The sequence below is a fragment of the Vogesella sp. AC12 genome (assembly GCF_024437575.1).
GTDB classification, from domain to species: domain Bacteria; phylum Pseudomonadota; class Gammaproteobacteria; order Burkholderiales; family Chromobacteriaceae; genus Vogesella; species Vogesella indigofera.
Genome location: NZ_JANFNU010000002.1, coordinates 85,066 through 308,876 on the forward strand (window position 1 = coordinate 85,066; position 223,811 = coordinate 308,876).

General features: G+C 63.6%; 208 protein-coding genes, 8 tRNA genes and 2 pseudogenes (1 of these 218 running past the window's edge). 118 read left to right on the top strand and 100 right to left on the bottom strand.

The genetic code is table 11. The annotated features are described in order from the left end of the window. From NOM55_RS04220 to NOM55_RS04265, 10 genes are all read left to right on the top strand, one after another. Positions 1-77: transfer RNA gene (locus NOM55_RS04220), tRNA-Gln, on the top strand. Between the two features lie 25 nt (positions 78-102). After that, positions 103-179 (top strand) — tRNA-Gln (locus tag NOM55_RS04225). An 85-nt stretch (positions 180-264) separates the two neighbouring features. Next, the gene (locus NOM55_RS04230) at positions 265-1,248 is read left to right on the top strand and encodes a ribose-phosphate pyrophosphokinase (RefSeq protein ID WP_120809408.1); all 984 of its coding nucleotides are present in this window, start codon (positions 265-267) and stop codon (positions 1,246-1,248) included. Positions 1,249-1,318: 70 nt separating this feature from the next. Next, on the top strand, positions 1,319-1,606 hold the full coding sequence (rplY, locus tag NOM55_RS04235) for a 50S ribosomal protein L25 (RefSeq protein WP_047967957.1): 288 nt from the start codon (positions 1,319-1,321) through the stop codon (positions 1,604-1,606). An 89-nt stretch (positions 1,607-1,695) separates the two neighbouring features. Further along, positions 1,696-2,277 carry an aminoacyl-tRNA hydrolase gene (pth, locus tag NOM55_RS04240; RefSeq protein WP_255907641.1) on the top strand — a complete coding sequence of 194 codons (582 nt, stop codon included), beginning with the start codon at positions 1,696-1,698 and terminating at the stop codon, positions 2,275-2,277. A 121-nt stretch (positions 2,278-2,398) separates the two neighbouring features. Continuing rightward, positions 2,399-3,490 carry a redox-regulated ATPase YchF gene (gene ychF / locus NOM55_RS04245; protein WP_255907642.1) on the top strand — a complete coding sequence of 364 codons (1,092 nt, stop codon included), beginning with the start codon at positions 2,399-2,401 and terminating at the stop codon, positions 3,488-3,490. 14 nt (positions 3,491-3,504) lie between these two features. After that, positions 3,505-3,795 (top strand): hypothetical protein, encoded by a 291-nt coding sequence (locus NOM55_RS04250; RefSeq protein WP_255907643.1) that lies wholly within the window; start codon positions 3,505-3,507, stop codon positions 3,793-3,795. Between the two features lie 3 nt (positions 3,796-3,798). Beyond that, the gene (locus tag NOM55_RS04255; RefSeq protein ID WP_047967960.1) at positions 3,799-4,578 is read left to right on the top strand and encodes a transporter substrate-binding domain-containing protein; all 780 of its coding nucleotides are present in this window, start codon (positions 3,799-3,801) and stop codon (positions 4,576-4,578) included. Between the two features lie 84 nt (positions 4,579-4,662). After that, positions 4,663-5,301 (top strand): amino acid ABC transporter permease, encoded by a 639-nt coding sequence (locus NOM55_RS04260; RefSeq protein WP_255907644.1) that lies wholly within the window; start codon positions 4,663-4,665, stop codon positions 5,299-5,301. Between the two features lie 16 nt (positions 5,302-5,317). Beyond that, on the top strand, positions 5,318-6,484 hold the full coding sequence (locus tag NOM55_RS04265; RefSeq protein ID WP_255907645.1) for a cystathionine gamma-synthase: 1,167 nt from the start codon (positions 5,318-5,320) through the stop codon (positions 6,482-6,484). Between the two features lie 217 nt (positions 6,485-6,701). Here the strand turns inward: NOM55_RS04265 and NOM55_RS04270 are convergent, their stop codons facing one another. From NOM55_RS04270 to NOM55_RS04280, 3 genes are all read right to left on the bottom strand, one after another. After that, a complete protein-coding gene (locus tag NOM55_RS04270; RefSeq protein WP_047967962.1) occupies positions 6,702-7,181 on the bottom strand; it encodes a heme-binding protein in 480 nt (159 codons plus the stop codon). Between the two features lie 197 nt (positions 7,182-7,378). Continuing rightward, positions 7,379-7,996 carry a response regulator transcription factor gene (locus NOM55_RS04275; RefSeq protein WP_120809402.1) on the bottom strand — a complete coding sequence of 206 codons (618 nt, stop codon included), beginning with the start codon at positions 7,994-7,996 and terminating at the stop codon, positions 7,379-7,381. Then, positions 7,993-9,423 carry a sensor histidine kinase gene (locus NOM55_RS04280; protein ID WP_255907646.1) on the bottom strand — a complete coding sequence of 477 codons (1,431 nt, stop codon included), beginning with the start codon at positions 9,421-9,423 and terminating at the stop codon, positions 7,993-7,995. Before NOM55_RS04280 ends, NOM55_RS04275 begins: the two co-directional genes overlap by 4 nt. A gap of 149 nt (positions 9,424-9,572) precedes the next feature. Here NOM55_RS04280 and NOM55_RS04285 point away from each other — a divergent pair, with 149 nt between their 5' ends. Further along, positions 9,573-10,328 (top strand): ABC transporter substrate-binding protein, encoded by a 756-nt coding sequence (locus NOM55_RS04285; protein ID WP_255907647.1) that lies wholly within the window; start codon positions 9,573-9,575, stop codon positions 10,326-10,328. A gap of 73 nt (positions 10,329-10,401) precedes the next feature. Here NOM55_RS04285 and NOM55_RS04290 read toward each other — a convergent pair whose 3' ends face one another. Both NOM55_RS04290 and NOM55_RS04295 read right to left on the bottom strand, forming a co-directional pair. Next, on the bottom strand, positions 10,402-12,660 hold the full coding sequence (locus tag NOM55_RS04290; protein ID WP_120809399.1) for an arginine/lysine/ornithine decarboxylase: 2,259 nt from the start codon (positions 12,658-12,660) through the stop codon (positions 10,402-10,404). A gap of 537 nt (positions 12,661-13,197) precedes the next feature. Next, positions 13,198-14,679: a phosphatidylserine/phosphatidylglycerophosphate/cardiolipin synthase family protein gene (locus tag NOM55_RS04295; RefSeq protein WP_255907648.1), complete on the bottom strand. Its 1,482-nt coding sequence runs from the start codon at positions 14,677-14,679 to the stop codon at positions 13,198-13,200. A 254-nt stretch (positions 14,680-14,933) separates the two neighbouring features. Between NOM55_RS04295 and gltB the strand changes: the two genes are divergently transcribed. The 20 genes from gltB (at position 14,934) to NOM55_RS04400 (ending at position 41,451) form a co-directional block, all read left to right on the top strand. Further along, the gene (gene gltB, locus NOM55_RS04300; protein WP_255907649.1) at positions 14,934-19,379 is read left to right on the top strand and encodes a glutamate synthase large subunit; all 4,446 of its coding nucleotides are present in this window, start codon (positions 14,934-14,936) and stop codon (positions 19,377-19,379) included. 80 nt (positions 19,380-19,459) lie between these two features. Continuing rightward, positions 19,460-20,875, top strand: coding sequence for an FAD-dependent oxidoreductase (locus NOM55_RS04305; protein ID WP_305118844.1), 1,416 nt, complete (start codon positions 19,460-19,462; stop codon positions 20,873-20,875). A 266-nt stretch (positions 20,876-21,141) separates the two neighbouring features. Beyond that, positions 21,142-21,411: a hypothetical protein gene (locus tag NOM55_RS04310; protein WP_255907650.1), complete on the top strand. Its 270-nt coding sequence runs from the start codon at positions 21,142-21,144 to the stop codon at positions 21,409-21,411. Between the two features lie 83 nt (positions 21,412-21,494). Beyond that, complete coding sequence (locus tag NOM55_RS04315; RefSeq protein ID WP_255907651.1) at positions 21,495-24,323, top strand: YjbH domain-containing protein; 2,829 nt, start codon at positions 21,495-21,497, stop codon at positions 24,321-24,323. A 42-nt stretch (positions 24,324-24,365) separates the two neighbouring features. Then, the gene (locus NOM55_RS04320; protein WP_255907652.1) at positions 24,366-26,243 is read left to right on the top strand and encodes an SLBB domain-containing protein; all 1,878 of its coding nucleotides are present in this window, start codon (positions 24,366-24,368) and stop codon (positions 26,241-26,243) included. 52 nt (positions 26,244-26,295) lie between these two features. Beyond that, positions 26,296-27,429 (top strand): Wzz/FepE/Etk N-terminal domain-containing protein, encoded by a 1,134-nt coding sequence (locus NOM55_RS04325; protein WP_255907653.1) that lies wholly within the window; start codon positions 26,296-26,298, stop codon positions 27,427-27,429. 76 nt (positions 27,430-27,505) lie between these two features. Further along, entirely contained in the window at positions 27,506-28,504 is a 999-nt protein-coding gene (gene pseB / locus NOM55_RS04330; protein ID WP_255907654.1) for a UDP-N-acetylglucosamine 4,6-dehydratase (inverting), read from the top strand. After that, positions 28,504-29,652, top strand: coding sequence for a UDP-4-amino-4,6-dideoxy-N-acetyl-beta-L-altrosamine transaminase (gene pseC, locus NOM55_RS04335; RefSeq protein WP_255907655.1), 1,149 nt, complete (start codon positions 28,504-28,506; stop codon positions 29,650-29,652). Before pseB ends, pseC begins: the two co-directional genes overlap by 1 nt. Beyond that, positions 29,649-30,341 (top strand): pseudaminic acid cytidylyltransferase, encoded by a 693-nt coding sequence (gene pseF, locus NOM55_RS04340; protein WP_255907656.1) that lies wholly within the window; start codon positions 29,649-29,651, stop codon positions 30,339-30,341. The genes pseC and pseF overlap by 4 nt, the downstream gene beginning before the upstream one ends. Next, on the top strand, positions 30,341-31,309 hold the full coding sequence (locus tag NOM55_RS04345) for a hypothetical protein (protein WP_255907657.1): 969 nt from the start codon (positions 30,341-30,343) through the stop codon (positions 31,307-31,309). The genes pseF and NOM55_RS04345 overlap by 1 nt, the downstream gene beginning before the upstream one ends. Beyond that, positions 31,287-31,838 carry a UDP-4-amino-4,6-dideoxy-N-acetyl-beta-L-altrosamine N-acetyltransferase gene (pseH, locus tag NOM55_RS04350; protein ID WP_255907658.1) on the top strand — a complete coding sequence of 184 codons (552 nt, stop codon included), beginning with the start codon at positions 31,287-31,289 and terminating at the stop codon, positions 31,836-31,838. The genes NOM55_RS04345 and pseH overlap by 23 nt, the downstream gene beginning before the upstream one ends. Next, positions 31,825-32,859, top strand: a complete 1,035-nt coding sequence (gene pseI / locus NOM55_RS04355) for a pseudaminic acid synthase (RefSeq protein ID WP_255907659.1) — start codon at positions 31,825-31,827, stop codon at positions 32,857-32,859. The genes pseH and pseI overlap by 14 nt, the downstream gene beginning before the upstream one ends. Before the next feature lie 2 nt (positions 32,860-32,861). Further along, entirely contained in the window at positions 32,862-33,758 is an 897-nt protein-coding gene (locus tag NOM55_RS04360) for a phytanoyl-CoA dioxygenase family protein (RefSeq protein WP_255907660.1), read from the top strand. After that, positions 33,730-34,947 (top strand): hypothetical protein, encoded by a 1,218-nt coding sequence (locus NOM55_RS04365; protein WP_255907661.1) that lies wholly within the window; start codon positions 33,730-33,732, stop codon positions 34,945-34,947. Before NOM55_RS04360 ends, NOM55_RS04365 begins: the two co-directional genes overlap by 29 nt. Before the next feature lie 5 nt (positions 34,948-34,952). Continuing rightward, on the top strand, positions 34,953-35,573 hold the full coding sequence (locus NOM55_RS17340) for a DapH/DapD/GlmU-related protein (RefSeq protein WP_305118845.1): 621 nt from the start codon (positions 34,953-34,955) through the stop codon (positions 35,571-35,573). Further along, complete coding sequence (locus NOM55_RS04380) at positions 35,570-37,132, top strand: hypothetical protein (RefSeq protein ID WP_255907662.1); 1,563 nt, start codon at positions 35,570-35,572, stop codon at positions 37,130-37,132. The genes NOM55_RS17340 and NOM55_RS04380 overlap by 4 nt, the downstream gene beginning before the upstream one ends. A gap of 17 nt (positions 37,133-37,149) precedes the next feature. Next, positions 37,150-37,935, top strand: a complete 786-nt coding sequence (locus NOM55_RS04385; protein WP_255907663.1) for a glycosyltransferase — start codon at positions 37,150-37,152, stop codon at positions 37,933-37,935. Continuing rightward, complete coding sequence (locus NOM55_RS04390) at positions 37,935-38,873, top strand: UDP-glucuronic acid decarboxylase family protein (RefSeq protein ID WP_255907664.1); 939 nt, start codon at positions 37,935-37,937, stop codon at positions 38,871-38,873. The genes NOM55_RS04385 and NOM55_RS04390 overlap by 1 nt, the downstream gene beginning before the upstream one ends. 12 nt (positions 38,874-38,885) lie before the next feature. Continuing rightward, positions 38,886-40,112: a hypothetical protein gene (locus tag NOM55_RS04395; RefSeq protein ID WP_255907665.1), complete on the top strand. Its 1,227-nt coding sequence runs from the start codon at positions 38,886-38,888 to the stop codon at positions 40,110-40,112. A gap of 19 nt (positions 40,113-40,131) precedes the next feature. After that, positions 40,132-41,451 carry a UDP-glucose/GDP-mannose dehydrogenase family protein gene (locus NOM55_RS04400; protein ID WP_255907666.1) on the top strand — a complete coding sequence of 440 codons (1,320 nt, stop codon included), beginning with the start codon at positions 40,132-40,134 and terminating at the stop codon, positions 41,449-41,451. 25 nt (positions 41,452-41,476) lie between these two features. Here NOM55_RS04400 and galE read toward each other — a convergent pair whose 3' ends face one another. Beyond that, positions 41,477-42,538, bottom strand: a complete 1,062-nt coding sequence (gene galE / locus NOM55_RS04405; RefSeq protein WP_255907667.1) for a UDP-glucose 4-epimerase GalE — start codon at positions 42,536-42,538, stop codon at positions 41,477-41,479. 296 nt (positions 42,539-42,834) lie between these two features. Here galE and NOM55_RS04410 point away from each other — a divergent pair, with 296 nt between their 5' ends. Further along, complete coding sequence (locus NOM55_RS04410) at positions 42,835-43,971, top strand: glycosyltransferase (RefSeq protein WP_255907668.1); 1,137 nt, start codon at positions 42,835-42,837, stop codon at positions 43,969-43,971. A 103-nt stretch (positions 43,972-44,074) separates the two neighbouring features. On the opposite strand, the gene NOM55_RS17420 is transcribed toward NOM55_RS04410, so the two are convergent. Together NOM55_RS17420 and NOM55_RS04415 are read right to left on the bottom strand one after the other, a co-directional pair. Continuing rightward, the gene (locus NOM55_RS17420) at positions 44,075-44,461 is read right to left on the bottom strand and encodes a hypothetical protein (protein ID WP_370687863.1); all 387 of its coding nucleotides are present in this window, start codon (positions 44,459-44,461) and stop codon (positions 44,075-44,077) included. Between the two features lie 49 nt (positions 44,462-44,510). Next, complete coding sequence (locus tag NOM55_RS04415; RefSeq protein WP_255907669.1) at positions 44,511-44,984, bottom strand: hypothetical protein; 474 nt, start codon at positions 44,982-44,984, stop codon at positions 44,511-44,513. 520 nt (positions 44,985-45,504) lie between these two features. On the opposite strand from NOM55_RS04415, the gene groES reads away from it, so the two are divergent. From groES to NOM55_RS04455, 8 genes are all read left to right on the top strand, one after another. Next, a complete protein-coding gene (gene groES / locus NOM55_RS04420; RefSeq protein WP_047966754.1) occupies positions 45,505-45,792 on the top strand; it encodes a co-chaperone GroES in 288 nt (95 codons plus the stop codon). Positions 45,793-45,840: 48 nt separating this feature from the next. Beyond that, a complete protein-coding gene (gene groL, locus NOM55_RS04425; protein WP_255907670.1) occupies positions 45,841-47,484 on the top strand; it encodes a chaperonin GroEL in 1,644 nt (547 codons plus the stop codon). 130 nt (positions 47,485-47,614) lie between these two features. Next, complete coding sequence (locus NOM55_RS04430) at positions 47,615-48,364, top strand: Nif3-like dinuclear metal center hexameric protein (protein ID WP_370687859.1); 750 nt, start codon at positions 47,615-47,617, stop codon at positions 48,362-48,364. Positions 48,365-48,488: 124 nt separating this feature from the next. Continuing rightward, positions 48,489-49,073 carry a ubiquinol-cytochrome c reductase iron-sulfur subunit gene (gene petA / locus NOM55_RS04435; protein ID WP_047966752.1) on the top strand — a complete coding sequence of 195 codons (585 nt, stop codon included), beginning with the start codon at positions 48,489-48,491 and terminating at the stop codon, positions 49,071-49,073. Between the two features lie 15 nt (positions 49,074-49,088). Continuing rightward, the gene (locus tag NOM55_RS04440; RefSeq protein WP_047966751.1) at positions 49,089-50,426 is read left to right on the top strand and encodes a cytochrome bc complex cytochrome b subunit; all 1,338 of its coding nucleotides are present in this window, start codon (positions 49,089-49,091) and stop codon (positions 50,424-50,426) included. 13 nt (positions 50,427-50,439) lie between these two features. Further along, the gene (locus NOM55_RS04445; RefSeq protein WP_047966750.1) at positions 50,440-51,201 is read left to right on the top strand and encodes a cytochrome c1; all 762 of its coding nucleotides are present in this window, start codon (positions 50,440-50,442) and stop codon (positions 51,199-51,201) included. 153 nt (positions 51,202-51,354) lie between these two features. Next, positions 51,355-51,957 carry a glutathione S-transferase N-terminal domain-containing protein gene (locus NOM55_RS04450; RefSeq protein WP_047966749.1) on the top strand — a complete coding sequence of 201 codons (603 nt, stop codon included), beginning with the start codon at positions 51,355-51,357 and terminating at the stop codon, positions 51,955-51,957. 9 nt (positions 51,958-51,966) lie between these two features. Next, entirely contained in the window at positions 51,967-52,386 is a 420-nt protein-coding gene (locus NOM55_RS04455; RefSeq protein ID WP_255907673.1) for a ClpXP protease specificity-enhancing factor, read from the top strand. Between the two features lie 250 nt (positions 52,387-52,636). Here NOM55_RS04455 and NOM55_RS04460 read toward each other — a convergent pair whose 3' ends face one another. Beyond that, positions 52,637-53,941: an ammonium transporter gene (locus tag NOM55_RS04460; RefSeq protein ID WP_120810423.1), complete on the bottom strand. Its 1,305-nt coding sequence runs from the start codon at positions 53,939-53,941 to the stop codon at positions 52,637-52,639. A gap of 22 nt (positions 53,942-53,963) precedes the next feature. Beyond that, positions 53,964-54,302: a P-II family nitrogen regulator gene (gene glnK / locus NOM55_RS04465; protein ID WP_047966746.1), complete on the bottom strand. Its 339-nt coding sequence runs from the start codon at positions 54,300-54,302 to the stop codon at positions 53,964-53,966. A gap of 250 nt (positions 54,303-54,552) precedes the next feature. On the opposite strand from glnK, the gene NOM55_RS04470 reads away from it, so the two are divergent. The 6 genes from NOM55_RS04470 to NOM55_RS04495 all read left to right on the top strand — a co-directional run bounded on the left by NOM55_RS04470 (position 54,553) and on the right by NOM55_RS04495 (position 58,713). Next, positions 54,553-54,843 (top strand): accessory factor UbiK family protein, encoded by a 291-nt coding sequence (locus tag NOM55_RS04470; protein ID WP_255907675.1) that lies wholly within the window; start codon positions 54,553-54,555, stop codon positions 54,841-54,843. A gap of 4 nt (positions 54,844-54,847) precedes the next feature. After that, entirely contained in the window at positions 54,848-56,359 is a 1,512-nt protein-coding gene (locus tag NOM55_RS04475) for a YifB family Mg chelatase-like AAA ATPase (RefSeq protein WP_120810425.1), read from the top strand. A gap of 41 nt (positions 56,360-56,400) precedes the next feature. After that, entirely contained in the window at positions 56,401-57,078 is a 678-nt protein-coding gene (locus tag NOM55_RS04480; protein WP_255907676.1) for an SPOR domain-containing protein, read from the top strand. Between the two features lie 13 nt (positions 57,079-57,091). Further along, positions 57,092-57,700 carry a thiol:disulfide interchange protein DsbA/DsbL gene (locus NOM55_RS04485; protein ID WP_245961106.1) on the top strand — a complete coding sequence of 203 codons (609 nt, stop codon included), beginning with the start codon at positions 57,092-57,094 and terminating at the stop codon, positions 57,698-57,700. Between the two features lie 73 nt (positions 57,701-57,773). Next, positions 57,774-58,592: an undecaprenyl-diphosphate phosphatase gene (locus NOM55_RS04490; RefSeq protein ID WP_255907677.1), complete on the top strand. Its 819-nt coding sequence runs from the start codon at positions 57,774-57,776 to the stop codon at positions 58,590-58,592. Between the two features lie 44 nt (positions 58,593-58,636). Then, positions 58,637-58,713, top strand: a tRNA-Met gene (locus tag NOM55_RS04495). A gap of 141 nt (positions 58,714-58,854) precedes the next feature. On the opposite strand, the gene purB is transcribed toward NOM55_RS04495, so the two are convergent. The 3 genes from purB to ffh form a co-directional block, all read right to left on the bottom strand. After that, positions 58,855-60,225, bottom strand: a complete 1,371-nt coding sequence (gene purB, locus NOM55_RS04500; protein ID WP_047966743.1) for an adenylosuccinate lyase — start codon at positions 60,223-60,225, stop codon at positions 58,855-58,857. Positions 60,226-60,304: 79 nt separating this feature from the next. Continuing rightward, positions 60,305-61,204: a RimK family alpha-L-glutamate ligase gene (locus tag NOM55_RS04505; protein ID WP_255907678.1), complete on the bottom strand. Its 900-nt coding sequence runs from the start codon at positions 61,202-61,204 to the stop codon at positions 60,305-60,307. A gap of 63 nt (positions 61,205-61,267) precedes the next feature. Beyond that, positions 61,268-62,623 carry a signal recognition particle protein gene (ffh, locus tag NOM55_RS04510; protein WP_255907679.1) on the bottom strand — a complete coding sequence of 452 codons (1,356 nt, stop codon included), beginning with the start codon at positions 62,621-62,623 and terminating at the stop codon, positions 61,268-61,270. Positions 62,624-62,816: 193 nt separating this feature from the next. Here ffh and NOM55_RS04515 point away from each other — a divergent pair, with 193 nt between their 5' ends. Continuing rightward, positions 62,817-63,542 (top strand): inner membrane protein YpjD, encoded by a 726-nt coding sequence (locus tag NOM55_RS04515; protein ID WP_255907680.1) that lies wholly within the window; start codon positions 62,817-62,819, stop codon positions 63,540-63,542. Positions 63,543-63,596: 54 nt separating this feature from the next. After that, positions 63,597-63,947: a ComEA family DNA-binding protein gene (locus NOM55_RS04520; RefSeq protein ID WP_120810428.1), complete on the top strand. Its 351-nt coding sequence runs from the start codon at positions 63,597-63,599 to the stop codon at positions 63,945-63,947. A 71-nt stretch (positions 63,948-64,018) separates the two neighbouring features. On the opposite strand, the gene NOM55_RS04525 is transcribed toward NOM55_RS04520, so the two are convergent. Continuing rightward, positions 64,019-64,978, bottom strand: a complete 960-nt coding sequence (locus tag NOM55_RS04525; RefSeq protein ID WP_255907681.1) for a histone deacetylase family protein — start codon at positions 64,976-64,978, stop codon at positions 64,019-64,021. Positions 64,979-65,055: 77 nt separating this feature from the next. On the opposite strand from NOM55_RS04525, the gene NOM55_RS04530 reads away from it, so the two are divergent. The 3 genes from NOM55_RS04530 to NOM55_RS04540 are packed head-to-tail and all read left to right on the top strand — an operon-like array spanning position 65,056 to position 68,855. Beyond that, positions 65,056-65,964 carry a MoxR family ATPase gene (locus NOM55_RS04530; protein ID WP_255907682.1) on the top strand — a complete coding sequence of 303 codons (909 nt, stop codon included), beginning with the start codon at positions 65,056-65,058 and terminating at the stop codon, positions 65,962-65,964. Beyond that, positions 65,948-66,895 carry a DUF58 domain-containing protein gene (locus NOM55_RS04535; protein ID WP_255907683.1) on the top strand — a complete coding sequence of 316 codons (948 nt, stop codon included), beginning with the start codon at positions 65,948-65,950 and terminating at the stop codon, positions 66,893-66,895. Before NOM55_RS04530 ends, NOM55_RS04535 begins: the two co-directional genes overlap by 17 nt. Further along, complete coding sequence (locus NOM55_RS04540) at positions 66,885-68,855, top strand: DUF3488 and transglutaminase-like domain-containing protein (protein ID WP_255907684.1); 1,971 nt, start codon at positions 66,885-66,887, stop codon at positions 68,853-68,855. The genes NOM55_RS04535 and NOM55_RS04540 overlap by 11 nt, the downstream gene beginning before the upstream one ends. A 31-nt stretch (positions 68,856-68,886) precedes the next feature. Here NOM55_RS04540 and rpoS read toward each other — a convergent pair whose 3' ends face one another. The 5 genes from rpoS to nadA all read right to left on the bottom strand — a co-directional run bounded on the left by rpoS (position 68,887) and on the right by nadA (position 73,480). Continuing rightward, positions 68,887-69,831: an RNA polymerase sigma factor RpoS gene (rpoS, locus tag NOM55_RS04545; protein ID WP_047966738.1), complete on the bottom strand. Its 945-nt coding sequence runs from the start codon at positions 69,829-69,831 to the stop codon at positions 68,887-68,889. Positions 69,832-69,877: 46 nt separating this feature from the next. Beyond that, positions 69,878-71,026, bottom strand: coding sequence for a peptidoglycan DD-metalloendopeptidase family protein (locus NOM55_RS04550; RefSeq protein WP_255907685.1), 1,149 nt, complete (start codon positions 71,024-71,026; stop codon positions 69,878-69,880). Continuing rightward, positions 71,023-71,694: a protein-L-isoaspartate(D-aspartate) O-methyltransferase gene (locus tag NOM55_RS04555; protein ID WP_255907686.1), complete on the bottom strand. Its 672-nt coding sequence runs from the start codon at positions 71,692-71,694 to the stop codon at positions 71,023-71,025. The genes NOM55_RS04550 and NOM55_RS04555 overlap by 4 nt, the downstream gene beginning before the upstream one ends. Then, entirely contained in the window at positions 71,679-72,419 is a 741-nt protein-coding gene (gene surE, locus NOM55_RS04560; protein ID WP_255907687.1) for a 5'/3'-nucleotidase SurE, read from the bottom strand. Before surE ends, NOM55_RS04555 begins: the two co-directional genes overlap by 16 nt. A 143-nt stretch (positions 72,420-72,562) precedes the next feature. Then, on the bottom strand, positions 72,563-73,480 hold the full coding sequence (nadA, locus tag NOM55_RS04565; RefSeq protein WP_255907688.1) for a quinolinate synthase NadA: 918 nt from the start codon (positions 73,478-73,480) through the stop codon (positions 72,563-72,565). Positions 73,481-73,720: 240 nt separating this feature from the next. Between nadA and NOM55_RS04570 the strand changes: the two genes are divergently transcribed. The 6 genes from NOM55_RS04570 to xerD all read left to right on the top strand — a co-directional run bounded on the left by NOM55_RS04570 (position 73,721) and on the right by xerD (position 79,411). Continuing rightward, complete coding sequence (locus tag NOM55_RS04570; protein ID WP_255907689.1) at positions 73,721-76,423, top strand: bifunctional acetate--CoA ligase family protein/GNAT family N-acetyltransferase; 2,703 nt, start codon at positions 73,721-73,723, stop codon at positions 76,421-76,423. 77 nt (positions 76,424-76,500) lie between these two features. Continuing rightward, a complete protein-coding gene (rpsP, locus tag NOM55_RS04575) occupies positions 76,501-76,749 on the top strand; it encodes a 30S ribosomal protein S16 (RefSeq protein ID WP_047966732.1) in 249 nt (82 codons plus the stop codon). Positions 76,750-76,784: 35 nt separating this feature from the next. Further along, positions 76,785-77,291, top strand: a complete 507-nt coding sequence (rimM, locus tag NOM55_RS04580) for a ribosome maturation factor RimM (RefSeq protein WP_370687860.1) — start codon at positions 76,785-76,787, stop codon at positions 77,289-77,291. Further along, positions 77,291-78,058: a tRNA (guanosine(37)-N1)-methyltransferase TrmD gene (trmD, locus tag NOM55_RS04585; protein WP_255907690.1), complete on the top strand. Its 768-nt coding sequence runs from the start codon at positions 77,291-77,293 to the stop codon at positions 78,056-78,058. Before rimM ends, trmD begins: the two co-directional genes overlap by 1 nt. A 4-nt stretch (positions 78,059-78,062) precedes the next feature. Beyond that, positions 78,063-78,425, top strand: coding sequence for a 50S ribosomal protein L19 (rplS, locus tag NOM55_RS04590; protein ID WP_047966729.1), 363 nt, complete (start codon positions 78,063-78,065; stop codon positions 78,423-78,425). An 80-nt stretch (positions 78,426-78,505) separates the two neighbouring features. Further along, positions 78,506-79,411, top strand: coding sequence for a site-specific tyrosine recombinase XerD (gene xerD, locus NOM55_RS04595; protein WP_255907691.1), 906 nt, complete (start codon positions 78,506-78,508; stop codon positions 79,409-79,411). A gap of 63 nt (positions 79,412-79,474) precedes the next feature. Here xerD and clpA read toward each other — a convergent pair whose 3' ends face one another. After that, positions 79,475-81,751 (bottom strand): ATP-dependent Clp protease ATP-binding subunit ClpA, encoded by a 2,277-nt coding sequence (gene clpA, locus NOM55_RS04600; protein ID WP_255907692.1) that lies wholly within the window; start codon positions 81,749-81,751, stop codon positions 79,475-79,477. Next, positions 81,751-82,059, bottom strand: coding sequence for an ATP-dependent Clp protease adapter ClpS (gene clpS / locus NOM55_RS04605; RefSeq protein WP_047966726.1), 309 nt, complete (start codon positions 82,057-82,059; stop codon positions 81,751-81,753). The genes clpA and clpS overlap by 1 nt, the downstream gene beginning before the upstream one ends. Positions 82,060-82,288: 229 nt before the next feature. Here clpS and NOM55_RS04610 point away from each other — a divergent pair, with 229 nt between their 5' ends. Next, positions 82,289-82,492, top strand: a complete 204-nt coding sequence (locus NOM55_RS04610; protein ID WP_047966725.1) for a cold-shock protein — start codon at positions 82,289-82,291, stop codon at positions 82,490-82,492. 65 nt (positions 82,493-82,557) lie between these two features. Here the strand turns inward: NOM55_RS04610 and mdtH are convergent, their stop codons facing one another. Beyond that, positions 82,558-83,784 (bottom strand): multidrug efflux MFS transporter MdtH, encoded by a 1,227-nt coding sequence (gene mdtH / locus NOM55_RS04615; RefSeq protein ID WP_255907693.1) that lies wholly within the window; start codon positions 83,782-83,784, stop codon positions 82,558-82,560. A gap of 94 nt (positions 83,785-83,878) precedes the next feature. Between mdtH and NOM55_RS04620 the strand changes: the two genes are divergently transcribed. Continuing rightward, a complete protein-coding gene (locus NOM55_RS04620; protein WP_255907694.1) occupies positions 83,879-84,769 on the top strand; it encodes a LysR family transcriptional regulator in 891 nt (296 codons plus the stop codon). A 223-nt stretch (positions 84,770-84,992) separates the two neighbouring features. On the opposite strand, the gene icd is transcribed toward NOM55_RS04620, so the two are convergent. Beyond that, a complete protein-coding gene (gene icd / locus NOM55_RS04625) occupies positions 84,993-86,237 on the bottom strand; it encodes an NADP-dependent isocitrate dehydrogenase (RefSeq protein ID WP_255907695.1) in 1,245 nt (414 codons plus the stop codon). 304 nt (positions 86,238-86,541) lie between these two features. Further along, on the bottom strand, positions 86,542-88,779 hold the full coding sequence (locus tag NOM55_RS04630) for an NADP-dependent isocitrate dehydrogenase (RefSeq protein ID WP_255907696.1): 2,238 nt from the start codon (positions 88,777-88,779) through the stop codon (positions 86,542-86,544). 479 nt (positions 88,780-89,258) lie between these two features. Between NOM55_RS04630 and NOM55_RS04635 the strand changes: the two are divergent. Beyond that, positions 89,259-89,777: pseudogene (locus NOM55_RS04635) on the top strand (pseudouridine synthase); the annotation flags it as partial. Positions 89,778-90,051: 274 nt separating this feature from the next. After that, complete coding sequence (gene aceK, locus NOM55_RS04640; RefSeq protein ID WP_255907698.1) at positions 90,052-91,833, top strand: bifunctional isocitrate dehydrogenase kinase/phosphatase; 1,782 nt, start codon at positions 90,052-90,054, stop codon at positions 91,831-91,833. Positions 91,834-91,897: 64 nt separating this feature from the next. On the opposite strand, the gene NOM55_RS04645 is transcribed toward aceK, so the two are convergent. From NOM55_RS04645 to NOM55_RS04655, 3 genes are all read right to left on the bottom strand, one after another. Further along, complete coding sequence (locus tag NOM55_RS04645; RefSeq protein ID WP_120810443.1) at positions 91,898-92,329, bottom strand: hypothetical protein; 432 nt, start codon at positions 92,327-92,329, stop codon at positions 91,898-91,900. Positions 92,330-92,441: 112 nt separating this feature from the next. After that, positions 92,442-94,985 carry a DNA mismatch repair protein MutS gene (gene mutS, locus NOM55_RS04650; RefSeq protein ID WP_255907699.1) on the bottom strand — a complete coding sequence of 848 codons (2,544 nt, stop codon included), beginning with the start codon at positions 94,983-94,985 and terminating at the stop codon, positions 92,442-92,444. Positions 94,986-95,080: 95 nt separating this feature from the next. Beyond that, on the bottom strand, positions 95,081-96,937 hold the full coding sequence (locus NOM55_RS04655) for a diguanylate cyclase (RefSeq protein ID WP_255907700.1): 1,857 nt from the start codon (positions 96,935-96,937) through the stop codon (positions 95,081-95,083). Positions 96,938-97,109: 172 nt separating this feature from the next. Here NOM55_RS04655 and NOM55_RS04660 point away from each other — a divergent pair, with 172 nt between their 5' ends. From NOM55_RS04660 to NOM55_RS04675, 4 genes are all read left to right on the top strand, one after another. Beyond that, positions 97,110-97,691 carry a GbsR/MarR family transcriptional regulator gene (locus NOM55_RS04660; protein ID WP_047966785.1) on the top strand — a complete coding sequence of 194 codons (582 nt, stop codon included), beginning with the start codon at positions 97,110-97,112 and terminating at the stop codon, positions 97,689-97,691. A 2-nt stretch (positions 97,692-97,693) separates the two neighbouring features. Next, positions 97,694-99,031 (top strand): cytochrome ubiquinol oxidase subunit I, encoded by a 1,338-nt coding sequence (locus NOM55_RS04665; RefSeq protein WP_255907701.1) that lies wholly within the window; start codon positions 97,694-97,696, stop codon positions 99,029-99,031. Continuing rightward, positions 99,028-100,038: a cytochrome d ubiquinol oxidase subunit II gene (locus NOM55_RS04670; RefSeq protein ID WP_255907702.1), complete on the top strand. Its 1,011-nt coding sequence runs from the start codon at positions 99,028-99,030 to the stop codon at positions 100,036-100,038. The genes NOM55_RS04665 and NOM55_RS04670 overlap by 4 nt, the downstream gene beginning before the upstream one ends. A 138-nt stretch (positions 100,039-100,176) precedes the next feature. Next, a complete protein-coding gene (locus tag NOM55_RS04675) occupies positions 100,177-100,311 on the top strand; it encodes a DUF3149 domain-containing protein (RefSeq protein ID WP_082133684.1) in 135 nt (44 codons plus the stop codon). Positions 100,312-100,461: 150 nt separating this feature from the next. Here the strand turns inward: NOM55_RS04675 and arsA are convergent, their stop codons facing one another. The 5 genes from arsA to NOM55_RS04700 form a co-directional block, all read right to left on the bottom strand. Beyond that, complete coding sequence (gene arsA, locus NOM55_RS04680; RefSeq protein ID WP_255907704.1) at positions 100,462-102,219, bottom strand: arsenical pump-driving ATPase; 1,758 nt, start codon at positions 102,217-102,219, stop codon at positions 100,462-100,464. 171 nt (positions 102,220-102,390) lie between these two features. After that, a tRNA-Pro gene (locus NOM55_RS04685) sits at positions 102,391-102,467 on the bottom strand. A 142-nt stretch (positions 102,468-102,609) separates the two neighbouring features. Continuing rightward, entirely contained in the window at positions 102,610-103,323 is a 714-nt protein-coding gene (locus tag NOM55_RS04690; RefSeq protein WP_255907705.1) for a GntR family transcriptional regulator, read from the bottom strand. 136 nt (positions 103,324-103,459) lie between these two features. Beyond that, positions 103,460-104,887: an aldehyde dehydrogenase family protein gene (locus NOM55_RS04695; protein ID WP_255907706.1), complete on the bottom strand. Its 1,428-nt coding sequence runs from the start codon at positions 104,885-104,887 to the stop codon at positions 103,460-103,462. Positions 104,888-105,013: 126 nt separating this feature from the next. Continuing rightward, positions 105,014-105,916 (bottom strand): dihydrodipicolinate synthase family protein, encoded by a 903-nt coding sequence (locus NOM55_RS04700; protein ID WP_255907707.1) that lies wholly within the window; start codon positions 105,914-105,916, stop codon positions 105,014-105,016. A gap of 311 nt (positions 105,917-106,227) precedes the next feature. On the opposite strand from NOM55_RS04700, the gene NOM55_RS04705 reads away from it, so the two are divergent. From NOM55_RS04705 to NOM55_RS04725, 5 genes are all read left to right on the top strand, one after another. Then, positions 106,228-107,229 (top strand): 4-hydroxyproline epimerase, encoded by a 1,002-nt coding sequence (locus tag NOM55_RS04705; protein ID WP_255907708.1) that lies wholly within the window; start codon positions 106,228-106,230, stop codon positions 107,227-107,229. Next, the gene (locus NOM55_RS04710; RefSeq protein WP_255907709.1) at positions 107,229-108,524 is read left to right on the top strand and encodes an FAD-binding oxidoreductase; all 1,296 of its coding nucleotides are present in this window, start codon (positions 107,229-107,231) and stop codon (positions 108,522-108,524) included. Before NOM55_RS04705 ends, NOM55_RS04710 begins: the two co-directional genes overlap by 1 nt. A gap of 134 nt (positions 108,525-108,658) precedes the next feature. Continuing rightward, positions 108,659-109,807: a branched-chain amino acid ABC transporter substrate-binding protein gene (locus tag NOM55_RS04715; RefSeq protein WP_255907710.1), complete on the top strand. Its 1,149-nt coding sequence runs from the start codon at positions 108,659-108,661 to the stop codon at positions 109,805-109,807. Positions 109,808-109,963: 156 nt separating this feature from the next. Beyond that, a complete protein-coding gene (gene lhpI, locus NOM55_RS04720) occupies positions 109,964-110,896 on the top strand; it encodes a bifunctional Delta(1)-pyrroline-2-carboxylate/Delta(1)-piperideine-2-carboxylate reductase (RefSeq protein WP_255907711.1) in 933 nt (310 codons plus the stop codon). Further along, positions 110,893-111,891, top strand: a complete 999-nt coding sequence (locus NOM55_RS04725; protein ID WP_255907712.1) for a proline racemase family protein — start codon at positions 110,893-110,895, stop codon at positions 111,889-111,891. The genes lhpI and NOM55_RS04725 overlap by 4 nt, the downstream gene beginning before the upstream one ends. On the opposite strand, the gene NOM55_RS04730 is transcribed toward NOM55_RS04725, so the two are convergent. Together NOM55_RS04730 and NOM55_RS04735 are read right to left on the bottom strand one after the other, a co-directional pair. Continuing rightward, positions 111,888-112,109, bottom strand: coding sequence for a TIGR02450 family Trp-rich protein (locus NOM55_RS04730; RefSeq protein ID WP_255907713.1), 222 nt, complete (start codon positions 112,107-112,109; stop codon positions 111,888-111,890). The genes NOM55_RS04725 and NOM55_RS04730 overlap by 4 nt on opposite strands. A gap of 140 nt (positions 112,110-112,249) precedes the next feature. Then, complete coding sequence (locus NOM55_RS04735) at positions 112,250-113,038, bottom strand: inositol monophosphatase family protein (protein WP_047966707.1); 789 nt, start codon at positions 113,036-113,038, stop codon at positions 112,250-112,252. A 149-nt stretch (positions 113,039-113,187) separates the two neighbouring features. Here NOM55_RS04735 and NOM55_RS04740 point away from each other — a divergent pair, with 149 nt between their 5' ends. From NOM55_RS04740 to NOM55_RS04750, 3 genes are read left to right on the top strand one after another with little or no spacing between them, the layout of a single operon-like run. Continuing rightward, on the top strand, positions 113,188-113,961 hold the full coding sequence (locus NOM55_RS04740; protein WP_255907714.1) for an RNA methyltransferase: 774 nt from the start codon (positions 113,188-113,190) through the stop codon (positions 113,959-113,961). Between the two features lies 1 nt (position 113,962). After that, positions 113,963-114,862, top strand: a complete 900-nt coding sequence (locus NOM55_RS04745) for a DUF1853 family protein (protein WP_255907715.1) — start codon at positions 113,963-113,965, stop codon at positions 114,860-114,862. Next, positions 114,859-115,317, top strand: a complete 459-nt coding sequence (locus tag NOM55_RS04750; RefSeq protein WP_255907716.1) for a flavodoxin family protein — start codon at positions 114,859-114,861, stop codon at positions 115,315-115,317. The genes NOM55_RS04745 and NOM55_RS04750 overlap by 4 nt, the downstream gene beginning before the upstream one ends. A gap of 104 nt (positions 115,318-115,421) precedes the next feature. On the opposite strand, the gene NOM55_RS04755 is transcribed toward NOM55_RS04750, so the two are convergent. The 8 genes from NOM55_RS04755 to dapC form a co-directional block, all read right to left on the bottom strand. Then, positions 115,422-116,219: a VacJ family lipoprotein gene (locus NOM55_RS04755; protein ID WP_047966703.1), complete on the bottom strand. Its 798-nt coding sequence runs from the start codon at positions 116,217-116,219 to the stop codon at positions 115,422-115,424. A 2-nt stretch (positions 116,220-116,221) separates the two neighbouring features. After that, a complete protein-coding gene (locus NOM55_RS04760) occupies positions 116,222-116,512 on the bottom strand; it encodes a lipid asymmetry maintenance protein MlaB (RefSeq protein ID WP_120810459.1) in 291 nt (96 codons plus the stop codon). Continuing rightward, the gene (locus tag NOM55_RS04765; RefSeq protein ID WP_047966701.1) at positions 116,509-117,117 is read right to left on the bottom strand and encodes a phospholipid-binding protein MlaC; all 609 of its coding nucleotides are present in this window, start codon (positions 117,115-117,117) and stop codon (positions 116,509-116,511) included. Before NOM55_RS04765 ends, NOM55_RS04760 begins: the two co-directional genes overlap by 4 nt. 44 nt (positions 117,118-117,161) lie before the next feature. Continuing rightward, complete coding sequence (mlaD, locus tag NOM55_RS04770) at positions 117,162-117,665, bottom strand: outer membrane lipid asymmetry maintenance protein MlaD (protein WP_255907717.1); 504 nt, start codon at positions 117,663-117,665, stop codon at positions 117,162-117,164. A 12-nt stretch (positions 117,666-117,677) separates the two neighbouring features. Then, positions 117,678-118,463, bottom strand: coding sequence for a lipid asymmetry maintenance ABC transporter permease subunit MlaE (gene mlaE, locus NOM55_RS04775; protein WP_255907914.1), 786 nt, complete (start codon positions 118,461-118,463; stop codon positions 117,678-117,680). Beyond that, positions 118,463-119,275, bottom strand: a complete 813-nt coding sequence (locus tag NOM55_RS04780) for an ABC transporter ATP-binding protein (protein ID WP_047966699.1) — start codon at positions 119,273-119,275, stop codon at positions 118,463-118,465. Before NOM55_RS04780 ends, mlaE begins: the two co-directional genes overlap by 1 nt. A 162-nt stretch (positions 119,276-119,437) precedes the next feature. Next, entirely contained in the window at positions 119,438-120,259 is an 822-nt protein-coding gene (dapD, locus tag NOM55_RS04785; RefSeq protein WP_255907915.1) for a 2,3,4,5-tetrahydropyridine-2,6-dicarboxylate N-succinyltransferase, read from the bottom strand. An 83-nt stretch (positions 120,260-120,342) separates the two neighbouring features. Next, entirely contained in the window at positions 120,343-121,533 is a 1,191-nt protein-coding gene (dapC, locus tag NOM55_RS04790; protein ID WP_255907718.1) for a succinyldiaminopimelate transaminase, read from the bottom strand. A gap of 47 nt (positions 121,534-121,580) precedes the next feature. On the opposite strand from dapC, the gene NOM55_RS04795 reads away from it, so the two are divergent. From NOM55_RS04795 to NOM55_RS04815, 5 genes and pseudogenes are all read left to right on the top strand, one after another. After that, the gene (locus NOM55_RS04795; protein ID WP_255907719.1) at positions 121,581-122,498 is read left to right on the top strand and encodes a DMT family transporter; all 918 of its coding nucleotides are present in this window, start codon (positions 121,581-121,583) and stop codon (positions 122,496-122,498) included. 183 nt (positions 122,499-122,681) lie between these two features. Continuing rightward, on the top strand, positions 122,682-122,990 hold the full coding sequence (locus NOM55_RS04800) for a helix-turn-helix transcriptional regulator (protein WP_047966695.1): 309 nt from the start codon (positions 122,682-122,684) through the stop codon (positions 122,988-122,990). A gap of 14 nt (positions 122,991-123,004) precedes the next feature. After that, positions 123,005-123,460 (top strand): annotated as a pseudogene (locus tag NOM55_RS04805) (ArsI/CadI family heavy metal resistance metalloenzyme); the annotation flags it as partial. A 115-nt stretch (positions 123,461-123,575) separates the two neighbouring features. Next, positions 123,576-124,070 (top strand): arsenate reductase ArsC, encoded by a 495-nt coding sequence (locus tag NOM55_RS04810; protein ID WP_255907721.1) that lies wholly within the window; start codon positions 123,576-123,578, stop codon positions 124,068-124,070. Between the two features lie 3 nt (positions 124,071-124,073). Continuing rightward, a complete protein-coding gene (locus tag NOM55_RS04815; RefSeq protein WP_305118848.1) occupies positions 124,074-124,739 on the top strand; it encodes an MIP/aquaporin family protein in 666 nt (221 codons plus the stop codon). Positions 124,740-124,845: 106 nt separating this feature from the next. Here NOM55_RS04815 and NOM55_RS04820 read toward each other — a convergent pair whose 3' ends face one another. Genes NOM55_RS04820 through NOM55_RS04835 form a run of 4 tightly spaced genes read right to left on the bottom strand, consistent with a single transcriptional unit; the run spans position 124,846 to position 127,980 of the window. Further along, positions 124,846-125,412: an LUD domain-containing protein gene (locus NOM55_RS04820; RefSeq protein ID WP_255907722.1), complete on the bottom strand. Its 567-nt coding sequence runs from the start codon at positions 125,410-125,412 to the stop codon at positions 124,846-124,848. Beyond that, the gene (locus NOM55_RS04825; protein WP_255907723.1) at positions 125,409-125,849 is read right to left on the bottom strand and encodes a GNAT family N-acetyltransferase; all 441 of its coding nucleotides are present in this window, start codon (positions 125,847-125,849) and stop codon (positions 125,409-125,411) included. The genes NOM55_RS04820 and NOM55_RS04825 overlap by 4 nt, the downstream gene beginning before the upstream one ends. Further along, positions 125,846-127,228 carry a lactate utilization protein B gene (locus tag NOM55_RS04830; protein WP_255907724.1) on the bottom strand — a complete coding sequence of 461 codons (1,383 nt, stop codon included), beginning with the start codon at positions 127,226-127,228 and terminating at the stop codon, positions 125,846-125,848. Before NOM55_RS04830 ends, NOM55_RS04825 begins: the two co-directional genes overlap by 4 nt. Further along, positions 127,225-127,980 carry a (Fe-S)-binding protein gene (locus NOM55_RS04835; protein ID WP_255907725.1) on the bottom strand — a complete coding sequence of 252 codons (756 nt, stop codon included), beginning with the start codon at positions 127,978-127,980 and terminating at the stop codon, positions 127,225-127,227. The genes NOM55_RS04830 and NOM55_RS04835 overlap by 4 nt, the downstream gene beginning before the upstream one ends. 180 nt (positions 127,981-128,160) lie before the next feature. Here NOM55_RS04835 and NOM55_RS04840 point away from each other — a divergent pair, with 180 nt between their 5' ends. Genes NOM55_RS04840 through NOM55_RS04850 form a run of 3 tightly spaced genes read left to right on the top strand, consistent with a single transcriptional unit; the run spans position 128,161 to position 132,672 of the window. Further along, positions 128,161-129,342 (top strand): efflux RND transporter periplasmic adaptor subunit, encoded by a 1,182-nt coding sequence (locus tag NOM55_RS04840; protein WP_255907726.1) that lies wholly within the window; start codon positions 128,161-128,163, stop codon positions 129,340-129,342. A gap of 1 nt (position 129,343) precedes the next feature. Then, on the top strand, positions 129,344-131,281 hold the full coding sequence (locus tag NOM55_RS04845) for a MacB family efflux pump subunit (protein ID WP_255907727.1): 1,938 nt from the start codon (positions 129,344-129,346) through the stop codon (positions 131,279-131,281). 14 nt (positions 131,282-131,295) lie between these two features. Then, the gene (locus NOM55_RS04850; protein WP_255907728.1) at positions 131,296-132,672 is read left to right on the top strand and encodes an efflux transporter outer membrane subunit; all 1,377 of its coding nucleotides are present in this window, start codon (positions 131,296-131,298) and stop codon (positions 132,670-132,672) included. Between the two features lie 156 nt (positions 132,673-132,828). Here NOM55_RS04850 and NOM55_RS04855 read toward each other — a convergent pair whose 3' ends face one another. Continuing rightward, positions 132,829-133,707 carry a cation diffusion facilitator family transporter gene (locus NOM55_RS04855; protein ID WP_255907729.1) on the bottom strand — a complete coding sequence of 293 codons (879 nt, stop codon included), beginning with the start codon at positions 133,705-133,707 and terminating at the stop codon, positions 132,829-132,831. 70 nt (positions 133,708-133,777) lie between these two features. Further along, positions 133,778-134,335 carry a hypothetical protein gene (locus NOM55_RS04860; RefSeq protein WP_255907730.1) on the bottom strand — a complete coding sequence of 186 codons (558 nt, stop codon included), beginning with the start codon at positions 134,333-134,335 and terminating at the stop codon, positions 133,778-133,780. A 66-nt stretch (positions 134,336-134,401) separates the two neighbouring features. Between NOM55_RS04860 and NOM55_RS04865 the strand changes: the two genes are divergently transcribed. From NOM55_RS04865 to NOM55_RS04885, 5 genes are all read left to right on the top strand, one after another. Continuing rightward, entirely contained in the window at positions 134,402-135,388 is a 987-nt protein-coding gene (locus NOM55_RS04865) for a serine/threonine protein kinase (protein ID WP_255907731.1), read from the top strand. Between the two features lie 325 nt (positions 135,389-135,713). Beyond that, positions 135,714-136,946, top strand: a complete 1,233-nt coding sequence (locus tag NOM55_RS04870) for an aspartate kinase (protein ID WP_255907732.1) — start codon at positions 135,714-135,716, stop codon at positions 136,944-136,946. Positions 136,947-137,003: 57 nt separating this feature from the next. Then, positions 137,004-137,097, top strand: a tRNA-Ser gene (locus tag NOM55_RS04875). A gap of 5 nt (positions 137,098-137,102) precedes the next feature. Continuing rightward, positions 137,103-137,179 (top strand) — tRNA-Arg (locus NOM55_RS04880). A gap of 2 nt (positions 137,180-137,181) precedes the next feature. Further along, positions 137,182-137,256, top strand: a tRNA-Glu gene (locus tag NOM55_RS04885). A 105-nt stretch (positions 137,257-137,361) separates the two neighbouring features. Here the strand turns inward: NOM55_RS04885 and NOM55_RS04890 are convergent. Continuing rightward, the gene (locus NOM55_RS04890; protein ID WP_255907733.1) at positions 137,362-138,579 is read right to left on the bottom strand and encodes a DUF1615 domain-containing protein; all 1,218 of its coding nucleotides are present in this window, start codon (positions 138,577-138,579) and stop codon (positions 137,362-137,364) included. 55 nt (positions 138,580-138,634) lie between these two features. Next, entirely contained in the window at positions 138,635-139,384 is a 750-nt protein-coding gene (locus NOM55_RS04895) for an ABC transporter substrate-binding protein (protein ID WP_170152129.1), read from the bottom strand. Positions 139,385-139,662: 278 nt separating this feature from the next. Between NOM55_RS04895 and NOM55_RS04900 the strand changes: the two genes are divergently transcribed. Continuing rightward, the gene (locus NOM55_RS04900; RefSeq protein ID WP_255907734.1) at positions 139,663-141,960 is read left to right on the top strand and encodes a YgiQ family radical SAM protein; all 2,298 of its coding nucleotides are present in this window, start codon (positions 139,663-139,665) and stop codon (positions 141,958-141,960) included. Positions 141,961-142,084: 124 nt separating this feature from the next. Here NOM55_RS04900 and NOM55_RS04905 read toward each other — a convergent pair whose 3' ends face one another. Then, complete coding sequence (locus NOM55_RS04905) at positions 142,085-142,228, bottom strand: hypothetical protein (RefSeq protein ID WP_255907735.1); 144 nt, start codon at positions 142,226-142,228, stop codon at positions 142,085-142,087. On the opposite strand from NOM55_RS04905, the gene NOM55_RS04910 reads away from it, so the two are divergent. After that, positions 142,227-143,702 carry a YdiU family protein gene (locus NOM55_RS04910; RefSeq protein WP_255907736.1) on the top strand — a complete coding sequence of 492 codons (1,476 nt, stop codon included), beginning with the start codon at positions 142,227-142,229 and terminating at the stop codon, positions 143,700-143,702. The genes NOM55_RS04905 and NOM55_RS04910 overlap by 2 nt on opposite strands. Before the next feature lie 202 nt (positions 143,703-143,904). Here the strand turns inward: NOM55_RS04910 and NOM55_RS04915 are convergent, their stop codons facing one another. Both NOM55_RS04915 and NOM55_RS04920 read right to left on the bottom strand, forming a co-directional pair. Continuing rightward, positions 143,905-145,782, bottom strand: coding sequence for a tetratricopeptide repeat protein (locus tag NOM55_RS04915; protein WP_255907737.1), 1,878 nt, complete (start codon positions 145,780-145,782; stop codon positions 143,905-143,907). A gap of 38 nt (positions 145,783-145,820) precedes the next feature. Next, positions 145,821-145,949: a hypothetical protein gene (locus tag NOM55_RS04920; RefSeq protein ID WP_255348027.1), complete on the bottom strand. Its 129-nt coding sequence runs from the start codon at positions 145,947-145,949 to the stop codon at positions 145,821-145,823. 174 nt (positions 145,950-146,123) lie between these two features. Between NOM55_RS04920 and NOM55_RS04925 the strand changes: the two genes are divergently transcribed. The 3 genes from NOM55_RS04925 (at position 146,124) to NOM55_RS04935 (ending at position 148,040) form a co-directional block, all read left to right on the top strand. Then, positions 146,124-146,552 (top strand): GNAT family N-acetyltransferase, encoded by a 429-nt coding sequence (locus tag NOM55_RS04925; protein ID WP_255907738.1) that lies wholly within the window; start codon positions 146,124-146,126, stop codon positions 146,550-146,552. A 507-nt stretch (positions 146,553-147,059) separates the two neighbouring features. Beyond that, entirely contained in the window at positions 147,060-147,647 is a 588-nt protein-coding gene (locus NOM55_RS04930) for a phage tail protein (RefSeq protein WP_255907739.1), read from the top strand. Positions 147,648-147,713: 66 nt separating this feature from the next. Further along, the gene (locus NOM55_RS04935; RefSeq protein ID WP_255907740.1) at positions 147,714-148,040 is read left to right on the top strand and encodes a hypothetical protein; all 327 of its coding nucleotides are present in this window, start codon (positions 147,714-147,716) and stop codon (positions 148,038-148,040) included. Here NOM55_RS04935 and NOM55_RS04940 read toward each other — a convergent pair. Next, entirely contained in the window at positions 148,033-148,566 is a 534-nt protein-coding gene (locus tag NOM55_RS04940) for a GNAT family N-acetyltransferase (protein ID WP_255907741.1), read from the bottom strand. The two genes, NOM55_RS04935 and NOM55_RS04940, sit on opposite strands and share 8 nt — an antisense overlap. 202 nt (positions 148,567-148,768) lie before the next feature. On the opposite strand from NOM55_RS04940, the gene NOM55_RS04945 reads away from it, so the two are divergent. Next, entirely contained in the window at positions 148,769-149,698 is a 930-nt protein-coding gene (locus tag NOM55_RS04945) for a glyoxylate/hydroxypyruvate reductase A (protein ID WP_255907742.1), read from the top strand. Next, complete coding sequence (locus NOM55_RS04950) at positions 149,698-149,982, top strand: YkgJ family cysteine cluster protein (RefSeq protein WP_255907743.1); 285 nt, start codon at positions 149,698-149,700, stop codon at positions 149,980-149,982. Before NOM55_RS04945 ends, NOM55_RS04950 begins: the two co-directional genes overlap by 1 nt. A 91-nt stretch (positions 149,983-150,073) precedes the next feature. Here the strand turns inward: NOM55_RS04950 and NOM55_RS04955 are convergent, their stop codons facing one another. Then, on the bottom strand, positions 150,074-150,532 hold the full coding sequence (locus tag NOM55_RS04955; RefSeq protein WP_255907744.1) for a hypothetical protein: 459 nt from the start codon (positions 150,530-150,532) through the stop codon (positions 150,074-150,076). 157 nt (positions 150,533-150,689) lie between these two features. Between NOM55_RS04955 and NOM55_RS04960 the strand changes: the two genes are divergently transcribed. Beyond that, positions 150,690-151,211 (top strand): hypothetical protein, encoded by a 522-nt coding sequence (locus NOM55_RS04960; protein ID WP_255907745.1) that lies wholly within the window; start codon positions 150,690-150,692, stop codon positions 151,209-151,211. A 102-nt stretch (positions 151,212-151,313) separates the two neighbouring features. Further along, positions 151,314-151,610, top strand: a complete 297-nt coding sequence (locus tag NOM55_RS04965) for a hypothetical protein (RefSeq protein WP_156167992.1) — start codon at positions 151,314-151,316, stop codon at positions 151,608-151,610. 119 nt (positions 151,611-151,729) lie between these two features. Here NOM55_RS04965 and NOM55_RS04970 read toward each other — a convergent pair whose 3' ends face one another. Continuing rightward, positions 151,730-152,173: a multidrug/biocide efflux PACE transporter gene (locus tag NOM55_RS04970; RefSeq protein WP_047966675.1), complete on the bottom strand. Its 444-nt coding sequence runs from the start codon at positions 152,171-152,173 to the stop codon at positions 151,730-151,732. 91 nt (positions 152,174-152,264) lie between these two features. On the opposite strand from NOM55_RS04970, the gene NOM55_RS04975 reads away from it, so the two are divergent. Further along, on the top strand, positions 152,265-153,131 hold the full coding sequence (locus tag NOM55_RS04975; RefSeq protein WP_255907746.1) for a LysR family transcriptional regulator: 867 nt from the start codon (positions 152,265-152,267) through the stop codon (positions 153,129-153,131). Here the strand turns inward: NOM55_RS04975 and NOM55_RS04980 are convergent. The 5 genes from NOM55_RS04980 to NOM55_RS05000 form a co-directional block, all read right to left on the bottom strand. Next, a complete protein-coding gene (locus tag NOM55_RS04980) occupies positions 153,112-154,824 on the bottom strand; it encodes a dipeptide ABC transporter ATP-binding protein (RefSeq protein ID WP_255907747.1) in 1,713 nt (570 codons plus the stop codon). The genes NOM55_RS04975 and NOM55_RS04980 overlap by 20 nt on opposite strands. Before the next feature lie 70 nt (positions 154,825-154,894). Beyond that, positions 154,895-155,980 (bottom strand): ABC transporter permease, encoded by a 1,086-nt coding sequence (locus NOM55_RS04985; protein WP_255907748.1) that lies wholly within the window; start codon positions 155,978-155,980, stop codon positions 154,895-154,897. 4 nt (positions 155,981-155,984) lie between these two features. Further along, positions 155,985-156,923 carry an ABC transporter permease gene (locus NOM55_RS04990; protein ID WP_255907749.1) on the bottom strand — a complete coding sequence of 313 codons (939 nt, stop codon included), beginning with the start codon at positions 156,921-156,923 and terminating at the stop codon, positions 155,985-155,987. A 26-nt stretch (positions 156,924-156,949) separates the two neighbouring features. Further along, complete coding sequence (locus NOM55_RS04995; RefSeq protein ID WP_255907750.1) at positions 156,950-158,722, bottom strand: ABC transporter substrate-binding protein; 1,773 nt, start codon at positions 158,720-158,722, stop codon at positions 156,950-156,952. 118 nt (positions 158,723-158,840) lie between these two features. Further along, complete coding sequence (locus NOM55_RS05000; RefSeq protein WP_255907751.1) at positions 158,841-159,746, bottom strand: LysR family transcriptional regulator; 906 nt, start codon at positions 159,744-159,746, stop codon at positions 158,841-158,843. Positions 159,747-159,867: 121 nt separating this feature from the next. Here NOM55_RS05000 and NOM55_RS05005 point away from each other — a divergent pair, with 121 nt between their 5' ends. Beyond that, the gene (locus NOM55_RS05005; protein ID WP_047967809.1) at positions 159,868-160,278 is read left to right on the top strand and encodes a DoxX family protein; all 411 of its coding nucleotides are present in this window, start codon (positions 159,868-159,870) and stop codon (positions 160,276-160,278) included. Positions 160,279-160,346: 68 nt separating this feature from the next. Further along, positions 160,347-161,129, top strand: a complete 783-nt coding sequence (locus tag NOM55_RS05010) for a class III extradiol ring-cleavage dioxygenase (RefSeq protein ID WP_255907752.1) — start codon at positions 160,347-160,349, stop codon at positions 161,127-161,129. A gap of 142 nt (positions 161,130-161,271) precedes the next feature. On the opposite strand, the gene NOM55_RS05015 is transcribed toward NOM55_RS05010, so the two are convergent. The 6 genes from NOM55_RS05015 to NOM55_RS05040 form a co-directional block, all read right to left on the bottom strand. After that, positions 161,272-162,135: a LysR substrate-binding domain-containing protein gene (locus tag NOM55_RS05015; protein WP_255907753.1), complete on the bottom strand. Its 864-nt coding sequence runs from the start codon at positions 162,133-162,135 to the stop codon at positions 161,272-161,274. Further along, complete coding sequence (alr, locus tag NOM55_RS05020) at positions 162,095-163,234, bottom strand: alanine racemase (protein ID WP_255907754.1); 1,140 nt, start codon at positions 163,232-163,234, stop codon at positions 162,095-162,097. The genes NOM55_RS05015 and alr overlap by 41 nt, the downstream gene beginning before the upstream one ends. Before the next feature lie 190 nt (positions 163,235-163,424). Then, positions 163,425-164,189: a transporter substrate-binding domain-containing protein gene (locus NOM55_RS05025; RefSeq protein WP_047967794.1), complete on the bottom strand. Its 765-nt coding sequence runs from the start codon at positions 164,187-164,189 to the stop codon at positions 163,425-163,427. Positions 164,190-164,419: 230 nt separating this feature from the next. Further along, positions 164,420-165,181, bottom strand: a complete 762-nt coding sequence (locus NOM55_RS05030) for a transporter substrate-binding domain-containing protein (RefSeq protein ID WP_047967793.1) — start codon at positions 165,179-165,181, stop codon at positions 164,420-164,422. Between the two features lie 29 nt (positions 165,182-165,210). After that, the gene (locus NOM55_RS05035) at positions 165,211-166,020 is read right to left on the bottom strand and encodes a carbon-nitrogen hydrolase family protein (RefSeq protein ID WP_255907916.1); all 810 of its coding nucleotides are present in this window, start codon (positions 166,018-166,020) and stop codon (positions 165,211-165,213) included. An 8-nt stretch (positions 166,021-166,028) separates the two neighbouring features. Next, on the bottom strand, positions 166,029-167,189 hold the full coding sequence (locus tag NOM55_RS05040; RefSeq protein ID WP_255907756.1) for a methionine aminotransferase: 1,161 nt from the start codon (positions 167,187-167,189) through the stop codon (positions 166,029-166,031). Between the two features lie 114 nt (positions 167,190-167,303). Between NOM55_RS05040 and NOM55_RS05045 the strand changes: the two genes are divergently transcribed. After that, positions 167,304-168,191 carry a LysR substrate-binding domain-containing protein gene (locus NOM55_RS05045; RefSeq protein ID WP_255907757.1) on the top strand — a complete coding sequence of 296 codons (888 nt, stop codon included), beginning with the start codon at positions 167,304-167,306 and terminating at the stop codon, positions 168,189-168,191. A 58-nt stretch (positions 168,192-168,249) separates the two neighbouring features. Here NOM55_RS05045 and NOM55_RS05050 read toward each other — a convergent pair whose 3' ends face one another. From NOM55_RS05050 to gmk, 11 genes are all read right to left on the bottom strand, one after another. Then, positions 168,250-168,966, bottom strand: coding sequence for an alpha/beta hydrolase (locus NOM55_RS05050; protein ID WP_255907759.1), 717 nt, complete (start codon positions 168,964-168,966; stop codon positions 168,250-168,252). A 266-nt stretch (positions 168,967-169,232) separates the two neighbouring features. Then, positions 169,233-169,309 (bottom strand) — tRNA-Ile (locus NOM55_RS05055). Positions 169,310-169,339: 30 nt separating this feature from the next. Then, positions 169,340-171,268, bottom strand: coding sequence for an RNA polymerase sigma factor RpoD (gene rpoD / locus NOM55_RS05060; protein WP_047967789.1), 1,929 nt, complete (start codon positions 171,266-171,268; stop codon positions 169,340-169,342). Between the two features lie 57 nt (positions 171,269-171,325). Then, a complete protein-coding gene (dnaG, locus tag NOM55_RS05065) occupies positions 171,326-173,131 on the bottom strand; it encodes a DNA primase (RefSeq protein ID WP_255907760.1) in 1,806 nt (601 codons plus the stop codon). Between the two features lie 10 nt (positions 173,132-173,141). After that, positions 173,142-173,588, bottom strand: a complete 447-nt coding sequence (locus tag NOM55_RS05070; protein ID WP_047967787.1) for a GatB/YqeY domain-containing protein — start codon at positions 173,586-173,588, stop codon at positions 173,142-173,144. Between the two features lie 105 nt (positions 173,589-173,693). Then, the gene (gene rpsU, locus NOM55_RS05075; RefSeq protein ID WP_047967786.1) at positions 173,694-173,906 is read right to left on the bottom strand and encodes a 30S ribosomal protein S21; all 213 of its coding nucleotides are present in this window, start codon (positions 173,904-173,906) and stop codon (positions 173,694-173,696) included. Positions 173,907-174,035: 129 nt separating this feature from the next. Continuing rightward, positions 174,036-174,830 (bottom strand): thiazole synthase, encoded by a 795-nt coding sequence (locus tag NOM55_RS05080; protein ID WP_047967785.1) that lies wholly within the window; start codon positions 174,828-174,830, stop codon positions 174,036-174,038. Between the two features lie 23 nt (positions 174,831-174,853). Beyond that, positions 174,854-175,057, bottom strand: coding sequence for a sulfur carrier protein ThiS (gene thiS / locus NOM55_RS05085; RefSeq protein WP_047967784.1), 204 nt, complete (start codon positions 175,055-175,057; stop codon positions 174,854-174,856). A 2-nt stretch (positions 175,058-175,059) separates the two neighbouring features. Next, on the bottom strand, positions 175,060-177,222 hold the full coding sequence (locus tag NOM55_RS05090; RefSeq protein WP_255907761.1) for a bifunctional (p)ppGpp synthetase/guanosine-3',5'-bis(diphosphate) 3'-pyrophosphohydrolase: 2,163 nt from the start codon (positions 177,220-177,222) through the stop codon (positions 175,060-175,062). Positions 177,223-177,230: 8 nt separating this feature from the next. Beyond that, positions 177,231-177,437, bottom strand: coding sequence for a DNA-directed RNA polymerase subunit omega (rpoZ, locus tag NOM55_RS05095; RefSeq protein WP_047967782.1), 207 nt, complete (start codon positions 177,435-177,437; stop codon positions 177,231-177,233). Positions 177,438-177,503: 66 nt separating this feature from the next. Next, positions 177,504-178,130 carry a guanylate kinase gene (gene gmk / locus NOM55_RS05100; RefSeq protein ID WP_255907762.1) on the bottom strand — a complete coding sequence of 209 codons (627 nt, stop codon included), beginning with the start codon at positions 178,128-178,130 and terminating at the stop codon, positions 177,504-177,506. Positions 178,131-178,294: 164 nt separating this feature from the next. On the opposite strand from gmk, the gene NOM55_RS05105 reads away from it, so the two are divergent. Both NOM55_RS05105 and NOM55_RS05110 read left to right on the top strand, forming a co-directional pair. After that, a complete protein-coding gene (locus tag NOM55_RS05105; RefSeq protein ID WP_047967780.1) occupies positions 178,295-179,590 on the top strand; it encodes an NCS2 family permease in 1,296 nt (431 codons plus the stop codon). A 12-nt stretch (positions 179,591-179,602) separates the two neighbouring features. Then, on the top strand, positions 179,603-180,160 hold the full coding sequence (locus NOM55_RS05110; RefSeq protein WP_047967779.1) for an adenine phosphoribosyltransferase: 558 nt from the start codon (positions 179,603-179,605) through the stop codon (positions 180,158-180,160). A 107-nt stretch (positions 180,161-180,267) separates the two neighbouring features. Here the strand turns inward: NOM55_RS05110 and NOM55_RS05115 are convergent, their stop codons facing one another. The 6 genes from NOM55_RS05115 to NOM55_RS05140 all read right to left on the bottom strand — a co-directional run bounded on the left by NOM55_RS05115 (position 180,268) and on the right by NOM55_RS05140 (position 186,374). Further along, positions 180,268-182,250, bottom strand: a complete 1,983-nt coding sequence (locus tag NOM55_RS05115) for a methyl-accepting chemotaxis protein (protein ID WP_255907763.1) — start codon at positions 182,248-182,250, stop codon at positions 180,268-180,270. A 211-nt stretch (positions 182,251-182,461) separates the two neighbouring features. Then, the gene (gene murA / locus NOM55_RS05120; protein WP_047967777.1) at positions 182,462-183,721 is read right to left on the bottom strand and encodes a UDP-N-acetylglucosamine 1-carboxyvinyltransferase; all 1,260 of its coding nucleotides are present in this window, start codon (positions 183,719-183,721) and stop codon (positions 182,462-182,464) included. Between the two features lie 9 nt (positions 183,722-183,730). Next, the gene (locus tag NOM55_RS05125; RefSeq protein WP_245961109.1) at positions 183,731-183,979 is read right to left on the bottom strand and encodes a BolA family protein; all 249 of its coding nucleotides are present in this window, start codon (positions 183,977-183,979) and stop codon (positions 183,731-183,733) included. Between the two features lie 47 nt (positions 183,980-184,026). Then, positions 184,027-184,782: an ABC transporter permease gene (locus NOM55_RS05130; protein ID WP_120810500.1), complete on the bottom strand. Its 756-nt coding sequence runs from the start codon at positions 184,780-184,782 to the stop codon at positions 184,027-184,029. Beyond that, positions 184,782-185,684: an ABC transporter ATP-binding protein gene (locus tag NOM55_RS05135; RefSeq protein ID WP_047967775.1), complete on the bottom strand. Its 903-nt coding sequence runs from the start codon at positions 185,682-185,684 to the stop codon at positions 184,782-184,784. Before NOM55_RS05135 ends, NOM55_RS05130 begins: the two co-directional genes overlap by 1 nt. 39 nt (positions 185,685-185,723) lie before the next feature. Continuing rightward, a complete protein-coding gene (locus tag NOM55_RS05140) occupies positions 185,724-186,374 on the bottom strand; it encodes a TetR family transcriptional regulator (RefSeq protein WP_047967774.1) in 651 nt (216 codons plus the stop codon). Positions 186,375-186,637: 263 nt separating this feature from the next. Here NOM55_RS05140 and NOM55_RS05145 point away from each other — a divergent pair, with 263 nt between their 5' ends. Genes NOM55_RS05145 through NOM55_RS05155 form a run of 3 tightly spaced genes read left to right on the top strand, consistent with a single transcriptional unit; the run spans position 186,638 to position 192,329 of the window. Then, positions 186,638-187,813, top strand: a complete 1,176-nt coding sequence (locus tag NOM55_RS05145) for an efflux RND transporter periplasmic adaptor subunit (protein ID WP_245961110.1) — start codon at positions 186,638-186,640, stop codon at positions 187,811-187,813. A 15-nt stretch (positions 187,814-187,828) separates the two neighbouring features. After that, positions 187,829-190,957 (top strand): efflux RND transporter permease subunit, encoded by a 3,129-nt coding sequence (locus NOM55_RS05150; protein ID WP_047967773.1) that lies wholly within the window; start codon positions 187,829-187,831, stop codon positions 190,955-190,957. Continuing rightward, positions 190,947-192,329, top strand: a complete 1,383-nt coding sequence (locus tag NOM55_RS05155; protein ID WP_255907764.1) for an efflux transporter outer membrane subunit — start codon at positions 190,947-190,949, stop codon at positions 192,327-192,329. The genes NOM55_RS05150 and NOM55_RS05155 overlap by 11 nt, the downstream gene beginning before the upstream one ends. Before the next feature lie 107 nt (positions 192,330-192,436). Here NOM55_RS05155 and NOM55_RS05160 read toward each other — a convergent pair whose 3' ends face one another. Then, positions 192,437-194,614 carry a TonB-dependent siderophore receptor gene (locus NOM55_RS05160; protein ID WP_255907765.1) on the bottom strand — a complete coding sequence of 726 codons (2,178 nt, stop codon included), beginning with the start codon at positions 194,612-194,614 and terminating at the stop codon, positions 192,437-192,439. Positions 194,615-194,996: 382 nt separating this feature from the next. Here NOM55_RS05160 and NOM55_RS05165 point away from each other — a divergent pair, with 382 nt between their 5' ends. The 9 genes from NOM55_RS05165 to NOM55_RS05205 are packed head-to-tail and all read left to right on the top strand — an operon-like array spanning position 194,997 to position 205,993. Continuing rightward, positions 194,997-196,544, top strand: a complete 1,548-nt coding sequence (locus tag NOM55_RS05165) for an aspartate aminotransferase family protein (protein ID WP_305118849.1) — start codon at positions 194,997-194,999, stop codon at positions 196,542-196,544. A 10-nt stretch (positions 196,545-196,554) separates the two neighbouring features. Then, a complete protein-coding gene (locus NOM55_RS05170) occupies positions 196,555-197,874 on the top strand; it encodes a lysine N(6)-hydroxylase/L-ornithine N(5)-oxygenase family protein (protein WP_255907766.1) in 1,320 nt (439 codons plus the stop codon). After that, positions 197,871-199,058, top strand: coding sequence for an MFS transporter (locus NOM55_RS05175; RefSeq protein WP_255907767.1), 1,188 nt, complete (start codon positions 197,871-197,873; stop codon positions 199,056-199,058). Before NOM55_RS05170 ends, NOM55_RS05175 begins: the two co-directional genes overlap by 4 nt. 10 nt (positions 199,059-199,068) lie before the next feature. Further along, on the top strand, positions 199,069-199,671 hold the full coding sequence (locus NOM55_RS05180; RefSeq protein ID WP_255907768.1) for a GNAT family N-acetyltransferase: 603 nt from the start codon (positions 199,069-199,071) through the stop codon (positions 199,669-199,671). Between the two features lie 15 nt (positions 199,672-199,686). Continuing rightward, a complete protein-coding gene (locus NOM55_RS05185) occupies positions 199,687-201,498 on the top strand; it encodes an IucA/IucC family siderophore biosynthesis protein (RefSeq protein WP_255907769.1) in 1,812 nt (603 codons plus the stop codon). A 45-nt stretch (positions 201,499-201,543) separates the two neighbouring features. After that, positions 201,544-202,317 carry a siderophore ferric iron reductase gene (locus tag NOM55_RS05190; RefSeq protein WP_255907770.1) on the top strand — a complete coding sequence of 258 codons (774 nt, stop codon included), beginning with the start codon at positions 201,544-201,546 and terminating at the stop codon, positions 202,315-202,317. Beyond that, complete coding sequence (locus NOM55_RS05195) at positions 202,301-203,065, top strand: ABC transporter ATP-binding protein (RefSeq protein ID WP_255907771.1); 765 nt, start codon at positions 202,301-202,303, stop codon at positions 203,063-203,065. The genes NOM55_RS05190 and NOM55_RS05195 overlap by 17 nt, the downstream gene beginning before the upstream one ends. A 1-nt stretch (position 203,066) precedes the next feature. Further along, the gene (gene fhuB / locus NOM55_RS05200) at positions 203,067-205,076 is read left to right on the top strand and encodes a Fe(3+)-hydroxamate ABC transporter permease FhuB (protein WP_255907772.1); all 2,010 of its coding nucleotides are present in this window, start codon (positions 203,067-203,069) and stop codon (positions 205,074-205,076) included. After that, on the top strand, positions 205,076-205,993 hold the full coding sequence (locus NOM55_RS05205; RefSeq protein WP_255907773.1) for an iron-siderophore ABC transporter substrate-binding protein: 918 nt from the start codon (positions 205,076-205,078) through the stop codon (positions 205,991-205,993). The genes fhuB and NOM55_RS05205 overlap by 1 nt, the downstream gene beginning before the upstream one ends. A 64-nt stretch (positions 205,994-206,057) precedes the next feature. On the opposite strand, the gene fnr is transcribed toward NOM55_RS05205, so the two are convergent. Next, positions 206,058-206,804, bottom strand: a complete 747-nt coding sequence (gene fnr, locus NOM55_RS05210) for a fumarate/nitrate reduction transcriptional regulator Fnr (RefSeq protein WP_047967772.1) — start codon at positions 206,802-206,804, stop codon at positions 206,058-206,060. Between the two features lie 111 nt (positions 206,805-206,915). Here fnr and hemN point away from each other — a divergent pair, with 111 nt between their 5' ends. Continuing rightward, positions 206,916-208,325 carry an oxygen-independent coproporphyrinogen III oxidase gene (hemN, locus tag NOM55_RS05215; RefSeq protein WP_047967771.1) on the top strand — a complete coding sequence of 470 codons (1,410 nt, stop codon included), beginning with the start codon at positions 206,916-206,918 and terminating at the stop codon, positions 208,323-208,325. Between the two features lie 150 nt (positions 208,326-208,475). Here the strand turns inward: hemN and NOM55_RS05220 are convergent, their stop codons facing one another. From NOM55_RS05220 to hmpA, 7 genes are all read right to left on the bottom strand, one after another. Next, complete coding sequence (locus NOM55_RS05220) at positions 208,476-209,168, bottom strand: hypothetical protein (protein WP_255907774.1); 693 nt, start codon at positions 209,166-209,168, stop codon at positions 208,476-208,478. A gap of 78 nt (positions 209,169-209,246) precedes the next feature. Beyond that, a complete protein-coding gene (locus tag NOM55_RS05225; protein WP_211329208.1) occupies positions 209,247-210,326 on the bottom strand; it encodes a hypothetical protein in 1,080 nt (359 codons plus the stop codon). A 181-nt stretch (positions 210,327-210,507) separates the two neighbouring features. Next, the gene (locus NOM55_RS05230) at positions 210,508-210,714 is read right to left on the bottom strand and encodes a helix-turn-helix domain-containing protein (RefSeq protein ID WP_156168041.1); all 207 of its coding nucleotides are present in this window, start codon (positions 210,712-210,714) and stop codon (positions 210,508-210,510) included. Between the two features lie 313 nt (positions 210,715-211,027). Next, positions 211,028-212,449 carry a sodium:alanine symporter family protein gene (locus NOM55_RS05235; protein WP_047967770.1) on the bottom strand — a complete coding sequence of 474 codons (1,422 nt, stop codon included), beginning with the start codon at positions 212,447-212,449 and terminating at the stop codon, positions 211,028-211,030. Positions 212,450-212,760: 311 nt separating this feature from the next. Next, the gene (locus NOM55_RS05240) at positions 212,761-212,988 is read right to left on the bottom strand and encodes a DUF2798 domain-containing protein (RefSeq protein WP_255907775.1); all 228 of its coding nucleotides are present in this window, start codon (positions 212,986-212,988) and stop codon (positions 212,761-212,763) included. A gap of 233 nt (positions 212,989-213,221) precedes the next feature. Continuing rightward, positions 213,222-213,671, bottom strand: coding sequence for an Rrf2 family transcriptional regulator (locus tag NOM55_RS05245; RefSeq protein ID WP_255907776.1), 450 nt, complete (start codon positions 213,669-213,671; stop codon positions 213,222-213,224). A 52-nt stretch (positions 213,672-213,723) separates the two neighbouring features. Beyond that, positions 213,724-215,064: an NO-inducible flavohemoprotein gene (hmpA, locus tag NOM55_RS05250; RefSeq protein ID WP_370687864.1), complete on the bottom strand. Its 1,341-nt coding sequence runs from the start codon at positions 215,062-215,064 to the stop codon at positions 213,724-213,726. A gap of 38 nt (positions 215,065-215,102) precedes the next feature. Between hmpA and NOM55_RS05255 the strand changes: the two genes are divergently transcribed. The 3 genes from NOM55_RS05255 (at position 215,103) to NOM55_RS05265 (ending at position 217,309) form a co-directional block, all read left to right on the top strand. Then, positions 215,103-215,318, top strand: a complete 216-nt coding sequence (locus NOM55_RS05255) for a hypothetical protein (protein ID WP_255907777.1) — start codon at positions 215,103-215,105, stop codon at positions 215,316-215,318. 107 nt (positions 215,319-215,425) lie between these two features. Further along, positions 215,426-216,256, top strand: a complete 831-nt coding sequence (locus NOM55_RS05260) for a flagellin (protein WP_047967765.1) — start codon at positions 215,426-215,428, stop codon at positions 216,254-216,256. Between the two features lie 90 nt (positions 216,257-216,346). Further along, positions 216,347-217,309: a hypothetical protein gene (locus tag NOM55_RS05265; RefSeq protein ID WP_255907778.1), complete on the top strand. Its 963-nt coding sequence runs from the start codon at positions 216,347-216,349 to the stop codon at positions 217,307-217,309. Here NOM55_RS05265 and NOM55_RS05270 read toward each other — a convergent pair. Genes NOM55_RS05270 through NOM55_RS05300 form a run of 7 tightly spaced genes read right to left on the bottom strand, consistent with a single transcriptional unit; the run spans position 217,284 to position 223,529 of the window. Continuing rightward, positions 217,284-219,374, bottom strand: a complete 2,091-nt coding sequence (locus tag NOM55_RS05270) for a flagellar biosynthesis protein FlhA (protein ID WP_255907779.1) — start codon at positions 219,372-219,374, stop codon at positions 217,284-217,286. The genes NOM55_RS05265 and NOM55_RS05270 overlap by 26 nt on opposite strands. After that, positions 219,371-220,513 carry a flagellar type III secretion system protein FlhB gene (flhB, locus tag NOM55_RS05275; RefSeq protein ID WP_255907780.1) on the bottom strand — a complete coding sequence of 381 codons (1,143 nt, stop codon included), beginning with the start codon at positions 220,511-220,513 and terminating at the stop codon, positions 219,371-219,373. Before flhB ends, NOM55_RS05270 begins: the two co-directional genes overlap by 4 nt. Continuing rightward, positions 220,506-221,285 carry a flagellar biosynthetic protein FliR gene (gene fliR / locus NOM55_RS05280; protein WP_255907781.1) on the bottom strand — a complete coding sequence of 260 codons (780 nt, stop codon included), beginning with the start codon at positions 221,283-221,285 and terminating at the stop codon, positions 220,506-220,508. The genes flhB and fliR overlap by 8 nt, the downstream gene beginning before the upstream one ends. A gap of 5 nt (positions 221,286-221,290) precedes the next feature. Further along, entirely contained in the window at positions 221,291-221,563 is a 273-nt protein-coding gene (gene fliQ / locus NOM55_RS05285) for a flagellar biosynthesis protein FliQ (RefSeq protein ID WP_047968382.1), read from the bottom strand. Continuing rightward, positions 221,563-222,321: a flagellar type III secretion system pore protein FliP gene (gene fliP, locus NOM55_RS05290; RefSeq protein WP_255907782.1), complete on the bottom strand. Its 759-nt coding sequence runs from the start codon at positions 222,319-222,321 to the stop codon at positions 221,563-221,565. The genes fliQ and fliP overlap by 1 nt, the downstream gene beginning before the upstream one ends. Continuing rightward, complete coding sequence (gene fliN / locus NOM55_RS05295; RefSeq protein ID WP_047968384.1) at positions 222,318-222,671, bottom strand: flagellar motor switch protein FliN; 354 nt, start codon at positions 222,669-222,671, stop codon at positions 222,318-222,320. The genes fliP and fliN overlap by 4 nt, the downstream gene beginning before the upstream one ends. Before the next feature lie 3 nt (positions 222,672-222,674). Next, on the bottom strand, positions 222,675-223,529 hold the full coding sequence (locus NOM55_RS05300) for a FliM/FliN family flagellar motor switch protein (protein WP_255907783.1): 855 nt from the start codon (positions 223,527-223,529) through the stop codon (positions 222,675-222,677). Positions 223,530-223,791: 262 nt separating this feature from the next. Between NOM55_RS05300 and NOM55_RS05305 the strand changes: the two genes are divergently transcribed. Then, positions 223,792-223,811: the 5' end (the start) of a flagellar hook-basal body complex protein FliE gene (locus tag NOM55_RS05305; RefSeq protein ID WP_047968386.1), read on the top strand. The gene runs 319 nt beyond the window's last position; only the first 20 of its 339 coding nucleotides appear in the window; its start codon is at positions 223,792-223,794; the stop codon falls past the right edge of the window.

A 223,811-nucleotide genomic window follows, 5' to 3' on the forward strand; every position in this document is an offset into this window, starting at 1 on the left:
TGGGGAGTCGCCAAGTTGGTTAAGGCACCGGATTTTGATTCCGGCATGCGAAGGTTCGAATCCTTCCTCCTCAGCCAATACCCTGCACAATTTAAAGAATACTGGGGAGTCGCCAAGTTGGTTAAGGCACCGGATTTTGATTCCGGCATGCGAAGGTTCGAATCCTTCCTCCTCAGCCAGGCTTACGAGAGTAAACTAAGAAAAAAAGCGTGTAAGGCTCCTTACACGCTTTTTCTTTATCTACCGATTTAAGGCAATTCTTTTATGGCTGCATACGATAGTTTGATGGTCTTCACCGGGACGGCAAATCCGGAACTGGCGCAAAACGTGGTCAAGCACCTCGACATTTCGCTGGGACGTGCCGATGTCGGCAAATTCAGCGATGGCGAAGTCGCCGTTGAGCTGCTGGAGAACGTGCGCGGTCGCGACGTGTTCATCCTGCAGTCGACCTGTGCGCCGACCAACGACAACCTGATGGAGATCCTGACCATGGCCGACGCGCTGAAACGCGCCTCCGCCGGTCGTATCACCGCCGCGATTCCGTACTTCGGTTACGCCCGCCAGGATCGTCGTCCGCGCTCTGCCCGGGTGCCGATTACCGCCAAACTGGTGGCCAACATGCTGACCAGCGCCGGTATCGACCGCGTGCTGACCGTTGACCTGCACGCCGACCAGATCCAGGGCTTCTTCGACATGCCGGTGGATAACGTGTATGCCACCCCGGTGCTGCTGAAAGACATCCGCTCGCAGCGCATCGAAGACCTGATCGTGGTCAGCCCGGACGTCGGTGGCGTGGTCCGTGCCCGTGCCGTGGCCAAGGCGCTGAATACCGATCTGGCCATCATCGACAAGCGTCGTCCGAAAGCCAACGTGGCCGAAGTGATGAACATCATCGGTGATGTGCAGGGTCGTACCTGCCTGATCATCGACGACATGATCGACACTGCCAATACGCTGTGCAAGGCCGCTTCCGCGCTGAAAGAGCGTGGTGCCGAGCGCGTACTGGCTTACGCAACCCACGCCATCTTCTCCGGACAGGCCGTGGATCGCATCAACAATTCGGACATCGACCAGGTCGTGATTACCGATACCATTCCGCTGTCGGCGCAAGCCAAGCAGAGCACCCGCATCCGCGTGGTATCGATTGGTGGCCTGATCGCAGAAACCCTGCGTCGCATCAACAACGAAGAATCGGTGTCCTACCTCTTCAATGAGGATCTGGTTTCGTCGGGCGCCTGCCTGCCGTAAACGTTCAGCCCACTGGTCGCGGTGGGCTGGAGATTTAAATCAAGCTGCAAAGCTAACTGGAGTTATTCAAATGGCAATCGAAGTTATCGCTACCAAGCGCGTTCTGGAAGGTACTGGTGCGAGCCGCCGCCTGCGTCGCGCTGGTCAAACCCCTGCTGTTGTTTACGGCGCAGGTAAAGAAGCCGTGTCCATCACCCTGGACCACAACACCATGTACTACGCGCTGAAAACCGAAGCCTTCCACAACGAAGTGCTGGAACTGGTGATCGACGGTCAGAAAGAGCAAGTTAAAGTTGCTGCTTTCCAGAACCACCCGTTCAAGCAACTGGTGCTGCACATCGACTTCGCTCGCGTGTAATGCTTAAGCGCCTCACCGTTTGACGGTGCGGTACGAGGCCCGCTGCTGATACTCTCTGCAGCGGGTTTTTCATTGTTGGGGTCAAGAGAATGTCGGCAATCCGTCTGGTGGTGGGACTGGGAAATCCCGGGCCGGAATACGAAAGAACGCGCCATAACGCAGGCTTCTGGCTGGTGGACGAACTGGCCTGGCAGCACAAGACGCCGCTGCGTGGCGAGGGCAAGTATTTCGGCGAGGTATCGCGCGCCACGTTGGCCACAGGCGATCTGTGGCTGCTAAAACCGATGACCTACATGAACCTGTCCGGCCAGGCGGTGGGCGCGCTGGCGCGTTTCTACAAGATCGCGCCGGAAGAAATCCTGGTGGTGCACGACGAGCTGGACCTGCCGCCGGGCGCGGCGCGGCTGAAGCAGGGCGGTGGCCACGGCGGCCACAACGGGCTGAAGGACATCATCGCCAAGCTCGGTTCGCCCAACTTCTGGCGCCTGCGCCTGGGCATCGGCCATCCCGGCGACCGTAACGAGGTCGCCAACTTCGTGCTGAAAAAGGCGCGCGCCGAAGAGCAGCAGGCGATCGACGACGCCATCGCCAAGGCGCTGCAGGTGATGCCGGACGTGCTGGCCGGCAACAGCGCGGCGGCGATGAAAACGCTGCACACCGCCGCCAAGTAAACGTTGGCCGCAGCCTGCGGCCAAGCCAGAGTGCACAAAAAATGATCGGCCAGGTGGTACAATGCCACCGGTCAATGCCTGCGGCGCCAAGCGCGCAGGCCGGAAAATTCGAGGAATTCCCATGAGTCTGAAATGCGGTATTGTCGGTCTGCCCAACGTCGGCAAGTCCACCCTGTTCAATGCACTGACCAAGGCCGGTATCGAAGCGGCCAACTATCCGTTCTGCACCATCGAGCCGAACGTCGGCATCGTGGAAGTACCGGATCCGCGTCTGGACGAGCTGTGCAAGATCGTCAACCCGCAGAAGACCCAGCCGGCCATTGTCGAATTCGTCGACATCGCCGGTCTGGTGGCTGGCGCCTCCAAGGGCGAGGGCCTCGGCAACAAGTTCCTGGCCAACATCCGTGAGACCGACGCCATCGTCAACGTGGTGCGCTGCTTCGACGACGACAACGTGGTGCACGTTGCCGGTCGTGTCGATCCGATCGCCGACCTGGAAACCATCGGCACCGAACTGGCGCTGGCCGACATGTCGGCGGTGGAAAAGGCGATCATCCGCGACGGCAAGAAGGCCCGCGCCGGCGACAAGGACGCGCAGAAGCTGGTGGCGCTGCTGGAAAAACTGATGCCGCACCTGAACGAAGGCAAGCCGGTACGCAGCATGAAGCTGGACGCGGACGAGATCGCGCTGCTCAAGCCGCTGTGCCTGCTGACCATCAAGCCGGCGATGTATGTCGCCAACGTGGCGGAAGACGGTTTTGACAACAACCCGCACCTGGACAAGCTGAAGGCGCTGGCCGAGGCGGAAGGCGCGCCGGTGGTGGCGCTGTGTGCCGCCATCGAGAGCGAAATCGCTGATCTGGACGATGCCGACAAGGTGGAATTCCTCGCCGACATGGGCCTGGAAGAGCCGGGCCTCAACCGCCTGATCCGTACCGGCTACAAGCTCTTGGGCCTGCAGACCTACTTCACCGCCGGGGTGAAGGAAGTGCGCGCCTGGACCATCCACGTCGGCGATACCGCGCCGCAGGCGGCCGGCGTGATCCACACCGACTTCGAACGCGGCTTCATCCGCGCTCAGACCATCTCCTACGCTGATTTCGTCGCCTACGGCGGCGAAGCCAAGGCCAAGGAAGCCGGCAAGATGCGCGCCGAAGGCAAGGACTACGTGGTACAGGACGGTGACGTGCTGAACTTCCTGTTCAACGTCTAAGCCCGTTCCCGGCCGTGCTGGCCGCGACGGCATCAGCAAGCCCGGCGCCGCCGGGCTTTTTCTTTGCCGGCGGGCTATGGCGCGGCGGGGCCGCCTTGCCGGCGACTGGCAATACTTCCGCGCCAGCGCGCGGGATATTGCGTACAATCGCGCTCTGGATTGCCGCTGACCCGGCACCGCTGTTATCCGCTTTTGGTGATTTCCTTATGCGTTTTCATTCGCTGCCAAGGCTGGAGCAAAGCGGTCGGCTTTGTTATAGTTCTTTCTGTTTTATTGATTTTGAAATCAATATCAAAAAGGAATAAAAAATGAAAAAAGTTCTGCTTACCCTGACGCTGCTGGGCGTTGCGGCCAACGTTTACGCTGCCGACCTGCTGGACACCGTGCAGCAGCGTGGCACGCTGAAGATCGCGCTGGAAGGCACCTATCCGCCGTTCAACTTCAAGGACAAGGACCAGAAGCTGACCGGTTTTGAAGTGGAGCTGGGCGCGGCACTGGCACAGAAGCTGAAGCTGAAGCCGGAGTTCATCACCGGCGAGTGGAGCGGCCTCTTGGCCGGTCTGCAGGGCGGCAAGTTCGACGTGGTGCTGAACCAGGTGTCGATCACCGACAAGCGCAAGGAAGTGTTCGACTTCTCGCAGCCGTACACCATCTCCAGCGCGCAGCTGATCGTGCGCAAGAACGAGAAGCGCAGCTTCAAGAGCCTGGCTGACCTCGCCGGCAAGAAGATGGGCGTGACCCAGGGCAGCAACTACGCCGAGATGGTGAAGGCGCAGGGCGGCATCGAGTCCAAGTTCTACCCGTCGGCACCGGAAATCTTCCAGGATCTGGCCACCGGCCGCATCGACGCCGGCATCAACGACAGCCTGCTGATCCCGTTCGCGATCAAGGAAGCCAAGCTGCCGCTGAAGGCAGGCGCCGCGGTGGGCAGCGCGACGCAGATGGGCATCCCGTTCGCCAAGGGCAATCCGAAGTTCAAGGTGGCGCTGGACGGCGCGCTGAATGCCTTGCACAAGGACGGCAGCTTCAAGAAAATCTCGGTGAAGTGGTTCGGCATCGACGTATCGAAGGCTCCGGGCGCACGCTGAGCGCTGCGGCCAACCTTGACGCCTCCGCCAGTCGCGGAGGCGTTTGTATTTGAAGGATGAATGATGGAATGGCTTGAGTTGGCAATGACCGCCGTCCCGGTGCTGATGACCGGGGTCGGCTATACCTTGCTGTTCGCGGTATCGGCGATGGTGCTGGGCCTGACGCTGGGCTTCGCCGTCGCGCTGGTACGCATCGCGCAGGTGCCGCTGCTGTCGCAGCTGGCGGCGCTGTATGTCAGCCTGATGCGCGGCACGCCGCTGCTGGTGCAGATTTTTGTCATCTACTACGGCCTGCCCAGCGTCGGCATCGAGTTCGAGCCGGTCACCGCCGGCATTCTGGCGCTGACGCTGAACGTGGCCGCCTACCTGTCGGAGAGCCTGCGCGGCGCGATGGCCGGCGTCGAGCGCGGGCAGTGGGACGCGGCGCTGTCGCTGGGACTGGGTTGGTGGCCGGCGGTGCGTTTCGTCATCGCGCCACAGGCGGTGCGGCTGGCGGTGCCCAGCCTCGCCAATAGCCTGATCTCGCTGATCAAGGACACCTCGCTGGTGTCGGTGATCACGGTCTCCGAGCTGATGATGGTGACCAAGGACCTGATCGCGCAGACTTTCCAGCCGCTGCCGCTGTACCTGATGGCGGCGGCGATCTACTGGGTGTTGAGCGCGCTGTTCGAACAGGTGCAGCAACGGGTGGAGCGCCACTTCGGCCGCGCCCACGCCCGCTGACGCGCCCCATGCGGCCATGAGCGAAACGAGGGATACCATGAAATTTGCCACCAAGGCGATCCACGCCGGTTTTGACTACCACCAGCACAACCGCGCGGTGATGCCACCGATCTACCAGACCTCCGCCTTTGCCCACGACGCGGTGGGCGAGTCGCTGGAATTCGCCTATGCCCGCACCGGCACCCCGACACGGGCGGCGCTGGAGGCCAACTTCGCGGCGCTGGAAGACGCGGCGCACGGCCTCGCCTTCGCCAGCGGCATGGCGGCGATCGACGCGGTGCTGCGCGCCACACTCAAGCCCGGCGACGAGGTGATCGCGGTGGCCGACCTGTACGGCGGCGCCTACCGCATCCTCGACAAGGTGCTGGCGGCGCAGGGCATCAAGGTGACCTTTGCCGACCTGTCCGATGCGGCCAACCTTGAGGCCGTCATCAGCAGCAACACCAGGCTGCTGTGGCTGGAGACGCCGACCAACCCGCTGCTGGGCATGGTCGACATCGCCGCGCTGGCGGCGATCGCGCACCGCCACGGAGCGGTGGTGGCGGTGGATAACACCTTCGCCACGCCCTACCTGCAGAACCCGCTGAACCAGGGTGCCGACATCGTGGTGCACTCTGCCACCAAATACCTCGGCGGCCATTCCGACGTGCTGCTGGGGCTGGTGGCGGTCAACGACGCGGCGCTGTTCAAGGCGATCAAGTTCATCCAGAACGCCGCCGGCGCGGTACCGGGGCCGCAGGACTGTTTCCTGACCCTGCGCGGCATCAAGACGCTGGCGCTGCGCATGGAGCGCCACTGCGACAACGCCGAGAAGGTGGCGGCCTTCCTGCAAAACCATCCGGCGATCGACAAGGTGTTCTTCCCCGGCCTGCCCGAACACCCGGGCCACGAGCTGGCCCGCCGCCAGATGCGCCGCTTCGGCGGCATCGTCACCGTCTACCTGAAGGAAGACAGCCGCGCCGCCGCCAGCCGCGTCGCCAGCCGGCTGCAGCTGTTCCTGCTGGCGGAGTCGCTGGGCGGGGTGGAATCGCTGGTCAACCACAGCTACACCATGTCGCACGGCGGCATGCCGCCGGAGCAGAAGGCGGCGCTGGGCATCCGCGAGGGCCAGCTGCGCTTGTCGATTGGTATCGAGGACATCGACGACATCCTCGCCGACCTGGCGCAGGCGCTGGCGGAGTAAGCGTTGCGGCCAACGTTGGCCGCAACGCAGTTGCTGACAAGCCACGCTCCCGGGCGTGGCTTTTTCATGGCCGGCTGGCCGCTGCCTGGCGCTTAGCCGGGCTATGTTTTTGGTGCGGGTATGCCCTGCGGCCAACCCTGGCCGCAACTCAACCTCGGAAAACAAAAGCCACGCTCTTGGGCGTGGCTTTTTTCATGCTGCGAAACGCGGGCTGGGCTTACTTGAACAGCGCGGCGTTGGCGTCGATGGCGGCCAGTGCGCACTGCTCGTCGAGGTGGCCGCCGGGGGCGCCGCCGATGCCGATGGCGCCGATCACCTCGTTACCGGCCTTCAGCGGCACACCGCCGCCCAGCAGCAGGAAGCCGGGGATGTCGGTGAGGTTGGCCGCACCGGGATTCTTCTGCGCGTTTTCCATCATCGCCTGGGTCGGCGCCTTGGCGGAGGCGGAGGTGAACGCCTTGGCACGGCTGGCCTCGATGGTGTGCGGGCCGGCATTGTCGGCGCGGGCGAAGGCTTTCAGGTTGCCGGCGCGGTCGACCACGCTGACGCCGACGTTCCAGCCCTTGGCCTGGCACTGCGCCACCGCGTCGCTGGCCAGCTTCTGCGCATCGGCCAGCGCGATATTGCGTTCGGTTACCGGGGCGGCATGGGCGGCGCTGGCGGCGAGCAGGGTAACGGCGATGAGGGTACGGATCATGATCAAGCTCCTGTGCGGAATGAGTGGGGACGACAGGATCAGCTTAGCTGCTGCGCCGCCGGCGCGATATTCGGTCGATTACGCGGCGGCCTCCGTAGCAGTACGGAGCCGGAGGCTGGCCGCGGCACGAGCGGCGGCGAGCTCAGGGCCGCCCGGCGCGCTTGACGCCGGGGTGCCGCGCATTGCCGGCGCGGTGCTCAGCGCTGCGGCAGCAGCAGCAGGTAGTGGCGGATCAGCTGCGCCAGGGTGTCGACCTCCAGCTTGGCGAACACGTTGGCGCGGTAGGTTTCCACCGTGCGCGGCGACAGCGCCAGCTCGCGTGCGATCTCCTTGTTGGTCATGCCGTCGGCGATGCGCTGCAGCACGTCCAGTTCGCGTCCGGACAGCCGTTGCAGCCGCTGCTGCGCGGCGAGGCTGGCGGCCTGCTTGTCGCGGCGGGCGATGTGCTGGCGCACCGCTTTTTGCACGCTGTCGAGGAACACGTCGTCGTCGACCGGTTTCTGCAGGAATTCCTCGGCGCCGTTCTTGAACGCGCGGCGGCAGAGGTCGACGTTGCCGTGGCCGGTGAGCATGATCACCGGCAGGTCGCTGCCGGCGGCGAGGGTGTCGAGCACGTCCAGCCCGCTGATGCCGGGCATGCGGATGTCGAGCACCACGCAGCCGATGCTGTGGCGGTCGTGCTGCGCGAGGAACTGCTGCGGGCTGGCAAAGCCCTCGGCGCGCAGGCCGACGCTTTTCAGCAGCAGTGCCAGTGCCTCGCGCACCGCGTCGTCGTCGTCGACCAGGTAGATCAGTGGAGAGTGCTGCTGGTTCATGCGTTGTCCTCGTCGGCCAGCGGCAGGCGCAGCGTGAAGCAGGCGCCGCCGGCGGGCAGGTTGGCCGCAGTGAGCTGGCCGTGCAGGCTGTGCGCCAGTGTCTCGCACAGGCTCAGTCCCAGCCCCATGCCGCCGGCTTTGGTGCTGAAAAACGGCTGGAACAGCTGCGGCAGGTCGGCGGCGGCGATGCCGGGGCCGCTGTCGCTGACTTGCAGTCGGTAGCGGCCGGCGTCGCTGTCGGCGCGGATCTCGATGCTGCCGGGCTGGCCGGCCAGCGCGTCGACCGCGTTCTGCAGCAGGTTGTGCACGATCTGCTCCAGCGCCACGCTGTCGGCCAGCGGCCGCCGCCCGCCGCTGGCATCGAGGCAGTGCAGGCGGATGCCCAGCGCCGCCAGCTCGGCCTGGCGCAGGTCCTGCACCGAGGCCAGCAGTGCGGCACTGTCGACGGCGGCCAGTGGCCGCGGCGCCTGCTGCGTCACCAGCGCGCGCAGGCGGGCGATGATGTCGCCGGCGCGCTTGGCCTGCGCCGCGCTGCTGGCCAGCGCCTGGCGCACCGTGTCGCGCTCGTCGTCGTCGTCCAGCAGCCGCTGGCAGGCGCGCAGGTTGGCGAGGATGGCGGTCAGCGGCTGGTTCAGCTCGTGCGCCATGCCGGCGGCCATCTCGCCGAGGGTGCTGAGGCGGCTGACCGCGGCCAACCTTGCCTGTTCCCGCTCGCGCTGCGCCTGTTGCCGCGCCTGGCGGCGGCTGTGCTGCCACGCCAGCAGCAGCGCCAGTGCCGCGCTCGTGGCCAACCAGCTCAGCCACGGCCACTGCGCGATGCCGTAGCGCTGCTGGCTGTGAAAGGTGAACGGCTGCGCGCTGGTCGGCAGCGGCTTGTAGAGCGCCATCGGCCAGCCCCAGTCCGGCATCGGCTGGCTCAGCAGCACGCTGTTGCCGCCGGGCAGTTGCAGCTGCACCCGCTGCAGCGTGGCCGGCCATTCGCTGGCCGCCAGCAGGCGGCGGCTGTCGAGCAGCAGGCTCCAGCCGGACGGTGCCACCAGCCAGTATTGCGCGACCCCGGCGGCCTGGGTCTGGATGCGGCGCTGTTGCCGCGCCCGTGCCAGCGTGGCGGCCAGTGGCGGCGGTGTGCTGCCGCTGCCCAGCCAGCGGCCGTCCTGCCGCAGGCCCAGCGCCAGCAGCTGCGGCATCGCCGGGCGCAGGCCGGCCAGCAGTTCCGCCGCTGGCGGCGGCCGTTGCTGCAGCGCGAGGGTGGCCAGCACCGCCTCGTGCTGCACCATCTTCTGGCTGAGCAGGCGGTGGGCGATGCTGCTGTTCTGCTGGAACAGGCTGCGTTGCTGGCTGAAGCCGGCCAGCAGCAGCACGCCGCCCGCCAGCAGGCTCAGCAGCAGCCAGCTGGCGGGCAGCAGGTAGGGGCGCAGGGGTGTCATGCTGCCATTATGGCATTGCCGCCGGCGGCCGGCGTTCCGTAGCGCTACGGAGCCGGGGCCGGCGCGCGCTGTTGGCGGCCGGCTTGTGCCGCGTGCCGCGGTGGGCTACAACGCAGCAAGAGGCTCCCTTGTCCCGTCGCGGAGGGCTTATGCGGCTTGCGAATGCTCTGTTGCTGGCCTGTTGCTGCCTGCAGCCGCTGCTGGCGGGGGCACATGCCATGCTCAAGGTGGTGACCGAAGACGCGCCGCCGTTCAATTTCATCGTCGGCCAGCGCCTGCAGGGGCCGGCGCCGCGCTTTGTCGAGCAGTTGCTGCGTCATGCCGGGCTGCCGTTCCAGCATCATGTCTATCCGTGGGCGCGCAGCATGGCGCTGGCCAGCCACCAGCCCAACGTGCTGATCTATTCGCTGGCGCGCACCCCGGCGCGCGAGGCGCAGTTCCACTGGCTGGGGCGGCTGGGCTCGGAGCGGGTGGCGCTGTATGCGCTGGTCAGCCGTCGCGACCTGCGTGCCAGCACGCTGGCGGAGGCGGGTCGCCTGCGCATCGGCATCAGCAACCAGGATGTGCGCGGCCAGTGGCTGCGTGAGCAGGGTTTTGCCGAGGCCAGCGCCAACCGTCACGCCGGGCTGGATGTCGCCGACAATATGGAAACCAATCTGCGCCGGCTGCAGCTGGGCTGGATCGATGCGGTGCCGATTTCCGCGGACAGCTTGCAGGCGTATTGCCGCCGCGAGCTGCTGGATTGCCGCCAGTTCCGCCAGCTGCTGCCCTTGCCGCTGACTATGGAGCTGTACCTGGCCGCCAGCCTCGGCACGCCACCGGCGACGCTGGCACGGCTGCGCCACAGCTACCAGGCGCTGCTGCGCGACGGCAGCTTCGCGCGCACCTTTCGCGGCTACCAGTAAGCCCTCTGCGCGGCCATGAAAAATGCGGCCAACCTTGTACAAGGTTGGCCGCATCGTTTGCCAGCGCTCGGGATCAGGCCTTGACGCAATCCACGAAGTAGGTCTTCTTGCCGTCACGGACTTCGGCGATCAGGCCGTGCACGTCGGTCTCGAAGCCGGGGAAGCCGCGGTTGAACTGCTCGGTGAAGCGCAGGTAATCGACGATGGTCTTGTTGAACACTTCGCCCGGGATCAGCAGCGGGATGCCCGGCGGGTACGGGGTCAGCAGTACCGCGGTGATGCGGCCTTCCAGCTGGTCGACCGGCACGCGCTCCACTTCGCGGTGCGCCATCTTGGCAAACGCGTCCGACGGCTTCATGCCCGGCACCATTTCCGACAGGTAGATCTCGGTGGTCAGCCGCGCCACGTTGTGCTCGTGGTAGGCGCGGTGGATCTTCAGGCACAGGTCCTTGAGGCCGACGCGCTCGTACTCCGGATGCTTGGCGATGAAGTCCGGCATGCAGCGCCACAGTGGCTGGTTCTTGTCGAAGTCGTCCTTGAACTGTTGCAGCGCCGCCAGCAGCGTGTTCCAGCGGCCCTTGGTGATGCCGATGGTGAACATGATGAAGAAGCTGTACAGGCCGGTCTTTTCCACCACCACGCCGTGTTCGGCCAGGTACTTGGTCACCATCGACGCCGGGATGCCCAGCTCTTCGAAGCTGCCGTCCACGTTCAGGCCCGGGGTCAGGATGGTGGCCTTGATCGGGTCCAGCAGGTTGAAACCGTCCTCGATGCCGGCAAAGCCGTGCCAGGTTTCGCCGGTTTTCAGCTCCCAGTCCTGCGGGTCGCAGATGCCGTCTTCCGACAGCTTTTCCGGGCCCCACACGCGGAACCACCAGTCCTCGCCGTACTCCTCGTCCACCTTGCGCATCGAGCGGCGGAATTCCAGTGCCTCGGCCAGCGATTCTTCCACCAGCGCCTGGCCGCCCGGCTGTTCCATCATCGCCGCCGCCACGTCGCAGCTGGCGATGATCGCGTACTGCGGGCTGGTGGAGGTGTGCATCAGGTAGGCTTCGTTGAAGCTGTGGGTGTCCAGCTGGCGGTTCTGCGGGTCCTGCACCAGGATCTGCGACGCCTGCGAGATGCCGGCCAGCAGCTTGTGCGTGGATTGCGTCGAGAAGATCATCGACTCCTTGCAGCGCGGACGGCCTTCGCCGATGGCGTGGAAGTCACCGTAGAAGTCGTGGAAGCTGGCGTGCGGCAGCCACGCTTCGTCAAAGTGCAGGGTGTCGACCTCACCGTCCAGAATGCCCTTGATTTCCTCGACGTTGTACATGATGCCGTCGTAGGTGGACTGGGTGATGGTCAGGATGCGCGGCTTGGCGTTCGGGTTCTTGGCCAGTGCCTCGCGGGCGAACGGGTTGGCCGCGATCTTGGCGCGGATCGCGTCCAGCGAGAATTCCGCCTTCGGGATCGGGCCGATGATGCCGTAGTGGTTGCGCGTCGGCATCAGGAATACCGGAATGGCGCCGGTCATCATGATCGCGTGCAGGTTGGACTTGTGGCAGTTGCGGTCGACCAGCACGATGTCGCCGGCGGCGACGGTGCTGTGCCACACGATCTTGTTCGAGGTCGAGGTGCCGTTGGTGACGAAGAAGCAGTGGTCGGAGCTGAAAATGCGCGCCGCATTGCGTTCCGACGCCGCCACCGGGCCGGTGTGGTCCAGCAGCTGGCCGAGTTCTTCCACCGCGTTGCACACGTCGGCGCGCAGCATGTTCTCGCCGAAGAACTGGTGGAACATCTGGCCGACCGGCGATTTCAGGAAGGCCACGCCGCCGGAGTGGCCGGGGCAGTGCCAGGAGTAGGAGCCATCCTGCGCGTAGTTGACCAGCGCGCGGAAGAATGGCGGCGCCAGGGTGTCGAGGTAGCTCTTGGCCTCACGGATGATGTGGCGCGCCACGAATTCCGGGGTGTCCTCGTGCATGTGGATGAAACCATGCAGCTCGCGCAGGATGTCGTTGGGGATGTGGCGCGCGGTGCGCGTCTCGCCGTACAGGTACACCGGGATGTCCGGGTTGCGGCGGCGGATTTCGGCGACAAAACCGTACAGGCCGCCCAGTGCCGAGGTGGCATCTTCGTCGGTCTGGAATTCCTCGTCGTCGATCGACAGGATGAAGCCGGCGGCGCGGCTTTGCTGCTGCGCGAACGAAGTCAGGTCGCCGTAGCTGGTGTAGCCGATCACGTCCATGCCTTCGGCCTGGATGGCGTTGGCCAGCTCGCGGATGCCGGAGCCGCTGGTGTTCTCGCTACGGAAATCTTCGTCGATGATGACGATCGGGAAGTGAAAACGCATACCTGAGTCCTTGTTGCGGTTAACTCGGACACTGCCGTGATGCGCAAGGCGGCTGCAGACGAAGGCTTGGGTCCCCTGCTGCGGGCAGGGGGAATCCCGGGCACCTGTAACGCCTGTTACGGCCTTCGCGGCATGGCCGGAAGTGTCACTCGGTGCGCGTTGGGGCACAGTTCTGTACGTACGACGTGATGCCGCCGCCCTGGATGGCTGGCCTTGAGGCGCGTGGTTTTTCCGTCTTGCCCTCCCGATGGAAATCGGGCGCAAGGCCGGAGCAAAGGGGCGCTTTGCACCGCGGTCCGCACTGGGCAAAGCCTTGCTTTGCCTTCACGTCTGCCGGCTTAGGGTGTTGTCGTCCGGGTGGCCCTGCAAGGTTGGCCGCAACGGAAAACACCTTCGAATAACCCAAGAAAGCGCGCATTGTAGCGGCAATGGCGGCACAGATGTTGCACAGCAGTATCGTGCGCCCGCCGTTGCTGTCATTTCGCGGTAATACTGCTCCGGGCAAGGCTGGCCGGGGCGCGGCGGATGGTCGCAAAATCAAGGCTTAACATCATCGTCCGGCGGCGGCTTGTCCGGCCTGGCGGGCGCGGCGGGGTGTTGTTTTTTTTGCCAGCGCCGGCGGTACAGCGTGGCGGCGCGCAGCAGCACCGAGATGCCGGCAAAACCGAGCAGCAGCGCCAGCGGCAGCGCCGCCAGCCACGGAAACAGCAGCACCAGCAGGGTCAGGCCAAGCAGGGTCAGCGCGATGCTGAGGAAGGAGGCGGCCTCGCTCTGCTCCACGTTGCGGGTGCCGCGCACCGCGGCGCCGACGGCATCGCCGATGCGCAGCGCCTGGCGCGCGGCGGCGGCGGCACCGACCACCGCCTGCTGTCGCACCGGCAGCCGGCGGCGCTCGCCGCGCGCGTGTTTCAGCGCCGGGCGCAGGTGCTGACCGCTGAGCACGATCTCAGTGGCGTTGTCCAGGTCGTGCAGGAAGCGGGTTTCCATCTGCCGCGCCAGCGCCTCGTCCTCGATCGCCAGGTCCAGCTCGCGGTTGGCCAGCCAGCTGGAGACATTGAGATTGGTGGAGCCGATGCGCGCCCAGCGGCTGTCGGCGACTGCGGTCTTGGCGTGGATCATGGTGCCGTCCCACTCGAACACCCGCACCCCGGCGCTGAGCAGCGGCCGGTACAGCGTGCGCGACACGGTGGCGATCCAGCCGATGTCACTGGAGCGCGGCACCAGCAGCCGCACGTCGACACCGTCGCGCGCCGCCTGCTGCAAGGCGGTGAGATAGGTGCTGGTGCCCATGAAGTAGGCATCGGTCAGCCACAGCCGCCGCCGCGCAAAGCCGGCGATCAGCAGATCCAGCCGCATCAGGTTGGCGGTGGCCGGGGTGGTGGCGATCAGGCGCGCGGCGACCTCGCCGTGGCTGCTGCGGTCGGTGGCGACAGGCGGCAGCGCGCCGTCGCCGGCGTGCAGCCAGCTGTCGGCAAAGGCGGTGACGGCATCGTCCAGCAGCGGCCCCCGCAGCCGCAGCCCGGTATCGCGCCAGTCGTTCCAGCGCGAGCTGGCGCACAGCCCGCCGATGAAGGCGGTGTGGCCGTCGACCACGATCAGCTTGCGGTGGTCGCGGCCCAGCAGGCGGAAGCCCTTGCCGAACGATGGCGGCTGCCACACCCGCACCTCGGCGCCTGCCTGCAGCAGCGGCCTGAAAAAGCCGCGGTAGTGTTCGCGCCAGCTGCCCAGCCAGTCGTAGAGCAGGTACACCCTGACGCCTTGCCGTGCCTTGTCCTGCAGCGCGCTGCGCAGCTGGCGGCCGAAATCGTCGTCGGCGAACAGGTACATTTCGACCAGGATGCAGTGTTCGGCGCGAGCGATGGCGTCCAGCCAGGCGGCAAAGTTGGCCGCGGCGTCGAACAGCAGCTCGACACGGTTGCCGGCCACCAGCGGGGCACCGGCCGAGCGTGCCAGCGCCTGCTCCGCCAGCTGGCGGAACAGGCTGGGTGTCGGGGCGGGACGGCCGTCGCGCATGCTCATCGCTTATCCTGTTTTGTATACATTACACAGTAGTTTGTAGGGTGTCAGACGCGGCTTTGTCTGGTCGTGTTTTTGAATGTTGATGTCTCTTAAACATAAACTTTTGTGGTGTTTGCGTTGTATTTTTTTTGCATAAAAACAACTTAAATCATTGATTTTATGTCGATAATGCGTCGCACAAAAAGCGGTTGCAGGTCAGCTATCTTGACCTTAGAATCAATCCATTCGCTACACATTATAATCAGGGACCTAGAATGGACAGACAGCGTTGGTTGGAGGGCACCTTATACAGCCCCGACTTCGAACAAGACAGCTGTGGTTTCGGCTTGATCGCGCAACTGGACGACAAGCCGTCACACTGGCTGGTGAACACCGCCATTTCCTCGCTGGCCAAGCTGACGCACCGCGGTGCCGTCGCCGCCGACGGCAAATCCGGTGACGGTTGTGGCCTGCTGTTTCGCAAGCCGGACGGCTTCCTGCGCGAAGTGGCCGCCGAAGCCGGCATCACCCTCAAGGCAGTGTACGCCGCCGGCCTGGTGTTTGCGCACCCGCAAGAGGGCGAGCGCAGCCGCAACCGGCTGAAGGAGTATCTGGAGCAGCAGGGGCTGGAAGTGGCGGGCTTCCGCGTGGTGCCGATCGATCTGGCTGCCTGTGGTGAGCAGGCGCTGGCGTCGCTGCCGAGCTTCTACCAGGTATTCGTCAACTGTCCGTTCGGCATGGACGAGCTGTCGTTCCAGCGCCGCCTGTACATGGGCCGCCGCCAGGCGGAAAAGGCCAACAAGGCCGACGACCCGTACTTCTACCTGCCGACGCTGTCGCCGCACACGCTGTCGTACAAGGGGCTGGTGACGCCGGACAACCTGCACAAGTTCTACCTCGACCTGTCCGATCCGCGTTTCGAGTCCAGCCTGGCGGTATTCCACCAGCGCTTCTCCACCAACACCTGGCCGCAGTGGAAGCTGGCGCAGCCGTTCCGCTTCCTCGCCCACAACGGCGAGATCAACACCGTGCAGGGCAACCGCCACTGGGCGCGCGCGCGTGAGCGCATCATGTCCTCGCCGCACATCGACATGGACGCCATCCGCCCGATCGTGCAGACCGACGGCTCGGACTCGATGTCGCTGGACAACATGTTGGAAGGCCTGCTGATGGGCGGCATTCCGCTGTTCCGCGCGCTGCGCCTCTTGGTGCCGCCGGCATGGCAGAACGTCGATTCCACCGACAAGGACCTGCGCGCGTTCTACGAATTCAACTCCATGCACATGGAGCCGTGGGACGGCCCGGCCGGTATCGTGCTGACCGACGGCCGCTACGCCGGTTGCATGCTGGACCGTAACGGCCTGCGCCCGGCGCGCTGGGTGCTGACCAAGGACAATATCCTCACCATCGCCTCCGAAGTCGGCGTCTGGGACTACAAGCCGGAAGACGTGGTGAAGAAGGGCCGCGTGAAGCCGGGGCAGTTGTTCGCCGCCGACCTGCAGACCGGCGAGATCCTGTATCCGGAAGACATCGATGCGCAGCTGAAATCCGCCAAGCCGTACCGGCAGTGGATCAAGGACGCCGGCTCGCGTCTGGAACTGTCGATCGAGGACGACGCCGGCCTGGAAGCGTGGCCGAAAGAGCAGCTGCTGACCTACCAGAAGCTGTTCAACATCAGTTTTGAAGAGCGCGACCAGATCCTGCGCGTGCTGGCCGAGGAAGGCCAGGAGGCAGTCGGTTCGATGGGTGACGACACCCCGATGGCGGTGCTGAGCCAGAAGGTACGCTCGCCGTTCGACTACCTGCGCCAGCAGTTCGCGCAGGTGACCAACCCGCCGATCGACCCGATCCGCGAAGCGATCGTGATGTCGCTGAACACCGTGTTCGGCCCCGAGCGCAATATGTTCGAGGAAACCGCCGAGCACGCCAAGCGGCTGGAAGTGCGCAGCCCGGTGCTGTCGCGCGAGAAATTCCTGCGCATCACCACCCGTCCGGAAGCCTACCTGAAGGCCACCACCTTCGACCTGTGCTACGACCCGGCCGAAGGCAATCTGGAGCAGGCGATCCGCAAGCTGTGCGCCCACGTGGTGGAGGCGGTACAGGAAGGCACCGTGATCGTGGTGCTGTCCGATCGCACCATTGCGGCCAACCGTCTGCCTATCCATGCGCTGTTCGCCACCGGTGCCGTGCACCACGCGCTGATCGATGCCGGCCTGCGTTGCAAGTCCAACATCCTGCTGGAAACCGGTACCGTGCGCGACCCGCACCAGATGGCCGCGCTGATCGGCTACGGCGCCACCGCGGTGTACCCGTACCTCGCGTACCAGAGTATTGTCGATCTGGTCGCCACCGGTGACGTCAACCTGCGCATCAACGAAGCACTGCAGCACTACCGCAAGGGCATCAACAAGGGCCTGATGAAGGTGCTGTCCAAGATGGGCATCTCCACCATCGCCAGCTACCGCGGCGCGCAGCTGTTCGAAGGCATCGGCCTGCACGAAGACGTGGTGGCGCTGTGCCTGAAGGGCACCGTGTCGCGCATCTCCGGCGCCAACTTCGACGACTTCGAGGACGACCAGCAGAAGCTGTCCAAGCTGGCCTTCAACCCGATGCGGGCGGTGACGCAGGGCGGCCTGCTCAAGTACGTGCACGGCGAGGAGTACCACGCCTACAACCCGGACGTGGTGATGACGCTGCAAAAGGCGGTGCAGAACACCGACTACGACGCCTACAAGCAGTACGCCGAGCTGGTCAACAACCGTCCGGTGGCGATGTTCCGCGACCTGATGACGCTGAACCTCGACGGCATCACCCCGATTTCCATCGACGAGGTGGAACCGGTGGAAAGCATTCTCAAGCGTTTCGACTCCGCCGGTATGTCGCTGGGCGCGCTGTCGCCGGAAGCGCACGAGGCGATGGCCACCGCGATGAACCGCCTCGGCGGCCGTTCCAACTCCGGTGAGGGCGGCGAAGACCCGTCGCGTTACGGCACCGAGAAGATGTCCAAGATCAAGCAGGTGGCGTCCGGCCGTTTCGGTGTCACCCCGCACTACCTGGTCAACGCCGAAGTGCTGCAGATCAAGGTGGCACAGGGTGCCAAGCCGGGCGAGGGTGGCCAGCTGCCGGGCGACAAGGTATCGCCGCTGATCGCCAAGCTGCGTTGCTCCAAGCCGGGCATCTCGCTGATCTCGCCGCCGCCGCACCACGACATCTACTCGATCGAAGACCTGGCGCAGCTGATTTTCGACCTGAAGCAGGTCAACCCAACCGCGCTGGTGTCGGTGAAGCTGGTGGCCGAGCCGGGTGTCGGCACCATCGCCGCCGGCGTGGCCAAGGCCTACGCCGACCTGATCACCATTTCCGGTTACGACGGTGGTACCGGTGCCAGCCCGCTGGCGTCGGTGAAGTACGCCGGCAGCCCGTGGGAGCTGGGCCTGACCGAGGCGCAGCAGGTGCTGCGCGCCAACGGCCTGCGTGGCCGGGTGCGGGTGCAGACCGACGGCGGCCTGAAGACTGGCCTCGACGTGATCAAGGCCGCGATCATGGGCGCCGAGAGCTTCGGCTTCGGTACCGGCCCGATGGTGGCGCTGGGCTGCAAGTTCCTGCGCATCTGCCACCTGAACAACTGCGCCACCGGCGTGGCGACGCAGGAAGTGAAGCTGCGCTCGAAGTACTTCATCGGCCTGCCGGAAATGGTGATGAACTACTTCCTGTTCATCGCCCAGGAAACCCGCGAGTGGATGGCCAAGCTCGGCGCCCGCAACATGGAAGAGCTGATCGGCCGCATGGAGCTGCTCAACCTGGAGGCCGGCGTCACCGACAAGCAGCACAAGCTGAACCTGGCACCGCTGCTGTCGCAGGGCACGGTGCCGGATGACGTGCCGCGCTTCTGCGTCACCGACTCCAACCCGTCGTTCGACAAGGGCGAGCTGGCGGAGCAGATCCTGAAGGATGCGCTGCCGGCGATCCACAACAAGCAGATGCTGGAACTGCGTTACGACATCGAGAACATCCACCGCTCCATCGGCGCGCGCCTGTCCGGCGAGATCGCCCGTGTGCACGGTGCCGCCGGCCTGCCGTTCGGCTGCCTGAAGGTGAAGTTCAGCGGTTCCGCCGGCCAGAGCTTCGGCGTGTGGAACGCGTCGGGCCTGCACCTGGAGCTGGAAGGCGATGCCAACGACTATGTCGGCAAGGGCATGGCCGGTGGCCGGGTGGTGATCTACCCGCCGAAGGACGCCGCCTACAAGCCGGACGAGTCCATCATCATCGGTAACACCTGCCTGTACGGCGCCACCGGTGGCCAGCTGTTCGCGGCCGGCGTCGCCGGCGAGCGCTTCGGGGTGCGCAACTCCGGCGCGCTGGCGGTGATCGAGGGGGCCGGTGACCACTGCTGCGAGTACATGACCGGCGGCAGCGTCATCGTGCTGGGCGAGACCGGCTACAACTTTGGTGCCGGCATGACCGGTGGCTTCGCCTTCGTGTTCGACCGTGCCGAGAAGTTTGCCTACCGCTACAACAACGAGCTGGTGGACATCAACCTGATCAACGGCGAGGCGATGGGCATGTACCGCGCCTACCTGCTAGAGAAGATCGCCAAGCACGTCGAGCTGACCGGTTCCGAAACCGGGCGCGCGATGCTGGAGAACTTCGACGACTACGTCGACTACTTCTGGCTGGTGAAACCGAAGGCGGCCAAGCTCGACAGCCTGCTGAAAGACTAAGCGACGGGCGGCCTGTCCGCCCCTGGACAAGAAAGAAACGCCTTGCGGCCAACGTTGGCCGCAAGGACGGAGGAATGATCATGGGTGACGTTTTCCAGTTCATGAAGCTCTCGCGCAACCCCGGCGACAAAGTCGAAGCCGCGGTGCGCAAGATCGAATTCAAAGAGATTTACACCCCGCTGCACAGCGTGGATGCCGGTGACCAGGCCGGGCGTTGCCTGTCCTGTGGCAACCCGTACTGCGAATGGGAATGCCCGGTGCACAACTACATCCCCAACTGGCTGAAGCTGGTGAAGGAGGGCAAGCTGTTCGAGGCGGCCGAGATGTCGCACAAGACCAACAGCCTGCCGGAAATCTGCGGTCGCGTTTGCCCGCAGGACCGGCTGTGCGAAGGCGCCTGCACCCTGGAGCAGGGCGGCTTCGGCGCTGTCACCATCGGCAGCGTGGAGAAGTACATCACCGACGAGGCGTTCAAGGCCGGCTGGCGTCCGGACATGTCCAAGGTGATCTGGACCGACAAGAAGGTGGCCATCATCGGCGCCGGCCCGGCCGGCCTCGCCTGCGCCGACGTGCTGGTGCGCAACGGCGTCAAGCCGGTGGTGTTCGACCGCTACGAGGAAATCGGCGGCCTGATCACCTTCGGCATCCCCGAGTTCAAGCTGGAAAAGAGCGTGATCAAGACTCGCCGCCTGATCATGGAAGAGATGGGCGTCACCTTCCGTCTCAACACCGAGATCGGCGTGCAGGTCACCATCGACGAGCTGCTGGAAGAGTATGACGCGGTGTTCATGGGCATGGGCGCCTACAAGTTCATGAAGGGCGGCTTCGATGGTGAATACCTGCCCGGCGTGCTGGAAGCGCTGCCGTTCCTGATCAACAACGTGCGCCACAGCATGGGCACCCTGCCGGAAGGCGAGGCGCACCTGTCGATGCAGGGCAAGCGCGTGGTGGTACTGGGTGGCGGCGACACCGCGATGGACTGCAACCGCACCGCCATCCGCCAGGGCGCCAAGAGCGTGATCTGCGCCTACCGCCGTGACGAGGCCAACATGCCGGGTTCCAAGCGCGAAGTCGGCAACGCCAAGGAAGAGGGCGTCGAGTTCCTGTGGAACCGCCAGCCGCTGGGTATCGGCGAAGGCGCCGACGGCACCCTGCGCCTGCATCTGGCAGAAACCCGGCTGGGCGCGCCGGATGAGAAAGGCCGTCGTGCCGCCGAGGTGGTCGAGGGCTCGGAACAGGTCATCGACTGCGATCACGTCGTGATCGCGTTCGGTTTCCAGACCGAGGCGGCAGACTGGTTCGGCCACACCGGCATCAAGACCGACAAGCGCGGCCGCACCGTGGCACCGGAGCAGCAAGCCTTCAAACACCAGACCAGCAACCCGAAAATCTTCGCCGGCGGCGACCAAGTGCGCGGTGCGGATCTGGTGGTTCGGGCAGTGTTCGAGGGGCGGCAGGCGGCGGAGGGGATGCTGAGCTATTTGCAGGTGTGGTAAGCCAAAAAGTTATTCTATCTTGTTGAAGACCCGTCGTTAGACGGGTTTTTAGCTGAATTATTAGGCGGCTGGGGCCGGAGGAAAAAATTGGTATTTCTCAATGTATCCTGCAAGGCCATTAAAGAGTAGTATTTAATTTGCCTATAATTTTCGTGTAATATGACGCTGGCTATACTATAACCCCATGATTTTGCTTAAAAGGGGCTGTTAGTCTGGTCTTGGCCATGTCTAGTATTCAGTGTCTGCAAGAAACGGAGCTTTTTAAGATGAAAAAATCCCTGATGTTGGTCCTCATTTCTGGTCTGCTCGCAGGCCAATCTTTTGCGGCTGAACCAGCCGCGGCGACCTCTGCGGCTGGTTCCTCTGCTGCGGGCACCACTTCTGCCGCTGCTGCTGGTGCGGCTGGTACTACTGCTGGCATTGCTGGGCTGTCGGTAGGTACGATCGCTGCTATTGGTGCTGCTGTGGCCGCTGCTGTGGCGGTATCGTCGAGTTCCGATTCGTCGACGTCCCACTCGGCGACCTCGCACAACTAAGCAGTTTCACTCTTGTAAGAAGAGCCAGATGCTGTTTGACTTGGCATCTGGCTTTTATTGTCTATGTATCATAAAAGCCCACTGTGTCAAAATTTCTTGTCCTGTTCCGTCGTTGTTCCCCGCTTCTGGTCTGCAGCCTTGCGTTTGGTGCTCCCAGCCTTTCAGGTCAAGAGGGCTATATTGGCATGCCTAACGCATATGTTGGTGCGGACGGGACATGGAGTATTGGTTATAGTTTCGACAAGCCCTATAGCTCACTATGGACGTCTGCAACGTTGCTGCCAGCCTTGCAGGGGACGGCGCGCTATGTAGGGGTAGCGGGGATCAGCGGTTTTGATAGCTCGCAGTACGGTGGCGATTATGGTCGCTACAAAGACAAGGTATTTGACGTCAAGCTCCAGTTGTTGCCCGAGAGCGACTATTTCCCTGCTATTGCTGCAGGCCGTACCGATTTATTTGGTACTGGCCTGTTTCGTGGAGAGTACCTCGCTGCCAGTAAACAGCTGGGGGATGTGGAAGCCACGGTGGGCTATGGCAAAAATCGTATAGACGGTCTCTTCGCCGGAGCTCGCTGGACACCTTCCCAGCATCCCAACTGGTCGCTGCTGGCAGAGTACGATGCCAACAATTACCAAGAAGATTTCCGTGCCAGCGAGACCTTCGCCCGCAGGCGCAAGGCAGGACTCAATACGGGGGTGGAATACCGTTGGGGCTGGCTATCCATGCAGGCTGCGTACCAACAAGGCCATAGCAGCCTCAATGCCATGCTGAACATTCCACTCAATGAGCGCGAGTTTGTTCCCAAGATATATGAGCCGGGCTATTACGCACCCACAGAGCTTCCGGTTCGCCCCACTGGTGAGGAGTGGCGTTCGAATCCAGAGCACGCAAAAGCATTGCAACGTGCTTTGCAAAAACAGAACTACACCTTGGTTAGTATGGCGTATCGTCGTGGCACACTCATATTGAATCTGGGTAATAGCCGTATTTCCGAGGTTGGACGTGCGGTTGGACGTGCGGTACGCACCGCGCTCTACTTTGCGCCGCTAGAAACGCGCACCATCAAGGTGACCTATACCGAGCTTGATCTACCTGTGGCCACCTACGAGTTCTTCGATATGGCTACCTTGCGTGACTACCTGGCTGGCAAGATCCACCGTGAACGGTTCAACGAATTCGTCCTTGTCCGATCCGGAGGGCCTCAGGATCGAATTGAATACGGTCACGACAATGTCTCCCTGGCTACAGGACTGTCCGAGGAGGCGAATCTCTCCGTCTTGCTATCGGAAGATGGGGACATCGTGCAATTACGGAAACAGGATTCGCTGCTTAATCGGTTCAAGATTGCTCCAAAACTAGGTTTCTACTTTAACGATCCTAGCGGAGCCCTGCATTACGACCTCAGCGTGGCCAGTAATATCGACCGGCGGTTGGGCGAGGGGCTGTACCTGAATACCAGCGTGGGCGCAACGGTGCTGGAAGATGTCAGCGATGTAAAACAATCCTCCAACAGCTTGTTGCCGCATGTCCGCTCAGACGTCGCGGAATACAAACGTGGCGGCAAGGTCAAGCTGTTCAAGACTGTGCTCAATCAGTACTACAAGCCAGCCACCGATTGGTATGCCCGTGCCTCGGCCGGCCTCTATGAAGAAATGTTTGCAGGGGTGGGCGGGCAGGTTTTGTTTGCCCCGTCTGGTTTGCGCTGGGCGGCAGACATCAGCATGGATGCGGTTCAGCAACGGGATTTCAAGGGATGGTTTGGTATGAGGGATTACCAAACTATCACTTCCCTAGCCTCGCTGCACTACCGTCTGCCATATGGTGTAACCGCCACGGCTCGTGCAGGGCGCTTTTTGGCCAAGGATAACGGGATTCGTCTGGAGTTCAAGCGCCGCTTTCGCTCCAATGTGGAAATCGGGACCTGGTATACCCGTACGAATGGTAACGATATTACTAATCCGGGATCACCTTCTTCTCCATATAATGACAAAGGTATTTTTATTTCGATTCCTCTCGATTCGATGCTGACTGTCGATTCGCGTTCGAAAGGCCGTTTTTCGATCTCGCCGTGGACTCGTGACGTAGGGCAAATGGTGGCCAGTCCGGGAGATTTGTACGGTTTGATCGAGGATGATCGAGAGCAAGTCCAGGCATTCGATGGCCTTGGTAACTTTGCCGAACATTCCTCTGAGAGCGGACGGCCGGAAGTGGACCTACCCATCGAGCGCTTTACGCCGTGGCCCAATATCAAGTTGCGCTTGGAAGATTCTGCTCGCGTCTTTCCCGAGCTGACACCCCTGGCCAAAGGCGGGTTGTTGGCTGGCGGAGCGATTGCCTTGGCTTCACTAAGTGACAAGAAATGGGATCACCTGACTAGCCACCATCAGGACAACCGTGGACTCAAAGCGTGGAACCGCTTTGGCAAAGCGGCCCCATGGCTTGCCGTAGGTGGTGCCGGCTTGGCTTTGGCCTTTGGGGATGAACGGCTGCAAAATACCAGCTTCATCAGTCTGCAATCGGCTTTGGCAGCTGGTGCGGGTAGCATGCTGTTGAAACAGGCCGTCGGACGTAGCCGGCCAGAAGGCGATAATGACCACTGGGACCGTATCTCCGGTAGTAAATCTCGTCAGGACAGCTCCTTCCCTTCCAATCATGCGGCCATCACTTTTGCGGCACTGACGCCGTTTGCCAGCGAATACGATGCTCCATGGCTGTATGGGGTGGCAACCGCCGCCACCTTGGGGCGTACAGCAGCTAGGAAGCACTGGTTCTCTGACGCAGTGGCCGGTGGTTTGCTAGGCCATGCAGTGGGCCAATGGTTGTGGACGGCACAGCGCCAGAACAATCGTTACCAGGCCGTATTTGATTTTGGTCGGAATAAGGCTGGTGTGACCATCAATGCCCATTATTAATCGGTAATTATTTGTTTATTTTATTTTCAACAAGGTTTGCAAATGCACCAACAACGGTTTGCCAGAAAGTGGCTGATTGCAGGTTCCGCCGGACTGTTACTGGTACAGCCGGTGGTAGCGGCTCAACAGGCCGTAACAACTCCTCAGGTGGTGGCAGCGGTAGGTGGGGAGCAAGGCTTACCCGTTTTGTCTACTCCAGAGATCCAGGTAAACAAGCAACAACCCCAAAAAACACCTCAATTGAGCCCGGTGGAGATTATTGCTCGCCAGAAGAGCTCGTTTGCCGATTTTGCCAAACGGGTCTCCGGAGTGGAGCTACCGGTATTTGGCCAGGAGTTGTTTCAGAGTGCCTTGTCGACCTTTGCCCCGCTGGATGCCATCCAGGTTAATGGCGATTATCTGATCGGTCCTGGTGATGAGATTCAGCTCAGAGGTTGGGGGATGGTGGATATCGATATCTCCAGCTCGGTCGACCGTAATGGCAGCGTTTACCTGCCTAGTGTGGGTTCGATCAAGGTAGCGGGTGTCAAATATCGCGACTTGCAGGGCTATCTCAAAAAAGCTATCAGCCGGGTGTTTACCAATTTCGATTTGACCGTCAGCGTGGTGCAAACCCGTTCGGTACAAATTTACGTCGTTGGCCATGCGGTGCGTCCAGGCACCTACACGCTCAGTTCAATGAGCACGCTGCTCAATGCGCTCTTTAGCTCGGGTGGCCCTTCCGGCTCAGGTTCGATGCGTGCCATCCAGGTCAAGCGGGGAGGAGAGGTCATCACCATGTTTGACCTTTATGAGATGCTGGCCCGAGGCGACAAGAGCAAGGACATTGCGCTGCAAGATGGCGACGTGATTTACATCCCACCGGTAGGTCCGCAAGTGGCCATGGTGGGGGATGTGAAGCGTCCCGCCGTTTTCGAACTGAAAGACAAGACCTCGTTGGCTGATGCCGTAGAATGGGCGGGAGGCTTTTTGTCTTCAGCGCCTCAACGGGAAGTCATTGTTGAGAAAAGCGTCGATAACCGTTACCAGACGGTGGCTGAAATCAGCGGGGCAGTTGGTGACATCCGCGGCAAGCTCGCGACTTTGCCGCTGGTATCAGCGGATGTAGTCCGTATCGTGGCTCCGGGCTCTGTTGCGGTAGAGGCCCAGAAGCAGCGTGAATTCGTCAAAGTCTCTGGCGAGGTGCGCAACACGGGCGTGTTCCAGATTCAAAAAGGGGAAACCCTGCGCGAACTGATGGCTCGCCTGGGGGGGGGCACAGATAATGGCTACCTGTTTGCCATGAGCATCAGCCGTGAAACCGTTCGACTCCAGCAGCAAGCCAAGCTGGACGAAATCGCAGATCGGTTTGAAAAAGAGATCCAGACTGCAGCCACGCAAAAACTGTCAGGGACGACGGACAAGGACTTGGCCGCCACGACCAAGGCAGAACTGGAACGTCAGCAACACCTGGCAGACAAGATGCGCTCGGTAAAAGCCAGCGGCCGTATCGTCCTTGAACTGGATGATGCCAACGCCGGTATCAAGAACCTGCCGGATTTGCCGCTGCAGGATGGTGACAGTATCAATGTGCCAAGGATGCCGGGGACGGTTGACGTATTAGGATCGGTGTACCAGCAAAACACCTTTATCTACAAACCGGGCCGGAATGCCAATGATTATCTGGCTTTGGCGGGTGGAGTCACTCCAGGAGGCGATAAGTCTGAAATGTATGTCATCCGTGCCGATGGCACGGTTCATAGCGTGAACAACGCCGGATGGTTGTCACGGCTGGGGGGGCAACAAATCAATCCAGGAGATACCATTGTACTGCCAGAGAAAGTCGAGCGCAGCAGCTGGACACAGTCCTTTAAAGAATGGACCACTATTCTGTACCAGTTTGGCCTGGGCGCTGCTGGCCTCAAGGTATTGAAAAACTGATAATACGGCAGGTGGCTGAGGATACGGCCTCCATGAGCATGGATACGCAAATATGTCTGAACATTACATCCCAAATGCAAAACGGCAGGAAGAGGAAATTGATTTAAGAGACATAGCCGCAACCCTGATGAGGCAGAAAAGCTGGATCATTGGTTGTACTGCTGGGGCAGGAGCTATTGCTTTAATTGCTAGTTTGTTGATGACTCCTATTTATACTGCCACCACCACCATTCTTCCGCCGCAGCAGCAATCTAACAGTATCGCTGCTGCGCTTGGCTCGCTGGGTGCGCTTGCCGGTGCGGGTGGTATGGCTGCCCTCAAGAATCCCAATGATTTGTACGTGGGGATGCTCGAAAGCCAGACTGTGGCCGATAGGCTGATTGAGCAATTTGCTCTGCGACAGCGCTATCAGCAGGAAACCTTGGTTGGGACCAGAAAAGCATTGGTTAATGCGAGCAATATCAATGCAGGTAAGGATGGTCTGATCAGTGTCAGTGTCGATGACGCAGACCCGGCATTCGCAGCCAAACTTGCCAATGCCTACATCGACGAACTTAAAAAGCTGAGCCAGAACCTCGCGGTAACCGATGGGGCACAGCGCCGACTGTTCTTTGAAAAACAACTGGAGAAAGTGAAGCAGGATCTGTCTAGAGCTGACGTCAGCCTCAAGCAAAGGCAGGAGAAAACAGGCCTTTTGCAGCCGGAGGGACAGATCAAGGCAATTATTGATAATGTTGCTACGTTCAAAGCACAGATTGCCACTAAAGAGGTGCAATTGTCTGCAATGCGCAGTTTTGCTACCGAGCAGAATCCGGATTATCTTCGCACCCAGCAAGAGATCACCGCAATGCAGAAGCAACTAGCACAACTGGAGCGGGGACAGCTTTCTGCAGGCGATATCGTTGTGCCTACCGGTAAGCTGCCGGAAAGCGGGCTCGCCTATATCCGGGCATTGCGCGAGGTAAAATATCAGGAAACGTTATTTGAATTGATGTCGAAGCAATTTGAAATGGCTAAACTGGATGAGGCCAGAGATAGCGCATTAATTCAGGTTCTGGATGTCGCAACGACGCCTGACTACAGAAGCAAACCGAAAAGGATGTTGATCGTTCTGGCCGGTACTGCTCTAGGAGCTGTTGCTGGGGTGGTGCTTGCACTCCTGTGTGGACGGCGTTTGCAAAAATAGTGTGATTTAGATCTTGACCAATGGGTCTGCGGAGTCTATTTCGATTAAGATTTGATATTTATGGAAATTAAAAGCGATGCTTAATGATTCTACCATTCTGATTACCGGTGGCACAGGCTCCTTTGGCAATACCTTCGTTCCAATGACGTTGGCTAAATACAATCCGAAAAAGATAATAATTTTTTCTCGGGATGAAATGAAGCAATGGGAGATGGCGAAGAAATTTCAGGGTGATTCGCGTGTTCGCTTCTTTATTGGTGATGTCCGGGATAAGGACAGGTTGTATAGAGCGCTCGATGGCGTTGATTATGTGGTCCACGCAGCGGCAACCAAAATTGTGCCTACTGCAGAGTATAATCCGTTCGAATGCATCAAGACCAATATCAATGGGGCAATGAATCTGATCGATGCCTGCATCGACAAGGGCGTCAAGCGTGTGGTGGCCTTGTCGACAGACAAGGCCAGTAGCCCCGCAAACCTTTACGGAGCGACCAAACTTGCTTCCGACAAACTGTTCGTTGCAGGTAACTCCTACTCGGGTGCGCATGACACCCGCTTTGCCGTTGTGCGTTACGGTAACGTCATGGGTTCGCGTGGTTCGGTAATCCCTTTCTTCCTGTCGATTCGCGACGGCGGCGAGCTGCCCATCACCGATGCCCGCATGACCCGCTTCATGATTACCTTGGAACAAGGGGTAGAGCTGGTCTGGCACGCATTCGACGACATGGTCGGCGGCGAAATCTATGTCAAGAAAATCCCGTCCATGAACATCTGCGATATTGCAAAAGCCGTTGCTCCAGATGCTTTCCATAAAATTATCGGTATCCGCCCTGGGGAGAAGTTGCATGAGCAGATGATTGGGGTAGAGGATGCCTATTACACATACGAATACCCGGAACATTTCAAGATTCTGCCCAATATCAATGGCTGGGATACCTGCGAACAGCGCATCAAGGATGGCAGGAAAGTTCCTGAGGGCTTCATCTATGCCAGCGACAATAACCACGAGTGGATGTCGGTTGAGCAACTAAGAAGCTGGATCGAGGTTAATAAAGCCAAGGTGGGGAATATCTGATGGATTTCATTCCCTACGGCCGGCAATGGATTGACGAAGACGACGAGAAGGCCGTACTGCAAACTCTGCGTTCAAGTTACCTTACCCAAGGGCCGGCAGTAGCCGTATTTGAACAAGCGCTGTGTGACTATACCGGCGCCAAATACTGTGTCGCGGTTGCAAGTGGAACCGCCGCGCTGCATCTTGCCGTAGCGTCGCTGGAACTACCGGAAGGCTGCGAGGGCATTACGACGCCCAATACCTTTACGGCCACAGCCAATAGCATGGCTTACTGCGGGCTCAAGCCAGTGTTTGCCGATATCGACCCGGTTAGCTACAACCTCTCTCCCGACGCCCTGGCAGCAAAAGTCAACTCGTTAACCCGTCTTGTGATTCCTGTGCATTTTGCCGGGCAGGCTGCCGAAATGGAGCGGATTGCGAGCATCGCGCAGAGGAACGGATTGAAGGTCATCGAGGATGCCGCGCATGCGATCGGCTCCTGCTATCGCGATGGCAGCAAGGTAGGGAACTGCCGTTATTCCGATGCGACGATTTTCTCCTTCCACCCGGTGAAAACACTCACCACCGGCGAGGGCGGGGCTATTATGACCAATGACGAGTCCCTGTACCGCAGGATGCTGCTACTGCGTACTCACGGTATTACCAAGGATGCGGGCCAGATGAGCCAGAACCCCGGCCCTTGGTATTACGAAATGCATGCGCTTGGCTGGCACTACCGAATTACCGACATGCAGGCCTCGCTTGGTGTGAGTCAGTTGCGTAAGCTGGAGCAGTTCAAGCACCGGCGGCGTGAGATTGTGGCACGCTACAACGACAGCTTCGACGGATTGCCGTGGCTTGTCACCCCGCACGAAGCAGAGGGGCTCGAATCCTGCTTCCACCTTTACGTGGTGAATATTGACTTTGCTGCAATCGGCAAAACTCGCGCAGCAGTCATGCAACAGTTGCACGAGGCCGGAATCGGCACGCAGGTGCACTACATCCCTGTGCATACACAGCCTTGGTATCAGCAGCACTATGGCTATCGTCAGGGCGATTACCCTGCGACCGAGGCCTACTACCAGAACTGCTTGTCGCTGCCGCTGTTTGCTGCGATGACCGAGGCGGAACAGAAGCGAGTGATAAACGCCGTGCGGGAATTGGCATGAAGCTGGCGCTTATTCCTGCACGTGGCGGTAGCAAGCGGATTCCGGGCAAGAATATCCGACCGTTTTGCGGTCAGCCTATTCTTGCGTACTCAATAGTGGCCGTTCGCGAGAGCGGCCTGTTCGACCGTGTGATCGTTTCCACCGATTCGCCACAGATTGCCGACGTGGCGCGCCAGTACGGGGCGGAAGTGCCCTTCCTGCGGAGCGAGCAGGCCTCGGACGATCACGCGTCACTGCTGGATGTCATGCGGGAAGTCGTGGCGCAATTGGCCGCCGGTGGCGAAGTGTACGACCAGCTCTGTTGCGTACTACCGACCGCGCCACTCGTTACTGCTCGGCGTTTGCAGCAAGCCTATGAACTCTTTGTGCAGAATAGGCTGGATGCGGCGTTTCCGATAGTTCGCTTTGGCTACCCGATCCAGAGGGCCATGACAATGTCGCAGAATGGGTTGGTCTCCATGCTGCAACCAGAGCTGTACCTTACCCGTTCGCAGGATCTTGCCCCGACGTTTCACGATGCCGGCCAGTTCTACTGGCTGCGAACCGTTCCATGCTTTGCTGCGGGTCGTGTGTTTAGCGACAACTGTGGCGGTATCGAGATCTCGGAGTTGGAAGCGCAGGACATCGACAACGAAACCGACTGGCAGCTGTGCGAACTTAAGTACCAGTTATTGCGGAAACAGTTGTAATGCTGTTGCGCATCTATACGGAAGGCGACTTGCAGCGTGGGCTGGGGCATCTCACCCGGTGTTCGGCATACGCTGCCGCGTGGCGGCAGCGGGAGGGGGGCGTTTGTTGGGTGGTGGATGGTGACGAAGCGGCACGTAACGCCCTGCTGGGCGAAAGTGTCGACTGGAGGAAAGCTTGGCAGGAAGAGATTGTCATGCAGCGGCACGATGCGGTTGCAATCGTTGACAGCTATACAGCGACGCTGTCTGTGCTACAAAGTATCTCGGACAATCACCGACAGGTGGTGTATCTGGATGATACCTTCCGTTTGTCCTATCCGGCAGGACTGGTCGTTCACTCCGCGCCCGGGAAGGCAAGACAAGTCAATGATGGCGCCCAATGGTTGTGGGGTCCTGCTTGGCAGCCGCTACGTCCGGCCTTCTGGAATATCCCTTTAAGAAAGGATTTTGCTCCGGAAATAAGCCGGGTGCTCATCCTGATGGGGGGGACTGATGTGCGGAATCTGATCCCTGCAATGGTTTTTGCGGTACGCAGTGTTTATCCGGTGAGTGAGATTAATGTTGTAGTTGCCCGCAAGGATTACAACCCCGTAGCCGGTGAATATGTGCACTATGAATTGTCAGCAGAGCAGATGGCAAAGCTGATGTTACAAAGTGACATAGCGATTAGCGCGGCAGGGCAGACAACCTATGAACTTGCTGCATGCGGTTTGCCTGCGGTGCTGGTTCTGGTGGCCGATAACCAGCGCACACAACTGGATGGCTGGCAAGAAACAGGGACATTCAAATATGCCGGCGAATGGAATGATGTTCGGCTAATGGAAAAGGTAATGTGCTGCGTGCGGGAGTTGAGAACCGTAGAATCACGCATGCAATTAAGTATGGTAATGCAGCAGCAGGTGGATGGTGGTGGAGCCGTGCTGCTGATGGAATATTTGGCGAATAATGGCGATGCATGGCATATATAATTATCAAGACTTGACCCTAAAATCTTTTTCGGTTTTGAATGAAATAGAGTCAAATTTTGTTCTGGAAATGCGCAATCATCCAGAGGTCGCTTCATGGATGGTTGGCAATATTAAGATTGATCGTCAATCTCATAAGCAATTCATGGCGAATCAATCGTCGGAAACCCGAAATTTTAATTATCTTGCCTATGACGCAGATGGTGTGGCTGGAGTGGTCTCCCTGCATAGAGTAGATCGGTATAATGAGATTGCATGGCTTGGAATCTATAAAAACCCATTCAGGAGTGAGAAGGGGCTTGGTCGGAAGATTTTAAAGGCAATCTGCCATTTTGCATTTGAGGTGGCAAAGCTGCATACATTCAAGATCGAAGTAGTCAGTAATAATGCTGCAGCTATTCGAGCGTACTCTGCCATAGGTTTCAAAAATGAGGGGGTTTGGCGTGAGGCGGTGAAGCGTGATAGCGACTATTTAGACCTAGTATTGATGGGTATGACTTTTTCAGAATGGGTGGGTCATGAAAAAAAGTGAGAAGGTGTTCATTATCGCAGAGTTGTCGGCGAATCATGGGCACAATATAGAGAATGCCCTGGCAACTGTCCGTTCAGCCAAGCAGGCGGGTGCCGATGCCATCAAGATCCAAACGTATACTGCAGATACCATCACGCTTGATTGCAATAATGAATGTTTCCAGATCAAGCAGGGCACAATCTGGGACGGCATGACATTGCATAAGCTGTATCAAGAGGCCTATACGCCGTGGGAGTGGCATGCCGCGATCCAGCAGGAAGCAGAAAAGCAAGGACTGGTATTCTTCTCTACGCCTTTCGATTTTTCGGCTGTGGATTTCTTGGAAGAACTAAACGTTCCTCTGTACAAGATTGCCTCCTTTGAAATTACCGATATCCCGTTGATCGAATACACGGCTAGCAAGGGCAAGCCGATGATCATGTCCACCGGCATCGCCAGCCTCGCGGATATCGAGGCGGCGGTCAATGCATGCTGCCGTGCCGGTAACCACGACATTACACTGTTGAAATGCACTTCGTCGTACCCTGCCCCTGTGGAAGAGGCCAACCTGCTGACAATGCCGAACATGGCGCAAACGTTTGGGGTCAAGGTCGGCTTGTCTGACCACACCATGGGACATGCTGTGCCGATTGCCGCCGTGGCGCTTGGAGCTCGGGTGATCGAAAAGCACTTCATCTTAGACCGGGCAATTGGAGGTCCGGATGCCTCATTCTCCATGACACCTGATGAATTCAAACTTATGGTCGAAGGGGTTCGCCAAGCTGAAGCGGCGCTGGGCCACGTCAGCTATGAGTTGACGGATAAAGTCCTAAATAGCCGTAAGTTTTCCCGTTCTCTGTTCATTGCACAGGATGTTAGAAAAGGTGAGGTGTTTACCGCCACGAATGTCCGTTCCGTACGTCCTGGCGATGGCCTGCCTCCCAAACATATTCGTGAGATCCTTGGGGCGAAGAGCCGCGGTGACTTTAAAGCAGGGACCCCACTTTCTTGGGACAAAATCGAGCTGAACGAAAAGGTGTAAAGATGATTAGCCGTTACAGACTGATGCGTGGTGTCCTGAAAAGAAAATTCGCCCGTGAATTTTGCTGGAGGCTGACGGCGCTCTGCCTTCATTCGGAAAAAAAGAAATTCATAGCTAGAACCCAGGCTACTATCAAGAACAGCATCTTTGGCCTCGATCAGGCTCGGGTGGGGACGGATGTCGATTTGTTGTCCCACAACGGCGCCACGCCCGGCTTGCCACTGCCGGAGCCCATGGTAAAAGAAGTGCTTGCCTATGCTACGCAGAGCCCGGTTTATGCGGACCGGGACAAAAAGCGTGGGTTTTATCTGAGCGATCTAAAAAGAGTCGAGCAGAAACTGGGAAAGGAAGTGTTGTTGGCCCAGTATTTCAATATTTTGAACAATGAACATATCCGGAAAATTGCCTACGATCCCTATCTGTTGCTGGTCGCTGCCAGCTATCTGCAGGCACCGCCCAAGCTGATGGGGGCAAACCTGTGGTGGACTTTTCCGTCCAATCCCAGCGCGGAAGATAAATCCAAGCACGCCCATGTCTTCCATTACGATCTAGATGACGTGAAGTTTGTCAAATTCTTCTTCTATATCACTGATGTAGACGAAGATTGTGGGCCACACGTCTACGTGGAGGGCTCGAACCGTGTTATCAAATACAAGAATAGCTGGTTGCGCTCCCTCCGCTTTACCGATGCTGAGATTGAGGAGGCTTACGGCCGGGACAAGGTCAAATACGTGATGGGGCCGGCAGGTTCGACTTTGATCGAAGATACTATCACTATTCATAAAGGAACCACCCCAACGAAGCAGCCTAGGTTGCTGCTGCAGTTTGAGTTCTCGATCAATACTTATCCGGAAATGAGCTGCGAGTGTGATGAGAGCGAACTTGCCTTTGCTGTTTAAGAAGGTGTTGGGAAACTACTTTTTTGCTCTGGCAATATCCGCTGCATTCTCAGCTTCAAAGGCATACTTTATCTCCAAGGCAGTGGGAGCCTCCGCTTTTGCCGAATATAGCTACTTTGCCCTTGCGGTCGGCTTTGGCAGCATATTCGCTGGTGCTGGTGTGGTCTTGCGCTGCCATACAGAATTGCCTGCAATCCTGCAAAAAAAACAGGAGGGACGCCTGTTTCTGAGTCAAGGGCGGGGCTGGGTATTGGTGGCAAGTCTGGCATATGGGGTTTTCCTGAGCATTCTGGGGGGTATCCAGAGATGGTCTGCTGAACTGATCCTGCTGTCAGGACTGCAAGCGACGTTATATCTGATTTTTACGTTCGACTTGATAGTTCTGAAAAGTCGTGGGCAGTTTTCGGTTTATGCCAACCTTCTCATGCGCCGCAATCTGATATTGTTTCTTGGGGCAATTACGAGTGCATTTCTGACCGGGCATACCTTGTATGTAATGTTGGTGGAAACATTGCTAAACCTAGTGCTTGGTTTTCATCGGCTATGTCGGTGGAAAAAAAGCTTTTCTGTTCCAAGCAAGGCATACTTACAAAAAACCATGCTATTTGTTCCGGTGGCGATGATTGGTGCGTTTTCACAGTTTTCTGACAAAATCGTTCTTTCTCAGATTTTTTCTAAGGCAGACTTTGCTGTTTATTCGTACTTTTCGCTGGTGGTGGTGGTTGGGACGACTTTGCAACAATTCCTGAATACGCGAGCCATCGTGGTATTTTCCCGAAAGGGTGAGGAATTGCCCGCATTATGGAGGGACTACCGGCAGGTGGTTCTACGGGCAGGGCAGTTTGGCTTGGCTGCACTGCCTGCGGCGGGGATATTTCTGACGCTTGACATGGTAAAGCCGAAATGGTTGATGGTGGACCTGGAATATATGGCCTGTATTGTTGCCATTGCCTTTTTCCGGTTGATCGACTTTTCACAGTCAGCCTTGGTGTGCATGCATAGGAAGAAAAGTGCCTTGTCTTTGCAGGTGATGTTTGTGCTGTTGCTTGTTGGTGGTGCATTGCTGTTGTCATCCAGTGCTGTTGTGATATCAGCGCATGGTCTGATCCTGGTGGCCGCACTTGCAGTATGGAGTGCATTGAGTTGCCTGGCAGGCAGTTCTGCTGTCTATTTTTATTGTAATAAGTAAATTGTATGCAGCTGATTAAGCGATTTGCCCAGCTCCTTATCGGGCCATTTTATATTGCTCAACACTTTTTGCGTAAGAGCTATATCCATCCAGGTGCCTCGATTGGCCAGTGGAGTAGGCTGAATATTGGCCGAGGTGTGCGGCTTAAGAAGGCTGTGCTTGATCTGAATAGTGGCGAGGTGACTCTGGGCAATGGCGTATGGGTCAATACGGGAGTCAGCATGCAGCCGCTGGTCGAGATCAATATCGGGCAGGGAACAACCATTCAGCGCGACACCATCATCAATGGCGACGTCTCGATTGGTGAAGATGTGCTGATCGGGCCACGAGTATTCATTTCATCCGGTAGCCATGTGTATAACCTGCTACCAGGCAAGAGAATCCGCGAACAGGAGGCCCATGCCAGCCAGCATGGGCTGATGGGGGACTACTCACGGAAAATCGAAATCGGGGATGATGTATGGATTGGTGTTAATGCAGTTATAATGCCAGGTGTGAAAATAGCCAGCCACAGCATCATTGGGGCAAACTCTGTGGTGACTAAAGATGTGGGCCGTGGCGAGATTGTGGCAGGTGTGCCGGCAAAGATGATCGCGGTTCGTCACGGTTTTGAGAGACAAGAATGAATATCGGATTTGTCAACATTTATGCTTTCCGTCCGCATGTCGAACATTTGTTCTACCTGTCGTTGCTGGCCAAGGAGGCCGGGCATGGCACTTTTGCGCTTTCCTGTCCCGGCAGTTCATCCCTTTGTTATCCAAAGGCACTGAAGCACAGCCCGAGTCTGAAGGAGTGTGCCAAATGTCTGGTTGGTGGTGTTCTGTCATATCCTTTTGATCATGTCGATTTTATCGGCAGCAAGGAATCGTCCCGCCGCATTTCCGACACAGAAATAGACCGGTTGCTGGTTTCCAGCTCGGCAACGCTCAACCGGGTGGAAAGCCAGCAGGAGTGGCATACGCCTGAGCTGCGTGCAGCTAGGCAGGCATTGTCCGCCAACTTCCGGAATACCTTCCATTCCGCAGTGCGTTGGATCGAGAAAAACAAGCTGTCCTTTGTGGTGTGTTTCAATGGCCGAATGGACATGACCCGTGCCATCACCTACGCATGCGAGACAATGGGCATCCCCTACCTTACCCATGAGCGCACGTGGTTTGGTGATGGCATCCAGCTCGTTCCCAATGCAAATTGTCTCTCCATTGGCGCGCTGCACCGGATGAACACCGAATATGAAGACAAACTGCTGACCAGCGAGCAGGCGCAGTTGGCCGCACGCTTCATTGCCAGCCGGTTTACCAAGCAGAACAACCTGGAATGGCGTCTGTATAACAAGGATGCAACCAAGGCCAGTTGGCCCACGCAAACCAGCAAAGCCAGAATCCTGGTTCTGCCTAGCAGCAAGAATGAATTCGCCGGGCACGAAGAATGGGTTACTGAGTGGGATTCGAATACGGAAGCCCTGGATGCCCTGTTCGAGAGAAATAATATTTCTGCGGACCAGGTCGTGTTGCGCTGCCACCCAAACTGGTCTGAAACGATTGGCAAGGTAGCCGGTACTCGTTCTGAATCTCTTTATACTGATTGGGCAAAGCGCAAAAAAATTTATTGTATTAAATCGGCAGAAAAGGCAGATACTTATGATCTGATTCAAGAAGCCGATATTGTCATCATGAACGGCGGCAGCTCATCCATTGAAGCTGCAGCTTGCGGTAAGAAGGTCATCTGCCTTGGACCATCCACTTATCAGATGGCCAGGTTTTGTGATTCTCTCTTAAGTTATGCTGATATAAATTCCTACGGTGACTTGTTAGATTCGGTCGATCAGGATCGGATCTTGAGAAGTAATCTACGCTATATTTATCTGCGTGCGGCAAGATTTCCTCAATACGTGCCCTACGTAAAAGCAATTGCGACAACGTCATATAAATACTTTGGCGGTGCCGATCCTATGCGCCTCATCAATGCAGCGATGAGTGGGGAGTTGGTTGCTGATGATACTGATTTTGCTGACAGCAGCGAATATGAAGACAAGGCTGTAGAGCAGATAAAGTTTAGAGACTGGGCAGGTATAATGAATAGTACTGATGAAAAGAAAAAGCCATTGCCCGAGCTTCATATCGAACGTCGCTTTGGCCTGCAGTGGGTAGATGGCTTGCGCAACAAAATGCCGAGGGGGGACCGTTGATTATGGAAAACCCAACCGTGTCCATCATTGTTCCGGCTTTCAATGCTGCAGCTTATATCCATGAAACGATTGACTCGGTGTTGAGTCAGAGTTTTGCTAATTGGGAAATGATCATTGTCGATGATCATTCCTCCGATGATACATGGCGGGTGCTGAGTGACTATGCGGCTGCTGATTGCAGAGTAAGAATTTATAGATTCGAGAAAAATTTCGGGCGCCCGGCTGGGCCTCGAAATTTTGGTGTACAGCATTGTACCTCGGAGTGGGTCGCATTTCTGGATGCGGATGATATTTGGCACTCCGACAAACTAAGACTGCAGTTGGAGGCTGCGGGAAAAACATCAGCGGACATTGTCTGCAGTACAATGGAAGATTTTAAAGGAAGCCATACCGGGTTCAATGAGGAGCCTGCTAACAATGGCCTGCAGGTGTTGAGTGCCTTTTCCCTGTTCTCCAAGAACCGGGTGCCTACGTCTACTGTTCTGATGCGTAGGTCAGCTTTCCTTCAGTTGGCCGGATTTGACGAAGCCCCAGAATACAAAGCCGTTGAAGACTATGATCTTTGGTTGAGAGCGGCTTGCCGCGGCATGAAAATCGTCAAGCTGAAAGATGTTTTGTTGAAGTACAGGGTTTTGCCGAATTCTATATCTCGCGCCAAGTTTAAACAGATGAAACGAGTCTTTTGCGTTGTTTTTCAGAATCTGAAAGCGCAAAGGCGTGAGTGGCTATTGTTTTATCCATTCTTTGTTTCTAGTTATATGTTTCAATCCGCTTATAGTCGTTTGATCAAGGGTACTTTGTAATGTCAAAACGCATTCTTGTTACCGGTGGTGCCGGTTTTCTTGGCTCACATTTGTGTGATCGTTTGATTGAAGATGGCCATGATGTTTTATGTGTCGATAACTTCTTCACTGGCTCGAAAGACAATATCCGTCATCTATTGGGTAATCCCCGTTTCGAGCTGATGCGTCATGATGTCACTTTCCCGTTGTACGTGGAAGTCGACGAGATTTTTAACTTGGCATGTCCGGCATCCCCGATCCATTACCAGCATGATCCGGTCCAGACCACGAAAACCAGTGTCCATGGTGCCATCAACATGTTGGGCCTGGCCAAGCGTCTGAATGCCAAGATTTTCCAGGCCTCCACCAGTGAAGTGTATGGGGACCCGGAAGTGCATCCGCAGCCGGAAGAGTATTGGGGCAGGGTAAATCCCATCGGTATCCGCTCCTGCTATGACGAAGGCAAGCGTTGTGCGGAAACGCTGTTCTTCGACTATCACCGCCAGCATGGTTTGAAAATCAAGGTTGCCCGTATTTTCAACACATATGGACCGCGCATGCACCCCAACGATGGGCGGGTGGTGAGCAACTTCATCGTGCAGGCGCTTCGCGGCCAGGACATCACCATTTATGGGGATGGTAGCCAGACCCGCAGCTTCTGCTACGTTGACGACCTGATCCGCGGTTTCCTAGCACTGATGAATACCGATGCTAGCGTGACGGGTCCGATCAATCTTGGCAATCCTAATGAGTTTACCATTCGCCAGCTTGCCGAAATGGTCATTGAACTGATCGGTAGTAAGTCGAAGGTTATTTATATGCCACTTCCTGGAGATGATCCTAAGCAACGTCAGCCCAATATTGAGAAGGCACGCACAGTGCTGGATTGGGTGCCATCGATTCAGCTTGAGCAAGGTTTAATTAAAACAATTGAATATTTCCAGAAGATTGTTAAATAAATAGTTGATTTCATGAGAAGACTCTTCGTTGTCCCTCTTTCCTTTCTTTCTGTTTTTTTTGTTGTAGAGGCTTCTGGCTTTCTTGCTGGATTTTCCTATGAAGGGTCTTCTTGCGATTATTATCTGGCCTTTTTTTTGATGTTTTTTGCGTTGGCTCTGGGTGGGTGTTTTTCTGCTCTTGCTTTTCCTTGTTTTTATGGTAATGGTTTTCTGTCATTTTATGAGCCTCCAGTTGAGAAATTTCTACATCTTGCATTTTTTGGGTTGATATTTATTTTTATTGATAGGGTTTATTTTCAAGGTATTGATTATTCTGCTGGATTGGCTTCGGCTAGAACGTTGTGGCAAGAGTCTTCTTCTGATCGTGGCGGTGTATCTAGCCCTTTTTCGGTTGTGGGAAATATATTAATAAACTGTCATTATTTGGCGGAGATTCTTGTGTTGTTTTATTGGGAGGCTATTCGTCGCCCTCTTGTGAGGTTGTCATTTGTTTTTTTGAACGTAGTGTTTTTTTCTCTGCTTATTTCAGGGCGTACTCCATTAGTGGTTTTTTTAGGTTTGTTTTTTTCGACTGCTGTTTTGCGTTGTTATGTTGGGAAAGGTGGTTTTTTTCCAAAAGGACTCAAGGGGGTTGTCCTGATTTTGGTTCCCTTGGTTTTTTTTATTGCTGCTTTTATTTTTACTCTCAGGATTGATGGTTCTGGTATTGACGCTAATCGATATGTTGTTTTGCTCGGTGAACGATTATATGGAGTCGATGTTGATAGTCAATTCGTGTTGTCGCCAGTGTTTAGGGCTGTTGCAGTTTATGTTGGCCATGTGAAATGGGTGGGTATTAATATTTTTCAGGGCTCTAATGGGTATGGGGTGGCAACGTTTAATGAGTTTCTGAATATCATTGCAACAAGATTGCTCGGAGTGGGGGCTGCTGATTTGGTTTGGCAGTACGATGGGCTTTGGGTCCCGATGTATGCAATGATCTATTACGACCTTGGCTGGTTTGGTGTTTTTTTTCTTTGTCTGTTTTGCTTTTTTGTGATGGTTTTCATTCCTGTATTTAGTGTATTGCCAAGGACGAAGTCGTTGAACATGTCATGGCCGTTGGTTGCGTCTGTAGTTTTGTGTATATTAATATTGAGTCCTTTTCAGTCACCTACAGAAATCGTTGAATTTATTTATACAACAGCATTGGCATGTATGCTGTTTTTGGTTGCGCTGATCAGAATCCCAAAGGTCTAAATTAAGAAAGTTGTTTTTTATGAGAATTACCGTTATCGGATCAGGTTATGTTGGACTGGTCACTGGTACTTGCCTAGCCGAGGTTGGCAACCATGTGCTGTGTCTGGACGTCGATCCTGCCAAGATTGCCATGCTCAAGGGGGGAGGGATCCCGATCTACGAGCCGGGCCTCGAGGATATGGTCAAACGCAATGTTGCTGCTGGGCGCCTGAGCTTTACCACCGACGTGGCCGAATCGGTTGCTTTCGGCGATGTCCAGTTCATTGCAGTGGGGACGCCACCGGATGAAGACGGCTCGGCTGATCTGAAGTATGTGCTGGCGGCTGCTCGCAATATCGGCCAGCACATGAATGGCTACAAGGTGGTCGTGGACAAGTCCACGGTACCGGTGGGGACAGCGGAGAAGGTAGGGGCAGCGATTGCTGAAACGCTGGCAATGCGCGGCGTGGAGTTGGAGTATGCCGTGGTGTCCAACCCCGAGTTCCTGAAGGAAGGCGCAGCACTTGAGGACTTCATGAAGCCAGACCGTGTCGTGGTAGGGGCGGAGGACGAACGCGCTATCGATATGATGCGCCGCGTGTATGAACCATTCCAGCGCAATCATGAGCGCATCCTGTTCATGGGCGTGCGCAGTGCCGAACTGACCAAGTATGCGGCCAACGCTATGCTGGCGACCCGGATCTCATTCATGAATGAATTGGCCAATTTGGCCGAGGCGCTGGGCGCCGACATTGAACTGGTACGCAAGGGCATAGGTTCGGACCCCCGCATTGGCTATCACTTTTTATATCCTGGCACCGGCTACGGTGGGTCCTGCTTCCCGAAGGATGTCAAGGCCTTGATGGCGACTGGACGTGAAAACGGCCACCGTATGCGCGTTCTGACGGCCGTGGAAGAGGCTAATGAAGCACAGAAGCTGAGGCTGGTGGAAAAAGTGGTGGAGAAATTTGGCGAGAATCTGTCCGGCCGCCATTTCGCACTGTGGGGGTTGGCATTTAAGCCCAACACCGACGATATGCGTGAGGCGCCGAGCCGAGTGATCGTGGCCGAGCTAACGCGTCGTGGTGCCGAGGTGGTTGCATTTGACCCCGTGGCGGAGCATGAGGCTGCGCGGGTGATGGGTGACAATCCACGTCTGGCATTTGCGGACGACATGATGAGCATGCTGGTTGGGGTAGACGCACTGCTGATCGCCACCGAATGGAAGGTGTTCCGTAGTCCGGACTTCGCAGCCATCAAGGATGCTTTGAAGCAGCCGCTGATTTTTGATGGACGTAACATGTATGATCCAGCGCAGGTTCGTGCTGCCGGATTGAGGTATTTTGCTATTGGCAGGTAACACTCGATGATGGAGCAACGACCTCTTAGGTTGAGATGCCCGTAATTGTTCCTTCTGTGGTGGAGCTTGAAGGCTCCACTGCAGAGCGGTAGCCGACCGGATTCAAGTTTTGCCAGCGCCACGCATCTTCACACATCTCCCGGAGGCATCTCTGTGCTCGCCACCCCAGAATTTCATGCGCGAAGGTTGGGTCTGCCAAGCAGGCAGCTATGTCGCCGGGGCGGCGGGGAGTGATCTTGTATGGAACGGTCTTGTCACTGGCAGTTTCGAATGCTTTCACCATGTCGAGTACCGAGTAGCCGTGGCCGGTGCCTAGGTTGACAGTGATCAATCCGCCTGTCGTTTGTAGTGCCTGTAACGCCTTGAGGTGGCCGTCTGCTAGGTCGACGACATGGATGTAGTCTCTCACACCGGTGCCATCCGGGGTGGAGTAGTCGTTACCAAACACCTTGAGCTCAGGGCGCTGACCGATGGCAACCTGGCTGATGAATGGCAACAGATTGTTGGGGGGGCCGTTGGGGTTTTCTCCGATTTGTCCGCTTTTGTGTGCTCCTACTGGGTTGAAGTAGCGCAAGATGGCGATGTTCCAGTTCGGTTCTGCGGCTACCAGATCACGTAGAATGTCTTCTGCCATCAATTTGCTACGACCGTAAGGGTTGGTGGCAGAGAGCGGGGCGCTCTCGTGGATAGGCACTGTGCTTGGGTTGCCATAGACCGTCGCTGATGAACTGAACACTAAAGTGCGTATACCATGACGGTGCATCGCTGCCAGTAGTGACAGGGTGCCGGCCACATTGTTGTCATAGTATTCCAATGGTTTGGCAACCGATTCACCCACAGCCTTTAAGCCGGCAAAGTGGATCACGGCCTTGATAGGGTGGCGGAATACGCTTTCCAAGGCCATTTTATCGCGGATATCACCCTCCACAAACTGCAGGCCCTTTCCTGCCAGCTTCTGCACGCGCCGTAGCGACTCCAGGTTGCTATTGCTCAGGTTGTCTAGAACAACCAACTGGAGGCCCGCTTCCAGAAGCTGTAGGCAGGTGTGCGATCCGATATAGCCTGCGCCACCGGTAACCAGAATCATGGCTTATCTCGAGTAGTAAGGGTTTGTGGGATGTGTTTTAAGCAAAAATTCTTAAGTCATTGATATTTTGACACAACTTGCATGGATTGTGCATAAAAGTTAGGGTAAAATTCATGTCTGATTGTTGACAAACTATATCAGCTCACCATGTGTTAAAGGGAGCATGCTGCCGTGCTTAGCTGCGGTGGTGGTGCCATCGGTGCTAAGTGCCGCGGCACTTTAATCAATATTGTTTTGGGTTGTGGTGTCGAGCCTTCGTAACGTTATTTGTGTGAATTCTTAATGAGGAGTTGGATGTGTCCATCGGCTTATTCTTCGGGGCATTGTTAGCCGCACTCTTGGTGGCGGTTGCCATCATTCGCAGCACCCACCTGCATGCTCACTTGTCGATGGATGGGGACTTGTCTGGTCCGCAAAAATTCCATGTTGTACCTACTCCCCGTGTCGGCGGGGTGCCTATCATGGCAGGTCTTACCCTGTCGGCCTCCATCGCTTGGTATCTGGGTCTGCGCGAGCTGGCCTATCTGCTGCTCGCTGGCTTACCTGTATTTCTCGCTGGCTTGACCGAAGATCTGACCAAGCGTGTTCGACCGCTGTATCGTCTTCTATTTGCTTTTGTCTCGGCGGCAATGGCGGTCTGGTTACTCGATGCCAAGTTGTCGTGGATTGGCCTTCCTGGCATGGATGCTGCGCTACATTCCTTGCCATGCTTGGCGGTGCTGGTTACGGTGTTTGCCGTCGGCGGTGTATGCCATGCGATCAATATCATCGATGGCTACAATGGCCTGATGGGGGGGGTGGCCATGGTGATTACGGGAGCCTTGGCCTTTGTGTCGTTTGCTGTGGGTGATATGGACTTACTGGCGATCTCCCTTGCGTTGTTGGGGGCTGTGCTGGGTTTTTTTGTATGGAATTTTCCGCGAGGAATGATTTTCGCTGGTGATGCGGGCGCCTACCTGGTCGGTTTCTTGCTGGCAGAAGTGTCTGTGTTGCTGGTGGTGCGTCACCCCGGGGTGGTATCCCCGTGGTTCCCCATGCTGCTGATGATTTATCCCGTGTTTGAGACGATCTTTTCGATTTACCGAAAGAAGTTTGTGCGGCAGATGTCCCCTGGTATGCCTGATGGCTTGCATTTCCATATGCTGATCTATAAGCGCTTGGTTCGCTGGATGGTGGGAAAGCGCGAGGCGAAGCATTTGTTGCGCCGTAATAGTCTTACTGCTCCTTACTTGTGGGCTGTTGCGCTGTTCTCGGTAATGCCTGCAACGTTGTTTTGGCAGTATCAATGGGCATTGCAGTTGTGCTGTGGGTTGTTCGTGTTAATGTACATTTGGCTTTATCGCAGGATTGTTCAGTTTCGCGCGCCGCGGTGGCTGGTGTTGCATCGGGCCGCCAAGGCTGATCGTCGCAAATTGGTAGCCAGCTCACACTAGCTTGCTCTGTTGTCTTAAAGGGCTGTTGATACTAATTGCTCTTCCGGTACTTGATGAGCGATGGTCGATACTCGTTCATGAAGTGGTACTTCGCTCGGGCTACCTAGCAAAATACTGCGCGGCTTCCTATGAAACTCTCTCTGACGGCAGCACGGCTTGCAAGCACATAGCCCAGTGATGTAGCGCGTCGGGTAAGCTGTTTGAGCGCGCGCTCCCGGTAGTGCGCTTCATAGTAGTTACTACCCGGATCGACATAGTCCATGCCATAGCGCAAGGCATGGTAGAACAGCACTGCAATTTTGCGGGCGGTTGCTGTCACCGCTTTGGCCTTGCCTGCCCAGGCTGCGCGTCGGCGGTAGAATGCCCCCAGTGCCGTTTCGGTTTTGCCAATCGTGGTGGCGGCTAGGCGCAGTGCGGCGGCGCGACTGGAGGAGCGTCGGGCTTTGCTTGATAGCACTTTACCACCCGAGATTTTGTTACTTGGTGCCAGGCAGAGCCAGGAGGTGAAGTGCTTGGCACTCGGTCAGCGCGCCATGTCGTTACCGCATTCCGCCACCAGTTTTAACGCCAGGTAGGGTACTCATTCCATGAGTCCGGGTCAGGTCCTGCCCCAGCATGACATACCGGGCAGCACGAGCATCAAAGGCGAAGCCGTTACGTTGTCGCATGCCATGATGCCTAGCCTTGGGGTAGGTAGCCAAGCCATGAAGTATCTGATCGATATGCTGGTCACACAGCGCCACTTGCTCCTGGTAACAGTCATACAGGGTGACGGCTTGCTGCAAGGCAAACAGATGCTCAGGCCGGTCGTGGCCGATCAGTGCTTGGCGAATCATCTCTATCAGAAACTTTGCAGCGGCTATCTCGATGGCTGGCCAAGATGTCCGGCCGTCGCTCTCCTGCGAGGATGGCGCGGATGATGCGCATCTGGGCCCCGTCATGTCGGTTGTCACGTGTTGCAGCGCAGGCGCTGCCCCCTGCATGGTCACCATGCCGGTGATGACTGGCCACACTTCTTGACCTCACTTGCCACCTTGCCGCTGGTGGCCACCAAGCTGATGGTGACCATCAACCCGCAGTCGCGCTCAGCAGGAAATTTCCTCTGGGGGAGGGGTTTTAAGACACCTTTGGTTTTTTTCTGTTGGGCCCAGTGCCTTAACCGCTCATGCTGCTCTCATTCTAAGTAAGCCTTTTCTGTTTTATTGGCATCTTGGTCCAACCGGACCAACAGGGTGGACTGCCTACAAGAGTCGGGGTAGTTAACCTTGATTTAGTTCGACTGCTTCTTTTCCCCTGTTATCAGGGGTGATTGCTTTCACTCAAGAATCGGGGCCGTCTAGTGTGCGGTGTATTTGATTGGTGCTATCGATGTTGTTATGTCGATTGGTAAAAATTCGTCTGCTACGACCCTTGAAAATCCTTTCCCCCGTCCCTACCATTAGCACTCGCAAGCGCCGAGTGCCAGTCGCTCGGTCAATCTGCTGCTTTGATAGGTATTCATCTTTCAACAGCCACTGCTATTAGGAGAGATCAATGGCAATTCGTCCTTTACACGATCGTGTTGTTATCAAGCGCCTCGAGGCTGAAGAGAAGACAGCTTCCGGTATCGTTCTGCCTGGCGCCGCTGCTGAAAAGCCGGACATGGGCCAAGTCGTTGCGGTTGGTAACGGCAAGATTCTGGAAAACGGCGAGCGTCGCGCTCTGGAACTGAAGGTCGGCGACAAGGTTATTTTCGGCAAGTACTCCGGCCAGACCGTCAAGGTTGACGGCGACGAGCTGCTGGTAATGCGCGAAGAAGACGTAATGGGCATCGTCGAGTAATCCGACCCGTTACCGTTTTATTGAACTGAATTCTGGAGATTGAAGAACATGGCTGCAAAAGACGTACGCTTTGGTGATTCCGCCCGCGCCAAGATGGTGGTGGGTGTCAATGTGCTGGCTGATGCCGTAAAAGTGACCCTCGGCCCGAAAGGCCGCAACGTGGTCCTGGATCGCTCCTTCGGCGCGCCAACCATCACCAAGGACGGTGTATCGGTTGCCAAGGAAATCGAACTGAAGGACAAGTTCGAGAACATGGGTGCACAGATGGTGAAAGAAGTCGCTTCCAAGACTTCCGACGTGGCCGGTGACGGCACCACTACCGCCACTGTACTGGCCCAGGCCATTGTGCACGAAGGCATGAAGTTCGTGACTGCCGGCATGAACCCGATGGACCTGAAGCGCGGTATCGACAAGGCCGTGATTGCCCTGGTCGGCGAGATCGCCAAGATCGCCAAGCCATGCGCGACCACCAAGGAAATCGCCCAGGTTGGCTCCATCTCCGCCAACTCCGATAGCGATATCGGCGACATCATCGCCACCGCGATGGAAAAAGTCGGCAAGGAAGGCGTGATCACCGTTGAAGACGGCAAGTCGCTGAACAACGAGCTGGACGTGGTGGAAGGCATGCAGTTCGACCGCGGCTACCTGTCCCCGTACTTCATCAACAACCAGGAAAAACAGATTGCCGCACTGGACAATCCGTTCATCCTGCTGTTCGACAAGAAAATCTCCAACATCCGCGACCTGCTGCCGGTACTGGAGCAGGTGGCCAAGTCCGGCCGTCCGCTGCTGATCGTTGCCGAAGACGTGGAAGGCGAAGCGCTGGCCACCCTGGTGGTGAACACCATCCGCGGCATCCTGAAAGTGGTTGCCGTGAAGGCGCCAGGTTTCGGCGACCGTCGCAAGGCCATGCTGCAGGACATCGCCACCCTCACCGGCGGTACCGTGATCGCCGAAGAAGTGGGCCTGACCCTGGAAAAAGTGACCCTGGAAATGCTGGGTCAAGCCAAGCGCGTTGAAGTGGGCAAGGAAAACTCCACCATCATCGACGGCGCCGGTGACGTTGCCGCTATCCAGGCGCGCGTGGCAGAAGTACGCCAGCAGATCGAAGCCGCGACCTCCGACTACGACCGTGAAAAGCTGCAAGAGCGCGTGGCCAAGCTGGCCGGCGGTGTGGCCGTGATCAAGGTCGGTGCTGCCACCGAAGTGGAAATGAAAGAGAAGAAGGCTCGTGTCGAAGACGCGCTGCACGCGACCCGTGCTGCCGTTGAAGAAGGCGTGGTGCCTGGCGGTGGCGTTGCCCTGCTGCGTGCCCGCTCCACCCTGACCAGTCTGGTTACCTCCAACGCCGACCAGGCCGCCGGTGTGAAGATCGTGCTGAAGGCGATCGAAGCCCCGCTGCGCCAGATCGTGCAGAACGCCGGTGACGAGCCATCGGTGGTGGTGAACAAGGTGCTGGAAGGCAAGGGTAACTTCGGTTACAACGCGGCGTCTGGCGAATACGGCGACATGCTGGAAATGGGCGTGCTGGATCCGGCCAAGGTGACCCGCACTGCACTGCAGAATGCGGCGTCCATCGCCGGTCTGATGCTGACCACCGACTGCATGGTGGCCGAACTGCCGGAAGACAAGCCAGCGATGCCGGACATGAGCGGCATGGGTGGTATGGGCGGCATGGGCGGCATGATGTAAGCAGCCTCGCTCCCGCGACCTGGAAACCCCACGCTACGGCGTGGGGTTTTTTATTGCGGCCAACCTTGCGGCAAGGTTGGCCGCATTGTTTTCCGGCGCTGCTCTGGCACAATGGCGGCAATTCAAGGAGATGATCATGCAATTGACGGAATTGCTGGCGGTGCTCGACGCCAAACTGGAGCCGGCCCGGTTCAAGGATTATGCCCCCAACGGCTTGCAGGTGGAGGGGCGCAGCGAGGTCAGGAAGATCGTGACCGGCGTCACCGCCTCGCAGGCGCTGATTGACGCCGCCATCGCGGCGCAGGCCGATGCCATCGTGGTGCATCATGGCTATTTCTGGAAAAACGAAGCTGCGCCGATCGTCGGCATCAAGCGCCAGCGCATCGCCAGTCTGCTGCAGCACGGCATCAGCCTGCTGGCCTACCACCTGCCGCTGGATGCCCACCCCGAGCTGGGCAATAACGCGCAGCTGGCGCGGCAGCTCGGCATTGCCAACCCGCTGCCGACCGCGACGGAGCCCTTGCTGTGGCAGGGTGACTGGGGGCAGGGCACCGCTGCGGATTTTGCCACGCAGCTGGCCAGCCGCCTGGGGCGCACGCCGCTGCTGCTGGGCAACGCGCAGCGTCGTGCCCGCCATATCGCGTGGTGTACCGGCGGCGCGCAGGGCTATTTCGAGCAGGCGATCGCGCTGGGGGTGGATGTGTTCATTTCCGGCGAGGTCTCCGAGCAGAATCTGCACCTTGCCGAAGAGACCGGTGTCGTATTTCTTGCGGCAGGTCATCATGCGACCGAGCGTTATGGTGTAAAAGCACTGGGTGAATGGCTGGCGACGGAATGTGCGCTAAATGTGCAGTTTATTGACCTGTACAACCCGGTTTAATGCGATGTCCATGACGTCAATCAGGTGATTTGTCGTCTCTGCGCTTCAAGTTCCATCCGGTAATCAGGTAGAATTACGAGGTTTTAAGTTTAGAGCTCGGTTTCCACGTTTGAGGATGACTGTAATGAGTGAACAACACGTTGACACGGGGCGCCGTCGCTTTCTGACGGTGGCCACCAGCGCGGTTGGTGGTGTGGCGGCAGCCGGGGTGGCTGTGCCGTTTTTGATGAGCTTTGCACCTTCTGAGCGTGCCAAGGCTGCTGGTGCGCCGGTCGAGGTCGATATCAGCAAGCTGGAGCCGGGCCAGAAGATCAACGTCGAATGGCGTGGCAAGCCGGTGTGGGTGCTGTCCCGCACGCCGGAGCAGCTGAAGAACCTGGCGACCATCGAAGGCGAACTGCTGGATCCGAAATCGGAATCGCCGGAACAGCCGGCATATTGCAAGAACGCGACCCGCTCCATCAAGCCGGAGATTCTGGTCGCGGTAGGTATTTGTACGCACCTGGGCTGTTCGCCAACCCATCGTCCGGATCTGGCGCCTGCCGATCTGGGGCCGAAATGGGTCGGCGGTTTCTACTGTCCTTGCCACGGCTCCAAGTTCGACTTGGCCGCCCGTGTCTACAACGGTGTGCCGGCGCCGAAGAACATGGAAGTCCCGCCGCACAAATACATGTCCGATACCCGTCTGCTGATTGGCGACGACAAATAAGCGAGGGGAGAACACATGAGCAAAGGACAACAAGTGCTTAACTGGATCGATGACCGCTTCCCGCTGTCGTCGATGCTGAAAGAGCACGTTACCGAATACTACGCGCCGAAAAACTTCAACTTCTGGTACTTCTTCGGCAGCCTGGCGATGCTGGTGCTGGTGATCCAGATCGTGACCGGCATTTTCCTGACCATGAACTACAAGCCGGACGGCACGCTGAACGGCGCCGGCATCCCGGTGGCATTTGCTTCCGTCGAGTACATCATGCGCGACGTGGCCGGCGGCTGGGTCATCCGTTACATGCACTCCACCGGCGCCTCCATGTTCTTCGTGGTGGTATATCTGCACATGTTCCGCGGCCTGATCTACGGTTCCTACAAGCAGCCACGCGAACTGGTGTGGGTGTTCGGTACCCTGATCTTCCTGTGCCTGATGGCAGAGGCATTCATGGGCTACCTGCTGCCGTGGGGCCAGATGTCGTTCTGGGGCGCGCAGGTGATCGTCAACCTGTTTGCCTCGATCCCGGTGATCGGTCCGGACCTGTCGGTATTCATCCGTGGTGATTTCGTGGTCGGCGACGCAACGCTGAACCGCTTCTTCGCGCTGCACGTGATCGCGGTACCGCTGATCCTGCTGGCGCTGGTGGTGGCCCACCTGATCGCACTGCACGAAGTCGGTTCCAACAACCCGGACGGCGTCGAGATCAAGAAGCTGAAGGACGACAAGGGCATTCCGCTGGACGGCATTCCTTTCCATCCTTACTACACCGTGAAAGACGTACTGGGTGTGGCCGTGTTCCTGATCGTGTTCTCCGCGATCGTGTTCTTCGCACCGGAGATGGGCGGCTACTTCCTGGAGCATCCTAACTTCGACCAGGCCGATCCGCTGAAGACCCCGGCACACATTGCGCCGGTATGGTACTTCACCCCGTTCTACGCCATTCTGCGTGCGGTACCATCGTTTGCCGGTACCCAGGTCTGGGGCGTGCTGGCGATGGGTGCGGCGGTGGTGCTGATCGCCTTCCTGCCGTGGCTGGACAAGTCGCCGGTGAAGTCGATCCGCTATCGCGGTTCCAAGTTCAAGACCATGCTGGTGCTGTTCATCATCAGCTTCATCGGTCTTGGTATCCTGGGTGCACTGCCGTCGACCAACGTGCGGACGCTCGTGGCCCAGATCTTCTCTGTGGTGTACTTCGCATTCTTCCTGGCCATGCCGTTCTACACCAAGAATGATGTGGGTTCGACCCCGGTTCCGACTCGCGTCACCATGAGCACGCCTGCCCGTCAGGTACGCTTCGCAGTACTGGTGGTCGTGACGCTGGTGGCCGCAACCCTGTTTGCGAAATTCATCTGATAGAGGGGGCACTATGAACAAGACTATTCGTCAACTGATCGCCGCTGTCGCCCTCGTTGTTCCTGCTGCCGGCGCATTTGCGTCTGCGGCCGGTCCGGCGCTGGAAAAAGCGCCGATCAACGTCCAGGACACCGAAAGCCTGCAGCGCGGTGCGCAGATTTTCGTCAACAACTGCCTGTCCTGCCACTCGGCCAGTGCCATGCGCTACAACCGTCTGACCGAAATCGGCCTGACCGAAGACCAGATCAAGGGCAACCTGATGCTGGCGACGGACAAGATCGGCGAGCAGATGAACGTGGCGATGGACAAGAAGGATGCCAAGGTATGGTTCGGTGCGGTACCGCCGGACCTGTCGGTGATCGCGCGTTCGCGTGGCGCCGATTACCTGTACGGCTACCTGCGCGGTTTCTACCGCGACGAGAGCCGTCCGACCGGCTGGAACAACCTGGTGTTCGACAAGGTGGGTATGCCGCACATCCTGTGGAACTGGCAGGGTGAGCAGGTGCTGGAAACCGTGAAGAATGCGGAAGGCCACGAAGAGCACCAGCTGAAGCTGGTCAAGGCCGGCACGCTGACCAAGCTGGAAAACGGCAAGGCCAACACCGCCGAGTTTGACAAGCGCATGGCTGACCTGACCAACTTCATGGTGTACATGGCCGAGCCGATGCAGGTCAAGCGTCAGCAAATCGGTTACATGGTGCTGCTGTTCCTGTCCCTGTTGCTGTTGCCGCTGGCCTACTTCCTGAAGAAGGAATACTGGAAAGACGTGCACTAAGCGGGTTTTGACAGAAAAAAGGCGATGCTGCGGCATCGCCTTTTTTGTTTGCAATCAACGGCTTGTGAAACTTTTCTGGTAATTGTCAAGTCAAAAGTGTTAAAATTGCCTGTTATTTCATCAACTTGCCCGCTTTAAGGAATCCAATCCGCCATGATGACCCTCTACTCCGGTACTACCTGCCCTTTCAGCCAGCGCTGCCGCATCGTGTTGTTCGAGAAAGGCATGGACTTCGAGATCATCGACGTGGATATCCACAACAAGCCGGAAGACCTGGCTGTGATGAACCCGTACAACGAAGTACCGGTGCTGGTCGAACGTGACCTGATCCTGCATGAATCCAACATCATCAACGAGTACATCGACGAGCGCTTCCCGCACCCGCAACTGATGCCGGCCGATCCGGTGATGCGTGCCCGTGCGCGCCTGTTCCTGTTCCGTTTCGAGCAGGAGCTGTTCGTACACGTCAAGGCGCTGGAAAACGGTGCCAGCGGCAAGGAAGCCACCAAGGCCCGCGAAGGCATTCGCGACGGTCTGGTGACCATCGCCCCGATTTTCGCCAAGCAGAAGTTCATGCTCGGCGAAGAGTTCTCGATGATCGATGTGGCGATTGCGCCGCTGATGTGGCGTCTGGAGCACTACGGCATCGACCTGGGCAAGAGCGCGGCGCCGATCCTGAAGTACGCCGAGCGCCTGTTCCAGCGCCAGTCGTTCATCGATTCGCTGACCCCGGCTGAAAAAGCCATGCGCAAGTAAGGGACCGCCGTGTCGACCAGTACCAAGCCCTACCTGATCCGCGCACTACACCAGTGGTGTACCGACAACGAGCAGACACCGTACCTGGTGGTGCACGTCGATGGCAGTGTCACGGTGCCGCTGGAGTTCGTGAAGGACAACGAGATCGTACTCAACATCGGCTACAACGCCACCAAGAACCTGCAGATCGACAATGACTGGTTGTCGTTCTCGGCGCGTTTTGGCGGTGTCAGCCGTGACATCTGGGTGCCGATCGGCAATGTGCTGTCCATCTTCTCGCGGGAAACCGGCGAGGGCATGGGCTTCGAGCTGGAGCCGGTCACTGGCGAGCGGCCGCAGCCGGCTGCCGAGCCGGAGTCGGCGGTGACCGACACCGCTGCCAGCGGTAAGGACAAGCCGTCGCGTGCGCACCTGCGTATTGTCAAGTAAGTCTCGCGGCTGTCGCTGGCAATGAAAAAACCGCCCGAAGTTGGGCGGTTTTTTTGTGCTACCAGCGGCAAGGTTGGCCGCAGCCGATCCGATGCGGTTGCGTACTGGCTATCCAGTCCCCGCGCTGCTGCGCTGCTCCGACCTGTATCCGAGCACAACATCGCGCGTTGCTTGCGGCAATAAGAAAACCGCCCGACAAGCGGGCGGTTGTGATTGCGGCCAACGTTGGCCGCAGGCGATGTCGGCAGGCTTACTCGATCCGTTCGCCGTGCAGCGCCACGTCCAGGCCTTCGCGTTCTTCTTCTTCGCTGACACGCAGTCCCATTACCGCATCGATGATCTTCAGCAGCACGAAGGTGACGATGGCGCAGTAAACGGCGGTCGCCAGCGCGCCCACGGTCTGGGTCATCACGCTGCCTTCCACACCACCGATTTCCTTCACCGCAAACACGCCGGTGAGGATGGCGCCGATCAGGCCGCCGACACCGTGCACACCGAAGGCGTCCAGCGAGTCGTCATACTTCAGCATGTGTTTCAGCGAGGTGGCGCTCCAGTAGCACACCAGACCGGAAATCAGGCCGATGGCCAGTGCGCCTTTGGCATCGACAAAACCGGCGGCCGGGGTGATGGCTACCAGGCCGGCGACGGCGCCGGAGACGATGCCCAGTACCGATGGCTTGCCCTTGGCGATCCATTCCGCCGCCATCCATGCCAGTGCCGCCATGCCAGTGGCAACCTGGGTGGCGACCATCGCCATCGCGGCACGACCGTCAGCCGCGACTGCCGAGCCGGCGTTGAAGCCGAACCAGCCAACCCACAGCATCGAGGCACCGACCATGGTCAGCACCAGGTTGTGCGGCGCCATCGCTTCACGGCCGTAACCGACGCGCTTGCCCAGTACCAGTGCCGCCACCAGGCCGGCAATACCGGCGTTGATGTGTACTACGGTGCCGCCGGCGAAATCGAGCACGCCATGGTCAAACATCCAGCCGCCCGGTGCCCACACCCAGTGTGCGACCGGCACGTATACGACCAGCGACCACAGTGCCATGAACACCATCATCGACGAAAACTTCATGCGTTCGGCGAAGGCACCGGCGATCAGCGCCGGGGTGATGATGGCAAACGTCATCTGGAACATCATGAACACGCCTTCCGGAATGGAGGCCGCCAGCGGGTGTACCGTCAGCTTGGCTTCGTCCTTCAGGTACAGCATGCCGTCGAGGAAGATGCGGTCGAAACCGCCGATGTACGGGTTGCCCGGCATGAACGCCAGGCTGTAGCCGATCACCGCCCACAGCACGGTGATCATGGCGCAGATGGCAAAGCTCTGCATCAGCGTGGACAGCACGTTTTTCTTGCGCACCATGCCGGCGTAGAACAGGGCCAGGCCGGGAATGGTCATGAACAGCACCAGCGCGGTGGAGGTCAGCATCCAGGCGGTGTCGCCGCCGCTGATGGTACTGGTGGCGACCAGTTGCGGCAGGTTGGCAAAGCTGGGTGCCGCGAACAGTGCCGACAGTAGCGCCGAGGCGCCGATTGACAGTTTCTTCATTATGTTTCCCCTTGCATCACGTTCAGACGGCATCGGCGCCGGTTTCGCCGGTGCGGATACGAACAACCTGTTCCAGATCCATCACGAAAATCTTGCCGTCACCGATCTTGCCGGTGCGGGCGGCGCTCTCGATGGCCTCGACCACCTGATCCAGCAACTCGTTGGCGATGGCGATTTCCAGTTTGACCTTGGGCAGGAAGTCGACCACATATTCCGCGCCACGATACAGCTCGGTATGCCCCTTCTGGCGACCGAAGCCTTTGACTTCGGTCACGGTAATGCCTTGAACACCGATGGCAGAAAGCGCCTCCCGGACTTCGTCAAGCTTGAACGGCTTGATAATCGCGCTGACCAGTTTCATGTTTGACTCCTTGATGCGAGGTTGTGCGTAAAAAGACGATTTGGCCAATGCATGAACTGTGCCAGCAATGTATTTCCCTTATTTATCAGCAGCATAGTTTGTGATTTCCTTTTTGGTGCATCATTTTTCTCGCCATGCACTGCAATCCGGCCGTCGCATGCCTCAGTGTGGTGCGTGCGTGTTTCTGCAGTGGTGAACGCTTTTTGCTAAACTCAAATTCAATCCATCATGACAAAGTCAAGGAACTGCCATGCTTAGCCAGAAACTGTTCGATGAAATCAGCAACAAGATCAGCGAGACCATCGCCGCCAGTCCGGCCAAGGACATCGAGAAAAACATCAAGGCGATGATGGGCGCCACCTTCGCGCGCATGGATCTGGTGACGCGCGAGGAGTTCGACGTGCAGCAGGAAGTACTGGCCCGCACCCGCGAGCAGCTGACACAGCTGGAAACGCGCCTGCAGGCGCTGGAAGCCGCTGCCGCGCCTGCCGCCGGCTCCGCTGCGACTGACGCCCCCGCGGCAGACAGCGAAGCACAATAAACCCATGACGCTGGCCGTTTGCTTCAGTCGTGCCCTGTCCGGCTTGTGTGCGCCACAAGTCAGCGTTGAGGTGCACCTGTCAAACGGCTTGCCGTCGTTCACGCTGGTCGGCCTGCCGGATACCGAGGTCAAGGAAAGCCGTGAGCGGGTGCGTGCCGCGCTGCTGCAATCCGGCTTTGATTTCCCGGCGCGGCGCATTACCGTCAATCTGGCGCCGGCCGACCTGCCGAAGGAGTCCGGGCGTTTCGATTTGCCGCTGGCGATCGCCTTGCTGGCCGCCGCCGGGCAACTGCCGGCAGAACAGCTGGCCGGTTATGAACTGGCGGGTGAGCTGGGGCTGGGCGGCGAGTTGCGTCCGGTGCGTGGCGCGCTGGCGATGGTCAGTGCCGCGCGCGACAGCGGCCGCGCGTTCATCCTGCCGCGTGCCAGCGCCAACGAGGCGGCGCTGGTGCACGGCGTCAGCATCTTTGCCGCCGATACGCTGGCCGAGGTGTGCGCGCATCTGGCCGGTGTCGCCCGTTTGCCGGCGGTGTCGGCAACGCTGACGCCGCCAGCGGAGCAAGGCTATCCCGACCTGTCCGAAGTGCGTGGCCAGGGCGCAGCCAAGCTGGCGCTGGAGCTGGCCGCCGCCGGTGGCCACAGCCTGTTGATGCAGGGGCCGCCGGGTACCGGCAAGTCGATGTTGGCCGCACGCCTGCCCGGCATCCTGCCGCCGATGACACTGGACGAGGCGCTGGAGAGCGCGGCGGTACAGTCGCTGGGCAGCCAGGGTTTTGCCCTGTCCCGCTGGCGGACGCGTCCGTATCGCTCGCCGCACCATACCGCTTCTGCGGTGGCACTGGTCGGCGGCGGTTCCGAGCCGCGTCCCGGCGAGATCAGTCTTGCCCATCGCGGTGTGCTGTTTCTGGACGAGCTGCCGGAATACGATCGCAAAGTATTGGAGGTGTTGCGGGAACCGCTGGAGAGCGGCGAGATCCATATCTCCAGAGCCGCGCGGCAGGTAACCTATCCCGCGCGTTTCCAGTTGCTGGCAGCGATGAATCCCTGCCCGTGCGGCTATCTGGGCCATCCGCGCAAGCCGTGTCGCTGTACGCCCGAGCAGGTCAGCCGATATCGCGCTAAAATATCGGGTCCGTTGTTGGACCGTTTTGACTTGATGGTGGAAGTCGGCGGTTTGTCGCTTGACGAGCTGCAGGCCTTGCCCAGTGGCGAAGGCAGCCAGGCGGTACGCGAGCGGGTGGCCGCGGCGCGCGAGCGGCAGTTGCAACGGCAGGGCAAGATCAATGCCGAGTTGAACTCGGCGGAGCTGGCCGAGGTCTGCCCGTTGCCGGCGGCGGAAAGCGCATTACTGAACCAGATGCTGGACAAGCTGGACTTGTCGGCGCGTGCCTATTTCCGGGTGCTGCGCATTGCGCGCACGCTGGCGGATCTTGGCGGGCACGCCTATCCGCTACGGTCACATCTGTTGCAGGCAGTACAATTCAGGCGAGGGTTGGCCAGCTTTGGCAGTCGTTGAATCCCCGTGTTGTTGGCAATACCCTCCATTTAGTGAGTTTCATGAGTAATCGAGATTTGAAGCAGGTGCGTAGTTCCTCCCGCAAACCGTCCGGCAACAGCAAGGGCGGTGGCGGCATGATGGCCGGCGTGCTGGTCGGCCTGATCGTCGGCGTCGGCGTGGCGATCGGCGTGGCGTTTTACATGAACAAGGCCAGCGTGCCGTACAGCAATCTGGAGCGCTTGCAGGCTACGCGCTCCACCGCGTCGGCTCCGGCTACCGAGGTGTTGGTGCCGGGGGCAAAACTGAATACCGCCGAGCCGGCACCGGTGGTGACGACCCCGAAAGCGGTGGCATCGCAGAGTGCTGCCGTGGCGCCGCAGGACGACGAGCAGCGCTTTGATTTTTACAAGATCCTGCCGGGGCAGCTGGAAGCGGTACCGGTCGATCCGGCGCAGGGAACTGATGCCAAGGCCGAGCGTCCGACAGTGGCACCGGCCAAGCTCTATCTGCAGGCTGGCGCGTTCAATAACGAAAGCGATGCCGACAATATGAAGGCCAAGCTGGCGTTGATGGGGGTGGAGGCCAACATCCTGTCCAGCAATGTGCCGGAAAAAGGCCTGATTCACCGGGTGCGGATCGGCCCGTTCGAGCGGGCTGCCGATGTCGACGCCTTGCGTCAGCGCCTGCGGCAGGACGGTATTGATGTCGTGGTGGTGAAGTTGTCAGCCAAACAATAATCTAGTGGATTTCATGATGAAAAAATGGGTATTAGCTGCACTATTCCTGTCGTCGTCGCTGGTGCATGCTGCGCTGGTCGAAGGCCGTGACTACACCGTGCTGGCCAAGCCGCAGCCTACCGTTGCCGCCGGCAAGGTGGAGGTGATCGAGTTCTTCTCTTACGCCTGCATTCATTGCTACAACTTGGATCCGGCGCTGGAAGCCTGGCGCAAGAAGCTGCCAGCCAATGTGGAGTTCCGTCGCGAGCAGATCGTATGGAACAAGCCGATGGAAGGGTTGGCCCGCCTGTATGCCACCTTCAATGCTACCAAGACACTGGAAAAGCTGCATCAGCCTGCGTTTGAAGCGGTGATGAAGAAGAGCATCAACCTGGGTGAGGAAGACAAGCTGCGCCAGTGGCTGCCAAGCCAGGGCGTCAATACCGCCAGCTTCATGCAGACCTACAAGTCGTTTGGCGTGAATGCGCAGGTAGCTCGCGCCAGCAAGATGACCCGCGATTATGCGGTGCAGGGCACGCCGGCGATCGTGGTCGGTGGCAAGTACATGGCGCAGCCGGCGGAACCGGCACGCCTGCTGCAGGTGGTCAACGAGCTGGTGGCCAAGGTGGCGAGCGGCAAATAAGCGCCGCACGCGGGCAACACAAGGGTCGTCTGTGGACGGCCCTTTTATATTGAAGTGAAAGATCGGGGGCGTGGTGGACTGGTTGTTTTTGGCGAAAGCATTGTTGTTGGGGGTGGTGGAGGGCTTGACCGAGTTCCTGCCGGTATCCAGTACCGGCCACCTGATCGTGGTCGGCGACCTGATCGGCTTCTTTAACGAGGGCAAGGTGTTTGAAGTGGCGATCCAGCTGGGGGCGATCCTGGCGGTGCTGTTTGAGTACCGGCAGCGTTTTGTCAGTGTCGCTACCGGTTTGCGCTCCGATCCCAAGGCGCAACGCTTCGTGCTGAACCTGCTGGTGGCGTTCCTGCCGGCGGCGGTAATGGGGCTGCTGTTCATCAAGCAGATCAAGTTCTACTTCTTCAATCCGGTCAGCGTCGCCACTGCATTGATCGTTGGCGGGCTGCTGATCCTGTACGCCGAGCGCCGCACCCACACTGCACGGGTGCACCAGGTGGATGACATCGGCTGGCGCGATGCGCTGAAGGTCGGCTGTGCCCAAGTGCTGGCGATGATTCCGGGCACCTCGCGCTCCGGCGCCACCATCATCGGCGGCATGTTCTTCGGTCTGGATCGCAAGGTCGCTGCCGAGTTCTCCTTCTTCCTCGCGGTGCCGACCATGTTTGCCGCCACTTTCTACGACTTGTACAAGCATCGCGACGTGCTGTCGCTGAGCGATGCGCCGATGTTCGCGGTCGGCTTCGTGGCCGCCTTTATCAGTGCCTTGCTGGCGGTGCGCACCCTGGTACGCTTCATCGCCACCCATACCTACGAAGTTTTTGCCTGGTACCGTATCGTGTTCGGTGTGGTCATCCTGGCGACCTGGTACTGGGGCTGGGTGAGCTGGAGCGTTTAATGCTTGACGGCGGGATCCAGGCAAGGTACTATCTCTTTCTCAGTCGCGGGATGGAGCAGTCTGGTAGCTCGTCGGGCTCATAACCCGAAGGTCGTAGGTTCAAATCCTGCTCCCGCAACCAAGGATTTTAAAAGCCGTCAATCAATCAGATTGACGGCTTTTTGTCGTGCACAATTTTTGTGCAGACCGGCGGCCATCATGGTGCGGCCATGAAAAAAAGCCACCCGACGGATGGCTTTGTGCTTGCAAGGTTGGCCGCAGCTCAGATGCGGCGGGCCAGCTCTTCTGCCTTGCCGACGTAACCGGCCGGGGTCAGCTCCAGCAGGCGGACTTTTTCCGCTTCCGGAATTTCCAGGCCCTTGATGAAGGCGGACAGGGTGTCGCGGGTGATGCCGTCCTTGCCGCGGGTCAGCTCTTTCAGCTGCTCGTACGGGTTCGGTACGCCGTAGCGGCGCATCACGGTCTGGATCGGCTCGGCCAGCAGCTCCCAGGTGGCGTCCAGGTCGGAAGCCAGCATCGCCGGGTTGATTTCCAGCTTGTTGAGGCCCTTCATCAGCGCCTTGAAGCCGAGCAGGGTGTAGCCGAAGCCGACGCCCATATTGCGCAGCACGGTGGAGTCGGTCAGGTCACGCTGCCAGCGCGACAGCGGCAGCTTCTCCGCCAGGTGCCCCAGCACGGCGTTGGCGAGGCCGAAGTTGCCTTCCGAGTTTTCGAAGTCGATCGGGTTGACCTTGTGCGGCATGGTCGAGCTGCCGACTTCGTCCTTCTTCACCTTCTGCTTGAAGTAGCCCAGCGAGATGTAGCCCCAGATATCGCGATCCAGGTCGATCAGGATGGTGTTGATGCGCGACAGTTGCTGGTACAGCTCGGCCATGTAGTCGTGCGGCTCGATCTGGATGGTGTACGGGTTGAAGGTCAGACCCAGGCCGGTCACGAAGCGGCCGGCCAGGCTTTCCCAGTCCACGTCCGGGTAGGCGACGATATGGGCGTTGTAGTTGCCGACCGCGCCGTTGATCTTGCCCAGCAGCTCCTGCTTCACAAGCTGTTCGCGCTGGCGCTTGAGGCGGTACACCACGTTGGCCAGTTCCTTGCCCATGGTGGACGGGGTGGCTGGCTGGCCGTGGGTGCGGCTCATCATCGGGATGGCGGCCTGGTCGTGTGCCAGTTGCGACAGCTTGGCGATCACTTCGTCCACTGCCGGCAGCATCACGGTGTTGCGGGCCGTCTTCAGCATCAGTGCGTGCGACAGGTTGTTGATGTCTTCCGAGGTGCAGGCGAAGTGGATGAATTCGCTGGCGGCCATCACTTCCGGGTTGCCGGACAGGCGCTCTTTCAGCCAGTACTCGATCGCCTTCACGTCGTGGTTGGTGCGGGCTTCGATCGCCTTCACTTCTTCGCCGTGCTGGATCGAGAAGTTGTCGATGACGTCGTCGATTTCACGGATGGTGGCGGCGGAGAACGGCTTTACCTCCTCGATGCCCGGCTCGGCTGCCAGCATTTTCAGCCATTCCAGTTCGACCTTGATGCGCGCTTTCATCAGGCCAAATTCGGAGAAAATGGCGCGCAGTGGCTCTGCCTGGCCGGAGTAGCGGCCGTCGAGCGGGGAGAGGGCGGTCAGCGTTGTCAGATTCATCACTCAGTGCTTCCAGGTTGCTGGCCAGCAGGGCTGGCCGGTTGCTTCAAAAAGAAATGGGGTACCAGGTTGGCCGCAATCAGGCGGCCAGGCGGCGTGCGATGCCGGCGGCCAGCTTGTCGGCGGCTGGCGGGCAAAAGCGGAAAAACAGTTCCGGCTCGATCATTTCCAGTTCCATGATCGCCAGCGCGCCGTCGTTGTCGCGGATCAGGTCGACGCGGGCGTACAGCACGTCGAACGGTACCGCCGCAACCGCGGCCTCGGCGAACAGGATCTCGTCGGCCGACGGCTCGAAGCGGTGCACGCTGCCACCGTGGTCGTCCTGCACGCGGAAATCGCCGGCCTTGGCGGTCTTGCGGATGGCGTGGGTGTACTGGCCGTCGATCACCATCAGCGACAGCTCACCCTGTTCCAGGATGTTGCGCTGGAACGGTTGCAGCATCAGTGCTTCCTGTTCCACCAGTTCGCCAAAGGTGCACTCGTGCTGTTCGCTGTCGAGGGCGTGGAAGCGATAGGTGTGACGGGCGGCGCCGGAGACGGTGGGTTTCAGGATGACTTCTTCCCAGCCGCTCTCGGCGATGATATGCGCCAGCGAACGCGGATCGCCGCGCTCGATGAACAGGGTCGGCACGATGTTGACGTCTCGTTCGGCCAGCACGCCGAGGTAGTGCTTGTCGATGTTCCAGTGGATCAGGCCGGCCTCGTTGAACAGGCGGGTGCTGCGGCTGACCTGGGCCAGCCACGGTGCGAATTCGGCAAAGCGGTGGAAGTAGTCCCAGGTGCTGCGGAACACGGCGGCGCGACATTGTGTCCAGTCGTAGGCCGGGTCGGCCCAGTCCTTGCGGCCAACCTTGAGTCCCTGCTGTTCCAAGGCGGCCAGCACCAGATTGTCCTCGGTGTGCACCTGCTGGCTGTACCAGTCGGCGGCATCCAGCGACAGCAGTTTGTGATCGGTCAGCACGACAACGTCGTAATGCATATGCGGTACTCTATCCGTGTGCAACGTGAAAAACGGGGCCGGCCGTCGCCGGCACCCGTTGCCTTACATGCCAGGCATCATGCCTTTCATGCCCTTCATCAGTTTCATCATGCCGCCCTTGGACGAGAACTGCTTCATCATCTTCTGGGTCTGCTCGAACTGTTTCAGCAGGCGGTTGACTTCCTGCACGCTGACGCCGGAGCCGGTGGCGATGCGGCGCTTGCGGCTGGCTTTCAGCAGTTCCGGCTTGCGGCGCTCTTCCATGGTCATCGCGTTGATGATGCCCTCGATGCGGCGCATGGATTTTTCGGCCTCGGCGCCCTGTACACCCTTGGCCAGCTGGCCGATCTCGCCCGGCATCTTTTCCAGCAGGCTGGTCATGCCGCCCATCTTCTTCATCTGCTGCATCTGCGCCTTGAAGTCCTCGAGATCGAAACCCTTGCCGGACTTCAGCTTCTTGGCCATCGCCTGCGCTTCTTTTTCGTCGATGCCCTTCTGCACATCTTCGATCAGCGACAGCACGTCACCCATGCCCAGAATGCGGCTGGCGAGACGGTCGGGGTGGAACGGTTCAAGGCCGGTCAGTTTTTCGCCGACACCGATGAACTTGATCGGCTTGCCGGTGATGTGGCGTACCGACAGCGCGGCACCGCCACGCGAGTCGCCGTCCATCTTGGTCAGGATCACGCCGGTCAGCGGCAGGGTCTCGTTGAAGGCCTTGGCGGTGTTGACCGCATCCTGGCCCTGCATCGCGTCGACCACGAACAGGGTTTCGATTGGCTTGAGGAAGGCGTGCAGCGCCTTGATCTCGGCCATCATCGCTTCGTCGATGGCGAGGCGGCCGGCGGTATCGACCATCAGCACGTCAAACAGGTGACGCTTGGCGTGATCCAGCGCGGCGGCGGCGATGTCCAGCGGCTTCTGGTCCGGCGACGACGGGAAGAACTCGACGCCGACCTGTTCGGCCAGCGTCTTCAGCTGTTCGATCGCAGCCGGACGGTACACGTCGGCGGAGACCACCAGAATCTTCTTCTTCTGGGTCTCTTTCAGCAGCTTGGACAGCTTGCCGACGGTGGTGGTCTTGCCGGCGCCCTGCAGGCCGGCCATCAGCACAATCGCCGGCGGTACGGCGGCCAAGTTCAGCGCGTCGTTCTTGTCCCCCATCAGTCGCACCAGCTCGTCGTTGACGATGCCGATCAGCGCCTGGCCCGGGGTCAGGCTGCCCATCACTTCCTGGCCCAGCGCGCGTTCCTTGACCTGCGCGATGAAAGTCTTGACGACCGGGAGCGCGACGTCGGCCTCCAGCAAGGCCAGCCGCACTTCGCGCAGGGCGTCCTGGATGTTGGTTTCGCTGATGCGCGCCTGACCACGGATGGTTTTCAGCGCACTGGTAAGTCTGGAAGTAAGGTTGTCGAGCATGCGGTGTCCTTCTGTCTGCCAAGCAAGGGCTGCTTTGGTGTAGACTCTTTAATCATTTATTTTACCACGAGCCGCCCCCGGTTCGCAGACCTGCCACACCTCCATGAGCGGATTACTTTTCATCTTGGTCACTTTGTTGACTTTTGGTTACCTGAGCCTGGCGGTTCACTACCTTGGCCACTGGCGCGGGCGTGTGCTGTGGCCACGCCAGAGCGGTATCGAGCACTCCTTGCTGGGGGCGCTGCTGCTGCTGCACGCCATCGTGCTGACGCTGCCGGTTTTCCATAGCGGCACGGTGAGCCTGGGGCTGGGTACCGCGCTGTCGCTGCTGTCGTGGATGATGTTGCTGATCTTCTGGACCGGCAGCTATTTCTCGCGCATGGAAGGGCTGCAGACCTTTCTGGTGCCGGTCGCGTTCGTCGCGGTGCTGCTGGCGGAAATCCTGCCGCTGCCGCGCAATACCTATGCCGTGAACGATGTCGCTTTTCTGCTGCACATGGTGGTGTCGCTGCTGGCCTACAGCCTGTTTGCCATCGGGGCACTGATCGCGATCCTGATGCTGATGCAGGAGCGGGCACTGCACGAGCGCAAGCCGGGCCGCCTGTCCGGCAAGCTGCCGCCGTTAATGGTGATGGAAAACCTGATGTTCCAGACGCTGGGCACTGGTTTCCTACTGCTGACCGCCAGTCTGGCCAGCGGCGTGCTCTTTTCCGAGGAAGTGTTTGGCAAGCCGGCGGTATTCAGCCACAAGACCGTGTTTGCGGTGACGTCCTGGCTGGTGTTCGGCGCCTTGCTGGTTGGCCGCAAGTATCGCGGCTGGCGCGGCAGGATGGCGATACGCTGGACGCTGGGCGGTTTTGCGCTGTTGTTGCTGGCGTACATCGGAACCAAGGCGGTAATGCAATTTGTCTTGCATTGATGTTTATTTATTTGGGATATTTGTTGCGCGGTCATTAAAAACCATGGGAGCCAAATGATGAAACTGTTCTTCGCTGCATTGCTGTCCCTGCTGTTCTCCGTGGCAGCGTTCGCTGCCGTCAATGCCAACACTGCCAGCCAGCAGGAGCTGGAGTCGCTGAACGGCATCGGCCCGGTCAAGGCCAAGGCGATTATCGACTATCGCACCAAGAATGGCCCGTTCAAGAGCTATGCCGATCTGGAAAACGTGCCGGGCATCGGTGCCAAGACCCTGGAAAAGCTGAAGGCGGATCTGCAGGTCGGTGGTGGCACCGCCAAGGCGGCCACCAAGACTCCGGCAGCCAAACCTGCGACTACCGCCAAGCCGACCGTGGTGCCGGCACCGGCCCCGGCGAAAAAGCCGTAAGCTGAGCACCCGCCAGCCCCAACAAAAAACCTGCACCGTGGTGCAGGTTTTTTTACGACCGTACGGCACGATTAGCCGTCGGACAATACCTTGATGTGTGCCGCGGCACTGCGGCCCAGTGCCGACAGGTCATAGCCGCCCTCCAGCACCGACACGATGCGTCCCTCGCAATGGGTGGCGGCCAGTTGCAGCAGCTTGCGCGTCACCCACTCGTAGTCGGCCTCGGTCAGTGCCAGCGAGGCCATGTCGTCTTCGCGGTGGGCGTCAAAACCGGCCGAGATGAAGATCATTTCCGGCTTGAATTCCTCCAGTTGCGGCAGCCACAGATACTCGACCGCCTCGCGGAATTCGCGGCTGCCGCTGCCGGCTTTCAGCGGTACATGGTGCATGTTCGCCCCCAGTGGCTGGTCGCCGCTGTAGGGAAAGAACGGATGCTGGAAAATCGACACCATCATCACCCGCGGATCATCACGGAAGATTTCCTCGGTACCATTGCCGTGGTGGACATCGAAATCGACGACGGCGATGCGCTGCAACTTGTAGCAGGACAGCGCATGGGCAATGCCGACCGCGATATTGTTGAAAAAGCAGAAGCCCATCGAGCGGGCGCTTTCGGCGTGGTGTCCCGGCGGCCGGATCGAGCAGAACGCATTCGGCGCCTCCTTGTTGCACACCATGTCGACCGCCTTCACCACCGCACCGGCGGCGCGCCTGGCTGCCTGCAGGGTGCCGGGGCACATCGCGGTATCCGGGTCGACACGGAAGGTGCCCACCGACGGCGAGCACGCTTCGATGTATTCAACGTAGTGGGGCGGGTGCACGCGGGCCAGTTGCTGTTCGCTCACCAGTGGCGCCTCCACTTCCTGCAGGCTGTCAAACAGCTGCGCCGCCATCAGCTGGTCCTTGATGGCGACCAGGCGCTCCGGGCATTCCGGATGGCCGCTACCCATATTGTGCTGCAAGCAGTCGGAGTGGCTGATAAAGGCGGTGAGTCCACCGCCGGTCAGGTGCGATTTGAGCCAGGTGAGCACGCGCGTTTCCTTGTTGCGTTGTGGTGGCAAAAGGGATATATGAAATCTTTATAAAGTGTGCGGCCAACGGACTTCAAATGCAATCCATCTCCTTTGCGTATCGTCAACTGAACGCGCTGATTCTGGGCAAACCGCTACAAATCCGCCTGGCGCTGACCTGCATGCTGGCTGGTGGCCACCTGCTGATCGAGGATGTGCCGGGCGTCGGCAAGACCACGCTGGCGCATGCGCTGGCCGGGGTGCTGGGGCTGGATTACCGCCGGGTGCAGTTCACCAGCGACCTGCTGCCGGCCGACATGTTGGGGGTAAGCCTGTTCCGCCCCGATGAAGGACGCTTTGAGTTCCAGCCGGGACCGGTGTTTTCGCAATTGTTGCTGGCCGACGAGATCAACCGCGCCTCGCCCAAGGTGCAGTCGGCGTTGCTGGAGGCGATGGAAGAACGCCAGGTGTCGATCGACGGCCAGACGCACGCGCTGCCCAAACCGTTTTTCGTGATCGCCACCCAGAATCCGGATGGCCAGCTGGGCACCTTCCCGCTGCCGGAGTCGCAGCTGGACCGTTTCCTGATGCGCATCTCGCTGGGCTATCCGTCGCCGGAGTCGGAGCGCGCACTGCTGCTGGCCGGCGACCGGCGGCAGGCCTTGTCGGCCTTGCCGGCGGCGATGAAGGCCGGCGAGCTGCTGGCGCTGCAGCAGAAAGCGGCGCAGGTCACCGTCAGCAGCGCACTGGCCGACTACGTGCTGGCCTTGCTGCTGGCCAGTCGCAAGCGCGAGCTGTTCATGCACGGCCTCAGCCCGCGTGCGGGCCTGGCCATCCTGGCCGCCGCCCGCGCCTGGGCGATGCTGGACGGTCGCGACCACGTGCTGCCCGAGGACGTGAAGGCGGTGTTCGTGGCGGTGTGTGCGCATCGCCTGCAGTCGCGGCTGCCGGGCATGAACAGCATCGATGCCGCACAGCGGTTGCTGGACCATGTCCCGCTGGCGTAAGGCGGCGTCGTCCTGGCTGCTGCGCCGGCTGCCGCGACAGCAGCAGCTGGTGCTGGGGCAGTCGCGCATCTACCTGCTGCCGACCGCGTTTGGCTGGGGCCTGCTGCTGGTGGCGTGGGCAGTGTGGATCGGTGCGCTCAACTATGCGGTCAGTCTCGCCTATGTGCTGTCGTTCTGGATCGTGTCGCTGGTGCTGATTGCGGTGGTGCTGGCCTATCGCCAGCTGGCCGGCCTCGCGATCCGTTGCGGGGCGGTCGACGATGTGGTGGCTGGCAGTCACGCACTGTTTCCGCTGCAACTGCAGTGGCCGGAGGGCGAGTCGCGGCTGTTGCGCCTCGGCTGGCATGACGAAGCCGGTGGCGTGGTGCTGGATCGCCCCGGCGAGGTACTGTTGCCGCGACTGACGCTGCAACGCGGCCAGATGACGATCCCGCCGCTGCGTGTCTATTCCGAATCGCCACTGGGGCTGGTGCGGGCCTTTGCCTATCTGCGCTTGCAGGCGCAGGTGTGCGTTTATCCGCAGCCCTGTGCCGACGAGCGGACGGCGGCCAGTCTGCCCGACGGAGGTCAGTCACGCGAGGCGCAGCCGGTGCCGGGCGAGCTGTTTTCCCACCTGGTGGCCTGGCAGCCGGAGCTGGGTGCCCGGCGCATCGCCTGGAAAGCCTACGCCCGCCGCGGCGTGCTGCTGGCGCGGCGTTTCGAAGAGCCACAAGCGGCGCGGGCGACCTGCCTGCTGGAGTGGTCGGCCTATCCGGCGGAGATGGCGGCCGAGGCCCGCCTGTCGCGACTATGCTGGCAGCTGCTGGCGGCGGGGCGGCGCGGCGAGGATGTCGTCCTGCGGCTGCCGCAGCAGGAGTTGCGGCTGACGGCGGGCGAGGTGCGGCCGGGACTGCGGGCGCTGGCCGGCTTTGGAGTACGCGATGCGCAGTGAACCGCGTCTGGCCCATTTTGCCGTGCTGGCGGCGCTGGCATTGACCGTGTTGCCTCTGTTCCTGCAGTTGCCGCCGTGGGTGCCGCTGCTGTTTGCGCTGCAGCTGGGGGGGCGTGCGTGGCTGGCGTGGCAGGGCCGGCAATTGCCGCATCGCGTGTGGCTGCTGCTGGCGATGATCGTGCCGGTGCTGCTGTTGTGGCTCAGCCTGCGCACCCTGGTTGGCCGCGAAGGCGGCGTGGCGCTGCTGCTGTTGCTGACCGGATTCAAAGCCTTCGAGACGGTGACGCTGCGCGACTGGCGCGTGCTGCTGGGCTTGGGCTTTTTCCTGGCGGCGACGCCGCTGCTGTTCGACCAGAGCCTGCCGTCGGCCTTGTGGCTGTTGCTGTCGCTGTTCGTGCTGACCTGGGCGATGGTGTTACTCGCCGGGGTCGACAGCGCCGCCAGTCCGCGTGCCGCCGCGCTGGCGTTGCTGTATGCGATGCCGCTGATGCTGCTGCTGTTCGTCGCCATGCCGCGGCTGCCCGGCCCGCTGTGGAGCATGCCGACAACGGATCAGCGCGCCACCAGCGGCCTCAGCGACAGCCTGGCGCCGGGCAGCATCGGGCAGATGATTCCGTCGCGCGAGCCGGCGTTTACCGCCCAGTTTCGAGGTCGCCAGCCGGCGCGCGAACAACTGTACTGGCGGGTGATGGTGTTCGATCGCTTCGACGGTGCGCGCTGGACAGCGGGCAGCGTGCCGGACAGCGGCGTGGCCGCTCTGGTGCCGGGCGCAGTCAGTGCGCTGTCGTACTCGATCACCGCCACGCCGTTCAAGGGTGCGCTGCCGGTACTGGAACACGCGGTGTGGGCCGGCGAGGGCGTGCAGCAGGTTGCCACCCAGCTGGTACGGCGCATCGATGCCCGCAATGAGGCGCGCCTGCGCTACGACGTGCACAGCGTGGCACAGGCCGCTTATCCGGCGGTGCTGAGTGCCGAACAGCGCGATCACTATCTGCAACTGCCTGCGGCCAACCTTCGCACCCGGCAGCAGGGAGAGTTTTTCGCGCGCCAGTTCCGGGACGAGGCCGGGCGTCTGGCGGCGCTGCGTGCCTGGCTGCAGCAGCAGGGACTGCGCTATACCCTGTCGCCACCGCTGCTGCAGGGCGATGTGGTCGACGACTTCCTGTTCTCCAGCCGACAGGGATTCTGCGAGCACTTTGCCTCGGCCTTTGCCACTCTGGCCCGTGCCGCCGGCCTGCCGGCACGTATCGTGGTCGGCTTTCAGGGCGGCGAATTCAATGCGGGCGGACAGTTCTGGCTGGTGCGCTCTTCCGATGCCCACGCCTGGACCGAGGTGTGGCTGCAGGGACGCTGGCAGCGGGTGGACCCGACGGCGCTGGTGGCACCGTCGCGCATCGCCAGCGAAGTCGGCGAGCTGGTGCCGGAGGCGCAGGCGGTGGTGCCGGTGCTGGGACGCCGTCCGCCGGCCTGGTGGCGCAGCGCCCACGCGCAATGGCAGCGGGCGGGCTTTGTCTGGCAGCAGTGGGTGGTGGATTACGATGCCCGGCGGCAGCAGAGCCTGTTCCAGCGCCTGGGGCTGGGCCGGGTAGGGGTGGGCAGTGTGATGACGGTATTGCTGCTCGGTGGCGTGGTGCTGGTGTTGCCGTTGCTGCTATGGCTGTTGTGGCGCCGGCCGCCGGCGCGCAGCTATCCGGTGCGTGGCTGGCACCTGCTGGTGCTGCGCCTGCAGCAGGCCGGTGTCGCGGCGCAGGCCAGCGATACGCCGGCGCAGCTGCGCGACAAGGCCGCGCTGCTGGCGCCAGTGTTACAGCAACAGCTTACGCACCTGCTCGTTGACTGGCAGCAATGGCGCTACGCCGAGGGCGCCACCGATGCCGATCCGCGCTGGCGTGGCTGGTGGTGGCAGGTGCGCCGTTTCCGGCCACCAAGGTTGGCCGCAAAAAAACGCACAGGGCGTTAGCACCTGTGCGTGTTGCCGGCTGGCGGTGATCTCAGAGCAGGAAGTCCTTGGAGATGCCCTTGCGGCGCAGGATGCGGCGCAGGTGCTCCAGTGCCTCGATCTGGATCTGGCGCACCCGTTCGCGGGTCAGGCTCAGCGTGGCGGCCAGTTCTTCCAGAGTGCAGATCTCGTGGTTGTTGAGGCCGTAGCGGCGCTCGATCACCATGCGCTGCTTTTCGGTCAGCTGTGACAGCCATTCATGCACGAAATGCTCAATCTGCACATTGTGCAGCTGCGCGTCTGGTTCCTCGTGCTGCTCGTCGGGGATCGATTCGCCGATCGACAGCATCGGATCGATATCCAGTGGAGCATCCAGTGACGCCATGCGCTCGTTGAGGCTCATCACCTTGCGCACTTCTTCCACCGGCTTGTCGACCAGATGGGCGATTTCGTCCAGGGTCGGTTCGCGGCCGATTTGGCTTTCCAGATGGCGCGAGGCGCGCAGGTAGATGTTGAGTTCCTTGATGACGTGCACCGGCAGGCGGATGGTGCGCGACTGGTTCATGATCGCCCGTTCCACGCTCTGCCGGATCCACCAGGTGGCATAGGTGGAGAAGCGGAAGCCGCGCTCCGGATCGAACTTCTCCAGCGCGTGCATCAGGCCGATATTGCCTTCCTCGATCAGGTCGAGCAAGGCCAGACCACGATTGATGTAGTGCTTGGCAATGTTGACCACCAGCCGCAGATTGTGCTCGATCATCTTCTGCCGGGCGGCAAAGTCGCCTTGCACCACGCGGCGCGCCAGCGCCACTTCTTCCGCCGGTGTCAGCAGGGCATTGTTGCCGATATCGTTGAGGTAGATCTGGGTGACGTCGGTGACTTCGCTGACCGCCGAGCTGACACTGCTTTCCTCGGCCTCGACAGCTTCCTTGGCTTCCGCCTCCTGCTCTACCTCTTCATCCAGCACTTCTTCAAGTAGTTCCAGATCATCGCTCATGACGCTTTCCCCCGCTTGCAGTTACCCCGGTGCAGGGGAGTCCCTGCTAGGGTTTAGCTTCCAGAAACTTGCTCGGGTCTACCGGCTTGCCCATTTCCCGGATCTCGAAATGGAGTTTTACTTGATCTGCGTCGGTATCACCCATTTCGGCAATTTTCTGGCCTTTCTTGACCGCTTGTCCTTCTTTGACCACTAATGCGCTGTTGTGTGCGTAGGCCGACAAATAAGTCTTGTCGTGGCGGATGATGATCAACTTGCCATAACCTCGCAAGCCGCTGCCACTGTAGACCACCTTGCCGTCATTGGCTGCCATCACCGGCTGTCCCAGTTTGCCGCTAATGTTGATGCCCTTGTTTTGCTCCGAGAAGCCCCGGACCACCTTGCCCTGCGTCGGCCACTGCCACTGGCTGCCAGTAGCGGCCACGCTTTCCGGGCGGCTGCTGTCGACTGCCGCACCCGGGGTGGCTGGAGCCGTGGTGGCGGCGACCTTCGGTGGCTGCTTCTCTTGCGGCAGCTTCTCCAGTGGTGCCGGCGGCTTGCTGCCGCTGCTGCCCTCTGCCAATAGCGGCAGCTGTTTGTTCGCATTCTCCGAGTACGGCAGTTTCAATGCCTTCGGATATTGTTTCAGCGTCTCGTTACCGTTCTTGGCGCCGCCGCTGACCGTATTGCTTGCCGTTGCCACTTCGGCTGGCGGCTTGGCTGCCGTCGCCGGGCTGGTGATGCCGGGGGGCGTCAGGCGCAGCGTCTGACCAACCTTGATGTTGTAGCCATCCAGATTATTCCATTCCGCCAGATCCTGATAGCGCAGACCATTATTAACCGCAATGCGGTATAGCGTTTCGCCGGCCTGGACCTGGTGCGTGCTGCCGGCCGTCGGCGTATTTGCCTTCGGCAGTGAGCCGAGCTGGATCGGACTGCTCTGCGTGCCAGCCATTACCGGGCTGCTGTTGGCGGCTTTGCTGCCGGTGGCGCTGCTACCGAGAACGCTGGCCTGACCGGCCACAATCGGTGCCGGCGTCGGGTTGCTGGTGGCGCAGGCGGCCAACAGCAGTGGCAAGACGACAGGCAACGGTTGGATCAGTTTAAATACTTGCTTGTACATTGGCTTGAGGATGTTATATGCCAGTTCTGAGCTGGCTGTAAATTGTCTGACAATCTGGCTGGGGCGTGTTGTTGCGTTTGTGCCCTGCATCATTGCTTGCCGGGTAGCAGCGGCACAAAGCGGACGGCTTCCAGCCGGGTTTCCTGAATTGCGGTGGTGGTCTTTTCGTACAGCCACAGGTGCTGCTCCTGGTCGCCGATCGGCAAAACCAGCCGTCCTCCGGTTGCCAGTTGTGGCAGTAGCGCCGGCGGGACCTGGCGGGCGGCGGCGGTCATGATGATGCCGTCAAACGGCGCCACATCGGGCAGGCCCTGATGGCCGTCGCCATGCACCAGTCTGGCATGGACCAGCTTGGCATTGCGAAGGTTCAGCCGTGCCTTGTCGAGGATGCCGGACAGGCGCTCGACAGAATAGACCTGGGCGCCGGTTTTCAGCAGCACGGCCGTCTGGTAGCCGCAGCCGGTACCGATCTCGAGGATCTTGCCGGGGCTGCTGCGTCCTTCCAGCAGCTTTTCGGTCATGCGTGCCACCGTCAGCGGCTGGGAGATGGTCTGCCCCTGCCCGATCGGCAGCGACACGTCATCGTAGGCACGGGTTGCCAGTGCCTGGTCGATGAACAGGTGGCGCGGCACTTCGTACATTGCCGCCAGCACCCGCTCGTCGCGTATGCCTTGCTGGCGCAGGCGCTCGATCATGCGCAGGCGCGTGCGCTCGGAAATCATGCCGTAGCTGCCCTGGGCAACGCTTACTGGTTGAGCCATGTGCGGATGAATCCCATTTGTTCGCTGGCGGTCAGGTCTATCATCAGCGGCGTGACCGAAATCCGGTTATGGCGAATGGCGTGGAAATCGGTGCCGGTGCCGGCGTCCTGCTCCGGGCCGACCGGGCCGACCCAGTACACGGTATCGCCGCGCGGATTCTTGCTGGCAATCACCGGCTCGGCATGGTGGCGGCGGCCGAGGCGGGTGACCTCGATCTCTTGCAGCTGTGCTACCGGCACGTCGGGGACATTGACGTTCAGCAGTACCGGGTGGGTAAACGGTGTCTTGAGGGTATTGGCCATCAGCAGGTCGACGGCATGGCAGGCGCTGGCGAAGTGCTGGTGCTTGCCGGCCAGCGAAACGGCCACTGCCGGAATGCCGAGCAGGAAGGCTTCGGTGGCGGCGGCAACGGTGCCCGAGTACAGCGTGTCATCGCCCATGTTCGGGCCGTGGTTGATGCCGGAGAACACCATGTCCGGCTTGAAGTCCAGGAAGCCGGTGACGGCGACGTGTACGCAGTCTGTGGGGGTGCCGTTGACGTAGTAGTAGCCGGATGCGGCCTGCTTCACGCTCAGCGGCCGGTCCAGCGTCAGCGAGTTGCTGGCGCCGCTGCGGTCGCGCTCCGGTGCCACGACCACTACCTCGCCGTATTTGGCCAGGGTGCTGGCCAAGGCCGCGATCCCCGGCGAGAAATAACCATCATCATTGCTAACAAGAAATTTCATGGCAACCTTCCATCCAGACCATCCGATTGTATCCGCGTATGCTGGTGGCGCAAAATTTCTCTGTCCGGCCGGCACGGCCGCCGGCGCAGAATGAAAAAGGGCCGGCGTACGGCCGGCCCGGTGTGCTGTGCCGTGCAACCGGCTCAGGCGTAGTAGCGCTGGCTGAAGTCGAGCATGCGTTCGATCGGCAGTCTGGCGGCGTCCATCTCGGCTTGGCTCAGGTAGTCGATGCGGGTGCCGAGGCCTTGCTGCGCGCGCTTGACCGCTTCGATGGTGTTCATCTTCATGTACGGACAGGAGTTGCACTGGCAGCCGGCGTAGATCGGCGCCTGGCGGATGTCCAGTTCCGGGCGGGCGAGGCGCATGTTGTAGAGGATGCCGTCTTCGGTGGCGACAAAGATCACGTCGCTGACCGAGCCGTCATAGGCCTTGATCCAGTTGAGCATGCCGGAGGTGGAGCCGACATACTGCGCGCGCTTGAGTACTGGCAGCGGGCTTTCCGGATGGGCAATCAGGTAGGCCTTGCTGTTGACGGCTTCCAGCGCCTCGTTGAGCGCGGCTTCGTTGAACTTGTCGTGCACCTCGCACACCGCCGACCACAGTGGCATGTCGTAGCCGTACTGGTAGTTGAGGTAGCCGCCCATGTTGCGGTCCGGCGAGAAGATGACTTTTTTGCCTTGCTCATACAGGTGGGCAATGATGTCGTCGACGTTGCGGCTGGTGACGATCCAGTCCGACAGCGCCTTGTGCGCGGCCGAGGAGTTGATATAGGACACATGCACGTGATCGGGGTGGCTCTCGCGCCACTGGCGCAGCGCCTCGACATCGGTCTGCGTCACCAGTGAGCAGGTGGAGCCGGCATCCGGCAGGATCACTTCGGCTTGCGGGTTCAGGATTTTTGCCGTCTCGGCCATGAAGCGCACACCGGCGAAGACGATGATGTCGGCTTTGGATTCGCGCGCGAACAAGGACAGCTCGAGGCTGTCTCCCACCTTGTCGGCCATTTGCTGGATTTCGGGCTGGGTGTAGTAGTGCGCAAGTGTGACGACGCGTTTAGACATGGTAGCAATCCCCGGCGCGGGCGTGGGCCCTGGCTGTTGGCGTTGATTCTTGATGCGGCGCAACAAAAATGCAGCGCCAAACAGGGAAGATTAGCAATAATGATCGCGCGGCGCTACTGTTGAGATGCGTTGTATGCCGTAGGCAAGTAGCAGCTGTATCTTTACACATCTGTAATGGCAACCGGCGGCCGGTAGCGCCACTCAGGCCGGAAAACCTCTGTCCATCAGGATGGCAAAACTATGAAACCGCACTATCTGACCCCGTTGTTCTCTCCCCGCAATGTTGCCGTGATCGGCGCCAGCGATACACCCGGCTCGGTGGGGCAGGCGGTGTTTGCCAACCTGCTGGCCGGCAACTTCCAGGGCAAGCTGTATCCGGTCAACCTCAATCACCGCATCGTCGGCGGCATTGCCGCCACCCCGTCGGTGCGGTTGATCGAAGGGCCGATCGACCTGGCGGTGGTGACCACGGCATTGCGCGGTTTGCCGGCCATCGTCAAGGATTGTGGCAAGAAGGGGGTCAAGGCGATCCTGCTGGCCAAGGATTTCTCCGATTCGGAGGACGTGGAGCGCGCGGCGATGGACGAGGCGCGCTCACTGGCGCGCCACTACGGCATCCGCATCCTCGGCCCCAATGTGCTGGGTCTGATGCGGCCGGTGGCCGGCTTCAACGCCAGCAACTACAACAGCCGGGTCAAGGCGGGCAATCTGGCGCTGGTGTCGCAATCCTCGGCGCTGTGTACCGCGATGCTGGACTGGGCCGACAGCAAGGGCATCGGCTTTTCCAGCGTGGTGTCGGTCGGCGAGGCGCTGGACGTCGAGTTCGGCGAAATCCTCGATTACCTGATCGCCGACAACTTCACCCAGGGCATCCTGTTGCACGTGCACCACGTGCACGATTCGCGCCGCTTCATGAGCGCGCTGCGGGCGGCGGCGCGGACCAAGCCGGTGGTGGTGGTGAAGTCGGGGCGTTACGAGGACGACGTGATCGGTGTCACCCACTCCTCGAACATGGTCGAAAGCGGCGATGTATTCGATGCCGCGCTGTCGCGGGCCGGTGTACTGCGGGTGGCGACCATCGCGCAGCTGTTTACCGCCGCCAAGGTGCTTGCGGCCAACTATCGCGTCACCGGCAAACGGCTGGCGATCGTCACCAACGGCATCGGCCCCGGCGTGCTGGCCGCCGACAGTGCCTATATGTACGGTGTGGAGCTGGCCAAGCTGTCTGCCGCCAGTCTCGACCTGCTCAACGAATCCTTGCCGCGCAACTGGTCCGGCAGCAACCCGGTCGACATCATCGGCGACGCCAGCCCGGTGCGCTTCCGTACCGCGGTCAAGGTCTGTCTCGATGATCCCAATGTCGACGGCGTGCTGGTGATTTTCACGCCGCAGGCCGGCACCGATCACCTGACCACCGCGCAGCTGATGGTCGGCTTGCAGCGCGAGAGCAACAAGCCGTTGTTTCTGTCGTGGCTGGGCGATGCCAAGGTATCGGAAAGCCGCGAGCTGTTTTCCAAGTCGAAGTGCGCGCATTTCCGTGCGCCGGAGTTCGCCATCGAGGTGTTCCGCAACCTGGCGTCCTACCACCAGAACCAGCAGTTGCTGCTACAGACACCGGGGCCGCTGGAAGGCGAACGGCTGGTGCCGGACGTGCTCAGCGCCCGCGCGGTGATCGCCACGGCACAGGCGGAAGGGCGCAGCATCCTGTCGGAGCGCGAATCGAAGGCGGTACTGGCCGCCTTCAACATCCCGGTCAACCCGACAAGGTTGGCCGCAAGCGAGGACGAGGCGGTGCGCTACGCCGCCGAGATCGGTTACCCGGTGGTGCTGAAGATCGATTCGCCGGACATCATCTACAAGTCGGATGTCGGTGGCGTCGAACTCAATATCAGCAACGAAGCCACGCTGCGCGACGCCTATCGCGGCATCATCGGCCGCACGCTGCAGGCGCGGCCGGAGGCGAAGATCGTCGGCATCTCGGTGCAGCCGATGCGCAAGCGCCGCTTTGCCCGCGAGCTGATGGTGGGCGTGACCCACGATGCCTCGTTCGGACCGGTGATCACCTTCGGCGCCGGCGGCATCGCGGTCGAAGTGATGCAGGACCGCGCCTTGAGCCTGCCGCCGGTCAACCACTATCTGGTGGAGCGCATGATCGACAAGACCCGCATCGGCAAGATACTCGGCCCGTTCAAGAACATGCCCGGCATCGACCTTGAGGCGCTGAAGAATATCGTGCTGCACGTGTCGGAGCTGGTGTGCGAGCTGCCGGAAGTGCGCGAGATGGACATCAATCCGCTGATGGCGGACGAGTCCGGCGTGGTGGCGCTGGACGCGCGCATCATCGTGCAACCGCAACCGCAGGGCAAACCCTACGGTCACATGGCGATCATGCCGTACCCGGTGCACATCGTGCACTGCGCGATGTTGAAGGACGGCACCACGGTGATGATCCGGCCGGTGCGGCCGGAAGACGCGCAGATGCAACAGGAGTTCGTGCGCAACCTGTCCGAGGAAAGCCGCTACAACCGCTACATGTCCAGCATCAAGCAGCTGTCGCAGAGCATGCTGGTGCGCTTTACCCAGCTCGATTACGACCGCGAGATGGCGCTGGCGATGGTGCGGCAGACCGATGACGGCGAAGAGCAGCTGGCGGTGGCACGCTACATTACCGACCCCGACAACGAGAGCTGCGAGTTTGCGCTGGAGGTGGCCGACTCGTGGCAGGGCAAGGGTATCGGCGTGACCCTGATGCAGGCGCTGTTCGACGCGGCGCGCGAACAGGGGCTGAAAACCATGGTCGGCGAGGTGCTGGCCGGTAACAAGGGCATGCTGAAACTGATGGCGCGGCTGGGGTTTGTGGTGACCACGCACCCGGAAGACCGGGCGCTGACCATCGTGACCAAAGACCTGCAGGGCGAGGCGCCGGTGAAGTCGCTGCAATAAGCGCTTGCGGTATAAGGGAAAAGTGCCATAAAATCGGAAGCTTTTCTACGATTCCGTAATTTTAAGGACAATCGACAATGGTAGTGATTCGTCTTGCACGTGGTGGCTCTAAAAACCGCCCGTTCTACAGCGTGGTAGTAACTGATTCCCGCAGCCGTCGCGATGGCCGCTTCATCGAGCGCGTTGGTTTCTACAACCCGGTCGCCAACGAGAAGGAAGAGCGTGTTCGCCTGTCCATGGACCGTCTGAACTACTGGATCGGTACTGGCGCACAAGTATCTGATTCCGTTGCAAAACTGCTGAAAGAGCAGCCAAAAGCCGCTTGATCTCCGTTGATCTGCCAATAACGGAGCCTGAGCGCATGCGTGATGATGATCTGGCAATAATGGGTTTTGTCCGCGGCGCGTTTGGTGTTCGTGGCTGGATCAAGGTACACGCGGATACCCAGTTCGCTGACAGCCTGTTTGACTACCCGGTCTGGTGGATCGGCAAGGAAAACGACTGGAAGCCTTTTACGTTCAAGGACGGGGCAGTGCAGCCAAAGAACTTGGTGGCACAGCTGGAAGAAGTCACTGGGCGTGAACAGGCTGAGGCGATGCGTGGCCTGAAAGTTGCAGTACCCAAGGTGGAATTGCCGCCTGCCGAAGATGGCGAATATTACTGGTCGGACCTGATCGGTATGGATGTCATCAACGCGGAAGGTCTCTGTCTGGGCAAGGTTGTGGACCTGATGGAAACCGGCGCCAATGACGTGCTGGTGATCAGCGGTGAACACGGCCAGATCCTGATCCCGTTTGTGGCTGCCTATGTCGGCGATGTCGACACGCAGAACAAGCAGATCAAGGTCGAGTGGGGGCTGGATTACTGATGCAGCTTGATGCGGTATCACTTTTCCCTGAAATGTTTGATGCCATCACCCGCTACGGGGTCACCCGTCGGGCGTTGGAACAATCGATCTGGCAGTTCTCGGCGTGGAATCCGCGTGATTTCACTACCGACAGTTACAAGACGATCGACGATCGCCCTTACGGTGGCGGCCCCGGAATGGTGATGATGGCCAATCCGCTGGAGCAGGCCATTGCGGCCGCGAAAGCCAGGCAGCAGCAGCAAGGTGTCGAGCGCAGTCATGTCGTGTACCTGTCGCCGCAGGGGCAACCGCTGACGCACCAACGGGTGGCAAGCCTGGCCGTAATGCCGGGCCTGATCCTGTTGTGCGGGCGTTACGAAGGCATCGACGAGCGCTTGATCGACCAGGAGGTCGATGAAGAGATTTCGGTCGGTGACTACGTGCTGTCCGGTGGTGAATTGCCGGCGATGATCGTGATGGACGCGGTGGTACGGCTGTTGCCGGGGGTGCTCAATGACATGCAGTCCGCCTACGAAGACTCTTTCGTGGATGGCCTGCTCGATTGCCCGCACTACACGCGTCCGGAAGAATACCGGGGTGTCCGGGTGCCAGAGATTCTGCTCTCCGGTAACCATGCCCTGATCGCCAAATGGCGGCTGAAGCAGTCTCTCGGACGTACCTGGTTGCGCCGGCCGGACTTGCTGAAAGACCGCATTTTGACAAAACAGGAATCTCGGCTGCTGACGGAGTTTCAGCAGGAACAAGATTCCCTGAAAAACAAGGAGTAGTAACATGAATCTGATCCAGCAACTGGAACAGGAAGAAATCGCTCGTCTGGGCAAGACTTTCCCTGAATTTGCACCTGGCGACACCGTTGTCGTGCAAGTCAAGGTTAAGGAAGGTACCCGTGAGCGTCTGCAGGCTTACGAAGGTGTTGTGATCGCTCGCAGCAACCGTGGTCTGAACAGCTCTTTCATCGTGCGCAAACTGTCCGCCGGTGAAGGCGTTGAGCGTACTTTCCAGCTGTACTCCCCGCTGATGGCCTCCATCGAAGTGAAGCGTCGCGGTGACGTACGTCGTGCCAAGCTGTACTACCTGCGTGGTCGTACCGGCAAGTCGGCACGTATCAAGGAAAAGCTGCCAAACCGCAAGTAATCTTCTTGCGAAGGCTTTGCCTCAAGAAAGCGCCAGCCTGTTGCTGGCGCTTTTTTCATGTCGGTACGCAATAAAAAATCATGGCACAGCAAACACAGTCCGCATCCTCCGCTCCGGCACTGGACGGCTTTCTCGATCACCTCTGGCTGCTGGATAACCTGTCGCTGAACACGCTGGCTGCCTATCGCCGCGATCTGGGGCGGGTGCACGAGTTGCTGCTGGCGCAAGGCACCACCCTGGAGGAGGCGGATACCCCGGCACTGGAGCAGGTGATGCTGGCGCTGATTGAGGTCGACAAGCCGGCCACCCGTGCGCGGCGCTTGTCGGCAGTACGGCGCTATTACCAGTACCTGTGCCAGCAGCAGCTGCGCGATGACGATCCGGCTGCCAGGCTGCAGGCGCCGCGGCTGGGGCTGCGCCTGCCGACTTCGCTGTCGGAGCAGCATGTGGAGACCCTGTTGCAGGCGCCGGATTGCGAAACCCCGCTCGGGCTGCGTGACCGGGCGCTGATGGAGGTGCTGTACGCCACCGGGCTGCGCATCAGCGAGCTGGTCGGCCTGACGCTGGGGCAGCTGTACCTCAACGACGGCTATCTGCGCGTGGTCGGCAAGGGCAACAAGGAGCGGCTGGTGCCGCTGGGCGAGGTGGCCGAGGACTGGCTGCGGCGCTATCTGGCGGAGGCGCGCACGCTGATCCTGGGGGCGCATCGTTGCGATGCGGTGTTTGTCAGCCGCCGCAAGCAGGCGCTGACACGGCAGATGGCGTGGGTGCTGATTACACGCTACGCGCGGCAGGCGCAGTTGCCGCCATTGAGTCCGCATACCTTGCGCCATGCCTTCGCCACCCACCTGGTCAACCACGGTGCCGACCTGCGCGTGGTGCAGTTGCTGCTGGGCCATGCCAGCCTGTCCACCACCCAGATCTATACCCATGTCGCGCGCGAGCGCCTCAAGGCGCTGCACCTGGCGCATCACCCGCGCGGCTGAGGTTGGCTGCAGGCAAGAAAAAACCCCGCGTCGTGACGCGGGGTTGTGCTTTGACAGTCAGGTTCAGGCAATGTCGGCGGTTTCCTCGAAGCTCAGCTGGATCTTCTCCGCGTCGTCGATGTCCACCGTCACCTCGCCGCCATTGGCCAGGCGGCCGAACAGCAGCTCGTCGGCCAGCGCCTTGCGGATCATGTCCTGGATCAGGCGCGCCATCGGGCGGGCGCCCATCAGCGGGTCGAAACCCTTCTTCGCCAGGTAGGCACGCAGCTCGTCGGAGAAGTGGACTTCCACTTTCTTCTCGTTCAGCTGTTGCTCCAGCTGCATCAGGAACTTGTCCACCACCTGCAGGATGATCTGCTCGTCCAGCATGCGGAACGGGATGGTGGCATCCAGCCGGTTGCGGAATTCCGGGCTGAACAGGCGCTTGATGTCCGCCATCTCATCGCCGGTCTGCTTGGTGTTGGTGAAGCCCATGCTCGGCTTGGCCAGCGCTTCGGCACCGGCGTTGGTGGTCATGATGATCACCACGTTGCGGAAGTCGGCCTTGCGCCCGTTGTTGTCGGTCAGCTTGCCGTGGTCCATCACCTGCAGCAGCACGTTGAAGATGTCCGGATGCGCCTTCTCGATTTCGTCCAGCAGCAGCACCGCGTACGGTTGCTTGTTGATGGCTTCGGTCAGCAGGCCGCCTTGTTCGAAGCCGACATAACCCGGAGGCGCACCGATCAGGCGCGATACCGCATGGCGCTCCATGTATTCCGACATGTCGAAGCGGATCAGCTCGACGCCGAGGAAGTAGGCCAGCTGCTTCGCCACCTCGGTCTTGCCGACGCCGGTGGGGCCGGAGAACAGGAAGGAGCCGATCGGCTTCTGCGGGTTGCCGAGGCCGGAGCGTGCCATCTTGATGGCGCTGGTCAGCGCATCTATTGCTTTCTCTTGGCCGAACACCACGTTCTTCAGGTCGCGGTCGAGGTTTTTCAGCACGTTGCGGTCATCGCTGGAGATGGTCTTCGGTGGAATGCGCGCAATCTTGGCGATGATTTCCTCGATCTCGGACTTGTTGATCACCTTCTTCTGGCGCGACTTCGGCAGGATCTTCTGCGCGGCGCCGGCTTCGTCGATCACATCGATCGCCTTGTCCGGCAGGTGACGGTCGTTGATATAACGTGCGGACAGCTCGGCGGCGGTGGTCAGTGCCGACACGGTGTACTTCACGCCGTGGTGCTCTTCAAAGCGGCTCTTCAGCCCCTTGAGGATCTCCACGGTCTGTTCCACCGTCGGTTCCACCACGTCGATCTTCTGGAAACGGCGCGACAGCGCGCTGTCCTTCTCGAAGATGCCGCGGAACTCGGTATAGGTGGTGGCGCCGATGCAGCGCAGGCTGCCGTTGGACAGTGCCGGCTTTAGCAGGTTGGACGCGTCCAGCGTGCCGCCGGAGGCGGAGCCGGCACCGATCAGGGTGTGGATCTCGTCAATGAACAGGATCGCGCCCTTGTCTTCCGACAACTGCTTGATCACCTGCTTCAGGCGCTGCTCGAAGTCGCCGCGATACTTGGTGCCGGCGAGCAGGGCGCCCATGTCCAGCGAGTAGACGGTTGCCGTGGCCAGCACTTCCGGCACGTCGCCGCCGACGATACGCCGCGCCAGGCCTTCGGCGATGGCGGTCTTGCCGACGCCGGCCTCACCGACTAGCAGCGGGTTGTTCTTGCGGCGGCGGCACAGGATCTGGATCACGCGCTCGACTTCGCTGGCACGGCCGATCAGCGGATCGATCTTGCCATCGCGGGCCAGCTGGTTCAGGTTCTGGGTATAGCTCTCCAGCGCCCGGCCAGGGTTGGCCGCGGCTTCTTCCTGGTCGGCATCATTGTTTTCGCTGTGCTCGCTGCTACCGGCACCGCTGGCTTTCGGGCTTTGCTTGGTGATGCCGTGCGAGATGAAATTGACTACATCCAGGCGTGAGGTTCCCTGCTGGTGCAGGTAGTACACGGCATGGGAATCCTTTTCGCCGAAGATCGCCACCAGAATATTGGCGCCGGTGACTTCTTTCTTGCCGGAGGACTGCACGTGCAGGATGGCGCGCTGGATCACGCGCTGGAAGCCGAGCGTGGGCTGGGTTTCCACTTCGTTGTCACCCGGGACGATCGGGGTGTGTTCGTCGATGAAATCGCCCAGCTGTTTCTTCAGCTGTTCGATATTGGCGCCACAAGCGCGCAACACTTCGGCAGCAGACGGATTGTCTGTCATCGCCAGCAGCAGATGCTCAACGCTGATGAGTTCATGCCGCTTGCGCCGTGCCTCCATAAACGCCATGTGCAGGCTTACTTCCAGTTCTTGGGCAATCATCAGTTTTCCTCCATGACACACTGCAGCGGTTGCTGGTGCGCCCGTGCGTGCTGCGAAACTTGTTCAACTTTGGTCGCGGCGACATCTTTAGTATAAACACCGCAAACGCCTTTGCCTTCTGTATGTACCTGCAACATGACGCGTGTTGCCTTGGTCTCGTCCATGTAAAAAAACTGCTGCAACACGGCGACCACAAAATCCATCGGGGTAAAGTCGTCGTTCAGCAGCAAGACCTTGTACAGGGGGGGCGGGGCCGTCTTGCTGCGAGACGCCTTGAGCGTCGTGTCATCCTGATACTGCGTAGACATGTGGGCTTTCTACTAATTCATGCTTGCTTGAAGTTTGGTTCGCGGTGCTTTTTTTTCAAGAGTAACGCATGGTATTGTGCTTGTCGCTTGACGTCTTAGTACGGCTGGCGTAAAAACGAACTGTAAGTTGGCTTACCAGTTTGCATAAGGTTGTCCTTTGCATGCTTGTAGGCTCGAATTGTCAGGCTGCTGCAGCCTGTTTTCATTATGCATGTAAGGATAGTTACAGATGGCAACTGGTATTGTTAAATGGTTTAACGACGCTAAAGGTTTCGGTTTCATCACTCCTGATGGTGGTGGTGATGACCTGTTCGCGCACTTCTCCGCGATCAATATGCAAGGTTTCAAAACCCTGACCGAAGGTCAGCGTGTATCTTTCGACATCGTCCAGGGCCCGAAAGGCAACCAGGCGTCGAACATCCAGGCTGCCTGATTTAGCCGCGTCTGACGCAAAACCCCCGCCAGCTGTGCTGGCGGGGGTTTTTGCATGGTGCGGCCTCAGTGCGTGGGCTGTGCTGCCTGCCACCAGCGCTGCTGCCGCTCGGCGCCGCGGTCGGCACGGAACTGGCGGTGCAGCAGCAGGCAGGTCAGGTAGCCGACCAGGCCGAGCACCAGCCACGGCAAACCGGGCTGCTGCAGCTGGCGGGCGATGTCCAGCAGCCAGCCGCCGCCGACATAGCCGCTGGCGCCGCCCAGCGCCAACCCCATGCGGCTCATGCCCATATAGCTGGCGCGGGCCTCGGCCTTGGCGAAGCCGGCGATACGCGCCTCGCGTGGCGGCTCGGTGATGATGGTGCCGAGATAGAACAGCCCCAAGACGACGAAGGCGGGCTGCCAGGACTGGATCTGGCTCATTAGCAGCAGGCTGCTGCTCATCAGCAGGATGCCGGCCAGAATGCGCGCCTCCAGCGACAGATAGCGTTCGCCCAGCCGCGCCAGCGGGTACAGCAGGCTCAGCGACAGCAGCGTTTCCAGCGTGTACATCCAGCCGACGGCGGCGGCGGTGCCGGCCAGCTGTTTCAGCGTCACCGGCACCAGCAGCATGATCTGTACCCCCAGCGCGTAGTAGCCGCTGAGGATCAGCACGAAGCGCATATAGGCGCGATCGCGCAGCACGGTGCGCGCGGCGGCCAACGGTGGCGCGCGTTTGCTGGCCACGCGGTAGGGCGGCAGCAGCAGCGCGTTGACCAGCGCCGCCAGCAGGAAGATGGCACAGCCGCTCATGCCGACCCACCAGAAGTCGTAGTGCAGCAGCCAGGAGCCGAGCAGGGCGCCGATCACCGCGCCGGCGCTGTCCTGCATCATCAGCAGGGTGTAGAAGCGGTTGCGCTCGTGCGGCCGGGTCAGCTTCACGATCAGCGCCGAGCGCGGCGGATCGAACAGCGTGCCGCCCAGCCCGGAGAACACGCAGGAGGCGATCAGCCACCACGGCGAGCTGGCGTTGGCCATCATCGCGAAGCCGGCGGCGCGCAGCAGCATGCCGCTGACGATCAGCGGCTTGGCGCCGTAGCGGTCGGCCAGCGTGCCACCGAGCAGGCCCAGGCCCTGCTGCAGCAGCTGGCGGATGGCCAGCGCCACCCCGACCAGCGTGGCGGCCCAGCCGAGCCGGTCGACAAAGTGCAGGCTGATCAGAGGAAAGACGATGAAGAAGCCCATCACCACCAGCAGGTTGTCGGTCATGATGAACCATCGGCCGTAACGGCGGGCTTGTTCCGGGCTGGACATGATAGGCTTTCTGCGGGGTTGATAACGGCATTTTCCGCGCGCTTCAGTTATTATTGAAGCCATTAACTTGCAATATTTGCTATCCGGATTGCTTATGTCTATTGCGATGGATGACCTCGCTTTGCTGCTCGATATCGTGGCCTGCGGCAGTTTCAGCCAGGCGGCGGCGCGGCGCGGCTGGTCGCAGCCACAGGTGAGCCAGCGCGTGGCGCTGCTGGAGGCCGAGGTCGGCGCGCAGCTGTTTCGCCGCCACCGGCGCGGCGCCTTGCCGACGCCGGCGTGCGAGGCGTTCCTGCCGGCGGCGCAGCAGGCACTGGATGCGCTGCAACGCGGGCGCGAGGCACTGCAGCGCGAGCCGGCGCTGCCACGGCTGACGCTGGCCAGCCTGCCGTCGCTGTCGTCGGTGATCTTCGGCCCGGTGCTGCTGGCGCTGGCCGATGCCGCGCTGGAAATCCGCTGCAGTACCGATCATTCGCCGGCGATCATGGAACGCCTGCTGACCGGGCAGGCGCAGGTCGGCTTCGTGCTGCGCTGCCCGCCGATGGCCGGCATCCAGATGGAGCGCATCTGGCGCTCGCCGATGGTGGCGGTGGTGCACAACCGTCACCCGCTGGCCAGCGCCGCCGGTAGCCTGCAGCTGGCCGACATCGCCAACGAGCGGCTGGCGCCGCAGTACTGGGGCGAGGGCTGCGACGAGCTGCTGGCGCTGATCCGCGCCGCGCGGCGGGTGACCGGCCCGATCCACGCGGTGCAGCCGGCGGGGGCGGCGCGCGAGCTGGCGATGGAGCACGGCTTCCTCACCTTCATGCCGGAGGTGGCGGTGCGGCGTGACCTGCGCGACGGCCGGCTGGTGAAGCTGGCGCTGAGCGACCTGCCGCTGTGGGAGTGGGAGGTGATGATGGCATGGCGCACCGGCAAGCGCGCGGATGCGCCGTTGCAGCAGGTGCTGGACACCGTGCGCGCGCTGGCCGGCGAGTGGCGCTAGCGTTGCGGCCAAGGTTGGCCGCAACGCAAAAGGCCCGCCGTGGCGGGCCGGGTCGAACGAGCGGCGAGGCTTAGAACCTGTTCAATGTCTGCTGCGATTGATCTCAATGGGGCGATACGGTGTTGAAAACGACTTCGGCATGCAGGTTTTATCCAGCTCAACGCCGCTTCCTCAGTCGTTTTCGCCTTGTCTCGCGTGAGCGCGCGAGACTTTGAACAGGTTCTTACATGCGCGCGATCATGGCGTCGCCGAAGGCGGAGCACGACACCTCGGTGGCACCGTCCATCAGCCGCGCGAAGTCGTAGGTCACCTGCTTGTCGGCAATGGCGGCTTCCATGGCCTTGATCACCAGATCGGCGGCCTCCTTCCAGCCGAGGTGGCGCAGCATCATCTCGGCGGACAGGATCAGCGAACCCGGGTTCACCTTGTCGAGGCCGGCGTACTTCGGTGCGGTGCCGTGGGTGGCCTCGAAGCAGGCGTAGTGGTCGGAGATGTTGGCGCCGGGCGCGATGCCGATGCCGCCCACCTGCGCCGCCAGCGCGTCGGAGATGTAGTCGCCGTTGAGGTTGGTGGTGACGATGGTGTCGTATTCCGCCGGGCGCAGCAGGATCTGCTGCAGGAAGGCGTCGGCGATGGCATCCTTGACGATGATGTCGCGCCCGGTGAGCGGGTTCTTGAACTGGCACCACGGGCCGCCGTCGATCGCCTGGGCGCCGAACTCTTCCTGCGCCACCTTGTAGGCGACATCACGGAACAGGCCCTCGGTGAACTTCATGATGTTGCCCTTGTGCACGATGGTCAGCGACTGGCGGTCGTTGGCGATCACGTACTTCAGCGCGGCGCGTACCAGGCGAGTGGTGCCCTCGATGGAGATCGGCTTGATGCCGATGCCGGAGCTGTCCGGGAAGCGGATCTTCCTGACGCCCATTTCCTGCTGCAGGAATTCGATGATCTTCTTGGCGCCTTCGGACTCGGCCGCCCATTCGATACCGGCGTAGATGTCCTCGGTGTTCTCGCGGAAGATCACCATGTTGACCAGTTCCGGGTGCTTCAGCGGCGATGGCACGCCGTTGAAGTATTGCACCGGCCGCACGCACTGGTACAGGTCCAGCTCCTGGCGCAGCGCCACGTTCAGCGAGCGGATGCCGCCGCCGACCGGCGTGGTCATCGGGCCCTTGATCGACACCGCGTATTCCTTCAGCGCATCGAAGGTTTCCTTCGGCAGCCACTCGTCCGGGCCGTACAGGCGGGTGGACTTCTCGCCGGCGTAGACTTCCATCCAGTGGATTTTCTTGTTGCCGCCGTAGGCCTTGGCCACCGCGGCATCGATCACCTTGATCATCACCGGGGTGATGTCGATGCCGATACCGTCGCCTTCGATGAACGGGATGATCGGGTGGTTCGGAACCGGCTGGCCCGGGATGATCTTCTGTCCGCCGGCCGGAACCGTGATATGGGATGCGCTCATCAATCTCTCTCCTTTGTGGACTCCATCTGTGTTGACCTGTGTCGTGGCAATCCGCGTTGCCGTCCCTGGCCTGTCGCACCCTGCGTGAGCGAGGGCTGCCGTTTGTTATTGTTAGCTCAAGGTTGGCCGCAGCGGTATCGGTGTTTGCTGCCGTGCCACGCCGTTGCATTGTAGCCGAGCACGTGCTTGGTGGAACATGATCGACCGCAAGCGGTCATCGACGGCAAGAAAAAACGCCAGGGCGAGGCCCTGGCGTTGTCGGGTGCTGGCAGTGCGGTCTGGCCGCGCTGTCCTTGCTTGAGGCTTAGCCGCGTGCTGCCGCCAGCGCGGCGTTGAAGGTGGCGCTCGGACGCATTACCGCCTGGCACTTGGCGGCATCGGCCAGGTAGTAGCCGCCGATGTCCACCGGCTTGCCCTGTACCGCCTTCAGCTCGTCAACGATCTGCTGCTCGCTCTCGCTCAGCGTCTTGGCCAGCGGCGCGAACTGGGCCGCCAGTGCGGCGTCCTCGGTCTGCGCGGCCAGTTCCTGTGCCCAGTACATGGCGAGGTAGAACTGGCTGCCACGGTTGTCCAGCTCGCCGGTCTTCGGCGACGGACCCTTGCTGTTGTCCAGCAGCTTGCCGGTGGCGGCGTCCAGCGTCTTGGCCAGGATCTTGGCCTTGTCGTTGCCGGTCTTCAGGCCGAGGTCTTCCAGCGAGACCGCCAGCGCCAGGAATTCGCCCAGCGAATCCCAGCGCAGGTGGTTCTCTTCCACCAGCTGCTGCACGTGCTTCGGAGCCGAACCGCCGGCGCCGGTTTCGTACATGCCGCCACCTGCCATCAGCGGCACGATGGACAGCATCTTGGCGCTGGTGCCCAGTTCCATGATCGGGAACAGGTCGGTCAGGTAATCGCGCAGGATGTTGCCGGTCACCGAGATGGTGTCCAGCCCGCGGATCACGCGTTCCAGCGTGTAGCGCATCGCGCGCACCTGCGACATGCACTCAATGTGCAGGCCGGTGGTGTCGTGATCCTTCAGGTACAGCTTCACCTTCTTGATCAGTTCGTTCTCGTGCGGACGGTACGGGTCCAGCCAGAAGATCGCCGGCATGCCGGAGTTGCGGGCGCGGGTCACGGCCAGCTTGACCCAGTCGCGGATCGGGGCGTCCTTGACCTGGCACATGCGCCAGATGTCGCCTTGCTCCACGTTCTGGCTCAACAGCACTTCGCCAGTCGCCAGATCGACGATGTTGGCGATGCCGTCTTCGGAGATCTCAAAGGTCTTGTCGTGCGAGCCGTACTCTTCGGCTTTTTGTGCCATCAGGCCAACGTTTGGCACCGTGCCCATGGTCTTCGGATCGAAGTTGCCATGCCATTTGCAGAAGTTGATCATCTCCTGGTAGATGCGGGCGAAGGTCGATTCCGGCATCACGGCCTTCACGTCCTTCAGGCGGCCGTCGGCGCCCCACATCTTGCCGCCGTTGCGGATCATCGCCGGCATCGAGGCGTCGACGATGATGTCGTTCGGCGAGTGGAAGTTGGTGATGCCCTTGGCGGAATCCACCATCGCCAGTTCCGGACGGTATTCGTGGCAGGCGTGCAGGTCGCGCTTGATCTCGTCCTGTTTCGATTGCGGCAGGGTGGCGATCTTGTCGTACAGGTTGGCCATGCCGTTGTTGACGTTGACGCCCAGCTCGTCGAACAGCGCGCCGTGCTTGGCGAATGCGTCCTTGTAGAAGATCTTCACGCAGTGACCGAACACGATCGGGTGCGACACCTTCATCATGGTGGCCTTCACGTGCAGCGAGAACATCACGCCGGTCTTGTGCGCGTCTTCGATTTCCTTCTCGTAGAACTCGCACAGCGCCTTCTTGCTCATGAACATGCTGTCGATGATCTCGCCTTCCAGCAGCGATACCTTCGGCTTCAGCACGATGGTCTGGCCGCTCTTGGTCACCAGCTCCATCTTCACGTCACGGGCGCGATCCAGAGTCATGGATTTTTCGCCGTGGTAGAAGTCGCCGTGGTGCATGTGCGATACGTGGGTGCGCGATGCCTGGCTCCACTCGGCCATGCTGTGCGGGTGCTTGCGCGCGTATTCTTTGACCGCCTTCGGTGCGCGGCGGTCGGAGTTGCCTTCACGCAGCACCGGGTTGACGGCGGAGCCCAGGCACTTGCTGTAACGCGCCTTGATCGCTTTTTCTTCGTCGCTGGTCGGGTTTTCCGGGAAGTCCGGCACCGCGTAGCCCTTGGCTTGCAGTTCCTTGATGCAGGCCTGCAGCTGGCCGACGGAGGCGCTGATGTTCGGCAGCTTGATGATGTTGGCGTCCGGGTCCTGCGTCAGACGGCCCAGTGCGGCCAGGGTGTCCGGCACCTTCTGGGCGTCGGTCAGATAATCGGGGAATTCAGCCAGCACGCGCGCCGCAACCGAGATGTCGGCGGTGTCGATGTGGATGCCGGCGGCGCCGGTAAAGGTCTGGATGATCGGCAGGAAGGCGTTGGTTGCCAGCGCGGGCGCTTCGTCGGTGAGGGTGTAGATGATGGTCGGTTGTTCCGAAGGCATTACTCTATCTCCATGATTATTTTGTGACGACTAAACGATGGCACGGGGCGATGGCACGGGGGCTTGCGGTGCTGGACGACAACCCGTGTCGACGCGGGGAAAGGCTGTGAAAGGCCGGCTCTTGGTTCGTCAGGTGCCAGCGTCGCCCGGAACGGTGATGCCAGGTGGCTCTCGGGCGACTTTTCAGATGCGAATTATACTCCGTCCGCGCCCTGCTGTTCGACGCACATTCGAACTTTGGCGTCGTTTTTCCGGTGAACGCTTGTTCGAATGTGAATTGTGTTGCGCCGCGGCTACGCCGGGTGCCGCCTATTCCGAAGCGCTATATCTGCTATGGTGTCGCCGTTTTCTAAAACGAATGTTTGAATTGCCGCGCAGAGCGCAAGGTTGGCCGCGCCCGCCGGCGGCAACGCGCATGTGACTGCAGGCGACCAGCCTTGTTATCATCCGGCCCATTGCTTAATACCGGCGGCGCGGACATGTCCCAACTCTTCTTGCTCAACAAGCCCTACGGCGTGATTTGCCAGTTTTCCGAGCACCCCTTGCATCCCACGCTCAAGTCCTGCGTCGCCCAGCCCGGCATTTACCCGGCCGGGCGGCTGGACACCGACAGCGAAGGGCTGCTGCTGCTCACCGGCGACGGCGAGCTGCAGCACCGCATCAGCGATCCGCGCTGGAAACTGCCGAAGACCTACTGGGTGCAGGTGGAAGGACGGCCGGACGAGGACAAGCTGGCCGCGCTGCGCGCCGGGGTCGATCTTGGCGATTTCGTCACCCAGCCGGCCGAAGTGCGCGTGCTGCCGGAAGCGCCGGCACTGTGGGAGCGCAAGCCGCCGGTGCGCTTTCGCAAGACGGTGCCGGATACCTGGCTGGAGATCATCATCAGCGAAGGCAAGAACCGCCAGGTGCGGCGCATGACCGCCAAGGTCGGCCTGCCGACGCTGCGTCTGGTGCGGGTAGCGATCGGGCCGTGGCGGCTGGACGAGCTGCAGCCGGGCATGCTGCGCAGCATCGAGGTGTCGCTTGCCGACTTGCTACGTACGCGGCATGCTAAACCGGCCGCACCGGCGCCGGCGCGCAGGGAGCCCGCGGGCAAGAACTTCGCGAACCAGAATCCGGCAGGCAAGAACGCCGCGAACCAGAGCAGAACGCAGCCCGCCGCTCCGCAGGCCGCGTCCGCCCCGGCGCCGCGTTTCCGCTTCGCCAAGAAGTAAGTAAGGCCGCAGCAGTCATCTCTCTCCGCTCGCCAGCAGGCGCAACCGAGGTGCCACGATGCAGATCCCCGAATACTACAACCCGGTGGCGCGCGAGATTGCGCAGGCGCTGGTGGACGGCTTCAACCGCCACTACCAGCTGTTTCGCGAGGTCAGCCAGCAGGCCAAGCAGCTGTTCGAGGACGCCGAGTGGCAGGGGGTGCAGCGGCTGGTGCGCGACCGCATCCAGTTCTACGACGAGCGCGTGCACGAGACGGTGCAGCGCCTGCAGCACCAGTTTCACGCCGACCTGCTGGACGACGAAATCTGGCAGCAGGCCAAGCTGTATTTCATCGGCCTGCTGACCAACCACAAGCAGCCGGAGCTGGCGGAGACCTTCTTCAACTCGGTGTTCACCCGCATCCTGCACCGCGACTACTTCAACAACGATTTCATCTTCATCCGCCCGGCGATCTCCACCGAGTACATCGAGTCCGACCCGCCGTCCTACCGCAGCTACTACCCCAAGCAGCGCGGCTTGCGCCACACGCTGCGCCAGATCGTGGCCGATTTTGGCTGGCGGCGGCCGTTCGCCAATCTGTCGTGCGACCTGGCGTGGGTGATCCGCGCGGTGGACGAATACTTCGCGCAACGTTGGCCGCAGGCCGAGGCCAACCTGCAGATCCAGCTGCTGTCCAGCGCCTTCTACCGCAACAAGACCGCCTACATCTTCGGCAAGGTGGTGAATGGCGGTCAGGTCTACCCGTTTGCCGTGCCGGTGCTGCACGACGCCGACGGCTGCCTGTACCTGGACACCGTGCTGCTGGAGCCGTGGCGCATCGGCGTGCTGTTTTCCTTCAGCCGCGCCTACTTCATGGCCGACATGGAAGTGCCGTCCGGCTACGTGCAGTTCCTGCGCTCGATGCTGCCGACCAAGACCAAGGCTGAGCTGTACACCATGCTCGGGCTGCAGAAGCAGGGCAAGAACACCTTCTACCGCGACTTCATGCAGCACCTGCAGCACTCCAACGATCAGTTCACGGTGGCGCCGGGCATCCGCGGCCTGGTGATGCTGGTGTTCACCCTGCCGTCCTACCCCTACGTGTTCAAGCTGATCAAGGACGTGTTCGGCGGGCCGAAGGAGGTGGATCGCGCCACGGTGAAGGCCAAGTACCAGCTGGTGAAACGCCACGACCGCGTCGGCCGCATGGCCGACACGCTGGAATTCTCCAACGTCGCGTTTCCCAAGGCGCGCTTCAGCGACGAGCTGCTGGACGAATTGCGCCGGCTGGCCACCAGCAGCATCGAAGAAGGTCCGGACACGCTGGTGATCAAGCACCTGTACATCGAGCGGCGCATGAAGCCGCTGAACCTGTACCTGATGAACAGCGACACGGCGGAAAAGGAGCGCGTGGTGCGCGAGTACGGCGACGCGATCCGCGATCTGGCGGCGGCCAACATTTTCCCCGGCGACATGCTGTTCAAGAACTTCGGCGTGACCCGTTACGGGCGGGTGATCTTCTACGACTACGACGAAATCGAGTACATGACCGACTGCCACTTCCGCCGCATTCCGCCGGCGCCGAACCCGGAAATGGAGCTGTCCGGCGAGGTGTGGTATCCGGTGGCGCGCAACGACGTGTTCCCGGAGGAGTTCGGCACCTTCCTGCTGGGCGATCCGCTGGTGCGGCGGGTATTTTTGCAGTACCACCGCGAGTTGCTGGACGCCGGCTTCTGGCAGCACAAGCAGCAGCGCATCCGCGATGGCTATATCGAGGACTTCTATCCCTACCCGGTGGAGCTGCGCTTCTGCCACCGCTACGCCGCCCGGCTGCGAGGGCAGGATGCCGGCGCGCCGTAGCGGCCGGCGGCGGGCATAAAAAAACCGGGAGTTCAGCGCTCCCGGTGTGGTGGTGACCCTGTGCCTATTGTGGCGTGCACTGGTGGTCCTGGAAGTAGGCGATCGGGCCCGCGCTGGTCAGGCCGATATGAAAACAGCTGTCCTCCGCAAAAGTGACACCCAGGTTTTCGGTGGCGCGTACCACCTCGAACAACACTTCAACTTCCTTGAAATATTTGGCAACGCGGTCATTGCCGTCCAGCCACGCCAGAATGCGGTCCCGCTGCGGGTGTTCGCTTTCCAGACTGAGCTGGCAATCGGAACAACTGACCAGGCTGATTGCCGGTGGGATGGAAATATTCAGGCGGGCAAGCTCTTCACGCACAATGGCGGAGAATTGCGACAACTCCCGCATCGCGCGCTCGCGGATGCCTGAAAGAGGGAGGGCTTCGCCACCGTTGGCCGTACCGAACAGGCGGGCTAGAGCGGATGTAACGGCGTAACCTTCTGCATGCATGATATGGGGTTCCTCCAGTGGGACAGCGTTGATCGGGTGCTCACTTATCTGCACTGTGTTTGCGGCAGATTCGTGTTTGTATTGTAGGCAACCGTATGCAGAACGCCTGTCTTTATTTTGTCATTTTCTGCAATTCGTACAGCAGCTCCAGCGCCTGCCGCGGCGTCAGGCTGTCGCTGTCGATATCGCGCAGCCGCTCCAGCGCCGGGTGCGGCTCGGCCTCCACTTCCACCTCGCGCGGGGTGCTGAACAGGTCCGGCTGCTGGCTGGCGGCGGACTGGTTTTCCAGCTCGGTGAGATAGCGTTTTGCCTCGCGGATCACCTTTGGCGGCACGCCGGCCAGCTGCGCCACCGCCAGACCGTAGCTCTGGCTGGCCGGGCCGTCCTCGACGTGGTGCAGGAACACGATGCGGTCCTTGTGCTCCACCGCCGACAGGTGCACGTTGGCCACCGTGTTGTAGCTGGCGGCGAGGCTGGTCAGCTCGAAGTAGTGGGTGGCGAACAGGGTGTAGGCGCGGTTCTTCTCGATCAGCGCCTTGGCAATCGCCCACGCCAGCGCCAGGCCGTCGAAGGTGGAAGTGCCGCGGCCAACCTCGTCCATCAGCACCAGCGACTTGTCGGTCGCGTTGTTGAGGATGTTGGCGGTCTCGGTCATCTCCACCATGAAGGTGGAGCGCCCGCCGGCGAGATCGTCGCTGGCGCCAATACGGGTGAAGATGCGGTCGATCTGGCCGATGGTGGCGGCGTCGGCCGGCACGAAGCTGCCGATGTGCGCCATCAGCGTGATCAGCGCATTCTGCCGCATATAGGTCGACTTACCGCCCATGTTCGGGCCGGTGATCAAGAGCAGCTTGCGCTCTGCGGCCAACCTGGTGTCGTTGGCGATGAAGCGCTCCACTTCCGCTTCTACCACCGGGTGGCGGCCGGCGACGATGTCCAGTCGCGTCTCGGCCACGAACTGCGGCTCCACGTAGTTGTGGTTGGCGGCGCGCTCGGCAAAGGCGGCCAGCACGTCCAGCCCGGCCACCGCCTGTGCGATCAGCTTCAGCTCGCTGATGTGCGGCGCCAGCTGGTCCAGCACCAGCTCGTACAGCTGTTTTTCCAGTGCCAGCGACTTGTCCTGCGCCGACAGCGCCTTGTCCTCGAAGGTTTTCAGCTCCGGCGTGATGTAGCGCTCGGCGTTCTTCAGTGTCTGGCGGCGGCGGTAGTCTTCCGGCACGTTCACCGATTGCGCCTTCGACACCTCGATGTAGAAGCCGTGCACGCGGTTGAATTCCACCTTCAGCGTGCTGATGCCGGTGCGTTCCTTCTCGCGCGCCTCCAGCGCCAGCAGGAAGTCGCCGCAGTCGTTCTGGATCGCGCGCAGCTCGTCGAGGTCGGCATTGAGGCCGTGGTTGATCACGCCGCCGTCGCGCAGGAAAGTGGCCGGCTCCGGCAGGATGGCGGCGCGCAGCAGGCTTTCCACCGGCGAATTGTCCGGCAGCAGCGTCGCCAGCTCTGCCAGCAGCGGCGCGTCCAGGCTGGCGGCCAAGGTTTTGGCGCCGCCGAGCGCGTTCAGCGAATCGCGCAGCGCGGCGAGGTCGCGCGGCCGCGCCGAACGCAGCGCGATGCGCGCGGTGATGCGCTCGATGTCGGCCACCTCGCGCAGCTGGGCGTGGATGTCGCCGTGACGGGTTAGCAGCGCGCGCACCGCCTGCAGGCGGCGCGCCAGCTTGTCGTGGCGGCGGATCGGGTGGTGCAGCCAGTGGCGCAGCAGGCGGCTGCCCATGCTGGTGGCGCAGCCATCCAGCAGCGACGCCAGCGTCGGCGACGCTTCGCCACGGATGGTTTCGGTCAGTTCCAGATTGCGGCGGGTGGCGGCGTCCATGCGGATCAGCTCGCCGGCGTCCTCCACCGCCAGCTGCGCGATGTGCGCCGGGTTCACCCCCTGCGTGGACTTCACGTACTCCAGCAAGGCGCCGGCGGCGCCGACCGCCACTGGCAGGGTGTCGGCGCCGAAGCCGGCCAGGTCGCGGGTGCCGAAGTGGCGGGTCAGTGCCAGCTGCGACGATTCGGCGTCGAACTGCCACGGCGGCAGCTTCTTTTTCGGCATCGCGATGCTGTCGAACACCGCGAGGCCGGTGTCGTCGGGGATCACCAGCTCGGCCGGCTTCAGCCGCTCCAGCTCGCTGTGCAGCTCCTCGACGCCGGTCTGCATCACCTTGAAGTCGCCGCTGGCCAGCGACAGCCAGGCCAGGCCCAGCACGCCCTTGTGCAGGTTGATGGCCAGCACCAGGTTGTCGCGCTTGTCATCCAAGAGCGCGGCGTCGGTGAGGGTGCCGGGGGTGACGATGCGCACCACCTTGCGCTCCACCGGGCCCTTGCTGGTCGCCGGGTCGCCGATCTGCTCGGCGATGGCCACCGACTCGCCCATCTTCACCAGTCGCGCGAGATAGCCCTCGGCGGCGTGATAGGGGATGCCGGCCATGCGGATCGGGTTGCCGCCGCTGGCGCCGCGCGCGGTGAGGGTGATGTCCAGCAGCCGCGACGCCTTCTCGGCGTCGTCGTAGAACAGCTCGTAGAAGTCGCCCATGCGGTAGAACAGCAGCTTGTCGGCGTGTTCGCGTTTCAGGGCGAGATACTGCTGCATCATCGGCGTGTGCTGGGGTGTGGTCATCAGGCTGTCCGTCGGAGGTAAAAGGTTGGCCGCAATAGGCAACGCCCCGACAGGCGGGGCGCGGCAAGCTATTTTACGGGATGTGACCGGTGCCGTCACGGCGGGTCGGCGCTGAGCGCGACGGCGCGGTGGCGACCGGCGGCCTTGGCCGCGTACAGCGCGCTGTCGGCGCGGGCGAGCAGGGTGCGGCTGTCGTCGTCGGCCTGCAGGCAGGCGACGCCGATGGAGCTGGTGATGGCGAGGATGTGGTGTCCGCTCTGGATGCGGAGCTCGCTGATGTCGTCGATGATGCGCTCGGCCAGGTCCAGCGCCTCGTGCAGCCCCAGTCCCGGCAGCAGCAGGCAGAATTCCTCGCCGCCGATGCGGCCGGCGACATCGCTCTCACGCAGCACTTCTTCCAGCGCGTCGCCCAGCGCGGCCAGCACCAGATCGCCGGCGTGGTGGCCGTAGCGGTCGTTGATCTGCTTGAAGTGGTCGAGGTCCAGCATCAGTACCGACAGCGGCGCGTGCTGAACCTGCGCCAGCTGCAGCTGGGTTTCCAGCCGCGCCAGCAGTGTCGGGCGGTTGAACAGCCCGGTCAGCGCGTCGATGGTGGCCTGCTGCTCCAGGATGCGCTGCAGCGCCTTGCGCTGGCTGATGTCGCGCGCCGAGCCCCAGATCACCGGCTGGCCGTCCAGCATCAGGCGGCGGGCGCTGACCTCGACATCGAGCAGCGCGCCGTGCTTGGTGCGGTTGACGCTTTCGAAGGTCTCGCCGTCCTCGCCGGTGGCGGCCAGCCGCTGGCGGATGCTCTGCGGCGTGCTGCCGGGCACCACCTGCCACAGGTGCATGTGCAGCAGCTCGTCCAGGCTGTAGCCCAGCATCTGGCACAGGCTGTCGCTGGCCTCCAGGAAGCGGCCGTTCATGTCGATGATGGACAGGCCGTCGGCGGCGTTCTGCAGGATGGCGCGGTACCACTGGCTGCGGCTGTCCAGCTGGCGGTGGATGGTCTGGTTTTCCAGCAGCAGCGCCAGCAGGCGCGCGGTGTCCTCGAGGATGGTGATCGCCTGCGGCGTCGGCGCCGACGGCGTGCGGTGGTAGACGGCGAAGGTGCCGTGCACGGTGCCCTTGCTGTCGATCAGCGGCTCGGACCAGCAACTGCCCAGTTCGAAGCGCGCCGCCAGCTCGCGGTACGGCGCCCAGTTCGGGTGCAGTTGCAGGTTTTCCGCCACCACCCGTTTCGCGTGCCACACCGCGGCGCCGCAGCTGCCGACCATCGGGCCGGGGGCGAGGCCGACCAGGCGTTGCTGGTAGGCGCTGGGCAGCGACGGCCCGGCCACCGGCTGCAGGCGGCCGCGCGAATCCAGCAGCAGGATGGAGCAGCGCCATTCCGGCAGCGCCAGCTCGATCTGCTGCACCACGGTGCGCAGCAGGGCGTCCAGCGGCGTGCCCTGCGCGTTCTGGCGCAGGATGTCGCTGTGCAGCAGCTGCCAGTGCTGGCGCCTGGCCAGCTTTTCGCGTTGTTGCAGCTGTTCCAGCTCGGCGCCGGCGCGTTCGATGAAGGGCTGCAGCAGCACCGGCAGTTCCGGCGCGAAGAAGTCGGGGCGCGGGTCCAGCAGCGCCAAGTGGCCCAGGCAATGCGCGTCGCCGTCCAGCAGTGGCCAGGCGAGACAGCTCTGCCACGCCTGCTGGCCGGCGTCTGGCAGGCACTGCCGCAGGCCGCGGCCGAGCAGCAGCGGTTGCCGGTTGTCGAACTGGCAGTTGCAGGGCAGCGCGTGCGGTGTGCCGGCGGCGTCGTTGGCAAACAGCACCTGCAGCTGGCGGTGCGGGCCGCTGCTGCGCTGCGACAGCAGCACGCGCTCGGCCCCGGTCAGGCAGGCGAGCTGGCTGACCAGTTGTTGCAGGTACTTTTTGCCGATGCAGCTGGCGCTGTGCAGCAACAGGGCATCGCGGATGCGTTGGGGATCGGGCATGGCTGGCGCGCTCGGTGCGTATCCGTTTCAGTATGCAACTTAGTTCCGGCTTGCGGAAGCAATGAATGGTGGCCGTCACGGCACGGGGCTGGCGTGTGGTTTGACAAGCATTATTTCCAGCGTCTATGATCCATATCAAACTTTCAGAAATTACTGAAAATTGGAAAACGACATGAACCTGCCACCCCTGATTCAATCCTTCGTACTGCATTTCGGCGAAATGGGCAGCCATTGGGGCATCAACCGCACCGTGGGCCAGATCTACGCCTTGCTGTACGTCTCCGACAAACCACTCAACGCCGACGACATCGTCGAGGCCATCGGCTGTTCGCGCTCCAATACCAGCATGGCGCTGAAGGAGCTGCAGGCGTGGCGGCTGGTCAAGCTGCAGCACCTGCCCGGCGACCGTCGCGAATACTTCTCCACCCCGGACGACGTGTGGGCGATCTTCAAGACCCTGGCCGAGGAGCGGCAGAAGCGCGAGGTGGAGCCGACGCTGACCATGCTGCGCGGCGCGATCATGGAAACGCCGTCCGGCGACGCCGAGCGCCACGCACAGGCACGCATGAACGAGATGTACCAGCTGATCGAACTGGTGACCAAGTGGTTCGCCGACATCCGCGACATGGACGTGGACACGCTGCAGAAGCTGATGAAGCTGGGCAGCCAGGTGCAGAAGGTGTTGCAGTTCACGCAGAGCATCGGCCGTCTCACCGGCCGCGACAGCAACCGTAACGCCGACGCGGAGGCCTGAACATGGACAGCTTCGATCCGCTGACGCTGGCGCGCATCCAGTTTGCGGCCAACATCAGTTTCCACATCCTGTTTCCCACCATCAGCATCGCCATGGGCTGGGTGCTGCTGTACTTCAAGACCCGCTTTGACCGCAGCGGCGACCAAGCGTGGCTGGACGCCTACGGCTTCTGGGTGAAGATCTTTGCGCTCACCTTCGCGCTGGGGGTGGTGTCCGGCATCACCATGAGCTTCCAGTTCGGCACCAACTGGCCGGGCTACATGCAGAAGGTCGGCAACGTCGCCGGGCCGCTGCTGGCCTACGAGGTGCTGACCGCGTTTTTCCTGGAGGCGACCTTCCTCGGCATCATGCTGTTCGGCCGCTCGCGGGTGAGCAACCGCGTGCACACGCTGGCCACCTTCCTGGTGGCGTTCGGCACCACGGTGTCGGCGTTCTGGATCATCGCGCTGAACTCGTGGATGCAGACGCCGGCCGGGGTGGAGGTAATTGCCGGCAAGGTGCACGTAGAGAGCTGGCTGGCGGTGATCTTCAACCCGTCGATGCCGTACCGGCTGACGCACATGCTGCTGGCCTCCGGCCTGACGGTGGCCTTTCTGGTGGCCGGGGTGTCGGCCTACCGCTGGCTGCGCGGCGACCGTGCCGCCGGCGTGCGCCACGCGCTGAAGACCGGCGTCACCCTGGCCGCCGTGCTGATCCCGCTGCAGATCCTGGTCGGCGACGCGCACGGGCTGAACACCTTCCACCACCAGCCGGCCAAGCTGGCAGCGATCGAGGGCGTGTGGCATACCGAGCGCGGTGCGCCGCTGCTGCTGTTCGCACTGCCGGACGAGGCGACACAGTCCAACCGCTACGCGTTGGGTATTCCCAAGCTGGCGAGCCTGATCATCACCCACCAGCCGGACGGCGAGATTCGCGGCCTGAACGAGTTTGCCGGCGCGCATCCGCCGGTGGCCAAGGTGTTCTGGAGCTTCCGCGTGATGGTGGCGGTGGGGGTGGCGATGCTGCTGGCCTGCTGGCTGGCGGCGTGGCAGCTGCGCCGCCGCGGCGAGCCGGCGCCATGGCTGGCACGCGTGCTGGTGGCGATGACCTTCTCCGGCTGGCTGGCGACGCTGGCCGGCTGGTACGTGACCGAGATCGGCCGCCAACCGTGGCTGGTGACCGGCATCCTGCGCACCGCCGATGCCGCCTCAGCGGTGGGCGGCGGCATGATCCTGTCCACCTTGCTGATGTACCTAGCGCTGTACGCGGTGCTGCTGGTCAGCTACGTGTCGGTGGTGTTCTATCTGGCGAAGAAGGCCGGTCAGCCGGTTGCGGCCAACCTTGAAGGAGTCTCGGCATGAATGCGGAACTGTGGTTGCCGGTGATTTTCGCCGGCCTGATGGCCATCTCCTTGCTGGCCTACGTGATCCTCGACGGCTACGACCTGGGTGTCGGCGTGTTGCTGCCGTTGGGCAGCGACAGCCAGCGCGACACCATGATCGCCAGCATCGGCCCGTTCTGGGACGCCAATGAAACCTGGCTGGTGCTGGGCGTCGGCCTGCTGCTGGTGGCGTTCCCGATGGCGCACGGCATCATCCTTGGCGAGCTGTACCTGCCGGTGGCGCTGATGCTGCTGGGCTTGATCCTGCGTGGCGTGGCGTTCGACTTTCGCGTCAAGGCGCAGGCGCAGCACCAGCCGGCGTGGAACGCCGCCTTTGCTGTCGGCTCGCTGCTGGCGACGCTCAGCCAGGGCGTGATGCTGGGGCGCTACCTCACCGGCTTCGCCCCCGGTGCGGCGGCGTGGGGTTTCGCGCTGCTGGCCGGGGCCGGGCTGACTGCCGCCTACGTGCTGCTCGGCGCCGGCTGGCTGATCATGAAAACCGAGGGCGAACTGCAGCAGCGCGCCACGCGCTGGGCGCAGCGCGCGCTGCTGGGCACCGGCGTCGCGGTCGCAGCGGTGTCGATCGCCACGCCGCTGGCAAGCGCACGCATCGCCGCCAAGTGGTTCACGCTGCCGGATGTGCTGCTGTTGTTGCCGTTGCCGCTGGTCACGCTGGCGCTGTTCGTGCTGCTGGCCGTCAGCCTGCCAAGGTTGGCCGCAAGGCAGGCGGCTGGGCGCGACAGCTTCTGCTGGCTGCCGTTTGCCGCCACCGTCGGCATCGTGCTGCTGTCGTTCTGGGGTCTGGCCTACAGCGTGTTCCCGGAAATTGTCATCGGTCGGCTGACCATCTGGCAGGCGGCCAGCGACGCCGAGGCGCTGTGGGTGATCCTCGCCGGCGCCGCGGTGGTGCTGCCCACCATCATCGGCTACACCGTGTTCGCCTACCGCGTGTTCTGGGGCAAGGCGCGTGAACTGAGCTATTCCTGAGGGTAAGCGCGGCAGCGGGCTGTTGCTTTCCCGCGGGTGCCTCGCGGCGGATTGACCTGTATCAAAGTCCCTGTCAAGGGTAGGGGTAAGATCGAATTTATCCTGATTAGATACCGGAAACACCGGGAGGAGCTTGAAATGGAACTGTGGAAACAACTGCTCTCTGACGATGTCGGCCTGCTGAGTGTCATCACCATCGGCGTCACTTCGGTGATCGTCACCACCATCATCGTGATGTTCATCAAGAAGGTGAAAAACAGCGACCGCAAGTAAGCGCGACGCCGATTTCCGCAAAAAGGGTACGACCACGGTCGTACCCTTTTTCATGGCTGCGTGCAGCCTTTGTCGCAGCGGGCAACACCGTGCCAAGTCGCTGCGTCAAGGTGCGGTGCCACGTTGGATCAGCGGTTTTGCTCGCGGTGCCTAGTGGCGCGCCAGCCGCTGCAGCCGCGCCACGCCGACCGGTTCTTCCGCCTGCAGCGGCACGATCGCCCAGCGCCGTGCGTGCTGTCGTGCCACCAGCTCGATCTGCGCCAGCTCGTTGCCGGCACGCTGTTGCAAGAGCGGCGACTGCGGCCGTGCCAGCGCCAGGCTGTTGTTGATCAGCCAGGCCCACGGCTCGATGCCGGCGCGGCGCAGGTCGGCCTGCAGGTTGGCCGCCTCCAGCACCGGCGTGGTTTCCGCCAGCGTCACCAGCAGCACCTTGGTCTGCACCGGGTCCTGCAACTGCATCATCGGAGTGGTGAAGTGCAGCCCCTTGCTGCCCATCTGCCGGGCCACCTCGCGGTGATAGGCGCCGGTGGCGTCCAGTAGCAACAAGGTGTGGCCGGTGGGTGCGGTGTCCATCACCACGAACTGCCTGCCGGCGCTGCGGATGATGCGGGAAAAGGCCTGGAATACGGCGATTTCCTCGGTGCATGGCGAGCGCAGGTCTTCTTCCAGCATCGCACGGCCGGCGGCGTCCAGATGCTTGCCCTTGCTGGCCAGCACCTGTTCGCGGTAGCGCGCGGTTTCCGCTTGCGGGTCGATGCGGCTGAGCTGCAGCGTGGGCAGCGCGCCGGCCACGGTTTCGGCGAGGTGGGCGGCCGGATCGGAGGTGGTCAGGTGCACGGCGTGGCCGCGGCTGGCCAGCTCCACCGCCACCGCGGCGGCCAGCGTGGTCTTGCCGACACCGCCCTTGCCCATCAGCATGATCAGACCGTGGCCGTCCCGCGCCAGCTCGTCGACCAGGCTGGCCAGATCCGGCGCCGGCGGCGGGGTGGGTGCTGCCGTCGTCGCGCCGGCCGGCACGCTGGCGCCCGGTTGCAGCAGGGCCTGCAGCGCCGCTACCCCCACCAGATTGAACGGCAGCAAGGGCAGCAGGTCGCGCGGCAGCGCCTGCAGTGGCGCCGGCATCGCCGCCAGGGCCGACTGTTCGCGTTGCCAGAGCGCGCGCGCCAGCGGATCGTCGCCGACTGCCTGCTGCGGCAGTACGCCATTGAGCACAAGGTACTGCTGCTGCAGGCCGAGGGCGGCCAGCTCGCCCTGCGTGCGTGCCACCTCGCGCAGCGTCGCCGGCTGCGGCCGTGCCACCAGGATCAGCCGCGTCCTGCTGCCGTCGGCCAGCGCCGCCACCGCCGCCTGGTACTGGCTGCGCTGCTTGTCGAGGCCGGCCAGCGGCCCGAGGCAGGAGGCGTCGCCCTTGCCGGCCTGCAGGAAGCCGCTCCAGGCGCCGGGCAGCTGCAGCAGGCGGATGGTGTGGCCGGTGGGCGCAGTGTCGAACACGATGTGCTGGTATTGCTGCTGCAGCGCGTCATCGGTGAGCAGGGCGGTGAATTCGTCAAAGGCGGCGATCTCGGTGGTGCAGGCGCCGGACAGCTGTTCGGTCAGGCTGTTGACCTCGGCGTCCGGCAGCACACCGCGCAGCGGGGTGATGATGCGGTCGCGGTATTGCTGCGCCGCCGCCTGCGGGTCGATCTCCAGTGCCGACAGCCCGGCGACGCTGCCAATGGCGGTGATGCGGTTGCCGATCTCGGTGCCGAACACCTGGCCGACATTGGAGGCCGGATCGGTGCTGACCAGCAGCACGCGTTTGCCTTGCGCCGCGAGATGGATGGCGCTGGCGCAGGCCAGCGAGGTCTTGCCAACACCGCCTTTGCCGGTGAAAAACAGGAAGGGTGGGGCCTGGTCGAGAAAGTGCATGGGCAACCTTTCGGCAGTGCGGCCGGCGACGCCAGCGGCGGGCAGGCAGCGTAGGGGAGGGGTCACTACAGCATGGCAGATTCGCGGCGCGGTGGGGGTGATCGCCGTCAACGGTGCGCCACAAACGGCAAAAGCCGGAAGCGCTGGGCAGCACTTCCGGCTTTCTGATCCTGGTCGGGGTGAGAGGATTCGAACCTCCGGCCTCTACGTCCCGAACGTAGCGCTCTACCAGGCTAAGCTACACCCCGAATGCTGCGCATTTTAGCCAGCTTGCCGGCCAAAGAAAAGCCCCCTGCCGCGGTGTGGCTTCAGGCTGTGTGCCAGTGCCGGCGCTGCCGGCAGCGATTTTTCCGGCAAAACAAGGCCTTAGCCGTCACCGCGTGGGCGGGCTCAGGACGCGGCTTTTTTCTTGCGTCCGCGCGGGGTTTTCTGCTGGCTTTCCTGCGCGCGATACCACGCCTCCAGCGCTTCCTCCGCGTTCATCACGTGCTGGCGCAAAAAGGCCGCCGCGCTGATGGCGTCCTTCTGCTTGCACAGCTCCAGCAGTCGGGTGTGTTCGTGGTGGGCGCGGTCGTTGAAGCCGGTTAGCAGGATCTGCATCCGCGTGTAGCGGTCGGTGCGGTTGTGCAGCTGCTCGATGATGGCCAGCGTCTGCGGCCGGGCGGCGGCGCGGTACAGCGCCATGTGGAACTGGGCGTTGAGGATGCCCCAGGCGCTGATGTCCTTGTCGCGCAGCGCGGTTTCGAAGCGGGCCAGCAGCGCCTCGGCCTCGGCGATGTCGGCGCTGGTCTGGCGCGGAATCGCCTCCAGCAGCACGTCGCACTCCAGCAGCACGCGCACGCGCAGCAGCTCGACGATTTCCGGTAGCGACAGCTGTGACACCACCGCACCCTTGTTGTCCTCGATATTGACCAGCCCTTCTGCTTCCAGCTGGCGCAGTGCCTCGCGTACCGGTACCCGGCTCATGCCCAGCTCGCGCGACAGCGCTTCCTGGCGCAGCTGGCTGCCGTCCGCCCACTCCCCGGCGAGGATGCGCTGGCGGATCGCGTCGGTGGCGACGGTGGTGAGTGACAGCGGAGCGCTGTCCTTGCTTTCCTGACTCATGGTGACCTCTTTACATGCAGGCGCTACCTTACCATAGCTGGCCGTCCGGCCACGCGCTTGTCATTGCTGGCGGCGACAAAAAAGCGCCCCGCAGGGCGCAAGGTGCAGTCAGGGGCGCCTGCACGCAGAGCAAGCATTACAGGCCGAGATAGCTGGTCTTCACTGTGGTGTAGAACTCCGCCGCGTAGCGGCCCTGTTCGCGCGGGCCGTGACTGGAGCTTTTGCGGCCGCCGAACGGTACGTGGTAGTCCACCCCGGCGGTGGGCAGGTTGACCATCACCATGCCAGCCTCGCTGTGGCGGCGGAAGTGGGTGGCCAGCGCCAGCGACTGGGTGCAGATGCCGGCGGCGAGGCCGAACGGCGTGTCGTTGGCCAGCGCCAGCGCGTGCTCGTAGTCGTCGGCGCGCAGCACCGCCGCCACCGGGCCGAAGATCTCCTCGCGGCTGATCGCCATCTGCGGCGTGCAGCCGGCAAACAGCGCCGGTGACTGGTAGTAGCCGCGGGTGGCCAGCGACAGCCGTTCGCCACCGCACAGCAGGCTGGCGCCGTCGGCCAGGCCCTTGTCCACGTAGGACAGGTTGCCGGCCAGTTGCGCTTCGCTGGCCACCGGGCCGATCTGGCTGGTGCTGTCCAGCGCGTGACCGACGCGCAGCGCCGCCGTGCGCTCGGCCAGCCGCGCGACGAAGGCGTCGTGGATGCCATGGCAGACGATGATGCGGCTGCTGGCGGTGCAGCGCTGGCCGGTGGAATAGAACGCGCCGTTGATCGCGCATTCCACCGCCTGTTCCAGCTGCGCGTCGTCGGCGATGAGCAGCGGGTTCTTGCCACCCATCTCCAGCTGCACCTTGATGCCGCGCGCGGCACAGTCTGCGGCCAACCTTTGTCCGGTGGCCTGCGAGCCGGTAAAGCTCAGCGCGTCGATGCCGGCATCCAGCAGCGCCGGCCCCAGCACGCGGCCGCTGCCCATCACCAGGTTGAACACCCCGGCCGGCAGACCGGCGCGTTGCAGGATGTCGGCCAGTGCCCACGCCGAGCCCGGCACCAGCTCCGCCGGCTTCATCACCACGCAGTTGCCGAAGGCCAGCGCCGGCGCCGCTTTCCATGCCGGAATGGCGATCGGGAAGTTCCACGGCGTGATCAGCCCGACTACGCCCACCGGCTCGCGGCTGATCAGCACCTCGACGCCGGGGCGCACTGAATCCAGCAGCTCGCCCTGCTGGCGCAGCGCCTCTCCGGCGAAAAACTTGAAGATCTGGCCGGCGCGCGCCACCTCGCCGATGGCTTCTGGCAGCGTCTTGCCTTCCTCGCGCGCCAGCAGCGTGCCCAGCTCGATCTTGCGCGTCAGGATCTCGTTGCCGGCGGCATCAAGAATGTCGGCGCGCTGTTGCGGCGTGCTGCGCGACCACGCCGGAAAGGCGGCGCGCGCGGCGGCGACGGCGTCGCGCATGTCGGCGGCACTGGCGCTGGCGTAGTCGCCGACCACGTCGTCGAGGTCGGACGGATTACGGTTGACGATGGCCGGCTGTCCGCCGCGCCACTCGCCGTTGATCAGGTTGCAATGCATGGAAACTCCCGGTGGCTGCCGGCAGGCGGCAGCGCGCATCCGCCGCAGGGGCGGGCCTATGGACAGGAAGGCCGCCGGCCATGACGGGCATGGCCGGCGGCTGCGGCCAGGGTTGGCCGCAACGGCTTACAGCGTCGGCAGCGCCGGACGGCTGGCGAGGCCTGCCTCGATCACCGCCGCCACGCGTTCGCGCTCGGCACCGACCAGCGGCAGACGCGGCGCGCGTACGTGCTCGGTGCCGACGCCAACCATGGCCTCGCACAGCTTCAGGTTCTGCACCAGCTTCATCGAGACGTCCAGGTGCAGCAGCGGCGCGAACCAGCGGTAGATGGCGCGGGCTTCTTCCACGCGGCCAGCCTTGGCCAGCTTGTAGATGGCCACGGTTTCCTTCGGGAATGCCACCACCAGGCCGGCGACCCAGCCGTCGGCGCCCATCACGATGCTTTCCAGCGCCAGATCATCGACACCGCTGAAGATGGCGAAGCGGCTGCCCACCGCGTTGATCACGTTGGTCAGGGTGCGGATGTCGCCGCTGGATTCCTTGATCGCCACGTACTTCGGCTCTTTCGCCATCTCCGCGTACATCTCCGGGGTGATGTTGACGCCGTAAGCGATCGGGTTGTTGTAGATCATGATCGGCAGCGGGCTGGCATCGGCCACGCGCTGGTAGTGGTTGAGGGTTTCGCGCGCGTCGGACACGTAGCGCATCGCCGGCAGCAGCATGATGCCGTCAGCGCCGGCGGCGTGGGCGGCCTGGGCCAGCGCGGCGGCGGCGCGGGTGCTGTCCTCGGCCACGGTCAGCAGCACCGGCTTGTCGCCGGCGACTTCCTTGGCCGCCTTCAGAATGGTGATCTTTTCATCGGCGGTGAGGGTGGAGGCTTCGCCCAGCGAGCCGCAGACGATGATGCCGTCGGCGCCGCATTCCAGCTGCCACTTGATGTGGTTCACGGTGCCGGCGAGATCCAGCGATTCGTCGGCGTGGAATTTGGTGGTGACAGCGGGGAAAACGCCAGTCCAGAGATGTGCCATGAAGTGTGCTCCTTGCGGGTGTGCTGCAGCCGGGTGCTGCGTTCGGTTCCCATGCTAGGACTTTTTGTATCCAATACTCAAGATTTTTTGTATGCAATGTTTGCATTTCGCTACGGTGTAAAAATGCTGCGCTGCGGCTGTGTTTTTTTGCGACAACGGCTGTAAGTGTTGATTTTATTGGTTGTTTGCCGGTTTTGTTGGGGTGCGGGTGGCGGGCGTCGACTGTATCATTTCGGCACAATGCATTCAGTTATTGCATTCAAAACGTCAAAATCCTACAGTGGGCTCAACGCAAGCAAGGAGCAAACGTGATGGCAGTGACAGAATTTGAATGCATAGACGGCCACACCTGCGGCAACCCGGTGCGGCTGGTGACCAAGGGTGCACCGGCGCTGAACGGCAACACCCAGGCCGAGCGGCGGCTGGATTTCCTGGCACGCTACGACTGGATGCGCACCGGCCTGATGGACGAGCCGCGCGGCCATGCGCAGATGTCCGGCGCCTTCCTCTACCCACCGACCCGCGACGACTGCGACGTGGCGGTGCTGTACATCGAAACCAGCGGCTGCCTGCCGATGTGCGGCCACGGCACCATCGGCGTGGTCACCATGGCCATCGAGCACGGCATCGTTACCCCGAAGACCCCGGGCGTGCTGAACCTGGACACCCCGGCCGGCAAGGTGGTGGCCGAGTACACGCAGGTTGGCCGCAAGGTGAAATCGGTGAAGCTCACCAACGTGCCGTCCTTCCTGTTGATGCAGGACGTGGAGGTGGAGATCGCCGCGCTGGGCCGGCTTACGGTGGACATTGCCTACGGCGGCAACTTCTATCCCATCGTCGAAGCGCAGGACAACTACCGCGACATGGCCGACTACACGCCGGCGCAGCTGGTGGCGATGGGCAACGAGCTGCGCGACTACCTCAACGCGCACTACGACATCGTGCATCCGCTGGATGCCAACATCCGCGGCGTGCGCCACGTGCAGTGGACCGGCGCGCCGAAGACGCCCGGCTCGCATGCGGCCAACGCGGTGTTGTACGGCGCGGCGGCACTGGACCGCTCGCCGTGCGGCACCGGCACCTCGGCACGGCTGGCACAGCGCTACGGCCGCGGGCTGATGAAGGCCGGCGACGTGCTGGTGCACGAGAGCATTATCGGCAGCCAGTTCACCGGCAGTATCGAGGCGGAATGCGAAGTCGCCGGCATCGCCGCCATCATCCCCGGCATCGAGGGCTGGGCGATCACCACCGGCTACAACCGCATCCTGCTGGACGACGCCGACCCGTATGTGCACGGCTTCGTGGTGGCCTGATGATGAGCGCACCGCGAGACAACACCCTGTTGCAGCCGGCGAGTACGGCCGGCAGCCGCCACGTGATCGTGGTCGGCGCCGGTATCGTCGGCATCGCCACCGCGCTGCAGCTGCGCCTCGCCGGTTGCGCGGTGACGCTGCTCGACCGCGGCGAACCGGCGATGGAAACCAGCTACGGCAATGCCGGCGCTTTCGCGGTCAGCGACATCATCCCGCTGGCCGAGCCGGGGGTGCTGCGCAAGGTGCCGGGCTGGATGTTCGACCCGCTGGGGCCGCTGGCGCTGCGCTGGCGCTACCTGCCCAGCCTCACGCCGTGGCTGCTGCGCTTTCTGGCCGCCAGCCGCCCTAGCAGGGTGGCCGAGCTGACCCGCCAGCTGAATGCGCTGCTGTCGCGGGTCAATGCCGACTACGCACCGCTGATCGAGCGTGCCGGGCTGGCGTCCATGTGGCGCCGCCACGGCAACCTCACCCTGTACCGCAGCGAGGCGGAATTCCGCGCCGCCGCCGGCGCCTGGCACAGCAAGCGCCAGCACGGTGTCGAGTGGCGCAAGCTGGATCGCGCCGACCTGGCCGCCATCGCGCCGCAGATCGGCGACGAGTGGCAGGTGGCGGTGCAGGTGCCGCAGTGGTCGCACGTCGACGATCCGTACCTGTTCAGCCGCGGCCTGTTCGATGCCTTCATCCGCGAAGGCGGGCGTTTCATCCAGGACGAGGTGCTGGCCACCGCGGCCAACGTTGGCCGCATCGTCGGCGTCGACACCGCCGGTAACGGCCGGCTGCAGGCGGACACGGTGGTGATCGCCTGCGGCGTGTGGAGCGACCGCTTTGCCCGCCAGCAGCGCTGCCGCCTGCCGCTGGAGAGCGAGCGCGGCTACCACGTCACCCTGCCCAATGCCGGCGTGGCGCTGCACCACTTCATCCAGTGCGCCAGCGAGAGCTTCGTGATCCTGCCGATGGCGAACGGCGGCCTGCGCCTGGCCGGCACCGTGGAGCTGGCGCACCGCGACGCGCCGCCGAACTGGCAGCGCGCCCACATCCTGATCGAGCGCGCCCGCCGCATCGTCGGCGACTTCAGCACCGAGGGCATGAGCGTGTGGATGGGCAACCGCCCGTCGCTGCCGGACACCATTCCGGTGATCGGCCCGGCGCCGGACTGCGGCGGCCTGTATTTCGCCACCGGCCACGGCCATCTGGGCCTGACGCTGGCGGCCACCACCGGTGCGCTGCTGACCGAGCAGATCTGCGGCCAGGCCTGCAGCCTGGACGCCAGTGCCTACCGGCCGGACCGTTTTTGAGGCATTTCCCGGTGCAGCATGCGCCGGCTTTTGCAGTAGCAAGTACGCGGCAACAAGACCGCAAGACAGACCTTGGGCAACAAACAGCCGCCTTTGCGGCCAACCTTCAGTCGTGAACACAAAGGAGAAACAGCATGAAGCATTCCATCGCACCACGCGCACTGCATCTGGTCCTGGCACTGGGCGGCATGATGGCCCCGTTCGCCATCAGCGCGGCACAGGCCGACACCGTGGTCAAGATCGGCTTTTCCTCGCCGCTGTCCGGCCCGCAGGCGCACTACGGCAAGGACAACGAGAACGCCACCCGCATGGCCATCGACGACCTGAACGCCAAACCGATCACCATAGCCGGCCAGAAGGTGAAGTTCGAGCTGGTGTCCGAGGATGACCAGGCCGACCCGCGCGTCGGCACCCAGGTGGCACAGCGGCTGGTCGATGCCGGCGTCAAGGCGGTGATCGGCCACTTCAACTCCGGGGTGTCGATCCCGGCGTCGCGCATCTACTCCGATGCCGGCATTCCGCAGCTGTCGGTGTCCACCAACCCGGCCTACACCACCGCCGGCTACAAGACCGCCTTCCGCCTGGTCGGCAGTGACAGCCAGGTCGGCGGCTCGCTCGGCCGCTACGCGGTGATGCAGCTGAAAGCGCAGCGCATCGCGGTGATCGACGACCGCTCCGCCTACGGCCAGGGCATCGCCGACGAGTTCATCAAGTCGCTGCAGAGCATGGGCAAGAAGCCGGTGAAGCGTGAATACACCAGCGACAAGGCCACCGACTTCACCGCCATCCTCACCGCGCTGAAGGCGCAGAACCCGGACGTGGTGTTCTACGGCGGCGCCGACGCGCAGGCGGCACCGATGGCGCGGCAGATGAAACGCCTCGGCATCAACGCCAAGCTGATGGGCGGCGACATGCTCAGCACGCCGACCTTCATCAAGCTGGCCGGCGCCGACTCGGCAGGCCATTTCTCGGCGGTACCGGGTGGCGAACTGGGCTCGCGTCCGGCCGGCCGCGACTTTGAAAGCCGCTACAAGGCACGCTTCAAGCAGGAAGTGGTGCTGCTCGGGCCGCAGTTCTACGACGGCGTGATGATCGTGGCCGACGCGATGAAGCGCGCCAACTCCACCGAGCCGGGCAAGTTCCTGCCGCTGATCGCCAAGACCGGCTACAAGGGCGTCACCGCCGATTTCAGCTTTGACGGCATGGGCAACCTGAAGAACGCGCCGGTGACCATCTCGGCGGTGGAAGGCAACGACTGGAAGGTGAAGACCGTGGTGCAGTAAGCACGGTGGCGCGTCGCCGCCGGTCGCGCATCATGCGCGGTGCGGCGGCGCGCCGTTGTGGTGGTGCCGCTGGCGGCCGGCCGTGCCGGCGCTGGCAGTTGCAGTTGCATTTGGGGCCGGCGCAAGCCGGCCACTTTTTTTAGCGGAGATTGCCCGATGTCCATTGTTTCCCCCTTGCCGGTGCTCGACGCCGCCGCCACCCAGACGCGGCTGCCGATGGCCGAATTGTGCCGCGAGGTCGCCCTGGCCGCCGCCGAGCTGGCCGCCGGCCACATCCACAGCCCGGAGCGGCAGGCACTGCCGCTGCCCGAGGGCGGCACCCTGCTGTCGATGCCGGCCAGCGCCGCCGACATCGCCATCCACAAGCTGGTCAACGTCTGCCCGCGCAACGCCGGCCACGGTCTGGCCACCATCCACGGCGTGGTCAGCGTCTACGACGCGGCAAGCGGCGTGCCGCAGCTGCTGCTGGATGGCCCCACCGTTACCGCGCGCCGCACCGCTGCGGTATCGCTGCTGGCGATCCGCACCCTGTTGCCGCAGCCGCCGCGCCACGTGGCGCTGGTGGGCACCGGCAAACAGGCGCGCGCCCATGCCGCGGCGCTGGCCGAAACCTGGCCCGGCCTGCGCGTCGACATCCACAGCCGCAGCGCGGACAGCGCCGCCACCTGCTGCCAGCAGCTGGCGCACTTGCCACTGCAACTGACGCCCAAGGTTGGCCGCATCGACGACGGCGCCGAGGTGGTGATCCTGCTCACCACCAGCCGCAGCCCGCTGTACAACGAGCCGGCGCGCGCCGGCCGGCTGCTGATCGGCACCGGCGCCTTCCGCCCGGACATGGCCGAGCTGGGGCCGACCAGCATCGCCGGCAGCCAGCTGTTCTGCGACGACGTGCCCGGCGCGCGCCACGAAGCCGGCGACCTGATCCAGGCCGGCGTGGACTGGGCGCAGGTGCACAGCCTGGCCGACGCGCTGGCCGGCCGCTTCGACCCGGCCGCGCCCAAGCTGTTCAAGAGCGTGGGCAGCGCCGCCTGGGACCTGGCCGCCGCCCGCTGCGCGCTGGCCGCCAGCCAACAGGAGCACCGCGCATGAACTGGCAGAGCCGAACCTTCGACACCATCGAAATGCACACCGGCGGCGAGCCGGTGCGCATCATCCCCGGCCTGCAGGGCGACATCCACGGCACCGACATCCTGGCCAAGCGCCGCGACATGCGCGAGCGGCTGGACGGCGTGCGCAAATTGCTGATGTTCGAGCCGCGCGGCCACTACGACATGTACGGCGCGGTACTGGTACGCCCCAGCCTGCCCGGCGCGGACCTCGCGGTGCTGTTCATCCACAACGAGGGCTACAGCACCATGTGCGGCCACGCGGTGATCGCGCTGGCGCGCTACGCGGTGGAGCACGGCCTGGTAGCGCGCAGCGCGCCGCTGACCCGGGTCGGCATCGAATGTCCGTGCGGGCTGGTCACCGCCTGGCTGGCGGAAGACGGCAGCGTCAGCTTCGACAGCGTGCCGGCCTTCGCCTTCGCGCTGGATCACCCGGTGCATGTGCCGGGCGTCGGCAAGATCAACGTCGATATCGGCTACGGCGGCGCCTTCTACGCGGTGACGTCTGCGGCCAAGCTTGGCGTGTCGCTGGACGGCCGCCTGCGCGACGTGGTGGATGCCGCCAGCGCACTGAGTGAGGCGGTTCGCCGCAGCATCAGCGTGCGCCATCCCGAGGCCGAGGACCTGGGCTTTCTGTACGGCAGCATCCTTACCGACGGCTTTGAGCGCGCCGCGGACGGCCCCAGCCGCAACGTATGCGTGTTCGCCGACGCCGAAGTGGACCGCAGCCCCACCGGCTCCGGCGTCACCACCCGCATGGCGCTGCGCCACGCGCGCGGCCTGGTGGCGGTGGGGGAGGTCTGCCAGTTCGAGAGCCTCACCGGCGCGCGTTTCACCGCCAGCGTGAACGGCGCGGCCAAGCTGCCCGGCCACGACGCGGTCAGCGTCCGCGTGTCCGGCCGCGCCCACTACAGCGGCAAAGCCAGCTGGACGCTGGAAGCGGACGACGAGATCGGGCGGGGGTTTCTGCTGCGCTAGCGCCAGCCGCGCTGCCACTGCGCGGCATCGGCCAGTGCCCGCCACGGCAGGGTGTAGTGGCGGCGGCTGAGCACCGCTTCCAGCGTGATGGTGGTGACGCGCTGCGCGTCCAGCGGGTCATGCTCGACGGCGACGACCAGGAAATGCTTTTCGCGATCGCGTGGCGCGAGCGCGCTCCACTTGCTGTGCAGCAGTTTTTTCGGGCTGAGGGCGGTCATGGTGCGGTGCCTGGCGGGTGAACGGGCTAGGGCTGTGAGCCGCGGCGGCGGCAGCGGTTCCCGCACCACAAACAAAACACCCCCGGCCGTGAGGCGCGGGGGTGTTTTGTGCTGGCGGCCAAGGTTGGCCGCAGCGGGGATTACTTGACGTGCTTGCCGATGATAGGCAGCAGCTGGCCCAGCACCTTCGGCGGTGCGGCCACGATGTCGCCGCTTTCCAGCCAGGTCTGCTCGCCGTGCATGTCGGTGACGATGCCGCCTGCCTCTTGCACGATCAGGCTGCCGGCGGCGATGTCCCACGGCTTGAGGTTGAATTCGAAGAAACCGTCAACGCGGCCGATGGCGACGTTGCACAGATCCAGCGCGGCGGAGCCTTCGCGGCGGGCGCCGGCGGTCTTGCCCAGCACGTCCTTCAGGATGGCCAGATGGGTGTCGAGCATGCTCTGGTCCACGACCGGGAAGCCGGTGGAGATCAGGCATTCGTTCATGTTGATGCGCTTGGAGACGCGGATGCGGCGGTCGTTCATGAACGAGCCGACGCCGCGGCTGGCGGAGTACAGTTCGTTGCGGTTCGGGTCGTAGACCACCGCCTGCTGGATCTGGCCGCGATGCGCCATCGCGATGGAAATGCAGTATTGCGGGTGGCCGTGCAGGAAGTTGGTGGTACCGTCCAGTGGGTCGATGATCCATTCGTATTCGGACTCGCCGATGCCTTTGGCGCCGGACTCTTCTGCTAGAATCGCGTGCTTCGGATAGGCTTCCATGATCACATCAATGATCGCCTGTTCGGCGGCACGGTCTACGTCGGAAACAAAGTCGTTGTGCTTCTTGTTTTCGACACGAACGGATTCCATGTTCAGCGATGCTCGCTGGATGATGTTGCCCGCACGGCGTGCTGCTTTGATGGCGATGGTGAGAATTGGATGCATTGATAGCCTCTGAATGAATCATCTGGGCAGGCGCGCGGGCGAGGTCGCCACGGCGCGGCTGCCATATTACTGGTCGATGTTAAGGAACAAAAAAACCCCGCGTGGTGCGGAGTTTTTGAATAAACCGCGATTCTACGCAAAAGTAGCCAATGAATAAACCCCAAGTACCTGATTTTTTGAAGAACATTCGCGTCGTGCTGGCGCGTCCCAGCCATCCGGGCAATATCGGCTCGGCGGCGCGGGCGATGAAAACCATGGGCCTGACCCGGCTGTATCTGGTCGAGCCGAAGGCGTTCCCGCACGAGGAGGCCAATGTGCTGGCCTCCGGCGCGGTGGACGTGGTGGAAAACGCCATCGTGGTGTCCACCCTGGCCGAGGCGCTGGCCGATGTCAGCGTCGCCTGCGCGCTGACCAGCCGCCGCCGCGAGCTGTCCACCCCGCTGTCGACGCCGCGCGAGACCGCGCCGGAGCTGATGGCGCGGGCGCGCGACGGCGAGCAGGTGGCGCTGGTGTTCGGCAACGAGACCTTCGGCCTGTCCATCGACGAGGTGGAGCAGTGCAACCGGCTGGTGACGGTGCCGGGCAATCCGGACTACTTCTCGCTGAATCTGGCGATGGCGGTGCAGGTGATGACCTACGAGCTGTTCAGCCACAGCGGCGTCAGCGTCGACTACCTGAAGCCGGAAGACCGCACCGCGACGCTGGGCGAGGTCGACAGCTTCTGCGGCCATCTGGAAGCGGCGATGGCCGACGTCGGCTATCTGGAGCACCGCAACAGCGAGCGCCTGCTGCGCCGCATGCGCACGCTGTTCCACCGCGCCGCACTGCAGCGCGAGGAGATCGACATCCTGCGCGGCTTCTTCAAGCAGGCGCAGCGCTTTGCCGACGGCACGCTGCCGCCGCGCAAGAAAAGCGGCGACTGAGATGACGGCGGCCACGTTTGCGGCGCTGCACACGCCGGCGGTGCGCGACCTGGCCTGGTTGCTGACGTCCGCGTCGCCGTGGCAGGACAGCGCCGACATCGACCCGGCGCGACTGCTGGGCGCGCAAGGTTGGCCGCAACTGCTGGCGCTGGACGCGGCGCCGCAGCCCTTGCTGGCTTATCTCGCCGCGCATCCGGTGCGGCGGCTGGGTTTTTACGCCGAGCGGCTGCTGGCGTTCTGGTTCGGCATCGCGCCGCACATCGAGCTGGTGGCGGCCAACCTGCCGGTGCGCGACGGCGGCAAGACGGTCGGGGAGTTCGACTTCCTGCTGCGCGTCGACGGTGTGCCGTTGCATCTGGAGGCGGCCAGCAAGTTCTATCTGCAGCTGGATGACGGCGCCTGGGTCGGTGCCAGCCTGCGCGACGCGCTGCTGCTGAAGGCCGGCAAGACGCGGCAACAGCTGCAGCTGTCGCGCCATCCGGCGGCCTGTCTGCCTGACTGCTTTGCCGGCTGCGAGGCGGCGGCGCGCACCAGCGGCTGGCTGTTCTCGCCGCCGCAGGCAGCGGCGACAAGGTTGGCCGCACCGCTGAACCCACTGGCCCATCGCGGCTGGTGGATCACGTGCGATGACGGCTGGCCGCAGCAGGCGGCGGACAGTCGCTGGTGCCAGCTGCCGCGCATGCGCTGGCTGGCGCCGGCCTTGCTCGATCGTGAGGACACGCTGTCGCTGGCTGAGCTGCAGCAGGCCAGCCGGCAGTTTGTTTCGCCGCAGCTGGTGGCGGAGCTGCAAGTGCGCGGCGACGGACGCTGGCAGGAAGTGGCGCGCGGCTTTGTCACGCCACCGGCGTGGCCGCAGCCGGTGCTGCTGGCACCCTTGCTGGCGCGACTGGCGGCGGCATGAAGACGCTGCTGCTGGTGTACGCCAGCCAGAGCGGCCACACCCTGCAGCTGGCCGATGCCGCCGCGCGCGGTATCGCCACACTGGCGGAAGAGGTCAGCCTGCGCCAGCTGCCGGCGCTGCAGGCCGGCATCGACGACCTGCTGCACGCCGATGGCTTGCTGCTGGCGACGCCGGAAAACTTCGGCTACATGGCCGGCGCGCTGAAGGATTTTTTCGACCGCACCTACTATCCGGCGCAGGGGAGGGTGGACGGCCTGCCCTACGCGCTGCTGGTGTCGGCCGGCAATGACGGCCGCGGCGCGGTGCAGGCGGTGGAGCGCATCGCGCGCGGCTATCCGCTGCAGCAGGTGCTGCCGCCGCTGATCGTGCGCGGCGAGGCGACGACGGCGGATCTGGCGGCGGCGGAGGAGCTGGGTGCCACGCTGGCGGCGGGGCTGTCGATCGGCATGTACTGAGCGTTGCGGCCAACCCTGGTCGTGGCTGCGAACCGTACCACGCCAGGCAGGTAGCAAAGAAAAAGCCACCGCAGAGGTGGCTTTGTTCGTGGCGGGGCGCCGGCTCAGGGCGCGCTGGCGTCCTTTGCCTCCGGGGCGCTGGCATCGTTCGTGTCATTCACCGCCGGGGCGCTGGCGTCCGGCTCGTCGACCAGGTCGTCGATGTTCAGCTCTTCTTCCTGCTGCCGCTTGCCCTGCGGCAGGCCCAGCTGGTGGGCGCGCATCTGCAGGAAGCCGTCACGCACGTAGCTGTAGTTGTCCAGCGCGGCGCCGTCGACCATCTCTTCCAGTCCCAGCAGCTTTTCGCGGGTGTTGACCGCATTCAGCACCCGCGCCACGGAGGCCTGGGTGTGGGTGTGGAACACGCTGGTGGCCGGCTCCAGCGAGTTGCTGATCAGCATGCCGCTGCCGTCACGCACGGTGGACGGCCCCAGCAGTGGCAGCACCAGGTAGCTGCTGTCCTGCCAGCCGTAGTGGGCGAAGGTGTCACCCAGCGTCGCCTTGCTGCTTTTCAGTCCCATCGGCGTGGCGATGTCGATCAGGCCGAACAGGCCGAAGGTACTGTTGAACGACACGCGCAGCACGTCGGTGAGCGCCAGTTCCGCCTTGCCCTGCAGGGTGTTGTTGGCGGCGCTGTACACGTCGCGCAGGTTGTCGAAGAAGTTGCCGACCCCGGTGCGCAGCGGTTGCGGTGTCACCTGCTGGTAGGCCTGCGCCACCGGTTTCAGCACCGCCTTGTCCGCGGCGTCGTTGAAGCGGTAAACGGCGCGGTTCAGCGGCTCCAGCGGGTCCTGCGGATGGCTGGGGGTACTGGCACAGGCGGTCAGCAACAGGCAGCCGCCGACAACAAGCAGACGTTTCATGATCAGGTTTCCGGGGGCAGTTCCAGCAGCGGGGTCAGTTCGTAGAGCCGGGCGAGGCCATACAGGCTGGCCGGGATGTGGCTCAGCTTGATGTTGCGCGCATCCTTGCGCCGGCGCAACGCCAAGAGCAGCGCTAGCGCCGCGGAGTCGCAGTGGCTGACGCCGCCGAAATCCAGCGTCATGGCGCCGTTGACCAGCATCTTGTCCAGCTGCAGCTGGGTGTCGGCGACGCTGTCCATGGTCAGCGCGCCGTCAAGGCGCACCACGCCGGTCTGGGTTTCGGTCAGTTTCATGCCGCCTTGGCGCCGCTGTTCTTGTCCTGCAGCGACTTGATCAGGCCGTCGATGCCGCTCTTGCGCACCTGTTCGCCGAACTGGTTGCGGTAGATGGTGACCAAGCTGCCGCCTTCAACGGTGACGTTGAACACCTTCCAGCCCTGTGGCGTCTTGTACAGGGTGTAGTCGACGTTGATCGGCTTCTTCTCGGCCGAGCCCGGCAGGGTCACTTCCGACTTCACCACCGCCTCGCGGCCTTCGTTGTTGAGCAGCACGTTCGGCTTGATCTCGATCTGCGCGTTCTTGAAGCGGGTCATGGTGGCGGAGTAGGTGCCGACCAGCAGGGTCTCGAATTCCTTGGCCAGTTGCTGCTTCTGTGCCGGGGTGGCGGCGCGCCAGTCCTTGCCGACCGCCAGTGCGGTCATGCGCTGGAAGTCGAACTTCGGCGTCACCATGCTGATCAGCTGCTCGCGAACCTTGGCGCTGTTCTTGCCATTGTCCTTGCTCAGCATTTCCAGCGCCTGGCGCGAGGTGTCACGTACCAGATCCACCGGGGTATCGGCGGCGTGGGCCACGCTGCTCAGACCGAACAGCAGGGCAAAACAGGCAAACAGCTTTTTCATGATGGTTTTCCGTATCTCGGGTAACAAGGGCTTGGATGGTTTTTTCAGGGTGCAGTTTCCGCAGCGGCGGCATCGGCCGCTGCGGCTTTGTTGTTGCCTTCGGCAAAACTGGTCATGAACTTGCCGATCAGCTGTTCCAGCACCAGTGCCGACGAGGTCAGCTGCAGGCGGTCGCCGGGCTTCAGGTTTTCTTCCTCGCCGCCCTGTACCAGGCCGACGTACTGTTCGCCGAGCAGGCCGGCGGTGAGGATTTCGGCGCTGGTGTCACGGCTGAAGTGGTACTGGCCGTCCAGCGTCAGCGTGGCGCGGGCGACGTAGCGCTGGGTGTCCAGCTCGATATTGCTGACGCGGCCGACCACCACGCCGGACGATTTCACCGGCGCCTTCACCTTCAGGCCGCCGATATTGTCGAATTCGGCGATCAGGGTGTAGCTGTTGCTGTCGCTTTGCGGCGTCAGGTTGGCCACTTTCAGCGCCAGGAAGGTCACCGAGGCGAGACCGATGGCGACGAAGATGCCGACCCACAAATCAATGATGGAACGTTTCATGATGGCGAATTCCTAAAACATGAAGGCGGTCAGGACAAAGTCCAGCGCCAGGATAACCAGGGCCGAGGTCACCACGGTACGGGTGGTGGCAGAAGAGACGCCCGCGGCAGTGGGCGTGGCGTCAAAGCCTTCGAACACCGCGATCAGCGTCACCGCGATGCCGAAGAACAGGCTCTTGATCAGGCCGTTGGTCACGTCGAAGTGCAGGTCGACGTTGTTCTGCATCTGCGACCAGAAGGTGCCTTCGTCCAGACCTATCATCACCACGCCGACCAGATAGCCGCCGAAGATGCCCATCACGTTGAACAGCGCGGCAAGAATCGGCATCGAGATCACGCCGGCCCAGAAGCGCGGCGCCACCACGCGGGCGATCGGATCGACCGCCATCACGCTCATCGCCTCCAGCTGTTCGGTGGCCTTCATCAGGCCGATCTCGGCGGTCATCGCGCTGCCGGAGCGGCTGGCGAACAGCAGCGCGGCCAGCACCGGGCCCAGTTCGCGCAGCAGCGACAGCGCCACCAGTGCGCCCAGCGCGTCGGCGGAGCCGAAGCGCGACAGCGTGTTGTAGCCCTGCAGCCCCAGCACCATGCCGACGAACAGGCCGGACACCACGATGATGATCAGCGACAGCACGCCGGCGAAGTACACCTCGCGGATGGTGAGCTGGAAGCGCAGCAGGCTTTGCCCGGAGTGGGCGATGATGGCCAGCAGGAAGCGGCTCATCACGCCCAGCTTCCAGACGGCATTGATGGTGCTGTGACCGAGTTTGCGCAGCGGTGCGAGCAGATTGTCCAGCATCATGCGCCCTCCAGGCCGAAGCTGCCGGCCAGACTTTGCTGTGCCGGGTAGGCGAAATGCACCGGGCCGTCGGCCTCGCCGTGCACGAACTGGTGTACCCACGGCGAGTCGGAGGCGCGCACCTCGTCCGGGGTGCCGGCAGCGGCGATCTTGCCGCCGGCGATGAAGTAGACGTAGTCGACGATTTCCAGCGACTTGTGCACGTCGTGGGTGACCATCACCGCCGAGGTGCCCAGCGCGTCGCTGAGCTTCTTGATCAAGAGCGCGATGGTGGCCAGCGAGATCGGGTCCAGCCCGGTGAACGGTTCGTCGTAGAGCATGATCTGCGGGTCGAGCGCGATGGCGCGTGCCAGCGCGACGCGGCGCGACATGCCGCCGGACAGCTCGGCCGGCATCAGCGCCTCGGTGCCGCGCAGGCCGACGGCGTGCAGTTTCATCAGCACCAGATCGCGCACCATCTCCGGGCTGAGCGAGGTGTGCTCGCGGATCGGGAACGCGACGTTGTCGAACACCGGCAGGTCGGTAAACAGCGCGCCGAACTGGAACAGCATGCCCATGCGACGGCGGTGCTGGTACAGCTCGCGCTGGTTCATGCGGCCAACGTCGCGGCCGTCGACCAGTACCTGGCCCTGCTGGGCGCGGATCTGGCCGGCGATCAGTCGCAGCAGCGTGGTCTTGCCGCTGCCGCTGCCGCCCATGATGGCGACCAGCTGGCCACGGCCGATTTTCAGCGAGATGTCCTGCAGGATGAGCCGGTCGCCATAGCCGAAGCTGACGCGGTTGAATTCGATGAAACTGTCGTTTTGCACGATGTGGTGGCGAGTCCTTGGGGGGAACAGGTAAGGGGATCGTGTTCACGATCCCCTCCGCTTTGCCCCGCTATTGTACCTGCCTATGCTGCATGGCGCAAAAAGGCGGCGCCATGACGGGTGCAAGTGTGGCAGGCCGGTGCATGGTGTGGCACCGGCGCCGGCTTACACGCCGCGCAGCAGTTCGTTGATGCTGGTCTTACTGCGCGTCTGCGCGTCGACCTTCTTCACGATCACCGCGCAGTACAGGCTGTGGCTGCCGTCTTTCGATGGCAGGTTGCCGGATACCACCACCGAGCCCGGCGGAATGCGGCCGTAAGTGACTTCGCCGGTTTCGCGGTCGTAGATCTTGGTCGACTGGCCGATGTAGACGCCCATCGAGATCACCGAGCCTTCGCCGACGATCACGCCTTCCACCACTTCCGAACGCGCGCCGATGAAGCAGTTGTCCTCGATGATGGTCGGGTTGGCCTGCAGCGGCTCCAGCACGCCGCCGATGCCGACGCCGCCGGACAGGTGCACGTTCTTGCCGATCTGGGCGCAGCTGCCGACGGTGGCCCAGGTGTCGACCATGGTGCCTTCGTCAACGTAGGCGCCGATGTTGACGTAGGACGGCATCAGCACGGTGTTCTTGGCGATGAAGCTGCCCTTGCGCGCCACGGCGCCCGGTACCACGCGGAAGCCGGCGTCCTGGAAGCGCTGCTGGTTCCAGTCGTTGAACTTGGTGTCGACCTTGTCGAAGTAGCGCGACACGCCGTCGTCCAGCACTTCGTTGTCGCGGATGCGGAACGACAGCAGCACCGCCTTCTTCACCCACTGGTTGACCACCCAGTCGCTGCCGTTCTTCTCGGCGACGCGCAGGCTGCCGCTGTCCAGCTCGTTGATGACCTGTTCGATCGCCGACTTCAGCTCGGCGGAGACGGTGGCCGGGGTGATCTCGGCGCGTTTTTCAAAAGCTTCTTCGATGAGGGCTTGAATCGGGTGCATGTGGCTCAGTCCTTTGGCAAGGTGGATTTCTACAGACATGATGGGTTTTCTGCTGGTTTGGTTGTTCGGTTGTGTTATTGGTTTTAGTGGTACTGCTGCAAAAACTGTTCGATGCGCGCGGCGGCGGCGACGCATTCCGCCAGCGGTGCCACCAGCGCCAGGCGCACACGGCCGGCGCCGGGGTTGACGCCGTGCGCGTCGCGGGCGAGGAAGCTGCCGGGCAGCACGGTGATGTGCTGCTGCGCGAACAGCTCGCGGGCGAAGCGGGCATCGTCACCGCCGGGCACCGCCGCCCACAGGTAGAAGCCGGCATCCGGCCGCGTGACGTCCAGCACCTGCGCCAGACGCGCGGTGACGGCATCGAATTTGGCAGTATACGCGTCACGGTTGGCCGCAACATGCTCTTCGTCGTTCCAGGCGGCGATGCTGGCCTGCTGGATGGTGACGCTCATCGCGCTGCCATGATAGGTGCGATACAGCAGGAATTTCTCCAGCACTTTGGCATCGCCGGCGACGAAGCCGGAGCGCAGGCCGGGGGCATTGGAACGCTTGGACAGGCTGGTGAACATCACCAGCCGCTCGAAGCCGCGGCCGAGCTGTTGCGCCGCCTGCAGCCCGCCCAGCGGCGGGGTGCCGAAGTGGATCTCGGAGTAGCATTCGTCGCTGGCGATGATGAAACCGTAGCGGTCGGACAGCGAGAACAGTGTGTTCCAGTCGGCAAGCGACATCACCGCCCCGGTCGGGTTGCCCGGACTGCATACTACGACCACCTGCGTGCGTTGCCAGATGGCCTCCGGCACCGCCGCCCAGTCCGGCTGGTAGCGGTTGGCGGCCAGGCAATTAACATAGTAGGGTTCGGCGCCGGCCAGCAGCGCGGCGCCTTCGTAGATCTGGTAGAACGGGTTGGGCGAGATCAGCACCGGCTTCTGTTCGCCGCGCGGATCGATCACCGCCTGCACGAAGGAAAACAGCGCCTCGCGACTGCCGCACACCGGCAGCACTTCGCGGGCGGCGTCCACGCTGACGCCGTAGCGGCGCTGCAGCCAGCCGGCGCAGGCGCTGCGCAGCGCGTCGCTGCCGAGGGTGGCCGGGTAGGCGGCGAGGCCGTCCAGCGCGGCGATCAGCGCCTGTTTCACCACCTCCGGCGTCGGGTGCTTTGGCTCGCCGATCGACAGGTTGATGTGCGGCAGGTCGGCGGGAGGCGTCACGCCGGCCAAGAGGCCGCGCAAACGCTGGAACGGGTAGGGCTGCAACAGTTCGAGGTGGGGGTTCAACGCCGCTTCCTTGCAATGCAACAAAACGACAAGTGTAAGAAAAGACTATGAATCTGGCAAAACAAAAGCTGCTGGCGGTGACGTGCGCACTGACCACGGCACTGGTATGGGGAATGATGTGGTTCCCGTTTCGCGCGCTGCACGAGGCCGGTTTTTCCACCGCCGCCACCTCGCTGACGGTGTATCTGGTCTCCGCCGCGCTGGGCGTGGTGCTGTACCGCGAGGTGTTCCGCCGCGAGGCGCGTTTCGAGTTCATCCTGCTGCCGCTGGCGCTGCTGTATGGCTGGTGCAACTTCAGCTACACCTGGGCGGTGTCGGAAGGGCAGGTGATGCGCGTGCTGCTGCTGTTCTACCTGTCGCCGCTGTGGAGCGCGCTGTTTTCCTGGCTGCTGCTGCACGAGCGGCTGAGCCGCATCGGCTGGCTGGTGATTGCGATGTCGCTGGGCGGCATGCTGGTGATCCTGTACCGCCCGGGGCTGTTCAGCGGCGATTTCTTCTCCAGCCGCGCCGACTGGCTGGCCCTGTCCGGCGGCATCAGCTTTGCGCTGGGCAATGTGCTGTCCAAGAGGGCGCACGCGCTGCCGGTTGCGCTGAAATCGGCGATGGTGTGGCTGGGCGTGGCCGCCTGCGGCCTGGCGTCGCTGCTGTGGCGCGGCCAGCTGGGCGCGGAGCTTATGCTACTGCACGGCGAGGTGCTGCTGATCGTGCTGGTGCTGGGCGTCACGCTGCTGGCGACCAGCATCATCTCGATGCACGGGCTGTCCATCCTGCCGGCGACGCAGGTGATGACGCTGATGCTGATGGAGCTGCTGTTCGCCGCCATTTCCGCCTATCTGCTCGCCGGCGAGCGCATGCAGCTGCAGGAGTGGATCGGCGGCGCGCTGATCGCCAGCGCCAGCCTGCTGTCCGGCCACATCGTTGCCAAGCCGAAGCTGGCACCACAGCCGTTGCCACAGGCGACGTAGCGCAAGGTTGGCCGCAGGCCTTGCGGCCAACCTTGTGTTGAGCGCAACCGCCATCGCTACTGCCAGCCCGCCACGCGGCGCCGGCGGTGCGGCTACTCGCTGCACCACATTGCCATTGCCGCGACTTGTGTTTTGCCACGGCCTTGGCGATAATTCGTTCAATATTTCAACGATTGTCAAAATATGGAAACGAAATCCGCCGTCAAGATGCTGGCCGCGCTGGCGCAGGAAACCCGCCTCGCGGTGTTCCGCCAGCTGGTGGAGGCCGGCCCCGCCGGTCGCGCCGCCGGCGAGCTGGCCGAGGCGCTGGGCTGCGCACCGGCCACGCTGTCCTTCCATTTGAAAGAGCTGTCCAACGCGGCGCTGATCGAGGGCCGCCAGGATGGCCGCTTCGTGATCTACGCCGCCAACTTTGCCAGCATGAACGCGCTGCTGGCGTTCATGACCGAAAACTGCTGTCGCGCCTCCAGTGCCGACGGCTGTGCCTGCTGAACCGGAGAACTGTGATGAAACGACTGCATATCCACGTGTCGGTGGACGAGCTGGCCACCAGCGTGCGCTTCTACAACGCGCTGTTCGGCGCCGAACCGACGGTATTGAAACCCGACTACGCCAAGTGGCTGCTGGACGACCCGCGCGTCAACTTCGCCATCAGCCAGCGCGGCGCTCCGGCCGGGCTGGATCACCTCGGCATTCAGGCCGAAAACGGCGACGAGCTGGCCGAGCTGAAGCAGCGCATCGACGCTGCCGGCATGGCGGCGCTGACGGAAGAGGGTACCACCTGCTGCTACGCCAAATCGGACAAGCACTGGGTGCAGGACCCGTCCGGCATCGCCTGGGAAACCTACCACACGCTGGACAGCGCGCCGACCTACAAGGACGCGCCGGTAGCCGCTGCGGCCAATCCCGACAGCTGCTGTGCGCCGGCGCCCGCCGCGCTGGCGGCCGCCGACGCCTGTTGCGCCCCGGCCGATAGCAGCGCCACGGCCAGCGCCTGCTGCGCGCCGGCTCCGCAAAAAGTCCAGCTGATCGCACGCAAGAACATCGAAGCCATCGTTTCCAAGGAAAGGAAGTCCCGTGACTGACAAGGTCTACAACGTGCTGATCCTGTGCACCGGCAACTCGGCGCGCAGCATCCTCGGCGAAGCACTGATCAACCATCTGGGCCAGGGCCGCTTCAAGGGCTACAGCGCCGGCAGCCGGCCTGCCGGCAAGGTCAACCCTTACGCGCTCAAGACCCTGGAACAGCACGGCATCGACAGCAGCGGCTACCGCAGCAAGAGCTGGGACGAGTTCGGCGTGGCGGGCGCGCCGCAGATGGATTTCGTGTTCACCGTGTGCGGCAGCGCCGCCGGCGAAACCTGCCCGCTGTGGCCGGGCACGCCGCTGCGTGCGCACTGGGGGCTGGAAGATCCGGCCGGCGTAGGCAGTAATGATGAAGAGGCGATGGCGGCGTTCGCGACGGCGTACCAGATCATCCATCGCCGCGTCAGCCGCTTCGTGGCGCTGGACATCGCCGCGATGAGCGAGGACGAACTGAAGGCCGAACTGGCCGCCATCGGGAAGGCATAAGCGATGCGGGCATTGGTTGCAGAAGCCATCGGCAGTGCCTTGCTGCTGGCGGTGGTGGTCGGCTCCGGCATCATGGGCCAAACGTTGGCCGCAGGGAATGACGCGGTCGCCTTGCTGGCCAATGCGCTGGCCACCGGCGCCGGCCTGCTGGTGCTGATCACGCTGTTTGCGCCGCTGTCGGGTGCGCACTTCAATCCGGCGGTCAGCCTGGTGATGGCGGCGCGCGGCGAGCTGCCGTGGCCGCGCCTGCTGCCGTATCTGGCGGCGCAAGTGGCCGGTGCCGTCGCCGGCGTGCTGCTGGCGCACGCGATGTTCGGCCTGCCCTTGCTGCAGGAGTCGCAGCACCTGCGCAGCGGTTGGCCGCAGTGGCTGGCCGAGGTCACCGCCACCGCCGGCCTGCTGCTGACCATTCTGGGCGGCGTGCGTCACGCCCGCGACAAGGTGCCGCTGCTGGTGGCGCTGTATATCGTGGCGGCGTACTGGTTTACCGCCTCGACCTCGTTCGCCAATCCGGCGGTGACGCTGGCGCGCAGCCTGAGCGACACCTTTGCCGGCATCGCGCCGGCCGATGTCGGCGGCTTTGTGCTGGCGCAGCTGGCGGGGGCGGCCATCGGCGGCGGGCTGGGCGGCTGGCTGTTTGGCGCGGACAAGGACGTGGTCAGCGCCTGATCCTGCTGATTGATCGGTTTTGGGCCGCAGCGCGCTGCGGCCCTTTTTGCGTCCAAAAAAAACGGCCCGCAGGCCGTATCAAGAGAAGCTACAACGCAGATTCGGTTCACACGAAGATCACCAGCGCGGCCATCGCGCCGTGCGCGCCCATTACCAGGCTCTGTTCGATGTCGGCGGTGCGCGAGCTGCCGCTGATGAAGCCGCCAAAGCCGTGTTCGCGGATGCTGACGCGCTGGTAGGCGTCGCGCATGGTGTCGACGATGGCATCGCGCGGCACCACCAGCACCAGCTTCTGGGTGAGGAAGTACAGTGCGCGCTGGCTGTTGCCGGCGTGGCTGACCCACACCGCCGCGCTCTCCGCCACCGCCAGCTCGCCGGGCACGATGGCAATGTCGACGTCGTGCCAGTCGTGCGGCACGCTCACCTGTTCCGGGTTGGCGGCGGTGACATCGACCACGCGGCCGGCTTGCGGCCAACGTTGTGCCACGATGCCGGCGACGGTTTCGCCGGGCTGCAGTTGCACCGCGTCGCCGCCGAGATTGCGCACCAGCGTGGCAAAGGCGTCGAACTTGTCGGCAAAGGTGATGAACGGTACGGCGTCGATGTCCGGCAAGGCCGGGCCGTGCGGGCGCTTGTGCCGCAGTTTGGCCAGTATCTGTTCGCGGCTGCTCATGGCGCGCTCCATTGGTAATGGTTGTCCCAGTCGTCGGCCTGCAACAGTACAAAGCCGTGACGCTGGTAGAAAAGGTTGGCCGCACTGTGTTTCAGCGCGCCAAGCCGGAGCGGCAAGCCTTGTGCCGCGGCCTGCTGCTGCAACTGCCGCAGCAGCGCGCTGCCGATGCCGTGGCCGCTGTGCGCCGGCGCCAGGTACAGGTGATGCAGATACAGGTGGTCGGCGGCGGTGTGCAGCGCGTACCAGCCGATGCGCTCGCCATGCTGCACGATCCAGCGGCTGTGCTGTGGCGCAAAGCTGGCGGCCAGCCGGTCACGGGCACGTTGGGGATCGAAGCGGCCGATGGCGCTCAGGCTGGGCTGCATCGCGGCGATGCGCAGTGCCAGCAGTGCCTCGAAATCGTCGGCCGCTACCGGCGCGGTGTGCCAGTCGCTCATGGCTTGTCCTTCTGCCGTGCCTGCCACATTTCCTTGAAGCTCTGCGCCGGCATCTGCGGCAGATCGCGCCCCGGCCGGCTCCACGCGCTGTGCTGCGTCAGCGCCTGCGGCAGGATCGGCACCACCTTGCGCATCAGCTTGCCACCGGTGTCCATCAGCGACGGGTGCTGGGTCAGGAAGCGCATCGCCAGCAGCCCCATCTTCTTCACCGGCTTCAGCGTGCCGGCGTCGAACGCGCGCTTGCGTTGCAGGATCAGCTGTTCGTGCAGGTTGATCTTCACCGGGCAGACATTGCTGCACGAGCCGCAGGTGGTGCAGGCAAACGCCATGCTGCCGTGTTTCCTGATGTCGCGGCTGGGGCCCAGCGTCGAGCCGATCGGCCCCGGAATGATGTAGCTGTAGCTGTGGCCGGTGGAGCGGCGGTATACCGGGCAGGTGTTCATGCAGGCGCCGCAGCGGATGCAGCGCAGGCTCTGCGAGAAGTCGTCGCTGCCGAGGATGTCGCTGCGGCCGTTGTCGACGATGACGATGTGCATCTCGCCGCCGGGACGCGCCTGCTGGAAGTGTGAGGTGTAAGTCGTAATCGGCGAACCGATGGCGGAGCGCGCCAACAGGCGGGTGAACACGCCCAGGTGCGCCTGCTTGGGGATGATCTTCTCCAGCCCCATGCTGGCGATGTGGATCGGTGGCAGCGCGGTGCCGAGGTCGGCGTTGCCCTCGTTGGTGCACACCACCACGCCACCGGTTTCGGCGATGGCGAAGTTGACGCCGGTCAGGCCGGCACCGGCGCTGAGGAAATGCTCGCGCAGGTTGGCGCGCGCGGCGTGGGTCAGGTAGGTCGGGTCGTTGTTGCCGGCCTCGGTGCCCAGTTCTTTGTGGAACAGCTCGGAGATCTGCTCCTTCTTCAGGTGAATTGCCGGCATCACGATGTGGCTCGGCGGCTCGTGGCGCAGCTGCACGATGCGCTCGCCCAGATCGGTGTCGATCACCTCGATGCCGCGCTGCTCCAGATACGGGTTGAGCCCGCACTCCTCGGTCAGCATCGACTTCGACTTCACCAGCTTCTTGACGCCCCCCGCGGCCAGGATGCCGTGCACGATGCGGTTGTGCTCATCGGCGTCGGCCGCCCAGTGCACGGTGACGCCGTTCTGCTCGGCGTTGGCCTGGAATTCGGTCAGATACTCGTCCAGTCGCGACAGCGTGTGCGCCTTGATCTGCTGCGCCAGTGCACGCAGCTGTTCCCACTCCGGCAACTGCTTGGCCTGCGCATCGCGCTTCTGCCGCACCCACCAGATGGCGCTGTCGTGCCAGCGCGCCTGCTCGCGGTCCTGCAAAAAGGCCGCCGCCGCTTCGGCGTGGTTGATGTTGTCGTTCTTCATGCCGCGCCCCCGCGTCCGGTGAGGATTTCGACGATGTGCAGCGGGCGGATCGGACGGCACTTGTGACGGATGATGCCGCCCATGTGCATCAGACAGGACGGGTCGGCGCCGACGATGAATTCGGCGCCGGTGGCTTCGTGCTGCGCCACGCGGTCCTCGCCCATGGCGACCGACACTTCCGGCTCGTCGACGCTGAAGGTGCCGCCAAAGCCGCAGCATTCGTCGCGGCGCTCCGGCAGACGCACGTCGATGCCGTCCACCAGCTGCAGGATGCGTTCCAGCCGCGAGTGGTAGGGAATCATCAGCTCGGACGGCGCGGCGTGGCCCAGCTCGCGCAGGCCGTGGCAGCTCTGGTGGATGGACACCGGGTGCGGGAAGTACACCGGCTTGGGCAGCCTGTCCACTTTCAGCACGTCCTGCAGGAATTCCACGATCTCGTACACCCTGGGCTGCAGCGCCTGGTAGTCGGCGTCGTCGGCGATGTACCACGGGTAGTGGTGCTTGACGTGGGACACGCAGCTGCCGGATGGCGACACGATGTAGTCGTAGTCCTTGAACACGCCGGTGAAGCGGCGCGCGGCGTCGCAGGCGCCCTTGCTGTCGCCGTTGTTGCTCAATGGTTGGCCGCAACAGGACTGTGCCAGCGGGTAGACGACATCGATACCGTAGCCTTCCAGCAGCTCGGCGGTGGCCATCGCCACGTGCGGATACAGTTCGTTGACGAAACAGGGAATGAAAAGGGCGACGTTCATGGCGTAAGCGGGGTCTCCAGCGCAATGCCCGGGCAGGCTTGTTCTGGATTAAAGCCCGTGCTGGCGCGCCTGCCAATGCGGAATTACCCTTGCGGCGGCAATTGTCAGCAGCCTGATACATTGCGGTGATGATGGCGACAACTTGCTGCGCTGAAATGGGCGTCCGTACTGGAGGATGTCATGACGCAACAATCAGCAAATCCGGCAGCAAATCCGGCACGCCACTGGCGCCGCTACGGCCTCGGCCTGCTGCTGCTCGCGGCGGTGGTGCTGGCCGCCTGCACGCTGTGGCCAAAGCCGGCGGCGAGCACCCAATGGCTGACGCAGCGCGTCAGCATCGGCGAGCTGGAGCAAACCGTGACCGCGCAGGGTGCGCTGGCGCCGCGCGACTATGTCGATGTCGGCGCGCAGGTGTCCGGCCAGCTCAGCCGTGTCTATGTCGCCATCGGCGACCAGGTGAAAAAAGGCCAGCTGCTGGCGCAGATCGATCCCGAGGTGTACCAGACCAAGGTCACCGCCGACCAGGCCGCGGTCGCCGATCTGCAGGCGCAGCTGGAACAGCAGCAGGTCGCCACTGCGCGTGCGCGCCAGCTGCTGACTCGGCAAACCGCACTGGCCAAGGTGGACGCCACCACAGCCGAGACGTTGGAGCAGGCGCAGGCCGGCTTCGACCAGGCGCGTGCCGGCGAGCGCTCGCTGCAGGCACAGCTGGCCAAGGCGCAGGCGACGCTGAAGGGCGATGCGGCCAACCTTGGCTACACCCGCATCTATGCGCCGCTCGACGGCACCGTGGTGTCGCAGACGGTGTTGCAGGGGCAGACCATCAATGCCAGCCAGTCGGCGCCGACGCTGCTGCGCGTGGCGCGGCTGGACACCATGACGGTGGAGGCGGAGGTGGCCGAGGCCGACATCCCGCTGCTGCGCCCCGGCATGGCCGCCTATTTCACCACGCTGGGCGACAGCCAGACCCGCCACGCCGCCAGCATCCGCCAGATCAAGCCGACCCCGACCACCAGCAACGACGTGGTGCTGTACACCGTGCTGCTCGATGTCGCCAACCCCGGCCACAAGCTGATGATCGACATGACGGCGCAGGTGTTTTTCCGCCTCGCCCGCGTCAGCGGCCTGCCGGTGGTGCCGCTTTCCGCGCTGCAGCCGCTGGCATTGGGCGGCAAGCGCTACCGTGCACAGGTGCTGAACCGTGACGGCCAGCCGGAAACGCGTGAGGTGGAGGTGGCGCTGGTCACCCGCAGCCAGGCGGCGATCCGCAGCGGCCTGCGTGCCGGCGAACAGCTGGTGCTGGCGCAGCAGAGCGCCGACAGCAGCAAGGCCGGCAGCATGCCGCCGCCACCGGGAGGCTGACATGGGCGCACTGTTAAGCCTGCAACAACTGGGCAAGCACTACCCCAGCGGCGACGAGACGGTGCCGGTGCTGGCCGACATCACGCTGGACATCGCCGCCGGCGAGTTCGTCGCGCTGCTGGGGCCGTCCGGCTGCGGCAAGTCGACGCTGATGAACATCCTCGGCTGCCTCGACCGCCCCAGCCACGGCCGCTATCTGGTCAACGGCCAGGACGTGGCGACGCTGGACGGCGACGCGCTGGCGGTGCTGCGCCGCGACAGCTTCGGCTTCGTGTTCCAGCGCTACAACCTGCTGGCGACGGCAAGCGCCGAGGACAACGTGGCGCTGCCGGCGATCTACGCCGGCGTCGGTCGCCAGCAGCGCCGCCAGCGGGCGCAGCAGCTGCTGACCAGGCTGGGGCTGGGCACGCGGCTGACGCACAAGCCGGGGCAGCTGTCCGGCGGCCAGCAGCAGCGGGTGTCGATCGCGCGTGCGCTGATCAACGACGCGCCGGTGATTCTCGCCGACGAGCCGACCGGCGCGCTGGACAGCCACAGCGGCGAGCAGGTGCTGGCGCTGCTGCAGCAGCTGCACCGCGAGGGGCGCACCATCGTGCTGATCACCCACGATCTTGATATTGCCCGCCACGCCGAGCGCATCGTGCGCTTGCGCGACGGCCGTATCGAATCCGACAGCGGCGCGCTGGCGCGGCCAACGTTGGCCGCAGCCGTCGCGGCAACGCCGGCGCCGGTGCGGCAGCCCGCCGCGGTGCCGTGGCTGGAGACGCTGCACATGGCGCTGGGCAGCCTGCGCGCCAAGCTGTTCCGTACCGCGCTGACGCTGCTGGGGGTGATCATCGGCGTCGCCGCGGTGGTGACCATGCTGGCGATCGGTGACGGCAGCAAGGCCGACGTGCTGCAGCGCATTGAAGCGATGGGCACCAACCTGCTGCTGGTGCGCCCCGGCGCCGCCGGCATCCGCTCGACGGGCGAGATTGCCACCCTCACCGCCGCCGACGCCAGCGCGATGCAGGGGCTGCCCAATATCGACGGCGTGGTGCCGATGCGCAGTGGCAGCGCCACCCTGCGCGTCGGCAACCGCGACTACCAGACGCAGCAGGTGCAGGGCGTGTGGCCGAGCTACGGCCGCGTCAAGGACTGGACGGTCAGCCGCGGCGCCTTCTTCGGCGCGGCGGAAGAACGGGCGCAGGCGGCGGTGATCGTGCTGGGGCAGACCGTGGTCGACAGCCTGTTCCCGGCCGGGCAGGAGCCGGTCGGCCAGTACGTGATGGTGTCCAACATCCCGTTCGAGGTGGTGGGGGTGATGAGCAGCAAGGGCGCCAATACCTTCGGCCAGGATCAGGACGACGTCGCCTTCGTGCCGCTGTCCACCGCGCAGTCGCGGCTGTTCGGCGGCCAGTTCGTCAGTTCGATCACGGTGAAGATCGCCGACATCGGCGTCAGCGGCGCCACCGAAAGCATGCTGCAGCAACTGCTGCGCGCCCGCCACGGCAGCGAGGACTTCCAGCTGCGCAACACCGCGTCACTGGTGGAGATGATCACCTCGACGCAGAACACGCTGACGCTGCTGCTGGGCTCGGTGGCGGCGGTGTCGCTGCTGGTCGGCGGCATCGGGGTGATGAACATCATGCTGGTGTCGGTGACCGAGCGCACCCGCGAGATCGGGCTGCGCATGGCCACCGGTGCGCGGATGCAGGCGATCCTGCTGCAGTTCAATGTCGAGGCGGTGCTGGTGTGCGGCCTCGGCGGCGTGATCGGCATTGTGCTGGGACTGGCGCTGGTGTGGGGCCTGCGCCTGGGCGGGGTGTCGGTGGCGTTTTCATTGCTGCCGCCGCTGCTGGCGTTCGGCTGCGCCTTTGCCACCGGCTGCGTGTTCGGCTACCTGCCGGCGCGCAAGGCGGCGCAGCTGGACCCGGTGCTGGCACTGGCCGCGGAATAATCAGGAACACAATCATGAAACAACATTCATCCTGGCGTCGGCGTCTGAGCGTGCTGGCGCTGGCACTGGCCTGCAGCACGACAACGTTGGCCGCAACGCCTGGTACTGCCGACATCCCGCTGCAGCAGGACAGCTGGCGCGCGCCGGCCGGCCAGTGGCACGCGCCGCGCAGCAATGCCGCATGGTGGCAGGCCTTCGGCAGTGCCGAGCTGGTGCAGCTGATCGCCGACGCCCGCGCCGCCAACCCGGAGCTGCTGGCGGCGCAGTCGGCGATCGCCAAGGCGCAGGCGGTGCGGACGCAGACCGCCGCCGGCAGCCTGCCGCAGCTGAACCTGTCCGGCAGCGCGCAGCGGCAGCAGGGCAGCCGCAGCGTCAGCCTGACGCCGACGCTGAGCTACCAGCTCGACTGGTGGGGGCAGCAGCAGGCGCTGCTGGCCGGCGACAGCGCACGGCTGGTGGCCAGTGTCGCCAGCCGCGATGCGGCGGCGCTGACGCTGGAGAGCGAGGTGGCGCGCCAGTATTTCTCGCTGCTGCTACTGGACGAACAGCAGCAGCTGGACAGCCGGCGGCTGTTGCTGCTGACGCAGCGGCTGAGCCTGTTGCAGCAGCAGATCCGGCTGGGGCAGACGGCGCCGCGCGACGAGGCGGAGCTGGTGCAGACGATCGCCACGCTGCAGGCGACGCTGGCGGCGCAGCGCCTGGAATTGCAGCAGGCCTACAACGCGCTGGCCGTGCTGTGCGGCAAGGCGCCGCAGGATTTCCGGCCGCAGGGCAGCAAGTTGCAGGCGCTGGCCCTGCCGCTGCCGGCCGACATCCAGCCGGCAGCGCTGCTGCAGCGGCGACCGGACATCCGCGCCGCCGACGCCACGCTGCAGGCGCTGCAGGGCGACGTGGCGGCGGCGCGCGCCGCGCTGTACCCGACGCTGACGCTGTCGCTGCAGGGCGTACTCAGCAGCGCCGGCGGCGGCCCGGCACAGTGGCTGGGCAGCGCGCTGGCCAGCCTGGCGGCGCCATTGTTCGACGGCGGCAAGCTGAAGGCCGGTGTGGCGCTGAGCGAGGCGCAGTATCAGGAACAGTTGCAGAACTGGCGTAGCACGGTGCTGGCCGCGTTGCAGCAGGCGGATGACGCGCTGCACGAAGTGGCCAGCGGCGAGCAGGGGATGCAGGCGCAGCAGGCAAAGCTGGGCGCGGCGCGGCGCACGGAACAGATCGACAGCGCGCGTTACCGGCTGGGGGCGCTGGAACGCGGCACGCTGCTGGAAACGCAGGCGAACACGCTGGCGGCGGAGTCGGCATGGCTGGCGGCGCGACAGGCGCAGCTGGTAGCCACGGTCACGCTGTATCAGGCGCTGGGCGGGGCGCCGCTGGCGGCAGAACACGACGCCGCCTGAGGCGGTGTGCGTGACGGTGTCGCGCCGGCCTGGCGGCGGCCGGGGCGGCGGGGTGAACGACACCGTATCAAGACACCGTGACGCCATGGCGGCGTCACGGTGTTTTCCTGTGTGCGGTTTAGATCGTGAACAGGTTCCAAGGTTGGCCGCAGGCGTTCACACCGGGTCGATGTGGGTCATCACGTCCAGCACCGGTTGGCTGCTCATCACCCGCAGCCGCGCCGCGGCGGCGATGTCGTGACCCTGGTGCACGGTCAGGTTGCCGTCGATCTCGAGGTGGACATCGACCTGGATCTGGTCGGCCATGCGCCGCGTGCGCAGGTCGTGCACGCCCTGTACCCCCGGCGTCGCCAGCAGCGTGGCGCGGATGGCGGCCACGGTGTCCGCGTCGGCGGCGCGGTCCATCAGGTCGTGCAGCGCGTCCCAGGCGAAGCCCCAGCCGGTCTTGCCGACCATGAAGCCGACCAGCGCCGCCGCCAGCGGATCGAGCCAGGTGTAGCCGGCGAGGTTGCCGGCGATGCCCAGCGCCACCACCAGCGACGAGGCGGCGTCGGCGCGCGCATGCCAGGCGTTGGCCACCAGCATGCTGGATTTGACCTCGCTGGCGATCTTCAGCATGTAGCGGAACAGCAATTCCTTGGCCAGCAGCGTCAGTAGTGCGACCCACAGCGCCGCCTGGTGCACCGGCGCCAGCGGCGTGGCGCTGGTGATCTTGTTGCCGGCGCCGAGCAGCATGCTGGCACCGGCGCCCAGCAGCAGCAGGCCCAGCGCCAGCGAGGCGGCGGTCTCGTAGCGCTGGTGGCCGTAGTGGTGATCGTCGTCCGGCGCCTTGTGGCTGTGGCGGCGCGCCAGCAGCGCGACGAAGTCGGCGATCAGGTCGGACAGCGAGTGCAGCGCGTCGGCGACCAGCGCCTGCGAGCCGGCCCACAGCCCGGTGACGATCTGCAGCACGGTGAGCACGACGTTGACGGCGACGCTGAGCCACAGGCTGCGCTGCGCGGCTAGCTGCAGGGAGGGCGACGGATGCGGGTTCATGCCGGGCTCCGGAAAAAAGGGGGAATGCTGGCAGCAGCGGCTGAAGCCAGCCTTAACGCGCGGCGGTGGCTCATGGCAGATCCTGCTCGTCGTTTTCGTCCAGCGGCGGCAGGTTGGCCAGCAGCTCGCCGAGCAGGCTCTGCGTCAGCCACGCCGGCACCGCCGGCAGCTGCCACTCGGCCTTGTCGGCGCACAGCAGCAGCGTGCGCAGGAAACGGTGAAAACCGGGACGGCTCTGGCGCAGGTTCAGCGTCTTGTCGCCGCAGACAAAGCTGAGGCTGGCGTAGTCGCGGCCCAGCTGCGCATCCAGCCCGGTACACAGCAGGATGTCGCTGTCGCCCGGCCGTGCCGGCGCGCTGTCGCTGAACTGCAGCGGGCGGTGATGCTGGTCGCGGCCGTCGAGGTCTTCCTCGTTCATCGCCATGCGGTGTTCCAGCGCGATGCGCTCGTCCTCGTTGCCGGCACCGGGAATGCCGTCGCCGGGCACCTGGCTGGCGAACAGGCGCGCGATGTCGTCGACGATGGAGCGCGTCAGGCGCCGGGTCAGCCACAGTTTGTGGTCGCCCGGCTGCACCACCACCAGCAGGCGGTCTTCGGACTGGAAATAGCTAAAGGAAGTTGAACTCATCCGCGGATGGTAAAGGCTGGCCGACAAATCGCAAAGCATCGCGCCATGCACCTTATAATGCCGGCCATGACAGCCAACTCCCTGCACCCCTTTTCGCGCCTGACCCCGGATTTCCTGCTCGACGCGGTGGAAAGCCTCGGCCTGCGCTGCGACGGCCGCCTGCTGGCGCTGAACAGCTACGAAAACCGCGTCTACCAGATCGGCATCGAGGATGGCACGCCGCTGGTGGCGAAGTTCTATCGCCCGGAGCGCTGGAGCGACGCGCAGATCCAGGAGGAGCACGACTTCGCCGCCGAGCTGGCCGAGCGCGACATCCCGGTGGTGACGGCGCTGGCCTTCGGCGGCCGCACGCTGCACCACTACCAGGATTTCCGTCTCGCGCTGTTCCCGCGCCGCGGCGGCCACGCGCCGGAGCTGGACGACGCGGACACCCTCGCCTGGCTGGGGCGCTTGCTCGGCCGCCTGCACGCGCACGGCGCGGTGACACCCTACCACTTGCGGCCAACCCTGGACCTCGACAGCTATGGCGAGGCCTCGCTGCGCTGCGTGCAGGAACAGGCGCAGCTGCCCTACGACCTGGCCACCCCCTACGAGCAGGCGGCACGGCAGGCGCTGGACGAGGTGCGCCGCGCCTTCGACCGCGCCGGCGACATCAGCTGGCGCCGCGTGCACGGCGACTGTCACGTCGGCAACATCCTGTGGACGCAGGAGGGGCCGCACTTCGTCGATCTCGACGACAGCTGCATGGCGCCGGCGCTGCAGGACTTGTGGATGCTGCTCAGCGGCGACCGCGCACAGCAACAGGCGCAGCTGCTGGAGCTGATCGTCGGCTACGAGGACTTCTGCGATTTCGACCGCCGCGAGCTGCACCTGCTGGAAGCGCTGCGCACGCTGCGCCTGCTGCACTACAGCGCGTGGCTGACGCGGCGGCGCGAGGATCCGGCCTTTGTCGTCGCCTTTCCGTGGTTCGATACCGCGCAGTACTGGCAGGAGCGCATTGTCGAACTGCAACAGCAGCTGGAGGCGATGCGCGAGGCGCCGCTCTGCGTCTGAGAACCTGTTCACGATCTGCTGCGCGTCGTGAAACGTGACGCGGTGAGTACGGCTTCGGTAGGCTTGTTTATCTCCAGCCAGGCGCCGCTTCCTCAGCTGTTTTCAGCTTGTCTCGCGTGAGCGTGCGAGATCGTGAACACGTTCTGAACCCGCCCTCCGGCGGGTTTTTTTGACCCCGGAATGGCCGCGGTCGCGCACGGTTGCGGCACGGCTTGCTGCACTGCGGGACAGGGCGTGTTTTTTGCGGCGCGGCGGCTTGCATTTCTGTGCCAGATCAGGCAAGAATCATCGCTCGACATCCAAAACCCTATCAAGAAAACATAACATGGCACTTATCGTACAAAAGTACGGCGGTACCTCGATGGGCTCCCCGGAGCGCATCAAGAACGTGGCCCGCCGTGTCGCCAAATGGAAAGCCCAGGGACATGATGTGGTGGTTGTCGTATCCGCCATGAGCGGGGAAACCAACCGCCTGATCGCATTGGCCAAGGAAATCCAGGATCAGCCCGATCCGCGCGAACTCGATGTAATCATCTCTACCGGCGAACAGGTCACCATCGGCCTCTTGTCCATGGCGCTGAAGGAAATCGGCGTCGAGGCCAAGAGCTACTGCGGCTGGCAGGTGCGTGTCGTTACCGACAGCGCCTTCAACAAGGCCCGCATCCAGTCGATTGACGAAGCCGCGATGCGTGGCGACCTCAACGAAGGCCGCGTGGTCGTCGTGGCCGGCTTCCAGGGCATCGACGAGCAGGGCAACCTCACCACGCTGGGCCGTGGCGGCTCCGACACCTCCGCGGTGGCACTGGCGGCGGCACTGAAGGCCGACGAATGCCAGATCTACACCGACGTGGACGGGGTCTACACCACCGACCCGCGCGTGGTGCCGGAAGCGCGCCGCCTGAAGACCATCACCTTCGAAGAGATGATCGAGATGGCGTCGCTGGGCTCCAAGATCCTGCAGATCCGCTCGGTGGAGTTCGCCGGCAAGTACAAGGTACGCCTGCGCGTGCTCTCCAGCTTTGAAGACGAGGGCGAGGGCACACTGATTACGTTTGAGGAAGATGAGAATATGGAAAAGGCCGTAGTTGCCGGTATCGCGTTCGACCGTAACGAAGCACGCATCAACGTCAAGGGCGTGCCGGACAAGCCGGGCATCGCCTACCAGATCCTGGGCCCGATCGCCGATGCCAACGTTGAAGTCGACATGATCATCCAGAACGTCGGCGAAAACGGCACCACCGATTTCTCCTTCACCGTGCCGCGTGGCGAGTTCCCGCGCACCATGGGCGTGCTGCGCGACGTGCAGACCCACATCGGCGCCGCCAAGATCGACGCCGACGACAAGGTGGCCAAGGTGTCCATCGTCGGTGTCGGCATGCGCTCGCACTGCGGCATCGCCTCCACCATGTTCCGCACCCTGGCGGAAGAGGGCATCAACATCCAGATGATCTCCACTTCCGAGATCAAGGTATCGGTGCTGATCGACGAGAAGTACCTGGAGCTGGCGGTGCGCGTGTTGCACAAGGCCTTCGGTCTGGACCAGGCAATTGCCAATTAATTGGCACTAGAGCTTGACAGTAGGCGCCTTCGTTAGTATTATGGCGCCTCGCTTGACGGAGAAATGGCCGAGAGGTCGAAGGCACTTCCCTGCTAAGGAAGCATACGGGCTTAAACCTGTATCGAGGGTTCGAATCCCTCTTTCTCCGCCAGCACTGCACCCGTAGCTCAGTTGGATAGAGTATTTGGCTACGAACCAAAGGGTCGGGCGTTCGAATCGCTCCGGGTGCACCATAGTCCCTATAGTTTAGCGGTTAGAACACTGCCCTTTCACGGCGGCGGCCGGGGTTCGATTCCCCGTGGGGACGCCAGGATTCAAGCAAAAACACCACCTTCGGGTGGTGTTTTTGTTTTGTCTGCCGCCGGTGTGTGCCGGCCGCAAAAAAGCCCACCGTGTTGCGGTGGGCTTTTGCCGTTTATAGCGGGCTGCGCTTCAGGCAGTTGTCGTAGCGCCAGCCGACGCGTTTGGCAAACCACTCGGTGGTCAGCTTGCGCGTGATCTTCGGGCTGTTCAGCCGGATCTGCGGAAACGCCTCGCGCGCCACCTTGCGCCCCAGCTGCTGGTCGGCCAGCGCCATCACCTTCTGGTACAGCGCGCTCTGGCTGAAGCTGCTGTTCTTTTCCTGTTTCAGGTCGCGCAGGATGGCGCTGTCGCTCAGCCCCAGGCGCTGGCTCATCTGGTACAGCGCGCGCTCGGTGCTGCTGGCCTCGCCGGAGGGCAGGCCGTCGCGGTAGCGCAGCAGGTCGCCGTCCGGTGCCAGCTGGCGCCCGCTCAGCTGCGCCACCGCGAGCTGGAAGGCAGCATTGCGGCTGGAGTAGCGGCCGGCGTTGAAATCGGCGAAACGGTACACCATGTCGCGATAGCCGGCCGGGTAGTGCAGCAGGTTGGCGGTGCCGAAGTAGATGCCGCCGCGGCGGCTGAACACCTCGTCACGCAGGCTGCCCTGGTAGCGGTAGGGATAGGGCCAGGCGCGGATGTGGCCCTGGGCGAAATCGACGCTGACCTGCATGGTGCCGGCGGTGCGGATCGGGTTCTTCATGCCCACCGGCAGGCCGAGCTTGCCGGCCTCGGCCGCCATGTCCTCGAACAGGTCGTTCATCTGCCGCTCGGTACGCAGGCCGTCGATGCGCGACTTGTAGCTCTCGCCGGTCGGCGACGGTTTCAGCAGCGCCGCCTTCACCAGTGGCAGCGGGATGTGATAACCGGCGACCTTTTCCTCTATCTTGTTCCACACGATGGCCGGCAGGCCCGGCACCACCGGGTCGGCCTGGAAGGTCGATTCCTGCTCGATCACCGCGATCACCGCGCAGAAGTTCTCCGCCGTCGGCGGCAGCTGCAGCGCGCCGATGGCGTTGACGATGTCGTCGCGCCAGCCGCTGCGCGGCTTGACGTAGGTCGGCAGCAGCTTGTCCAGCAGCTGCGCCGGCGGCAGGGTCGCCTTTTTCGGTGGCGCCACGCTGGGCGGGATGCTCGGGGTGATTACCGGTACGGTGGCAACCGGCGCCGAGGCCGGCTCGGCCAGGCCGTCCTGCTGGCTTAGCAGCGGGAACGGCGTGGCTACTGGGGCCGGGGTGTGGCTGGCGCAGCCGCCCAGCAGCGACAGCAGGACAACAGGGAAAAACAGCGATCTCATGGCACGGTGTTCCGCTAATCGGCAAAGGGCAGATTCTAGCGTAACTGCCCGCCGTTCAGTCGACGCTGTCGGCGTACTGGAAGCGGTTGAGGATCTGCTGGTACAGGCCGTTGCCGTTGAGCGTGGCCAGCCCGCGGTTGAAGCGGTCGCGCAGCGCGGCAGAGCGGAAGGCGACGCGGTAGGGCAGCTTCTCGAACAGCAGGTGGTAGCTGACCGGCTGCACCACCTCGCGGAAATCGCTGACCACGCGCTGGTTCATGTACTTGAAGATGCGCTGGTCGGCGACCACCACGTCGATCAGGTGGCGGTACAGCAGCCGGTTCTGGTCGACCTGGTTGCCGGTCTCGCCGTAGCGTGGATTGTTCGCCGCCATGCGCGCGAACTCGGCGCCCAGGTACTGCGTCGCCAGCGGAAAGGCGGAGATGCTGTACTTGCCCAGCTCGGCCACCTCGCGCAGCTGCAGGTTGCGGCTGCGCAGGGTGACGGCGACATCCTCGTAGTAGACGTAGGGCTCGGAATAGGCCGCCTTCAGCCCGGAATCCGGGCGGATGGTGGCGATGGCGTCGATGCGCGGGTTTTTCAGTGCCAGCGGCAGCCGCTTCTGCGCCATGAACACCGGCTGCATGCCCAGCCCCTCGGCGCGCAATGCCTCGCGGATGATCTCCACCTCGATGCCGGATGCCTGCTGCGGCATCACGTACGGCTCCAGCGATTCGCCGAAGGCGACGTTCAGCACCTGCGCTGCGGCCAACGTTGGATACAGGCTCAACAGCACGGCGGGCAGCAGACGGTAATGACGGCTCATGGGGTGCATCCTGGACTAGGTAATGACATTTGCCTGAGTGATTGGCCGCGTCAATTGCCGCCGCCACTTTCATGCTACACCTTCCGCCAGCCAGATGAATGGTCGGCGCTGGTCGCCGCCGGCAGAACAGCCTGTTCTGCCAGCACCCGGGCGTGGCAAAAGCCGTAACTTTTTTATGGGTATTGCAACGCTATGTCAATGAAAAAAAAGCCTTTTTCAGGTGAAAGCCGCGCCGCTTTCTGGCACAATGCGCGGTCTTACACGGAATACCTGCCACGATGACGCTTCCTGCCGCACCACAACCGATCAACAGTTACCGCAAATACTGGGCGCAACGCTTCGGCACCGCGCCGTTCCTGCCGATGAGCCGCGCCGAGATGGACGAGCTGGGCTGGGATTCCTGCGACATCATCATTGTCAGCGGCGACTGCTACATCGACCATCCGAGCTTCGGCATGGCGCTGATCGGACGGCTGCTGGAGGCGCAGGGTTTCCGCGTCGGCATCATCGCGCAGCCGGACTGGAACAGCGCCGACGCCTTCCGCGAGCTGGGCAAGCCCAACCTGTTCTTCGGCGTCACCGCCGGCAACATGGACTCGATGATCAACCGCTACACCGCCGATCGCCGCCCGCGCTCCGACGACGCCTACACCCCGCACGCCGAGGCCAACAAGCGCCCGGACCGCGCGGTGACGGTGTACGCGCAACGCTGCCGCGAGGCCTATCCCGGTGTCGGCGTAATGATCGGCAGCATTGAGGCATCGCTGCGCCGCATCGCCCACTACGACTACTGGAGCGAGAAGGTGCGCCCGTCGGTGCTGGTGAACTCCAAGGCCGACATCCTGCTGTACGGCAACGCCGAGCGCGCGCTGGTGGAGATCGCCCACCGCGCCTCGCGCGGCGAGAAGCTGTCCGAGATGCGCGACATCCGCGGTACCGCCTTCGTGGTGCCGCACGGCTGGTTGCCGGATGAAGAGTGGCAGGAGATGGACTCCAGCGTGGTCGACGTGCCGGGCAAGGTCGATGTCCACCTCAACCCGTACGAAGAGATTCCGGAACAGGCGGCCAAGGCTACCGCCGGCAACGATGCGGCCAAGCCGCAGGTGATCCGCATCGAGTCGCGCGAGGAGCGCCTGGCCAAGCGCCGCGCCGAACGCGCCAAGACCGTGATCCGCATTCCGTCCTACGAGGCGGTAGCGCACGACCCGGTACTGTACGCGCACGCCAGCCGCACGCTGCACCTGGAATCCAACCCCGGCAACGCCCGCGCGCTGGTGCAGGGCCACGGCACGCGCGACGTGTGGCTGACGCCGCCGCCGATCCCGCTGACCACCGAGGAAATGGACTTCGTGTTCGGCGCGCCCTACGCCCGCAACCCGCACCCCAGCTACGGCGATGCCCACATCCCGGCGTGGGAGATGATCAAGTACTCGGTCAACATCATGCGCGGCTGCTTCGGCGGCTGTACCTTCTGCTCCATTACCGAGCACGAGGGCCGCATCATCCAGAGCCGCTCGGAAGAATCGATCCTGAAAGAGATCGAGGAGATCCGCGACAAGACGCCGGGCTTTACCGGCCACATTTCCGATCTGGGTGGCCCGACCGCCAACATGTACCGCCTGAGCTGCAAGGACCCGAAGATCGAGCGTTCCTGTCGCAAGCTGTCCTGTGTCTATCCGGACGTGTGCGAGAACCTCGGCACCGACCACGGCCCGCTGATTCAGCTGTACCGCAAGGCGCGCGCGCTGCCGGGCATCAAGAAGATCAACATCCAGTCCGGCCTGCGCTACGACCTGGCGGTGAAATCGCCGGAGTACATCAAGGAGCTGGTGCAGCACCACGTTGGCGGCTACCTGAAGATCGCGCCGGAACACACCGAAGAAGGCCCGCTGTCGAAGATGATGAAGCCGGGCATGGGCGCCTACGACAAGTTCAAGGAGCTGTTCGAGCGCTTCAGCCGCCAGGCCGGCAAGGAGCAGTACCTGATTCCGTACTTCATCGCCGCCCACCCGGGCACCAGCGACGAAGACATGGTCAACCTGGCGCTGTGGCTGAAGAAGAACAACTTCCGCCTCGACCAGGTGCAGACCTTCACCCCGACGCCGATGGCGATGGCCACTACCATGTGGCACACCCGCCGCAACCCGCTGAAGCGCCTCTCCCGCAGCTCGGAAAAGGTGGACGTGGTGCGCGACGGCTATCGCCGCAAGCTGCACAAGGCGCTGCTGCGCTACCACCACCCGGACAACTGGCAGATCATCTACGACGCGCTGATCGACATGGGGCGTGGCGACCTGATCGGCCACAGCAAGCAGTGCCTGATCCCGCCGACGCCGCCGGGCGACAAGGCCGCCGCCGCGCGCCATCGTTTCGGCCAGCCGCCGCTGGGCCGTGGCAAGCCGCAGGGCCAGCGCGCCCCGGCCGGCAGCCCGCGTGGCAGCGGCAAGACCTTCACCGCCAGCGCCAAACCGGCCACCGCCAAGGCGCCAGCCGGCAAGCCCGCCGCGGCCAAGCCCAACACCGGTCGTGGCGGTGGCGGCGCCAAACCGGGCAGCAAGGTTGGCCGCAGCCGTTAACCTGCATCACCGTAGCCGCCCCCCGGGGCGGCTTTTTGCTGCCGCGCACGGCGCACCTTGCCGCCGCGGCGCGGTCGAACCCCCATCAGTCTTGAAACCTGTTTACGATCTGCTGCCACTGATATCAATGGGGCGATACGGCGTTAAAAACGCCTTCGGCATGCTGGTTTATCTCCGGATAAACGCCGCTTCCTCCGCCGTTTTTGCCCTGTCTCGCGTGAGCTCGCGAGATCGTAAACAGGTTTTTATCGCCAGAAAGCCAGATCATGCCCCTCATCGCCTTCGATAACAGCTACGCCCGCGACCTGCCGCAACACGCGGTGCCATGGCAACCGGCCACCCCGCCGCAGCCGCGGCTGCTGTACTGGAACGCCGCGCTGGCACAGGAACTGGGGCTGGACAGCGCAGATATCGCCACGGAAACGCTGGCTGCCCAGTTCTCCGGCGCGGTGCTGCCGGATGGCGCACAGCCGATCGCGCAGGCCTACGCCGGCCACCAGTTTGGCGGCTATTCGCCGACGCTGGGCGACGGCCGCGCGCTGCTGTTGGGCGAGGTGATCGACAGCCGCGGCCAACGTCGCGACCTCGCCTTCAAGGGCAGCGGGCGCACCCCGTTCTCGCGTCGCGGCGACGGCAAGGCGGCGGTGGGGCCGATGCTGCGCGAGCTGATCATCGGCGAGGCGATGCAGGCGCTGGCCATCCCCACCACCCGCGCGCTGGCGGTGGTGGCCACCGGCGAGACCGTGTCGCGTGAACGGCCGCTGCCCGGCGCGGTGCTGACCCGCGTCGCCGCCAGCCACCTGCGCGTCGGCACCTTCGAATACTTCGCCAACGGCGAGGACGAGGACGCGCTGCAGCAGCTGGCCGACTACGCCATCCGCCGCCACGATCCGGCGCTGCTGGGTGCGGCCAACCCTTATCTTGCCTTCCTCGACGCGGTGTGCCGGCGCCAGGCGCGGCTGATTGCGCAGTGGATGCACGCCGGTTTCATCCACGGCGTGATGAACACCGACAACATGACCATCAGCGGCGAAACCATCGACTACGGCCCGTGCGCGTTCATGGACGCCTATGACCCGGCCACCGTGTTCAGCTCCATCGACGAGCGCGGCCGCTACGCCTACGGCAACCAGCCCGCCATCGCGCAGTGGAACCTGGCGCGGCTGGCAGAGACCCTGTTGCCGCTGCTGGACGCCGAATCGCAGCAACAGGCAGTGGCGCAGGCCACCGAGGTCATTCACCGCTTTGTCGACCATTACCGCGAACAGTGGCTGGCGCAGGCGCGACGCAAGCTCGGCCTCTACACGGCAGAGGACGACGACCAGCAGCTGGCCGACGACTGGCTGGTGCTGCTCAAGGCGCAGCAGGCGGACTTCACCCTTTGCTGGCGCTACCTCGCCGACGCGGTGGACGGCGACGGCGCCAGGTTGGCCGCACAGTTCGCCGATCCGGCCGCGTTGCAGCCGTGGCTCGCGCGCTGGCAGCAACGCCTCGCCGCCGAGCCGCAGCCGGCCGCCACACGCGCTAGCGCGATGCGCGCGCTCAATCCGCTGTACATCGCGCGCAATCATCTGGTGGAAGAAGCACTGGCCGCCGCCAGCGAGCACGGCGACATGAGCCTGACACTGCGGCTGCTGGACGTGCTGGCCGACCCGTTCACCGAGCGTGACGGACTGGAACGCTACGCGCTGCCGGCGGCGGCGGAGCTGGTGGCCGGCTATCGTACTTTCTGCGGGACGTGACCTTGGCCGGATAACACTGATTGATCTGATCAATGAATGAAGGTTGGCCGCAAACCGTCATGGTTTGCGGCCAACCTTGTTATTGGGCGGGTGCTGCGGTGGTTTGCTTGGGCTTTTGTGGTGCTGATCGGAGTCCGCTGCTGATTCCGGTGATCCGTTGCCAGGATTTTCAGTCAGTTGCCAACCGCGTGTTACGGCGTGGTCAGTCCCCGCTGGACTTCGCGGCTTGATGCTCGGCCCACAGCCGCTCGATCATGGCCCGGAAGCCTTCGTCTTCCGCAATCGTATGCTGCTCAATGTCAGCCACTGTGCCGTGGTATAGCTCCTCGCCACTATCCTGGGGGGCGGCCAATGCGCTACGGAAACTGTTTTCGGCTGCCAGTGTTTCGCCGAGCAGCCACTGTACATAGGCAAGATTGCCGCGGGTCATGCCGCAATCCGTACGTCGTTCGAGGCTTGCAAGCAGATCGTTGTGCGCTTCGCTCAGCAGGGATAGGGCTTGCTCCCTGTTCTGCCACGCGTTCTTGGCTTTCATTAGAGCAGCAAAGCCTTTGCTGTTAAGGGCAATGGCGACCTGCTCGCGGATGGCTGGGGTAGTGTCGGACGAGTAAGTGGTGATCAGCTGCCGGTAGATGGCTATTTTCTCGGCGGGCTGCTGCATTTGTCCGAGAACGATTCCCATATTGAGCATGGCCTTGGCGACCAGCTCGCGGATGGCAGGGGTATTGTCGGACGAGTAAGTGGCGATCAGCTGCTGGTAGGTGGCGATGGCTTCGTTCGGCTTCTGCACTTGTCCGAAGGTGATTCCCATATTGAGCACGGCCTTGGCGGCCTGTTCGCGGATGGCGGGAGTATTGTCGGACGAATAAGAGTCAATCAGCTGCTGGTAGCTAGCGATGGCTTCGCCCAGCTGCTGCATTTGTCCGTGGGTGATCCCCATGCTGAGCATGGCCTTGGCGACTTGCTCGCGGATGAGGGGAATATTGTCGGACGAATAAGAGTCAATCAGCTGCTGGTAGGTGGCGATGGCTTCGTCCGGCTGCTGTATTTCTCCGAGGGCAATTCCCATATTGAGCATGCTCCCAGCCACTTGTGTGCGGATAGCGGGGGTGGTGTCGGACGAGTAAGTGGCGATTAGCTGCTTGTAGGTGGCGATGGCCTCAGTCGGCTTCTGCATTTCTCCTAAGCTAACCCCCGTATTGACCATAGCCTTGGCGACCTGTTCGCGGATGGCAGGTGTGTTGTCGGACGAATAGGTGTCGATCAGCTGCTGGTAGGCCGTGCCTGCTTCGGCATGGCGTTTCAGCTGATGCAAAGTGAGCGCGCGATTAAGAAGGGCCTGCGCCGAGTTGGCCGCACCTGCATTGGGGATGCTGCTCGCGTGTTTCCAGTACAGCGCGGCATCTTCGTATTGTTTGGCGTGGTAAGCGTCGAAGGCCCGGGTATTCCAGTCATCAAAAGAATAACTGGCTTCCGGTTTGGCCCTGATGTCTTCTGCGCTTTGACGCAGTGCGGCTTCCTCGTCTCGGTTGATGGGCGCGCCGTCTTCAACAGACGTCTTCATCCTTTCCTGCATTTGCGTGATGGCAGCATCGCGCTTTTGCACCACCTCGTTTACCGAGTGCTCAATAGCCTGATGACCCTGCACCGCTTTTTTCTTCAGTTCATCAATTTGTGCGAGCAAGTCTTCATGGTTGCTATCGAACCATTGCCGGCTGGCCGTCTTGGCCTCTTCTTTGGCTTGTCGGGTGACGGAAAGATAGCCAATCAAGCCGACAAGGGCGAGCAGCAGCGTCACTACCAGCCCCGCAATCCCGGTGATTACCGCAAACCGGTCTACCGCCTGCCCAATATCGCCGACGCGGTTGTTCTGATCGTCCAGCCGTTCATCGAGCGCCTCGATACGGTTCTTCAGGCTGTCGACATCCTTCTGGGTCAGCTCGCGGCTGCTGTCGATCTTCAGTTGCAGCAGTTCCTTTTGCGCATCGAGCTCAACCTGACCGAACTTTTCGTTGGCAGCGGCGGGGAGGGCAAGACTGAACAGCAGGCTAAGGACAAGCAGGCGAAGGAATGAGGCCATGATGGGATGCGCGGCAACGGTTATGCGATGAGGCTGGATTATGCCAGCAGCAGAATGGCAAAGCGCCGCTTTTCGGCAACAAAGCGGCACTTTGCCGTTTGATCCTGGTTGATGCCTTGCATGGTCAGCACCCACAACACAAGCCGGGTGTCGGCGCCCTGTGCCACCTTACCCACCAGCAAGTTCAGGATGGCTTTGCCGGATGCCGGTGTGTGCCGCTTGCTGTCTGGCCAACGTTGGCCGCCTGTTTGGGACAGTGCCGTATCGATGCGGGCACGCCGCCTCGCGCCCGGTGGTGGATTATCGCTAGACTGGCGGCTCCATCACTCGGGAGTCCGCTCATGTCGCAGCACAGTTTCCAGTTCAGCCTTGGCGCCGATCCGCAGGCGCGCGCGGTCGTCCAGCAGGGCCTCAAGGCCTTCAACGTCGGGCAGATCGGCGATTACGCTTATCAGGATGTCGAACTGTACGCGCGCGACGAGGGCGGCGCGGTGGTCGGCGGCCTGTTCGGCCACTCCGGTATGGGCTGGCTGTACGTGGACTACCTGTGGCTGGACGCCGCGCAGCGCGGCGCCGGCCTGGGCGCACGGCTGATGGCGCAGGTGGAGGAGGAGGCGCGCCGTCGCGGCTGCGTCGGCGTGTTCCTGTACACCTACAGCTTCCAGGCGCCGGACTTCTATCACAAGCTGGGCTACCAGCTGATGGGGGTGCTGGACGACTGCCCGCCGGGGCACCAGCGGCTTTACCTGAAAAAGTGTCTGGCCGATTGAGATTTTAGCCGTATGGCAATGCAGCTCGGCTGCGCGGCGCGCATCCGGTGTCCTCGGGCTTGTCGGCTAGCTAGTGGTAGGCATCCATAGCGAAGCAGGCCCGATCTGCTACAGGCTTTATCCACGCCGCAACGCGAGTGCGGTATGAAAGGTTGGCCGCAAGCCATCATGGTTTGCGGCCAACCTTTTGCCAGCGTCGGTGCGACGCCTGCTTGATGCGCGTGCTGCCTGACATCCAGGAAAAGCGGCTGCAGCGTCCTGCCCTGGCCGGATGGCATGCTGCTTGTTACCCACTGCCATGGGTTAGCCCCGTGAGCATCTTCGGTGTTGATGAATATCGGATAGTGTCTATGTAAATTAATATGCCACTTGATTTTCCGGAATTGTTGCCTAGAACAGAATCTCCAAGTTATTTGTCATTGGCAACTCAATTTGGGTGCAAATATATATTTTATGTATTTGCTGTTTGTGCCGGTATCGTTGCCGGCCTCACTTCCAGGAGAGCATATGGACGCCTACATGGGTACGATCACGGTTTTCGGCTTCAACTATGCACCGCAGGACTGGGCACTATGCCAGGGACAGACTTACCAGGTTTCGCAATATGAAGCGCTGTATTCCCTGTTGGGTGTCATTTACGGCGGAACTGCATCACAGAATTTCAAGCTGCCCAATCTCTCTGGGCGCATGCCCATCGGTACCGGTCCGGCGCAGCCGGCATCCAACCTGCCAGCCTACAACCCCGGCCAGACCGGTGGTCAGCAGAACGTTACGCTCAACAGCAACAACCTGCCGCCGCACACCCATGGCGGAACAGCCATGAAGGTTGCGTTCAATGCGGCTGGCGTGCCGACCCCTGCCACGCCAGCCAGCGCGCCCAGTAGCAGCAATTGCTATCTTGGTGCCTCCGGTGCGGGCACCGGGCTGGCCAGCATCTGGTCCACTGCACTGAATAGTCCGGTTGCGGTACAGGGACTCTCGATCGCCGGCGCAACTGACTCGACCGGCAACGGTGCGGCGGTTAGTGTGCTCAATCCTTTCCTGGCGCTGAATTTCTGTATTGCCATCAACGGTTTGTATCCGGTACGTCCGTAAACTGCAGGCAGGTCAGGGCATCGGTTATGCCTTGGCCGTTTTGTTGATGCCAAAGAGGGGGTTGCCATGCTGGCTAAGATTTGTGCCGATGATTTCATGCCTTTGCTGGGGCAGTGCTGCTACTTTCACTGCGAGCAGCACCCGGTGTTGGAACTGCAGATACAGGCGGTACGCCTGCGCCCGCGAGCCCAGGTTCCTACTGGTAAACGGGTGCCGTTTGTGGTGGAGCTGGCTTCCACGCAGGATATAGGGGTGGGTGATGCCGTGGGGAGGCTTGCACTGCCAGCGCAGGCGGGGTTGCCGGCGCAGGTGCTGCACGAAGTATGGCTTGGCCGCGTCATTCCGGCCGGGCGTGACCCGGCCTTCGCCTATTTCCAGTTGCCGTTCAACTGATCGCCACCGCTGGTGCTGGCGACAGAGCCGGATCCCGCTCTGGGTACCACACCAGCTTGTCGGCCATGACGCTGCGCTCGGCCACGACAAAGCCCAGTGCCTGGTACAGCCGGAGTGCCGCCTGATTGCTATGCCATACCACGACGCTTAGCGGTGTGGATACTTTCCAGGCCGCCTGCTGCAGGCTTTGCAGCACGGTGCGGCCATAACCCTTACCGCGCAGCTGTGGCAGCATGGCCAGGAAGATGATGTGTACTTCGTTGTGACCGAAATCTACCAGCGCGACTCCGGCAGGGCTGTCATGAAGTTCGGCGATGAAATGCATGGCATTGGGATGGGCCTCGCCGGCGCCCTGCTGCAGCACGCGCTGTTGTAGCTCGATTACCGACTCAATCAGATCAGTATCACCGTCGATGTATTGCAGGTCTGGTCGTGCGCTACGAAATACGTGGGCAATGAAGGACTGATCATGCGGTGTGGCGGCGCGCAGGCGGATTACAGCGCTTGAAGACATCAGATTCAACATGTGAACTTTCCTCTTTGGTGGCGGGTTAGCGCCTGTTTTTGCTTATTACATATAATGCATATTAGATAGAAAGCACACGGTTTGCGACAGTAATACAGCAGGGTATTGCCCGCACTTGCCTGTGTCTCCGGCGATGCCAAGCGCTGTCCGCCACCGGCTATCCACAGTAAGATGGTCGTCGGTCCTTTATCGAAATTGCATCATGATCCTGATCCACACCCCCAGTGCCAAAGAAGTTGCCGCCTATCTCGAGCTGTTCCGCGCCGCGCTGCCGCAGCATCAGTTCATCAGTCTGGATGAGATGACGCAGCCGGAGGCGGTGCAGTACGTGATTACCTGGGGGCCGCCGCCGGCGCTGTTTGCCCGGCTGCCGAATCTGCAGGCGGTGTTCGCGCTCGGCGCCGGCGTCGACAAGCTGCTGGCGCGCGACGATCTGGCCACCGGCGTGCCGATCTACCGCCTGCTCGATGGCGGTATGGCGCAGCAGATGAGCGAGTACATCCGCTTCGGCGTGCTGTCCTACCAGCGGCACATGGATGTCTATCGCCGCCAGCAGGCGGCGGGGGTGTGGAAGATGCTGGCGCCGAAGCTGCCGGCCGAGGTGCGCGTCGGCGTGCTGGGGCTGGGCGAGATCGGCAGCGCGGTGGCGCAGGCGTTGGCCGCCGACGGTTACCGGGTCAGCGGCTGGAGCCGCTCGCCGCGCCAGCTGCCGGGCGTGACTTGCCTGCACGGCGACGACGGCCTGGCCGCGCTGCTGGCCGGCAGCGAGGTGCTGGCCTGCGTGCTGCCGTCCACGCCGCAGACGCAGGGCCTGCTGAATGCGCAAAGGTTGGCCGCACTGCCGCCAGGCGCGATGCTGATCAACGCCGGCCGTGGCGACCTGCTGGACGAGGACGCGCTGCTGGCGCTGCTCGACAGCGGCCATCTGCGCTGTGCGCAGCTGGACGTGTTCGCCAGCGAGCCGCTGCCGCATGGCCATCGCCTGTGGCAACACCCGGCGGTGACGGTGACGCCGCACATCGCCGCCATCACCCTGCGCGAGGAGGCCGTGCGCCAGATTGCGGCCAACCTTGAGCGGCTGGCGGCGGGGGACGCGGCGCCGGGGCAGGTGCTGCGCGAGCGCGGCTACTGATGGCGCAGCAGATCCGTTGCGACAGCTGCCGCGCCTGCTGTTGCCGGCTGGAGGTGATGCTGATCGCCGGCGACGACGACGTGCCGGACCGCTTTGTCACCCAGGACCAGTGGGGCGGCCACGTGATGCTGCGGCTGGACGACGGCTGGTGTGCGGCGCTGGACCGGCAGACCATGCTGTGCACCATCTACGCGGTGCGGCCATGGATCTGCGCCGACTATCAGGAAGGCGAGCCGGATTGCCTGGAGCAGCGCAAGCTGATTCCGTTGTTCCCGGCGCGCTAGTGGCACCGGCACCGCCAGCCGGCCGGCCGGCGCAGGCCGCGGCCGAACAGCGCTGCGGCCAAGCTTGCGCGCGAGAGGCATCACTGTCACGTCACGGGCGCACCACGTGCCAGACATTGCCGATATTGTCGCCCATCATGTCGCCCGGCTTCTGGTCGCCGGACCAGAAGTACAGTGGCTTGCCGCGATAGGTCCATTGCCGGCTGCCGTCGTTGCGGTTGCTGAGACCGTAGTCGCCGCTGGCGCTGGCGCCGGCCGGGGCGAGGTAGGGCGGCCATTTCATCGCGCAGTCGCCGTAGCATACGCTGCTGCCGGCCTGATCCCGGTCAAAGCTGTACAGCGTCTTGCCGCCGTGCGCCATCAGCATGCCGCCGCGGAACATCGCCGGCGGCATCATCGCCATGCCGCTATGCATGCCATCGTGTTGCATCATCGCGCCATCCTGCGGCATGGGCATGCCGCCCTGCGCGTGGCGAGGGCCGTGACCGTAGCCGCCGCAGCCTGCCAGCAGCGACAGCGCCATGGCGGCGAGGAGTAGGGGGGAGTTCATCGTCGATTCCTTTCCGGAAGTGTGGCAAGAGCCTCCCTTACCATAGCCCATGGCGGCGGCGTTGTCGGCCTGTGACTCGGCGTGCGGCAGCGGCTAGCCAGTGTCGGCGCCGGCGGCGTAACATCGTCGTATCGTCACGCGTTTGCCGGTGTGCCACATGTCCCTTCTTCCTCTCTATGCCCGGCTGCAGCAGCAGTTGCCGGCGGGCAGCGCCCTCACCCTGTTGCTGCTGGATGGCGACGAAACCCGGCTGGCCAGCGGCAGCGGTAGCGCGCCGCCGCGGCTGCTGAGCCTGCCGCTGGGCTACCGCCGCACCGCGCAGCAGCACTTCCGCCACCAGCCACCGACGGCAGCGGAAATCGAGCTGGCGATCATGACGGTGGAGGACGCGCTGGCGCCGGCACGGGCGCAGCTGGCACCGGCATCGCGGCTGTACAGCCAGGATGGCGCGCTGCGTGCACTGGCCGCCCAGGCCGGCGTGCACGGCAGCGGCACGCTGTGGCTGTCCACCGCGCAGCTGGAGTTCACCTTCGGCCGCTTTGCCGAGGTGGTGCAGGGGCGTCCGGCGGCGCTGGAGGGGCTGCCGACGGACGGCGAGTTTGCCGCCCGGCTGTTGATCCTGCGCGAGCTGAGCCACCATCTCTGCTTTGACGGCATCCACCTGCTGCCGGAGCGTTAGCTTTACCTTATCGCTTTACTCAACTACGCCGGGTCTTGAGCGTCGCCACCACGGGGTGGGCTGGCATTGTGGGTTGTTGCCGATGAAACGTTAGGAGTCCCTATGTCTAAATGCATCGTTTTAGTTCCGAGTGCACCTTACTCTGACGAGAGTGAAGCGTTTTTGCGTTCACTTTTGGAGGAAGCGCCTGACCTGTTATCTGTTGTCGGTCCTTACGCGGGGAGTTGGGAAGATGGGGTGGATTGGCTGTGTGTGAAGCTGGAGGTGCGCGAAAATACTGAGGCTTTCTGTATCACCACGGCGCATATTGATGACCGTCTTGAAGACGTGGTGGCTTTTGCAAATCAATGGTGCGAGCTGAAAGGGTGGCAACACGATGTCCGCGTTGTTAGAACCTAATCTTTGGGCCAAGCGGAATTCCACATGACAAGTTGGCCCGTAGTGCTTATCTCCGACGATAAACGAGATCAAGGTTGGCCGCATTGTGGCGAAAAGCGCGTGATACAGAGTGCGCATTTTCAGCCCTGCGGACTCAGCCGGCGTGCCAAGAGCCGCGCGCGGGCATGGTCGTAGCACCAGTTGAAGACATAGGTGTAGGGCAGGAAGAACAGCAGGATGCCGACATCGAGCAAAAACGCCTGCCAGTAGCTGATCGCCATCCACCACGCCGCCACCGGCACGCACAGGAACACCAGCCCGCCCTCGAAGGCGATGGCGTGCACGCTGCGCACCAGCGGCGTGCGCTGCCAGCCGGCGCGCCGCTCCAGCCGTTCGAACAGCGCATTGAACAGCATGTTCCAGCTCATCGCGATGCTGGACATCAGCAGCGCCAGCACGCCGACGTGGCCGAGTCCGGCATCGAGCAGCCAGCTGCCCAGCGGCACCAGCAGCGCCATCGCGCACACCTCGTACAGCACGGCATGCAACAGCCGTTCACGCAGTGTCTTGTCGGGGGTCATCATTGCGGCCAACCTTTCTTGTGCTATCGGATTGATGGCCAGTGTGATAGGTTTTTCTGCTCGATAACAGCTAGCATCCATCGGAGAAACCGATATGTTCATCTCTGCCGACGCGATTGCCGCGTTTGTGCTGGCCGCGGAGCTGGGCTCGTTCTCGGCGGCGGCGCGGCGGCTGGGCAAGCGCCAGTCCACCATCAGCGAGACCATCGCCAACCTGGAGATCGACCTCGGCGTCACGCTGTTCGAGCGTGTCGGACGCCAGCCGCAGCTCACCGCCGCCGGGCAGCGTCTGTTGCCGGCGGCGCGGCAGACGCTGGCGGCGCAGGACACGCTGCAGCTGGAAGCGCAGCTGCTGGCCGGCGGCCTGGAGCCGCGGCTGACGCTGGTGCTGTCGGACACCTTCCACACCGGCGACTTCGAGGCGATGCTGTCCGAGTTTGCCGAGCGCTTTCCGACGCTGGAGTTGGAGTGCCTGGTCGGCGAGCAGGAGGACGTGCTGGCGCTGCTGCAGAGCGGCCGCGCGCAGCTGGGCCTGCTCACCGCGCTGGCCGGCTACCCGGCCGACATCGCCAGCTGCAGCCTGCCGCGCCCGGCCGACACCGCGCTGTATGTCGCGGCCAGCCACGCGCTGGCGCGGCAGGATACGGTGACCGCGGCGGCATTGCGCCAGCATCGCGAGCTGCGGCTGAAGACCTATCAGGATAGCCCGGTAGCGGACAACGGCGGCCTGTGCTGGTCGGCGCCCAGTTACCTGTTGCTGATGGAAATGGCGCTGCACGGCTTCGGCTGGGCGGAGCTGCCGGACTGGCTGGTGGCGCGCTACGGCACCGGCCTGCAGGCCTTGCCGGTGGCCGGCTGGCCGCGGCGGCAGCGTATCGACGCGGTGTGGGCGCGGCCGCGGCCGCTGGGCGCCGCCGCGGCGTGGGTGTTGCAGCGTCTGCTCACGCCACCCGCGGCTTGATGCAGTGCGGCCAACCTTGCGGAATGGCGTCCAGCAGCTGGCGGGTGTACGGGTGCTGCGGCGCGGCGTACAGGGTGTCGGCGTCGGCCAGCTCCACGCAGCGGCCATGCTGCATCACCAGCACCTGGTCGGACAGGTGCTTCACCACCGCCAGATCGTGCGAGATGAACAGGTAGGACAGCCCCAGTTCGTCCTGTAGCGCCTGCAGCAGGTTGAGCACCTGCGCCTGCACAGACACGTCCAGCGCCGACACGGATTCGTCGCAGATCAGGATTTCCGGGTGCATGGTCAGGCAGCGCGCGATGGCGATGCGCTGGCGCTGGCCGCCGGAAAACTCGTGCGGGTACTTGGCCAGTGCCTTGCGCGGCAGCCCGACGTGCTCCAGCCAGTCGCCGGCCAGCTGCAGCCGCTCCGCCGCATCGCAGCCGATGCCGTGCAGCAGCATCGGCTCGGTCAGGATCTGTGCCACGGAGAAGCGCGGGTTGAGCGAGGCGTACGGGTTCTGGAACACGATCTGGATGCGGCGCTTGTAGTCGCGCAGCTGGCGCGGCGTCAGCGCCAGCATGTCCTCGCCTTCGAACAGCACCCGTCCGGCGCTGGCCTGCTGCAGCCGCATCAGCGCCAGCCCCAGCGTGCTCTTGCCGCAGCCGGATTCGCCGACGATGCCCAGCGTGCGGCCGCGCATCAGCGTGAACGACACCTCGTCCACCGCGCGCTGGCTGTGGCGGCCGCCAAACCAGCCGTGGCGGCTGTGGTAGTCGACGCAGAGGCCCTGCACCTCGAGGATCACCCGGTCGTCCGCCTGGTAGCCGCGCTGGCGTTGCGGTGGTTCGAAGTAGCAGCTGTCGCCGAGGAAGTCCTTGATCACCGGCAGCCGCGCCGGGCGCTGTGCCAGGTGCGGGCGGCAGCGCAGCAGCGCCTTGGTGTAGGGGTCCTGCGGCGCCTCGAAGATCTGCTGCACCGGCGCGTGTTCGTGGATGCTGCCGTGGTGCATTACCACCACCTCGTCGGCGAACTGGCCGACCAGCTCCAGGTCGTGGCTGATGAACAGCACCGCCATGCCGTGCTTTTTCTGCAGCCCGGCCAACAGCTGCAGGATCTGCTGCTGGATGGTGACGTCCAGCGCGGTGGTCGGCTCGTCGGCGATCAGCAGCTTCGGCTCGCAGGCGATGGCCATCGCGATCATCACCCGCTGCTGCTGGCCACCGGACAGCTGGTGCGGGTAGCTGCTCATCTTGCGGTCCGGCGTCGGCAGGCCGACTTCCTTCAGCAGCGCCACCGCGCGCTGGTACGCCGCCTTGCGGCCAACCCTGGTGTGCAGCATCAGCGTCTCGATGATCTGCTCGCCGACGCTGTACACCGGATTGAGCGAGCTCATCGGCTCCTGGAACACCATGGCGATGTCGCCGCCGCGCAGGCTGCGCAGCTCGCTGCGGCTGGCGGTGAGCAGGTTGCGGCCGTCGAACAGGATCTCGCTGTCGGCGGCGATGTGGCAGCCGTGCTCCGGCAGCAGCCGGGTGATCGCCATCGCGGTCACCGACTTGCCGGAGCCGGATTCGCCGACCAGCGCCACGGTCTTGCCGGCCGGGATGTCGAAGCTGATGCCTTTCACCGCTTCGGCGCCGTGGCCGTGTTCGTCGCGGAAGCTGACGCGCAGCTTGCGCACGCTGAGCAGGGGCGGGGAGGGGGTCACGATGTCACCTTCGGGACCTGGTTCACGTTGGATGCCTGTTTCATTGTCGGGGCTATTTCACTTTTGGGGGCTATTTCACTTTGGGGTCGAGCGCGTCGCGCAGGCTGTCGCTGAGCAGCGAGAACGCGGTGACCAGCAGCGACATGCACAGGGTGACGGCAAGCATCTGCCACCAGTAGCCCTGCAGCAGCTCGGCCGGCGCCTCGGCCAGCATCGCGCCCCAGCTGACCTGGGTGACGCCGACGCCGAAGCCGAGGAAGGACAGGATCGCTTCGTACTTGATCAGCGCCACCGTGAGCATGGAAAACTGCACCAGCAGCAGGTGGCTGACGTTGGGCAGGATGTGGTGGAACATGCGGCGGCCGTGACCGGCGCCGATGGCGTCGGCAGCGCGCACGTACTCGCGGCCCTTGTGCTTGATGAACTCGGCGCGCATCAGGCGGAAGGTGCCGGTCCAGCTGGTGAATGCCATCACCAGCACCACGGTGCCGATGCCGCGACCGCTGACCGCGGCAAACGCCAGCAGCAGCAGCATGTCCGGCACCGAGGTGAACACGCTGTAGCCCCACATCAGCAGGTCATCGAGCAGGCCGCCGAAGTAGCCGGACAGCGCGCCGAGCACGGTGCCGATGGTCAGTGCCAGCAGCGCGCCGGTGATGCCGACCTGCAGCGAAGTGGCGCTGCCTTGCAGCAGCTTTTGCAGCACGTCGCGGCCGCGCTGGTCGGCGCCCAGCGGCAGACTGTCGGCCCTGGTCTGCTCGGTGCTGCGGTACTGTGCGGACTGCTGCTGGGCGGCGGCGAGATCGGCCGCCAACGGGTCCTCGCTGGCGGACAGGCCGGTGGCGCCGCTGCTGTCCAGCGCGGCGGCGCTGGTGGCGCGGCGGTCGGCGGCGTCGATGTCGGCGGCGTTGAGCTCGACATGGTGCGGCGCGGCGCCGGCGAACAGCGTCGGCGGCGCGTAGGGATGGGCGACCTCGTCCTGCCAGTGGCTGGCGATAAGGCCGCTCCAGGCGGCCAGCGCCAGCAGCAGGTAGGCGCCGACGATGCACAGCGCGCTAAAGCCGATGCGGTCGCGGCGCAGGCGGCGCCAGCCGATGCGCGTCAGGCTGTTGTGGTGGTGCTGGGCCGCAGGCGGCGGAGTAGAGGTGTGGGGCATGGTGTCAGTGTAGCTGCACGCGCGGGTCGATCAGCTTGTAAACGATGTCGGTCAGCAGGTTGAACAGCATGGTGGCCAGCGCGATGTAGATGGTGATCGCCTTGATTACCGGAAAATCGCTGCGCTCCACCGCCATCACCACTTCCTTGCCCATGCCGGGGATGCCGAAGAAGGTCTCCAGCAGCATGGCGCCCATCATCAGGTAAGGCAGCGACATCATCAGCGAGGTCACCACCGGGATCATCGCGTTGCGCAGCACGTGCTTGAGCATGATCACCGGCTCGGACAGGCCCTTGGCGCGCGCGGTGCGCACGTAGTCGTGACCCAGTTCCTCGACGAAGCAGCTGCGGTAGAAGCGGATGTCCGGCGCCAGGCCGACGATCACCCCCAGCAGCAGCGGCAGCGGCAGGTAGTGCAGCAGGTTGTCGAGCGTGCTGTCGCTCCAGCCCATGATCGGGAACCAGCCGCCCTTGAACGCCAGCCAGTACTGGCCGGCGATGATGTACACCAGCGCGCTGACCGACATCGCGCAGGTGGCGATCAGCGTTACCAGCCGGTCGGTGACGCTGCCGCGCAGGTAGGCGACCAGCGCGGCGATGGCTATCGCCAGCACGGTGCCCAGCAGCAGGATGCTGCCGGTGAGCAGCAGCGACGGCCCGATGCGGCTGTGCAGCAGCGCCGACACCGGCTGCTGCGTCGACCACGAGGTGCCGAAGTCCAGCGTCAGCACCTGGCGCACGAAGATCAGGAACTGCTGCGGCAGCGGCAGGTCCAGCCCCAGCTGCTGGCGGATGCCGGCCAGCGCCTCCGCGCTGAGGTTCTTGCCGGCGAGGATGTAGGACGGATCGCCGCCCACCCAGTTGAACAGCACGAACAGCAGCAGCATCACGCCGAACAGCGTCGGCACCATCTGCCACACGCGGCGGACGATATAAGCCAGCATGATTTATCCTCCGGCCGCGCGGCCGTTCATTTCTGCAGGTCCAGGTAGCGCCAGCTGGTGTTCAGCAGCGGGTGCAGCTTCAGTCCCTTCACGTACGAGTGCGCCAGCGTGCTGCGCATGCGGATGTCGCCGAAGATCCACGGCTGCTGCGCCACCACGATCTTGTTCATCGCGTCGTACAGCTGGTTGCGCTCTGCGCCGTGCGGCAGCTTCAGCGACGCTTCGAACAGGCGGTCGTAGTCGGCGTTCTTGAAATCGGCGGCGTTGGAGTCGCCGGCATTCCTGCCGTACAGCAGCTGCATGAAGTTCTCGCCGTCCGGGTAGTCGGCGCCCCAGGCCATGCCCCACATCTGCAGCTTGCCCTGGTGGTTGGCCTTGGACAGCTCGTTCCACTTGCCCTGCCTGAAGCCAAGGCGGATTTTCAGCGTGTCGAAGGTCTTCTGCCAGTACTCGTTCCACTGCTTGTCCAGCGCGCTGGTGCCGCAGGCCAGCTCGATCGCCAGCGGCTTGCCGTCCGGGCGGGTGCGGTAGCCGTCTGCGCCCACGCGATAGCCGAAGCGGTCCAGCAGCGCGTTGGCCGCCGCCGGGTCGTACTTCGGTGCGCCACGGAAGGCCGGGTTGTGGCCGGCCACGCCGGGCGGCACGATGTAGTTCATCGGCACCGCCTGGCCGCGGCGGATGCTGGCGATGGCCTCGCTGACCGGGAACGACATCGCGATGGCGCGGCGCAGCGCGATCTTGTCCTTGCTGTCGCCGCCGACCACCGGGTCCTGCATGTTGAAGAAGTGGAAGGTGACCTCCGGCAGCAGCTGGCGCTGCAGCTGGATGCCCTGCCGCGCGTACTGCTCGGCCAGCCGCACCTTGAGCGGGTTTTTCGGGTCGATCACCAGCGCGCTTTGCAGCGCGGCCTGCGGGATGCCGCTGACGTCCAGCTGGCGGTTGAGGAAGGACAGCCACAGCGGCTGTTCTTCCTCGATGACGGAGATCTCGATGCGGCCAACCTGCGGCAGGGTCTTGCCCTGCAGCGCCTGCACCACCGCCTTGTCTACCGGGTCGTTACCCGGCGTGGCATTGAACACCAGCTTGCGAAAGCCCGGGTTGGCCTCCAACACGATCCTGCTGCCCGGTTTCCACTCCTTCAGCAAATAGGGGCCGGTGCCGACCGGGTGGGCGTTGGTGTTGTCGCGGTTGGCCTCGATCACCTCGCGTGCCACCGCGCCGAACGCCGGCATCGCCAGGATCGGCAGATAATTGAAATTGGTGGCGGTCAGCGTCAGCTGCAGCGTGTAGCGGTCGAGCACCTTGATGCCTGCCAGCGGCGCGTCGTAGTTCAGCGCGCCCTTGCCGGCGGCCTTCACCAGTTCGTTGCCGCCGACAAAGCGGCCGTCGACCAGAAAGCTCCACGGCGAGTGGATGCTGGGGTCGAGGTGGCGCTTGATGCTGTAGGCGTAGTCGGCGGCGGTCAGCTCGCGCTTCCTGCCCTTGAATGCCGGATCGGCGGCGAAATGGATGCCGGGCTTGAGGCGGAAGGTGTACACCTTGCCGTCGGCGGAGATGGTGGGCAGCGCGCTGACGGTATTGGGAATCAGCTTCGCCGGCCGTGCCAGGTAGTCGTAGGTGACCAGCGGATCGAAGATGTTCTCGGTGACGGTACTGGAGTACAGGTCGGAGACCTTGGCCGGATCAAAGCCGGTTTCCGGTGCGTTCAGCGCTACGCGCAGCACCTTGTTCATGTCGGCGGCCTGCGCCGGCAGCAGCACCAGGGCGGCCAGGGTGGCCAGCAGGGCGTGTTGGTTCATGTCGGCTCCTCGGGTTTCTTTCTATTCTGGCAACAAATGCCGGCTTTTGCGCGCGTGGTGCGGCCGGGCGGTGCGGTTGCGGCCAAGGGTAAAGCAAACGGCGCGCTGGCGCAGCGTGTCAGCGCGCGGCCGGTGCCAGTCGCGCCAGCATGTCCTGCAGCAGCTCGATCAGCACCCGCACCTTCATCGGCAGGTAGCGCCGCGCCGGGTACACCACGTACACCTCGGCGCTGCGGGTGCGGTAGTCGGCGAGAAGCGGCTGCAGCTGGCCGCGCTGCAGTGCGTCCTCCAGCAGGAAGCGCGGCTGCTGCAGGATGCCCATGCCGGCCACCGCGGCGCTGACCAGCACGTCGCCGTTGTTGCTCTGCAGCGGGCCGTCCACCGCCACCGCGATTTCCTCGTCGCCGTGCCAGAAGCGCCACACCTGCGGCTGGTTGCCCTGCTGGTAGCGCAGGCAGCTGTGGCGGGCGAGGTCGGCCGGCGTTTGCGGCGCAGGGTTGGCCGCAAGGTAGGACGGTGCCGCGCACAGCAGCATGTCGATGCGCCCCAGCGGCCGCGCGATCAGGCCGCCGCCCAGCGGCTGGGTGCTGATGCGCAGCGCGAGGTCGAAGCCGTCCTCCACCAGATCGACCTGGCGATCGGACAGCTCCAGCTCCACCTGCAGCAGAGGGTGGCGGCAGCGCAGCTCGGCCAGCCACTCGCCCAGATAGCGCATGCCGAAGGACAGCGGCGCCGCCATGCGCAGCGTGCCGCGTGCCTCCACGCTCTGCTGCATCGCGGCGGCGTCGGCTTCTTCCAGCTGCGCCAGCACCAGCGCGGTGCGCCGCGCGTAGTCCAGCCCGGCCTCGGTGAACGCCAGCCGCCGCGTGGTGCGCTGGATCAGGCGGGTGCCCAGCTCCTGTTCCAGCGCGCCGAGGTATTTGCTGACCATGGCGGTGGACATCTCCAGCCGCGCCGCCGCGGCGACGAAGCTGCCGCTGTCGTGAATGCTGTGAAACACCCGTAAGGCCACCAGCTTATCCATGATTGTTTCTTTATAGTTAGCAATTCATTGCATGAATAGCCGTTTATTCGCGCTCTGGCAAGGTGTTTAATGCAGTCATCGCCACAGCGCGTGGCGCCACACCCACCCGAAGGAAACCATCATGATCGACCAACGTACCGCTCCTTACGCCGCCCTGATCCTGCGTCTGGCACTGGGCCTGATGTTCGTTGCGCACGGCGCGCTGAAACTGTTCGTGTTCACCCCGGCCGGCACCGTCGGCTACTTCGCCTCGCTGGGGCTGCCGGCGATCTTCGCCTACCTCACCATCGCCGCCGAGCTGGGTGGCGGCGTGCTGCTGCTGCTGGGGGTGGCCACCCGTCCGGTGGCGCTGGCCCTGATTCCACTGCTGATCGGCGCCGGTGTACTCGGCCACGGCGGCAACGGCTGGGTGTTTAGCAATCAGGGCGGTGGCTGGGAATATCCGGCCTTCCTGGTGGTGGCGGCCGTCGTGCAGGTGCTGCTCGGTGACGGTGCCGCGGCGCTGAAGCCGGTCGGCTACAAAAAAGGCTGATTCAGCCCATCACGATGATCCCGACGGCGGTGCCAGTGTGGCGCCGCCCTTGCTACAGGTAACGCACCATGTTCTTCGCTCCCTTGTTTCTGTCCCATGGCGGTCCGGATGTGCTGATCAACGGCTCGCCGGCACCGGCGGTATGGCGCGCTCACGCCGACAGCCTGCCGCGGCCACGCGCCATCCTGATGATGTCCGCGCACTACCTCGCGCTGCAGCCGCTGCTGGGCAGCAGCCCGCGCTGGGGCACGGTGCATGATTTCGGCGGCTTCCCGCGCGAGCTGTACAAGTTGCAGTATCCGGCGGCGGGCGACGACAAGGTGCTGGCCGAGGCGATGGCGCTGCTGGCGGCGGCGGGCATCGATGCCCGTCACGACGGCGCCGAGGGGCTGGATCACGGCGCGTGGGTGCCGCTGCTGGCGATGTATCCGCAGGCCGACATCCCGGTGATCACCCTTAGTACCCTGCCGCGACAGGACGCGCGCGCGCACTACCAGCTGGGGCTGGCGCTGGCGCAACTGGCCGAGCAGGGGGTGCTGATCATCGGCTCCGGCAGCATGACGCACAATCTGTACGAGCTGTCGCGCGCCGGGGGTCCGGAGCAGCCGTGGGCGAAGGCGTTTGCCGACTGGATGGCGCAGCGCCTGCTGGACAACGATATCGAGGCCTTGCTGGACTGGGAGGCGCGGGTGCCGTTTGCCAAGCAGAACCACCCCAGCGACGAACACCTGCTGCCGCTGTTCTTTGCCCTTGGCGCGGCCAAGGGCAAGGTTGGCCGCAGCCTGCACCGCGGCATCGAGCTGGGGGCGCTGGCGATGGACGCCTGGGCGTTTGACGGTGCGGCGGCCTGAGTTTTAGCGCGTGTGCGCGGTCTCGCGGGCTAGCGCAAGACCCGCGGAAACGGCTGGGGGAAGCGGCGTTTAGCCGTGCTGAACGCGCATTCCTGGATGGTATTTAACGGGTATCAACAAAGCACGGCAGAACAGCGCCGAGTCAGATCGCCTGCTGCAGCCACTGCACCAGTGGCTGCACCCGGCGCAGGTGGCGGTCGTGCGGCGGCAGCACCAGGTAGTAGCCCTTGCCGCTGCGCACGCTGCGCGGGCAGGGGGTGACCAGGCTGCCGTCGCGCAGCGCGTCCTGCACGATCAGCGGATCGACCAGCGCGATGCCCAGCCCGTGCCGCGCCGCCTCGATGCCCATCACGTCGGCGTCGAACAGCAATTCCTTCTGTCCCTTCGGCCACGGTGCCGCCAGCCACAGCTGCCAGTCGTGACGGTCGCGGCTGGTGTGGATCAGCGGATACTGCGCCAGTGCGTCCTCGGCCAGTGTCAGCGCGCCGCCCAGCAGCGACGGCGCCGCTACCGGGGTCAGCACCTCCTGGTGCAGCAGCTGCACGCTGACTCCCGGCCAGTTGCCGTCGCCGTACTGGATCGCCATGTCGAACAGCCCCCAGTCGAAGGCGGGCTTCTCTTCCCACACCGTGCTGACGCTGATGTCGAGATCGGGAAACTGTTCCTTGAAATGCTGCAGCTGCGGCACCAGCCAGCGCACCGCGATCGACGGCGGCGACTTGATGCGGATGCTGTGCTGGCGTTGGTTGAGTTGTTCGCAGGTTTCGCTGATTTTCTGGATCGCCTCGTGCAGGCCGTGCTGCAGCGTGGCGCCCTCCGGCGTCAGCGTGATGCCACGCTGGCTGCGAACCAGCAGCGGAAAACCGAAGTGTTCTTCCAGGTTGCGCACCTGGTGGCTGACCGCACTTTGCGTCAGGTACAGCGTGTCGGCGGCTTTGGTGAAGCTTTGCAGGCGGGCAACAGCCTCAAAGATACGCAAGGCATTGAGCGGGGGCAGTTTGGTCATCGGGCAGCGGACGCGGGTGGCTATCCGCCACAATCTGCCGTATCGGCAGCCGGCTCGTCAATGCGCACTGCAATTCTTCGCTGATGGTGCCGCAGCGCCAGGCGATCTCGTCGCAGCTCAGCGCCGGGTCGCCCCACAGCGTGACCTCGTCGCCGATGCCCACCTGCGGCTGCGCGGACAGGTCGATCGCCAGCACGTTCATCGCCACGCGCCCGACCAGCGGCACGCGCTGGCCGTTCACCAGCACCGGGGTGCCGCTGGGTGCCGCGCGCGGGTAGCCGTCGCCGTAGCCGGCGCCGACGATGCCGATGCGCATCGGCTTCTCGGCGGTAAACGCGGCGCCGTAGCCGATGCTGTCGCCGGCGGCCAGCTCGCCGATGTGCACGATGCGCGCGGCAAAGCGCATCGCCGGCAGGATACCGGCCGGCCACAGGCTGGTGTCGGGGTAGAACGGGTTGTTGTTGTACAGCAGGCCGCCCAGGCGCACCGCGGCGCCGTGGGTCAGCGGCGCGCGCAGGGTGGCGGCACTGTTGGCCGCGGTAAACGGCAGCCCGGTGGTGGTGACCACCTGCATGAAGCGCTGCCACGGCGCATCCAGCCGGATCGCCAGATCGTCGGCGCAGGCGAAGTGCGTCATCAGCCCGGCCACCTCGCAGATGCCGTCCTGCTGCAATTGCTGCACCACCTCGATCGCGCGCTCCGGCACGAAGCCGAAGCGGTTCATGCCGGTATTGACCTTGACCCACACCCGCAGCGGCAGGCCGCAGGCACGCAGCCACTGCAGCTGGTGCTCGGAGCGCAGCACCACGTCCAGCTGCCAGGCGTGCGCCTCGTCCAGCTCGCGCGCCTCGATGGCGCCTTCCAGCAGCAGGATCGGCGCGTGGATGCCGGCGTGGCGCAGCGCGATGGCGTCGTCGAGGTTGATCAGCGCAAAGCCGTCGGCGTCCGGCAGCGCCTGCGCCACGCGCAGCAGGCCGTGGCCGTAGCCGTTGGATTTCACCACCGCCCACACCCGGGTGCCGGGCAGCTGCCGTTTGGCGATGGCGTAGTTGTGGCGCAGGGCGGGGAGGTTGATTTCGGCGTAGGCGGTGCGGGTCATGGCGGGTCTTTCGTGCCGGGGCAGGGCGCCCCGGCGGTCGGTTCAGTAAAAATCATCACGATTCGCTGCGCTTCGTGAAACGCTACGCGGTGAGTACGGCTTCGGCATGCGGTTTATGTCTGGATAAATGCCGCTTCCTCAGCCGTTTTCGCCTTGTCTCGCGTGGGCGCGCCAGATCGTGAACACGCTCTTACTTGAACGGGTAGATGTCGTAGCTGAAGTACTTGTTCTGCACCTGCTTGTAGGTGCCGTTGTCGATGATCTTCTTCAGCGCGGTGTTCACCTTGGCCAGCAGCTCCTTGTTGCCCTTCTGCACGGCGATGCCGGAGCCCATGTAGTACTTCGGATCGTTGTATACCGGGCCGACAAAGGAATAGCCCTTGCCCATCGGTTTCTTCAGGAAGTCCTCGTCGCCGACGTTGGCGTCGAGGTAGACCGCGTCCAGGCGCTGGTTGCTGAGGTCAAGAAAGCTGTCGGTGACCTTGCCGTACAGCTTCAGCTTGACGCCCTTCGGTACCCACTTGGCGGTGGCTTCCTCGCGCTGTACAGAGGTACGCAGCACGCCGATGGTCTTGCCCTTGAACCACTTGTCGTCGATCTTGGTGCCGGACTTGGCGATCAGGCGGCCGGGGATGTTGAAGTACATGTCGCTGAAGTCGACCGCCTTGGCGCGCTCCGGGGTGATGTTCATCGAGGCGATGGCCAGGTCGTATTTCTTGGCCTGCACCGCCGGAATGATGCCGTCGAAGTCCATGGTGCTGACTTCGCACTGCAGCTTGGCCTCGGTGCAGATGGCACGGGCGATGTCCGGATCGAAGCCGACGATGCTGCCGTCCGGGTTGACCTTGGAGAACGGCGGGTAGCTGACGTCGGTAACGATGCGCACGGTCTGGGCATTGGCCAGCAGCGGCAGGGAGCACAACAGGGACAGCGCGAGGACTTTGTTGCAGTTCATGGTGATCTCCGATTGTTTCTTGGTTTGGTGTTGGCGGCGGTGCCGGTGCCGTTGAAATCAGGCTAATGATCTGGCGGCTGCGGAACAAATGATTTATGGCGATCGGTGCATGAGAGAAATTCATGCTGCACTGCGTTTGAGCGCGGTAGCTGCAGCTTGCGGCCAACGTTGGCCGCAGACGGCAAAACACCGGCGCGCGGCCGGTGTTGTCGGGGGGTAGGCGGGGCGGCTTAGTCTTCCAGCAGGCCGTCCAGCTGGTGCTTCTTCAGCAGCGCCGCGTACTCGCCGCTGGCCTTGACCTGGTCGATGGCCTTGTTGAGGCGCTGTTTCAGCTCGCCGTCCTGCTTGCGCAGCGCCACCGCCACGCCTTCGCCGAGGATCTTGTCCTTGCGCCCGTCGAATACCGGCCCGGTAAAGGCAAACGCCTTGCCCGCCGCGGTATCGAGGAAGCCCTTCTGCAGCTGCACGGTGTTGCCGAAGGTGAAGTCGGCGCGGCCGGATGTCAGCTCCAGCATCGGGTCCTGCGCGTTGACATAGCGTTTCACGCTGGCGGCCTTGAAGTACTGGGTCACGTAGCTGTCCTGTGGCGTGCCGGTCTGCACCGCGATCACCTTGTCCTTGAGATCGGCGGTCAGCTGGGTGCCCTTGCGCGCCACAAAGCGGTTCTGCATCAGGTAGTACACCTTGCTGAAGTCCACCACCTGGCGGCGCTTGTCGGTGATGTTCATCGACGACATGATCGCGTCGTACTTCTTCGCCTGCAGGCCGGGGATCAGCCCGTCCCACGGCTGGTTGACCACCTCGCACGGCGTGGCCATCGCCTTGCACAGCGCGTAGGCGAAGTCGACCTCGAAGCCGGCGACCTTGCCGCTGGCGTCGACATACTCGAACGGCGGGTAGGTGGCGTCGGTGGCAATGCGCAGCGGCTCGGCGGCGTGGCTGGCGAACGGGGCCAGCAGGCTGGCAGTCAGGATCAGGTGCTTGAGTTTCATGTTTTCTCCTTGAGACGCTTTGATGGTGCTTATCCAATGAAACGACGGTGTTGCAGCGCCGGCAGGCAGCTGCGCCAGGTCTGTTGCCCGGTGAAATCGAGTGTCGCCAGCGCGATGCCCTCGCCCTCGGCGTGGCAGGCCAGTACCTGCCCCCACGGGTCGACGATCATGCTGTGGCCGAAGGTGCGTTTGCCGCCGGGGTGGACGCCGCCCTGGCCGGGCGCCACCACGAAGGCGAGGTTTTCCACCGCCCGTGCGCGCAGCAACAGTTCCCAGTGCGCGAGGCCGGTGGTGTGGGTGAACGCCGCCGGCGCGGTGATCAGCACCGGGGCCGGCGCCTGGCGGTATAGCTCGGGGAAGCGCAGGTCGTAGCACACCGACAGCCGCGTCGGCCCCCACGGCGTGGCGGCGCTGACGACGCTGTCGCCGGCCTGCATGGTGTCGGCCTCGGCGTAGCGTTCGCGGCCGTCGTCGAAGCCGAACAAATGGGTCTTGTCGTAGCGCGCCGCGCACTGTCCCTGCGGACCGAACAACAGGCTGCTGTTGCAGAAGCGCCCCGGCTGCGTGCCCGCCAACGGCAGGGTGCCGGCCAGCAGCCAGACGCCGTGGTGGGCGGCGGCGGCGGCCAACCTTTGCTGCAGCGGACCGGCGCCGAACGGCTCGGCAATGCTCAGCCGCGCGCGCTCGTCCTCCGGCATCAGGTAGAAGTACTCCGGCAGCGCGACGAACTGCGCGCCCTGCGCCGCGGCCTCGGCCAGCAGCGCCTCGGCCCGTTCAAGGTTGGCCGCAAGGTCGTCGCCGGACACCATCTGGATGGCGGCGGCGGTCAGTTTCTGCATCGCCATGCTCAGCCTCCGATCCGGCACAGGCGCTCGGCGCCGGCGAGCAGGGTGACGTCGTCCTTGGCGAAGGACAGGCGGATCACGCGCTGGTCGGTGCCGTCGCGGTAGAACGCCGACACCGGGATGGTGGCCACGCCGTGCTCGACGATCAGGCGCTGCACGAAGTCGCTGTCGCTGTCGTCCGTCAGGTGGCCGAAGCTGGCCAGCATGAAGAAGCTGCCCTGGCTCGGGATCAGCTTCAGTGGTGACGCCGCCAGCGCCCGGCTCAGCAGGTCGCGCTTGTGCTGATAAAAATCGGACAGGCCGAGGTAGTGCGCCGGCTCCGCCATCAGCCGCGCCAGCGCGTACTGCATCGGGGTGTCGGCGGCGAACATCGCGAACTGGTGCACCTTGCGGATCTCGTCCATCAGCACCCTGGGCGCCAGGCAGTAGCCGACGCGCCAGCCGGTGACGTGGAAGGTCTTGCCAAACGAGGTCACCACCACCGAGCGTGCGGCCAACTTGGGGTGGCGGCTCATGCTGTGGTGCAGCGCGCCGTCGAACACCACGTGCTCGTACACCTCGTCGGACAGGATGATGATGTTGCTGCCCTCGGTGAGTGCCTCCAGCCGGGCGATGTCGGTGTCAGACAGCACGGTGCCGGTCGGGTTGTGCGGGGTGTTGAGCAGGATCATGCGCGTGCGCGGCGTGATGCGGGCGGCGACCTCGTCCCACGGGATGGTGAACTCCGGCGCCGCCAGCTTGATCACCACCGGGGTGGCGCCCTGCAGCTCGATCATCGGGATGTAGCTGTCGAACGCCGGCTCGAACACGATCACCTCGTCGCCGGGATGTACCAGCGCGGCGATGCTGGAGAACAGCGCCTCGCTGGCGCTGGCCATCACCGTCACCTCGTCGTCGACGTCGTAGCGCTGGCCGTACAGCGTCTCCACCTTGGCGGCGATCGCCTCGCGCAGCAGCGGCAGCCCGCTCATCGGTGCGTACTGGTTGTGGCCGGCCTGCATCGCCTCGTGTGCATAGCGCACCAGATCGGCGCTGCACGGGAAGTTGGGCGCGCCCTGCGACAGGTTGATGGCCTGGTGTTTGGCGGCCAGCTGGCCGATCACGGTGAAGATGGTGGTGCCGACGTGCGGCAGCTTGGAGGGGACGGTGACGGAGTTGTGCATGATCTGTGGGGGCCGGTTGTGGTATCTGGCGTCCATTGAACGCCACTGCCCCTTGTGCGACAAACGATTTATCGGCATGTTATGGCTGAGAATTTTTCAGTCATGGAGGCCGCGATGTCGCGCCGCAATCTGCCGCTGTACGCCTTGTCGCTGTTCGAGGCCGCCGCCCGTCACCAGAGCTTCACCCGCGCCGCCGACGAGCTGTGCCTGACCCAGGGCGCGGTCAGCAAGCAGATGGCGCAGCTGGAGGCGCACCTGGGCTACCCGCTGTTCCACCGCTACGCGCGCAGCCTGAAACTGTCGGTGCAGGGCGAGTGCCTGCTCGGTTACGTGCAGCAGGCGCTGGGCCTGCTCGACAAGGGGGTGGCGGAGGCGGCGGCAGCCAGCGCGCCGTTACGGCTGAAGGCGCCCAGCTGCATCGCGCGCTGGTTATTGCAGCAGTTGCGCGCTTTTGCCGACGATGCGCCGGAGATCAGCGTGCAGCTCAGCGGCGTGCACGCCCACGACATCGACTTTGCCCGCGAGAACTACGACCTGGCCATCGTCTACCGGCCGCTGGCGGCCGCCGGCGAGCGCGGCGTGGTGCTGTTCGCCGAGCGGCTGACGCCGGTGCTGGCGCCGTCCTTGCTGGCACAGGTTGGCCGCAAGTTGGACAGCCCGGCGGCGCTGGCCGCCTATCCGCTCTTGCACCCGTCTGCCGATCGTCGCGACTGGCGGCAATGGCTGCAGGCCAACGGTGAGCGGCAGCCGGCGCTGATGGCCGGCACCGTGTTCGACACCCTGGACCAGGCGATGAATGCGGCACTGCAGGGCTTCGGCGTCACCCTCGGCGACGTCACCCTGCTGGCGGAAGAACTGAAAAGCGGGCAGGCGATCGCGCCGTTCGCCAGCTGTCTGGACAGTGGCTACGGCTATGTACTGCTGCTGCCGGAACAGGCGCCGTCGGCCGCGGCGCTGCGGCTGCAGCAGTGGTTCCGGCAACGCATCGCGCCGGTGGCCTGAATCCTCCCCGCTAACGCCGCGATGGCAGCATGGCGTCTGCTCATGGCCGGCAGACGGCTCAGTGCAGCCAGCGCGCGGCCAGCCAGTGGCAGAAATCCTGCACCATCGCCGCGGTCAGCTGGTGGCCGGCCGGGTAGCGCTGCAGCTGGTGCGGCACGCCCAGCTCGCTCAGCCAGCGTTCGGCTTTTTCTGCCCACGCCAGCGGCAGCTTGTCGTCGAACTCGCCGTGCGAGATGAAGCCGGCCAGCGTCGCCAGGTCCTGCGGCGCGGCCAGCAGCGGCGCGATTTCCGGCAGGATGCGGCCGGACAGCAGGCCGAAGCCGCCGACCAGCTGCGATGAGGTCAGCGCCAGCCCGGCGCTCATGATGCCGCCCTGGCTGAAGCCGGCGATGACCGTCTGCGCGGCGCCCAGCCCGCATTCCGCCTGCAGGCTGGCCACCAGCCGCTGCAGCTGCTGGCGGCTGGCTTCCGCCTGCACCGGGTTGATCGACGGCCCTTGCGCGCCAAAGCTGACCTGGAACCAGCCGAACTGGCCGGGACCGAAAACCAGCGGCGCCTGCACCAGCACCACCCGAACCCGGGCATCCAGCTGTTGCCCGAGCGCGGCCAGCTGCCCCTCGTTGCCACCGACGCCATGCAACAGCAGCAGCAACAGTTGCGGCGCGGTGGCCGTGTCGGCCGACAGCACGCGGTAGTGCAGACCGGAGGCGGCATCCTGGCGCAGTGCCGATGGCTGCTGTGAAAAAAGGGGCTGGTGGGGGGGCTGGCTGTGCATTGGTGTTCCTCGGCTAAACGGCGGCGCCATTGCTGGCGGATGACCCCGATTCTGCGGCCGGACTGGCCAGGGATAAACAGCGATGGACGAAACGGATTATTGCCATACAGGAAAGAATCGAACTGCGGCCGAGTGGCTGCCGCGGGGGAGGGGGCGTGTTCATCGCGTGGCTGGTGTTGCCCGGATGGTGGAGCAGGGCAGCGCTGCTGTTGCGGGCAACAAAGAAAAAGGACTTACAGAGTGATCTGTAAGTCCTTGATTTCTTGTGGTGGGCCCTGCGGGGCTCGAACCCGCGACCAAAGGATTATGAGTCCTCTGCTCTAACCAACTGAGCTAAAGGCCCAAACGGCGGCCATTATAGCAGGATATTGGCTTACTGGTTGCCCGGCTCGTTGTCGAGGAAGCTGCGCAGGCGCTCGGAACGGGTCGGGTGGCGCAGCTTGCGCAGCGCCTTGGCTTCGATCTGGCGAATCCGCTCGCGCGTCACGTCAAACTGCTTGCCGACTTCTTCCAGCGTGTGGTCGGTATTCATGTCGATACCGAAACGCATGCGCAGGACCTTGGCTTCACGCGGGGTCAGCGAGTCCAGCACTTCCTTGGTCGCATCGCGCAGGCTGGAGTACATCGCCGCTTCCGCCGGTGCCACGGTGACCGAATCCTCGATGAAGTCGCCCAGATGGGAGTCGTCATCGTCACCAATCGGAGTTTCCATCGAGATCGGCTCTTTGGAAATCTTCATGATCTTGCGGATCTTGTCTTCCGGCATTTCCATCTTCTCTGCCAGTTCGGCCGGGTCGGGTTCGCGACCGGTTTCCTGCAGGATCTGACGGCTGATACGATTCATCTTGTTGATGGTTTCGATCATGTGCACCGGAATGCGGATGGTACGTGCCTGGTCGGCGATGGAGCGGGTAATCGCCTGACGGATCCACCAGGTGGCGTAGGTCGAGAACTTGTAGCCGCGACGGTATTCGAACTTGTCCACCGCCTTCATCAGGCCGATGTTGCCTTCCTGGATCAGGTCGAGGAACTGCAGGCCGCGGTTGGTGTACTTCTTGGCGATGGAGATTACCAGACGCAGGTTGGCCTCGATCATTTCGCGCTTGGCGAGGCGAGCTTTGGTCTCGCCGGACGACATCTGGCGATTGATTTCCTTCAGCTCGTTGATGGTCAGCATCGACAGCGTCTGCAGCTCGGCGATCTTGCTCTGCTTCTCGATGATCGCGTACTTGAAGCGCGACAGCACGTCGGACCAGGGCTTGCCGGCCGCGATTTCGCGCTCGACCCAGTCCAGGTTGCACTCGTTGCCCGGGAACTGGCTGACGAAGTGCTTGCGGTCCATGCGCACACGGCTGACACAGATGTCTAGGATTTCGCGTTCCAGCTTGCGGATGTCGTTGACGCTGCTGCGCAGGCTCTCGCACAGGCTCTCGATCTGGCGGGTGGAGAAGCGCACCAGCATGAACTGCGCGGAAATCGCGTCCTGCACCTCGTTGTACTGTTTGCTGCCAAAGCCGTGCTTGGCCAGCGTTTTCAGCAGCTGGTCGTAGAGGGTGCGGACTTCGGCGAAGTGGGCCAGTGCCTGCTGCTTCAACTCTTCCAGATTGGCTTCGTTGATGCGTGCCTGGTTGGCTTCTTCGTCCTCTTCGCTTTCTTCCTCTTCATCCTCGTCCAGTTCCTCGTCGGAGGCCGGCTCGGCGAACGGGACTTCTTCGGTGGCTTCTTCGGCGTTCGGGTCGATGATGCCTTCGATGATCTCGTCGATGCGCATCTCGCCGGCTTCAACCTTGGCGATCAGGCCGAGTACCTGCGCCACGGAGCCCGGGCATGCCGAGATGGCCTGAATCATGTTCTTCAGGCCTTCTTCGATACGCTTGGCGATGACGATTTCGCCCTCGCGCGTCAGCAGCTCGACCGAACCCATTTCGCGCATGTACATGCGCACCGGGTCGGTGGTACGGCCGAATTCGGCGTCCACGGACGACAGCGCGGCTTCCGCTTCTTCCACCGCGTCTTCATCGGCCACCGCCGGCGTCGAATCGGACATCAGCAGGGTTTCTGCGTCCGGTGCCTCGTCATAGACCTGGATGCCCAGGCCGCCAATCATGGTGACGATGTTCTCGATCTGCTCGGTGTCGGAGACGTCCTCGGGCAGGTGGTCGTTGATCTCGGCGTAGGTGAGATAGCCACGCTCTTTGCCCAAGGCAATGAGCATACGAAGCCGCTTGCGCTGTTCTTCGATGCTCATTGGCTCGGTTGCCGGTTCGTTATTCTGTTTCTTGATGTCGGGAGAAGCCGCCATTTGGTTTCCTGCTCAAAAAAAGCCGAAAAAAACAATTGATTATATCACAACCCGGTATCACCCGTTGCGGGGGGCCGCGCCGGAGGGCGCCAGCTTCCTTGCAAGCAGGGTACGCAGCAGTTGTAACTCCTCGCTGCTCAGGTGTTCGTAGCCTTTGGCCGACAGGCCGGAGATCAGGTCGTCGTCGTAACGGTCGGTCAGGCGGATAAAGCCCAGCCGGAAGTTTTCGCGGTCGTTCTGATCCGGGTTGGAGAATTCTTCCGGTTCGCGCATGGTGTCCAACAGGACGGAGTCGATCGTGAGCTCGTGTGGGCTGTGCCGGAAAAATTCTGCCAGTCGTGCTGTCGTCAGTTCGCTGTCACTGGCCTGTATTGCTTCCACGATGGCCACCAGGGTGGCCATCTCGTTTTCGTAGGGCCGATTGTCACTTACTAGGACATCGTGCGCCCACGCGGGGTTCATCAATAGCCACTTGATCTGCTTGCGCACCATCGAGCTGCTGCCGGGGCGGTTCGACTGTTCAGGTAGCTGGTAATCGCGTCGCCCCTTGCGCTCCGGACGGCTGTGTCCGGTGAGCATGTCAAATTCGTCGACATCCATGCCGGCCAGTTCGGCCAGCCTTTTTTTAATGATATAGCCCAAGGTGGGGGCGGCAATCTGTTCCAACAGGGGCTTGGCCTGACGGACCAGGTCGGCACGCCCTTCCGGGGTACTCATGTCGACGCGGGAGGTCAGCTCCTGGGTGAAATACGCCGACAGCGGCACGCTTTGTTCTTTCAGCGCGGCTTCGAAGGCCTCGCGGCCGAACTCGCGGATGTAGCTGTCGGGGTCGTGCTCTTGCGGCAGGAACAGGAAGTGCAGTGCCTTGCCGTCGACCAGCTGCGGCAGGCTGTTTTCCAGCGCCCGCCACGCCGCCTTCTGCCCGGCCTTGTCGCCGTCAAAGCAGAAGTAGACGTGGTCGGCGTGGCGCAGCAGCTTGCGCACGTGTTCGCCGGTGGTGGCGGTGCCGAGGGTGGCCACCGCGTACGCCACGCCGTACTGTGCCAGCGCCACCACGTCCATATAGCCTTCCACTACCAGCACGGCATTCGCGTCGCGGATCGCCTGGCGCGCCTCGTACAGGCCGTACAGCTCGCGGCCCTTTTCGAACAGCGGCGTTTCCGGCGAGTTCAGGTACTTCGGCGCATTGGGCGCCTTGTCTTTCGACAGGATGCGGCCGCCGAAACCGATGATGCCGCCGCGCTGGTTGCGGATCGGGAACATCACCCGTTCGCGGAAGCGGTCATAGCGGCGGCCGCCGTCCTCGGCATCGATGACCAGCCCGCACTCGGCCAGCACCGGGCTCAGGTATTCGGGAAACACGCTGGCCAGGTTCTGCCGGTTGTCCGGGGCGTAGCCCAGGGCAAAGCGGGCGGCGACTTCGCCGGTCAGGCCGCGGCTCTTCAGGTAGTCGATGGCGACCGGCGCCTGTTTCAGCTGCTGCTTGTAGTAGCGGGCGGCCTGTTCCAGCGCGTCTTCCAGCGACAGCTTCTTCTCGCGCGCCGCGCGACTGGCCTCGGGGTTGGCCGCACGCTCTTCCGGCACCGGCAGGCCGATGCCTTCGGCCAGCATCTTCACCGCGTCGACAAACGGCAGCCCCTGGTACTCCATCACGAAGCCGATGGCGGAGCCGTGCGCGCCGCAGCCGAAGCAGTGGTAGAACTGCTTGCTGGGGCTGACGGTGAAGGACGGCGATTTTTCCTTGTGGAACGGGCAGCAGGCCATGTAGTTCTGGCCTGCCTTTTTCAGCGGGACGTAACGATCCACCACGTCGACGATGTCGACGCGGGACAGCAACTGGTCTATGAAATCCTGCGGGATCATCCGGCGGGGATCAGCCTGCCAGCTTTGCCTTGATGCGGGCGGAGACGGCGGCCATGTCGGCACGGCCGGCCATGTGCGGCTTCAGTAGCGCCATCACCTTGCCCATATCCTGCATGCCGGCGGCACCGCTGCTGAGGATGGCGCCTTCGATCATGGTGTCGATCTCGGCCTCGCTCAGCTGCTGCGGGAGGTAGGCCATCAGCACCGCCATTTCCGCCTTTTCCTTGTCGGCCAGGTCTTGGCGCTGGGCGGCTTCGTACTGGCTGATCGAGTCACGGCGCTGTTTCAGCATCTTGTCGACCACCGCGGTGATGGCGGCGTCGTCCAGCTCGATACGCTCGTCGACTTCCTTTTGCTTGATCGCGGCCATCAGCAGGCGGATGGCGGCCAGGCGTTCGGTTTCGCGGGCTTTCATCGCCGATTTCATGTCGTCTTGGATGCGTGCTTTCAGGCTCATGATCGTGTCCGTACTTGAGGGGGAAACGTTGGCCGCATGCGGCCAACGTATAAATGGCAAAACCGCAGGACAGGCCTGCGGTCTTCATGCGTACAACCGGGAAGCTTAGTACAGCTTCGGTGGCAGCATCTGGCTGCGGATGCGCTTGTAGTGGCGCTTAACGGCAGCCGCTTTCTTGCGCTTGCGTTCTGCAGTTGGCTTTTCGTAGAACTCACGAGCACGCAGTTCGGTCAGCAGACCGGTTTTTTCGATCGCGCGCTTGAAGCGACGCATGGCAACTTCGAACGGCTCGTTCTCTTTAACGCGAATATTCGGCATTTAGCGAAGGTCCTTAAAATCTTGGCTTGAGGCGTAAAACCGCCCCGAGGAAAATGAGTATTGTAAACAACGTCGTAGCTTTTGTAAAAGCCTGATGCAGGGCAAAGGGTATTTGTGTGCCTGAATGCATCATCCCTTGCGGGAAGAAATCACCCCCTCGAGTGGCGAAGACGGAGTCGCCGAATAAAAGCGTCGAGGCATGCGGCCCGCCAGATGGGCTTCGCGGCCTGCTTCGACAGCAAGTTTCATTGCCCGTGCCATACGCACGGGGTCTTGTGCTGCGGCGATGGCGGTGTTCATCAACACACCGTCACAGCCTAATTCCATACCGATGGCGGCATCGGATGCGGTGCCGACGCCGGCATCGACCAGAACGGGCACATTGGCCTGTTCGATGATCAGTTGCAGGTTCCACGGATTGAGGATGCCCATGCCGGAGCCGATCAGGCTGGCCAGCGGCATGATGGCGCAGCAGCCGATCTGTTCCAGCTCGCGTGCGGCAATCGGATCATCCGAGGTGTACACCATGACATCGAAACCTTCCTTCACCAGCGTTTCCGCGGCTTTCAGGGTTTCGCGCATATTGGGATACAGATTGTTCGGGTCGCCCAGCACTTCCAGCTTCACCAGGCGGTGGTCGTCCAGCAGTTCGCGCGCCAGGCGCAGCGTGCGCACGGCATCGTCTGCCGAGTAGCAGCCCGCCGTGTTGGGCAGCAGTGTATACCGGTTTTTCGGCAAAAAGTCCAGCAGGTTCGGTTCGCCGGCAGTCTGTCCCAGGTTGACGCGGCGGATGGCGACGGTGACGATTTCGCAGCCGGAGGCATCCAGAGCGTCGGCGGTCTGCTGGAAATCCCGGTATTTGCCGGTGCCTACCAGCAGTCGCGATTGATAGGATTTTCCTGCAATGGTCAGAGCGTCCTGCACGGTATCTTTCTCCTTGGGGTAGGTTAGCCGCCGCCAACGGCAACGACGACTTCCAGCGTGTCGCCATCGCTCAGCCGGGTGTGCGCATGCTGGCTGCGCGGCACGATTTCGCCATTGTGTTCGATGGCGATGCGCTTGCCGCGCAGGGCGAGGGTGTCGATCAGCGCGTCCAGCGTGCCGATCTCGTCAAACTGGCGCGTCTCGCCATTGATGATGAGCGTGGTCATGGTTATTGGCGTCGTTCGGCCTGCTGCACGACATTGACCTGCTGGATCGCGGTCAGCACGTTTTCCAGATGGGTCAGGTTGTCGACCTGCAGGCGGAAGTGGATGTGGATGAAGCCGTCGCCACCGTGGTTTTCCTGGGTGTCGACCGTTTCGATGTTGGCCGAGGCCTGCGAGATGGCGGCGGCGATTTCGGCCAGCGCACCGCGCTGGTTGTGCGCCAGCACGCTGATGTTGACGCCGAACATGCGGTCCTTCTGCGGCTCCCAGTTCACTTCCAGCAGCTTTTCCGGGTCGATGCGCGCGGCATTGCCGCAGCCCTTGCGGTGTACCAGCAGTCCCTGGCCCTTGCTGATCGCGCCGATGATGGCGTCACCAGGGATCGGGTTGCAGCAGCTGGACAGTTGCACCGCGCCGCCCTCGTTGCCGCGGATGGTGACCGGGCCGACGTCCGGGGTCTGCCCCAGCTGTTCGCCGGACAGCTCGAACAGCTTGCGCGCGATCACGATCGCCAGCTGTTTGCCGGTGCCGATGTCGGCCAGCAGGTCGTTGAAGCTGCGCTGGCGTTCGCCCAGCGCGTGCAGCAGGCTGTCTTCCAGCTTCGGCGAGATGTCCAGCGGTGTCGGCGACAGCGCGCTGGCCGCCTGGCGCAGCAGCTTTTCGCCCAGCTGCACAGCATCCTTCTGCTGCAGCGTTTTCAGGTAGTTGCGGATGCCGGAACGGGCGCGGCCGCTCTGCACGAAATTGAGCCACGACGGGTTGGGCTTGGCCTGGGTCGAGGTGATGATCTCGACGGTGTCGCCGTTGCGCAGCACGGTGCGCAGCGGTACCAGGTTGAAGTTGACGCGGCCGGCGATGCAGCGGTGGCCGATGTCGGTGTGTACCGCGTAGGCAAAGTCGACCGGGGTGGAGCCTTGCGGCAGCACCATGATCTTGCCCTTCGGGGTGAAGACGTAGACTTCGTCCGGGAACAGGTCGATCTTGATGTGTTCCAGGAATTCGATCGCGTCTTCGCTTTCTTCCTGCATGTCGAGGATGCTCTGCAGCCACTGGTGGGTGCGCTGCTTGGCGGCGTCGATGCTGGCGTCGCCAGACTTGTACATCCAGTGCGAGGCGACGCCGGCCTCGGCGACGGCGTTCATCTCCTGGGTACGGATCTGCATTTCCACCGGCGTGCCGTAGGGGCCGAACAGGGTGGTGTGCAGGCTCTGGTAGCCGTTGCCCTTGGGGATGGCGATGTAGTCCTTGAACTTGCCGGGGATCGGCTTGTACAGGCTGTGCAGCGCGCCCAGGGTCAGGTAGCAGCTGGCGTTGTCCTTGACCACGATGCGGAAGCCGTAGATGTCGAGCACCTCGGAAAACGACAGGTGCTTTTCCTGCATCTTCTTGTAGATGCTGTACAGGTTCTTCTCGCGGCCCTTGATGGTGGCCTCGATATTGGCCTCGCCCAGTTTCTGGGTGACGGCCTGCAGGATCTTGTTGACCACTTCGCGGCGGTTGCCGCGCGCGGCGCGTACCGCCTTGGACAGCACGCTGTAGCGGTGCGGGTGCAGGTGCTTGAACGCCAGGTCCTGCAGTTCGCGATAGACCTTGTTCAGGCCGATGCGGTTGGCGATCGGCGCATAGATTTCCAGCGTTTCCAGCGCGATGCGCTGGCGCTTGTCCTCGCGCATCGCGTCGAGGGTGCGCATATTGTGGAGCCGGTCGGCCAGCTTGACGATGATGACGCGGATGTCGCGCGCCATCGCCAGCACCATCTTGCGGAAGTTCTCCGCCTGCGCCGATTCCTTGGTCTGGTATTCCAGCCGTTCCAGCTTGGACAGGCCGTCGACCAGGTCGGCGATGGTGCGGCCGAACTTCTCGCTCAGCGTCGGCTTGCTGACACCGGTGTCTTCCAGCACGTCGTGCATCAGCGCGGCGGCCAACCCTTGCGCATCGAGGCGCCAGTCGGTGAGCATCGCCGCCACCGCCAGCGGGTGGGTGATGTAGGGCTCGCCGCTCTTGCGGGTCTGGCCCTCGTGTGCCTCGCGCGCGGTGGCGAACGCCTGCCGCAGCAGCTGCACGTCCTCCGGGCGCAGGTACTGGTTGGCCGCGTCGAACAGGGCCGCCGCCTCGGCGTCAACGAGGGCGTTGTAGTCGATGTGTTCGGCGGCGCTGTCCTGGCTCATGTTGCGGCTTACGACTTGTTGCGGGTCAGGATCTCGCGGCCGATGTGGCCGGCGGCGATTTCGCGCAGCGCGACCACGGTCGGCTTGTTGCGGCCCTGTTCCACGAAGGTGGTGGCGCCGGAGGCAACCTGGCGGGCGCGGTAGGATGCGGCCAGGGTCAGGTCAAAGCGGTTCTGGATACGGTCCAGGCAGTCGTCAACAGTAATGCGGGCCATGAATGGGTGTCTCCCTGGTGAGGTGGTGCAAAAAATAATGGGGTTGTGGCAGCGGATCTGCAAGTATCAGGCCGGCGTCTGCATCGCGGCAATCGCTGCCTGATGGTGACGGCATTGCCGCTCGCTGCGCAAGCGCTGGCTGCGGATGACGCTGATCAGATCCAGGCGCGCCTGTTCGAAATCGTCGTTGACGATCAGGTAGTCGTACTCGGCGACCTGGTCGATCTCGGCGCGCGCCTCGGACAGGCGGCGGGCGATGACCTCCTCGCTGTCGGTGGCGCGACCGCGCAGGCGGGCTTCCAGTACCGCGATCGACGGCGGCAGGATGAACACCGATACCGCGTCCGGGAACACCTCGCGCACCTGGCGCGCTCCCTGCCAGTCGATCTCCAGCAGGATGTCGCGGCCTGCGGCCAACCTTTCGCGCAGCCAGCGCTTGCTGGTGCCGTAGTAGTTGCCGTAAACCTCGGCGTACTCGAGGAAATCACCGGTGGCGATCATGTTTTCGAACGTGGCGCGATCGCTAAAGTGGTAGTGCTTGCCGTTTTCTTCACCCTGGCGCGGGGCGCGGGTGGTATAGGACACGGAGAGTTCGACACTGGGCTCAGCTTGCAGCAGCGCGCTGACCAGCGAGGTTTTGCCGGCTCCGGACGGGGCGACCACGATGAAAATCGTGCCGTTTGTTTGCGACATGAGGCTTCCTGCCAACGATCGGAAATAATATTTCAGGATACCACAAGGGGCATTGTTGGTTAAGTGCCGCGCAGCCGTGTATCTCGCCGAGCGTGAAACAACCGTTTCAGTTAAAATCGCGCGTTTTGTCAGAAACTTATCTGCGTAATTTGAGGGAGAACAAGATGCTGCTGGAAAGCTTTTTCAAGCTGAAAGAGCACGGCACCGACGTGAGAACGGAGGTCATCGCCGGCTTTACCACCTTCCTGACCATGGCCTACATCGTCATCGTCAACCCGGCGATTTTGTCGCTCACCGGCATGGATTTCAATGCCGTCTTCGTGGCCACCTGCCTTGCGGCGGCGCTGGGCACCGGCATCATGGCGCTGGTCGCCAATTACCCGATCGCACTGGCGCCGGGCATGGGCCTGAATGCCTACTTCACCTTCACCGTGGTGCAGGGCATGGGCGTGCCGTGGCAGGCGGCGCTGGGCGCCGTGTTCATCTCCGGCATCGTGTTCCTGGCGGTGAGCCTGTTCAAGGTGCGTGAAGCGATCGTCAACGCCATTCCGCAGTCGCTGAAGTTCGCCATTTCCGCCGGGGTCGGCCTGTTCCTCGCCATCATCGCGCTGAAGAATGCAGGCGTGGTGGCCGATCATCCGGCCACGCTGGTGACGCTGGGCAACCTGCACGACCCGAAAGTGCTGCTCGCCATCCTCGGCTTCTTCATCATCGTGGCGCTGGAATACCGCCGCGTGCCGGGCTCCATCATCATCGGCATCCTGGCGGTGACGGTGCTGTCGGTGACACTGGGGCTGTCCAATTTCGAAGGCCTGTTCGCGCCGGTGCCGAGCATGGCGCCGACCTTCATGCAGATGGATCTGGAGGGGGCGTTGTCCGCCGGCCTCTTGGGCGTGATCTTCGTGTTCTTCTTTGTCGACCTGTTCGACACCACCGGCACCCTGGTCGGCGTGTCGCATCGTGCCGGCCTGCTGGACAAGGATGGCAAGCTGCCGCGGCTGAAGCGCGCGCTGATGGCCGACTCGATCGCCATTACCGCCGGCGCGGCAATGGGCACCTCGTCGACCACCGCCTATATTGAATCTGCAGCCGGCACCGCCGTCGGTGGCCGTACCGGCCTCACCGCGCTGGTGGTGGCGATCCTGTTCCTCGCCTGTCTGTGGATCTCGCCACTGGCGAAGACGGTGCCGGCCTACGCCACCGCGCCGGCGCTGTGCTACGTCGCGGTATTGATGACGCGCGGCCTGGCCGAGATCGACTGGGACGACCTGACCGAATCGGCGCCGGCGGTGATGACCGCGGTGGCGATGCCGTTCACCTTCTCCATTGCCGACGGCATCGCCTTCGGCTTCATCAGCTATGCCGTGATCAAGATCCTGGCCGGCCGCTTTGCCGACCTGAAGCCGGCGGTGCTGGTGATTGCCGGACTGTGGGTCGTGAAACTGGCATTCTTCCACTAAGGCCTTGAATTGATGGAAAACCTGAGCAACCTGGATTACTCCCGCTACCTGAAGGGCTGGATCCGCACCGTACCGAACTGGCCGAGCGAAGGGGTGATGTTCCGCGACATCACGCCGCTGCTGCAGAACCCGAAAACCTTCCGCATGCTGATCGACATCTTCGTGCACCGCTACATGGGCGAGCGCATCGACATGGTGGCCGGGCTGGACGCGCGCGGCTTCATCATTGGCTCGGTGCTGGCCTACGAGCTGAATGTCGGCTTCGTGCCGATCCGCAAGAAGGGCAAGCTGCCGTTCACCACCGTGGCCGAGGAGTACGAGCTGGAGTACGGCAACGCCACGGTGGAGATGCATACCGACGCGGTGAAGCCGGGCGACCGCGTGGTGCTGATCGACGACCTGATCGCCACCGGCGGCACCATGATGGCCGGCTACAAGCTGCTGCAGCGCCTCGGCGCGGAAGTGGTCGAGACCGCCGGCATCATCGAGCTGCCGGAGCTGGGCGGCGGCGAGCTGATGCGCGAGCTGAACATCCCGCTGTTCACGGTGTGCTCGTTCGACGGCCACTGAGCGCCGTTGCGGCCTGGGCCGACAACCGGCAGTCCCTCGCGGGGGACTGCCGGTTTTTTCATGGCCAAGGTTGGCCGCAACGGCTTGCGGCCAACCTTGGCGTGCGATTACAGCTTGAAGCGCTCGATGCGCTGCTGCAGCTCGTCCGCCAGCTGGCGCAGCTGTCCGGTGGCGCGGGTGGCGTGCAGCACCGACTGGTCGGTGCCGTCTATCATGTCGTGGATCTGCGCCACATTGCGCGCGATGTCGTGGCTGGCGCTGGACTGCTGGGCGGTGGCGCTGGCGATGCCGGCCACGGTGCGCATCACCTGCTGATTGTGGTGGTGGATGCCGGAGATGGCAGCGGCGGCGCGTTCCGCCTGCTGCACCCCGGTTTCCACCTGGCGGATGGCGGCGTTCATGCTGTCGTTGGCGTTGCGGGTCTCGTCCTGCACCTGGCGGATGCTGGCGGCGATTTCCACGGTGGCGCCGGCGCTGCGCTCCGCCAGCTTGCGCACCTCGTCGGCGACCACGGCAAAGCCGCGCCCCTGTTCGCCGGCGCGGGCGGCCTCGATCGCCGCATTCAGCGCCAGCAGGTTGGTCTGCTCGGCGATGTCCCGGATCACCTGCACCACGTGGCTGATCTGGCCGGAGCGCTGCTCCAGCCCGGCCAGCACACCGCTGAGCTGGCGGATGGTGTCGGCGATGCGCGAGATCCCGCTGGCGGTGGCATGCACGCTGTCGGCAACCTGTTCCGCCTCCTGGCCGGCCTCGCGCACGCTGCCTTCGGCGACGCGGGCGGAGTCGGCGATGTGGCTGATGCTGACCGACAGCTGCTCGATGGCGGCGGCCGTGGCGGTGGCGGCCACCGCCTGCTGCTGCGAGCGGGTGCTGATGTCGCCGGTTTCGCCGGCCAGCGCCTGGGTGGCGTGGTGCACGGCGCCGACCCGTTCGCGCACTTCCAGCAGCATCTGCCGCAGCGACTGGCTGAAACGGTTGAAGGCACCGGCGGAGGCGCCGATCTCGTCGCGGCCGCGGATCGCCAGCTCGCGGGTGAGGTCGCCGTCGCCGGTGGCCAGCGCGCTCAGTGCCTGCTGCAGCCGCGTCAGCGGGGTGGTCAGCCGCCGCAGCAGCGCGGCGAGCACCAGCAGGATCAGCAGCAGCGCGCCGAGGCTGAACAGGATGGTGTCGCGGGTGGCGGCGCGGCTGTCGGCCAGCGCGCTGTCCAGCGGGATCGAAATGCGCACCGCCCACGCGTTGCGGATGTTGCCGACGCGCATCGGCTCGATGTAGTGCAGTACCTGCGCGTCGTCGACGTACTGCAGGCTGGCGCCGCTGCGGATCGCGCGGCGCGCCGCCGCCGGCAGCCCCGGGTCCGCCTTGCCGACCAGTGCCTTGTCGCCAGCGCCGAGCACCATGCCCTTGCTGGAGTAGATGGTCATGAAGCCGCTGCCGTAGGGCCTGATCGCGGCGGCGACGGCCTGCAGCTGTACCAGGCCGAAGTCGATGCCGGCGACGCCGAGAAAGCGGCCGTTATCGAGGATGGGGTAGGACAGCGTCGCCATCAGCACCTTGATGTCGTGGTCCTCGTACGGCTCGGTCAGCACCGGCTGCAGGCTGTGTTTCGGACCGTCGTAGTACTCGCTGCCGTCGGTGTCCTCCGAGCCCCACACCACGTCCTCCTGACCGCCCTTGCGGAACCAGTAGCTGCCGGCGCGGCCGCTGGCGCCGTTTTCCGGTTGCCCGGCCAGTTCGCTGTCGCGGCCGTCCAGCGCGTTCGGTTCCCAGCCGAGGAACACGCCGATGGCCTGCGGGTTGGTCTGCATCAACAGGCGAGTGTGGGCGCCGGCAAGGGCGCGGGCGTTGGCCGGCGCGCCGCGCTTGAGCACCAGCGCGTAGGCGGCGAGGTCCTTGGCGGTGGTGTAGGCGCCTTCCAGGCGCTGGTTGAGCTTGGCGGCCTCGTTGGTGGCCAGCAGCCGGGTGGCGGCCAGCACGTGCTGTTCCGCCTGTTGCGCGGAGAGGTGGGCGTTGACGCCGATGATCAGGCTGAAGCCGCCGAGAACGAGCAGGCCGGTGCCGACCAGCAGCTTGGCCTTGATGGTGTCGAACATGATCTTCCTTGTCGCTGCAGCGTGGTTGTGGTGGTGCGGGTCGGCTGATGATAGGCGGCGGCAGGGCGGAAGATAAAGCGACGGGTGTTTAATATTTTAAATTAACGTGCGACAAATGACGTTTGTGCAACAGTTTTGTTAAACATTAATGGCCATAAAAAACCGCCGTGGCTGCTGTTGCAGCCACGGCGGTGGTGTGGCTGTTTAAGATTTAGCTCGCGACGCGGGTGATGTTGGCACCGACGGCATTGAGCTTGGCTTCGATGTGCTCGTAACCGCGGTCGAGGTGATAGATGCGGTCGACGATGGTCTCGCCCTCGGCGGCGAGGCCGGCGATCACCAGGCTGGCGGAGGCGCGCAGGTCGGTGGCCATGACCGTGGCGCCGGACAGTTTTTCCACGCCCTTGACGATGGCGGTATTGCCTTCCACTTCGATGTTGGCGCCCATGCGGTTCAGCTCCGGCACGTGCATGAAGCGGTTTTCGAAGATGGTCTCGGTCATCACCGCCGCACCTTCGGCGATGGTGTTCAGCGTCATCATCTGCGCCTGCATGTCGGTCGGGAACGCCGGATGCGGCAGGGTACGCACGTTGACCGCTTTCGGACGGCGCTTCATGTCCAGCGAGATCCAGTCGTCGCCGCACTCGATCACGGCGCCGGTTTCGGTCAGCTTGTCGAGGATCACGTCCATGCTGCGCGGTGCGGCATTGCGCAGCACCACGTGGCCCTGGGTCATGGCACCGGCGACGAGGAAGGTGCCGGCCTCGATGCGGTCCGGCATGATCGCGTGTTCGGCGCCATGCAGGCGCTCGACGCCTTCGATGACCAGCTTGTCACTGCCGATGCCCTGGATCTTGGCACCCATCGCCACCAGGCAGTGGGCGAGGTCGACCACTTCCGGCTCGCGCGCGGCGTTTTCCAGGATGGTGGTGCCTTCGGCCAGCACCGCCGCCATCATCAGGTTTTCGGTGCCGCCGACGGTGACCATGTCCATCACGATGTGGGCGCCGCGCAGTTTCTTGGCGCGCGCCTTGACGTAGCCGTGCTCGATGGAGATCTCGGCGCCCATGGCAACCATGCCCTTGATGTGCTGTTCCACCGGGCGCGAGCCGATGGCGCAGCCGCCTGGCAGCGACACGGTGGCCTCGCCGAAGCGGGCCAGCGTCGGGCCCAGCACCAGGATGGACGCACGCATGGTTTTCACCAGGTCGTACGGCGCCACCAGGGTGTCGAGGCTGGCGGCGGTGATCTCGAACTCGTGCACATTGTCGGTCATCACGCGCACGCCCATGCCCTGCAGCAGCTTTTGCGTGGTGGCCACGTCGCGCAGCATCGGCACATTGGTGAGCTTCAGCGTGTCGGCGGTCAACAGGCCGGCGCACAGGATAGGCAGGGCGGCGTTCTTGGCGCCGGAAACACGGATTTCACCGTTGAGCGGGCCGTTGCCGCCTTGAATGACCAGTTTTTCCATTTTCGTGATTTAGCCTTGTTGCTGCGCCCATTCTTCCGGGCTGAGTGTCTTCATTCCCAATGCATGAATCTCGGCGCGCATGCGGTCGCCGAGGGCCTGGTACACCAACTGGTGGCGCTGGACGCGATTGCGGCCGGAGAATTCCGCGCTGACGATCACGGCGTTGAAGTGGGTGCCGTCATCGCCCTGCACGTCAATGTAGTCACAGGGAAGTCCGGCGAGAATGACTTCCTTGATATAGTCTGCACTTACCATCATGGTTCCTGTCTTTTGTTGTAATGGCGCGGCACGCAAGGTGCCGCTGCTCAATGGCGAAGCTTGTAGCCGCTGGCGATCAGCCGCATCACCCACAGCGACAGCGCGACGAAACAGCCGCCGACTACCGCCAGCGACAGCCACGGCGAGACGTCGGCCTGGCCGAAGAAACCGTAGCGGAAGCCGTCGATCATGTAGAACACCGGGTTGAGGTGGGAGACGCTGCGCCATAGCGGCGGCAGGCTGTTGATAGAGTAGAACACGCCGGACAAGAACGTCAGCGGCATGATCAGGAAGTTCTGGAACGCGGCCAGCTGGTCGAACTTGTCGGCCCAGATGCCGGCCATGATGCCCAGCGCGCCGAGTACGCCGCAGCCGAGCACGGCAAAGGCCAGCAGCCACAGCGGCTGTGCCGGCAGGCTGAGGCCGAACCAGGCGGTGACCAGCAGCACGCCGCAGCCGACCACCAGCCCGCGCACGATGGACGCCAGCAGGTAGGCGCCGAAGAACGCCGGCGCGCTGATCGGCGGCAGCAGCAAGAACACGATGTTGCCGGTGATCTTGGACTGGATCAGGCTGGACGAGCTGTTGGCGAACGCATTCTGCGCCATCGACATCATCGCCAGGCCAGGGATCAGGAACGCGGTGTAGCTGACGCCGGGATAGGCCTCGACGTGCTGCGACAGCACGTGCGAGAAGATCATCTGGTACAGCAGCGCGGTCAGCACCGGCGCCATCACCGTCTGGAAGCCGACCTTCCAGAAGCGCAGGATTTCCTTCTTGAACAGGGTCAGAAAGCCATACATCAGAGTTGTCCCCCGTGCATCAGCTTGACGAAGACCTGCTCCAGATCGGTTTCGTGCACCGACAGTTCGCGTACTTCCACTGCGGCCAACCTCAGTTCGCTCAATACCTGCTCCAGTTTGGCAATGTCCGGCAGCGCCAGGATGTGGCGGCCGTCCTGCTGGCGTAGGCTCAGCGGCTGCAGGCTGGCCGGCAACGGCCCCGACAGCTGCAGCGACACTTCGCGCGCCGCGCTGCGCGACAGCAGGGTGTCCTTGTTTTCCAGCGCGATCAGCCGGCCTTTTTTCATCATCGCGATGCGGCTGCACAGCGCTTCGGCTTCTTCCAGATAGTGGGTGGTCAGCACGATGGTGTGGCCGGCGGCGTTGAGTTCCTTCACGAACGCCCACAGGCTCTGGCGCAGTTCGACGTCGACGCCGGCGGTTGGTTCATCCAGCACGATCACCGGCGGGCGGTGCACCAGCGCCTGCGCCACCATCACCCGCCGTTTCATGCCGCCGGACAGCGCGCGCATGTTGACGTTGGCCTTGTCGGTCAGCCCCAGCTTGTGCAGCAGTTCGTCGATCCAGGCATCGTTGTGGCGGATGCCGAAATAGCCGGACTGGAAGGTCAGCGTCTCGCGCACGGTGAAGAAGGGATCGAACACCAGTTCCTGCGGCACCACGCCCAGTTTCATGCGTGCGTCACGCGCCTGCGCCACTGTGTCGTGGCCCATGATGCGGATCTGGCCGCTGTCGGCGCGCGACAGGCCGGCCATGGCGGAAATCAGCGTGGTCTTGCCGGCGCCGTTGGGGCCGAGCAGGGCGAAGAACTCGCCGTGTTCTACAGTGAAGCTGATGTGATCCAGTGCCTGCAGCGACGCGAAGCGTTTGCTGACAGCATCGATGCTGATGGCGTGAGTCATGACAGAAGGGCGGAAGGCGTAAAGACGCGGAGTATAACGCTATTCAGCAGCGCATGGCAGGGGTTGCAGCCAGCAGCGCTCCTTGAAAATGCCTTCAAAATAAGGGCTTAACAGCGCGGATAGATTATTGTGAATGGTGCGGTCGTCCTGTGCCAGCAACCAGCTGTGGATCAGGCCGCCGTACAGGCTGTGCAGGCCGATGGCGGCCAGCTTGGGATCGACATCGGCACGCAGCAATTGCTGCTCCTGCGCACAGTGCAGCACCTGCTGCAGCTTGGCCTGTTTTTCCTGGGTCCAGCTGATCTGCTCCAACAGCAACGGCGCCATTTCGCCGACCTGCTCGCAGCCGAGATGGTGGATGCCGCAGATGCGACGGATACGCGGATTGTCGTGCAGCAGGGCGAACATGGAATGACCGTGCAGCCACAGCCGCGTCGCCGGGTTGATGCTGCTGTCGAGCAGGCGCGCGTCGAGGATTTCCAGCTCCGGAATGATGCGGTCGCACAGCGCGTTGAACAGGTCGAGCTTGTTGGAAAAGTGCCAGTAGATCGCGCCGCGGGTCAGCCCGGCGGCGGCGGCGATGTCGGCAAGCGAGGTCGCGGCGACACCTTTTTCCCAGAATACCTGTTCGGCGGTATCCAGCAGTAGGTGACGGGTTTGCTCGGCTTCTTCTCTAGTCTTGCGTGCCATGTTCTCGAAAGGGTTATTCAACGCGGCGTAAGGATAGCGTTAAAGCCACCGCTGCGCTGGTTGATTTGTTTACATACATACACGAATGTATGTATTATGGCGCAAATTTGTCGCATTGTCTGTACCGGAATTCAGAAACGCGTCCTGGCAAGCGGCTGTCCAGCACGATTGCATGCTATATAGCCGGTTGGCATTTTTTGATCGGCACGCAGCGCGCAGACAGCTGTTGCCAATGTACGACGCACACATCAAGGAGATCTCTGGTGAGTTCTTTCAATAATCATAAATGGACGCTGGCGCTGTTGCCGCTGGCAGTGATGTTGACCGCTTGCGGGCAGCAGGGCGAGCAGGCTGCCGGTCACGGGGCGATGCCGCCGATGCCGGTCAGCGTGGTGAAGATGGCCGCCGCCGATGTGCCGGTGGTCACCGAGTACGTCGGCCAGGCCGTCGGTTCGCGCGAGGTGGAGGTGCGCGCCCGCGTCTCCGGCATCCTGCAGAAGCGTGCCTACACCGAGGGTGCCAGCGTGCGCGCCGGCGACGTGCTGTTCCAGCTTGACGCCGCACCATACCAGGCGGCACTGGAGCAGGCGGAGGCGACGCTGAAGCTGGAAGAGGCCAAGCTGATCCGTGCGCAGCAAGACCACGACCGCGTGCTGCCGCTGTTCAAGGAAAATGCCGTCAGCCAGAAGGACCGCGATGACGCGGTGGCCGCGCTGGCCAGCGCCAAGGCCTCGGTCGCCGCCGCCCGCGCCGCGATGAAGTCGGCGCAGATCAACCTCGGCTACACCCGCGTTACCGCGCCGATCTCCGGCGTGACCAGTGCCGAGGCGCGTTCCGAGGGCAGCCTGGTGCAGCCGGGCGATGCCGGCCTGCTGACCAAGATCTCGCAGCTGGACCCGATCTACGTCAAGTTCTCGCTGTCCGACAACGACGTGCTGAAGAACCAGCAACTGGCGGCCAGCGGCAAGCTGCGCCAGCCGGAAGGCGGCCGCTACATCGTGTCGCTGAAACTGCCGGACGGCAGTACTTACGGTCGTGAAGGCCGCATCAACTTTGCCGACCGCGTCATCGACCCGACCACCGGCACCTCGGCGGCGCGCGCCAGCTTCGTCAATCCGGAAGGCACCGTGCGTGCCGGCCAGTTCGTGCGTGTCGAGCTGAAGGGCGCGGTGCGCCTCAATGCGCTGGTGGTGCCGCAGAAGGCGGTGCTGACCTCGCAGCAGGGCAAGATGGTATGGGTGGTCGGCAAGGACAACACCGTCGAGGCTCGTCCGCTGCAGATCAGCGACAGCGCCAATAACGGCTTCATCGTCGAGAGCGGGCTGAAAGCCGGCGACCTGGTGATTACCGACAACCTGATCAAGCTGCGCCCGGGTGCCAAGGTGGTGCCGCAGGCGGCTGCGGCCAACGTTGCCGCCCCGGCAGCGGCCCAAGGCTAAGGCGAGGAATAACACATGTTTTCATCTTTCTTCATCCGCCGGCCGATCTTTGCCAGCGTGCTGTCGATCGTGATCGTGCTGGCCGGTTTCTTCGGCATGCGCGCGCTGCCGATCGAACAGTACCCGCAGATCGTGCCGCCGTCGGTGGCGGTGACCACCGCCTATCCCGGCGCCTCCGCCGAGGTGATCGCCGATACCGTGGCCTCGCCGCTGGAACAGGCGATCAACGGCGTCGACGACATGCTGTACATGCAGTCCAGCAGTGCCAGTAACGGCCGGCTGACCATCAACGTCACCTTCAAGATCGGCACCAATCCGGACCAGGCGTCGATCAACGTCAACAACCGCGTGCAGTCGGTGCTGTCGTCGCTGCCGGAAGAGGTGCGCCGCCAGAGCGTCAACGTGCGCAAGCAGGCCGCCACCTTCCTGCAGGTGATCTCGCTGTACTCGCCGGACAAGCGCTACGACACGTTGTTCATGAGCAACTACGCGCTGCTCAACGTGGTTGACGAGATCAAGCGCATCCCCGGCGTCGGCCAGGTCACCAACTTCGCCGGCAAGGACTACGCGATGCGGGTGTGGCTGCGGCCGGACCGTCTGGCGCAGCTGAAGCTGACGCCCAGCGACGTCGCCACCGCCATCCGTGAGCAGAACGCGCAGTTCGCCGCCGGCAAGATCAGCGCCGAACCGAACGCCGGCAAGCCGGACTTCACCTACACCATCACCACCAAGGGCCGTCTGACCGAGGCCAGCGAGTTCGAGAACATCATCGTGCGCGCGGCTGCCGATGGCGCCAAGGTACGGCTGAAGGACGTGGCACGGGTGGAGCTGGGCGCGCTGGGCTATGACTTCTACGGCAAGCACAACGGCCGTCCTAGCATCCCGATCGGTATCAACCTGGCGCCGGGCGCCAACCAGCTGGACACCGCCAAGGCGGTACAGGCGAAGATGGACGAGCTGGCGGCGAAATTCCCGGCCGGACTGTCCTATTCCATTCCGTACGACACCACCCGCTTCGTCGAGGTGTCGATCCAGGAAGTGATCACCACGCTGATGGAAGCGATGGTGCTGGTGTTCGCCGTGGTGTACCTGTTCCTGCAGAACTGGCGCGCGACGCTGATTCCGGGGCTGGCGGTGCCGGTGTCCATCGTCGGTACCTTTGCCGGCATGTACATGTTCGGCTACTCCATCAACACCCTGACGCTGTTCGGCATGGTGCTGGCGATCGGTATCGTGGTCGACGACGCCATCGTGGTGCTGGAGAACGTCGAACGCATCATGATGAAAGAGGGCAAGCCGCCGCGCGAAGCCACCATCCAGGCGATGAAGGAAGTCAGCGGCCCGGTGGTCGCCATCGTGCTGGTGTTGTGCTCGGTGTTCATCCCGGTGGCGTTCATGGGCGGTATTGCCGGCCAGATGTACAAGCAGTTCGCCATCACCATCGCGATGTCGGTGACCATCTCCGGCATCGTGGCGCTGACGCTGACCCCTGCCTTGTGCGCGGCGATGCTGAAGTCCGAGCATCAGCACAGCAACGCCTTCTTCGACGGCTTCAACCGCCTGTTTGACCGCATCACCCAGCGCTACAGCAGCGGCGTGGCCTTCCTGATCAAGCGTTCCGTGCTGGCACTGGTGCTGTTCGGGCTGCTGATCGGCGCCTCGGCATGGCTGTTCAAGCTGATTCCGTCGTCGCTGGCGCCGGAAGAAGACCAGGGCTACGTGATCTCCGCCACCATCCTGCCCGACGGCGCGGCGATCAACCGCACCGTGGACGCGATGGACAAGCTGGACGTGGAAATCGCCAAGAACCCGGCGGTGAAGGATGTGATGAGCTTTGCCGGCTTCGACATCCTGTCCGGCTCCAACCGCACCAACACCGGTGTCACCTTCATCACCCTGAAGCCGTGGGACGAGCGCAAGGCGCCGGGCATGTCGGCGCAGGCGGTGGTCGGTGACGTGTTCATGAAAGGGGCGGGCATCAAGGAAGGGCTGGTCCTGGCCTTCAACCCGCCACCGATCTCCGGCATGTCCTCCACCGGCGGCTTCGAGGCCTACGTGCAGAACCGTGCCGGTGCCTCGGCGGCCGAGCTGGCGGCCCAGGCGCAGGCGCTGATGATGGCGGCGGCGAAACGGCCGGAACTGGCCGGCGTGCAGAGCACCTTCTCCGCCAACGTGCCACAGGTCAACGTGCAGCTGGACCGTGAAAAGGCCAAGGCGCTGGGCGTGCCGATCGACGACGTGTTCGACACCATGCAGAGCACCTTCGGCGCGCTGTACGTCAACGACTTCAACAAGTTCGGCCGCATCTTCACCGTGCAGCTGCAGTCGGAGGCCGAGTTCCGCAAGAGCGTCGACAACCTGCGTACCGTGTTCGTGCGGGCGCAGAACGGGCAGATGATTCCGCTGTCCAGCCTGGTGACGGTGGAGCAGGCCACCGGTCCGGAAATCGTCGAGCGCTACAACGCCTTCCCGTCGGCCAAACTGGTCGGCGGCCCGGCACCGGGCTACAGCTCGGGCGAAGCGCTGGCGGTGATGGAACAGCTGGCGAAGGAAACGCTGCCGGACGGCTACACCCTGGCGTGGACCGGCTCCGCGTTCCAGGAGCAGTCCACCGGCGGTGCCTCGTCGACGGTATTCGTGATCGCGCTGGTGATGGTGTTCCTGATCCTGGCGGCACAGTACGAGCGCTGGACGCTGCCGATCGCGGTGCTGACCGCGGTGCCGTTCGCGGTATTCGGCGCGCTGGTGGCCAACTGGCTGCGCGGGCTGGAGAACGACATCTACTTCCAGGTGGCGCTGGTGACGCTGATCGGCCTCGCGGCGAAGAACGCGATCCTGATCGTCGAGTTCGCGGTGCTGAAGATGGAAGAAGGGCGTTCGCTGACCGAGGCGGCGGTGGAGGCGGCCAAGCTGCGTTTCCGCCCGATCGTGATGACCTCGCTGGCCTTCATCCTCGGTTGCGTGCCGCTGGCGATTTCCAGTGGCGCCGGCTCTGCCAGCCGTCACTCGATCGGTACCGGTGTGATCGGGGGCATGTTGGCCGCAACCTTCATCGCGGCGCTGTTCATCCCCCTGTTTTTCAAACTGATTATGCAGTGGAGCCAGCGCAAGCCGGCACCACAAGGAGAACAGCATGATGCTTAAGCAAGCGCTGTTGCCAATCCTGGTCGCCGCCGCGCTGTCGGCGTGCGCGGTCGGCCCCGACTACCAGCGTCCGCAGCTGGAAATGCCGCAGGCGGCGGCCAACGTGGCGCCGGTCGCCAGCGACTGGTGGCGCAGTTTCGAGGATCCGGTGCTGGACGCGATGATAGACGAGTCGCTGCGCTACAACCGTGATCTGGTGCAGGCCGCGGCGCGGGTGGAAGAAGCCGCCGCCGCCGCCGGTGTGGCGCGAGCCGGGCTGCTGCCGCAGGTCAGCGCCAGCGCCGGCAGCGGCCGCAGCCAGACCTCGAGCTACAGCAGTGGTGGCGGGGCGCTGCTCGACAGCCGCCAGGCCGGGCTGACCGCCAGCTGGGAGCTGGACCTGTGGGGCAAGCTGCGCCGCGAACGCGAAGCGGCGCTGGCCGACGTCAGCGCCAGCGAGCGCTCGCTGGCCGCGTTGCGACTGTCGCTGGGCAGCCAGGTGGCCAAGAGCTACTTCCAGCTCGCCAGCTACGACGCCCAGCTCGCCAGTGCCCGCGCCACGCTGCAAAGCCGCGAGCAATCGCTGCAGCTGCGCCAGAAACGCTTCAACGGCGGCATGACCTCCGAGCTGGAGCTGCGCCAGGCCGAGGCCGAGGCCGCCAGCGCGCGCGCCACCGTGCCGCAGCTGGCACAGGCGGTGACGCAGACCGAACACGCGCTGGCGGTGCTGCTGGGCCGTTCGCCGCGTGACATTGCGGCCAACCTTGGCCGCGGCAAGGCCTTGTCGGCGCTGGCCGAGCCGGAGCAGATCCCGTCCGGCCTGCCGTCTGACCTGCTGCTGCGCCGTGCCGACGTGGCGGCGGCGGAAGCCAGCCTGATCGCGGCCAACGCCCGCATCGGCGTCGCCCGCGCCGCCTACTTCCCGAGCATCAGCCTGTCGGCCGGCATCGGCAGCGCCAGCACCGCGCTGACCGACCTGTTCAGCGGCCCGGCACAGACCTGGAACTTCGCGGCCAACCTGACCGCGCCGATCTTCAACGCCGGCCGCATCGCCGCCGGTGTCGATGCCGCCAACGCGCGCCAGAAACAGGCGCTGGCGGTGTACGAGAAGACGGTGCAGCAGGCGTTTGCCGACACCCTGGACGCGATGTCGGCGGTCAGCACCACGCGCGCCACCGAACAGGCGCAGCTGCAGCAGCTGGCCTCGCTGCGCGAGGCGCTGCGCCTCGCGCGACTGCGCTACGACAACGGCTACTCCAGCTATCTGGACGTGCTGGATGCCGAGCGCGGCGTGTTCCAGGTGGAGCAGGCGCTGTCCAGTGCCCGCCTGGCGCGGCTGTCGGCGGTGGTGTCGCTGTACGCGGCACTGGGTGGCGGCTGGCAGGCCGGCTGAGCCCGCAACGCACGATGCAAAAAGCCCGGATCGGTCGATCCGGGCTTTTTTGTTGCCTCAGGCCGCGGCGGAGCGGGCGAGCCGCGCCGCCGCAGTGGGTGGCCGGTTTACCACTTGTAGTTGACGGTGGCGCTGACGTTGCGGCGTTCGCCGTAGTAGCAGGCATAGGTGCTGTAGCACGAGGCGACGTAGGTCTTGTCGGCCAGGTTGTTGGCGGTCAGCTGCATGGTGGCGCCCTTGAGCGCGCTGTTGGCGCGGCCCAGATCGTAGCGTACGGACAGGTCGAACAGCGTCACCTCCGGCACCTTGGCGCTGTTGGCAGAATCGGCCCACAGCCACGAGGTATAGCGGGTGCCGCCACCCAGCGTCAGGCCGTTGTCCAGCGCGTAATCCAGCCACAGCGAGGCCTTGTGCGCGGGCGCCAGATACGGCGTCTTGCCGGCGTTGCTGCCTTCCTTCACCTCCATGTCGGTGTAGGTGTAGCCGGCCAGCAGCGACAGCCTGGAGGTCAGGCGGGTATTGGCCTCCAGCTCGATGCCGCGCGAGCGCACCACGCCGATCGGGTCGTACTTGAAGGTGCTGTTGTTGTACTGCGCGACGTTCTTCTGTTCCAGGTCATACACCGCCGCCGACAGCAGGGTGTTGCCGCCCGCCGGCTGGTAGCGAATGCCGACCTCGGTCTGCTTGCTCTCCAGCGGTTTTAGCACCTTGCCGCTGCTGTCGGTGGCGTAGGCCATGCTCGGGTCGAAGCCCTCGCTGTAGCTGGCGTACGGCGCCAGGCCGTTGTCGGCCAGGTACACCGCGCCCAGGCGCCGGGTCAGCTTGCTGCCGGACCAGCTGCTGCTGTTGCCGGTCTGCGGGTTGGTGTCGGACACGTCGGCCTGATCGTGGCGCAGGCCGGCGGTCAGCCGCCAGTTGCCCAGTGCCAGCTGGTCCTGCAGGTACAACCCGAGCTGTTCGCGCTGGCGGTTGAAGTAGGTCGGGACCACGGTGCTGCTGCTGTTGTCGTACACCGGGTTGACGGTGTCGAGGGTAGTGGCCAGGTACTGGTAGGAGTTGTAGCCCTTGTTTTCGTTGCGCTGGTATTCCACGCCGGCCAGCAGGGTGTGCTGCAGGGCGCCGGTGGCAAAGCTGCCCTGCACACTGTTGTCCAGGATGTGGGCGGTGGAGCGTTCTTCCGCCCGCGCATAGGAGCGCAGCAGCGCGTCGGCGTTGTCCGCTACCCAGCCGTACTGCGAGTACTGCGACAGGTCGGTCTTGCTGATCTGGTAGCGGTATTTCTGCTGGAACGACCAGCCGTTGCCGAAGTCGTGTGCCAGCTGGTAGCCGTAGAACTGCTGTTCGCGGCTCATGCCGTCGGTCGGCGAGCTGTCGTTGAAGTCGGTGCCGATGGTCTTGCCGTTGTGTGGTACCACGGTGCCGGCGTAGGGCAGCGCGCCGTGCCAGCCGGTATCCGGATCTTTCTGCAGATAGGCCTGCAGCAGCAGCGAGGTGCGGTCGCCGATTTTCCAGTTCAGCGACGGAGCCAGCAGGTAGCGCTCGGTGCTGGCGCCGTTTTGCTGCTGCTCGGCTGCGGCGGCCTTGGCCAGCAGCCGGTAGGACAGGTCGTCACGGCCATCCATCGGGCCGCTGAAGTCCAGCGCTGCCGCGCGCTGCTCGCGGTTGCCGGCGCTCAGCGAAATCTCGTGGTAAGGCGTGTCCAGCGGCCGCTTGCTGCTGATCGCCACCAGGCCGCCGGGCGAGGCCTGGCCGTAGGTGACCGAGGCCGGGCCGCGGATGATGTCCAGCCGCTCCACCGCGTACGGGTCGATCTGCAGCGTGTTGTAGCCGTCCGGGTCGCCGAACAGGCGCAGGCCGTCGAGGAATTCGTTGGCGGTGGGGTGGTCGCTGAAGCCGCGCAGCACGATGTAGTCGTAGCGGGTGGTGGCGCCGACGGCGCCGGTGAACACGCCCGGCGTGTAGCGCAGCGCCTCGCTGACGGTGCGCGGCTTCTGGGTGTCGATCTGCTGCTTGGTCACCACCGACACCGCCTGCGGGATTTCCTTGATGGCGGTATCGGTCTTGGTGGCGCCAAGACTGGACTTGACGCGGTAGCCGACGGTCGGCGCCTGGGCGTCGCCGCCTTGCTCCGCGCTGACGACGACAGTATCGAGCCGCGCCTCCGCAGTGCTGTCGGCGGCGTAGGCCTGGTTGACGGCCAGCGCCAGGGTGGCGATGCGCAGGGCGCTGCTCAGTGGCTGCCGGGTGCGGCTGGGGTGATGGCCTGGGCGGGGTGTGTTCTGCATGCCTGAATAATCCATGTGTGGGATCGCGGGATCCGGTGGGGGAGCGCGCCGGTGTGCTGGTCGGCGCGGACGCTGCGCTGTATGCCGGCTGTTTGCAGCGGCCAACAACAGTACAATAATCATATTGATAATTATTATCATTGGCAATATGATGCGAGGCATGCCAAACAGGAGTACGCAGTGATGGAACGCCGCTACCGTATTGCCGCCCGTGCCGTGGCCGGCCGCGCAACCGCAACCAGCGCCTGTATGCAGTCAGGCTGCGCCCGTGCGCGGCCTGATGCATGACTGGCTTGTGTCAGCGTGGCGCCGCAGCCGAGGGCGCCTGACGCAAGCATGGCCCACCCCCCTGTCGTGATGACAGGCCATGCGAGACTTGAACATGTCCATCAAGCAAATCGTGAGCAAAGACAGCACCAGGCTGTCGCGAGCGGAGGTGCCGGGTACGCGGCACCTTTTCAACCAGCACAATGTCGCCGCCTTCCGCAGCGGCATCGAGCAGAGCCTGCAGCTGCTGAGCCACAGGTTGGCCGCAGTGGCGCAGCCGTTCAGCGGCGTGCTGCCGCAGGAGCTGGCGCCGGCGTTCAGCGGCATCGATCTGGATAGCGCGGCCGGCGACACCGACGCCGTGCTGGCCGAACTGGCCGCGCTGTACCTGGACGATGCCGTCTACTTCCACCATCCGCGCTACGTGGCGCACCTCAATTGCCCGGTGGTGATCCCGGCCATCATGGCCGAGCTGATCCTGTCGTCGGTGAACTCGTCGCTGGATACCTGGGACCAGAGCGCCGGCGGCACCCTGATCGAGCAGAAGCTGATCGACTGGACGCTGGGCCGCATCGGCCTGGGGCCGGACGCCGACGGCGTGTTCACCAGCGGCGGCACGCAGTCCAACCTGATGGCGCTGCTGCTGGCGCGCGACAGCCACTATGCGCGCCAGGGCCATGACGTGAAGCGCCACGGCCTGCCGGCGGATGCCCACCGCCTGCGCATCCTGTGCTCGTCGGCCAGCCATTTCAGCGTGCAGAAATCCGCCGCGCTGCTGGGGCTGGGCTACGATGCGGTGATCAGCGTGCCGTGCGATGCGCACTACCGCATGGACAGTGCCGCGCTGGCCGCTGAAATCGCCCGTTGCCAGCGCGACGGCCTGCTGCCGGTTGCCGTGGTCGCCACCGCCGGTACCACCGATTTCGGCAGCATCGATCCGCTCACCGCCATCGCCGCACAGTGTCGCCAGCACGGTATCTGGCTGCATGTCGACGCCGCCTACGGTGGCGCGCTGTTGCTGTCGCCGACGCGTCGCCACTGGCTGGCCGGCATCGAGCTGGCCGATTCGGTCACCGTCGACTACCACAAGTCCTTCTTCCAGCCGGTGAGCTGCAGCGCCTTCTTCGCCCGCGATCGCCGCCACTTCGCCCACGTCACCTGCCACGCCGACTACCTCAATCCGCTGAGCGCGACGCAGGAAGGCACGCCCAATCTGGTCAACAAGAGCCTGCAGACCACGCGCCGTTTCGACGCGCTGAAGCTGTGGCTGAGCTTGCGCAGCATGGGCGCGCAGCAGATCGGCGCCATGTTCGACCGTGTCATCGAGCTGACCGCGCAGGCCTACGCCACGCTGCGTGACGACACCGCGCTGCAGTTTGCCGCCGCGCCGCAGCTGTCCACGCTGGTACTGCGTTTCGTGCCACGACAGGCGGTGGCGGACGAGGTGATCGATGCGGCCAACGTGTACATCCGCAAGGCCATTTTCCGTTCCGGCGAGGCGGTGATTGCCGGCACCCGCGTGGCCGGCCGCCAGTACCTGAAACTGACGCTGCTGAACCCGGACACCACGCTGGCGGACCTGAGTGCCGTTGCCGGCCTGATCCGCCGTCACGGCGAACACTATCTGGCCAGCGTGGCGCAGCCGTGCGCGCTGTCGGCCTGAGGAGTACACCATGCACAGCAAGATTCATGATTTCGTCGCCATCGGCATCGGCCCGTTCAACCTCGGGCTGGCGTGCCTCACCGAGCCGCTGCCCGATCTGGACGGCGTGTTCCTGGACAAGGCCGAGGGCTTCAACTGGCACCCAGGCATGATGCTGGACAGCGCCACGCTGCAGACGCCGTTCCTGGCCGACCTGGTCACGCTGGCCGACCCCACCAGCCGCTTCAGCTTCCTCAACTACCTGAAAACCACCGGCCGCATCTACGGCTTCTACATCAAGGAAGATTTTTTCATGATGCGGCAGGAGTACAACCAGTACTGCCAGTGGGTGACGGCACAGCTGGCCAGCCTGCGCTGGCAGCGCTACGTGGAGCGGGTGGAGTACGTCGCCGGCGTGTACAGCGTGCACGCGGTACACACGCCTAGCGGCCAGCGCGAGGTCTATCGCGGCCGCCATCTGGTGCTGGGCACCGGCACCGTGCCCTACCTGCCGGCGTGCTGCCACGAGGTGGCCGACCGCGTCGGCCATGCGTCCAGCTATCTGGCGGACAAGGCCGAGCTGCAGCGGCAGCCGAGCATCACCGTGGTCGGCAGCGGCCAGAGCGCGGCCGAGATCTACTACGACCTGCTGCAGGACATCGACCGTTTCGGCTACCGCCTGAACTGGCTGACGCGTTCGCCGCGCTTCTTCCCGCTGGAGTACAGCAAGCTCACGCTGGAGATGACTTCGCCGGAGTACATCGACTACTTCCACCACCTGCCGATGGTCAGACGCGACGAGCTGATGCAGCAGCAGAAGGGCCTGTACAAGGGCATCAACCGCACGCTGATCAACGATATCTACGATGCGCTGTACAACAAGCGCCTGCAGGGCGAGGTCGACACCTTGCTGCTGACCAATACCGCGCTCACCGCGTGCCGCTACGACGAGGCCGCCGGCGAGTACCGGCTGTCGCTGCACCAGACCGAGCAGGACGCGCATTTCGAGCTGGGCAGCGGCGCGCTGGTGCTGGCCACCGGCTACCACTACCGCGAGCCGGCCTTCCTGCAGCCGATCGCCGGTCGCATCAGGCGCGACGTGCGCGGCCGTTTCGACGTTGGCCGCAACTACAGCATCGACCACGCTGGCAGCGAGATCTTCGTGCAGAACGCCGAGCTGCATACCCACGGCCTGGTCACGCCGGACCTGGGCATGGCGTGCTACCGCAACTCGTGGCTGATCCGCGCCATGACCGGGGTGGCGCACTACCCGGTGGAGCGCCAGATCGCCTTCCAGCAGTTTGCGGTGCCGGAAGCGCTGTCGCGAGCCACGGAGCGACTGAGCGCATGAGGCAGAAACCCTTGCTGATGGGCCTCACCGCGCTGGCGGTGGTCAGCGACGCCATGCTGCTGCCGTTCTACCCGCAGTTCTTCGCCGAGCGTTTCGGCGTGAACGACCCGCAGCACGTCGGCGCCTACCTGGCGGCGATGTGCCTGACGGTGATGTTCGCGCTGCCGCTGTGGGCGCGGCTGGTGCGGCACATGCCGCTGCTGCAGCTGCTGGTGTTTACCCAGCTGGCCGCCGGGCTGCTGTGCCTGTACTGCTACTGGACCACCTCGCTGGCCGGCTTCTGGCTGCTGTCGCTGGCCATGATCGCGTTCAAGGGCAGCTACCTGCTGGTCTACCCCTACCTGATCGGGCTGTCGGAGGAGGGCGAGCACGCCGCCACCGTCGGGCTGCTGTCGGTGATCGTGCACTTCGGTGGCATTGCCGGCGCGCTGCTCGGTGGACTGCTGTTGCAGGGCGCGGACGGTGGGCAGGTGTTCCTGCTGATGGCGGCGGGCGACGCGCTGCAGATCGCCATCTGCCTGTACCTGCTGTGGCGGCAGCCGCTGGCGGCGCTGACGCCGGCGGCGAAGCCGGCGGTGGCGACGGCGGTGGCGACGGGCGGGGACGATGGCGGGCGCCTGCGTCGCGTCTACCGGCTGGCGGGGTTGATGCTGCTGTTCTACTTCAGTGCCTACCTGGTGCGCGCGTTCTTTGCGCTGCACTGGCAGGCGGTGAGCGGCATCGGCGACAGCCGACTGGCCGCGGCGGTGTTCGCGCTGCCGGCACTGCTGGCACTGGCCGGGCTGTGGCACAACCGGCAGCGTGCGCACCGCGGTCTTGAGCCGCTGGGCAGCCTGCCGGTCATGCTGCTCATCGGCACCGCCGGCCTGCTGCTGCAAGCGCTGCCGGATGCCGCGCTGTTGCTGCTGGGACGCTGCCTGTTCGGCTGGGCCATGTTCCAGCTCACCGTGCAACTGGATGTGCAGCTGTTCCGCCTCGGCACGGCGCAGAGCTACGCCGCCGACTACAGCAAGATCAATTTCTGCCAGAACCTGGGCGTGCTGGCCGCCTCCTACGCCGCCGGAGCACTGGTGGCGGGGCAAGGGCTGGCGATGCCTTTTCTGGTGGCGGCCGCCGGCTTCGTGCTGACCGCGCTGCTTTATCCCTTGCTGGCGGTGACCCCGCGCAAGCTGGTCACCGCCTGAGGAGTCTCTGATGACCGTACTGAATACCGAACGCCACGCCGCACCTGCGGCCAACGTGTTCCAGTCCCGGGTACCCGGCGTGGGCGACTTCAGCCTGCGCCCGCTGCAGGTGCCCGCCGACATGCCGCTGCTGCACCGCTGGGTGACGCAGGACTACGCCCGCTATTGGGGCATGCAGCAGGCCACGCTGGCCGAGGTGAGCGATGCCTACCACGCGCTGCAGCAGGGCGCGCACACTGCCTGCTACCTGGGGCTGTACCACGGCCAGCCGGCCTTCCTGCTGGAGTGCTACCACCCGGCGCACGACGTGCTGGGCGCGCACTACCCGGTGCAGGCGGGCGACTGCGGCATGCACTTCCTGGTGGCGCCGCCCGAGCGGCGCATTCCCGGCTTCACCCGTGCAGTGATGCGCGTGATCCTGGACTTCCTGTTTTGTGATCCGGCCACCCGCCGCGTGGTGGTGGAGCCGGACGTGCGCAACGACAAGATCCACGCCATCAACCGCCACGCCGGCTTCGTCTACCAGCAGGAAATCGAACTGCCGCACAAGCGTGCCCACCTGGCTTTCTGCACCCGCGAACACTACGCCGCCGCTCTTGGGCTGGCGCAATAACACAGGAACACACACATGAACACCACCGTATTCGACAAGCCGCAACAGGCGGCCGCCCATCTGGAGCCGGTCATCTGGCGCAAGGTCAACCGTCTGCTGGTGCGCAAGGCACTGGCCGAGTTTGCCCACGAACGGCTGTTGCGGCCAACCTTGCTGTCCACGGACGGCGCATGGGGTCACTACTGCTGGGAGGTGCCGGAGCAGGGCGCCAGCTACCGTTTCCGCGCCCGCCTGCTGGCGCTGGATCACTGGGACATCGACGCGGACAGCATCGTGCGCCAGCTGGACGGCGCCGAGGCCGAGCCGGACGCGCTGGCCTTCATCATCGAGCACAAGCAGGTGCTGGGCATCGGCGACGACATGATGCCGGTGTACCTGGACGAGATCAGCAGCACCCTGTACGGCAGCGCCTACAAGCACACCGTGCCGTCGCTGAGCGCCGCCGAGCTGACCCGCGCCGATTTCCAGTCGGTGGAAACCTCGATGATGGAAGGCCATCCGTGCTTCGTCGCCAACAACGGCCGCATCGGGTTTGATACTGCCGACTACCGCAGCTATGCACCGGAAGCGGCCTCGCCGGTGCGCCTGATCTGGCTGGCGGTGCACAAGGATAAAGCCACCTTCAGCAGCACCAGCGACCTGTCCTACCAGCGCTTGCTGGACGAGGAGCTGGGCGCCGCGCAGCTGGCCGACTTTGCCCGCCAGCTGGCGGCGCGCGGCCTCAACGGGGACGACTACCTGCTGATGCCGGCCCACCCGTGGCAATGGTTCAACAAGCTGGCACTGGCGTTTGCCGCCGATGTCGCCCGCCAGAACATCGTGTGCCTGGGCTATGGCCAGGACGCCTACCTGGCGCAGCAGTCCATCCGCACCTTCTACAACGTCAGCCAGCCGGGCAAGCGTTACGTGAAGACCGCGCTGTCCATTCTCAACATGGGCTTCATGCGCGGGCTGTCGCCGTACTACATGCTGGCCACCCCGGCGATCAACGAGTGGATCAAGCGCCACATCGAGGCCGATCCTTATCTGGCGGCCAACGGTTTCACCATCCTGCGCGAAGAGGCGGCCATCGGCTTCCGTAACCACTATTACGAGCAGGGCATCACCAAGGATACGCCGTACAAGAAGATGTTCTCGGCGCTGTGGCGCGAAAACCCGCTGCCGCTGCTGGCACCCGGCCAGCGGCTGATGACCATGGCCTCGCTGCTGCACATCGACGCCCACGGCCGTGCCTTGTTGCCCGAGCTGATCCGCAGCTCGGGGCTGGATGCGCAGCACTGGGTGCAGCGTTATCTCGCCGCCTATCTCACGCCGTTGCTGCATTGCTTCTATGCGCATGACCTGGTGTTCATGCCGCATGGCGAGAACCTGATCCTGCAGCTGGAAAACAACGTGCCGCTGCGTGCCATCATGAAGGACATCGCCGAGGAGTGCGCCATCCTCAATCCGGATGCGGTCCTGCCCGAAGGCGTGCAGCGGCTGGCGGTGTCGGTGCCGGAAGAGCTGAAGATCCTGTCGTTGTTTACCGACGTGTTCGATTGCTTCTTCCGCTTTGTCGGCGCGGTCCTGGACCAGAGCGGCACGCTGCCGCAGCAAGCCTTCTGGCGCGAGGTGGCGCAGTGCGTGCTGGACTACCAGGCCAGCCAGCCGCAGCTGGCCGGCAAGTTTGCCCGCTATGACCTGTTTGCCCCCGAGTTCACGCTGTCGTGCCTGAACCGGCTGCAGCTGGGCAACAACCAGCAGATGATCGACCTGGCCGATCCGGCGAAGAACCTGAAGTTTGCCGGCACGCTGCGTAACCCGATTGCGGACTACGCGCCGCGCTAACCGTTGGCGCCGCCGCCTGCGGGTGGCGGTGCCAGGAAGGCAGACATGAGCTTTCTGATCACCCCGGACCACGGCCACGCCTTGCTGGCGGGCATCGGGCAGCTGTTGCCGGGCATGGACGGCGAAGTGGGGCCGCCCGGCCCCGACGACATCACCGCCGATGCGGCCAACCCGGCGCCGGTCGCCGCGCTGTTGGCCAGCCTGCAGGCCGCCCACCCCGAAGCCGGGGCGCACTACTGGGGTAGCCGCGGCTGGACGCTGCTGTTGTGGCAGCCGGTCTATCTGGCGGTACTGGCGGTGCAGCTGGCCGGTTGCCTGCCGGCGCTGGGCGGCATCAGCCAGCGCCGGCAGCCGTGCATGGTGCTCGGCTACCGCCTGCCGGATACCGGGCTGCAGCACGGCAGCGAGGCGGCGCTGATCGCCAGCGCCGGCGCCCAGCTGCAGGCGCTGAGCCAGCCGCTGCTCGAGCTGGTGAACCAGCACGTCAAGCTGCATCCGAAAATGGCCGGCCGGCTGCTGGCCGACTGCCTGCTGGCGGCGCTGCTGCACGCGCAGCGCTGCGATGCACAGCTGGGCAACCCGCGGCTGTTGGCGCTGGCACCGCAATGGTTGGCCGCACTGGCGCAGCCCGATGCCAGCGCGCTGATGACGGTGGCGCTGGACGACGGCCGTCAGCGTCTGGCGCTGGAACGCAAGGTGTGCTGCCAGCACTTCCGCCGCTGCGACGGTGAGCTGTGCAGCACCTGCCCGAAACTGAAACCCGCGGCGCGACTGGCGCTGCTGAAACAGGAGTTGTCCCACGATGCTGTCACTGCGTGACATCCGCGTCTGTCGCGATGGCCGGAACATACTGGCGCTGCCGGCGCTGGATCTGGACCCGCGCCAGTTCACCGTGATCCTCGGCCATAACGGCTCGGGAAAATCCACGCTGCTGAACCTGCTGGCGCGGCAGCTGCCGCCGGATCACGGCCACATCAGTCTCGACGGCCAAACGTTGGCCGCGTACTCCAGCCGCGACTTCGCCCGCCGCGTCGCCTTCCTGCCGCAACGGCTGCCGGAGGTGGCCGGCCTGACCGTGGCTGAGCTGGTGCGGCTCGGCCGCTATCCGTGGCGCGGCCTGTTGGGGCGCTGGCAGGCGGAGGACGCCGCCCTCATCGCGCAGGCGATGCGCGACACCGACATCGCCCACCACGCTGGCCACCTGGCCGACCTGCTGTCCGGCGGCGAGCGCCAGCGTGCGTGGATCGCGATGCTGCTGGCGCAGCAGTCGCCGCTGATCCTGCTGGACGAGCCGACTTCGGCGCTGGATCTCGCGCACCAGTACGAGCTGATGGCGCTACTGCGCACGCTGAACCGCGAGCAGGGGCGCGGCATCGTCGCCATCCTGCACGACGTCAACCTGGCGGCGCGCTACGCCGACCGCATCGTGGCGCTGAAGCGCGGCGAGCTGTTCTTCGACGGCACGCCCGAGCAGCTGCTGGATTCGCCTAGGCTGTCGGCCTTGTACGACATCGACATCCGCCTGCTGCCGCATGCCGGCGGCCGTCCGGTCGCGGTGGTGGCCTGAGATGCTGGCGACGCTGACTCTGCCCGCACGGCCACAAGCCTGGCCGCGGCGCTATCCACTGACCGTGTTCGCTATCGTGCTGCTGGCGCTGCTGCAGCTGCAGATCGGCAACCCGCTGCCCGCTGCCACGCAATGGGCGCTGCTGAGCCGTGCGCCGGTCGATTTCACCGAATTGCAGTTTGTGTTTGCCGCCTTGCCACGGCTGACGATGGCGCTGCTGGTCGGCGCCGCGCTGGGCTTTTCCGGCAGCCTGCTGCAGCAGCTGACGCAGAACCGGCTGGTGTCGCCGATGACGCTGGGCGCCAGCGCCGGCGCCTGGCTGGGGCTGGTGTGCGCCACCCTCTGGCTGCCGGAGCTTGCGGCCAACCATGGCGAGTGGCCGGCGCTGGCCGGCGCCATGTTGGCGCTGCTGCTGGTGCTGCTGATTGCCGGCCCGCACGGCATCGGCGGCCTGCCGCTGGTGCTGGGCGGCATGGCGCTCAACCTGCTGCTGGGCGCGCTGGCGTCCGCGATCGTGATGCTGCACGACCAGTACAGCCGCAACCTGTTCATCTGGGGCGCGGGCGACCTGACGCAGCACGACTGGCAGTGGGTGCAGTGGCTGTGGCCGCGGCTGGCGCCGATGCTGTTGCTGCTGTGGCTGGCGCCGCGCCCGCTGACCCTGCTGCGGCTGGGTGCCAGCGGTGCACAGGGCCGGGGGCTGAGCCTGTGGCCGGCGCTGCTGCTGATGCTGCTGGCCGCACTGTGGCTGAGCTCGGTGGCGATCACCGCGGTGGGGCTGATCGGCTTCATCGGTCTGTTGACGCCCAACTTCGCCCGCCTGCTGGGCGCGCGCGGCGCACGCGACGAGCTGGCCTACAGTGCGCTGCTGGGCGCGCTGCTGCTGCTGGCGACCGACGCGGTGGCGCTGCTGGCCAGCGGCTGGTCGGCCGATCTGGTGCCCAGCGGTGCGGCGGCGGCACTGATTGGCGCGCCGGCGCTGCTGTGGTTTACCCGCCGCCAGTTGCCGGGCGGCAGCCAGCAGAGTCTGGCGCTGACACCGGCGGCGCGCCCGTTGCGTCCGTGGGGCTGGGCGCTGCTGCTGAGCGGCCTGCTGGCGCTGGCCGTGCTGAGCCTGACGCTGGCGCCGGGCGCGCACGGCTGGCAGCTGGCGTGGCCGGACGCGCTGATCTGGTCGTTCCGCTGGCCGCGCACGCTCACCGCGGTGGCCGCCGGTGCCGGGCTGGCCGTCGCCGGCGTGGTGTTGCAGCGGCTGCTGCGCAACCCGCTGGCCAGCCCGGACATCCTGGGGCTGTCGGCCGGCGCCACGCTGGCATTGCTGGCGGCCAGCCTGTGGCTGGGGCGGCCGCTGCAGCAGGGCGGGCCGCTGATGGCCTTTGGCGGCAGCCTGGCGGTGCTGGGCCTGCTGCTGTGGCTGGGGCGGCGTCAGCAGTACGCGCCGGGGATGATGGCGCTGGTCGGCATCTCGCTGGCGGCCTTGCTGGAGGCGGTGCTGCAGTTCGCGCTGGCGCGCGGCACGGCGGATAGCTTCGCCATCCTCGGCTGGCTGGCCGGCTCCACCTATCGCGTATCGGGAGAGCAGGCGCTGCTGCTCAGCGGCGGCGTGCTGCTGCTGGGCGCGCTGGCGCTGTGCGGCCAACGTGCGCTGACGCTATTGAGCATTGGCGACGGTGTGGCGCAAGGGCGCGGCCTGCACTTGGCACGCAGCCGGCTGACGTGGCTGACACTGGTGGCGCTGCTGACCGCGCTGGTCACCAGCGTGCTGGGGCCGGTTGGCTTTCTCGGCCTGCTGGCACCGCATATCGCCGCCATGCTCGGCGCGCGCCGCGTGCTGCAGCAGCTGCTGCTGGCGGCGCTGCTGGGCAGCGTGCTGCTGCTGGTGGCGGACTGGCTGGGGCGGGTGCTGATCTTCCCGCTGCAGGTGCCGGTCGGCATCCTGGCCTCGGTGCTGTGCGGGGCGTATTTCATCTTGTTGTTGCTGGCGCAGCGTTTGCGCCGGGGGAGGGCGTAATGGCGCGGGCAGTCTGGACAACGTTGGCCGCAGCGTTGCTGCTGTGGTCTGGACTGGCGGCGGCGCTGACCGTGCGCGACAGCGACGGCGTGCATCATTTTGCACGCTCGCCGCAGCGGGTGGTGGCGCTGAGCTGGGAGGCCGCCGAACAGTTGCTGGAGTTGGGCATTACGCCGTTGGCGGTAGCCGATGCCGACGACTATCGCAAGTGGGTGGTGCGGCCAACCTTGCCATCTACCACGCTGCCGGCCGGCGGTCGGCTGGAGCCCAACCTGGAGCTGCTGGCCAGCCTGAAGCCGGACCTGATCATCATCAGCCCCAGCCTACTGGACATGCGGCCGCAACTGGCGCGCATCGCCCCGGTGCTGTACTTCGACGCCTACCGTCACGATCACGACAACGCGCAGGTGGCGCGTGACATCTACCTGCAGCTGGCCGGGCTGTTCGGGCGCACGGCGCTGGCCGAGCGGCGGCTGACCGGCATGGAGCAGGGCTTTGCCCGCCTGCGCGGCCGGCTGCAGCAGCGCTTCGGCACGCAGCTGCCGCGGGTGGACGTGATCCGTTTTGCCAGCCCGGCGGTGGTGTACGTGTACGGCAGCAACTCGATGCCGCTGCACGCGCTGCAGCGGCTGGGCATCGCCGGCACGCCGCAGCCGGCGGCGTCGATCTGGGGGGTGACGCAGCAGCAGGTGGTGCAGCTGGGGCAGCTGCGCGACAGCGTGGTGCTGTACCAGCAGCCGTTCGAGCAGGCCGGCAAGCTGTTCGGCACCCCGTTGTGGCGGGCGATGCCTTTCGTGCAGCGCGGCCGCTTCGGCGCGGTGCGCGCCACCTGGAGCTACGGCGGCATCTTCTCGCTGTACTACCTGGCCGAGGCGATGAGCGACGCGCTGCTGCGGCTGCCGCATGGTGCGCGCTAGCCGGCGGTGACAAGCAAAAAGCCCGGAGCAAGTCCGGGCTTTTTTATTGGGTCACGCGGCGGGCTTAGCCGGCGCTGTTGGCCTGCGAGCAGCCGGCCACCAGGGCCTTCAGCTCTTCCGGGCGGACCAGCTGGATGTGCTTGTGATCGACCAGGATCCAGCCCTGCTGCTGGAATTTCGACAGCGTGCGGCTGACGGTTTCCAGTTTCAGGCCGAGGAAGCTGCCGATTTCCTCGCGGCTCATGCGCAGGATGAAATCGTTGGCGGCAAAGCCGCGGCTGGCCAGGCGCTGCGACAGGTTGAGCAGGAAGGCGGCGAGGCGTTCTTCCGCCTTCATATTGCCCAGCAGCAGCATCACCGACTGGTCGCGCACGATTTCGCGGCTCATCAGGCGGAAGAAGTGGTGTTGCAGGCTGGGGATGTCGCGTCCCAGGCTTTCCATGCGGCTGAACGGCAGCTCGCACACCTCGCTGTCCTCCAGCGCGATGGCGTCGCAACCGTGGGTGTTGGAGGAAATGCCGTCCAGCCCCATCAGCTCGCCGGACATGTGGAAACCGGTAACCTGTTCGCGGCCGTCCTGGCTGGAAACGCAGGTCTTGAAATAGCCGGTGCGCACCGCGTATAAAGAACGGAAACCTTCTCCGCTGCGGAACAGGTATTCACCGCGCTTGAAACGGCGGCTCTGACGGATAACGGCATCCAGCTGGGCCATCTCGTCACGGTTTAGCCCCACCGGCAGGCACAATTCACGCAGGCTGCAGTTGGAACAAGTGACTTTCAGCGAATGCAGGGGGGAGGACAGATCGTTCATACCGAGAGTCGATTTCCAGGGACAGATGAGCTTGCTTGATGAGCGTCAATGCAGATCAAGGCGTAATTGCGCAAATTTACCAGTCCCCCACCAGATTTCCAATCAAAATATATGATGGCTGCTCATTCTGCATTTATCCCGACCCAATGTGTTTTCGACCGGACCCTGATCGAAACACTGGAAGGGTCCGGTCCGCGTTACACCTCCTATCCGACTGCCGACCGTTTTCACGCCGGTTTCGGGGTGAATGATTATGAACATTGCCTGGCGCAGCGCGCCATTGGGGCAAACCATCGCGGCATTTCGCTGTACGTGCACATCCCGTTCTGCAACACCATCTGCTACTACTGCGGCTGCAACAAGATCATCACCAAGGACAAGAGCCGTGCCGACGCCTACCTCGACTACCTGGAAAAGGAAATCGCGCTGGTGGCGGAAAAACTCGGCTGTCGCGAGAAGGTGATCCAGCTGCATTTCGGCGGCGGCACACCGACCTTCCTGTCCGATGCGCAGCTGGACCGGGTGATGGGCGTCATCAACCGCTACTTCGAGCTGCTGCCGGAAGGCGAGTTCTCGATCGAGATCGACCCGCGCAAGGTTGGCCGCGACACCGTGCTGCACCTGGGCCGTCTCGGTTTCAACCGCATGAGCGTCGGCATCCAGGATTTCGATCCGGCGGTGCAGCAGGCGGTGAACCGCATCCAGAGCGAGGCGGAAACCCGGCTGGTGATCGACGCCGCGCGCGAGGCCGGCTTCAAGTCGGTGAGCGTGGACCTGATCTACGGCCTGCCGCTGCAGAGCGCGCACTCGCTGGAAAGCACCGTCAACAAGGTGATCGCGATGTCGCCGGACCGTATCGCGCTGTACAACTACGCGCACCTGCCGACCGTGTTCAAGCCGCAGCGCCGCATCAACGAGGCCGATCTGCCGTCCAGCGCCACCAAGCTCGACATCCTGCAGAACTCGGTACAGCAGCTGAGCGACGCCGGTTACGTGTTCATCGGCATGGACCACTTCGCCAAGCCCGGTGACGAGCTGACGCGCGCGCTGGAGCAGGGCCGCCTGCAGCGCAACTTCCAGGGCTACTCCACCCACGCCGATTGCGACATGATCGGCTTCGGCGTGTCGTCGATCGGCAAGGTCGGCCCCTGTTACTCGCAGAATGAAAAAGACATCGACGCCTACTACGCTGCGCTGGACGCCGGCCACCTGCCGGTGATGCGCGGCATGACGCTGACTCAGGACGACATCCTGCGCCGCAGCGTGATCCAGGCGCTAATGTGCCGCTTCTCGCTGTCGGTGGAGGCGATCGAGCAGACCTTCGCCATCAATTTTGCCGACTACTTCGCCGACGAACTGCCGAAGATCCGCGAGTTCCAGCAGATGGGGCTGCTGCACTTCGACGGCGACTTCCTGATGGTGGAGCCGAAGGGCCGCTTCCTGATCCGCAATATCGCGATGGCGTTCGACCGCCACCTGCGCGAGCGCGAAACCGGCGCGCGCTATTCGAAAACCATCTGACGCGCGCCGCACGGGCGGCGGGACGACAGGCACACAAGGTTGGCCGCAGCGATGCGGCCAACCTTTTTTTATGCCGGCGGCGGCGCGGGCGCTAGAGCCTGTCATCCATTTGAGCCGGATGGGGGCAGGGAAGTGCGCCTGGCTTGTTTTTCAAGACTTGGCGGCGTGTTGATCATGCTCTGGGTTGGCTTGTTGTGCCTGGTTGCCGGTTCCGAACGTCAGCGTTCCGATGCCCGAGGCTGAGAACGAGAGTAGCGCCTTGCTGCCAAGGGGAATCTGCCAGGCATTGGGTGGCGTGGGCGTCACCGGACTACCTATCGGCATTGCCATATCCAGGCGAAACACCTGATAGGCGCTGGCTTCCAGCAACACGCTGCTATTGGGGGCCACCGTTACACTACAGCCCCAGTCTATTTCTTCCAACCCCATCCCCAAGCCAATACAGACGCGATATTCTTTATTGTCATAGGGCGGTATTCGCCAGCCACTCTCGTCGTGTGTCAGGGTAATTTCATTATTAAACCGCATCGAGAATTGATCTGCATTGGCGCTGAATGGATAAGCAAGCTGATTCGGGCTGATTTCTCCCGCGGCCAGCACCGAGGCAACCCAGGATAGTGGCAATTGATTGCTAAAATCGATAATTACCTTGGTATGTACAGACTGAATTCCAGCGAGAATATAATCGGCCGTCGGAGAGCTGGTGGCATAAAAAGTCAAACCAAGTTTTATATTAAGGTCACTAACGGAAGTAATCGTGATGGCTGTATCTGGCGTAGACGTCAGTAATGCCCCCGCACTTTTTATGGGAGGAAAGAGAATTGTATTGTCAGCGGATTCCATGCGGGATATTGCTTTCAATAACAGGACACAAACGTTTAACCGGTAAACGCTTGTGTCCCGAGTCAAGTAATGAACGGATTACTTGTGGAATTCCAGTGGTGCGCCGGGCTGGAACAAGTCCTGCACGGCCTTGGCGGAGCGATCGCCGGCGTAATCAAATTCGCACTGGAAGGATCCCTGCTGCGTCGAGCCCTTGATGTTGAAGCGCACGCCGCTAAGCAGGAAGAAGGTGAACCCGGCCATCAGCGCGCTGCCCACCGACAGCCGGCCCTTGAGGAAGGTATTGGCCATGTCGGATCGCACCACGCCGTCCACGGCATTGTCTTGCCACACCACGCTGGATACGGAGTCGAGGAAGGTTGGATCGCCTTCCAGCTGCAGCTGCTGCAGTGGTGCGGATTGCGTCAGGGCAAGCAGGTTCTCGTGTGCCTTGCAGAGCGACAGGTGGCTGTTCACCAGTGCATGCACCACGTCGTCAGCCACGCTGACGGCGGGCTTGCCGGGGGTCACGGTCCAGTCGCCGGTTTCGGTCAGCGTCACGGTGCAGTTGAACTGGCTGAATTTGTCCAGGGTGATTTCGGCCGCCTTGGTCGACACATCGGTCCATTGCGCCAGGGTGTTGTAGTCGAAATCGCCGGTGCTTACGTAGAACGAGAACTTGGGCTGGATGTGGCGGGTAACGCCCGGGTCCGGGGACCAGGTCATGCCGATATAGCCGGCTGCGGTCTGGATGCCGAAGCTCTGGTTGGCAAACCAGCCATGATCTTCATTGCTGGGTTTGTTGAAGTTGTTGGTGACGATGTCGACGAGGCCGCTGGAGCCGGCACCCACTTCCTTGAGCTGTGGTCCCTGGCGCGGTGGGCAGGTGACATAGTCCGCCTCGTACTGCTTGCCCAGAGTGGCAAGCATCGGCACGTTGGAAGTAATGGCTACGTCGAGACCAACGGCCTCGTTGCTGGCCCCTGCCGCAACCGAATATTGCACCGGCACGGTGAACAGGTTGTAACCTTGGGCATTGTTGATAATGCTCAGGCATGCGCTCGAATTCGCGAAAACGCCGGGGTCGGCTTTCATCTGCTCGGGCGGCTGCAGGAACAGCCAGAAGTTACGGGTGCTGCCCGATTTGTTGACCAGGTAGATATTGTACTTTTCAGCCATTTCCAATTCTCCAATCAGTTAGATGTGATGTTGCTGACGAATCAGCCAACTCACTATAACCATTGCATAAAAAGAAAAATGGGTCTGTTGCGGGTCAAGTTGGTATCAATTGGGCATCAGAATGATGCGTGAAAATACTGTAAAAATTTAGATAATGATTATCTGGTATTTGCCGAATAGATTATTCGGAGAATAATAGACTGACCTCGACCCCCAGGGCCTGCGCCAGGTTTTTTGCCGTTCGGTAACGTACCGGTGTCCCCAGTTCGGCCCTTTTGATCGAGGCGGTAGAAACGGGACAGCGGTTGATTCGGGCGTGTTCCGCCAGATCGTCCTGGCTAAAACACTTGTCACGTCTCAACTTCTTGAGCTTGGCAGGATCAAGCATGACTCGTCCATCGGCTACGGTTTGTTCAGACATATTTCTCGGCCCTCAACATGGCATAAGAAATCATACATTAGTCATTATCCGGCCTCTATCAGCAAAACTACCTATGGTCGCCACTTGCCTTTCCTCTGCCATGGCGACATCGGTCGCGGTGCGTCATCGCCTCCGGCGAGGACCGACACCTAGGATGGATGGTGCTGGCGGTGGGGCAAGGGCAGACTTGGCCTTGGTGGCGTTGCCATCGTGCGCCGCGCCCGCGCGCAAAAAAGCCCGCCGGTGGCGGGCTTGCTCGGGACAAGGTTGGCCGCAAGGCTTACCACACGTCCTTGTGGATCTTGGCTTCGATCTCCGGATACTTTTTCACGTCGAACACTGGCTGCTTCACGCCGGCCTTCAGCTGTTGCTGGTAGTCCTTCAGCAGTACGAATACGTACTTGGACAGCATCACGATGGCGAACAGGTTGATCAGCGCCATCACCCCCATCGCCAGGTCAGCCATGTCCCAGACCAGCATCGAGCTGCCCAGGCAGCCGAAGACCACCATGCCCAGTACCGCCAGACGGAACAGGAAGATCACGGTCTTGTTGTTCTTGATGAACTCGACGTTGCCCTCGGCATAGGCATAGTTGCCGATGATGGTGCTGAAGCAGAACAGGAACATGATCACCGCCAGCAGCGTGCCGCCCCAGCTGCCCAGCGTGGCGCTCATCGCCGCCTGGGTCAGTTGTACGCCTTTCAGCTCGGCGCCGGGCACGAAGGCGCCGGACAGCAGCACGATCAGTGCGGTGCAGGTGCACACGATCATGGTGTCGATGAACACGCCGAACATCTGGATCAGGCCCTGCGATGCCGGGTGACGGGTGGTGGCGGCGGCGGCGGCGTTTGGTGCCGAGCCCATGCCGGCCTCGTTGGAGAACAGGCCGCGCTTGATGCCCAGCATCATCGCCTGGCTGATGGCGTAGCCGGCAAAGCCGCCGGCAGCCTGCTGCATGCCGAAGGCGCTCTTCACGATCAGCGCCAGCACGCCCGGTACTTCACTGGCGTGGGTGATGATCACGTACACGGTCATGCCCAGATACAGCGCGGCCATCACCGGCACCATCCATTCCGCCACCTGGCCGACCTTGCGCATGCCGCCGAAAATGATCGGCGCGGTCAGCAGCACCAGGCCGATGGCGACCAGGTTCTTGTCCCAGCCCAGCGCGCCTTCTGTCGCGGCGACGATGGAGTTGGCCTGTACCGCGTTGAACACCAGGCCGAAGGCGACGATCAGCGAGATCGAGAACGCCATGCCCAGCCAGCGCATGTTCAGGCCCTTCTGGATGTAGTAGGCCGGACCGCCACGGAAGGTGTTGTCGTGGTGGTTGACCTTGAACAGCTGTGCCAGGCTGGATTCGGCGAAGGCGCTGGCCATGCCCAGCAGCGCGGTCATCCACATCCAGAATACGGCGCCGGGGCCGCCCAGCGCGATGGCGGTGGCGACGCCGGCGACGTTGCCGGTACCGACGCGGCTGGCGAGGCCGGTGGCGAAGGCCTGGAACGAGGAGATGTCGTTACTGCCGGCGACGTGGTTGCGGCCGCCCAGCATTTCCTTCACGCCGCGCGGCAGCAGGCGGATCTGCATGAAACCCATGCGCAGGGTGAAGAACAGGCCGATGCCCAGTAACAGGTAGATCAGTAGCTGACCCCAGATCAGGTCATTGCCGGCATTGATCCAGCCGTGAAGTAATTCCATATGTGCTCCTAATGCGTGTCGAGCGCAACGCCGCCGGCAGCACTTGTGGCGGTGCCGGCAACATCAACGGGCTCAGGGTGTTGTTATGGTCAATTGCCGCTTCAGCGGTCTTGTGGTGCCAGGTTTTCAGCGGTGATCGCCGCTGAAGGGGCGGCATGATAGCGTAAATTGCGACGGGGGTGTGTTCGTTTGTGGTGATTCTTGGTGGGAAAAACCCTGTTTTGCGGCGGGTTTCCGGTTGTTTCGATTCGATTTGATTGAAAGTGAACCGAAACGAACGGCGGCCGGGCGGCCGCCGGGTGGCAACGCTGTCAGGGGCCGACGTAGCGCAGCAGCAGGCGGCGCAGGCGCGGCGCCCCGATCAGCACCAGCGGGAAGGCGCAGCTCCACGCCAGCAGCCAGGCGCGCAGCCAGCGGCCGACAAAGCCGGCGTCGAGGCCGGTATTGACCGCGGTGAGGATGGCCGACATCAGGAAGGCCATGTAGCAGGACATCAGCAGCGCGAATAGCAGGGTGTGTTTGCGGGAAGGAGGGGACATGGTGGTCTCGCTACGGTGGTGGGTAGCGCATTTTATATAATGTAAAGCGACTTGACCAATGTCCGGGGTGCGGCACGCGCCCGCAAGCGGTGCCAGATCGTGCGCGTTCACGTGCGACAGAACGACAACGACGGCGGAAGCGGCGTTGACACGGGGTAAAGACGCAGGCCTGGCGCGTGCTTAAGGCCGTCGCGCCGCATGGCGAGCCGCCGCCGTAGACCTTGACGCGCGGCTCAGGACAGCGCGCGCGGCGACATGCGGTGCAGGATGGCGATGGCCTGGCTGGTCGGCGTGCGTACCGCATCGGCCAGCGTGTAGCGGTCCAGCGCGCTGAAAAAGGCCTGCAGCGCCTCGTCCAGCATCCCTTTCAGCTGGCAGCTGCCGCGCAGCTGGCATGGCGGCTCGGCGCAGTCGATCAGCTCGGTGATGCCTTCCAGCTGGCGGATCACCTGCCCCAGCGGGTAAAGGTTGGCCGCACGCGCCAGCGCCAGGCCGCCGCCCTTGCCGCGGGTGGTGACCAGCCAGCCCTGCTGCGACATGAAGTGCACCACCTTGACCAGATGGTTGCGCGACACGGCAAAGCGCTCGGCGATCTCGCCAATGGTGACCGGCGCCGCGCGCGGCTCGTCGGTGAGGTACATCAGGACGCGCAGGCCAAGGTCGGTGAAGTGGGTCAGTTGCATGCAGGCAGTATCCGGGTAAAAGCGGGCCGCCGCTGCGGCCCGCTGTGCGCGATTATAGCGCGGTGCCACCGGTGCCGAAGGCCTCGGCATGAATGCGTGCGGCATCGACACCCAGCGCCAGCAGCGAGCGCTGCTGCGCCTGCATGAACGGCAGTGGGCCGCACAGGTAGTAGTCGGCGTCGGCGACGATCATCTCTGCCGTCAGCGTGATGCGGCCGGCGTGATGGTAGTGCACGCCCGGCTGGTCCTCGGCGCGGGGCGCCTCATAGTAGATGGCGCTGTGCAGCTGCGGATACTCGGCCGCCAGATTGGCGACGTGCTGGCGGAAGGCGTGCACGCTGCCGTCGCGGCAGGCGTGCAGGAAGCGGATGCTGCGCGGGCTGTTTTGTTGCAGCAGCTGTTCCAGCATCGCCAGCAGCGGGGTGATACCGACGCCGCCGCTGATCAGCACCACCGGCGTGCTGCGTTCCTGGTGCAGGAAGAAGTCGCCCATCGGCGGCGCCAGGTCCAGCAGCGCGCCAACCTCGATCGTGTCGTGCAGCACGTTGGATACCATGCCGGCCGGGGTGCTGGCGCTGCCGCCTTCCCGCTTCACCGAGATGCGCAGCGCCGTGCCGCCGGGTGCCGCCGACAGGCTGTACTGCCGCGGCTGCATCATGCCCAGCGCCGGCACCGCCAGCCGCACCGACACGTACTGCCCCGGCAGGTAGTCCGGCAGCGCGCCGCCGTCGGCCGGCTGCAGATAGAAGGAGGTGATTTCCGCACTCTCCGCCACCTTGCGGCCAACCTTGAACGCGCGCCAGCCGCTCCAGCCGCCGCGCTGGGTGGCCGCCTGCTGGTACAGCCTGCTTTCCTCGGCGATCAGGATGTCGGCCAGCTGGCCGTAGGCGGCGGCCCAGGCGGCGATCAGCTCGTCGCTGGCGGCGTCGCCCAGCACTTCGCGGATCGAGGCCAGCAGGTGGCCGCCGACGATCGGATAGTGCTCGGCGCGGATGCCGAGGCTGGCGTGCTTGTTGGCCACCAGTGTCAGCACCGGTGCCAGTACCGACGGATCGTCGATGTGCTCGGCGTAGGCGGCCACCGCCATCGCCAGCGCCTGTTGCTGGCTGCCGGCCTGCTGATGGCCCTGGTTGAAGATCTGCTTCAGTTCCGGATTGTGCTGGAACATGCGCGCGTAGAAGTGGCGGGTGAGGGTGACGCCGTGTTGTTTCAGGATCGGGGCGGTGGCCTTGACCAGTTGACGGGTGTGCTGATCCAGCATCGTGCTTTCCTTTTGTTGTGTAAAAAATACATGTTTTTGTGCGCCAGCGGCGATACGCGGCCAACGTTCGGGCCGGGGATGGACGGTGGCGAACGCGGCGGGACAGGCCGGCTTAAAACATGTACAAATAATACATGTTTAATTTCCTCGTGTCAGCCCCGGAGTCTCCCATGTCGCACACCATCGAAACCACCGCCCGCCGCGCCGCCGTCACCGCCCTGTTGCTGTTCGGCGGTTGCCTGTATCTGGCCTACCAGGGAAGCGTGCCGCTGGCGCTGGGCTGGGTCATCGCCGCCCACCTGCTGCTGACGCTGTCGGCCGGGGTATTCAAGCTGTCGGTGGTGGTGGTGATGGCCTGCCGTCACGGCCGCCGCCATGCAATGTGATTTTTCACACTCTGCCGGATTTAAGCCGCGACACCGTGCTGCCGTCTTGTACTGGTGATGGCGCAACAAGCGCTGTTCCAAACTTCCTCAATACGGAGCGATAGATCATGCTGAGCCTTCACACCAACGCCGCATCCCTGTTCACCAAAAGCAACCTGAATACCAGCCAGAACTCGCTGACGACCTCGATGACCCGTCTGGGTACCGGTTATCGCATCAACTCGTCGCAGGATGATGCCGCCGGCCTGCAGATCGCGACCCGTCTGGAAGCGCAAAGCCGTGGCATGACCGTGGCGATGAAGAACGCGCAGAACGGTATCAGCCTGTTGCAGACTGCCGACGGCGCGCTGTCCGAAGTGTCCAACATCATGCTGCGTATGAAAGACCTGGCCACCGAAGCGTCTACCGCTACCGCCACCGCTGCCGACAAGACCGCAATGAAGGCTGAATTCGATGCGCTGGGCGCCGAAATCACCAACATCATGACCAACACCAAGTTCGGTGGCGAAGCGCTGCTGACTGGCGGCAAGCTGGCCGCGGCGATGAAGTTCCAGGTGGGTGCCACTGCGGCCGAAGCCTACACCTTCAACGCCTCCGCCGACCTGACCGCCATCGGTACCGCCAACACCGCGCTGATCGCCGGCGACCTGTCGATTGCCGACCCAAGCGCCGTGATCGCACTGGCTGACACCGCCGTTGCTGCCGTTGGCACCCTGCGTTCGTCCATCGGTGCCGGCGCCAACCGCCTGAACCACATCAGCAACAACCTGGCCAACGTCAACAACAACACCCAGATCGCCAAGTCGCGCATCATGGACACCGACTACGCCAACGAAACCGCCAACATGACATCGCGTCAGATGTTGATGCAGGCTGGTACCTCGATGCTGAAGCAGTCCGGTTCCATCGGTCAGCTGGCCATGTCGCTGATGCAGTAAGCGTTTTACCCGTTGTACCTTTAATCAGTCTGCAGCCGCCGCGAGGCGGCTGTTGTCATTGGTGCCGCGCTGGCGCCGGGGGAGGGCAGGATGGCGGAAGCGATACGGGCGGTCGGTGGCGTCAGTGCGTTGCAGCCGGCGGCGACGGCGACGTCGCAGCACAGGCTGCAAGCGGGCGACATCCTCAACCTGCGCGTGGCGGCGCTGCTGGCCGATGGCAGCGTGCAGCTGGAAGGCGACGCGCTGCACTGGCTGCTGCGGCAATGGCCGGCGAGCCTGCCGCCACCAGTGCCGGGCAGCGTGCTGCCGTTCCGGGTGCTGGCGGCCGGGCCGCCGCCGCAGCTGACACCGCTGCTGCCGTCCGCCGCGCCGCCGGATACGGCACCAGCGGACGACGGCCCGCCGCTGCCGGCGACGCTGCCGGCGCCGGCTTTCCGCCAGGCGGCCTTGCCGCCGGCGCAGCTGGCCAGCGCCTGGCGCGAGGCGCTGGTGGGCACCTTGGCCGCAGCGGCGGCGCAGTTTCACCGCGAGGCCGGCAGCCACCTGCCCGGCGCGCTGCTCGGTGCCTTGCCCGATCTTGCCTTGGCGTCACTGCGCGGCCAGGCTGCGTTGCCGCTGCCCTTGTGGCTGCCGATGTGGCTGTGGGGCGGGCCACCGCTGGGCTGGCAGGTGGAAGACCAGCCGGAGGCGGAAGACGCCGCCGCGCCACCGGCGGCGCTGGACCTGTTGCTAGAGTGCGAGCTGCCGCAGGGACGGCTGCGCCTGCGCTTGCGGCTGGACGGCGCGGGACTGCGGCTGTGTTTTCACGGCGAGGAGGCGTTGTGCGACTGGCTGCGGTCGCAGCGCGGCAGCCTGCTGGCGGCGTTGCACGGCGCCGGTTTCGAGGTCGCGGCCTGTCACATCGGCAGCCGGCCGGCGCTGTCCGGACTGGCGCTGGGGCGGCACGGCATCAGCCTGTTCGAGGCGTCGCGGCTGCCGGCGTCGCTGTTTGTCGCCGCGGCGCTGATTCTGGAAATACTGCTGCCGGCTAGCCCAGCGTCCCCACCAGGCTGACCTCGCGGTTTTCCGGCACCTCGTTGTAGGACAGGATGTGCAGGCCGGGCGCGAACAGGCGGCCGTAGCGCGCCAGCAGCGGGCGCAGCTGCGGCATCACCAGCAGCAGCGGCGGCGTGGCCATCTGCTTCATCTGGTCGCGGATGATGGGCATGTTCTGCTGCAGCTGCTGCAGCACGTTGGGGTCGATCGGGAAGCTGTCCAGCGCCGCCTTGCCGCTCTGCTGCGCCTGGCCCAGCGCGCCCAGCAGCAGGTTTTCCAGGTCGGCGCCGAGGTTGAACGCCTTCATCTCGCCACGCGGGCCGAGGATGGCCTGCACGATCTGCCGCTTCAGCGCGGCGCGCACCTCCGCCGCCAGCATGATCGGCTCCTTGCTGTTGTCGGCGGCTTCCACCAGCGTGGTGGCGATCGCCTCCACCGGCTTCAGCGACACGCCGTCGGCCAGCAGCGCACGGTACACCTTCAGCTGCTGGTTGGCGGTGAGCGCCTGTGCCAGCGCCTGCGCCAGCTTGGGCGCCTGTGCGGCCAACCTGTCGCCCAGCGCGGCGACGTCGTCGTGGCGGAACAACTCGGCGAGATAGTCGCGCATCACCTTGTTGACGTGGGTGGCGATCACGCTGGCGCAATCGACCACCTGGTAGCCCAGCCCCAGCGCACGCGCCTTGTCCTGCATCTCGATCCAGGTCACCGGCATCGCGAACGCCGGGTCGACGCCGGGGATGCCGTCCAGCGTGCCGTACACCTGTGGTGACGGGATCGCCATCAGCCGGTCGGCGTGCACCTCGGCCTCGGCGATGGTGCTGCCGGCCAGCAGGATCGCGTACTGCGCCGGCTTCAGTTTCAGGTCGTCGCGCACCGCCACCGCCGGCAGCAGCACGCCCATGCTTTCGCTCAGCGTCTGGCGCACCCCTTTCAGGCGCTTGCTCAGCGGCGCGCCCTGCGCCTTGTCGATCAGCGTCACCAGCTTGTAGCCCAGCGACAGCGTCAGCGTCTCGCTGTACGGCAGGCTGTGCCAGTCCAGCTCCGGCTCGCCGTCGCCCTGCAGCACCTGCTGTAGCGCGCCGTGATCCAGCGGCGCGCCGGGTTTGGCCGGCGCCTGCTGCAGCCGCCAGCCGACAAAGGCCAGCAGCGCGGCAAAGCCGATGAAGGTCGGCCACGGCATGCCGGGGATGATGGCGAGCATGAACATCATGCCGGCGGCGGAGTACAGCACCACCGGCGACGCCAGCATCTGGCTGCTGACCTGTTCCTGCATGTCGCCGGAATCGCTGACGCGGGTGACGATGATGGCGGCGGCGGAGGACAGCAGCAGCGCCGGGATCTGCGCCACCAGGCCGTCGCCGATGGTCATCAGCGCGTACTGACGGAAGGCGTCGCCCAGTGCCATGTCGTGCATCAGCGTGCCGATGGCGACACCGCCGATCAGGTTGATCAGCAGGATCAGGATGCCGGCGATGGCGTCGCCGCGCACGAACTTGGAGGCGCCGTCCATCGCGCCGTAGAAGTCGGCCTCGGTGCTGATGTCGCGGCGGCGCTGTTGCGCCGCTTCCTGGGTGATCACCCCGGCGTTGAGGTCGGCGTCGATCGCCATCTGCTTGCCCGGCAGCGCGTCCAGCGTGAAGCGCGCCGACACCTCGGAGATGCGCTCGGCGCCCTTGGTCACCACCATGAAGTTGATGATCATCAGGATCACGAACACCACCAGCCCGACCACGAAGTTGCCGCCGATCACCACGTGGCCGAAGGCCTCGATCACGCGGCCGGCGGCGTCGGTGCCCTGGTGGCCGTCGAGCAGCACCACCCGCGTCGAGGCCACGTTCAGCGTCAGCCGCAGCAGCGTGGCGCCGAGGATGATGGTGGGGAAGATGGAGAAGTCCAGCGGCCGCCGCGCCGACACGCTGACCAGGATGATGATGATCGCCAGCACGATATTGAAGGTGAACAGCAGGTCCAGCACCAGGGGCGGCAGCGGCAGGATCACCATCGCCAGGATGGCGAGCAGGTACAGCGGGGTGGCGACCTTGTGGCGCGCCATGAGGGCAAGCAGGCGGTTGAGGGCGGTCATGTTGTCGTTTTCGGATTGGCGAGATGGGCTGGCACCGGCAAATCATCCGGCAAGGTTGGCCGCAGGCGGCGTTTGCCGCTGCGGAAGGCTTTCAGCTGCAAGACATAGGTCAGCACCTGCGCCACGGCGCGGTACAGCGGCGCCGGGATCTGCTGGTTGACCTGGGTGGTGTGGTACACCGCCCGCGCCAGCGGCGGGATGGTGAGCACGGCAATATCGTGTTCGGCGGCGATGCGGCCAATGCACAGCGCCATCTCGTCGACGCCCTTGGCGATGATGAACGGCGCCTCGGCGCGGTCCTCGTCGTACTTCAGCGCCACCGCGTAGTGAGTCGGGTTGACGATGATCACGTCGGCGGTCGGCACCGACTTGCGCAGCCCGCGCTGCGCCAGCTGCTGCTGCACCTGGCGGATGCGCTGCTTGATCTGCGGGCTGCCCTCGGTCTTCTTGTACTCGTCTTTCAGGTCCTGCTTGCTCATGCGCTGCTCGCGCTGGAACAGCAGCCACTGCAGCGGCAGGTCGATCACGGCAAACAGCACGAACACCGCCGCCAGCGCCAAGAGCGCCTGCAGCAGGCGCGCGCCGGCGGCGGCCAGCGCCTCGTCCAGCGGCAGGTCCTGCAGCGCGAAGAAATCCTGCATCGCGGAGAGTGCCACGCCGTACAGCACGCCGCCGAGCAGCAGCGCCTTGAGGATGGACTTGCCGACCTCGCTGGCGTGCTTGGCCGACACCACCCGTCCCAGGTGGCTCAGCGGGTTGAGCCGCTTCAGCTGCGGGAAGAAGTGCTGGCCGACGAAGATCCAGCCGCCGGGCAGCATCGAGAACACCACGATCAGCAGCGGGATCACCAAGAGCGGCAGCAGCATCTTCACCAGCAGGGTCAGGCTGCCGGCGAACAGCATCGACCACACGTTCTCCAGCGTGCCGCGGCCGCCGAGCGAGGCGAAGGCCAGCGCGAACAGGCGGCGGAAATCGGCCAGCCAGTCCGGCATCTGCCAGAAGCTGAGCCACACCGCCACCACGATGCCGACCGCGGTGGCGACATCCTTGGAGCGCGGCACCTGGCCCTGCTTGCGCGCCTCGCGCAGCTTGTGCGGCGAGGCCTTTTCCGTCTTGTCGCCGTTGTGCGCCTCAGCCACCGCGCGCTCCCATCATGCCCTGCAGCAGGTTGAGCATCTGGCCGCTCAGGCGCAGGTAGTGCTGCGGCAAGTAGTGCAGCACCAGCCCCAGCGTCAGCAGCCCGAACAGCGTCACCACCGGGAAGCCGAGCGAGAACAGGTTCAGCGCCGGCGCCACGCGGTTGATCAGGCCGAAGCCGACCTGCACCACGAAGGTGGCGAACACCGCCGGCAGCGCCAGCACGATGGCGGCGGCAAACACCCAGCCCAGGCTTGCGGCCAACCTTGCCAGCGACTGCGGCAGCAGGCCGCCGCCGACCGGCCACACCTTGAAACTGTCGAACACCACCTGGGTCAGCACCAGATGGCCGTCCATGGCGAAGAACAGCAGCGCCGCCAGCAGGTACAAGAGGTTGGAGATCACGTCGGAAGAGCTGCCGTTGCCGGGGTCGTTCATCACCGCCATCGACAGCCCCATCTGCGACGACACCAGAAAGCCCAGCAGCGACAGGATGGTCATCACCAGCTGGAAGGCGAGGCCGAACAAGAGGCCGATGACGGCCTGCTCGATGGCGGTGACCACGCCGTAGAGCGAGAACGGGTCGATGGTCGGCACGCCGCGCATCGCCGGCAGCGTCGCCACCGCCAGCGCCAGCGCAAGGCCGAGGCGGGCGCGCACCGGCACCACGCTTTCGCCGAGGAAGGGCGCGATGCTGATCGCCGCGGCGTAGCGGCAGAACGGCCACCACAGCGCCGGCAGCAGCACCAGCAGTTCGGCGAGTACGGCGTTCATGTCGCTCAGCCGACCAGCGTGGCGGCGCGCTGGAAGATGTCGATGCAGAAATCCATCAGCATGCCGGTGATCCAGTGCCCGGCCAGCGCGATGGTGGCCAGCGTCACCAGCAGGCGCGGCAAAAAGGACAGCGTCTGCTCGTTGATCTGCGTCGCCGCCTGCACCAGGCTGACGATGACGCCGACGATCAGGCTGGGCAGCACCAGCAGCACCACCAGCACGATCACCACGTGCAGGCTGTCGTTGACGAGGTCGACGGCAATATCGGGAGTCAGCATCAGTAGGCCTGTATCGAGGTAACCAGGGTGTTGACGGTCAGCGACCAGCCGTCCACCAGCACGAACAGCAACAGTTTCAGCGGCAGCGAGATCACCAGCGGCGACAGCATCATCATGCCCATCGCCATCAGCACGCTGGACACCACCAGGTCGATCACCAGGAAGGGGATGAACAGCATGCAGCCGATCTGGAACGCGGTTTTCAGCTCCGACAGCACGAAGGCGGCCAGCTTCACCGCAAACGCGTGCTGGCGCGGGTCGCGGATGTGGCTCTCGCCGGACAGCTTGGCGATCTGCGCCAGCGCGCTCTTGCCGGTCTGCGCCAGCATGAAGCGCGACAGCGGTGCCTCGGCGCGCAGCAGCGCCTCCGGCATGCTGATCTGGTCCTGGTCGTAGGGCAGCATCGCCTTGTTCCACACCTCGACGCCGACCGGGCGCATCACCAGCAGCGTCAGGATCAGCGCCACGCCGGTGACGATGCGGTTGGGCAGGCCCTGCTGCAGGCCCAGCGCCTGGCGCAGCAGCGACAGCACGATCACGAAGCGGGTGAAGCTGGTCATCATCAGCACCAGCACCGGCAGCAGACCGAGCAGGGTCATCAGCACCAGGATCTGGGTCTTGACGGTGAAGTCCACTGCGCCGCCCTGGCCGCTGGCGGACAGCAGCTTCAGCGTGTCGTCGGCCTGCGCCAGCGGCGCCGCCAGCAGCAACAGCGCCGGCAGCAGCGCCCGCAGGCGGCGCCACAGCATTGGCATCATGAGGTCAGCGCGTCGAGGTCGAGATTGTCCAGCGCGATCACGCGCAGGCCGTAGTTCTCGCCGGCGACCACCACTTCGGCCTTGCCGATGGCGGTGCCGTTGATCTTGATGTCCAGCGGCGCGCCGGCCAGCTTGTCCAGCTCGATCACCGAGCCGGGGTCGATGCTGGCGAGGTCGGCGAGCGAGATCTCGGCGGTGCCGACTTCCAGCGTCAGCGACACCGGGATCTTGCGCAGGAAGCCCTGCATGTCGCGCGCCGGGCGTGCCGGCAGCGGCGCCTCGTGGCTGGCGTCGGCGGCGGGCATGCCGTCCAGCATGCCGTCGAGGTCGAAATCGTCGGGTGATTGCATCGTTTACTCCACATCCTGAAATGAGGTAAGGCACAGCTTGCCGCCGCGATCGACCACGCTGGCGGCGAACAGGCGCTTGCGGCCAACGTAGACATCGGTCTGCGGCGGCAGCCGGATCGGCAGTACGCTGCCGACCTGCAGGTCGAGCACCTCGCCCAGCGGCAGCCGCTTTTCCAGCAGCTGTGCGCGCAGGCGCAGGCGCAGCTGTTCGGTGAACGGCAGCGGCTCGCTGCTGGCCACCGCTTCCGGCAGCCGGTCACCGGCCAGCTGTTGCAGCAGGTAGCCGACGCTGTCGTCGTCCAGCCCCAGCGCGATGCGGCCCTGCGCCACGCCGCTGTGGTCGGCCAGTGTCAGCACCGCCTCCCAGCTCGGCTTGTCGCGCAGTGCGAACGACAGGTTGTCGATGCCGTCGCCGGCGGCGAGCGCATGGCCGCCGCGCTGCATGCTGGCCAGCAGCAGCTGCGACAGGCGGTTGCCGAGCAGGCGCGCCAGGCGGTGTTCGGTTTCGGTTTCGCGGCTGCTGTCGGCCGTGCCGGCACTGCTGCCGTTGCCGCCGTAGCGGTAGTCGAGGATCTGCAGCAGCAGCTGGCGTTCGATATGCACGGCAAAGGCGCCGCCGCCCCAGCGGTGCCAGGTGCGGCGCGGCTCATCCTGCGGCGCGTCGCCGGCGACGAGCTGGCTGAGCACGAAGCGGGCGTGGTAGCGCGCGTTCAGTTCGCGCTGCACGAAATCGGCCAGCGCCTGCTGCAGGGTGCGCAAGTACACGGGCAGCAGGTGGAACGGGCGGCCCAGGGTTGCGGTGGCAACGGGGGGCAGTCGCGCGCCGTCGGCTGGAGCAAGAATTCTGGACTTGGGCATGGCGGGTCGGTTTCAGGTGGCGGTATCGGGCTGGCCGGCGGGCAGTTGTCGCCGCGACGCACTGATGGAAGCCGCATCTTACTGAATGCCCTCCGGGCGGAAGGGTGAAAATTCACATAACGATCTGTGAAAATTTACACGGTTCATTGGTAAGTGCACGTTTAAACTGCGCCACGTTCCAATCCTTCCTGCTGCCGGCCCGGACAGGGCTTTCCGCCCGCTGCCGCCACGGCGCAGGCAAACGCTTCTGGTGAGAGAGAGCATGGCAATTAACCTTGATCT

Bases quoted from the DNA above. Each gene is read 5' to 3' on its own strand.
- NOM55_RS04935 (WP_255907740.1), top strand. From the start codon at position 147,714: ATGCTGGCTAAGATTTGTGCCGATGATTTCATGCCTTTGCTGGGGCAG.
- xerD (WP_255907691.1), top strand. From the start codon at position 78,506: ATGGCACAGCAAACACAGTCCGCATCCTCCGCTCCGGCACTGGACGGC.
- NOM55_RS05090 (WP_255907761.1), bottom strand. From the start codon at position 177,222: ATGAGCCAGGACAGCGCCGCCGAACACATCGACTACAACGCCCTCGTT.
- NOM55_RS04620 (WP_255907694.1), top strand. From the start codon at position 83,879: ATGTCTATTGCGATGGATGACCTCGCTTTGCTGCTCGATATCGTGGCC.
- pseC (WP_255907655.1), top strand. From the start codon at position 28,504: ATGGATTTCATTCCCTACGGCCGGCAATGGATTGACGAAGACGACGAG.
- NOM55_RS04975 (WP_255907746.1), top strand. From the start codon at position 152,265: ATGTTCATCTCTGCCGACGCGATTGCCGCGTTTGTGCTGGCCGCGGAG.
- NOM55_RS04945 (WP_255907742.1), top strand. From the start codon at position 148,769: ATGATCCTGATCCACACCCCCAGTGCCAAAGAAGTTGCCGCCTATCTC.
- rplS (WP_047966729.1), top strand. From the start codon at position 78,063: ATGAATCTGATCCAGCAACTGGAACAGGAAGAAATCGCTCGTCTGGGC.
- fliP (WP_255907782.1), bottom strand. From the start codon at position 222,321: ATGATGCCAATGCTGTGGCGCCGCCTGCGGGCGCTGCTGCCGGCGCTG.
- NOM55_RS17340 (WP_305118845.1), top strand. From the start codon at position 34,953: ATGCAGCTGATTAAGCGATTTGCCCAGCTCCTTATCGGGCCATTTTAT.
- NOM55_RS05225 (WP_211329208.1), bottom strand. From the start codon at position 210,326: ATGGCTGAAAAGTACAATATCTACCTGGTCAACAAATCGGGCAGCACC.
- NOM55_RS04995 (WP_255907750.1), bottom strand. From the start codon at position 158,722: ATGAACCAACACGCCCTGCTGGCCACCCTGGCCGCCCTGGTGCTGCTG.
- trmD (WP_255907690.1), top strand. From the start codon at position 77,291: ATGCAGCTTGATGCGGTATCACTTTTCCCTGAAATGTTTGATGCCATC.
- rpoZ (WP_047967782.1), bottom strand. From the start codon at position 177,437: ATGGCCCGCATTACTGTTGACGACTGCCTGGACCGTATCCAGAACCGC.
- NOM55_RS05035 (WP_255907916.1), bottom strand. From the start codon at position 166,020: ATGCAGAAACTGACCGCCGCCGCCATCCAGATGGTGTCCGGCGACGAC.
- dapD (WP_255907915.1), bottom strand. From the start codon at position 120,259: ATGCACCCGATTCAAGCCCTCATCGAAGAAGCTTTTGAAAAACGCGCC.
- pseB (WP_255907654.1), top strand. From the start codon at position 27,506: ATGCTTAATGATTCTACCATTCTGATTACCGGTGGCACAGGCTCCTTT.
- groES (WP_047966754.1), top strand. From the start codon at position 45,505: ATGGCAATTCGTCCTTTACACGATCGTGTTGTTATCAAGCGCCTCGAG.
- NOM55_RS04740 (WP_255907714.1), top strand. From the start codon at position 113,188: ATGAATAAACCCCAAGTACCTGATTTTTTGAAGAACATTCGCGTCGTG.
- NOM55_RS04400 (WP_255907666.1), top strand. From the start codon at position 40,132: ATGAGAATTACCGTTATCGGATCAGGTTATGTTGGACTGGTCACTGGT.
- NOM55_RS04395 (WP_255907665.1), top strand. From the start codon at position 38,886: ATGAGAAGACTCTTCGTTGTCCCTCTTTCCTTTCTTTCTGTTTTTTTT.
- NOM55_RS05230 (WP_156168041.1), bottom strand. From the start codon at position 210,714: ATGCTTGATCCTGCCAAGCTCAAGAAGTTGAGACGTGACAAGTGTTTT.
- NOM55_RS04990 (WP_255907749.1), bottom strand. From the start codon at position 156,923: ATGCTGGCTTATATCGTCCGCCGCGTGTGGCAGATGGTGCCGACGCTG.
- NOM55_RS04955 (WP_255907744.1), bottom strand. From the start codon at position 150,532: ATGAACTCCCCCCTACTCCTCGCCGCCATGGCGCTGTCGCTGCTGGCA.
- NOM55_RS05265 (WP_255907778.1), top strand. From the start codon at position 216,347: ATGGCGGAAGCGATACGGGCGGTCGGTGGCGTCAGTGCGTTGCAGCCG.
- NOM55_RS04710 (WP_255907709.1), top strand. From the start codon at position 107,229: ATGATGAGCGCACCGCGAGACAACACCCTGTTGCAGCCGGCGAGTACG.
- NOM55_RS05260 (WP_047967765.1), top strand. From the start codon at position 215,426: ATGCTGAGCCTTCACACCAACGCCGCATCCCTGTTCACCAAAAGCAAC.
- mutS (WP_255907699.1), bottom strand. From the start codon at position 94,985: ATGACCACACCCCAGCACACGCCGATGATGCAGCAGTATCTCGCCCTG.
- NOM55_RS05000 (WP_255907751.1), bottom strand. From the start codon at position 159,746: ATGGATAAGCTGGTGGCCTTACGGGTGTTTCACAGCATTCACGACAGC.
- NOM55_RS05040 (WP_255907756.1), bottom strand. From the start codon at position 167,189: ATGCACAACTCCGTCACCGTCCCCTCCAAGCTGCCGCACGTCGGCACC.
- NOM55_RS04270 (WP_047967962.1), bottom strand. From the start codon at position 7,181: ATGATCCGTACCCTCATCGCCGTTACCCTGCTCGCCGCCAGCGCCGCC.
- surE (WP_255907687.1), bottom strand. From the start codon at position 72,419: ATGAAATTTCTTGTTAGCAATGATGATGGTTATTTCTCGCCGGGGATC.
- alr (WP_255907754.1), bottom strand. From the start codon at position 163,234: ATGACCCGCACCGCCTACGCCGAAATCAACCTCCCCGCCCTGCGCCAC.
- NOM55_RS04470 (WP_255907675.1), top strand. From the start codon at position 54,553: ATGCTTAGCCAGAAACTGTTCGATGAAATCAGCAACAAGATCAGCGAG.
- NOM55_RS05255 (WP_255907777.1), top strand. From the start codon at position 215,103: ATGTCGCACACCATCGAAACCACCGCCCGCCGCGCCGCCGTCACCGCC.
- NOM55_RS04630 (WP_255907696.1), bottom strand. From the start codon at position 88,779: ATGCCTTCGGAACAACCGACCATCATCTACACCCTCACCGACGAAGCG.
- NOM55_RS05175 (WP_255907767.1), top strand. From the start codon at position 197,871: ATGAGGCAGAAACCCTTGCTGATGGGCCTCACCGCGCTGGCGGTGGTC.
- NOM55_RS05025 (WP_047967794.1), bottom strand. From the start codon at position 164,189: ATGAACTGCAACAAAGTCCTCGCGCTGTCCCTGTTGTGCTCCCTGCCG.
- NOM55_RS04845 (WP_255907727.1), top strand. From the start codon at position 129,344: ATGGGCGCACTGTTAAGCCTGCAACAACTGGGCAAGCACTACCCCAGC.
- fliR (WP_255907781.1), bottom strand. From the start codon at position 221,285: ATGAACGCCGTACTCGCCGAACTGCTGGTGCTGCTGCCGGCGCTGTGG.
- NOM55_RS04795 (WP_255907719.1), top strand. From the start codon at position 121,581: ATGAATCTGGCAAAACAAAAGCTGCTGGCGGTGACGTGCGCACTGACC.
- icd (WP_255907695.1), bottom strand. From the start codon at position 86,237: ATGAGCGCATCCCATATCACGGTTCCGGCCGGCGGACAGAAGATCATC.
- NOM55_RS04380 (WP_255907662.1), top strand. From the start codon at position 35,570: ATGAATATCGGATTTGTCAACATTTATGCTTTCCGTCCGCATGTCGAA.
- NOM55_RS04900 (WP_255907734.1), top strand. From the start codon at position 139,663: ATGACGCTTCCTGCCGCACCACAACCGATCAACAGTTACCGCAAATAC.
- NOM55_RS04840 (WP_255907726.1), top strand. From the start codon at position 128,161: ATGACGCAACAATCAGCAAATCCGGCAGCAAATCCGGCACGCCACTGG.
- NOM55_RS04765 (WP_047966701.1), bottom strand. From the start codon at position 117,117: ATGAAAAAGCTGTTTGCCTGTTTTGCCCTGCTGTTCGGTCTGAGCAGC.
- rplY (WP_047967957.1), top strand. From the start codon at position 1,319: ATGGCAATCGAAGTTATCGCTACCAAGCGCGTTCTGGAAGGTACTGGT.
- groL (WP_255907670.1), top strand. From the start codon at position 45,841: ATGGCTGCAAAAGACGTACGCTTTGGTGATTCCGCCCGCGCCAAGATG.
- NOM55_RS04760 (WP_120810459.1), bottom strand. From the start codon at position 116,512: ATGAAACTGACCGAAACCCAGACCGGCGTGGTGCGCCTTGACGGCGCG.
- NOM55_RS05155 (WP_255907764.1), top strand. From the start codon at position 190,947: ATGATGCTTAAGCAAGCGCTGTTGCCAATCCTGGTCGCCGCCGCGCTG.
- NOM55_RS04950 (WP_255907743.1), top strand. From the start codon at position 149,698: ATGGCGCAGCAGATCCGTTGCGACAGCTGCCGCGCCTGCTGTTGCCGG.
- fliN (WP_047968384.1), bottom strand. From the start codon at position 222,671: ATGCAATCACCCGACGATTTCGACCTCGACGGCATGCTGGACGGCATG.
- NOM55_RS05150 (WP_047967773.1), top strand. From the start codon at position 187,829: ATGTTTTCATCTTTCTTCATCCGCCGGCCGATCTTTGCCAGCGTGCTG.
- NOM55_RS05005 (WP_047967809.1), top strand. From the start codon at position 159,868: ATGATCGACCAACGTACCGCTCCTTACGCCGCCCTGATCCTGCGTCTG.
- NOM55_RS04820 (WP_255907722.1), bottom strand. From the start codon at position 125,412: ATGAGCAGCCGCGAACAGATACTGGCCAAACTGCGGCACAAGCGCCCG.
- NOM55_RS04555 (WP_255907686.1), bottom strand. From the start codon at position 71,694: ATGGCTCAACCAGTAAGCGTTGCCCAGGGCAGCTACGGCATGATTTCC.
- NOM55_RS04715 (WP_255907710.1), top strand. From the start codon at position 108,659: ATGAAGCATTCCATCGCACCACGCGCACTGCATCTGGTCCTGGCACTG.
- fliQ (WP_047968382.1), bottom strand. From the start codon at position 221,563: ATGCTGACTCCCGATATTGCCGTCGACCTCGTCAACGACAGCCTGCAC.
- purB (WP_047966743.1), bottom strand. From the start codon at position 60,225: ATGAATCTGACAACGCTGACCGCCCTCTCCCCGCTCGACGGCCGCTAC.
- NOM55_RS04480 (WP_255907676.1), top strand. From the start codon at position 56,401: ATGAGTAATCGAGATTTGAAGCAGGTGCGTAGTTCCTCCCGCAAACCG.
- NOM55_RS04460 (WP_120810423.1), bottom strand. From the start codon at position 53,941: ATGAAGAAACTGTCAATCGGCGCCTCGGCGCTACTGTCGGCACTGTTC.
- NOM55_RS05220 (WP_255907774.1), bottom strand. From the start codon at position 209,168: ATGGAATCCGCTGACAATACAATTCTCTTTCCTCCCATAAAAAGTGCG.
- petA (WP_047966752.1), top strand. From the start codon at position 48,489: ATGAGTGAACAACACGTTGACACGGGGCGCCGTCGCTTTCTGACGGTG.
- NOM55_RS04570 (WP_255907689.1), top strand. From the start codon at position 73,721: ATGAAACCGCACTATCTGACCCCGTTGTTCTCTCCCCGCAATGTTGCC.
- gltB (WP_255907649.1), top strand. From the start codon at position 14,934: ATGGACAGACAGCGTTGGTTGGAGGGCACCTTATACAGCCCCGACTTC.
- NOM55_RS05205 (WP_255907773.1), top strand. From the start codon at position 205,076: ATGGCGCGGGCAGTCTGGACAACGTTGGCCGCAGCGTTGCTGCTGTGG.
- NOM55_RS04275 (WP_120809402.1), bottom strand. From the start codon at position 7,996: ATGAACCAGCAGCACTCTCCACTGATCTACCTGGTCGACGACGACGAC.
- NOM55_RS04965 (WP_156167992.1), top strand. From the start codon at position 151,314: ATGTCTAAATGCATCGTTTTAGTTCCGAGTGCACCTTACTCTGACGAG.
- NOM55_RS04665 (WP_255907701.1), top strand. From the start codon at position 97,694: ATGGACAGCTTCGATCCGCTGACGCTGGCGCGCATCCAGTTTGCGGCC.
- NOM55_RS04745 (WP_255907715.1), top strand. From the start codon at position 113,963: ATGACGGCGGCCACGTTTGCGGCGCTGCACACGCCGGCGGTGCGCGAC.
- NOM55_RS04310 (WP_255907650.1), top strand. From the start codon at position 21,142: ATGAAAAAATCCCTGATGTTGGTCCTCATTTCTGGTCTGCTCGCAGGC.
- pseF (WP_255907656.1), top strand. From the start codon at position 29,649: ATGAAGCTGGCGCTTATTCCTGCACGTGGCGGTAGCAAGCGGATTCCG.
- NOM55_RS05070 (WP_047967787.1), bottom strand. From the start codon at position 173,588: ATGAGCCTGAAAGCACGCATCCAAGACGACATGAAATCGGCGATGAAA.
- NOM55_RS04670 (WP_255907702.1), top strand. From the start codon at position 99,028: ATGAATGCGGAACTGTGGTTGCCGGTGATTTTCGCCGGCCTGATGGCC.
- NOM55_RS05170 (WP_255907766.1), top strand. From the start codon at position 196,555: ATGCACAGCAAGATTCATGATTTCGTCGCCATCGGCATCGGCCCGTTC.
- NOM55_RS04895 (WP_170152129.1), bottom strand. From the start codon at position 139,384: ATGAGCCGTCATTACCGTCTGCTGCCCGCCGTGCTGTTGAGCCTGTAT.
- rpsP (WP_047966732.1), top strand. From the start codon at position 76,501: ATGGTAGTGATTCGTCTTGCACGTGGTGGCTCTAAAAACCGCCCGTTC.
- NOM55_RS04440 (WP_047966751.1), top strand. From the start codon at position 49,089: ATGAGCAAAGGACAACAAGTGCTTAACTGGATCGATGACCGCTTCCCG.
- NOM55_RS04260 (WP_255907644.1), top strand. From the start codon at position 4,663: ATGACCGCCGTCCCGGTGCTGATGACCGGGGTCGGCTATACCTTGCTG.
- murA (WP_047967777.1), bottom strand. From the start codon at position 183,721: ATGGAAAAACTGGTCATTCAAGGCGGCAACGGCCCGCTCAACGGTGAA.
- NOM55_RS04735 (WP_047966707.1), bottom strand. From the start codon at position 113,038: ATGCATCCAATTCTCACCATCGCCATCAAAGCAGCACGCCGTGCGGGC.
- NOM55_RS04295 (WP_255907648.1), bottom strand. From the start codon at position 14,679: ATGAGCATGCGCGACGGCCGTCCCGCCCCGACACCCAGCCTGTTCCGC.
- NOM55_RS04450 (WP_047966749.1), top strand. From the start codon at position 51,355: ATGATGACCCTCTACTCCGGTACTACCTGCCCTTTCAGCCAGCGCTGC.
- NOM55_RS04530 (WP_255907682.1), top strand. From the start codon at position 65,056: ATGCAATCCATCTCCTTTGCGTATCGTCAACTGAACGCGCTGATTCTG.
- NOM55_RS04800 (WP_047966695.1), top strand. From the start codon at position 122,682: ATGGAAACGAAATCCGCCGTCAAGATGCTGGCCGCGCTGGCGCAGGAA.
- NOM55_RS04815 (WP_305118848.1), top strand. From the start codon at position 124,074: ATGCGGGCATTGGTTGCAGAAGCCATCGGCAGTGCCTTGCTGCTGGCG.
- mlaE (WP_255907914.1), bottom strand. From the start codon at position 118,463: ATGCTGGACAATCTGCTCGCACCGCTGCGCAAACTCGGTCACAGCACC.
- NOM55_RS04390 (WP_255907664.1), top strand. From the start codon at position 37,935: ATGTCAAAACGCATTCTTGTTACCGGTGGTGCCGGTTTTCTTGGCTCA.
- NOM55_RS05115 (WP_255907763.1), bottom strand. From the start codon at position 182,250: ATGTTCGACACCATCAAGGCCAAGCTGCTGGTCGGCACCGGCCTGCTC.
- NOM55_RS04970 (WP_047966675.1), bottom strand. From the start codon at position 152,173: ATGATGACCCCCGACAAGACACTGCGTGAACGGCTGTTGCATGCCGTG.
- NOM55_RS04855 (WP_255907729.1), bottom strand. From the start codon at position 133,707: ATGAACCCGCATCCGTCGCCCTCCCTGCAGCTAGCCGCGCAGCGCAGC.
- NOM55_RS05195 (WP_255907771.1), top strand. From the start codon at position 202,301: ATGCTGTCACTGCGTGACATCCGCGTCTGTCGCGATGGCCGGAACATA.
- NOM55_RS04860 (WP_255907730.1), bottom strand. From the start codon at position 134,335: ATGAGTTCAACTTCCTTTAGCTATTTCCAGTCCGAAGACCGCCTGCTG.
- NOM55_RS04830 (WP_255907724.1), bottom strand. From the start codon at position 127,228: ATGAAGAACGACAACATCAACCACGCCGAAGCGGCGGCGGCCTTTTTG.
- NOM55_RS05160 (WP_255907765.1), bottom strand. From the start codon at position 194,614: ATGCAGAACACACCCCGCCCAGGCCATCACCCCAGCCGCACCCGGCAG.
- NOM55_RS05235 (WP_047967770.1), bottom strand. From the start codon at position 212,449: ATGGAATTACTTCACGGCTGGATCAATGCCGGCAATGACCTGATCTGG.
- nadA (WP_255907688.1), bottom strand. From the start codon at position 73,480: ATGTCTAAACGCGTCGTCACACTTGCGCACTACTACACCCAGCCCGAA.
- NOM55_RS04755 (WP_047966703.1), bottom strand. From the start codon at position 116,219: ATGAAACGTCTGCTTGTTGTCGGCGGCTGCCTGTTGCTGACCGCCTGT.
- NOM55_RS05270 (WP_255907779.1), bottom strand. From the start codon at position 219,374: ATGACCGCCCTCAACCGCCTGCTTGCCCTCATGGCGCGCCACAAGGTC.
- NOM55_RS05180 (WP_255907768.1), top strand. From the start codon at position 199,069: ATGACCGTACTGAATACCGAACGCCACGCCGCACCTGCGGCCAACGTG.
- NOM55_RS04930 (WP_255907739.1), top strand. From the start codon at position 147,060: ATGGACGCCTACATGGGTACGATCACGGTTTTCGGCTTCAACTATGCA.
- NOM55_RS04520 (WP_120810428.1), top strand. From the start codon at position 63,597: ATGATGAAACTGTTCTTCGCTGCATTGCTGTCCCTGCTGTTCTCCGTG.
- NOM55_RS04700 (WP_255907707.1), bottom strand. From the start codon at position 105,916: ATGGCACATCTCTGGACTGGCGTTTTCCCCGCTGTCACCACCAAATTC.
- NOM55_RS04870 (WP_255907732.1), top strand. From the start codon at position 135,714: ATGGCACTTATCGTACAAAAGTACGGCGGTACCTCGATGGGCTCCCCG.
- rimM (WP_370687860.1), top strand. From the start codon at position 76,785: ATGCGTGATGATGATCTGGCAATAATGGGTTTTGTCCGCGGCGCGTTT.
- NOM55_RS04610 (WP_047966725.1), top strand. From the start codon at position 82,289: ATGGCAACTGGTATTGTTAAATGGTTTAACGACGCTAAAGGTTTCGGT.
- fhuB (WP_255907772.1), top strand. From the start codon at position 203,067: ATGCTGGCGACGCTGACTCTGCCCGCACGGCCACAAGCCTGGCCGCGG.
- NOM55_RS04505 (WP_255907678.1), bottom strand. From the start codon at position 61,204: ATGCATTACGACGTTGTCGTGCTGACCGATCACAAACTGCTGTCGCTG.
- NOM55_RS04540 (WP_255907684.1), top strand. From the start codon at position 66,885: ATGCGCAGTGAACCGCGTCTGGCCCATTTTGCCGTGCTGGCGGCGCTG.
- NOM55_RS04645 (WP_120810443.1), bottom strand. From the start codon at position 92,329: ATGCATGCAGAAGGTTACGCCGTTACATCCGCTCTAGCCCGCCTGTTC.
- NOM55_RS04485 (WP_245961106.1), top strand. From the start codon at position 57,092: ATGATGAAAAAATGGGTATTAGCTGCACTATTCCTGTCGTCGTCGCTG.
- NOM55_RS05165 (WP_305118849.1), top strand. From the start codon at position 194,997: ATGTCCATCAAGCAAATCGTGAGCAAAGACAGCACCAGGCTGTCGCGA.
- NOM55_RS05110 (WP_047967779.1), top strand. From the start codon at position 179,603: ATGGAAAACCTGAGCAACCTGGATTACTCCCGCTACCTGAAGGGCTGG.
- NOM55_RS04445 (WP_047966750.1), top strand. From the start codon at position 50,440: ATGAACAAGACTATTCGTCAACTGATCGCCGCTGTCGCCCTCGTTGTT.
- NOM55_RS04730 (WP_255907713.1), bottom strand. From the start codon at position 112,109: ATGACCGCCCTCAGCCCGAAAAAACTGCTGCACAGCAAGTGGAGCGCG.
- rpoS (WP_047966738.1), bottom strand. From the start codon at position 69,831: ATGAGCGATGATCTGGAACTACTTGAAGAAGTGCTGGATGAAGAGGTA.
- NOM55_RS04835 (WP_255907725.1), bottom strand. From the start codon at position 127,980: ATGAACGTCGCCCTTTTCATTCCCTGTTTCGTCAACGAACTGTATCCG.
- thiS (WP_047967784.1), bottom strand. From the start codon at position 175,057: ATGACCACGCTCATCATCAATGGCGAGACGCGCCAGTTTGACGAGATC.
- NOM55_RS05245 (WP_255907776.1), bottom strand. From the start codon at position 213,671: ATGCAACTGACCCACTTCACCGACCTTGGCCTGCGCGTCCTGATGTAC.
- NOM55_RS04890 (WP_255907733.1), bottom strand. From the start codon at position 138,579: ATGAGATCGCTGTTTTTCCCTGTTGTCCTGCTGTCGCTGCTGGGCGGC.
- NOM55_RS04475 (WP_120810425.1), top strand. From the start codon at position 54,848: ATGACGCTGGCCGTTTGCTTCAGTCGTGCCCTGTCCGGCTTGTGTGCG.
- mlaD (WP_255907717.1), bottom strand. From the start codon at position 117,665: ATGAAACGTTCCATCATTGATTTGTGGGTCGGCATCTTCGTCGCCATC.
- NOM55_RS05135 (WP_047967775.1), bottom strand. From the start codon at position 185,684: ATGACTCACGCCATCAGCATCGATGCTGTCAGCAAACGCTTCGCGTCG.
- rpoD (WP_047967789.1), bottom strand. From the start codon at position 171,268: ATGGCGGCTTCTCCCGACATCAAGAAACAGAATAACGAACCGGCAACC.
- pth (WP_255907641.1), top strand. From the start codon at position 1,696: ATGTCGGCAATCCGTCTGGTGGTGGGACTGGGAAATCCCGGGCCGGAA.
- ychF (WP_255907642.1), top strand. From the start codon at position 2,399: ATGAGTCTGAAATGCGGTATTGTCGGTCTGCCCAACGTCGGCAAGTCC.
- NOM55_RS04430 (WP_370687859.1), top strand. From the start codon at position 47,615: ATGATCATGCAATTGACGGAATTGCTGGCGGTGCTCGACGCCAAACTG.
- NOM55_RS04725 (WP_255907712.1), top strand. From the start codon at position 110,893: ATGAACTGGCAGAGCCGAACCTTCGACACCATCGAAATGCACACCGGC.
- NOM55_RS04255 (WP_047967960.1), top strand. From the start codon at position 3,799: ATGAAAAAAGTTCTGCTTACCCTGACGCTGCTGGGCGTTGCGGCCAAC.
- NOM55_RS04265 (WP_255907645.1), top strand. From the start codon at position 5,318: ATGAGCGAAACGAGGGATACCATGAAATTTGCCACCAAGGCGATCCAC.
- gmk (WP_255907762.1), bottom strand. From the start codon at position 178,130: ATGTCGCAAACAAACGGCACGATTTTCATCGTGGTCGCCCCGTCCGGA.
- ffh (WP_255907679.1), bottom strand. From the start codon at position 62,623: ATGCTCGACAACCTTACTTCCAGACTTACCAGTGCGCTGAAAACCATC.
- NOM55_RS05300 (WP_255907783.1), bottom strand. From the start codon at position 223,529: ATGCCCAAGTCCAGAATTCTTGCTCCAGCCGACGGCGCGCGACTGCCC.
- clpA (WP_255907692.1), bottom strand. From the start codon at position 81,751: ATGATTGCCCAAGAACTGGAAGTAAGCCTGCACATGGCGTTTATGGAG.
- NOM55_RS04865 (WP_255907731.1), top strand. From the start codon at position 134,402: ATGACAGCCAACTCCCTGCACCCCTTTTCGCGCCTGACCCCGGATTTC.
- NOM55_RS05010 (WP_255907752.1), top strand. From the start codon at position 160,347: ATGTTCTTCGCTCCCTTGTTTCTGTCCCATGGCGGTCCGGATGTGCTG.
- NOM55_RS05030 (WP_047967793.1), bottom strand. From the start codon at position 165,181: ATGAAACTCAAGCACCTGATCCTGACTGCCAGCCTGCTGGCCCCGTTC.
- NOM55_RS04535 (WP_255907683.1), top strand. From the start codon at position 65,948: ATGTCCCGCTGGCGTAAGGCGGCGTCGTCCTGGCTGCTGCGCCGGCTG.
- glnK (WP_047966746.1), bottom strand. From the start codon at position 54,302: ATGAAACTGGTCAGCGCGATTATCAAGCCGTTCAAGCTTGACGAAGTC.
- NOM55_RS04675 (WP_082133684.1), top strand. From the start codon at position 100,177: ATGGAACTGTGGAAACAACTGCTCTCTGACGATGTCGGCCTGCTGAGT.
- NOM55_RS04960 (WP_255907745.1), top strand. From the start codon at position 150,690: ATGTCCCTTCTTCCTCTCTATGCCCGGCTGCAGCAGCAGTTGCCGGCG.
- pseH (WP_255907658.1), top strand. From the start codon at position 31,287: ATGGCGATGCATGGCATATATAATTATCAAGACTTGACCCTAAAATCT.
- NOM55_RS04940 (WP_255907741.1), bottom strand. From the start codon at position 148,566: ATGTTGAATCTGATGTCTTCAAGCGCTGTAATCCGCCTGCGCGCCGCC.
- dnaG (WP_255907760.1), bottom strand. From the start codon at position 173,131: ATGATCCCGCAGGATTTCATAGACCAGTTGCTGTCCCGCGTCGACATC.
- pseI (WP_255907659.1), top strand. From the start codon at position 31,825: ATGAAAAAAAGTGAGAAGGTGTTCATTATCGCAGAGTTGTCGGCGAAT.
- NOM55_RS04320 (WP_255907652.1), top strand. From the start codon at position 24,366: ATGCACCAACAACGGTTTGCCAGAAAGTGGCTGATTGCAGGTTCCGCC.
- arsA (WP_255907704.1), bottom strand. From the start codon at position 102,219: ATGCACTTTCTCGACCAGGCCCCACCCTTCCTGTTTTTCACCGGCAAA.
- NOM55_RS04290 (WP_120809399.1), bottom strand. From the start codon at position 12,660: ATGCGTTTTCACTTCCCGATCGTCATCATCGACGAAGATTTCCGTAGC.
- NOM55_RS04660 (WP_047966785.1), top strand. From the start codon at position 97,110: ATGAACCTGCCACCCCTGATTCAATCCTTCGTACTGCATTTCGGCGAA.
- NOM55_RS04905 (WP_255907735.1), bottom strand. From the start codon at position 142,228: ATGATCTGGCTTTCTGGCGATAAAAACCTGTTTACGATCTCGCGAGCT.
- NOM55_RS05190 (WP_255907770.1), top strand. From the start codon at position 201,544: ATGAGCTTTCTGATCACCCCGGACCACGGCCACGCCTTGCTGGCGGGC.
- NOM55_RS04655 (WP_255907700.1), bottom strand. From the start codon at position 96,937: ATGCCCGATCCCCAACGCATCCGCGATGCCCTGTTGCTGCACAGCGCC.
- NOM55_RS05140 (WP_047967774.1), bottom strand. From the start codon at position 186,374: ATGGCACGCAAGACTAGAGAAGAAGCCGAGCAAACCCGTCACCTACTG.
- NOM55_RS05050 (WP_255907759.1), bottom strand. From the start codon at position 168,966: ATGCACAGCCAGCCCCCCCACCAGCCCCTTTTTTCACAGCAGCCATCG.
- NOM55_RS05130 (WP_120810500.1), bottom strand. From the start codon at position 184,782: ATGTATGGCTTTCTGACCCTGTTCAAGAAGGAAATCCTGCGCTTCTGG.
- NOM55_RS04825 (WP_255907723.1), bottom strand. From the start codon at position 125,849: ATGAGCGACTGGCACACCGCGCCGGTAGCGGCCGACGATTTCGAGGCA.
- NOM55_RS04705 (WP_255907708.1), top strand. From the start codon at position 106,228: ATGGCAGTGACAGAATTTGAATGCATAGACGGCCACACCTGCGGCAAC.
- NOM55_RS05185 (WP_255907769.1), top strand. From the start codon at position 199,687: ATGAACACCACCGTATTCGACAAGCCGCAACAGGCGGCCGCCCATCTG.
- NOM55_RS04230 (WP_120809408.1), top strand. From the start codon at position 265: ATGGCTGCATACGATAGTTTGATGGTCTTCACCGGGACGGCAAATCCG.
- hemN (WP_047967771.1), top strand. From the start codon at position 206,916: ATGATGGCTGCTCATTCTGCATTTATCCCGACCCAATGTGTTTTCGAC.
- NOM55_RS04550 (WP_255907685.1), bottom strand. From the start codon at position 71,026: ATGATGCAGGGCACAAACGCAACAACACGCCCCAGCCAGATTGTCAGA.
- NOM55_RS04695 (WP_255907706.1), bottom strand. From the start codon at position 104,887: ATGCATTGCAACCTGATCAACGGCGAGTGGCGCGGCGGACAGCCGGCC.
- NOM55_RS04925 (WP_255907738.1), top strand. From the start codon at position 146,124: ATGTCGCAGCACAGTTTCCAGTTCAGCCTTGGCGCCGATCCGCAGGCG.
- galE (WP_255907667.1), bottom strand. From the start codon at position 42,538: ATGATTCTGGTTACCGGTGGCGCAGGCTATATCGGATCGCACACCTGC.
- NOM55_RS04280 (WP_255907646.1), bottom strand. From the start codon at position 9,423: ATGACACCCCTGCGCCCCTACCTGCTGCCCGCCAGCTGGCTGCTGCTG.
- clpS (WP_047966726.1), bottom strand. From the start codon at position 82,059: ATGTCTACGCAGTATCAGGATGACACGACGCTCAAGGCGTCTCGCAGC.
- NOM55_RS05045 (WP_255907757.1), top strand. From the start codon at position 167,304: ATGTCGCGCCGCAATCTGCCGCTGTACGCCTTGTCGCTGTTCGAGGCC.
- NOM55_RS04915 (WP_255907737.1), bottom strand. From the start codon at position 145,782: ATGGCCTCATTCCTTCGCCTGCTTGTCCTTAGCCTGCTGTTCAGTCTT.
- NOM55_RS04360 (WP_255907660.1), top strand. From the start codon at position 32,862: ATGATTAGCCGTTACAGACTGATGCGTGGTGTCCTGAAAAGAAAATTC.
- NOM55_RS04690 (WP_255907705.1), bottom strand. From the start codon at position 103,323: ATGAGTCAGGAAAGCAAGGACAGCGCTCCGCTGTCACTCACCACCGTC.
- NOM55_RS04850 (WP_255907728.1), top strand. From the start codon at position 131,296: ATGAAACAACATTCATCCTGGCGTCGGCGTCTGAGCGTGCTGGCGCTG.
- NOM55_RS04345 (WP_255907657.1), top strand. From the start codon at position 30,341: ATGCTGTTGCGCATCTATACGGAAGGCGACTTGCAGCGTGGGCTGGGG.
- NOM55_RS05015 (WP_255907753.1), bottom strand. From the start codon at position 162,135: ATGACCAAACTGCCCCCGCTCAATGCCTTGCGTATCTTTGAGGCTGTT.
- NOM55_RS05240 (WP_255907775.1), bottom strand. From the start codon at position 212,988: ATGTCCCCTCCTTCCCGCAAACACACCCTGCTATTCGCGCTGCTGATG.
- NOM55_RS05125 (WP_245961109.1), bottom strand. From the start codon at position 183,979: ATGATGGTAAGTGCAGACTATATCAAGGAAGTCATTCTCGCCGGACTT.
- NOM55_RS04910 (WP_255907736.1), top strand. From the start codon at position 142,227: ATGCCCCTCATCGCCTTCGATAACAGCTACGCCCGCGACCTGCCGCAA.
- mdtH (WP_255907693.1), bottom strand. From the start codon at position 83,784: ATGTCCAGCCCGGAACAAGCCCGCCGTTACGGCCGATGGTTCATCATG.
- NOM55_RS04305 (WP_305118844.1), top strand. From the start codon at position 19,460: ATGGGTGACGTTTTCCAGTTCATGAAGCTCTCGCGCAACCCCGGCGAC.
- NOM55_RS04325 (WP_255907653.1), top strand. From the start codon at position 26,296: ATGTCTGAACATTACATCCCAAATGCAAAACGGCAGGAAGAGGAAATT.
- aceK (WP_255907698.1), top strand. From the start codon at position 90,052: ATGCAGATCCCCGAATACTACAACCCGGTGGCGCGCGAGATTGCGCAG.
- NOM55_RS05105 (WP_047967780.1), top strand. From the start codon at position 178,295: ATGCTGCTGGAAAGCTTTTTCAAGCTGAAAGAGCACGGCACCGACGTG.
- fnr (WP_047967772.1), bottom strand. From the start codon at position 206,804: ATGAACGATCTGTCCTCCCCCCTGCATTCGCTGAAAGTCACTTGTTCC.
- NOM55_RS04365 (WP_255907661.1), top strand. From the start codon at position 33,730: ATGAGAGCGAACTTGCCTTTGCTGTTTAAGAAGGTGTTGGGAAACTAC.
- rpsU (WP_047967786.1), bottom strand. From the start codon at position 173,906: ATGCCGAATATTCGCGTTAAAGAGAACGAGCCGTTCGAAGTTGCCATG.
- lhpI (WP_255907711.1), top strand. From the start codon at position 109,964: ATGTCCATTGTTTCCCCCTTGCCGGTGCTCGACGCCGCCGCCACCCAG.
- NOM55_RS04285 (WP_255907647.1), top strand. From the start codon at position 9,573: ATGCGGCTTGCGAATGCTCTGTTGCTGGCCTGTTGCTGCCTGCAGCCG.
- NOM55_RS04750 (WP_255907716.1), top strand. From the start codon at position 114,859: ATGAAGACGCTGCTGCTGGTGTACGCCAGCCAGAGCGGCCACACCCTG.
- NOM55_RS04985 (WP_255907748.1), bottom strand. From the start codon at position 155,980: ATGCCCCACACCTCTACTCCGCCGCCTGCGGCCCAGCACCACCACAAC.